Annotated in this window: 189 protein-coding genes and 2 pseudogenes; 114 read left to right on the top strand and 77 right to left on the bottom strand. The window is 65.4% G+C overall.

The genetic code is table 11. The features are described 5' to 3' along the window. Positions 1 to 59: 59 nt before the first annotated feature. On the bottom strand, positions 60 to 941 hold the full coding sequence (locus AAHK21_RS00005) for a MerR family transcriptional regulator (protein WP_367855920.1): 882 nt from the start codon (positions 939 to 941) through the stop codon (positions 60 to 62). A 143-nt stretch (positions 942 to 1,084) separates the two neighbouring features. On the opposite strand from AAHK21_RS00005, the gene AAHK21_RS00010 reads away from it, so the two are divergent. From AAHK21_RS00010 to AAHK21_RS00040, 7 genes are all read left to right on the top strand, one after another. Next, the gene (locus AAHK21_RS00010; RefSeq protein WP_367855921.1) at positions 1,085 to 1,531 is read left to right on the top strand and encodes a PAS domain-containing protein; all 447 of its coding nucleotides are present in this window, start codon (positions 1,085 to 1,087) and stop codon (positions 1,529 to 1,531) included. Positions 1,532 to 1,635: 104 nt separating this feature from the next. Beyond that, complete coding sequence (locus AAHK21_RS00015; protein ID WP_367855922.1) at positions 1,636 to 2,058, top strand: nuclear transport factor 2 family protein; 423 nt, start codon at positions 1,636 to 1,638, stop codon at positions 2,056 to 2,058. Next, positions 2,055 to 2,807: an SDR family NAD(P)-dependent oxidoreductase gene (locus tag AAHK21_RS00020; protein ID WP_367855923.1), complete on the top strand. Its 753-nt coding sequence runs from the start codon at positions 2,055 to 2,057 to the stop codon at positions 2,805 to 2,807. Before AAHK21_RS00015 ends, AAHK21_RS00020 begins: the two co-directional genes overlap by 4 nt. 6 nt (positions 2,808 to 2,813) lie before the next feature. Beyond that, positions 2,814 to 4,061: an NAD(P)/FAD-dependent oxidoreductase gene (locus AAHK21_RS00025; protein ID WP_367855924.1), complete on the top strand. Its 1,248-nt coding sequence runs from the start codon at positions 2,814 to 2,816 to the stop codon at positions 4,059 to 4,061. Next, entirely contained in the window at positions 4,058 to 4,867 is an 810-nt protein-coding gene (locus AAHK21_RS00030) for a DUF1365 domain-containing protein (protein ID WP_367855925.1), read from the top strand. Before AAHK21_RS00025 ends, AAHK21_RS00030 begins: the two co-directional genes overlap by 4 nt. After that, positions 4,842 to 6,101, top strand: coding sequence for a class I SAM-dependent methyltransferase (locus AAHK21_RS00035; RefSeq protein ID WP_367855926.1), 1,260 nt, complete (start codon positions 4,842 to 4,844; stop codon positions 6,099 to 6,101). The genes AAHK21_RS00030 and AAHK21_RS00035 overlap by 26 nt, the downstream gene beginning before the upstream one ends. A gap of 2 nt (positions 6,102 to 6,103) precedes the next feature. Next, positions 6,104 to 6,592, top strand: a complete 489-nt coding sequence (locus tag AAHK21_RS00040; protein ID WP_367858920.1) for a DUF2878 domain-containing protein — start codon at positions 6,104 to 6,106, stop codon at positions 6,590 to 6,592. 12 nt (positions 6,593 to 6,604) lie between these two features. Here AAHK21_RS00040 and AAHK21_RS00045 read toward each other — a convergent pair whose 3' ends face one another. After that, positions 6,605 to 7,141 carry a DUF3833 domain-containing protein gene (locus tag AAHK21_RS00045; protein ID WP_367855927.1) on the bottom strand — a complete coding sequence of 179 codons (537 nt, stop codon included), beginning with the start codon at positions 7,139 to 7,141 and terminating at the stop codon, positions 6,605 to 6,607. A 2-nt stretch (positions 7,142 to 7,143) separates the two neighbouring features. Further along, positions 7,144 to 7,683, bottom strand: coding sequence for a chalcone isomerase family protein (locus AAHK21_RS00050; RefSeq protein WP_367855928.1), 540 nt, complete (start codon positions 7,681 to 7,683; stop codon positions 7,144 to 7,146). A gap of 126 nt (positions 7,684 to 7,809) precedes the next feature. On the opposite strand from AAHK21_RS00050, the pseudogene AAHK21_RS00055 reads away from it, so the two are divergent. After that, a pseudogene (locus AAHK21_RS00055) lies at positions 7,810 to 8,028 on the top strand (C-factor); the annotation flags it as partial. Between the two features lie 12 nt (positions 8,029 to 8,040). Here AAHK21_RS00055 and AAHK21_RS00060 read toward each other — a convergent pair. After that, entirely contained in the window at positions 8,041 to 8,367 is a 327-nt protein-coding gene (locus AAHK21_RS00060; protein ID WP_367855929.1) for a putative quinol monooxygenase, read from the bottom strand. A gap of 113 nt (positions 8,368 to 8,480) precedes the next feature. Next, positions 8,481 to 9,335: a helix-turn-helix transcriptional regulator gene (locus AAHK21_RS00065; RefSeq protein WP_367855930.1), complete on the bottom strand. Its 855-nt coding sequence runs from the start codon at positions 9,333 to 9,335 to the stop codon at positions 8,481 to 8,483. Positions 9,336 to 9,493: 158 nt separating this feature from the next. Here AAHK21_RS00065 and AAHK21_RS00070 point away from each other — a divergent pair, with 158 nt between their 5' ends. Beyond that, positions 9,494 to 10,066, top strand: a complete 573-nt coding sequence (locus AAHK21_RS00070; RefSeq protein ID WP_367855931.1) for a GNAT family N-acetyltransferase — start codon at positions 9,494 to 9,496, stop codon at positions 10,064 to 10,066. Here AAHK21_RS00070 and AAHK21_RS00075 read toward each other — a convergent pair. The 8 genes from AAHK21_RS00075 to AAHK21_RS00110 all read right to left on the bottom strand — a co-directional run bounded on the left by AAHK21_RS00075 (position 10,058) and on the right by AAHK21_RS00110 (position 24,932). Then, on the bottom strand, positions 10,058 to 10,669 hold the full coding sequence (locus AAHK21_RS00075; RefSeq protein ID WP_367855932.1) for a dTMP kinase: 612 nt from the start codon (positions 10,667 to 10,669) through the stop codon (positions 10,058 to 10,060). The genes AAHK21_RS00070 and AAHK21_RS00075 overlap by 9 nt on opposite strands. Before the next feature lie 52 nt (positions 10,670 to 10,721). After that, positions 10,722 to 11,144, bottom strand: a complete 423-nt coding sequence (locus AAHK21_RS00080) for a hypothetical protein (protein WP_367855933.1) — start codon at positions 11,142 to 11,144, stop codon at positions 10,722 to 10,724. A gap of 76 nt (positions 11,145 to 11,220) precedes the next feature. Then, positions 11,221 to 12,066 carry a hypothetical protein gene (locus tag AAHK21_RS00085; RefSeq protein WP_367855934.1) on the bottom strand — a complete coding sequence of 282 codons (846 nt, stop codon included), beginning with the start codon at positions 12,064 to 12,066 and terminating at the stop codon, positions 11,221 to 11,223. 52 nt (positions 12,067 to 12,118) lie between these two features. Then, the gene (locus AAHK21_RS00090; RefSeq protein ID WP_367855935.1) at positions 12,119 to 18,004 is read right to left on the bottom strand and encodes a YadA-like family protein; all 5,886 of its coding nucleotides are present in this window, start codon (positions 18,002 to 18,004) and stop codon (positions 12,119 to 12,121) included. A 233-nt stretch (positions 18,005 to 18,237) separates the two neighbouring features. Next, positions 18,238 to 19,440, bottom strand: coding sequence for an EAL domain-containing protein (locus tag AAHK21_RS00095; protein ID WP_367855936.1), 1,203 nt, complete (start codon positions 19,438 to 19,440; stop codon positions 18,238 to 18,240). A gap of 111 nt (positions 19,441 to 19,551) precedes the next feature. Further along, a complete protein-coding gene (locus AAHK21_RS00100) occupies positions 19,552 to 23,232 on the bottom strand; it encodes a transporter substrate-binding domain-containing protein (protein ID WP_367855937.1) in 3,681 nt (1,226 codons plus the stop codon). After that, positions 23,233 to 23,859, bottom strand: coding sequence for a response regulator (locus AAHK21_RS00105; RefSeq protein ID WP_367858921.1), 627 nt, complete (start codon positions 23,857 to 23,859; stop codon positions 23,233 to 23,235). A 131-nt stretch (positions 23,860 to 23,990) separates the two neighbouring features. Continuing rightward, a complete protein-coding gene (locus tag AAHK21_RS00110; protein WP_367858923.1) occupies positions 23,991 to 24,932 on the bottom strand; it encodes an EAL domain-containing protein in 942 nt (313 codons plus the stop codon). Between the two features lie 66 nt (positions 24,933 to 24,998). Between AAHK21_RS00110 and AAHK21_RS00115 the strand changes: the two genes are divergently transcribed. Next, complete coding sequence (locus AAHK21_RS00115) at positions 24,999 to 25,121, top strand: hypothetical protein (protein WP_367859039.1); 123 nt, start codon at positions 24,999 to 25,001, stop codon at positions 25,119 to 25,121. 283 nt (positions 25,122 to 25,404) lie between these two features. Next, positions 25,405 to 25,749, top strand: a pseudogene (locus AAHK21_RS00120) (amidase family protein); the annotation flags it as partial. Positions 25,750 to 25,829: 80 nt separating this feature from the next. Here the strand turns inward: AAHK21_RS00120 and AAHK21_RS00125 are convergent. Together AAHK21_RS00125 and AAHK21_RS00130 are read right to left on the bottom strand one after the other, a co-directional pair. After that, complete coding sequence (locus AAHK21_RS00125) at positions 25,830 to 26,729, bottom strand: proline iminopeptidase-family hydrolase (protein WP_367855938.1); 900 nt, start codon at positions 26,727 to 26,729, stop codon at positions 25,830 to 25,832. Between the two features lie 99 nt (positions 26,730 to 26,828). Beyond that, positions 26,829 to 27,590, bottom strand: a complete 762-nt coding sequence (locus tag AAHK21_RS00130; protein WP_038706159.1) for a LuxR family transcriptional regulator — start codon at positions 27,588 to 27,590, stop codon at positions 26,829 to 26,831. A 172-nt stretch (positions 27,591 to 27,762) separates the two neighbouring features. Here AAHK21_RS00130 and AAHK21_RS00135 point away from each other — a divergent pair, with 172 nt between their 5' ends. Genes AAHK21_RS00135 through AAHK21_RS00160 form a run of 6 tightly spaced genes read left to right on the top strand, consistent with a single transcriptional unit; the run spans position 27,763 to position 33,985 of the window. Beyond that, positions 27,763 to 28,653 (top strand): proline iminopeptidase-family hydrolase, encoded by an 891-nt coding sequence (locus AAHK21_RS00135; protein WP_023631947.1) that lies wholly within the window; start codon positions 27,763 to 27,765, stop codon positions 28,651 to 28,653. Between the two features lie 3 nt (positions 28,654 to 28,656). Beyond that, complete coding sequence (locus tag AAHK21_RS00140) at positions 28,657 to 29,604, top strand: ABC transporter permease (RefSeq protein ID WP_367855939.1); 948 nt, start codon at positions 28,657 to 28,659, stop codon at positions 29,602 to 29,604. Next, entirely contained in the window at positions 29,601 to 30,455 is an 855-nt protein-coding gene (locus AAHK21_RS00145) for an ABC transporter permease (protein WP_367855940.1), read from the top strand. Before AAHK21_RS00140 ends, AAHK21_RS00145 begins: the two co-directional genes overlap by 4 nt. After that, entirely contained in the window at positions 30,452 to 31,438 is a 987-nt protein-coding gene (locus AAHK21_RS00150) for an ABC transporter ATP-binding protein (RefSeq protein WP_367855941.1), read from the top strand. The genes AAHK21_RS00145 and AAHK21_RS00150 overlap by 4 nt, the downstream gene beginning before the upstream one ends. Further along, a complete protein-coding gene (locus AAHK21_RS00155; protein WP_367855942.1) occupies positions 31,435 to 32,409 on the top strand; it encodes an ABC transporter ATP-binding protein in 975 nt (324 codons plus the stop codon). Before AAHK21_RS00150 ends, AAHK21_RS00155 begins: the two co-directional genes overlap by 4 nt. Before the next feature lie 34 nt (positions 32,410 to 32,443). Then, positions 32,444 to 33,985, top strand: a complete 1,542-nt coding sequence (locus AAHK21_RS00160; RefSeq protein WP_367855943.1) for an ABC transporter substrate-binding protein — start codon at positions 32,444 to 32,446, stop codon at positions 33,983 to 33,985. Between the two features lie 35 nt (positions 33,986 to 34,020). Here AAHK21_RS00160 and AAHK21_RS00165 read toward each other — a convergent pair whose 3' ends face one another. The 4 genes from AAHK21_RS00165 to AAHK21_RS00180 form a co-directional block, all read right to left on the bottom strand. Continuing rightward, positions 34,021 to 36,168: a hypothetical protein gene (locus AAHK21_RS00165; protein ID WP_367855944.1), complete on the bottom strand. Its 2,148-nt coding sequence runs from the start codon at positions 36,166 to 36,168 to the stop codon at positions 34,021 to 34,023. After that, positions 36,155 to 37,357 (bottom strand): DUF3142 domain-containing protein, encoded by a 1,203-nt coding sequence (locus AAHK21_RS00170; RefSeq protein ID WP_367855945.1) that lies wholly within the window; start codon positions 37,355 to 37,357, stop codon positions 36,155 to 36,157. Before AAHK21_RS00170 ends, AAHK21_RS00165 begins: the two co-directional genes overlap by 14 nt. A 75-nt stretch (positions 37,358 to 37,432) precedes the next feature. Further along, positions 37,433 to 37,846, bottom strand: coding sequence for a hypothetical protein (locus AAHK21_RS00175; RefSeq protein WP_367855946.1), 414 nt, complete (start codon positions 37,844 to 37,846; stop codon positions 37,433 to 37,435). Between the two features lie 34 nt (positions 37,847 to 37,880). Then, positions 37,881 to 38,366: a DUF2846 domain-containing protein gene (locus AAHK21_RS00180; protein WP_367855947.1), complete on the bottom strand. Its 486-nt coding sequence runs from the start codon at positions 38,364 to 38,366 to the stop codon at positions 37,881 to 37,883. Positions 38,367 to 39,015: 649 nt separating this feature from the next. Between AAHK21_RS00180 and AAHK21_RS00185 the strand changes: the two genes are divergently transcribed. The 15 genes from AAHK21_RS00185 to AAHK21_RS00255 all read left to right on the top strand — a co-directional run bounded on the left by AAHK21_RS00185 (position 39,016) and on the right by AAHK21_RS00255 (position 57,123). After that, the gene (locus AAHK21_RS00185; protein ID WP_367855948.1) at positions 39,016 to 40,878 is read left to right on the top strand and encodes a 3-dehydroquinate synthase; all 1,863 of its coding nucleotides are present in this window, start codon (positions 39,016 to 39,018) and stop codon (positions 40,876 to 40,878) included. Further along, a complete protein-coding gene (locus AAHK21_RS00190; RefSeq protein WP_367855949.1) occupies positions 40,875 to 41,765 on the top strand; it encodes a UbiA family prenyltransferase in 891 nt (296 codons plus the stop codon). Before AAHK21_RS00185 ends, AAHK21_RS00190 begins: the two co-directional genes overlap by 4 nt. Further along, positions 41,762 to 42,523, top strand: a complete 762-nt coding sequence (locus AAHK21_RS00195; protein ID WP_367855950.1) for an EboA domain-containing protein — start codon at positions 41,762 to 41,764, stop codon at positions 42,521 to 42,523. The genes AAHK21_RS00190 and AAHK21_RS00195 overlap by 4 nt, the downstream gene beginning before the upstream one ends. A 36-nt stretch (positions 42,524 to 42,559) precedes the next feature. Further along, positions 42,560 to 43,444: a TatD family hydrolase gene (locus AAHK21_RS00200; protein WP_367855951.1), complete on the top strand. Its 885-nt coding sequence runs from the start codon at positions 42,560 to 42,562 to the stop codon at positions 43,442 to 43,444. After that, complete coding sequence (eboE, locus tag AAHK21_RS00205; RefSeq protein ID WP_367855952.1) at positions 43,441 to 44,673, top strand: metabolite traffic protein EboE; 1,233 nt, start codon at positions 43,441 to 43,443, stop codon at positions 44,671 to 44,673. The genes AAHK21_RS00200 and eboE overlap by 4 nt, the downstream gene beginning before the upstream one ends. After that, the gene (locus AAHK21_RS00210; RefSeq protein ID WP_367855953.1) at positions 44,663 to 46,108 is read left to right on the top strand and encodes an alkaline phosphatase family protein; all 1,446 of its coding nucleotides are present in this window, start codon (positions 44,663 to 44,665) and stop codon (positions 46,106 to 46,108) included. The genes eboE and AAHK21_RS00210 overlap by 11 nt, the downstream gene beginning before the upstream one ends. Further along, positions 46,087 to 47,229: a hypothetical protein gene (locus AAHK21_RS00215; RefSeq protein ID WP_367855954.1), complete on the top strand. Its 1,143-nt coding sequence runs from the start codon at positions 46,087 to 46,089 to the stop codon at positions 47,227 to 47,229. Before AAHK21_RS00210 ends, AAHK21_RS00215 begins: the two co-directional genes overlap by 22 nt. A 10-nt stretch (positions 47,230 to 47,239) precedes the next feature. After that, positions 47,240 to 49,627: a hypothetical protein gene (locus tag AAHK21_RS00220; protein WP_367855955.1), complete on the top strand. Its 2,388-nt coding sequence runs from the start codon at positions 47,240 to 47,242 to the stop codon at positions 49,625 to 49,627. Between the two features lie 57 nt (positions 49,628 to 49,684). Next, entirely contained in the window at positions 49,685 to 50,608 is a 924-nt protein-coding gene (locus tag AAHK21_RS00225; RefSeq protein ID WP_046855540.1) for a hypothetical protein, read from the top strand. Between the two features lie 19 nt (positions 50,609 to 50,627). Continuing rightward, positions 50,628 to 51,920: a hypothetical protein gene (locus tag AAHK21_RS00230; protein WP_367855956.1), complete on the top strand. Its 1,293-nt coding sequence runs from the start codon at positions 50,628 to 50,630 to the stop codon at positions 51,918 to 51,920. A gap of 3 nt (positions 51,921 to 51,923) precedes the next feature. Further along, a complete protein-coding gene (locus AAHK21_RS00235) occupies positions 51,924 to 53,735 on the top strand; it encodes a hypothetical protein (RefSeq protein WP_367855957.1) in 1,812 nt (603 codons plus the stop codon). A 33-nt stretch (positions 53,736 to 53,768) separates the two neighbouring features. After that, positions 53,769 to 54,824: a hypothetical protein gene (locus AAHK21_RS00240; RefSeq protein WP_367855958.1), complete on the top strand. Its 1,056-nt coding sequence runs from the start codon at positions 53,769 to 53,771 to the stop codon at positions 54,822 to 54,824. 84 nt (positions 54,825 to 54,908) lie between these two features. Then, positions 54,909 to 55,427, top strand: a complete 519-nt coding sequence (locus AAHK21_RS00245; RefSeq protein ID WP_367855959.1) for a GNAT family N-acetyltransferase — start codon at positions 54,909 to 54,911, stop codon at positions 55,425 to 55,427. Between the two features lie 3 nt (positions 55,428 to 55,430). Then, positions 55,431 to 56,465: a GSCFA domain-containing protein gene (locus tag AAHK21_RS00250; protein ID WP_367855960.1), complete on the top strand. Its 1,035-nt coding sequence runs from the start codon at positions 55,431 to 55,433 to the stop codon at positions 56,463 to 56,465. Then, the gene (locus AAHK21_RS00255) at positions 56,434 to 57,123 is read left to right on the top strand and encodes a hypothetical protein (RefSeq protein WP_367855961.1); all 690 of its coding nucleotides are present in this window, start codon (positions 56,434 to 56,436) and stop codon (positions 57,121 to 57,123) included. Before AAHK21_RS00250 ends, AAHK21_RS00255 begins: the two co-directional genes overlap by 32 nt. Here AAHK21_RS00255 and AAHK21_RS00260 read toward each other — a convergent pair. From AAHK21_RS00260 to mnxG, 6 genes are all read right to left on the bottom strand, one after another. Then, positions 57,120 to 57,989 carry a TauD/TfdA dioxygenase family protein gene (locus tag AAHK21_RS00260; protein WP_367855962.1) on the bottom strand — a complete coding sequence of 290 codons (870 nt, stop codon included), beginning with the start codon at positions 57,987 to 57,989 and terminating at the stop codon, positions 57,120 to 57,122. The genes AAHK21_RS00255 and AAHK21_RS00260 overlap by 4 nt on opposite strands. Continuing rightward, entirely contained in the window at positions 57,971 to 58,654 is a 684-nt protein-coding gene (locus AAHK21_RS00265; RefSeq protein ID WP_367855963.1) for a hypothetical protein, read from the bottom strand. Before AAHK21_RS00265 ends, AAHK21_RS00260 begins: the two co-directional genes overlap by 19 nt. Further along, the gene (locus AAHK21_RS00270) at positions 58,644 to 67,670 is read right to left on the bottom strand and encodes an amino acid adenylation domain-containing protein (protein WP_367855964.1); all 9,027 of its coding nucleotides are present in this window, start codon (positions 67,668 to 67,670) and stop codon (positions 58,644 to 58,646) included. Before AAHK21_RS00270 ends, AAHK21_RS00265 begins: the two co-directional genes overlap by 11 nt. Next, positions 67,667 to 71,782, bottom strand: coding sequence for an amino acid adenylation domain-containing protein (locus AAHK21_RS00275; protein ID WP_367855965.1), 4,116 nt, complete (start codon positions 71,780 to 71,782; stop codon positions 67,667 to 67,669). The genes AAHK21_RS00270 and AAHK21_RS00275 overlap by 4 nt, the downstream gene beginning before the upstream one ends. Continuing rightward, entirely contained in the window at positions 71,779 to 80,727 is an 8,949-nt protein-coding gene (locus AAHK21_RS00280) for an amino acid adenylation domain-containing protein (RefSeq protein WP_367858924.1), read from the bottom strand. The genes AAHK21_RS00275 and AAHK21_RS00280 overlap by 4 nt, the downstream gene beginning before the upstream one ends. Before the next feature lie 497 nt (positions 80,728 to 81,224). Next, on the bottom strand, positions 81,225 to 87,068 hold the full coding sequence (gene mnxG, locus AAHK21_RS00285) for a manganese-oxidizing multicopper oxidase MnxG (protein ID WP_367855966.1): 5,844 nt from the start codon (positions 87,066 to 87,068) through the stop codon (positions 81,225 to 81,227). Positions 87,069 to 87,819: 751 nt separating this feature from the next. On the opposite strand from mnxG, the gene AAHK21_RS00290 reads away from it, so the two are divergent. From AAHK21_RS00290 to AAHK21_RS00335, 10 genes are all read left to right on the top strand, one after another. After that, the gene (locus AAHK21_RS00290; RefSeq protein WP_367855967.1) at positions 87,820 to 88,881 is read left to right on the top strand and encodes a 3-deoxy-7-phosphoheptulonate synthase; all 1,062 of its coding nucleotides are present in this window, start codon (positions 87,820 to 87,822) and stop codon (positions 88,879 to 88,881) included. Positions 88,882 to 88,960: 79 nt separating this feature from the next. Then, complete coding sequence (locus tag AAHK21_RS00295; RefSeq protein ID WP_094009975.1) at positions 88,961 to 89,242, top strand: peptidylprolyl isomerase; 282 nt, start codon at positions 88,961 to 88,963, stop codon at positions 89,240 to 89,242. Positions 89,243 to 89,323: 81 nt separating this feature from the next. Next, the gene (locus tag AAHK21_RS00300) at positions 89,324 to 91,165 is read left to right on the top strand and encodes an extracellular solute-binding protein (protein WP_367855968.1); all 1,842 of its coding nucleotides are present in this window, start codon (positions 89,324 to 89,326) and stop codon (positions 91,163 to 91,165) included. Then, positions 91,162 to 92,220 (top strand): microcin C ABC transporter permease YejB, encoded by a 1,059-nt coding sequence (locus AAHK21_RS00305; RefSeq protein ID WP_367855969.1) that lies wholly within the window; start codon positions 91,162 to 91,164, stop codon positions 92,218 to 92,220. The genes AAHK21_RS00300 and AAHK21_RS00305 overlap by 4 nt, the downstream gene beginning before the upstream one ends. Then, a complete protein-coding gene (locus AAHK21_RS00310) occupies positions 92,220 to 93,236 on the top strand; it encodes an ABC transporter permease (RefSeq protein ID WP_094009978.1) in 1,017 nt (338 codons plus the stop codon). The genes AAHK21_RS00305 and AAHK21_RS00310 overlap by 1 nt, the downstream gene beginning before the upstream one ends. 40 nt (positions 93,237 to 93,276) lie before the next feature. Beyond that, positions 93,277 to 94,662: a sigma-54 interaction domain-containing protein gene (locus AAHK21_RS00315; protein ID WP_367855970.1), complete on the top strand. Its 1,386-nt coding sequence runs from the start codon at positions 93,277 to 93,279 to the stop codon at positions 94,660 to 94,662. Positions 94,663 to 94,927: 265 nt separating this feature from the next. After that, a complete protein-coding gene (locus tag AAHK21_RS00320; RefSeq protein WP_367855971.1) occupies positions 94,928 to 96,319 on the top strand; it encodes a GntP family permease in 1,392 nt (463 codons plus the stop codon). Between the two features lie 11 nt (positions 96,320 to 96,330). Next, the gene (gene hbdH / locus AAHK21_RS00325; RefSeq protein WP_367855972.1) at positions 96,331 to 97,101 is read left to right on the top strand and encodes a 3-hydroxybutyrate dehydrogenase; all 771 of its coding nucleotides are present in this window, start codon (positions 96,331 to 96,333) and stop codon (positions 97,099 to 97,101) included. Positions 97,102 to 97,189: 88 nt separating this feature from the next. Then, the gene (locus AAHK21_RS00330) at positions 97,190 to 99,139 is read left to right on the top strand and encodes an acetoacetate--CoA ligase (protein ID WP_367855973.1); all 1,950 of its coding nucleotides are present in this window, start codon (positions 97,190 to 97,192) and stop codon (positions 99,137 to 99,139) included. 52 nt (positions 99,140 to 99,191) lie between these two features. Beyond that, positions 99,192 to 99,467 (top strand): peptidylprolyl isomerase, encoded by a 276-nt coding sequence (locus AAHK21_RS00335; RefSeq protein WP_013972552.1) that lies wholly within the window; start codon positions 99,192 to 99,194, stop codon positions 99,465 to 99,467. Here AAHK21_RS00335 and AAHK21_RS00340 read toward each other — a convergent pair. Beyond that, positions 99,455 to 100,591, bottom strand: coding sequence for a methyl-accepting chemotaxis protein (locus AAHK21_RS00340; RefSeq protein WP_367855974.1), 1,137 nt, complete (start codon positions 100,589 to 100,591; stop codon positions 99,455 to 99,457). The two genes, AAHK21_RS00335 and AAHK21_RS00340, sit on opposite strands and share 13 nt — an antisense overlap. A 329-nt stretch (positions 100,592 to 100,920) precedes the next feature. On the opposite strand from AAHK21_RS00340, the gene AAHK21_RS00345 reads away from it, so the two are divergent. Further along, positions 100,921 to 103,209 (top strand): autotransporter outer membrane beta-barrel domain-containing protein, encoded by a 2,289-nt coding sequence (locus AAHK21_RS00345; RefSeq protein WP_367855975.1) that lies wholly within the window; start codon positions 100,921 to 100,923, stop codon positions 103,207 to 103,209. Positions 103,210 to 103,276: 67 nt separating this feature from the next. On the opposite strand, the gene AAHK21_RS00350 is transcribed toward AAHK21_RS00345, so the two are convergent. Further along, the gene (locus tag AAHK21_RS00350; RefSeq protein ID WP_046855513.1) at positions 103,277 to 103,900 is read right to left on the bottom strand and encodes a LysE family translocator; all 624 of its coding nucleotides are present in this window, start codon (positions 103,898 to 103,900) and stop codon (positions 103,277 to 103,279) included. Positions 103,901 to 104,035: 135 nt separating this feature from the next. Between AAHK21_RS00350 and AAHK21_RS00355 the strand changes: the two genes are divergently transcribed. Together AAHK21_RS00355 and AAHK21_RS00360 are read left to right on the top strand one after the other, a co-directional pair. Then, positions 104,036 to 104,854: an AraC family transcriptional regulator gene (locus tag AAHK21_RS00355; RefSeq protein ID WP_367855976.1), complete on the top strand. Its 819-nt coding sequence runs from the start codon at positions 104,036 to 104,038 to the stop codon at positions 104,852 to 104,854. Positions 104,855 to 104,948: 94 nt separating this feature from the next. After that, entirely contained in the window at positions 104,949 to 105,578 is a 630-nt protein-coding gene (locus tag AAHK21_RS00360; protein WP_367855977.1) for a LysE family translocator, read from the top strand. Here the strand turns inward: AAHK21_RS00360 and AAHK21_RS00365 are convergent. Continuing rightward, entirely contained in the window at positions 105,547 to 106,242 is a 696-nt protein-coding gene (locus AAHK21_RS00365; protein WP_367855978.1) for a metallophosphoesterase, read from the bottom strand. The genes AAHK21_RS00360 and AAHK21_RS00365 overlap by 32 nt on opposite strands. Positions 106,243 to 106,316: 74 nt before the next feature. Here AAHK21_RS00365 and AAHK21_RS00370 point away from each other — a divergent pair, with 74 nt between their 5' ends. Then, positions 106,317 to 106,826, top strand: a complete 510-nt coding sequence (locus AAHK21_RS00370) for a DUF3016 domain-containing protein (protein WP_046855508.1) — start codon at positions 106,317 to 106,319, stop codon at positions 106,824 to 106,826. 3 nt (positions 106,827 to 106,829) lie between these two features. Here the strand turns inward: AAHK21_RS00370 and AAHK21_RS00375 are convergent, their stop codons facing one another. Then, positions 106,830 to 107,339, bottom strand: a complete 510-nt coding sequence (locus AAHK21_RS00375) for a DUF2867 domain-containing protein (protein ID WP_367855979.1) — start codon at positions 107,337 to 107,339, stop codon at positions 106,830 to 106,832. A gap of 97 nt (positions 107,340 to 107,436) precedes the next feature. Between AAHK21_RS00375 and AAHK21_RS00380 the strand changes: the two genes are divergently transcribed. Continuing rightward, a complete protein-coding gene (locus AAHK21_RS00380) occupies positions 107,437 to 108,177 on the top strand; it encodes a carbon-nitrogen hydrolase family protein (protein ID WP_367855980.1) in 741 nt (246 codons plus the stop codon). Further along, positions 108,174 to 108,416 (top strand): hypothetical protein, encoded by a 243-nt coding sequence (locus AAHK21_RS00385; RefSeq protein ID WP_367855981.1) that lies wholly within the window; start codon positions 108,174 to 108,176, stop codon positions 108,414 to 108,416. Before AAHK21_RS00380 ends, AAHK21_RS00385 begins: the two co-directional genes overlap by 4 nt. Before the next feature lie 3 nt (positions 108,417 to 108,419). On the opposite strand, the gene AAHK21_RS00390 is transcribed toward AAHK21_RS00385, so the two are convergent. Next, the gene (locus AAHK21_RS00390; RefSeq protein WP_046855504.1) at positions 108,420 to 108,920 is read right to left on the bottom strand and encodes a methylated-DNA--[protein]-cysteine S-methyltransferase; all 501 of its coding nucleotides are present in this window, start codon (positions 108,918 to 108,920) and stop codon (positions 108,420 to 108,422) included. Between the two features lie 150 nt (positions 108,921 to 109,070). On the opposite strand from AAHK21_RS00390, the gene AAHK21_RS00395 reads away from it, so the two are divergent. Continuing rightward, positions 109,071 to 109,580, top strand: coding sequence for a GNAT family N-acetyltransferase (locus AAHK21_RS00395; RefSeq protein ID WP_038706187.1), 510 nt, complete (start codon positions 109,071 to 109,073; stop codon positions 109,578 to 109,580). On the opposite strand, the gene fos is transcribed toward AAHK21_RS00395, so the two are convergent. The 4 genes from fos to AAHK21_RS00415 all read right to left on the bottom strand — a co-directional run bounded on the left by fos (position 109,571) and on the right by AAHK21_RS00415 (position 111,596). Further along, the gene (gene fos / locus AAHK21_RS00400; protein ID WP_367855982.1) at positions 109,571 to 109,981 is read right to left on the bottom strand and encodes a fosfomycin resistance glutathione transferase; all 411 of its coding nucleotides are present in this window, start codon (positions 109,979 to 109,981) and stop codon (positions 109,571 to 109,573) included. The two genes, AAHK21_RS00395 and fos, sit on opposite strands and share 10 nt — an antisense overlap. A 76-nt stretch (positions 109,982 to 110,057) precedes the next feature. After that, on the bottom strand, positions 110,058 to 110,405 hold the full coding sequence (locus AAHK21_RS00405) for a hypothetical protein (RefSeq protein ID WP_367855983.1): 348 nt from the start codon (positions 110,403 to 110,405) through the stop codon (positions 110,058 to 110,060). A 122-nt stretch (positions 110,406 to 110,527) separates the two neighbouring features. Further along, complete coding sequence (locus AAHK21_RS00410; RefSeq protein WP_367855984.1) at positions 110,528 to 111,076, bottom strand: GNAT family N-acetyltransferase; 549 nt, start codon at positions 111,074 to 111,076, stop codon at positions 110,528 to 110,530. Between the two features lie 142 nt (positions 111,077 to 111,218). Further along, positions 111,219 to 111,596, bottom strand: a complete 378-nt coding sequence (locus AAHK21_RS00415; protein ID WP_367855985.1) for a hypothetical protein — start codon at positions 111,594 to 111,596, stop codon at positions 111,219 to 111,221. Positions 111,597 to 111,621: 25 nt separating this feature from the next. On the opposite strand from AAHK21_RS00415, the gene AAHK21_RS00420 reads away from it, so the two are divergent. Continuing rightward, complete coding sequence (locus tag AAHK21_RS00420) at positions 111,622 to 112,128, top strand: hypothetical protein (RefSeq protein WP_367855986.1); 507 nt, start codon at positions 111,622 to 111,624, stop codon at positions 112,126 to 112,128. Positions 112,129 to 112,845: 717 nt separating this feature from the next. Continuing rightward, positions 112,846 to 113,052 carry a DUF6434 domain-containing protein gene (locus tag AAHK21_RS00425; protein ID WP_023629947.1) on the top strand — a complete coding sequence of 69 codons (207 nt, stop codon included), beginning with the start codon at positions 112,846 to 112,848 and terminating at the stop codon, positions 113,050 to 113,052. A 168-nt stretch (positions 113,053 to 113,220) separates the two neighbouring features. Here the strand turns inward: AAHK21_RS00425 and AAHK21_RS00430 are convergent, their stop codons facing one another. Together AAHK21_RS00430 and AAHK21_RS00435 are read right to left on the bottom strand one after the other, a co-directional pair. Next, positions 113,221 to 113,577, bottom strand: a complete 357-nt coding sequence (locus AAHK21_RS00430; protein WP_367855987.1) for a VOC family protein — start codon at positions 113,575 to 113,577, stop codon at positions 113,221 to 113,223. Positions 113,578 to 113,642: 65 nt separating this feature from the next. Further along, positions 113,643 to 113,930 (bottom strand): barstar family protein, encoded by a 288-nt coding sequence (locus tag AAHK21_RS00435; RefSeq protein ID WP_367855988.1) that lies wholly within the window; start codon positions 113,928 to 113,930, stop codon positions 113,643 to 113,645. A 977-nt stretch (positions 113,931 to 114,907) separates the two neighbouring features. On the opposite strand from AAHK21_RS00435, the gene AAHK21_RS00440 reads away from it, so the two are divergent. The 3 genes from AAHK21_RS00440 (at position 114,908) to AAHK21_RS00450 (ending at position 118,363) form a co-directional block, all read left to right on the top strand. After that, positions 114,908 to 115,393 carry a hypothetical protein gene (locus tag AAHK21_RS00440; protein ID WP_367855989.1) on the top strand — a complete coding sequence of 162 codons (486 nt, stop codon included), beginning with the start codon at positions 114,908 to 114,910 and terminating at the stop codon, positions 115,391 to 115,393. A gap of 45 nt (positions 115,394 to 115,438) precedes the next feature. Continuing rightward, positions 115,439 to 117,025: an ABC-F family ATPase gene (locus AAHK21_RS00445; RefSeq protein WP_046855494.1), complete on the top strand. Its 1,587-nt coding sequence runs from the start codon at positions 115,439 to 115,441 to the stop codon at positions 117,023 to 117,025. A 171-nt stretch (positions 117,026 to 117,196) separates the two neighbouring features. Next, complete coding sequence (locus AAHK21_RS00450) at positions 117,197 to 118,363, top strand: MFS transporter (RefSeq protein WP_367855990.1); 1,167 nt, start codon at positions 117,197 to 117,199, stop codon at positions 118,361 to 118,363. Here the strand turns inward: AAHK21_RS00450 and AAHK21_RS00455 are convergent. Both AAHK21_RS00455 and AAHK21_RS00460 read right to left on the bottom strand, forming a co-directional pair. Further along, positions 118,322 to 119,371 (bottom strand): alpha/beta hydrolase family protein, encoded by a 1,050-nt coding sequence (locus tag AAHK21_RS00455; protein WP_367855991.1) that lies wholly within the window; start codon positions 119,369 to 119,371, stop codon positions 118,322 to 118,324. The two genes, AAHK21_RS00450 and AAHK21_RS00455, sit on opposite strands and share 42 nt — an antisense overlap. 148 nt (positions 119,372 to 119,519) lie before the next feature. Next, complete coding sequence (locus tag AAHK21_RS00460) at positions 119,520 to 120,131, bottom strand: FMN-dependent NADH-azoreductase (protein WP_046855491.1); 612 nt, start codon at positions 120,129 to 120,131, stop codon at positions 119,520 to 119,522. Between the two features lie 133 nt (positions 120,132 to 120,264). Between AAHK21_RS00460 and AAHK21_RS00465 the strand changes: the two genes are divergently transcribed. Both AAHK21_RS00465 and AAHK21_RS00470 read left to right on the top strand, forming a co-directional pair. Next, positions 120,265 to 121,167 carry a LysR substrate-binding domain-containing protein gene (locus AAHK21_RS00465; protein ID WP_277503923.1) on the top strand — a complete coding sequence of 301 codons (903 nt, stop codon included), beginning with the start codon at positions 120,265 to 120,267 and terminating at the stop codon, positions 121,165 to 121,167. Then, positions 121,160 to 121,534, top strand: coding sequence for an MmcQ/YjbR family DNA-binding protein (locus AAHK21_RS00470; protein ID WP_367855992.1), 375 nt, complete (start codon positions 121,160 to 121,162; stop codon positions 121,532 to 121,534). The genes AAHK21_RS00465 and AAHK21_RS00470 overlap by 8 nt, the downstream gene beginning before the upstream one ends. Before the next feature lie 3 nt (positions 121,535 to 121,537). On the opposite strand, the gene AAHK21_RS00475 is transcribed toward AAHK21_RS00470, so the two are convergent. After that, on the bottom strand, positions 121,538 to 121,954 hold the full coding sequence (locus AAHK21_RS00475) for a VOC family protein (protein ID WP_367855993.1): 417 nt from the start codon (positions 121,952 to 121,954) through the stop codon (positions 121,538 to 121,540). Positions 121,955 to 122,177: 223 nt separating this feature from the next. Here AAHK21_RS00475 and AAHK21_RS00480 point away from each other — a divergent pair, with 223 nt between their 5' ends. Next, entirely contained in the window at positions 122,178 to 126,809 is a 4,632-nt protein-coding gene (locus AAHK21_RS00480; protein WP_367855994.1) for a DUF6543 domain-containing protein, read from the top strand. Positions 126,810 to 126,811: 2 nt separating this feature from the next. Here AAHK21_RS00480 and AAHK21_RS00485 read toward each other — a convergent pair whose 3' ends face one another. Beyond that, positions 126,812 to 129,316 (bottom strand): UvrD-helicase domain-containing protein, encoded by a 2,505-nt coding sequence (locus AAHK21_RS00485; protein WP_367855995.1) that lies wholly within the window; start codon positions 129,314 to 129,316, stop codon positions 126,812 to 126,814. A 187-nt stretch (positions 129,317 to 129,503) separates the two neighbouring features. Here AAHK21_RS00485 and AAHK21_RS00490 point away from each other — a divergent pair, with 187 nt between their 5' ends. Next, complete coding sequence (locus AAHK21_RS00490; protein ID WP_367855996.1) at positions 129,504 to 130,202, top strand: pirin family protein; 699 nt, start codon at positions 129,504 to 129,506, stop codon at positions 130,200 to 130,202. 159 nt (positions 130,203 to 130,361) lie between these two features. Beyond that, a complete protein-coding gene (locus tag AAHK21_RS00495; RefSeq protein ID WP_023631093.1) occupies positions 130,362 to 131,054 on the top strand; it encodes a hypothetical protein in 693 nt (230 codons plus the stop codon). A gap of 99 nt (positions 131,055 to 131,153) precedes the next feature. Here AAHK21_RS00495 and AAHK21_RS00500 read toward each other — a convergent pair whose 3' ends face one another. Beyond that, a complete protein-coding gene (locus AAHK21_RS00500) occupies positions 131,154 to 131,615 on the bottom strand; it encodes a sterol desaturase family protein (RefSeq protein WP_367855997.1) in 462 nt (153 codons plus the stop codon). A gap of 74 nt (positions 131,616 to 131,689) precedes the next feature. Here AAHK21_RS00500 and AAHK21_RS00505 point away from each other — a divergent pair, with 74 nt between their 5' ends. Both AAHK21_RS00505 and AAHK21_RS00510 read left to right on the top strand, forming a co-directional pair. Continuing rightward, on the top strand, positions 131,690 to 132,460 hold the full coding sequence (locus AAHK21_RS00505) for a class I SAM-dependent methyltransferase (protein WP_367855998.1): 771 nt from the start codon (positions 131,690 to 131,692) through the stop codon (positions 132,458 to 132,460). A gap of 337 nt (positions 132,461 to 132,797) precedes the next feature. Further along, positions 132,798 to 133,517 (top strand): MgtC/SapB family protein, encoded by a 720-nt coding sequence (locus tag AAHK21_RS00510; RefSeq protein WP_367855999.1) that lies wholly within the window; start codon positions 132,798 to 132,800, stop codon positions 133,515 to 133,517. On the opposite strand, the gene dksA is transcribed toward AAHK21_RS00510, so the two are convergent. The 3 genes from dksA to AAHK21_RS00525 form a co-directional block, all read right to left on the bottom strand. Continuing rightward, positions 133,514 to 133,921: an RNA polymerase-binding protein DksA gene (gene dksA / locus AAHK21_RS00515; RefSeq protein ID WP_367856000.1), complete on the bottom strand. Its 408-nt coding sequence runs from the start codon at positions 133,919 to 133,921 to the stop codon at positions 133,514 to 133,516. The genes AAHK21_RS00510 and dksA overlap by 4 nt on opposite strands. 89 nt (positions 133,922 to 134,010) lie before the next feature. Further along, complete coding sequence (locus tag AAHK21_RS00520) at positions 134,011 to 135,348, bottom strand: dihydroorotase (RefSeq protein WP_367856001.1); 1,338 nt, start codon at positions 135,346 to 135,348, stop codon at positions 134,011 to 134,013. Between the two features lie 2 nt (positions 135,349 to 135,350). Then, positions 135,351 to 135,911, bottom strand: coding sequence for a carbonate dehydratase (locus AAHK21_RS00525; protein WP_046855480.1), 561 nt, complete (start codon positions 135,909 to 135,911; stop codon positions 135,351 to 135,353). Positions 135,912 to 136,046: 135 nt separating this feature from the next. Here AAHK21_RS00525 and AAHK21_RS00530 point away from each other — a divergent pair, with 135 nt between their 5' ends. Together AAHK21_RS00530 and AAHK21_RS00535 are read left to right on the top strand one after the other, a co-directional pair. After that, positions 136,047 to 136,562, top strand: a complete 516-nt coding sequence (locus AAHK21_RS00530; RefSeq protein WP_367856002.1) for a GNAT family N-acetyltransferase — start codon at positions 136,047 to 136,049, stop codon at positions 136,560 to 136,562. A gap of 72 nt (positions 136,563 to 136,634) precedes the next feature. Beyond that, positions 136,635 to 138,044 carry an OmpA family protein gene (locus AAHK21_RS00535; protein ID WP_367856003.1) on the top strand — a complete coding sequence of 470 codons (1,410 nt, stop codon included), beginning with the start codon at positions 136,635 to 136,637 and terminating at the stop codon, positions 138,042 to 138,044. Here the strand turns inward: AAHK21_RS00535 and ppk2 are convergent. Continuing rightward, the gene (gene ppk2 / locus AAHK21_RS00540) at positions 138,019 to 138,828 is read right to left on the bottom strand and encodes a polyphosphate kinase 2 (RefSeq protein WP_367856004.1); all 810 of its coding nucleotides are present in this window, start codon (positions 138,826 to 138,828) and stop codon (positions 138,019 to 138,021) included. The genes AAHK21_RS00535 and ppk2 overlap by 26 nt on opposite strands. 241 nt (positions 138,829 to 139,069) lie before the next feature. Here ppk2 and AAHK21_RS00545 point away from each other — a divergent pair, with 241 nt between their 5' ends. The 4 genes from AAHK21_RS00545 (at position 139,070) to AAHK21_RS00560 (ending at position 141,886) form a co-directional block, all read left to right on the top strand. Beyond that, on the top strand, positions 139,070 to 139,702 hold the full coding sequence (locus AAHK21_RS00545) for a hypothetical protein (RefSeq protein WP_367856005.1): 633 nt from the start codon (positions 139,070 to 139,072) through the stop codon (positions 139,700 to 139,702). Positions 139,703 to 139,800: 98 nt separating this feature from the next. After that, positions 139,801 to 140,013 carry a hypothetical protein gene (locus AAHK21_RS00550; RefSeq protein WP_367856006.1) on the top strand — a complete coding sequence of 71 codons (213 nt, stop codon included), beginning with the start codon at positions 139,801 to 139,803 and terminating at the stop codon, positions 140,011 to 140,013. Positions 140,014 to 140,099: 86 nt separating this feature from the next. Further along, positions 140,100 to 140,681 (top strand): LysE family translocator, encoded by a 582-nt coding sequence (locus AAHK21_RS00555; protein ID WP_367856007.1) that lies wholly within the window; start codon positions 140,100 to 140,102, stop codon positions 140,679 to 140,681. Positions 140,682 to 140,923: 242 nt separating this feature from the next. Continuing rightward, positions 140,924 to 141,886, top strand: coding sequence for an IS110 family transposase (locus AAHK21_RS00560; RefSeq protein ID WP_367856008.1), 963 nt, complete (start codon positions 140,924 to 140,926; stop codon positions 141,884 to 141,886). Between the two features lie 17 nt (positions 141,887 to 141,903). On the opposite strand, the gene AAHK21_RS00565 is transcribed toward AAHK21_RS00560, so the two are convergent. Both AAHK21_RS00565 and AAHK21_RS00570 read right to left on the bottom strand, forming a co-directional pair. Further along, the gene (locus AAHK21_RS00565) at positions 141,904 to 142,680 is read right to left on the bottom strand and encodes an AraC family transcriptional regulator (protein ID WP_367856009.1); all 777 of its coding nucleotides are present in this window, start codon (positions 142,678 to 142,680) and stop codon (positions 141,904 to 141,906) included. A gap of 10 nt (positions 142,681 to 142,690) precedes the next feature. Continuing rightward, positions 142,691 to 143,233 (bottom strand): helix-turn-helix domain-containing protein, encoded by a 543-nt coding sequence (locus tag AAHK21_RS00570; protein ID WP_038706211.1) that lies wholly within the window; start codon positions 143,231 to 143,233, stop codon positions 142,691 to 142,693. Between the two features lie 154 nt (positions 143,234 to 143,387). Between AAHK21_RS00570 and AAHK21_RS00575 the strand changes: the two genes are divergently transcribed. The 3 genes from AAHK21_RS00575 to AAHK21_RS00585 all read left to right on the top strand — a co-directional run bounded on the left by AAHK21_RS00575 (position 143,388) and on the right by AAHK21_RS00585 (position 145,775). After that, positions 143,388 to 144,170: an aldolase gene (locus AAHK21_RS00575; RefSeq protein ID WP_046855471.1), complete on the top strand. Its 783-nt coding sequence runs from the start codon at positions 143,388 to 143,390 to the stop codon at positions 144,168 to 144,170. Between the two features lie 33 nt (positions 144,171 to 144,203). Next, positions 144,204 to 145,094: a dihydrodipicolinate synthase family protein gene (locus tag AAHK21_RS00580; protein ID WP_367856010.1), complete on the top strand. Its 891-nt coding sequence runs from the start codon at positions 144,204 to 144,206 to the stop codon at positions 145,092 to 145,094. A 123-nt stretch (positions 145,095 to 145,217) separates the two neighbouring features. Continuing rightward, entirely contained in the window at positions 145,218 to 145,775 is a 558-nt protein-coding gene (locus AAHK21_RS00585) for an RNA 2'-phosphotransferase (RefSeq protein WP_367856011.1), read from the top strand. Positions 145,776 to 145,978: 203 nt separating this feature from the next. Here the strand turns inward: AAHK21_RS00585 and AAHK21_RS00590 are convergent, their stop codons facing one another. Beyond that, positions 145,979 to 147,397, bottom strand: coding sequence for a short-chain fatty acid transporter (locus AAHK21_RS00590; protein ID WP_367856012.1), 1,419 nt, complete (start codon positions 147,395 to 147,397; stop codon positions 145,979 to 145,981). 271 nt (positions 147,398 to 147,668) lie between these two features. Between AAHK21_RS00590 and AAHK21_RS00595 the strand changes: the two genes are divergently transcribed. After that, positions 147,669 to 148,631 (top strand): IS110 family transposase, encoded by a 963-nt coding sequence (locus AAHK21_RS00595; protein WP_367856008.1) that lies wholly within the window; start codon positions 147,669 to 147,671, stop codon positions 148,629 to 148,631. Between the two features lie 75 nt (positions 148,632 to 148,706). On the opposite strand, the gene AAHK21_RS00600 is transcribed toward AAHK21_RS00595, so the two are convergent. Then, a complete protein-coding gene (locus AAHK21_RS00600) occupies positions 148,707 to 149,363 on the bottom strand; it encodes a CoA transferase subunit B (protein WP_367856013.1) in 657 nt (218 codons plus the stop codon). A 35-nt stretch (positions 149,364 to 149,398) separates the two neighbouring features. Next, positions 149,399 to 150,097, bottom strand: a complete 699-nt coding sequence (locus AAHK21_RS00605) for a CoA transferase subunit A (protein WP_023632552.1) — start codon at positions 150,095 to 150,097, stop codon at positions 149,399 to 149,401. Between the two features lie 120 nt (positions 150,098 to 150,217). Between AAHK21_RS00605 and AAHK21_RS00610 the strand changes: the two genes are divergently transcribed. Further along, on the top strand, positions 150,218 to 151,123 hold the full coding sequence (locus AAHK21_RS00610; RefSeq protein ID WP_367856014.1) for a LysR family transcriptional regulator: 906 nt from the start codon (positions 150,218 to 150,220) through the stop codon (positions 151,121 to 151,123). Next, positions 151,111 to 151,932: an aldo/keto reductase gene (locus AAHK21_RS00615; protein ID WP_102685416.1), complete on the top strand. Its 822-nt coding sequence runs from the start codon at positions 151,111 to 151,113 to the stop codon at positions 151,930 to 151,932. The genes AAHK21_RS00610 and AAHK21_RS00615 overlap by 13 nt, the downstream gene beginning before the upstream one ends. 3 nt (positions 151,933 to 151,935) lie before the next feature. Here the strand turns inward: AAHK21_RS00615 and AAHK21_RS00620 are convergent, their stop codons facing one another. The 8 genes from AAHK21_RS00620 to AAHK21_RS00655 form a co-directional block, all read right to left on the bottom strand. Beyond that, entirely contained in the window at positions 151,936 to 155,010 is a 3,075-nt protein-coding gene (locus tag AAHK21_RS00620; RefSeq protein WP_367856015.1) for an error-prone DNA polymerase, read from the bottom strand. Beyond that, on the bottom strand, positions 155,007 to 156,425 hold the full coding sequence (locus AAHK21_RS00625; RefSeq protein WP_367856016.1) for a DNA polymerase Y family protein: 1,419 nt from the start codon (positions 156,423 to 156,425) through the stop codon (positions 155,007 to 155,009). The genes AAHK21_RS00620 and AAHK21_RS00625 overlap by 4 nt, the downstream gene beginning before the upstream one ends. A gap of 6 nt (positions 156,426 to 156,431) precedes the next feature. Continuing rightward, complete coding sequence (imuA, locus tag AAHK21_RS00630) at positions 156,432 to 157,052, bottom strand: translesion DNA synthesis-associated protein ImuA (protein ID WP_367856017.1); 621 nt, start codon at positions 157,050 to 157,052, stop codon at positions 156,432 to 156,434. Next, the gene (lexA, locus tag AAHK21_RS00635; protein ID WP_217869498.1) at positions 157,052 to 157,669 is read right to left on the bottom strand and encodes a transcriptional repressor LexA; all 618 of its coding nucleotides are present in this window, start codon (positions 157,667 to 157,669) and stop codon (positions 157,052 to 157,054) included. The genes imuA and lexA overlap by 1 nt, the downstream gene beginning before the upstream one ends. A gap of 61 nt (positions 157,670 to 157,730) precedes the next feature. After that, on the bottom strand, positions 157,731 to 159,329 hold the full coding sequence (locus AAHK21_RS00640) for a hypothetical protein (protein WP_367856018.1): 1,599 nt from the start codon (positions 159,327 to 159,329) through the stop codon (positions 157,731 to 157,733). Positions 159,330 to 159,332: 3 nt separating this feature from the next. Next, on the bottom strand, positions 159,333 to 160,094 hold the full coding sequence (locus tag AAHK21_RS00645; RefSeq protein ID WP_367856019.1) for a hypothetical protein: 762 nt from the start codon (positions 160,092 to 160,094) through the stop codon (positions 159,333 to 159,335). A gap of 164 nt (positions 160,095 to 160,258) precedes the next feature. Beyond that, positions 160,259 to 160,786 (bottom strand): thioesterase family protein, encoded by a 528-nt coding sequence (locus AAHK21_RS00650; protein WP_367856020.1) that lies wholly within the window; start codon positions 160,784 to 160,786, stop codon positions 160,259 to 160,261. Between the two features lie 266 nt (positions 160,787 to 161,052). Further along, positions 161,053 to 161,457 carry an acyl-CoA thioesterase gene (locus AAHK21_RS00655; protein WP_367856021.1) on the bottom strand — a complete coding sequence of 135 codons (405 nt, stop codon included), beginning with the start codon at positions 161,455 to 161,457 and terminating at the stop codon, positions 161,053 to 161,055. A 196-nt stretch (positions 161,458 to 161,653) separates the two neighbouring features. On the opposite strand from AAHK21_RS00655, the gene AAHK21_RS00660 reads away from it, so the two are divergent. Both AAHK21_RS00660 and AAHK21_RS00665 read left to right on the top strand, forming a co-directional pair. Then, positions 161,654 to 162,319 (top strand): HAD family hydrolase, encoded by a 666-nt coding sequence (locus AAHK21_RS00660; RefSeq protein ID WP_367856022.1) that lies wholly within the window; start codon positions 161,654 to 161,656, stop codon positions 162,317 to 162,319. 55 nt (positions 162,320 to 162,374) lie between these two features. Continuing rightward, positions 162,375 to 162,539, top strand: coding sequence for a hypothetical protein (locus AAHK21_RS00665; protein ID WP_367856023.1), 165 nt, complete (start codon positions 162,375 to 162,377; stop codon positions 162,537 to 162,539). A gap of 772 nt (positions 162,540 to 163,311) precedes the next feature. Here the strand turns inward: AAHK21_RS00665 and AAHK21_RS00670 are convergent. Then, positions 163,312 to 164,064, bottom strand: a complete 753-nt coding sequence (locus AAHK21_RS00670) for a methyltransferase domain-containing protein (protein ID WP_367856024.1) — start codon at positions 164,062 to 164,064, stop codon at positions 163,312 to 163,314. A 96-nt stretch (positions 164,065 to 164,160) separates the two neighbouring features. On the opposite strand from AAHK21_RS00670, the gene AAHK21_RS00675 reads away from it, so the two are divergent. The 3 genes from AAHK21_RS00675 to AAHK21_RS00685 all read left to right on the top strand — a co-directional run bounded on the left by AAHK21_RS00675 (position 164,161) and on the right by AAHK21_RS00685 (position 166,829). Then, entirely contained in the window at positions 164,161 to 164,826 is a 666-nt protein-coding gene (locus AAHK21_RS00675) for a class I SAM-dependent methyltransferase (protein ID WP_367856025.1), read from the top strand. Positions 164,827 to 165,123: 297 nt separating this feature from the next. Beyond that, positions 165,124 to 166,428 (top strand): MFS transporter, encoded by a 1,305-nt coding sequence (locus AAHK21_RS00680; RefSeq protein ID WP_367856026.1) that lies wholly within the window; start codon positions 165,124 to 165,126, stop codon positions 166,426 to 166,428. A 92-nt stretch (positions 166,429 to 166,520) separates the two neighbouring features. Then, positions 166,521 to 166,829 (top strand): hypothetical protein, encoded by a 309-nt coding sequence (locus tag AAHK21_RS00685; protein WP_367856027.1) that lies wholly within the window; start codon positions 166,521 to 166,523, stop codon positions 166,827 to 166,829. A gap of 18 nt (positions 166,830 to 166,847) precedes the next feature. Here AAHK21_RS00685 and AAHK21_RS00690 read toward each other — a convergent pair whose 3' ends face one another. Continuing rightward, positions 166,848 to 167,780, bottom strand: coding sequence for a LysR family transcriptional regulator (locus AAHK21_RS00690; RefSeq protein ID WP_046855759.1), 933 nt, complete (start codon positions 167,778 to 167,780; stop codon positions 166,848 to 166,850). Between the two features lie 115 nt (positions 167,781 to 167,895). Between AAHK21_RS00690 and AAHK21_RS00695 the strand changes: the two genes are divergently transcribed. Both AAHK21_RS00695 and AAHK21_RS00700 read left to right on the top strand, forming a co-directional pair. Beyond that, entirely contained in the window at positions 167,896 to 168,141 is a 246-nt protein-coding gene (locus AAHK21_RS00695) for a DUF2790 domain-containing protein (RefSeq protein ID WP_046855760.1), read from the top strand. A 100-nt stretch (positions 168,142 to 168,241) separates the two neighbouring features. Next, a complete protein-coding gene (locus AAHK21_RS00700; protein WP_367856028.1) occupies positions 168,242 to 169,546 on the top strand; it encodes an MFS transporter in 1,305 nt (434 codons plus the stop codon). A gap of 6 nt (positions 169,547 to 169,552) precedes the next feature. Here the strand turns inward: AAHK21_RS00700 and AAHK21_RS00705 are convergent, their stop codons facing one another. Next, a complete protein-coding gene (locus tag AAHK21_RS00705; protein ID WP_367856029.1) occupies positions 169,553 to 170,248 on the bottom strand; it encodes a tRNA (adenine(22)-N(1))-methyltransferase TrmK in 696 nt (231 codons plus the stop codon). A gap of 168 nt (positions 170,249 to 170,416) precedes the next feature. On the opposite strand from AAHK21_RS00705, the gene AAHK21_RS00710 reads away from it, so the two are divergent. Further along, the gene (locus tag AAHK21_RS00710; RefSeq protein WP_198754583.1) at positions 170,417 to 170,797 is read left to right on the top strand and encodes a RidA family protein; all 381 of its coding nucleotides are present in this window, start codon (positions 170,417 to 170,419) and stop codon (positions 170,795 to 170,797) included. A gap of 69 nt (positions 170,798 to 170,866) precedes the next feature. On the opposite strand, the gene AAHK21_RS00715 is transcribed toward AAHK21_RS00710, so the two are convergent. Then, positions 170,867 to 171,796 carry an RHS repeat-associated core domain-containing protein gene (locus tag AAHK21_RS00715; RefSeq protein WP_367856030.1) on the bottom strand — a complete coding sequence of 310 codons (930 nt, stop codon included), beginning with the start codon at positions 171,794 to 171,796 and terminating at the stop codon, positions 170,867 to 170,869. A gap of 156 nt (positions 171,797 to 171,952) precedes the next feature. Between AAHK21_RS00715 and AAHK21_RS00720 the strand changes: the two genes are divergently transcribed. Together AAHK21_RS00720 and AAHK21_RS00725 are read left to right on the top strand one after the other, a co-directional pair. After that, positions 171,953 to 173,953 (top strand): U32 family peptidase, encoded by a 2,001-nt coding sequence (locus tag AAHK21_RS00720; protein ID WP_367856031.1) that lies wholly within the window; start codon positions 171,953 to 171,955, stop codon positions 173,951 to 173,953. Positions 173,954 to 174,036: 83 nt separating this feature from the next. Continuing rightward, positions 174,037 to 174,927: a universal stress protein gene (locus AAHK21_RS00725; RefSeq protein ID WP_367856032.1), complete on the top strand. Its 891-nt coding sequence runs from the start codon at positions 174,037 to 174,039 to the stop codon at positions 174,925 to 174,927. A gap of 73 nt (positions 174,928 to 175,000) precedes the next feature. On the opposite strand, the gene AAHK21_RS00730 is transcribed toward AAHK21_RS00725, so the two are convergent. The 3 genes from AAHK21_RS00730 to AAHK21_RS00740 form a co-directional block, all read right to left on the bottom strand. Beyond that, positions 175,001 to 175,522, bottom strand: coding sequence for an acyloxyacyl hydrolase (locus AAHK21_RS00730; protein ID WP_046855766.1), 522 nt, complete (start codon positions 175,520 to 175,522; stop codon positions 175,001 to 175,003). 375 nt (positions 175,523 to 175,897) lie between these two features. Then, a complete protein-coding gene (locus AAHK21_RS00735; RefSeq protein ID WP_367856033.1) occupies positions 175,898 to 176,341 on the bottom strand; it encodes a carboxypeptidase regulatory-like domain-containing protein in 444 nt (147 codons plus the stop codon). A 101-nt stretch (positions 176,342 to 176,442) separates the two neighbouring features. After that, the gene (locus AAHK21_RS00740) at positions 176,443 to 177,318 is read right to left on the bottom strand and encodes a LysR family transcriptional regulator (protein ID WP_081941333.1); all 876 of its coding nucleotides are present in this window, start codon (positions 177,316 to 177,318) and stop codon (positions 176,443 to 176,445) included. A gap of 105 nt (positions 177,319 to 177,423) precedes the next feature. On the opposite strand from AAHK21_RS00740, the gene AAHK21_RS00745 reads away from it, so the two are divergent. Continuing rightward, on the top strand, positions 177,424 to 178,809 hold the full coding sequence (locus AAHK21_RS00745; RefSeq protein WP_367856034.1) for an aldehyde dehydrogenase family protein: 1,386 nt from the start codon (positions 177,424 to 177,426) through the stop codon (positions 178,807 to 178,809). A 167-nt stretch (positions 178,810 to 178,976) separates the two neighbouring features. Next, positions 178,977 to 179,792: a 3-methyl-2-oxobutanoate hydroxymethyltransferase gene (panB, locus tag AAHK21_RS00750; protein WP_367856035.1), complete on the top strand. Its 816-nt coding sequence runs from the start codon at positions 178,977 to 178,979 to the stop codon at positions 179,790 to 179,792. On the opposite strand, the gene AAHK21_RS00755 is transcribed toward panB, so the two are convergent. Genes AAHK21_RS00755 through AAHK21_RS00765 form a run of 3 tightly spaced genes read right to left on the bottom strand, consistent with a single transcriptional unit; the run spans position 179,780 to position 182,126 of the window. Next, positions 179,780 to 180,712: an aminotransferase class I/II-fold pyridoxal phosphate-dependent enzyme gene (locus AAHK21_RS00755; RefSeq protein ID WP_367856036.1), complete on the bottom strand. Its 933-nt coding sequence runs from the start codon at positions 180,710 to 180,712 to the stop codon at positions 179,780 to 179,782. The genes panB and AAHK21_RS00755 overlap by 13 nt on opposite strands. Then, positions 180,705 to 181,172: a hypothetical protein gene (locus tag AAHK21_RS00760; RefSeq protein WP_367856037.1), complete on the bottom strand. Its 468-nt coding sequence runs from the start codon at positions 181,170 to 181,172 to the stop codon at positions 180,705 to 180,707. Before AAHK21_RS00760 ends, AAHK21_RS00755 begins: the two co-directional genes overlap by 8 nt. Positions 181,173 to 181,226: 54 nt before the next feature. Further along, on the bottom strand, positions 181,227 to 182,126 hold the full coding sequence (locus AAHK21_RS00765) for a helix-turn-helix domain-containing protein (protein WP_367856038.1): 900 nt from the start codon (positions 182,124 to 182,126) through the stop codon (positions 181,227 to 181,229). A 164-nt stretch (positions 182,127 to 182,290) separates the two neighbouring features. On the opposite strand from AAHK21_RS00765, the gene AAHK21_RS00770 reads away from it, so the two are divergent. From AAHK21_RS00770 to AAHK21_RS00780, 3 genes are all read left to right on the top strand, one after another. Further along, complete coding sequence (locus AAHK21_RS00770; protein ID WP_028689491.1) at positions 182,291 to 183,649, top strand: glutamine synthetase family protein; 1,359 nt, start codon at positions 182,291 to 182,293, stop codon at positions 183,647 to 183,649. Between the two features lie 152 nt (positions 183,650 to 183,801). After that, positions 183,802 to 184,890 (top strand): polyamine ABC transporter substrate-binding protein, encoded by a 1,089-nt coding sequence (locus AAHK21_RS00775; protein WP_367856039.1) that lies wholly within the window; start codon positions 183,802 to 183,804, stop codon positions 184,888 to 184,890. Positions 184,891 to 184,903: 13 nt separating this feature from the next. Beyond that, positions 184,904 to 186,199 (top strand): NAD(P)/FAD-dependent oxidoreductase, encoded by a 1,296-nt coding sequence (locus tag AAHK21_RS00780; protein ID WP_367856040.1) that lies wholly within the window; start codon positions 184,904 to 184,906, stop codon positions 186,197 to 186,199. A gap of 10 nt (positions 186,200 to 186,209) precedes the next feature. On the opposite strand, the gene AAHK21_RS00785 is transcribed toward AAHK21_RS00780, so the two are convergent. Both AAHK21_RS00785 and AAHK21_RS00790 read right to left on the bottom strand, forming a co-directional pair. Beyond that, complete coding sequence (locus tag AAHK21_RS00785; RefSeq protein ID WP_046855774.1) at positions 186,210 to 186,515, bottom strand: DNA-binding transcriptional regulator; 306 nt, start codon at positions 186,513 to 186,515, stop codon at positions 186,210 to 186,212. Continuing rightward, complete coding sequence (locus AAHK21_RS00790) at positions 186,496 to 186,879, bottom strand: type II toxin-antitoxin system RelE/ParE family toxin (RefSeq protein ID WP_367856041.1); 384 nt, start codon at positions 186,877 to 186,879, stop codon at positions 186,496 to 186,498. Before AAHK21_RS00790 ends, AAHK21_RS00785 begins: the two co-directional genes overlap by 20 nt. Before the next feature lie 178 nt (positions 186,880 to 187,057). Between AAHK21_RS00790 and AAHK21_RS00795 the strand changes: the two genes are divergently transcribed. From AAHK21_RS00795 to AAHK21_RS00805, 3 genes are all read left to right on the top strand, one after another. After that, entirely contained in the window at positions 187,058 to 187,735 is a 678-nt protein-coding gene (locus AAHK21_RS00795; protein WP_046857799.1) for a DUF3313 domain-containing protein, read from the top strand. A gap of 263 nt (positions 187,736 to 187,998) precedes the next feature. Continuing rightward, the gene (locus AAHK21_RS00800) at positions 187,999 to 188,592 is read left to right on the top strand and encodes a DUF1842 domain-containing protein (RefSeq protein ID WP_046855775.1); all 594 of its coding nucleotides are present in this window, start codon (positions 187,999 to 188,001) and stop codon (positions 188,590 to 188,592) included. A gap of 19 nt (positions 188,593 to 188,611) precedes the next feature. Continuing rightward, positions 188,612 to 189,067 (top strand): DUF1842 domain-containing protein, encoded by a 456-nt coding sequence (locus AAHK21_RS00805; RefSeq protein WP_217866006.1) that lies wholly within the window; start codon positions 188,612 to 188,614, stop codon positions 189,065 to 189,067. A gap of 71 nt (positions 189,068 to 189,138) precedes the next feature. Here AAHK21_RS00805 and AAHK21_RS00810 read toward each other — a convergent pair whose 3' ends face one another. Together AAHK21_RS00810 and AAHK21_RS00815 are read right to left on the bottom strand one after the other, a co-directional pair. Continuing rightward, positions 189,139 to 190,446 (bottom strand): serine/threonine transporter, encoded by a 1,308-nt coding sequence (locus AAHK21_RS00810; RefSeq protein WP_046855776.1) that lies wholly within the window; start codon positions 190,444 to 190,446, stop codon positions 189,139 to 189,141. A gap of 113 nt (positions 190,447 to 190,559) precedes the next feature. Further along, on the bottom strand, positions 190,560 to 191,936 hold the full coding sequence (locus AAHK21_RS00815) for an L-serine ammonia-lyase (protein WP_367856042.1): 1,377 nt from the start codon (positions 191,934 to 191,936) through the stop codon (positions 190,560 to 190,562). Positions 191,937 to 192,082: 146 nt separating this feature from the next. Here AAHK21_RS00815 and AAHK21_RS00820 point away from each other — a divergent pair, with 146 nt between their 5' ends. Both AAHK21_RS00820 and AAHK21_RS00825 read left to right on the top strand, forming a co-directional pair. After that, positions 192,083 to 193,030 carry a LysR substrate-binding domain-containing protein gene (locus tag AAHK21_RS00820; protein ID WP_217866009.1) on the top strand — a complete coding sequence of 316 codons (948 nt, stop codon included), beginning with the start codon at positions 192,083 to 192,085 and terminating at the stop codon, positions 193,028 to 193,030. A gap of 106 nt (positions 193,031 to 193,136) precedes the next feature. Beyond that, positions 193,137 to 195,371, top strand: a complete 2,235-nt coding sequence (locus AAHK21_RS00825; protein ID WP_367856043.1) for a TonB-dependent receptor — start codon at positions 193,137 to 193,139, stop codon at positions 195,369 to 195,371. 2 nt (positions 195,372 to 195,373) lie between these two features. Here AAHK21_RS00825 and AAHK21_RS00830 read toward each other — a convergent pair whose 3' ends face one another. Next, positions 195,374 to 197,083, bottom strand: a complete 1,710-nt coding sequence (locus tag AAHK21_RS00830; protein WP_367856044.1) for a sulfatase-like hydrolase/transferase — start codon at positions 197,081 to 197,083, stop codon at positions 195,374 to 195,376. A 384-nt stretch (positions 197,084 to 197,467) separates the two neighbouring features. Here AAHK21_RS00830 and AAHK21_RS00835 point away from each other — a divergent pair, with 384 nt between their 5' ends. The 16 genes from AAHK21_RS00835 to AAHK21_RS00910 are packed head-to-tail and all read left to right on the top strand — an operon-like array spanning position 197,468 to position 215,339. Then, complete coding sequence (locus tag AAHK21_RS00835) at positions 197,468 to 198,817, top strand: UDP-glucose/GDP-mannose dehydrogenase family protein (RefSeq protein WP_367856045.1); 1,350 nt, start codon at positions 197,468 to 197,470, stop codon at positions 198,815 to 198,817. After that, positions 198,814 to 199,878 (top strand): NAD-dependent epimerase, encoded by a 1,065-nt coding sequence (locus tag AAHK21_RS00840; RefSeq protein ID WP_367856046.1) that lies wholly within the window; start codon positions 198,814 to 198,816, stop codon positions 199,876 to 199,878. The genes AAHK21_RS00835 and AAHK21_RS00840 overlap by 4 nt, the downstream gene beginning before the upstream one ends. Continuing rightward, on the top strand, positions 199,875 to 200,621 hold the full coding sequence (locus tag AAHK21_RS00845) for a sugar transferase (RefSeq protein ID WP_046855782.1): 747 nt from the start codon (positions 199,875 to 199,877) through the stop codon (positions 200,619 to 200,621). The genes AAHK21_RS00840 and AAHK21_RS00845 overlap by 4 nt, the downstream gene beginning before the upstream one ends. Position 200,622: 1 nt before the next feature. Continuing rightward, positions 200,623 to 201,270: a CpsD/CapB family tyrosine-protein kinase gene (locus AAHK21_RS00850; RefSeq protein ID WP_367856047.1), complete on the top strand. Its 648-nt coding sequence runs from the start codon at positions 200,623 to 200,625 to the stop codon at positions 201,268 to 201,270. A 22-nt stretch (positions 201,271 to 201,292) separates the two neighbouring features. Further along, positions 201,293 to 202,312, top strand: coding sequence for a polysaccharide biosynthesis/export family protein (locus AAHK21_RS00855; RefSeq protein WP_367856048.1), 1,020 nt, complete (start codon positions 201,293 to 201,295; stop codon positions 202,310 to 202,312). Between the two features lie 14 nt (positions 202,313 to 202,326). Next, positions 202,327 to 203,901 carry a Wzz/FepE/Etk N-terminal domain-containing protein gene (locus AAHK21_RS00860; protein ID WP_046855785.1) on the top strand — a complete coding sequence of 525 codons (1,575 nt, stop codon included), beginning with the start codon at positions 202,327 to 202,329 and terminating at the stop codon, positions 203,899 to 203,901. Next, positions 203,898 to 205,004 carry a glycosyltransferase family 4 protein gene (locus tag AAHK21_RS00865; RefSeq protein ID WP_367856049.1) on the top strand — a complete coding sequence of 369 codons (1,107 nt, stop codon included), beginning with the start codon at positions 203,898 to 203,900 and terminating at the stop codon, positions 205,002 to 205,004. Before AAHK21_RS00860 ends, AAHK21_RS00865 begins: the two co-directional genes overlap by 4 nt. Continuing rightward, positions 205,001 to 206,371 (top strand): O-antigen ligase family protein, encoded by a 1,371-nt coding sequence (locus tag AAHK21_RS00870; RefSeq protein ID WP_367856050.1) that lies wholly within the window; start codon positions 205,001 to 205,003, stop codon positions 206,369 to 206,371. Before AAHK21_RS00865 ends, AAHK21_RS00870 begins: the two co-directional genes overlap by 4 nt. Continuing rightward, positions 206,368 to 207,333: a glycosyltransferase family 2 protein gene (locus AAHK21_RS00875; protein WP_367856051.1), complete on the top strand. Its 966-nt coding sequence runs from the start codon at positions 206,368 to 206,370 to the stop codon at positions 207,331 to 207,333. The genes AAHK21_RS00870 and AAHK21_RS00875 overlap by 4 nt, the downstream gene beginning before the upstream one ends. Then, positions 207,326 to 208,462, top strand: a complete 1,137-nt coding sequence (locus tag AAHK21_RS00880) for a glycosyltransferase (RefSeq protein WP_367856052.1) — start codon at positions 207,326 to 207,328, stop codon at positions 208,460 to 208,462. The genes AAHK21_RS00875 and AAHK21_RS00880 overlap by 8 nt, the downstream gene beginning before the upstream one ends. A gap of 9 nt (positions 208,463 to 208,471) precedes the next feature. Further along, positions 208,472 to 209,479: a polysaccharide deacetylase family protein gene (locus AAHK21_RS00885; protein ID WP_046855789.1), complete on the top strand. Its 1,008-nt coding sequence runs from the start codon at positions 208,472 to 208,474 to the stop codon at positions 209,477 to 209,479. Further along, positions 209,479 to 210,783 carry a lipopolysaccharide biosynthesis protein gene (locus AAHK21_RS00890; protein ID WP_367856053.1) on the top strand — a complete coding sequence of 435 codons (1,305 nt, stop codon included), beginning with the start codon at positions 209,479 to 209,481 and terminating at the stop codon, positions 210,781 to 210,783. Before AAHK21_RS00885 ends, AAHK21_RS00890 begins: the two co-directional genes overlap by 1 nt. Next, positions 210,780 to 212,690 carry a hypothetical protein gene (locus AAHK21_RS00895; protein WP_367856054.1) on the top strand — a complete coding sequence of 637 codons (1,911 nt, stop codon included), beginning with the start codon at positions 210,780 to 210,782 and terminating at the stop codon, positions 212,688 to 212,690. The genes AAHK21_RS00890 and AAHK21_RS00895 overlap by 4 nt, the downstream gene beginning before the upstream one ends. Positions 212,691 to 212,724: 34 nt before the next feature. Next, positions 212,725 to 213,414, top strand: a complete 690-nt coding sequence (locus AAHK21_RS00900; RefSeq protein WP_367856055.1) for an N-acetyltransferase family protein — start codon at positions 212,725 to 212,727, stop codon at positions 213,412 to 213,414. Positions 213,415 to 213,418: 4 nt separating this feature from the next. After that, a complete protein-coding gene (locus AAHK21_RS00905) occupies positions 213,419 to 214,591 on the top strand; it encodes a GNAT family N-acetyltransferase (RefSeq protein WP_367856056.1) in 1,173 nt (390 codons plus the stop codon). Beyond that, positions 214,563 to 215,339, top strand: a complete 777-nt coding sequence (locus AAHK21_RS00910; RefSeq protein WP_367856057.1) for a ChbG/HpnK family deacetylase — start codon at positions 214,563 to 214,565, stop codon at positions 215,337 to 215,339. The genes AAHK21_RS00905 and AAHK21_RS00910 overlap by 29 nt, the downstream gene beginning before the upstream one ends. 11 nt (positions 215,340 to 215,350) lie before the next feature. Here the strand turns inward: AAHK21_RS00910 and AAHK21_RS00915 are convergent, their stop codons facing one another. Beyond that, entirely contained in the window at positions 215,351 to 217,405 is a 2,055-nt protein-coding gene (locus AAHK21_RS00915) for a putative bifunctional diguanylate cyclase/phosphodiesterase (RefSeq protein ID WP_367858925.1), read from the bottom strand. A 337-nt stretch (positions 217,406 to 217,742) separates the two neighbouring features. On the opposite strand from AAHK21_RS00915, the gene AAHK21_RS00920 reads away from it, so the two are divergent. From AAHK21_RS00920 to AAHK21_RS00935, 4 genes are all read left to right on the top strand, one after another. Further along, positions 217,743 to 221,291, top strand: a complete 3,549-nt coding sequence (locus AAHK21_RS00920) for a DUF6543 domain-containing protein (RefSeq protein WP_367856058.1) — start codon at positions 217,743 to 217,745, stop codon at positions 221,289 to 221,291. A gap of 97 nt (positions 221,292 to 221,388) precedes the next feature. Beyond that, positions 221,389 to 223,008 carry an NADP-dependent glyceraldehyde-3-phosphate dehydrogenase gene (locus AAHK21_RS00925; RefSeq protein WP_367856059.1) on the top strand — a complete coding sequence of 540 codons (1,620 nt, stop codon included), beginning with the start codon at positions 221,389 to 221,391 and terminating at the stop codon, positions 223,006 to 223,008. A 162-nt stretch (positions 223,009 to 223,170) separates the two neighbouring features. After that, positions 223,171 to 223,638, top strand: coding sequence for a VOC family protein (locus AAHK21_RS00930; RefSeq protein ID WP_367856060.1), 468 nt, complete (start codon positions 223,171 to 223,173; stop codon positions 223,636 to 223,638). 87 nt (positions 223,639 to 223,725) lie between these two features. After that, on the top strand, positions 223,726 to 224,919 hold the full coding sequence (locus AAHK21_RS00935; RefSeq protein ID WP_367856061.1) for a hypothetical protein: 1,194 nt from the start codon (positions 223,726 to 223,728) through the stop codon (positions 224,917 to 224,919). Positions 224,920 to 225,043: 124 nt separating this feature from the next. Here AAHK21_RS00935 and yiaY read toward each other — a convergent pair whose 3' ends face one another. Then, positions 225,044 to 226,192 (bottom strand): L-threonine dehydrogenase, encoded by a 1,149-nt coding sequence (yiaY, locus tag AAHK21_RS00940; protein ID WP_367856062.1) that lies wholly within the window; start codon positions 226,190 to 226,192, stop codon positions 225,044 to 225,046. Positions 226,193 to 226,274: 82 nt separating this feature from the next. Beyond that, on the bottom strand, positions 226,275 to 227,837 hold the full coding sequence (ilvA, locus tag AAHK21_RS00945; RefSeq protein ID WP_367856063.1) for a threonine ammonia-lyase, biosynthetic: 1,563 nt from the start codon (positions 227,835 to 227,837) through the stop codon (positions 226,275 to 226,277). Between the two features lie 353 nt (positions 227,838 to 228,190). On the opposite strand from ilvA, the gene AAHK21_RS00950 reads away from it, so the two are divergent. Beyond that, positions 228,191 to 229,192: a FecR domain-containing protein gene (locus AAHK21_RS00950; protein WP_367856064.1), complete on the top strand. Its 1,002-nt coding sequence runs from the start codon at positions 228,191 to 228,193 to the stop codon at positions 229,190 to 229,192. A gap of 150 nt (positions 229,193 to 229,342) precedes the next feature. Here the strand turns inward: AAHK21_RS00950 and AAHK21_RS00955 are convergent, their stop codons facing one another. Further along, complete coding sequence (locus tag AAHK21_RS00955) at positions 229,343 to 230,662, bottom strand: Na+/H+ antiporter family protein (protein ID WP_367856065.1); 1,320 nt, start codon at positions 230,660 to 230,662, stop codon at positions 229,343 to 229,345. Positions 230,663 to 230,686: the final 24 nt, after the last annotated feature.

Here is a 230,686-nt window from a genome sequence, read left to right on the forward strand (position 1 = left end):
CTGGGCCGCAGAGCGGCCCCTATTGCTTAACTGACAGGCATTGCGCCACCGCCCTGCTTTCAGAGATCCAGGGCGCCCCTGAGCAAGGCGTTGAGCATCCCCGCCACATCATCCCCCTGCTCGTCCAGCACACGCAGCGGGATGCCCTGCAACTCCGCTTGCGAACCCGCCACCCCAGTCAGGGCCAGCGGGCAGGCAATCTCCATCTGCAACGCGCGCAGTCGCCTGGCCAGGCCGGCGTGCACCGGCCCCTGCACCGCGATCACCAGCGCCGCCGGCTGGGTCGCTGCGCACACCAGGGGAAGTTCCTCCAGCGGCTGCCCGCAGCCGAGCACGTCGACGCGCTGTTGCTCGGCGCTCAGCAGCAGGCCGGTACACAGCAACGGCAGTTCGGCATGCCCCTCGGTACCGGCCAGCAGCACCCTTGGCGCGTCGGCCTGGTTCATCTGCAGGCGCAGTAGCAGCCGGGCGCGCAGGAAGGTGTCGAGGAACAACCATTGGCTGCGTTCCCCGAAAGCCCTGCCCGCCGCCATGTCCTGCCACACCGGCAGCAGCACCTCACGCAGCACGGTGGCCTTGGGCAGGAGCGTGAACAGCTGGCCATGGACGCCTTCCAGCGCTCGTGCATCGAATGCCATCGCGGCCCGTTTCACGGTGGCGCGCCAGTCGTGGAAGGCCGAGTCCTGTTGCACGGGCGCCTGGCGCTGGGCGGCGAGCAGTTCGCCGACCTTGCTGATCGGCAGGCCGTTGGCTGTCCAGTGCAGGATGTCGCGGATACGCTGCACGTCGCCGGGCGTGTACAGGCGATGGCCGCCATCGGTGCGCTGCGGGCGAATCAGCCCGTGACGCCGCTCCCAGGCGCGCAAGGTCACCGGATTGATGCCGGTCAGGCTGACCACGTCGCGCATGGGCAGTAAATCGGGTGAGGTGGCTTCGGTCATCACGAGGGTTCGTCGCAGAGGTGACACATTCTAAACCCATAGGCTCTTTCTGCGGGGAGCGCAGGTAGGCCATTATGTAGCGAATCGCGCCGGCGCTTCGCACAGTACCGGCTTACCGTTCAGGCTTTTTACGGGTGGCCGCAATGATCGACGCAAAACTCCTGCAACTGATGGTCGAGCACTCCAACGATGGCATCGTCGTCGCCGAGCAGGAAGGCCACGACAGCATCCTGATCTACGCCAACCCCGCCTTCGAGCGCCTCACCGGCTACTGCGCGGACGATATCCTCTACCAGGACTGCCGCTTTCTCCAGGGTCAGGATCAGCAGCAGCCGGGTATCGCCGCGATCCGCGAGGCGATCCGCGCGGGCCAGCCCTGCCGCCAGGTGCTGCGCAACTATCGCCAGGACGGCAGCCTGTTCTGGAATGAACTGTCCATCACCCCTGTACATAACGAGGCGGACCAGCTGACCTACTACATCGGCATCCAGCACGACGTTTCGGCACAGGTGGCCGCCGAGCAACGGGTGCGTGAGCTGGAAGCCGAGGTCGCCGCCCTGCGTCGTCAACTGGAGGCGGCCGGGCGCTGAGCAAAATATCTGTACAAGAGCGTTGACTTGTACAGATTTAATCGTAGGCTTCCAATATACCTGTACAGAAATACCAAGTTGTACAGGATTGCCCGGAGCCGAGCATGTCAACGTACCTGCAGCAATTCGCCGAGCGTTTCGCCCAGCTCGATGGGGACCGCCTCGATGCGCTGGAAAACCTGTACAGCGAAGACATCACGTTCCGCGACCCTCTGCATCGGATCGATGGGCTGAAGGACCTGAGGGCCTACTTCGCCCAGCTGTACGCCAACGCCCATGACATCCGCTATGTCTTCGCCGGTGCCGACGAGGTGATACCCGGGCAGGGCTACCTGCGCTGGACCCTACAGTTTCGTCACCCGCGGCTGGCCGGCGGTCGCCCGGTTTCCCTGCAAGGTTGCAGCTACCTGCACTGGCGGGACCGGGTGTATTTCCACCAGGATTTCTTCGACGCCGGCGCCCTGCTCTACGAGCATATTCCGCTGATGGGCGGGGCGATTCGCTGGCTCAAGGGGCGGTTGGCATGAGCCGCTGCTGGTTGACCGGTGCCAGCAGCGGCATCGGCGCGGAGCTCGCGCAGTGTCTGCTGGAGCAAAGTCACCAGGTTGCCCTGGGCGGGCGCCGGACCGAGCAACTGGTGCCGTTCGCCGAGCGCTTTCCCGGGCAGGTGCTGCTGGCCAATGGCGATCTGGACGATCCGGCGCAGGTCGCGCAGATAGCAGACCGCATTCGCCAGGCCTGGGGCGCCCTGGACATGGCGATCTTCAACGCCGGTACCTGCGAATACCTGGAGCCCGGGCACTTCGACCCGGCGCTGGTCGAGCGCGTGATGCGCACCAACCTGCTGGGCCTCAGTCATTGCCTGGCGGTCGCCCTGCCCCTGCTGCGAGCCGGCGCACGTCCTCACCTGGTGGTGATGGGCAGCTCGGTGACCTGGCTGGCCCTGCCACGGGCCGGTGCCTATGGCGCGTCCAAGGCCGCCGTGCGCTACCTGGTGGAATCGCAGCGCATCGACCTGGCGCAAGCCGGCATCGACGTCACGCTGGTCAATCCAGGCTTCGTCGACACGCCGTTGACCCGGCGCAACGATTTCCCGATGCCGCAGCTGTGGTCGGCCCAGCGCGCCGCCCGGCATATCGCCAGGCGGCTGCCGCGCCGGCCGTTGGAAATCAACTTCCCGAGCCTGTTCACCTGGGGATTGCGCCTGCTCGGGGCGCTGCCGGCGCGGGCGCGCCTGGCATTGGGCCGGCGTCTGGCACGCCGGGAAGCGGACTGAGCAACCATGCGTATAGCCATCATCGGCAGCGGCATCGCCGGCCTGACCTGCGCCTACCTGCTGTCGCGCAAGCACGAAGTGACGGTATTCGAGGCCGCCGGCTGGGTCGGTGGCCACACCCACACCGTCGACGTGCTGTGGCGCGGTGAGCGGCATGCCATCGACACGGGGTTCATCGTCTTCAACGACTGGACCTACCCGCATTTCATCCGTTTGCTCGAAGAGCTCGGGGTCGCCTCGCAGCCGACCCAGATGAGTTTCTCCGTGCATGATCCGCGCAGTGGCCTGGAATACAACGGGCACGACCTGAACACATTGTTCGCCCAGCGCCGCAACCTGCTGTCGCCGGGCTTCTGGGGCATGCTGCGCGATATCCTGCGCTTCAACCGGCAGGCCCTTGCCGACCTCGAACAACAGCGTATCGACGCCACCACCACCTTGGGCGCGTACCTTCACGAGCGCGGTTACGGCCCGCGTTTCATCGAGCATTACATCGTGCCCATGGGCTCGGCGATCTGGTCGATGTCCCGTGCCGACATGCTCGGCTTCCCGCTGGCGTTCTTCGTGCGCTTCTGTCGCAACCACGGCTTGCTGTCGGTGAACCAACGCCCGCAGTGGCGTGTCGTCGCGGGCGGTTCACGCAGTTATGTCGCCCCGCTGTGCCGCCCCTTCGCCGAACGCATCCGCCTTGACTGCAAGGTGCACCGGGTCGGCCGCGACGAAGGGGGTGTCACCCTGGTCAGCGACGCCGGCACCGAGCGCTTCGACAACGTGGTGTTCGCCTGCCACAGCGACCAGGCCCTGGCACTGCTGGAAGCGCCGAGCGTGCACGAGCGCTCGGTGCTGGGTGCCATCGGCTATGCCGACAACGACGTGGTGCTGCACACCGATACCCGCCTGCTGCCACGCCGCCGCAACGCCTGGGCCAGCTGGAACTACCGCCTGGGCGGCCCCGAGCAGGCGCCGGCCGCAGTGACCTACAACATGAACATCCTGCAGGGCCTCCAGGCGACGACGACCTTCTGCGTCAGCCTGAACCAGACCGCGCTGATCGACCCTGCGCAGATCCTCGCTCGCTTCAGCTACGCCCACCCGCAGTACAGCCTGGCGGCATCCGCCGCGCAGGCCCGGCAGACACAACTGCAAGGCCAACAGCACAGCTACTTCTGCGGCGCCTACTGGGGCAACGGCTTCCACGAGGACGGCGTGGTCAGCGCGTTGCAGGTGGCCAGGCATTTTGGAGAGCAGCTGTGAACAGTGGCCTTTGCCTGGGCTGGCTCAGTCATCGGCGCCTGAGTCCGCGGCCCCATGCCTTCCGTTACCGGATCGGCCTGTTCTACCTGGATCTGGACGAACAAGCCTGGCTGATGGGCCTGTCGCGCTGGCTGGGGCGTTGGCGCCTGGCCCCGCTGTGCTGGCGGGAAACCGACTACCTGCCGACGCTCACCCGCAACGGCCAGCCGCTGGCCCAGGCCGCGCGCCTGCTGGTGCGTCAGGCCATGGGGCAAATGCCCGACGGGCCGGTGCACCTGCTGACCCAGCTGCGCTGCTGGGGACTGTCGTTCAATCCGGTGAGCTTCTACTTCTGCCATGACCGCGACGGGCGCCTGGCGGCGATCCTGCTGGAGGTGCGCAACACCCCGTGGCGCCAGCGCTTCCACTATGTGCTGCCGGTGCAAGGCGACCCGGCGAAAACCTTCGCCATGACCAAGCGCTTTCATGTGTCTCCGTTCATGCCCTTGGACATGGACTATCGCGTGCGCTTTCACCTGGACCAGGCACAGGTGCGCATCCACATGGAGAACTGGCAAGGCGGCCAGAAAGTGTTCGAGGCCGACCTGGCCCTGAAGCGCCGGCCGCTGGATCGCAAGGCCGTGCGCGACTACGTGCTGGCCTTCCCCTGGATCAGCCTGCACACCGTCTCGGCCATCTACTGGCAAGCCCTGCGCCTGTTCATCAAACGCACGCCCATCCACGACCACACCGCCAGCCGGGGCAACCTGGCGCTCGGCCATCCTTGCGAGGACCCCGATCATGTCGACTCCCACCCTGAGCGTTAGCAAGTCCGCGGGCCTGGCGCCATTGCTCGGCGGCTTGGCGCGCAAGGCCGTGCTCGCCCAGCTGGGCAAGCTGCGCCATGGCCATCTGCGCCTGCTTTGCCACGGTCGGCAGTGGGCGTTCGGCGACCCCGGCAGCGCGCTGCAGGCCGAGGTGGAGATACTCGATGACGCCACCTGGAGCCTGGTCGCCGGCAATGGCTCGATCGGCGCGGGCGAAGCCTACATCCATGGTTACTGGCGCAGCCCGGACCTGGCGTTGGTCACCCGCCTGTTCGTGGCCAACCTCGATGTGCTCGACGCCCTCGAGGGTGGCCTGGCCCGCCTGGGCCGCCCTGCCCTGCGGCTGCTGCACCGGCTCAACCGCAACAACCGGCGTGGCGCGCGTCGCAACATCCTGGCCCATTACGACCTGGGCAATACCCTGTTCGAGCAACTGCTGGACCCGACCATGATGTACTCGGCCGCGCAGTTCGAGCATCCTGGACAATCCCTGGAGCAAGCGCAGCGGCGCAAGCTGGAGCGCATCTGCCAGAAGCTCGAGCTAAGCCCGCAGGACCACCTGCTGGAAATCGGCTGCGGCTGGGGCAGCCTGGCGATCCACGCCGCCACCCGCCACGGCTGCCGGGTGACCACCACGACCCTGTCGCAAGCGCAGTACACCTACACCCTGCAACGAGTGAAGGCCCTTGGCCTGGAGCAGCAGGTAACAGTGCTGTGCGATGACTACCGCGACCTGACGGGCACGTTCGACAAGCTGGTCTCCATCGAGATGATCGAAGCGGTGGGCCACCGCTACCTGCCGGTGTACTTCCGCCAGTGCGCGTCACTGCTCAAGCCCGACGGGCTGATGTTGCTGCAGGCCATCACCATTCGCGACCAGCGCTATGCCCAGTCGCGGCGCTCGGTGGATTTCATCCAGCGCTACATCTTCCCCGGCGGCGCCCTGCCTTCGCTTAGCGTGTTGCTGGACACCGCCAGCCGCCGCACCGCGCTCAACCTCGTGCACCTGGAAGATTTCGGCGCCGACTACGCGCTGACCCTGCGGCACTGGCGCGACAACCTGCGCCAGGGGCGCAGCACATTGGCTGCACTGGGCTACGACGAGACGTTCCAGCGCCTGTGGGAGTTCTATCTGTGCTACTGCCAGGGTGGCTTTGAGGAACGGGCCATCGGTGTGGCGCAACTGCTGTGGGCCGCGCCCCAGGCGCGGCGGGCGCCGTTGCCCGGGCAATGACGATGCCTTCTGGCTGGCTGATCGCTAACGCGCTGTGGCTGCAGGTCGGCTGGTGGGCTTGTGTGCTGGGCGCGACGGTCCCGTCGCTATTACTGCTGGTGCCGCTGGGGCTGGCCGTACACCTCAAACTGTGCCCGGCCCGCGGCGCCGAAGTCGGCGCACTGTTACGCGTGACCTTGGCCGGCTGCATGCTGGATGGCCTGCTGGGAGTGATCGGTTTGTTTCGTTTCGAGGCATGGCCACTGCCCTTGTGGCTGGCGTTGCTGTGGCTGGTGCTGGCCAGCGGCTTGCGCCACAGCCTGGCATGGGCGGGGTGGCCGTTTTGGCGCGGTGCGGCGGTCGGTGCGCTGGGTGGGCCGCTGGCGTACGTGGGCGGTGCCAGGCTGGCCGATGTCGCCTTGCCCCTGGGGCCCGTGGTCACGGGTTTGCTGCTGGTGCCGGTCTGGGCCCTGGCCCTGCCCTTGCTGGTGCGCCTCGCGGTGCGTCGTTGAGCGCCTGCGGAATCACGGCGCACGCTCCGGCAGGCGCCGGAAGAACAGGGTGATCTGGCCGATCTCCACGCCCAGCTTGCTCATCCGCGAGCGGTTGATCAGGGTGTCGTCGTCCATCAGATACATCCAGTCGTCCAGGTCCACTTGCCAGTGTCGCCCGTCGATCGGCAGGTCCACTTGGTAACGCCAGCGCAGCGCATTGCCGGCCACCTCGCCGCGGGCCTCACCGATCACGTCGCCCGCGGTGCCACGCCAGCGTCCAGGGCCATCGGGCACCAGCGTCCAGGTGCGCTGCTGTCGGGTACCGTCGCTGTAGAGAAACTGCTCGTCGAGGATCAGCCGCTCACCATCGCGGCGGCTGTCGATTCGCACATGGAAACGCTTCACCACCTCGCCGGAACGCTTCTGGAACATGCCCCAGGCCTCTACCGGACGTGAGAAGAAAGCCGCCAGGTCCAGCTTGGGTTGCTCGCCGGCGTAGTGCTCGACGCCGACGTTGCCGCAGCTGCCCAGCAACAGGCACCCGGCCAACAACAATGCTTTGTACATGTTCAGTGTCCTCGATTGTTGCCGGCCAGGCCGAGCAGGCGCTGACGCAGTTGCGGATCCCGGGCCCGCGGGTCCAGCCAGATGGCGAAGAAGGCCTGGGCAAAGGCCACGTCGGCCACTTCATGGCGCAGCCGGCCATCGATGTAGAAGCGGCAGCCCTTTTGCGGGAGATACACCCCCGTGATGCGCATACCGGGACGCACATCCACGAATGCCGCTTGCATCTCACGGGACCAGACGTCGAGCTGTTGCGCCGTGACGCTGCCGGCGCCAAGACGGCGCATCTCCTCCACGCTGGCCTTGACCAGCGTTTCGCGGGACAACGACCGGTGGTAGGTCAGCTCCAGGGCGAATGGCCGGCTCCAGTCCAGTACCGGTCCGTCGGCCCACAACCGGGCGCTGTACAGGCGCAGGCCGAACCAGGTGAACTCGCCTTCACCCAGACGTTGCGCCGCCGGAAGCGTGGCTCGCCAGTCCGCGCCGACCGAGGTGAGCGACATCAGCAGCAGGCAGAAGCAGGCCAATCGTCCGGTGGAAACCATGACAAACCTGTACAGAAAACAAATTCTGTACAAGATTATGGTTTTGTACAGATAAATTCCAATGCTGTATAGAAATTAAGGGCAGCTCGATTCATAGCAGGGAGCACCTGCTGTTGGCACACGGACAGCATCGAACTCAAACGGCTCAATCCCGCGTCGACAGTCCTTGCCTTGCACCCCGGGACTACCGACACCCAGCTCTCGCGCCCCTTCCAGGGCAATGTGCCAATCGACAAACTGTTCGCGCCGTTTGCCGCCCGTTGCATCCTCGAACTTGTCGGCCGGCACGGACCATCACAGACCGGTACCTTCTGGGCCTGGGATGGCAGGCCGATTCCCTGGTGACTCGCAGGCTTGTCAGGGATGGGGCGCAACGGCGCTGGACACTGGGTCAAGGAAGATCAGTTGCAATGGCTCCGCCAGCAGCTGTCCAGCCTGCTCGGCAAAACGTTGAAAGTGTTCGGTAGCCAGGTGGGTGTCCAGGGCCTGTTGATGGTCGAACGCTTCGCGCATGTAAAACGTCCCGGGCTCATCGCTGCGCTCGAACAACATGTAGTCACGGTTGCCGGGCTCGGCCCGGGTCGGCTCGATCAGGGCCAGCAAGGCCTCTTTCAGGGCTGCTGCCTGGTCTGGCTTGGCCTTGAGGATGGCAAGGGAAACGAGGGGAAGGTCTTGTTTGTTCACGTCAAGCTCCTGGTCAGTTGATTGCCAGCCAGTCTGGCGTGCCCGGCGCCTGGGAAAAACCGACTGTGCGCGTGAACACTTTCCTTACAACAGTGAAAATGCCCGGTCTCGATTCACGCCTGCCCTGCTTCCTTCTGTTCCTGGAGGCGATAGCGAGACAGCGAAACACCGGTTTGCCGCTTGAAGTAGCGACACAGGTAGGAGGCATCGACAAAGTTCAGCTCGTCGGCGATCTGGCCGATCGCCAGATTGCTGTAGGAAAGCAGTGCCTTGATTTCCTGGGTCACCTGCCGATCTATCAGGCCTTTGGCGGTGTCGTTGAAAAACGCTTTGGTCAGCTGTGACAAGTAGAACGGCGTAATGCTCAGCGCGTCGGCATAGAACTTCACATCCCGGTGCCTGGTGCAGTGCTTGCCGACCAAGTCCCAAAATTGCCAACTGAGCATTTCCTTGCGGCTGAACGCCCTGCTGCCTTTGTATGTAGCTGGAAGCTGTTCGGCAATCTTCAGGAAAAGGTTCTGCAGTTGGTTGCGCAGCATGACGTGCCGGTAAGTCGGGCAGCACTTCACGATATCCCGCATCTGCGCCAGCCATCCTTCTATCAACGACCTGTCATCACTGGCCGGGACGCAATGTGGATGTTCATGCAAGAAGATGAACAGGGGGTTGGGCAGTTGGTAGGCGACCTCCGCCGCGAAACCTTTTGGCATCAGGCAAAAAAATACCTTGAATCCGCGTGAGCGACGTTTGAGCAAGGCAATGGTGTCTTCGGCCAGCAGCAGCACATCACCGCGCCGGAGCGCATGCTCCTTGAAGTTGAGCGTGAAGCGGGCGCTCCCGGACAGGCAGACCAGCAGCGTCAGATAGGCGTGGCCGAAGGAGAGTGGCACTCCCAGCCCTTCGGCCAGGGTGGTATCACCCATGTGCGGTGGGTCGTCAGCAGTAAAAAGTTGCGGAATATGCTGCATTGCCTCTAGATGCCAGGACCTGAAACGGGATAAATCCTATCACCCATCGGTCATCTAGTTTCGAAAAGTACCGAAATCACCGAGGTACTGATGTGTACCGAACCGGCCTTCCTCCCTACTCTCTGCTCCCCACTTGATCAGCCAACAGAGAACATGAGATGAGCCTGGAAACAACCCGACTGCTGCTGCGCCCTTGGCGGGACACCGACGCTGCGGATCTGTACGAATTCGCCAAGGACCAGCGAGTCGGTCCCATCGCCGGTTGGCCCCAGCACACCAGTGTGGAAAACAGTGCCGAGATCATTCGCACGGTCTTCAATCACCCTGAGGTCTATGCCGTCGAGTTGAGGGAAAATCGCCGTGCGGTAGGGTGCGTCGGTATCCTTATCGGTGGCGATAGCAACTTCGAGATCAGTGCGCAGGAAGGCGAAATCGCCTACTGGATCGGAGTACCGTACTGGGGCCAGGGCCTGATTCCCGAAGCCGTGCGGGAAGTGATGCGACACGCCTTCGAAACCCTGAAGCTCAAAGCGCTGTGGTGTGGTTACTTTGCCAACAACAGCCAGTCCTTTGTCGCGCAGTCGAAGTGTGGTTTCCGCCATCACCATACTGAAGAGAACAAGTACAACCCGTTCCTCCAGGACTACCGCACAGAGCACATCAGCCGCATTAGCTATGACCAGTGGCTCGAGCATGCGAAAGAAGGCACGTTTCGAAGCTCGTTAATCTAACAGGCTACGGATCTCTGATACCAACGCCTGCGTTGCCTGTTCAAGGGTTCCTTCATTGCGACATAAAACCCACCCTTGATCGGCAACCACTCGCTCGAACGCTTGGGTGCACGCGACATGCTCTTCCAGTGCGTGCATCACCGTGCTGCTCAAGCCGCGCGACCGCGCCGCTGCCCTGCTCCACGAGACTTCGGGATCGGTGACAACGCCCACATGCAGATCCGGCACCCGCACGTCGCGTTCGATGTTCAACCGCAGGATCTCGGCAAACGGCACCAGCCGGCGAAACGCCGCATCGGACGGGTACCAGCGATCGATCAGGATGATGCTGTCCGTCGGCTGCTTGGCCAGCACGTGCCGGGAAATCCAGGCACGGCTGTCCGCCAGGCGCTCACAAACCTTCATTTCCAGGTCCCGGCAGGGATTCCTGACGAACTGGTTGACCAGGACCATGGTTTCGCCCCGGTAGGGATCGCTTTTCTTCTCGCAGATGCGGATCACCTTCCTGTTGTCCGCCCTCAGCGCTTTGGTGACGGCTTCCAGCAGCGTGGTCTTGCCGGTGCCCTTGGGGCCATCCAGGGAAATGAACAGCGAACGACTCATGCTTCACACAACGGTTGAATTCCTTCACGAACAGTCAATGAACCAGGCTCGGTCACATCAGGCAGTAGAACTCACTGACCTCTGCGACGATCTCCCGGGCGGCATTGTACAGCCTCGCCTCGGGTGTCAGGGCCATGGAGCGGGCTTCCAGCACATAGCGCTGGCCGGCCTGGAAATGGGCGTAATCGAGGGTGAGGTAGCATTGGCGAACGGTGGTACCGCCCAGCATGCTCATGCCTCCTCCGCCGTTCGTTTCATAGTCGAAGCGCACCACCAGTTCGTGGCTGCCAGGGCTGACCTGGAAGAAACGGCCTTCGTCCAGGCGTTGCTTGTCCAGGCGTTCGGCCAACAGGACGCGGTCATTGGGGAATGGCAGCGACAGGTCGACCCAGGCCATCTGCGGGTTGGCGGCTGGCAGTGGGGTTTGGCAGCCTGGGATGGCGGTGATCAGTAACAGCAGTAGCAGCCGGCGCATGGTGGCGGTTCCTTCGGGGAATGGATTAAGGATAGCGCCCTAGCCGATGAAGCATGCGCTCACCTGCTCACCCCTGTCATCCGCCATTGCCCGTCCCCACTTGAAGCGGGTATTCCTGGCCCATCAACCTGCCCTTGCCATACCAGACAATTCCGCCCTGACTCAGTACCAGTCCGTTGGGGCCAAACTCGAAGACACTGCCAGTAGAGCTGTTGAAGACGAAGCGACTGTCATCCATCTGCATCAGCCTGTAGTGGGTGTTGGCAGGAGGCAGTTGTTCCTTGATGCGTTGCAGGTAAGTCGGCGCCAGGCGAGTAAACAATTCTGCAGCCTGGGCACGAAATTGCGGGATCGTCTGACCTGGGCTGCGCTGAAGCTCCACGGCGATCAAGGCGAAGATATCGGCGTTGGCACGGGCCACGGCCAACTTGATCGACAGTGCCGAAGTCAGCAAGGCGTTGTCGATCTGCAGCGCTGACTTCTCGGGTTGTCCGATGGCCGCCGGTACCGTGACGGGGCGCATGAACTCGGCCACGTTGACCGCCGACAGCGCGGTGATCGCCAGGTACGCGGCACAGGCAGAGGCTTGTCCAGGCTGATCGCCGTTGACCAACAGCGAGAAGGGACTGCCCTGGCGAGGCAGTGACTGTGCATCGATCCCCTGCTGCTTGAGCAACGCGTTGACCTGCTCCTGTCTGACTTCGCCTCGGGCCAAGGCGCAAAGTTGCTCCATCATTAGAGCCTTGCGCGGCTCGTCGAACCTGGGCGATAGCTGGAAAATGGCATCCTGGATCACCGGTAACGCCGGAATGCGAAGCGAAACACGGGGGGTAGCGGTCGACCTGTCAGCCACGAACCTGTCGTAACCGGCCAGCGCCAGCAGCACGATGACAACGGCAACGAAACTGGACTTCATATTCATGATAATCGCCTTCAGAAGTTGAATTGAGACGTGTGCAAGCCCGATCGACGGGTTACCACTGATAACCGACACCCACTGCCACCCCGACTTTGCGTTGGGTGTCGGTGCTGCCCTGCAGCTTGGTCACCCACCTGCCGTTGCTGGACATGTGCGACACACCGAACGCCAGTGACGCTTGGCCTCGGTAGCTGCTTACCGCCGCCACCGTCATACTCGAGCCTGGAGAGTAGGATTGCGGCAGGCTGGCCATGGCCATCGCCCCGGCAATCCCCGCACTGAGAATCTCGTCCTGCTGCTTGAGGTCGTTCTTCAGCTCCATGTAGCGCTGGTCGGTGTAGGCGTTGGCGCCACTGGTGATGTCCGCCACGGATGCGCTCAGCTGATCGAGGTTGACTGCATCCGTGCCGCGAGTGCCGGCCGCGACGTTGGTGATCTGACGTTCGTCTCCCACACTGCCGACCGAGACGCTGTTTTCGCGGTCCGCCACCGCGTTCGTGCCCAGTGCCGTGGCATTTCTGGCCGACGCCCTGGCCCCGTTGCCCACCGCCACGGCGTTTTCCGCGAGGGCCTGGGACCGGGTGCCGAGCGCCGCGCTGTTCTTGCCCGAAGCCACTGCCTGCGCACCACCGGCGACTGCATCGACACCCGCTGCCTTCGGCTTGGCAGGCGCGCCGGTGTTGTTCACCTGGAACATCCCGTCGGTACCGTTCTGGAGGCTGGCGACATCGTTTGCCACGGCGGTGATGCGGCCATCCTGCTGTCCCGCACTCACACTCAGGTTGGCGATCGAGTCATCCGTGTATTTGTTGGCTTGTGCGACCGCGCCGTCGAGCTGGCGCACGTTGACCGCGTCATTGGCGTTCCTGCCGTCGGCGACGTTGCTGACCGTCCGGGTTTCACCGTTGGCAGCGTTGCCCACCGAAACCGTGCCCGAGGTCACATTGCTGGCCCCCGAATAGACGCCGCTGTAGGTTTCAGCGCCGCGCCCGCCATCGCTGGAGCCGCTGCCAAGGGCAACACTGCCATCGGCTGAAGTGGTGGCGCCGTTGCCTACCGCCACCGCGCCATTGCCCGATGCCTGGGCCTGGGCACCCAACGCCATCGCATCAGTACCGGTGGCCGCGGAGTCGGCCTTGATGGAATTGACGTGCAGGTACTTGATGCCGCCGCCCGAGCCGATCAGGGTTTCCAGCCCTCCGACACGACCGTCCAGATTGCTGATAGCCGTGGTGTTCTGGTCCACCTGGTCGCCGACCTGCTTCAGTTGCGCCACGTTGACCGCGTCGTTGTCCTGCGTACCGGCGGCCAATCCGGTGAGTTTGCGGCTGCCCGTTGCCGTGCCGATGCCAATCTCGCCCACCGACGTCTGCGCTGCGGCCAATCGGTAGGCGCTGTAGCCCGTCTCGGAGCCTACGGTCGTCACCGAGCTCGAACCCAGGGCGACGCTCATGGCCTGGCTGGCATTGGCGCCCGCCCCCAGGGCGACCGATTGTTCCGCCCCGGCCTGGGCCGTGCTGCCCATGGCGATACCGGAAGCCATCAGCACCTGGGCGTTGCGACCGATGGCGATGCCGCCGGCGGCGGCCTGGCCGACACTGGCCTGGTTGCCCATGCCGATGCCGTTGTCACCGTTGACCACGGTGGCCGGGCCGACAGCGATCGACTCCGCGCCGCTGGCGAGGGAATCCACCAGGTTTGTCGAGTTGGCGTGGAAGTACTGCGTACCTGACACGCTCAACGAGCCCATCGCCCCGATCAACTGGCGCAGGGTCACGGCGTCATGCGCTTCGGTGCCGTCCGCCACGTTGGTGATCTGTCGATAGTTACCGGCCTTGCCTACGGACACCGAGCCCAGCAAGGTGGCGTCCGATGTGTCATAGACGATCGCCCCGCTACCGGCGGCGATCGTGCCGGTAGCGGGGGCCAGAGCGCGATCTGCAATCGAGCCCTCCCCCAGCGCAACGCCGCCCGCGACCTGGGCCAGAGTCGAACGCCCCAGTGCCAGGCTGCCCTGTGCTGCAGCGTTGGCGCCCGAACCGACAGCCAATGAACTGGCGCCTGCGGCGACGGACTGCGGCCCGATCGCCACGCTGTCCAGGCCGGTTGCGCTGCTGTCGGCCAGCGTCGAGTTGGCGTGGAAGTACTTGATGCCGGCGCCGTTGTTGACGAGGTCGTCTACCTGGGTCGACAGCCCATCGACGGTGGTGTTGGTGGCAAACAACTGTGAGCCGTTCACGGCGTCGGTGCTGGTGGCGTTCAGTGTGCCAGCCGCGACATTGGTCAACTTCACCGCAGTGCCTGTCGGGTTGAAGGTCACTTGGGTTTTAGTGGTGGCATCGTCGTACTTTACGGCTACGGCGGCAGTATTGGTCACGCTGGTGTCGAGGTTGGCCAACGCCGCGCCGACGTTGCTGCTGACCTGGGTACCGGCGTTGGCACCGGTGACACTGATGCTGTTGGTGGCATAGCTGGGCGCGGTCCAGACGCCGGTGTTCGCGTCCAGGAGCGCGCCGCCACCCAAGGCCAGTGCGGCGCTTTGGCCGACCTGGTTCAGCTGGCTGACGTTCACTGCATCTGTCGCGGCGGAGCCGGCGGTAAGCCCGGTTATACGCCGGCCATTGGCACCGTTGGCGATGTTCACTTCGCCGCCCGTCGCCGCACCGCCGACGCCATAGGCCGCGTTGGCCAGCGTCGTGCCAGTGGCCGATGAGCCTGACCCCAAGGCAATGCTGTTGTCGACGCTGGCCATGGCGCCATTGCCCAGTGCAACACTGCTGGCGCCTGCGGAGAGAGCTGCCGGCCCCATCGCCACGCTGTCCTGACCGGTTGCGCTGCTGTCGGCGAAAACCGAGTTGCTGTGGAAGTATTTGATGCCGGCACCATTGTTGACGATGTTGTCGACGGTCTGGTTGGTGGCGAACAGTTGGCTACCGTTGACGGCATCGGTGCTGGTGCTGTTCAACGCACCGGCCGCGACATTGGTCAACTTGACCGCAGTGCCCGCTGGGTTGAAGGTCACCTGGGTCTTGCTGCTGGCATCGTCGTACTTCACCGCCACCGCCGCCGTGTTGGTCAGGCTGCTGTTGAGATCGGTCAATGCTGCGCCGACACTGCTACTGACCAGCGGCCCAGTATTGGCACCGGTCACACTGATGCTGTTGGTGACATAGCTTGGCGCGGTCCAGGCACCGGTGTTTGCATCAAGCACTGCGCCGCCACCCAGAGCTGTAGCCATGTCCTGGCCGGCTTTGTTCAGCTGGCCAACGTTGACGGCGTCCGTTGCCGAACTGCCTGCGGCCAAGCCGGTGATGCGACGGCCATCGGCACCGTTGGCAATGTTCACTTCGCCCCCCGTCGCCGCACCGCCAACGCCATAGGCCGCGTTGGCCAGTGTCGTGCCGGTGGCGGATGAGTTGGAGCCCAGCGCCACGCCGTTTGCCACGGTCGCGCTCGCAGTCGGGCCGATGGCCACGCTGTCGAGCCCCGTCGCGGTGCTGTCGGCAAGCACAGAATTGCTGTGGAAGTATTTGATGCCGGCACCGTTGTTGACGATGTTGTCGACGGTCTGGTTGGTGGCGAACAGTTGGCTACCGTTGACGGCATCGGTGCTGGTGCTGTTCAACGCACCGGCCGCGACATTGGTCAACTTGACCGCAGTGCCCGCTGGGTTGAAGGTCACCTGGGTCTTGCTGCTGGCATCGTCGTACTTCACCGCCACCGCCGCCGTGTTGGTCAGGCTGCTGTTGAGATCGGTCAATGCTGCGCCGACACTGCTACTGACCAGCGGCCCAGTATTGGCACCGGTCACACTGATGCTGTTGGTGACATAGCTTGGCGCGGTCCAGGCACCGGTGTTTGCATCAAGCACTGCGCCGCCACCCAGAGCTGTAGCCATGTCCTGGCCGGCTTTGTTCAGCTGGCCAACGTTGACGGCGTCCGTTGCCGAACTGCCTGCGGCCAAGCCGGTGATGCGACGGCCATCGGCACCGTTGGCAATGTTCACTTCGCCCCCCGTCGCCGCACCGCCAACGCCATAGGCCGCGTTGGCCAGTGTCGTGCCGGTGGCGGATGAGTTGGAGCCCAGCGCCACGCCGTTTGCCACGGTCGCGCTCGCAGTCGGGCCGATGGCCACGCTGTCGAGCCCCGTCGCGGTGCTGTCGGCAAGCACAGAATTGCTGTGGAAGTATTTGATGCCGGCACCGTTGTTGACGATGTTGTCGACGGTCTGGTTGGTGGCGAACAGTTGGCTACCGTTGACGGCATCGGTACTGGTGCTGTTCAACGCACCGGCCGCGACATTGGTCAACTTGACCGCAGTGCCCGCTGGGTTGAAGGTCACCTGGGTCTTGCTGCTGGCGTCGTCGTATTTCACAGCTACTGCCGCTGTATTGGTCAGGCTGGTGTTGAGGTCGCCCAGGGCCGCACCGACAGTGCTGCTGACCAACGGGCCGGTATTGGCTCCGGTCACGTTGATGCTATTGGTCGAATAGCTTGGCGCTGTCCATGCCCCCGTGGTCGTGTTCACTGCCGCGCCGCCCCCCAGAGCAGCCGCCGTATTCTGGCTGTTGGCAAACAACTGGCTGCCGTTCACTGTATCGGTACTGGTGGCGTTCAGGACGCCGGGCGCGACATTGGTCAACTTCACCGCAGTGCCTGCCGGGTTGAAGGTCACCTGGGATTTGGTACTGGCGTCATCGTATTTCACCGCCACAGCCGCGGTGTTGGTCAGGCTGGTGTTGAGGTTGCTAAGTGCCGCACCGACGTTGCTGCTGACCAGCGCGCCGGTATTGGCACCGGTCGCGCTGATGGTGTTGGTGGAGTAGCTGGGCGCTGTCCACGCCCCGGTGGTCGCATTGAGAGTCGCACCGCCGCCCAAGGCTGTAGCCGTATCCTGGCCGGCTTTGTTCAGTTGACTGACGTTTACGGCATCCGTCGCGTTGGCTCCGGCAGCAAGGCCGGTGATCCGGCGGCCATTGGCGCCGTTGGCGATGTTCACTTCACCGCCCGCTGCCGCCGAGCCACCGACACCATAAGCGAGCGTGCCCAGCGTCGAACCTGTGGCTGATGCGTTCGAGCCCAATGCCACACTGTTGGCGGTGGCGACGGATGCCAGTTTGCCGATCGCCACACTGGAAGTAGCGCTTGCCTCTGCCGTCGATTGAGCGCCAAGCGCGATTGAATTGTCCGCTTTCGCCTGGGCTCCACGGGTTGTATTACTCCCGATGGCGATCGCACCTTCGGCCGAAGCTGTCGTCGAATTGGCCACAGTAAGCGCGGAGGTGCCAGTGGCGTTGGCGGCGGAGCCACCGATAGCCACGCTATTGAGGCCGGTCGCATTGCTCCCGAATCCCGCCGCGGTACTTGCGATGCCCGCTGCAACGGACTCCAAACCCAACGCAGTGCCCCACTTCGCGGCGCTGGCGAGAAAGCCGAATGCGGCTGCACCTTCCCCGCTGGCTTTGCCAAAGGCCCCATAAACAGTGCCCCCACGGGAATCACCGCCATCGGCACTACAACCTGCAATGGCTGAATAAGTACCAGTGCCATTCACAGGTTCAGTGGTACCACCTGGATTGGTTCCCCGGCCGATAGTGACTGAGGAGCCGCTGACACAGCTACCAGTTGACGCGTACGTCATTGCATGCCCTGGCTCAGACCATCCGAGACTCACGGCGAGTACCACCACACCGAGAGTATGTACCTTTCCCTTCAATGGAGAATACGAGCCTATTTTCCGCTTAGAAGGTTCCGAAGTTCCTCCTCTTGTAGACTTGCCGGCAAATTCCGAAGCAACAACCCAGCAACAGATCGATCTATTCCAGACAACCGAAAATACTTTATTCATTACAATACTGGCGGCAAGCCAGCCTCCGACACCCGCGTCATCAATGGCGTGACGACGTTCGCGCTCAATTCGATTGCGGGTAAGAGCAGGCATCACAACGGAATCAAGTGAGTGTATTGTCTCGGCTTGCTCAGTGAATAAAGTTAGGAAATTTCCCGCTATTTGTAGGAAATTTCCTGCAGAAAACGCCGCCTATCTTAAATAGTTGGCCAGCACGGAAACACCTGAGGCAGGCGGTATAGGTTACTTATCATCATAACAGTCGAGTCATAAGCGCACTTATGACTTGGTTGAGAACACAATATCGCGCTTGTTTGGCGACCCACTCAAGATCCGGATGTAACGCCTCTCTGCAGCCCCAGCCAGTTCAAAAGACTCGCCGCCGACATTGGCCGCGCGCACAAGTATCCTTGCCCTTGAGTGCAACCAAGCTCCACCAGTACCTTGCGCTGCTCTTCGGTTTCAATTCCCTCGACCACCACCGCCATGCCCAAGGCCTCGCCCAGCGCCAGTGTGCTGCTGATAACGGCGCGGCGGCGTGGCTCGCTTCTCAAGCCGCGGACGAATTCGCCGTCGAGCTTGATTTCGTTGAAGGGCAACTGACACAGCCGCTGCAGTGATGAGAACCCCGCGCCAAAATCGTCGATGGACAAGCCACACCCCATCATGCGCAGACGCACCAGGCATTCCAGGCTGATCGCAGGCGCTTCGAGCAGCCCTGTCTCGGTCAACTCGAACGTCACCCCGGTGCCGGGTAAGTCATGTTCAGCCAACAGGGCCTGGATCCTGCCCGTGAGTGTCGGATTGACCAACTGGCTCGCATGCAGATTGAAGGCAACATTCAGGGCGAACCCCTGGTCGATTGCCTGGCGCTGAAGTTGCAAGCCTTGTTCCAATTGCTGGAACAGCAAATCGTCCATCCATCCGCATCGTTCGATAACCGGCATGAACGCCGATGGCGGCAGTACGCCCTTGAATGGATGGTGCCAACGGGCCAGGGCCTCGATGCTGCACACGACGCCCGTCTTGAGATTGAACTTGGGTTGAAAGTACGCATGCAATTGATGGCCAGCGAGTGCCTGGCGAACTTCATCTTCGGTGGCCGGTACAACAGGCAGTACGCCCGACTCATTGATGGGCTCATTCAAGTGTCTGGCCAGCAGAAGTTTTAGCGCCCCAGGTTGCAAAGGCTTGTTGACATCGCCCCTCAGCGCCATGCCCAGCAGCGAAACCAATTGCCCGAGTACGGCGTGGGTATCGGCTGACAGCGCACTGCTGATGATGATCGACCCCGCCCGCCCGGTTCTGCCCAGATCCTGCAAGAAATCCATGGTCCCCGTACTTTCCATGGGCAAGTCACACAGCGTGATATCCAATGGACCGTTCTTTTCGAGCACGTTCAGTGCGTGCGCGCCATCGGCGGCCACGAAGACGCTCTGGCACCCCGATTGCCGCAGCCTGTTGGCTATCGTTGAAGAACGGGAGAAAGACTCGCCAAGAACCAGAATGCGCAACGGAAGCATGGGCATGGGCGCGGCTCGCAAGGAAAGTAATGAGCCAATTATCCGTACCTGGTTGACTGACTTCTTTAGGAAACGTCCTTGGCAATGTAGGAAATTTCCGATGGCGACAACCCATTTCTAATCAATGACGTCGCCCACATGCCCGTCGACAGCTGGCGGGGCAGCCATGTTTTGCTCCAACTCAAGCGCCAGTCGTTCCATTGCCTGCTGCACGGCATCCACCGCCTCAGTCAGCCCATCAGCCGCGGGGCTCACACAGATGGCCTCCAACTGCTCGCAGCACAGAATCAGGTTGCCCGCCTTGATGATACGTGCGCCCCCCTTGACCCGATGGGCGAGAGCGGACAGCCCCGACAGGTCGTGCTCACCGAACAGTTTGATCAGCTGCAACATATCCTCTTCATTGCTACTGGCCAGGTCACTCAACAGCTTGCTGATCACGACATGATCGCCACGGGTCAACTGCCGCAGGCTGCTCAGGTCGATGTCGCGCTCGACATCAAGGCTCAGGGTGCCATGCACCGATGATTCGAAGGTGGTCTGCACCGAAGCCAGCCTGGCACTCAGATCCCCTAGGCTGATCGGCTTGAACAGACAATCGTCCATGCCCTCGCCCAGGCAGCGGTCTTTTTCCTCAGGCTGGGCATTGGCCGTGAGGCCAAGGATCAAACAAGGCTTGGCACCCGAGTACTTTTCTTCGTCACGAATGGCCCGTGCCAGTTCGTAGCCGTTCATCACTGGCATATTACAGTCGGTAATCACCACATCGAAGTGACCTTTGCGCCAGGCACGCAGACCATGGGCACCATCCTCGGCATCGCTGACGCCATGCCCCAGGTAGGACAACTGCTGGGAGAGCAGCAGACGGTTGGCCGGGTAATCGTCGATCACCAGAATGTTCAGCACACTCGCCTGTGCTGTCAGTTCCGCCGCAGGCTGCTCGTCAACAGGCATGGGTTGCAGAATCAAGAGATCGAGCTGGATGTCCACTTGCGTGCCTTTGCCCGGCACGCTGATCAGATGCAAATGCCCATCCATCATTTCACACAGCGTACGGCTGATGACCAGACCTAGGCCCGAACCGCCCCGGGCCGACTGATGATTGTTGCGGGCCTGGCTGAATGGGTTGAACAACAGTGCCTGATCTTCGCAGGAAATGCCGATACCGGAATCCTTCACCTGAACATGAAGCGCCAGGCGCTCACCACCAGCACCGACTACAGCCTGGACGCTCAAGCGAACTTCGCCTTCGTCGGTGAACTTGATCGCGTTGCTCAACAGATTGGACAGGATCTGCTTGAAGCGCAGGGGATCGATAAGCACATCGCGGCAGGCCTTGAGATCGAAATCCAGCAGCAGTTGCACGCCCTTCTGTCGTGCCACCCCTTCGAACATGCGCACCACCGACTCCACCAGTTCACGCAGACTGGCCCGCTCCGGGATCAGGGACAAACGGCCGGATTCAATCCGTGCGATATCGAGAATGTCGCCGATCAGGTCGAGCAACCCGCGTGCCGCCCCCGAGGCGACCTCGATTGCGAAGCGGTCCATGACGCCCTGGTCCGCCTTTTTCAATGCCAGTTCGAGCATGCCGATCACGGCATTCATCGGTGTACGGATTTCATGGCTCATGGTCGCCAGAAAGGTGGTCTTAGCCCGATTGGCGTCGTCGGCACACTGCTTGGCATTTTGCAGCTCGTCCAGCAAACGCTGACGATCGCTGATGTCGATCCAACCAGCGATAATGCCCATCACCACGCCTTCACTGGTGTGATACGGCAGCATCCAGTGATACACCGTGTGGACCACGCCGTCGCTGTGGATGTAGGTGCGGTCCTTGATCCACCGCGTTCCACTCTCCATGACCTTGACGTACTCGGCCTGGAATGTCTCGGCGTCGGCGCGGCCAACCACCGAGCTGTCGCTGAGCCGCTGGCCCATCACGGCTTCGCGTGGAAGCCCCAAGGCTTCAAGGTAGGCCGTGTTGCAACTGATCAGGCGTCCTTCACAGTCACGGACGTAGATTGCGTGGGGCGTGCCATCGATCAAGGCGCGCATGAACTCCATCTGGTCGTTGAGCGCCAGTTCGGTCTTTTCGCGAATGGATACCAGTTTGCGCAGATGAACGATCCACATCAGTGCCAGCATCAACAACAAGGCGAAGATGACAAAACCCTGGATGACCGCCGAGCGACGATTGCGCCAGCTGTCGTTGTCGATCACCACATCGTGACGCCAACGGCGCGTCAATTCATCCAGTTCCTCCGGAGGAATGCTGCGCAGCGCCTTGTCCAGAACGGAGTACAACTCAAACGCCCCCCGGTCGGTGGCGAAACTGGTCTGGACCGATTGCGCACCGACAACATTGGCCACTCGCAGGCGCTCCCGGTACTGACGCAGAATCAGGTAACGCCCGTTGATCAGGGCATTGATGGCGCCGTCCGCCTCACCGCTATCCACCAGCGCCATGGCCTCGGCGGCAGTTGCCGTATCGACCAACTGGATGTCCGGAAACTTTTCGCTGATAAATCCCCGTAGCGCGTTACCGCTGCGCAGCGCCAGGCGTTTGCCGGCCATGTCTTCCAGGGAACGCGCGCTGCCCGCTTCGTCCCGGGTGATCAGGACGAACGGGCTGGTCAGGAATGAGCGGGTAAAGCGCAGTTTTTCCTCACGAACGGCAGTAGGCGTGAACGCCGCGATAAGGTCCGCCTTGCCCGCCTGGATCAGCCCCACCAGCTCATCCATCGAGCTCCCGCGCAGAACATCGAATTGCAAGCCCGTGCGCTGGCTGACCTTGGCCAGCACGTCGGCACTGATGCCCCGGAACTCACCCCGCCCATCAAAAAAGGAGACCGGTACAAGGCTGTCGTTGACCGCCACCGTCAGGCGGGGATGCGCTTGCATCCAGCGTTGTTCAGTCGCCGTGAACTGCAACGGATCAAGGCCGACGACATTCAGGTCTCCTGCCCCCCAACGGTGCAGAATCGTCATGCGCTCAGTAATCGGGATCGCCTCCAGCGCGGCATTGAGGATGTAGCGCAATTGGTTGTTGCGCTGATTCACGGCGAACGAAAAATGCGTGCTGTACGCGCCCGGCAAGGTCGTCAGCAGGACATCATTGAGGAAGTACTTGCCAGCAACGTAGTGCGTGCTGATGGCATCACCTAGATAGGCCTCAGCCTGATTGAACGCGACAGCGCCGATCCCGTTCTGCGCCAGTGTGTGAAGCTGCAACTGAGCCCTGGGATAGGCGGCGCTGACCATTTCCGTCGACTGACCGTTATCAAGCATCGCCAGGCGACTGTCAGCCAGGTCCGCGGCCACAGCCCCAGCGGAGCCACTGCGCGTCACCAGCACGGACGGCGTCTGCACATAGGCGCTGGTGAGCGCCAGCTCCGGATCGGTTCCATCGAAGCTGTTGACGGTGCCTACCAGGTCCAGGTCGCCATCCCTGAGTGCCTGCATCGCCTCGGCGCGGGATTCATAGCGAAACACTTCGATCCTGATGTGCAGCATGCCGGCCAGCAGCGCGGCATAATCGGCCGTGATGCCCTCGTAGTCCTGGCCATTGGTGATGATGTCGAAGGGGATATATTCCGGCACCGATACGCCCAACCGCAGCGTGTTTTTGTTGCGTAACCAGCCCCAGTCCACCTCCTCCAGCACCACCGAAGGCAGTTCACCCTTCGAGCGGCCAAAGAGGTTCAAGGTTTGCTGAGCGGCTTGCGCCGGCGCAAGGCTCCCCAGCAGGCCGAGCAGGCAGCCAGTCAGTGCGAGGCAACGCAGAAGCGTGCTCATTCAGATCAGGTTGTTGCGTTTGGCGAAATCGGCCAGGTACACGACCGACTTGACGTTGAGCTTTTCAATGAGACGGGTTTTATAGGTGCTGACGGTCTTGTTGCTCAGCAACATGGCATCACCGATCTCCTTGTTGCTCAGGCCCCTGGCCAGTTGCTGCAAAATGATCAGTTCTCGATCTGACAGGCCGCGGATCATCTCTAGTTCCGTGGCATCGATATCGCTGCGGCGTACCGAATTCCCTGCCAGGTTGGGAAAGAAGGTGTAGCCGGCCATCAGCGCCTTGATCGCCTTGCTCAGCTCGCTCAGGTCATCGGTTTTCGAGATATAGCCGGCAGCCCCCGCCTTCAGGCAGCGCATGGCGTAGAACGTCGCGGACTGTGAGGTCAGCACCAGGATCTTGCTCGACAGTTTCAGGCCGCAGATCCGGTTGATGACTTCAAGTCCGTCCAGGCTGGGCATGGCTATATCCAGCAAGATAAGGGCAGGCTCATGCTGGCGGGCCAGTTGTACGGCGTCGACACCATTGGCGGCCTCTGCCACGACTTCGAAATGCTCACGCTCAAGCAACATCTTGACGGTCGCCCGAATGAACGGGTGATCGTCTACAACCAACGCTTTATGCATTTGAACCTCACTGCAGTACGCACAGAAAATGTTCGCGACAAAAGGACCATGCATCCTGAAATTATGGACCACACCACTGACTTGCGCCCGGTGTGCTAGCTGTCATGTCGAGCTGTCTCGAAAAGCGAAACCTAGCGCTCAGGCGGTGAATCAGGCGCTTGCAACCAGCGTAGAAACCGCGGGGCTTCCATCGGGTCCGCCAGATGGAAGCCTTGCCCAAACGAACACCCCATCTCCAGCAGCCCATCACGGATAACCTGGCTGCCGACACCTTCGATGACCAGGCTCATGTCCAGTACCTGGGCCAACGCCACAGTGCTGGAGACCATTGCCCGAGTGCGAGGGTCCTTGATGGCTCGGACAAGCTGGCCGTCGAGCTTGAGCTGGTTGAACGGCAGCTGGCAGAGCAACATCAACGAAGAAAAGCCCATGCCAAAGTCATCGATCGACAAACCGCATCCCAGCCTGCGCAAGCGCAAGAGGTTTTCCCAGGTGGCGCGCGGGATATCAAGCAAGCCGTTTTCCGCCACTTCGAACAACAACGTCGAGCCAGGGAAATCGTGACATTCCAACACCTGTCCAATGTGCTTGATCAGGCCATCACGGGCCAATTGCGAGGCGTGAAGATTGAATGCCAGCTCCAGGCTCAGACCCTGCCGGCGCAAGGTACACAGCAGGGCCATCCCTTGCTCCAGCAGTTGCTTGAGCATCTCATCGAGCAGGTCGTAGGCCAGCACCGCGGCCAGAAAATCCTTGGGCAACAACAGCCCTCTGGCGGGGTGTTGCCAGCGAACCAGTGCCTCTGCCCCGGCCAACGCGGCTGTCTTCATATTGAACTTGGGCTGAAACCATGCCTTGAACTCCCCCCGAGCCAGCCCCTGTCGCACATCCCTTTCGCTGGGTAGCCGAGCGTGAGGTGACGGTTCGGCCCGCGGCGGTTGCTGCCGATGGGCATAGCGACCTAGCAGGTCCTGCAACCTGTGCACCTGTGTGGGTTTGCTCAGGGCTCCCAGCATCTGCAACCCGGACAGGCAGCTCAACTGCTCGAGTGCTCGACGTATTTCCGGCTTCATTTCGCCGCACAGCACAACCGCACGAGCCAGGCCACTCTCTCCTGACCGGGAGAGGAATTCCAGGCAGTGGACGGCGCGATTGCCCAGGCCGCAGAGGACAATGTCCACGCCGCCATCCCGGGCTATCTGGGCCAGGGCCCGCTCGCTGTCATCCGCCTGCAGAATGTCGTGGATGCCCAGATGCCGTAGCGCCTTCACCAACGCGTCACGCTGAGACGATTGATGTTCCAGGACCAGGACGCTAAGGGAGCCCATCTTTCCAGTTACTCTGCTAATGGCTTGAGATGAAATGTTCGCGATTCCGCATCATTGAAAACGAAGGACTTTTCTCGGCAATTTGTAGGAAATTTCCTAGGCGCAAGCTTGGATGGATGCAGGAGTGCTTTCTGATAGTAGTGTTCGAAACCTGAATGATTTCCAGTAAGCCACAAAGCCTTTTCACCGTATCCAGCAACGGCACAGCAACCAAGGGGATTGGATGGATGGGCTTGAGCTGGATGCAGTGCTCTTCCCGACCGTGGCCGACGTCGGGCCGGCGAATGCCGACATCGATCCGCAGTCAGCGGACATTGCATGGCGCAATGGCACTTGGGTGGCCAACGGCAACCTGGCGATCCGCCACCTGGGCGTGCCGACCGTGACCGTGCCGATGGGTATCATGGCAGACATAGGCATGCCGGTTGGGCTGACCTTTGCAGGTCGTGCCTATGACGACTCCAAGCTGCTGCGCCTGGCCTCGGCATTCGAATCCACGGGGACCAGGCGCATGGGCCCGCCTCGCACCCCCGCCTTATCTGCGACCGGTCAAGGTGTCTGACAACGCCGCCCAAAAAACTCAGGCCTGCCGGGCAAAACCCGGACAGGCCTGAGGAAGGGAAAACTATCGGTCGTTAACGGCTACAAACTCTCGTCCAGGAACTTCACCACCGTTCCCATGCACGCTACCCGCTCCTCCACATGAGGCATGTGGCTGGAGTTCTCGAACAACGCCCAGCGGATACCGGGGATCAGGTCCAGGTACGGCTTGACCACCAGCGGCGTGGCCTCGTCATAGCGCCCGGAGATCAGCAGGCTCGGCACGTTGATCCGTGGCAGGCGGTCGACGATGGTCCAGTCCTTGGTGCTGCCGATGATGTGGAACTCGTTCGGCCCGGTCATGGCGTGGTATACGGTCGGGTCGGCCTCCACCTGGGCGAAGGTGCGTGCCACCTCTTCCGGCCAGGGCTTGAGCCGGCACACGTGGCGGTCGTAGAACACCTGGGTGGCGGCGATGTAGTCGGCCGCGGTGTAGTCGCCCACGGCTTCGTGGCGCAGCAGGGTTTCCTGGACGTCCTTGGGCAGCTCCTCGCGCAGGCGGTTGGCCTCGCGCACCCAGGTGCGCATGTCGGCCGGCGAGTTGGCGATCACCAGGCAGCGCAGGCCCCTGGGCTGGCGCACTGCGTGTTCGCTGGCGAGCATGCCGCCCCAGGACTGGCCCAGCAATGCGTAGCGCTCGCTGATGCCCAAATGCTCGAGCAGGTTGTCGAGCTCATCCAGGAACAGCTTCACCGTCCAGAACGATGGCGGCATCTGCGGCAGGTGGGTGGAACGGCCGTTGCCCAACTGGTCGTAGTGGATGACCGGGTAGCCACCGGCGGCGACATCTTTATAGGCATCGACATAGTCGTAGGTGCAGCCCGGGCCGCCGTGCAGGATGACCAGGGGGGTGCGGCCACAGGCCAGGTCGCCGGTGACGCGGTACCAAGTCTGGTATTCGCCAAAGGGGGCAAAACCTTCACGCGATGAGGTGAGTTCCATTTCATCCGGCTCCATGTGAATCATGGAACACACGATAACCCTATGCGCAACGCGGCATAACTAGAGAGTTCGCTAGGTTTTCGGTTTTTTTTGCCCCTTTCACGGATCGAGCAGGCGGTAATGCACCGCCCGGGCGACCGCCTGGACGCGGTTCTTGGCCCCGAGCTTGTGCATGGCTGAGGTCAGGTGCAGGGAAATCGTCGCCAGCGAGCGATTGAGCTTGTCGGCGATCTCCCCTGCCGTCAGGCCTTCGGCGGCCCAGCGCAGGCACTCGACTTCGCGGCGGGTCAGACGGATGGCGCGGGTGGAGGACTCCTTGGCCAGCAAGGGATAGGCCGCCTCCTGCAGGGCGTGAGCGATCTGGCTGAAATCGCCCAGGTGCTCCCGGGCGTCGTCCAGGTCGCGCTGGCTGGCCTGGGGGCGCAGGCCGGTCAGGGTCGCCAGCCCGCCCCGTGGCAGGTGGATCGGCACGGTCACGCCGCAGGTCAGCTGCGCATCGTGCAGGTAGCCGACCACCGGGGCGTGGCGACGGTCAATGTGGCGCTGCAGGATGGTCTCGCCCTTGGGCAGGTACGACCAGACGAAGGGCGCGATGGAGGACACGGCAACCTGCTGTACCGGGTCGATCTGGTAGAAACCCTCGGAACACCACAGGTCCTGCCAGTCCTTCGGGGTCTGGCGCAGTCGGACCACGCTCGGGGTGATCAGCTCGCCGACATGATCCAGCGGCACCGGGCTGTAGTCGTACACGAGGGCATCAAAGCCCAGTTCTGCCGCCAGTTCGGCGACGCTGTCCATCTGTTCGTCGAGGCTCTTGTCCGACGCCAGACGGGCATTGAGTTCAGCCACCTTGGCCTGCATACCTGACACTCCCTGTGATTCCTTTTGGATTTCCATCTCGAAGTCCGGCACGTAGAATGCCACGGCTTGGCGCGGGACTGCCATACAAAACCTATAGGAAACACTAGCTTGTAGGCGACGAAATCTCCTGCGCTAGTTATAGCTCCAAGCCATGGCCAACAGGAGAGTAGCGATGTGGCGTGAGATGCAACCTGACCAGCGGTTCGATGTAGAGGTCGATGGCCACAACGTCGTGGTGTACAGCTTTGGCGAAGGGGACGAGGTGCTGTTGTGCCTCAATGGCGGACCGGGGCTGCCTTGCGACTACCTGCGCGACGCCCATGCCTGGCTCAAGGACAAGGGTATCCGCGTGGTCGCCTTCGACCAGTTGGGTACCGGCGCCTCCGACCGCCCGGATGACGACAGCCTGTGGAACATCACCCGCTACGTGGCCGAGGTCGAACGCGTGCGCCAGGCCCTGGACCTGGGGCGCGTGCACATGCTGGGGCATTCCTGGGGCGGCTGGCTGGCGATCGAGTACGCCATTCATCACCCGCAGTCGCTGAAAAGTCTGATTCTCGAAAACACTGTCGGTGACATTCCGCACCTGATCACCGAGCTTGAGCGCCTGCGCGGCGCGCTTGGCAGCGAGACCGTGGCGATGATGCAGCGCCACGAGGCCCTGGGCACCCTCGACCATCCCCAGTACCAGGCGGCCATCACCCTGCTCAACTACCGCCACGTCTGCCGCCTCGAGCAGTGGCCGGCGCCGATCCAGCGCTCGCTGGGCGACTGGAACATGGGCCCGTACAGCACCATGCAGGGCCCCAACGAGTTCCTTTATATCGGCAACCTCAAGGACTGGAACCGCCTCGAGCAGATGGGCGAGTTCCGCATGCCGGTGCTGATCACCACCGGCCAGCACGACGAGCTGACCCCCGCCTGCGCCATGCGCATGAACCTGGCCCTGCACGGCCGCGCCGAGCTGCACGTGTTCCCCAACAGTAGCCACATGCCGTTCTACGAAGAACCTCAGGCCTATTTCCCGGTGTTGCTGGACTTCCTGCAACGCAACCGGGGTTGATCGATGAGCCTGGCACGTTACCGGTTCGTCCTGATCCGCCCGTTGCAACTGCTGCCGGTACTGCTGGGCATCAGCATCATCACCTTCGTGCTGGTGCGCTCGATCCCCGGCGACCCGGCGCGGGTGCTGCTGGGCGCGCGCAGCACGCCGGACGCGATCGCGAAGATTCGCGCCCAGTTCGGCCTCGACGAGCCGATCTGGGTGCAGTACCTGTACTTTCTGAAGAACCTGCTCAACGGCGACCTGGGCAAGTCATTGCTGTACAAGGTCGACGCGCTGCCGCTGATTGCCGGGCGCATCGAGCCGACCGTGTTGCTGGTGCTGGGCAGCGTGCTGCTGGCGTTGCTGATCGCCGTGCCGCTGGCCACCCTCGCTGCCCGGCACAAGGGCGGCTGGGCCGACAACCTGATTCGCTTGTTCACCACCGCCGGGCTCGGCCTGCCGGCCTTCTGGCTGGGGCTGATGCTGATCCTGCTGTTCAGCGTGCACTGGGGGCTGTTCCCGGTGTCCGGCTATGGCCGCACCTGGCCAGACAAACTGCACCACCTGGTGCTGCCGTGCCTGACCATCGCCCTGGCGCTCTCGGCGGTGCTGGTGCGCAACCTGCGCGCAAGCATTCTCCTGGAGCTGCAGGCCGACCACGTCACCGCTGCCCGCGCCCGCGGCCTGGGCGAAGGCGCGATCCTGCGCCGGCACGTCCTGCCCAACGCCATGCTGCCGACCATCAACCTGCTGGCGGTCAACATCGGCTGGCTGATCAGCGGCACCGTGGTGATCGAAAGCCTGTTCTCGCTACCCGGCGTCGGCCAGTTGCTGGTGCGCGGCATCTTCACCCGCGACTACATGGTGGTCCAGGGCGTGGCCATGGTGCTGGCCTGCGCCACGGTGGCGGTGAATTTCATCGCCGACGTGGTGACCACCGCCCTCGACCCGCGGGTGACCATCCAATGAGCCAGAGCCCCGCACTGGCGCTGCGCTGGCGCCTGGCCTGGCACCTGGGCAGTGGCCGCCTGACGCTGTATTGCGGCCTGGCGATCGTCCTCGGCTGGTGCCTGCTGGCCTTGTTCGCGCCATGGATAGCACCGTTCGACCCGCTGGCGCAGAACGCCGACCTGCGCCTGGCCGCGCCCAGCCTTGGTCACCCGTTCGGTACCGACAATTTTGGCCGCGACATCCTTTCACGGGTGATCTGGGGCGCGCGCATCGACCTGCAGATGGCGCTGATCGGGGTGATCTTCCCGTTCCTGCTCGGCACCTGCATCGGCGCGGTATCAGGTTACGTCGGCGGGTTGCTGGACAACGTCTGCATGCGCCTGGTCGATATCGTCCTGGCCTTCCCGTTCCTGGTGCTGATGCTGGCGATCATGGCCATCCTCGGCCCAGGCCTGGGCAGCTTCTACATCGCCATGGCCCTGGTCGGCTGGGTGTCCTATGCGCGGCTGATCCGCTCGCAGATCCTGGTGCTCAAGCAAGGCGATTTCGCCCTGGCCGCCAGGAGCCTGGGGTTCAGCCACCGACGAGTACTGTTCGGCCACCTGCTGCCCAACGCCCTGTTCGGCTCGGTGGTGTTCTGCATGTCGGATGCCGTGCTGGTGCTGCTCAACGGCGCGGCCGTCAGCTACCTGGGCCTTGGCGTGCAACCGCCCACCCCGGAGTGGGGCACCATGGTGGCCGAGGGGCAAAGCTTCATCACCAGCGCCTGGTGGATCTGCACCTTCCCGGGCCTGGCCGTGGTGACCCTGGCCATGGGCTTCAGCCTGCTGGCCGACGGCGTAGCCGAGCTTCTGGGAGACCGCACATGAGCCCTGCCCTGCTCCAGGTCCGCGAACTGAGCGTCATCGCCCGCGCCGGCCAACGCGATGTCACCCTGGTCGATCGCCTGTCCTTCGACCTCGGCGAGGGCGAGATCCTCGGCCTGGTGGGCGAAAGCGGCTCGGGCAAGACCCTGGCCTGTCGCGGCCTGATGCGCCTGCTGCCGTCGCCCAACCTGCGCCTCGAAGGCCAGGCCGTGCGCCTGGCCGGCAACGACCTGCTGCGCCTGGACGAAGCCGGCATGCGCCGTATGCGCGGTCGCGAGCTGGGCATGATCTTCCAGAACCCCAGCAGCCACCTCGACCCGCTGATGCGCATCGGCGCGCAGATCGCCGAGGGCATCCGTCTGCACCAGGGCGCCTCGCGGCGCGAAGCGCGGGCCGAGGCCATCGAGGTGCTGCGCCAGGTCGGCATCCCCGACCCGAAAACCCGCGTCGACAGCTATCCCCACGAGTTCTCCGGCGGCATGCGGCAACGGGCGATGATCGCCGTGGCCCTGGGCTGCAACCCCAAGGTGCTGATCGCCGACGAGCCGACCACGGCGCTGGACGTCACCGTGCAGGCGCAGATCCTGCGCCTGCTGCTCGAGCTGCGCGACCGCCGCGGCCTGTCGATGATCCTGATCAGCCACGACCTCGGCGTGGTCGCGCAGACCTGCGACAGCATCGCCGTGATGTACGCCGGGCGCCTGTGTGAACACGGCGCCAAGCAGGCCCTGCTGAGCCAGCCGCGCCACCCCTACAGCGCCGGGCTGCTGGCCTGCCATCCCGCGGCGCGGCGGCACGCGGGGCTGATGAACACCATTGCCGGGCAACCGCCGCTGCTCGACGCCCTGCCCGCAGGATGCCGCTTCGAACCGCGCTGCCCCCAGGCCACGCCAGACTGCCGGACACAATTGCCGGAACTGCGGGTGATCGGCCCCGGCCATCGCCTGGCCTGCCATACCCCGCTGCTGGCCGGAGGCCTGTCATGACCACGCTGTTGCAGGTCAACGACCTGCATGTGCAGTTCCCCGCCCCGGGCGGCGGCCTGTTGAACCTGCGTCCACGCAAGGTCAACGCTGTCAACGGCGCGTCGCTGAGCCTTGCCGCCGGCCAGGCCCTGGGCCTGGTGGGCGAGTCGGGTTGCGGCAAGAGCACCCTGGCCCGGGCCATCCTGCAACTGACCCCGGCCAGCAGCGGCCAGGTGCTGTTCGACGGCAGCGACATGCGCCAGGGCAACCGCGTGGATATCGAGCGCCTGCGCCGCGAGACCGCGATGATCTTCCAGGACCCGTACAGCGCGCTCAATCCACGCCAGCGCATCGGCCAGATCCTTGCCGAGGTGCTGCGGGTGCAGCGCAAGGTGCCCGCCGCGCAGATCCCCGCCCGGGTCGCCGAGCTGCTCGGCCTGGTCGGCCTGCGCGCGGAACTTGCCGAGCGCAAGCCCGGTTCGCTCAGTGGCGGCCAGTGCCAGCGGGTCGGCATCGCCCGGGCGCTGGCCGTCGAGCCGAGGCTGATCGTCGCCGACGAATGCGTTGCCGCCCTCGACGTGTCGATCCAGGGGCAGATCATCAACCTGCTGCTGGAACTGCGCCAGCGCATGGGCCTGGCCCTGCTGTTCATCACCCACGACCTGGGCGTGGTACGCCACCTGTGCGACCGGGTGGCGGTGATGTACCTGGGGCGCATCGTCGAGGAAGGCCCGGTGGCCGAGGTCTTCGACGACCCGCGCCATCCCTACACCGCCGCGCTGGTGCAGTCCATCGCCGACATCGACCCGGCCCGGCGCCTGCCGCAGCAGCCGCTGGCCGGCGAGCCGCCGAGCCCGCTGCAGCCACCGTCCGGCTGCGCCTTTCACCCTCGTTGCCGCCACGCGTTGCCCCAGTGCGGCGCAGATATTCCCCCCAGCCACGCAGAAGGTGGCCGCTACCATGCCTGCGTCCACCCGCGACTGCCGTGCTGACCCACCCCACATAACCATCAAACGGAGCTTGAGCATGAAACCCACCGCATTGAAGTTACTCACCGCCGCCGTGCTGGCCGCCAGCACCCTGGCCGGCGGCATGGCCCAGGCCGCCGGCGTGCTGACCATCGGCTGCCGCGAGGAGAGCACCACCTTCGACCCGATCAAGAGCGCGCAGAACCGCGACAGCTGGGTCTTCGCCAACGTCTACGACGTGCTGGTGCGCGTAGACAACAGCGGCACCAAGCTGCTGCCGGGCCTGGCCGAAAGCTGGAAGGTTTCCGACGACGGCCTGACCTATACCTTCAAGGTCCGCGCAGCCAAGTTCTCCGACGGCTCGCCGCTGACTGCCAGCGATGCGGCGTTCTCCCTGCTGCGCATCCGCGACAACCCCGGCTCACTGTGGTCCGACTCCTACAAGATCATCGACAAGGCCGAAGCGCCGGATGACCGCACCCTGGTGGTGACCCTGAAGAACAAGTCGGTGCCGTTCCTCGCGCAGCTGGCCACCGCCAACGTGTCGATCCTGTCGAAAAAGGCCATGGACGCCATCGGCGAAGAGGCCTACGCCCAGGAGCCGGTGACCTCCGGCGCGTTCAAGGTCAAGGAGTGGCTGCGCGGCGACCGCGTGATCCTGGAGAAGAACCCCTACTTCTGGGAAGCCGACAAGGTCAGCCTGGACGGCGTCGAGTGGATCTCCATTCCCGACGACAATACGCGCATGCTCAAGGTCCAGGCTGGCGAGCTGGACTCGGCGATCTTCGTGCCGTTCTCCCGCGTAGACACGCTGCAGAAGGACAAGAGCCTGACCATCCACATCGACCCGTCGACCCGCGAGGACCACCTGCTCATCAACCATGAGAAAGGCCTGCTGGGCAAGGTCGAGGTTCGCGAGGCCATCGACCTGGCGATCGACAAGAAGGCGCTGGTGGAAACCGTGACCTTCGGCCATGGCGAGGCGGCCTACTCTTACATTCCAAAAGGCGCGCTGTACCACAATGCCGCCAACCCGCAACGCCCGTTCGACCCGGCCAAGGCCCGTGAACTGCTGAAGAAGGCCGGCGCCGAAGGGCTCAAGGTCAACTACGTGGTCAACGCCGGCAACGAGGCCGACGAGCAGATCGCCGTGCTGGTGCAGAAGCAGCTGGCCGACGTCGGCATCACCGCCAACCTGCAGAAGGTCGACCCGACCCAGAGCTGGCAGATGCTGGTCGACGGCGACTACGACCTGTCGGTGATGTACTGGACCAACGACGTGCTCGACCCGGACCAGAAGACCACCTTCGTGCTGGGCCACGACACCAACATGAACTACATGACCCGCTACCACAACGACAAGGTCAAGGACCTGGTGGCCGCGGCCCGGGTGGAAACCGACCCGATCAAGCGCAAGCAGATGTATGAGGATCTGCAGAAGCTGGCCAAGCAGGACGTGCACTGGATCGACCTGTACTACAGCCCGTACATCAACATCTCGCGCAGCAATATCCAGAACTTCCTGCAGAACCCGTTGGGCCGTTTCACGCTCGAGGAAACGGTGAAGCAGGATGCAGGGGTGAAGACTGCACAGAAGTGAAGGTCAGGGGCGGCTGATGGCCGCCCCTTTTCGTTTCACACCTTGGCCTTGCGCCGTCGCAACCACACCCAGGCAACCCCCGCCAACACCACCAACCCTACCGGTAGCGCCTGCGCCTTGTACGGCCGCAATGCCGCCCGCGCGGCATCCAGCTTCTCTGTCACGTAGCGTTTGTTGGCCTGGTCGAACCGGGGCGCTTCGCACTGGTTGCCGAAATCCTCTGCCCACTGCACAAACGGCCCCTGCTGGACGTAGCGCTTGTACAGCGCGCTTTCCTGCTCGGTGCCCGGCACCCAGCCCGCCGCCGTGCACAGCACCGCGGCGAAGGCCTGGCTGCTGTGCGGCAACTGGTCCGCGGCCTGGTTGGCCAGGTCGGCGGCGACATAGCGGTAGTGGTAGCGCTGGTCGGGCTTGGCTTCGGTCGCCAACTGGCGCTGCACCTCGCCGGCACCGATGAACGGCCCGGGCTGCAGGGTGGCGCTGCCCAGGCTGAAGCTGCCGCCCAGCCAGGCATAGTCCGGCGCCATTTCGTAGCCGAGGATCTCCATGCCGGCGCCGCGTGCCAAGGTGGCCGCGGCAAACAGCGCCTCGGCACGGCCCGTGGGTGTCCAGCGCGAGACGGCCTCCTGGCGGTGCCGGCCGTAGGCCTTGGCATCAGCCTGCAACTGCGCCGTGGCGAAGTAGCCGGGCGCCTCGTCGTAACGGCCCTCGCGCAGCAGGCGCCGGCCCAGCAGCTCGCGCAGCTGCGTCGCCACCGGTCGCGGTACATAGCCGCCCTCTTCCACCTTGGGTGCCGGTGGCGCCGGCACATGGGCATCGACATAGCCCTTGAGCTCGTCCAGGGTCAGCACGCGGTCGGCCACGTTGGCCGTATCCTGCCAGTAGATGTCCTGGCTGCGGTACAGCAGGTCGAAGGCCTGCAGGTAGTCGCCGCGCTCCAGCGCCAGGATCGCGCCCTCGCCTTCGACCCGGCAGCCGGGCTTGACGCTTTCGTAGTCCCAATCGGGTGTCTGTCTCGAGCCCCACGACTCTTCGCGGGGGAACGCCGCGGCGGCCTTGGCGTAGGCAGCGGCTGCCTGGGCCTTGTCGCCATCGCGCAAGGCCAGCTTGGCGCGCAGCCACCAGGCAAGGCCGGTATCGCCAGCCTGCTGCAGATAGCTCCTGGTCGCGGCATAGTTGCCTTGCTGGTAGGTCAATGCAGCCAAACGGTCGGCGTCTTCCAGCTTGTCGCCGACACTGGCCTGCAGCAACCCGGGCAGGCGCCGGGCCTGGGTTGGCGGCTGGCCGTCATAGTCCCAACCGACATGGCTGAGCAGATAGGCGGTGAGCAGCTTGCGTGGCATCGGTTGTGCCAACTGCGTCTTCAGCTGTTCATCCGGCAGGCTCACCAGTTCGTTGGCAAGCTGCCTGAGCGAGCTGTAGCCGCTGCCCGAGCCCAGGCGGCTCTGGCTGGCATACAAGCGGATGGCGCTGTTCCAGTCGCCGGCGAGCTTGGCCAGGCGGGCCTCCTCGCCAAGGCTGGCAACCCCTAGTTCCAATGGGTCACTGAAGCCTTCGGAGCTGAGTGCGCGGGCTTGCTGGAAAGCCTCGCGCGCCTGGGCTTGCAGGGCCTGCGGGGCCTGTCGCGGATCATCACTGGCCTCGAAGCTTCGGGCCATCAAGGCCCGCCCCAGCGAGTAGGCCGCCCAGGTGCTGCGCAGCTTGCGTTGTTCAGCTGGCAGGGCCAGCACCTTGGCGAAATAATCCGCCGCCAGGGCGTGGTCGCCTGTGTCGAAAGCCACTGCGCCGGCAATGTACAGGCGCAGTTCATCCGGCAGTTCGGCGCCTTGCTCCAGCACTTGTTGCGGATCTGCCAGGGCACGCAGTTGCGCGACCTTCTCGCGCAGCGATTGCGGTAGCTCGCTTGCCTCGATACGGCTGCGCTGCTCACGGTAAGGTCGGTCGTTGTCGTCACTGTCCCAGTAAGGAGTCAGGGTCACATCGGTGGCGGGCTTGAGGCCTGCGATCTGCTCGCCGAGGCGATTCACCTCGAAACCGAAATTGCCCTCCGGCAACTCGGCCAGGGTGTGCGCTCGGTCGCCAAGCAACTGCATCGGGAAGTCCGGGCCACAGGCCAGCGCCGGAACGGCCGGCACGCTCAGGGACAGGTACAGCAGGCGCCGGGGCCAGTTACGGGTAGACATTCCATGCTCCTTGATCGATTCCATGGCAGCGCGCCCAGCCGAGGACGCGCCGGCCGCCAGCGGCGAGACGCGCGCTGGACTGGCGGTTGAAGATGAGGTGTTGCGGGGATTGCTGCAAGCGGTAGCCGTTGAGCCCGTCGGCGGCGTCACAGGATGCGACGTCCAGTTCCACCCGCGCAGGTATCGGCAGGTCGAGATTGCCGACATTGACCAGCGTGATGTCGCGCAGCCCCGCCTGCCCGGACAGTTCGACCCGCCAGTGGCTGGCGAGCGCATCGCCTCGCGCCACCGCCTTCAACGTGGTCAGGCTCCAGGCGCGGCGGTCGCCGGGCAACGGCAGGCGGAACCAGATCAGCCCGGCCAGGTGCGCAGGTGGCTGGTTGCGCAGTTGCCTGCCCAGGTCCGCCAGTTGCTGTGGATCGGCCAGCAGTTCGCGGCGTTCGCCACCACGGTTCAACGGTGTTTCGCTCTCCACCACGGGCGCGCCACCGGTATCAGGCAGCAACGCGACGCCATAGGCGGGCAAGGCCAGGTAGAACGGCTTGTCGCCGACGCGACTCCAGCGTTCGGCCCATTGCCTGGCCTGTGCCGGATCGAACAGGCCGCGACGCGGGTCGCTCACTGCGTGCACCTGCAACACACTGCTGTCCACCGCCTGCAACAGCGCCGGCAGCTGCGGGCTGTCGAGCCAGGCGGGCAATGCGGTGATGCTCAGCTTCAGGCCCGGCGGCAGTTGTGCGCGCAGTTTCAGAAGAAATTCGCTATAGCCCGCAAGGCGGGCGCTGCCACTGTCATGGTCGATCTCCAGCCCCTCCAGGGCCACACCCGCGGCCTGCCAGTCCGCCAGCAGGCGCGCCATTTGTGGGCCTGCCTCCTGCAGGTCGAGCGTCGGCAACTGGCCGTCCAGGCGCACCACCGCGATCACCGACCTGCCATCGGCCTTGAGCCGTGGCAGGTCGACCAGCGCCCTGCTCCACCCGGCCTTGGGCTGCGCTTGCAAGGCAAGCACGCGCAAGGTCGAAAAGTCGGCGCGGCTGTCCGCCAGGGCCTGCTCGTGGGCGGGTTGCCATTGGCGTTGCCAGATATAGAGCTGCTGGTCGAGGGGCGGTGCGGGTTCAGGTCGGCAGCCGGCGAGCGCTCCGAGCACGACATAGAAGAACAGGTGACGCAGGGATGGGGTGTCGGGCATGCAATCCTTTGTCTGGCGCGTTGGGCTGCCGGTGGCGAGGTGGCGATACTACCTCAACCCGGCACGCTATCGCGCTCAGCGCCCGCCAATCAAGCTATCGACCCGTTCACCGGTCGCCAGGTCTTCGATGACGAAACCGAACCAGTCATCGCTCTCCACACGTTTCATGCCGTACTCACGCCCGGCAACCAGTGTGACATCCCGGAAAATCGACGGCGTGGCACGGGTGTCGATCCAGCGCTTCACTTCCAGGCGATGGGGCCCGGGCGTGAGGCGATACTCGCGGCGGGAGGTGTAGACGATCCACCAGGTGTCCACGCCATCCACCGTGGCGATGGTGAGGAACTTGTCGATTGCGCGGATCTTGGCCGTTTCGTTGTCTGGCAGCCCTTGCGCGCCTTTTTCGACATAGGCCGCGCAGCCGCTGGCGATCGCGCAGGTCAGTAGCAACAAGCCGTTGCGGGCAAGACGCAGACATTGAAGAGGCATATTTCTCACTCGTAGGTTTCCAGGCGGCTGCCTGTCACTGCGCCTGCAGCGCGTTGTCGATGTACATGCTGTCGCGCATTTCCCGCAGCGCGGTCGGCGCCGGCACCTGGCCAAGGTTCGAAGACACCCCCACATTCAGCCCGCCGGGGCCGATGCCCGGGGCGAATTGCATGCCGCCTCCCAGCCTCAGGTAGTAGGCCTGGCCGTTGCGCAGGTCCAGGGTGCCGTTGACGTTCAAGGGGTAGAGGTCCAGGGCCCAGCGGGTGGCAACCTGGTGCTGGCCTTGTGACAGGTAGAAGTAGGTGAAAGAACGGTTCTTCACTTCACTGACCTCCTTGCCATCGATGACCAGCGTGGGGCTGCGCCAGTAAGGGGCAACACCGGTACGGTAGAGGTAGACCAGCGCCGCGTCTTGCTTGAGGGGGGCGACTTCGGCGAACTCGGCACCATTGTGCAAGGTGGTGCAGGCACCGAGAAATAGCGTTGCAGCTAAAGAAGCGGCGGTTTTCAAGCGTGCCATGGGGTTCCTTGGAGGGCATGCGGTCCGTCGGGGGGGGTGGCAATCTAACATCGCAAGGCATCGGCGACAACGCTGGGTGGCGCACCTCGCTCGACCTACAGATGGTGTCCTACCAGGGGTGGAGTACGGATGTACTCCTTGCTCGAATGAGCTGATATTGCCATCGTTCAGCGGGAAATGAGATCTGACGCTTTTGTCGGTAATCGCTGCGCAGGTTGTATGAAGACTGTAAGTAAAACGTTTTGTGTAACTACACATAATTTTAATTAGTTGCGCACTAGTTAGAAGACTATCTAGTTTGCCACCTCAACTTAAAACCCGGGAAATACAAGCAACGGATAAAATAAAATGATTATCATTCAGCTGTTCAATATCTATAATCATTCCGATTAATCATTTATATATATTCACGACTGATAATTCGCAAGCATTCTAATGCACGCCTAAAAATCACGCGTTTCATCTAACCCTTCGCCCCACATTCCCTTGCAAAAGCGAAGCGGCCGACTAGTTTTGTGTTTATCTTCGCCAACATAATAAATATAACTCCCCCGCCATTTAGTTCAGAGGAGTCCATGTCCTCGCGCCCATGGGGCGTGACGCTCGATTGCTGAAACGGAAATCAGTCAAATAACAAGAGGGACGCTTGATGAAGCGCAGCCGCGGGTATCGTGCGCTCTCGCAAAGAGGGCCGGGCAAACATTTCTGGTTGTCAGTACTGTGCTTCTCAGGCCTGGTGATCGCCAGCTTTGTATTATTCGAACAACAGATCCAGAACTTCCTCTCCCACCTCGAACAGTTCCTGCCTTCGACCCCCGCCCAGATGCTGACCCTGGCGTTGCTGCTGATCAGCTTGCTGGCGCTGGACGTGGTACTACCCGTGCCGTCGAGCATGGTAGCGCTGCTTGCGGTGGCGATGCTTGGCAGCGTTGGCGGCTACCTGGTGATCTTCATCGGCCTGTGCCTGGGTGCCGGGCTGGGGTATGCGCTGGGGGCCGGGTATTTTCGCCTGCTGTCCAGCCGCCTGGGCCTGCACCAGCGCCAGCCGGGGCAACTGGCGTATCGGCTGGGCACGCTGTCGTTGATCTGCCTGCGCGGCGTGCCGGTGCTGGCGGAAACCTCGGTGGTGGCGGCCGGCATGCAGCGCTATCCGCTGCGCGCCTTCATCCTGGTCACTACCCTGGCCAATGCCGGCCTGGCACTGGCCTACAGCGCCATCGGCACCTTCCTGGTCGCGCAGAACGCGCTGCTGGTGACCCTGCTCGCCGGCATGGTCCTGCCCGCGCTGTTCATCGCCGGGTACAGCCTGTTCAAGGCCTTGCGCAAGAGTGAACCACTGCGCGGGCGTTTCACGGTCAGTTACGACTACCCCGTGGTGTTCACCGAGCACCTGTTCGATCCGCTCAACACCTGCCTGCACCGCCAGCTCACCGCACAGCAGCGTGGCCGGGTAACGGTGCTGGTCTTCGCCGACGAACAGCTGCTGCGCTGCGCACCGCACCTGGCGGGCCAGATCGACGCCTACTTTGCCGCCCATGACGCGGACCTGAACCTGAAAGCCGCGCCCATCGCCATGCCGGCCGGTGAGCTGAGCAAGGACGCACAGGTCCTGCAACAGCTGTACAGCGACATGCTGAGCCATGGGCTGGACCGTCATTGCTTCGTCCTGGCCCTGGGCGGCGGCGCCGTGCTGGACGCGGTGGGCTACGCCTGCGCCACCTTTCACCGGGGCATGCGCCTGATCCGCATCCCCAGCACGGTACTGGCACAAAACGACGCCGGCATCGGCGTGAAAAACGGCATCAACGCCTTCAGCCAGAAGAACCTGCTCGGCGCCTTCTACCCCGCCAGCGCAGTGATCAATGACTTCCAACTGCTCACCACGCTTGCCCACCGCGACCGCATCGCCGGCCTGGCCGAGGCCGTCAAGGTGGCGCTGATCAAGGACCGCGCCTTCTTCGAGTGGATGGAGCGGGAGGCCGACGCCCTCGCCCACTTCGATCATCCGGCCAGCCGCTACGCCATCCGCCGTTGCGCCGAGCTGCACCTGGGGCACATCACCGGCGCTGGCGACCCCTTCGAACGCGGCAACGGGCGCCCCCTGGACTATGGCCACTGGGCGGCGCACAAGCTGGAAAACCTCAGCCAGCACCGCCTGCGCCATGGTGAAGCAGTGGCGGTGGGCATGGCCCTCGACGGGCTCTATGCCAATGCCCTGGGTCTGTTGAGCGATGCCGACAGCGAGCGCGTCATCAGCCTGTTGCTCAGGCTTGGCTTCAACCTGTGCCCACCGGAGCTGAGCCTGAAAGATGCGCATGGTCGTTCGCGGGTGTTGCTCGGGCTGGAGGAGTTTCGCCAGCACTTGGGCGGGCAGCTGTCCATCCCCATGCTGAGCTGCATCGGGACATCGGTCGACCTGCACGAGATCGATGACGCACTGATGGAACAGGCGCTGCTGCGGCTGGTCAGCCAGCGCGCGCCCCTCACCCTGGGCGAGGGCTGCGCGCAATGAACCCGATCACGCCGGACCTGAAAACCTGGATGACTGTTGGCCGGGTCTCCAACCTGCCCACGGTGTGGACCAACACCCTCGCCGCCGCCCTGCTGGCCAGCAGCGCCGGTGCCCTGGCGCCACCCTCCTCTCTGGTGTGGCTCCTGCTGCTGGCCATGCTGTCGCTGCTGTACCTGGCCGGCATGCTGCTGAACGACCTGCTGGACGCCGATTGGGACCAACAGCACAGCAACGCCCGCCCCATCACCCTCGGGCTGGTCAGCCGGCGGCAGGTGCGCCTGGCCATCTACGGGTTGCTGCTGCTGGCCGCGACCGCGGCGCTCGGCCTGAGCCGCCTGGTCGAACAGCCGCACTGGCTGCTGGGCAGCGTCACCCTGCTGGTGGGCTGCATTCTCGGCTACAACCTGCTGCACAAGACCCACGTCCACAGCGTCTGGTTGATGGGCGCGTGCCGCTCGGCGCTGTACCTCACCGCGGCGGCCAGCCTGGCGGTGCCGGCGCAGCCCATCTGGCTGTGCGCGATCCTGCTCGGGGTGTACATCAGCGGCCTGACCTACCTGGCGCGCCAGGAGCACCTCAACCAGTTGCTCAGCCGCCTGCCCCTGCTGCTGATGCTCAGCCCGCTGGCCCTGGCGGCCTACGCCGAGACCCTGTGGTTCTGGCCGGTGTTGCTGCTGTGGCTGGGCTGGCTGGGCTGGCATTACTGGCTGCACCTCGCCGATCCGCGGCGCCGGCAAGTACGTGCCTTCATCGGCGCGGGGCTGGCGGCCCTGCCGCTGTTCGATGCCCTGGTGCTGGCGGTGGCCGACCAGCCCCTGGGCAGCCTGCTGTGCGTCCTGGTGTTCTTCCTGCTTCCACACCTCCAACGCTGGATCAAACCGACATGAACAGTCATATCGCTTCGTCGCCAACGGCGGCGCTGGACATGCGCCACGACTGCCTGGCCGAACGGCAGCAGGCCTTGGTCGCGCAACTCGATCAGGCCGAGTTGCAGTGGTGGCAACAGGCGCAGGCGCGCCTCGGGCAGTCGCCGGACGCCAACACCGCCGCCCTGCTGAGCAGCCAGTGCAAGCGCCGGATCGGCGACCGGGCCATGCCCGACGATGAGGGCTGGAGCCAGTTGCAGCTGGCACGCGCGCTGCTCCTGGCGCAGGTCCTCGAGCAGCAACCAGAGGCCGGGCAGCTGCCTTTGCTGCGCCAGTTGTTCCACTGGGGTGACGACCAGGAAAAGGTCGCCCTGCTCAAGGCCCTGGACTGGCTCGACAGCCGTGGCGCGTGCCTGGAGCTGGCCTTGCAGGCCGGGCGCACCAGCAACAGCCAGGTGTTCGCCGCCCTCGCCCTCGACACCCTCTACCCGTCCCGCCATTACCCGGAGCGTGCGTTCCACCAGCTGGTGCTCAAAGCGCTCGGCATGGGACTGGACGTGAGCCGCCTGCACGGCCTGAGCGAGCGCCGGGGCGTCACCCTCAACCAACTGGCCCTTGATCTGCTGGATGAGCAACTGGCTGCCGCGCGTCCGGTCTCCGGCGGTCTGTACCTGGCGATTGCCTTCAACCTGCTCAGCCCGGCGCAGCACCAGCGGCTGCTCGGCCTCTGCCGCCAGCAATGCCTGCCCCCCGGCTGGCATGAGCACCTGGCCACCTGATACCCGACAATGCCTTCTCCCTGACGAGGATTCACCATGCCCAAGTACTTCGACCCGCATATCCATATGGTCAGCCGCACCACCGACGACTACCAGAACATGGCTGCCGCCGGCATCACCGGGGTGATCGAACCCGCGTTCTGGCAGGGCCAGGCCAGGACCAGCCTCGGCAGCTTCGTCGACTACTTCGACACCCTGTTGGGTTGGGAGCGTTTTCGCGCCAGCATGTTCGGCATACATCACTTCTGCACCATCGGCCTCAACCCCAAGGAGGCCAACGACCTGTCGATCGCCTATGAGGTACTCGAGGTCCTGCCGCGCTACCTGGTCAAGGATGGGGTGGTGGCGGTGGGTGAAATCGGCTACGACGACATCACCCCCGAAGAAGACCGCTTTCTCGCCGCGCAACTTGAGCTTGCCAAGCAATTCAACCTGCCGGTGCTGGTGCATACGCCACACCGCGACAAGATCGGCGGCACCAAGCGCACCCTTGCGGTGATCCGCGAAGTCGGTATCGCCGAACACCTGGTGATCATCGACCACCTCAACGAACTGACCCTGCCGCTGGTGCTCGACAGCGATTGCTGGCGCGGCCATTCCATCTACCCCAACACCAAGATGTCCGAGCAGCGCATGGTCGCGCTGCTGCAGCAGTACGGCACGGAAAAAATGGTGGTCAACAGCGCCGCCGACTGGGGCATCAGTGACCCGCTCAAGGTGCCAAAGACCGGCCAGGCGATGCTGGCCGCAGGCTTCAGCGAGGCCCAGGTCGAGCAGGTGCTGTTCCACAACCCGGTGGATTTCTTTGCCCAGAGTGGTCAGTTGGACAAAACCCTGGTCAGCACCCCGCTGCCCATCGACCAGCGTCGCCAGTGGCAGGAAAACTCGGCCCTGCGCGGCCAGGATCCGGTGGTCAAATGAGCGCTGGCCGGGGTTGGAGCGCCTCGCAGCTCGGCTACTGCGGCAACGTGCACCCGGCACCTGACCTGGCCGCGCTGCGCGCCTCCATCGAGCAGCACTTCCAGGGCGTGCGCAGACTGCGCGGGCTCGACGTGCAAGACAGCGGGCTGTGGATCAGCGCCCGCGCCGCTTCCGAGTTGCGCCAAGCGCCGGCACGGCAGGCGTTTCTCGACCTGCTGCAACGCAGCGGGCTGCGCCTGACCTCGCTCAACGGCTTCCCCTACGGGCAGTTCCATGAGGGCGCGGTGAAGGCTGCGGTCTACCTGCCCAGCTGGGCCGAGCCGCAACGGCTGGCGTACAGCCTGGAGCTGGCGCGGCTGCTGGCCGAGGCCCTGCCGCCGGACTGCCGGCAAGGGGTGATCTCCAGCGTGCCGCTGGGCTACGCCGCCCACTGGAGCCCGGCGCTGCAGCAGCGTGCCGAGGAACAGCTGCGCGAGCTCACCTCGGCGCTGGCCCGGCTGCACCAGGAAACCGGCAAGAAGATCATGGTATGCCTGGAAATGGAGCCGGACTGCGTGCTGCAGACCACCGACCAGGCCATCGCCTTCTTCCACCACTGGCAGGCCAGCGACCCTAACCATGAGTACCTGGCACTGTGCTTCGACGTCTGCCACCAGGCGGTGATGTTCGAAGATTGCCGGCAGTCCCTGGAAAGGCTGCGCCAGGCTGGGGTGCCCATCGGCAAGATCCAGCTGTCCAATGCGATGATTTGCCGCCTGCCGGCCCAGGACATTCGCCGTTGCGCCCAGGTACTCGAGGTGCTGGGCGGCTTTGCCGAAGCCACCTATCTGCACCAGGTGCAGGCGCGCGACAGCCAAGGCCACCTGTGTGCCTGGGCGGACCTGCCGGCTGCGCTCGCCGCCTGCCTGGCGGAGCCCGGGCGCTACCGGGAGTTGCGGGTTCACTTCCACATCCCGCTGTTCAGCGAACACCTGCTGCTGCCGGAGCTCGGCGCCAGCCAGGCCGCCCTGGCGCAGACCTTCGATTTTCTCGCCGCGCACGAGGACATCCGCCCCGTGCTGGAAGTGGAAACCTACAGCTGGGGCGTTCTGCCTGCGCAACTGCGACCCACCACCGCCCCGGCCCAGCAACAGGGCATCAGCGACGAGTTGCGTTGGGTCGAGGAGCAGTTGCGCCAGCGTCGCCTGTTGCAATCCCACGCACAGGAGGTGTGTGCCGATGCCCTCTGAACAGCCCCGCCAACCGCTGCTGCTGATCAACGTGGTCGGGCTGACGCCTGCGCTGCTGGGCACGGCAACGCCGCACATCAACCGCCTGTTGCAAAAGGCCAGGATGGCCAGCCTGCAACCGGTGTTCCCTGCCGTCACCTCCACGGTGCAGGCCTCGATCCTCACCGGCCTGCCACCGGCCGGGCACGGCATCGTCGGCAATGGCTGGTACTTTCGCGACCAGGCCGAAGTGCGCTTCTGGCTGCAACCCAACGCCCTGATCCAGGGCGAGAAGGTCTGGCAGACGCTCAAGCGCGAGCTGCCGGGCTTTCGCTGCAGCCAGTTGTTCTGGTGGTACAACATGTACGCCGACGTCGATGCCGCCATCACCCCGCGCCCGCACTATCCGGCCGATGGCCGCAAGCTGTTCGGCCTGTATTCGTCCCCGGCAAACCTGCATGCGCGGATCGAAGAGCAGATCGGCGCGTTTCCGTTCCCGGCGTTCTGGGGGCCGGCTGCCGGCATCGCCTCCAGCCGCTGGATCGTCGATTGCGCCATGGCCGAGTTCCAGCTCGATCGCCCGGACCTGCAGCTGGTCTACCTGCCACACCTCGACTATTGCCTGCAGCGCCTGGGGCCAGGGCACCCGTCTATCGTCGACGAAGTGCGGGCCATCGACGCCGAGGTCGGCCGCCTGCTGGGCTTCGCCAAGACGCAAGGCGCGGCCGTGATGCTGCTGTCGGAGTACGGCATCGAGGCAGTCAGTCAATCAGTGTCCATCAATCGCCTGCTGCGCGCCGAAGGTCTGCTGCAGGTGCGCCAGTCACTGACCTGGGAACTGCTCGACCCCGGTGCCAGCGCTGCCTTCGCCGTCGTCGACCACCAGATTGCCCATGTCTACGTCAGACAAGCCCGCGACATCCCTCGGGTCAAGGCCCTGTTGCAAGGCCAGCCCGGCATCGAGCGGGTGCTGGACAGGACCGAGCAGCAGGCCTGGCAGCTGGACCACGCGCGCAGTGGCGAACTGGTCGCCGTGGCCGCCGCCGATCACTGGTTCGACTACCGCTACTGGCTCGACGATCGCAAGGCACCGGACTTCGCCCGCACCGTGGACATCCACCGCAAGCCCGGCTACGACCCGCTGGAGCTGTTCATCGACCCCGCCATCCGCTTCCCCAGGCTGAAAGTGGCGCGGCGCCTGCTGCAGAAGAAACTCGGCTTTCGCTACTACATGGACCTGATCCCGCTCGACACCTCGATGGTGCGTGGCAGCCACGGCCGTCTGCCCGCCAGCGCGCAGACCGGGCCACTGCTCATTACCGATTGTGATCTGCCGTTGCCGGGCAGCCTGCCGGCGACAGCGGTGAAGCAACTGCTCCTGCAGCATTTCCTGGGGCACTCATACACCGACCTGGCCAAAGCCAAGGAGCTTACATGCGGCGAGCCATCTCAATAACCGTCCTCAGCGCACTGGCCGGACTGGCCCAGGCCGAGGGCACCACCCCCTTCGATTGCAACCAGTTCATGCAGTTTGGCGGCAACGTCGACCAGGCCCGGCAGACCTTCGCCCAAGGGCCGGAAAGCATGAGCTGGAACTGGTTCGTCTGCCTGAACCAGCCGGTCGAGTCGAACAGCCCCAATCGGGTCTGGGAAACCCTCAAGCCTTCGGACCAGGTCTACCTGAGCAATGGCGCCGCACCGCTGCCCTGGGGCCAGAGCGAGCCGGTGCCGGCCGCGGTGCTGCAGGCCGCCCAGGCCCAGGGCCTGAACCCCAACCGCACGTTCCACAACCTCAACGCCGTGCAGCAGGTGGACGGCCTGATACTGGAAATGGGCGGCGCGGTACCCACCGCGCAACAGGGGCAACCGGTGCGTTTCCAGCTATTGATGGGCGAGGACACCTTCGACTACATCGTGCAAAAGCAGGTGTACAACGTGAACGGCCAGGCCGCCTTGACCAGCAACCTGGCCTTTCCCTCCACCGCCTGGGAGCTCAAGGCCGCCTGGCTGTGGATCGGCAATAACCCGGATTATCAGCAGCAACTGCAAGGCGATGGCTACTACATCGCCCAGGCCTACTACCAGCAGGACAACGGCCAGTACCAGGTCGGCTACGCCGCGCTCAGTGGCCTGCACGTGGTCAACAAGCTGAACCCGCAATGGGTCTGGACCACCTTCGAGAATCGCAACAACGGCAAGTACACCGTGACCAACGCGATTCCCCCGACCCCGATGAGCAACAGCACCGGGCCGACCCCGGCGGCGCAGACCGCCAACACCACCTTCCAGGCCATGTACCCGGCGCTGGCGCAGTACGAGCTGATCGGCACCCAGTCCGAGACCAATCCGAAGCTGCTGGCCAACTCCCAGCTCGAGTCGGCCTTCCAGAGCCAGTCCTCGTGCTTCGCCTGCCATGGAACGGCGGCCTACTCCAAGACCAAGGGCTATTTCAATTTCGCCCAGAAGCAGCAAGGCGGGATTGTCTATCCGACTGCCGAAGTGCCGGCGTCCGAGTTCGCCGGGTACAACAAACTGGACTTTGTCTGGTCGCTGAAACGCGCCCAGTGGCAACGCTAAGGAGCATGACATGAGCGTACTGAACTTCCCGCGCATCTACCTCGGCGGCCACATGTACTGGAGCCCGCCGACCGCCAACAACAACGACATGTACCCGCTCTACGACGCCTCGAAGATGCGCTTGAACTGGCGCTTCCTCGAGTACTACGGGATCAACCCGGCGAATGCCAGCAGCAAGTTGATGCCGTGGGTCATCGCTCCGCAGGTGCTGCTCGAGGCGCCCACCTATGTCATCCAGGTGCCGGGTAATGCCGCGCAGGGCGTCGACGTGATGATCCCCGGCGAGTGGAACCTGTTCGGCGACAACGCCTGCGGCACCGTCAACTACACGCCGGCAGACCCCACTATCCCGGCGACAGCCTCCGTCATCACCGGCGGCGAACTGCCCAACGGCGGCTACGTCGACCAAGACCCGCTGATCAACCAGACCTACAACCTGTTCGGCAACCCGTTCGGCAGCGATGCCCCTACTCCGGCGCGTTTCGTCGACGTCAGCCCCTGGCAGAACACCTTCACCGCGCTGTACTTCGACCGGCTGGTGCTCGGCGACGCCCAGTGCGGCCTGACGCTCAAGCGCCAGCACCGCATGCTCGACCGTTTCCTCAACTTCAACTGGGCGAGACTTGGTGGCCTGGTCTATGTAACCACCACCTGGCAGACCTGTTTCCCGAAAGAGAACCTGAGCTGGGCCCTGGGCAACTCGCAATTGCTGCAGAACCTGCAGCAACAGATGGAGCAGCAGAAGGCCAAAGGGCTGATGTTCCGTTTCTCTACCTACCTGACCTGCTACGACAAGAACGGCGTCTTCAATGACCAGCCGTACATCGACACCCGCGCCACCACCCCGCAAGCGCTGGCCTATGTGCAGGCGATGTACCAGAAAGGCCTGGACAATGTCGGCAGCATTTTCTTCAACCCTGCCTACAGCCGCACCGCGGGCACCTTGGGTTTGTGGTTCGACGACGAGTTCCCCACGGCGCCGGCCGGGCGGCGGCTGGTCCCTGGTGATCCGGTACAGTTGCAGAAGGACGGTGTGGACTTCAAACCCATGACATTGGGGGTCATCTCGGCGCAGGTGCATGACGACACCCTGTCGCTGGACCTGCTCAATGGGTTCCCCAGCTATTCGCTCGACCCGAAGGCCAAGATACCGGTGGCGGCGAAGTTCGACGCCGGCAGCTACCAACTCGGCATACGCCAGGGCGAGCAGTTCACGCCGCTGGCCAGTTTCGGCTACGAAGACTATCAGCAGGCGGCCTTCGACAAACGTTCGGGAATCCTCGACCTGCCGTTGAGCGCAGAAGCGCAGAAACAGCTGCAAAGCGGATCGCTGGAGTTGCAGCAGCAAGGCACCACGCCGGTGAAGGCGGCGACCCAGCAGATGTGGACCGCCGAAGTGGTCGAGAGCGCCAGTTTCATCGACGTCGGCGACAGCAAGACCTTGCAGATCATGGTGCAGTACGACGGCCTGCCGGCGCCGGCCGGTACCGTGCTGACGGTGGCCGAGTACAACAACGCCTACATGATGTGCACCACCGACTACTACCTGGCGTTCAGCAACCCGGCCGATTTCACGCTGTTCTTCGACGACCCTGACGACCGCGCCAAGAACATCTCCAACCTGCCGAACTTCGACAACGCCTCGCCGCTCTCTCGGCAGCTGAGCGAAGGCACGGGCCGCAGGCTTACGGCGATGCACCTTGCAGGCCCGACCACCGGCATGAATCCGGTGAGCTACCAGCAGTACCTGCCCACGCCTGGCTCGGTGGCCCTGAGCCCCAGCCTGGCGTTCGCCAACCCCATCCAGGGTCAGGGCACGCTGCAGGGTGAGCCGAACGGCAAGGTGCAGTACAGCACCACGCAGATCACCACCGACGCCAACGGGGTTGCCCAGCTGACCGTCAAGGCCGTGGCACCGGGCTTTCCGACCTTGCGCTTCTTCGTGCATGACGGCAAGCAGCCGCCGCAGATCCCGTTCAGCTTCAAACTGATGCAAACCTATACCGACTTCCTCGCGCCACTGCGCGTGCTGCCCCAGGAGCCGGAGATACAGCAGAGGTTCGTCGATGCCTGGAACCAGGTCTACAAGCAGCAGAACGCCGGCCAGCTGATCTGGGAAAGCTTCATCTACCCGTTCATCCTGCAGCCGTTCTTCTACATGTACCCGATCATGAACAAGTACATGCCGCTGAACTCCCTGGCCCGCATAGAGGGCGCGGTCGACCAGCTGATTGTGCTGATCAGCAAGGAGTACCAGGAGGAAAGCACCCTGGCGATGCCCATCACCCGGGACATGCCGCAAAGCCGCCGGGCAGTGCTGGAGCTCTGGGCCCAGGCCCTGGTGAAACGCAACTACCCACCCATCCCGCTGAGCATGAGCGACTTCCCGCAAGGCTGACCGGCAGGACTGCCGGGTGACGAGGCTGTCACCCGGCACACTTCACAGGAGTGTCCCATGAACACCCGCATCCTCGACCGACTGTTGCTGCTTGTCCTGCTGCTGTGCCCCTCGCTGGTCGCCCAGGCCGACGACAGCGCCGTCTACTTCACCATGGGCGTGCACAACACCCTGGGCTGCGATGCAAGCAACGGCAACTGCATCGCCAAACGCGCACCGAGCGACCCGTCCGATCCGTTCTTTCCGGCGTACTGGATCAGCGACTGGACGATGTACCGGGTGATGCACAACTACCAGCAGAATCCGCCGCCCTACAGCAACCCGCCGGCCACCCTGGCCCCGGCCGACTACACCGTGTCCCGTGGCACCAGCTACTACGACACCACCTACATTCCAGCCGATGGCGACGGCTTCGGCGCCATGATGGAGCACTACGAGAAGTACTGCCTGCCGATCTTCCCGATCAAGAACAACAACTACACCTGCTCGTTCGTGTCCCTGGGCAACAAGGCCTACTTCCTCACCTACCCGCAGGACCGGCCCAAGGACATGCCGGCCTGCTGCATGTTCTCGCCGATGAACCACCCGCCTCGGCAGGATTTCATCAAGCACCTGCCCTACAGCGCCACCCGCAGCCAGCACCTGGACGCCAGCGTGCAGGCCTATGCCCTGGACCTGGACTCGCCGCAGGGGCCGATCCTGTTCGGCTATGCCTTCTACAACAAGGCCACGGGCCAGCCGCCCTACCGGCAACCGCAGTCGTTCTACTTTTCCGGGGACGCCAGCGTCGCCAACGCGCCGATCGTCAGCCAGAACTACACCGGCTTTCGCATCGCCAAGCCCGACCCCGCCCAGACCTGGGCGCAGGTCGCCGCCATGTGCCCGTCGAACCCGCCGCCCTGCCAGCTGTTCGAGCCGCCAGCGGCGCAGAGCAACGGGCACAAGGCGCAGTGGAACAAACTGATGCAGCGCAAACCCTGAACCACGACGAAGGATCGCCATGAAAGCCATACTGCGCTTATCCGTGATAGCCCTGGGCCTGGCCAGCCTGCCGGCATTGGCCAGGGAACAGGCCATGCCCTCGTCCCTGGCCACCCAGCTCGATTGCCAGCCGCCCAGCAGCGCCCCGGCCGCCAACGCCAGCCAGGACCAGTTCGATCGCTACAGCTGGCAGCTGTTCATCGCCTTGAACTGGCCGGCCCAGGACCGCCAACGCGGCAACCCGGACTGCACCAGGCAGCCGGGGGACGCCGGTTACACCGTCTGGCAGACCTACAAGAGCGTCGACGAGGTCTTCCTGCCCGGTGGCGCCGATCCCGGCCCCTGGAACACCCCGCAGGGCGCCAGGAGCCTGGGCATCATCAACATCGCCGCGCTGAAGAACAGCTCGCTGGTCAACGCCATCGACCAGGCGGTCGGCGGCTGGCTGATCGACCAGGCCGGCAACCCGACCTACTACGATATCTCGGCCAACCAGGCGTCCTACGACTACATCGTCGCCAACCAGTTCTACAACGCCGATGTGGTATCCAGGGCAGCCAATATCCAGTTCCCCTATGGCGTCATCGAGATCAAGTCGAGCTGGCGCATCCTCGGCCCCCATGACAACGCCAGCCGCTACCTGACCATGCTGGCGCGGGTGGCCACCTTCGATGACCAGGGCCGGCGCAACGGCGTGACCGAGGCCTTCCTCGGCCTGGTGGGCCTGCATGTGATCACCAAGGCCAAGGGCTATCCGCAGTGGATCTGGTCGACCTTCGAGCAGATAGACAACGTGCCGCCCAAAGCGCTGGTGGGCGGCCAGTGGGTCGACCAGCCTGCGCCCGGCACCGCCTACTCCTACTTCAACGCCGACGCGCCCGCCGCGAGCCTCAACAAGTCGCCCTGCGACTGGCAGACCCAGGGCACGCAACTGGTCTGCGTGCCCAAGCCCGGCACCACCTTCCAGACCCCCAACCCGCTGAACCGCGTCACCCCGATCGCCGATGTCACCCAACAGGTCAACACCGCCTACCGCGCCGACCCCGGGCTGCAACGCAGCGTGCTCAAGTACTACCAGCTGGTCACCACCCAGCGCCCGCTGATGCCCGACAACCCCGGCAATCCGCTGGGCCAGCCGACGCCCGCACTGTCGGCCAATGTCACCATGGAAAGCTACATCCAGCCCAACAGCAGCTGCATGAACTGCCACTCCATGGCCACCGCAGTCAGGAGCCCGTACAAGTCCGACTTCTCCTACCTGTTCAAATTCGCCCATGCGCCCGTGGGCAAAACCATCAAGGACGAGGATTGAACCATGAGCATCCTGAATGGCCCACGCCTGAACTTCTGGGGTGGCATCCGCACCGATGTCAGCCTGCCGAACAACTCCCCGACCATCCCCTTCGATGGCAACGACGAGTGGCCGATCTTCGACCTGACCACCTCGACCCTGGCGCCGGGCGCCGAGTCCTATAGCGACGATCAGTTGAACAGCATGCTCAATGCGCCGAACGGCAACTACTACACCGCAGGCGGCTGGAACCACTACGGGCAGCACCTGGTCGATCTGCAGAACGCCATGATCAGCTCGCAGGGCAGCCCAGGCAGCGTCAGTACCAGCGGTGACCTGGTGGGACAACCGGTGTACCTGCTTGGCTCGCTGGACCCAGCGACCGGCCAGCCAAGCAACTCCGGCCCGATGATGGTGGACCTGGACCCGACCTCGACGACCACCACGCAGATCTTCGTCGGCGGCCTGCAGATCGGTGGCAACAGCGATACCCAGCTGCTGATCCGCTGCGACACCGTTTGCAGCAGCCTCGATGTGAAGAAGCGCGTGCTGCTGCCCGCGTCGATGGACGCGCCGGGCTCGTTCCGCCTGAGCGGCACCTTCCAGCTGACCTTCCCGCTCGCCAGCATCGTCAGCTGGAACCGCGACAGCCCAGGGCTGCGCGCGATCATCCAGGCACCCGGTGCGACCGGGATCGTGTTGCGCTTCGTGATGTTCGAGATGTGCCCGGCGATGACCACCGCGCAACTGGACGCCGACTACGCCGCGGGCCGATATACCCCGAACCCGAGCATCGGTCGGGTCATCGGCACCCTGGCCCCGGCTTTTGCCAACGAACCCGCCAACTGCCAGCCCGGACGCCAGCTGGTCAACCAGAGCACCGGCGGCACCGCCTACGCCGAGCTTGCCGGCAGCGGCCTGCTGAGCGTCGACATGGTCAACCTGATTCCCAAGCAGACCTTCAGGGCCGTGCGCGACGACATCACCAGCCCCATCGGGCCCAATGCCAACTACGGGCCGGTCACCTTCACCGCCGGTACCGTACCCCTGGCCACGCTCGATCCGAACAGCGACCTGCTGCTCGACTATTACGTATATGGCGGCCTGGTCGACTTGCCGCTCGACGCCAGCCAGCAGCAGGCGACGAAAACCTCGGTGCTGCACGTCGACGCCCCCAGCGCCGTCGCTGGCACCCTGTTGCATGCGTGCGAGTCGGTCTATCGGGTCTACGCCGACCAGCGCAATGTCTACACCGAGGACTACCCCGACGGCCTGTCGATCACCCTGCAGGTCCGCTACCTGGGTGGCCCGGTAACCACCCTGAGCAAGATAGCGCTCGACACCGGCCCTTCCGGCCCGAACTACGGAGCACCGGAAAACTGGGACTTCCTCGACGTGCCCGAGGTCCTGGTAGTCGAGGCCGGCCAGCTCGCGGTCAGCCTTCCGGTCAAGGTCAAGCCCGGTACCGACGCACAGGCCGGATTCGTCGCCCTGAGCTACTCAGTCAACGGCCTGGCCGCCGGCAGTTTTTTCACCAACTTCCGCAAATTCGCCAGCACCGACTTCGGCATCGCCACGGGCAGCACCATCACCTGGCAGCAGGTGTACCCGAATGTCCTGCGCTTTCACTACCTGGCCTTCCCCGCCATGTCCCGGTACGTGCCGCTGAACCAGCCCGACGCGATCATGGCGGCGAAGGGGCCGATCCTCGCCCGCACCGCCGATGCCTACAAAGGCACCACGCTGTTCATGCCGGTGGTGCGCTCGATGTCGCCGAGCCAGCGGGCGCTGCTGCGTGCCTACCTCACCGGCGAGCCGTGGCAGCCACCACAGTAGCCGCTACCCCTGTTCGCTCACGGAGAGAAGCCGATGCCTGCACCTGTTCATGTACCCACACATCCACGCGCAACGCTGCGCCCCAGCACCCTCATCGCCGAGGGCCTGCTCAACCCGCGCGGCATCTGCCTGCAGGCCGATGGCAGCCTGTTGCTGGCCGAGGCCGGCTCCGGCCTGCCCGAGCAGCCCTTCAGCGGCCGGATCAGCCGACTGCGAGCGGACCCGACCTCACCCGGCGCCAACCTGCCCCGGGAAACCCTGGCACAGGGTTTTCGCGCCATGAACATGCAGGCGCGCATGTTGCGCGACGAAATCATGGGGTTGTCGGACATCGCCTGCGGTGACGGACGCTGCCTGGCCAGCCAGACCGACTATGTCGAGGGCTCGAGGCTGCTCGACCTGCAGTTCGACCCGCCCGAGCCGGTGTTCCACAGCCGCGGCAACCTCAACGCACTGTGCTTTCATCCATCCCGGCGCAGTTGGCTGGCGGTCAAGCCCGATAGCAACCAGTTGGTGGAGTTCGTCGATGGCCAGCAGGAGCGCGTACTGGCGTCGTTGCCCGAACTGGAGCAAGGCCAGGAGGCCGTGCCCGTTACACTGGTGTACGAACCTGACACGGACGCAGTGCTGATCAGTCTGTTCTCCGGCGAGCTGCACGGTGACCCGCTGCGCAAGGGCATCGACTTTGCCGACAGGGCCGGACGGGTCATCCGGGTCTGGCCAGGCGATGGACGCATCGAGGTGGTTGTCCAGGGGTTGCAACTGCCCACCGGCCTGGCCCTGGATCGCAGCGGCAACCTGCTAGTGCTGGAGCTCTGCGACAGCGTGCAGCAACCTTTGACGCCTGACTGGCAAGGCGAACCGCGGCATGGCGGCTTCACCCGTTTCTCAGGCAGGCTCCTGCACTGCAACCTGCAGACCGAGCAGGTGACGGTGCTTGCCCAAGGCCTGGATACGCCGTCCAACCTGTGCCTGGTGCACGATGGGGTGTTGGTCAGCGAAGGCATGGGGCTGCTGGGGCGGGCACTGCCCACGCCAGCGGGCGAGGTGGTGCCGTTGGCTGGCAGAGTGCGCTGGGTGGGGCTTTGAGACGGCGTACATCCAAGCCTTGAACATTCCCGGCGTCCGGCGTAAAAAACTCCCTGCCCTCCCCAATCCCGCAAGGAGCACCGGATGCTGGAGCTGCACACCGACCGCCTCTACCTGCGCCCCCTGAACGAAGCCGATTGGCCACTGTTCCTCAGGCTCCACCGCGAGCCTGACACCATGCGCCATGTGTTCGACGAACTGCCGGAAAGCGAAGTGCGCCGTGGCTTCGAACACCGCCTGCCGCAGTGGTCGCCCGAAGCGGAACATTGGCTGTGCCTGGTGATGGTCGACAAGGCCAGTGGCTGCGACGTCGGCGTCACCGGCCTGCGCGTGCTGCGCCCCGGCCACGCCGAGGTCGGCTACCTGCTGCTGCCGCAATGGCACGCCAAGGGTCTGGGCAGCGAGTCGCTGCGGGCCATCCTGGCATTCGCCGCCGACAGTGACCTGAAGTCGCTGGAGGCCACGGTCACCGACGGCAACGACGCTTCCTGCCGGCTCCTGGAAAAGTGCGGTTTCACCCTCGCCCGCCGTGTGCCCCAGGCCTACCTGCTGCGCAATACGTTGCACGACGACCTCATCTACACCCTCGACCTGCGCGGATAGCCCATGAACCCCTATCAATGCCTGCCGCCCCGCGCCTTCTGGCGCACGGCGATCGCCGAGCGGCCCGCCGAACAGGTCGGCGAACTGTGGTCGCCGGCCTTCGAGATCGACGCCAAGGATGCCATCGTCACCGCCGGTTCCTGCTTTGCCCAGCACATCGGCCGTGCCCTGGTGGCCCGGGAAATGAACTGGCTCGATGCCGAGCCAGCCCCGGCCGACTTGCCCGAGGAGCAGCGCAAGGCGCGTCAGTACGGGGTGTTCTCATTCCGCACCGGCAACCTCTATACCCCGGCCATGCTGCGCCAGTGGTTGCAATGGGCGCTGGATGATCAGCCCCAGCCTGGCGAGACCTGGGCGCATGACGGACGCTATTTCGACCCGTTCCGCCCCAGCGTGGAGCCCGCTGGTTTCGCCAGCGAGCAGGCGTTGTTCGCCTCGCGCCAGGCAACCCTGGCAGCGATCCGCCTGGCGGTGCGCCGCGCCAAGGTGTTCGTCTTCACCCTGGGCCTGACCGAGGCCTGGGTCCACCGCGACACCGGCGTGGTCTATCCGCTGTGCCCCGGTACCGTGCGCGGCGAGTTCGACCCGCGGGTCCACCAGTTCCGCAACTTCGGCTTCACCGACACTTGCCAGGCCATGACCGACGCCATCGCGCTGATGCGCGCGGTGAACCCAAGCCTGCGCCTGTTGCTCACCGTCTCGCCGGTGCCGCTGACCGCCAGCGCCACCGGCGAGCACGTGCTCAGCGCCACCACCTATTCCAAGTCGGTGCTGCGCGCCGTGGCCGGCCAGTTGTGCCAGGACCTGCCCGAGGTGGACTATTTCCCGTCCTACGAGATCATCACCGGCACCCCGTTCAAGGGCGCCTTCTACCAGCCCAACCAGCGCGAGGTGACGCCCGAGGGCGTGGCCTTCGTCATGCGCCAGTTCTTCGCCGGCCTCGCCGCCGAGGCCGCGCCCGCGGCAAGCGTCGCCACCCCGTCCGTAACCTGTGAGGACCTTGTCTGTGAAGACGCCAGGCTCGACTACTACGCCTAGTTTCCTGCTGCTGGGCGATTCCCATGTCGCGGTGGTCGGCCTGGCCGCCAGGGCGCGGGGGCTGGCGTTCGGTGGTGGGCCGCTGGGTGCCGGGCGCGATTTCGGCGTGGATTTCTTCAGCCTGACGGCGGACGACGTGGCAATGCGCGACGCCGAGCTGGAGCAACTGTATCGCCAGGCCCTCGCCCAGCTCGACGCCCCCAGCCTTGGGCGGATCCCCGGCCCGCTGGTGTGCAGCATAGGCTTGAGCCTGCACTACCTGGCCACCACCCAGAACTGGCTGTGCTACCAGGGCCCGGATGGCGAGTTCGACCCCGGCTTCCTCGACGGGCCGCTGTTCGCCACGATCATCGACACCCTGTCGCGCCCCGCCCTGGCGTTCTACGAGCAGGCGCTGGCCCTGGGCGTCAAGGTGTACGCCGTGCTGCCACCGCAACGGGTGCCGCCGATGGCCGACCGCCGGGTGTTCATGGCCGCGCAGGCGCTGCTGATGGAGCGCCTGCGCGGGCTGGGCGTGGAACTGGTCGATGTGCGCGCAGCCGCTAATGACGACCGGGGGCTGCAGCGGGTCGAGTTCTGTGAAATCGATGATCCGCTGCATGGCAACCTGGCGTTTGGCGAGCTGGTGCTCGATCAGTTGTTGCGGCAGATGGCCTAGGCCCGCGGCCGCCCACCAAGAATCGTCACCCGCTCGCCATAGCGTGAATGCGGGAAGTAATCCCACACCGCATGGTGCTGGGTGCAGCGGTTGTCCCAGAACACCAGGGTGCCCGGCGCCCAGCGTACCCGGCAACTGAGCACCGGCTCCCGGGCCACCAGGTCGAACAGCATGTTCAACAGCACCTGGCTCTCGCCGGCCGCCAGCTGCACGATATGCGAGGTGAAGCCCGAGTTGACGAACAGCGAAGGTCGCCCAGTCTCGGGATGGCGCACCACCACCGGGTGCTCGGTCTTGGGCAGGCCGGGCGGCGGCGTGTAGCCCTTCCACGGGATCTCGCCGTCATGGATGGCGGTCAGGGTGCCGAGAAATGCCTGCATGGCCGGCGACAGCATCTCCAGCGCCAGGTGCATGTTGGCGAACAGGGTGTCGCCGCCCGTGGCGATGGCCGGGGTTTCCTTCACGTACAGCATCGAGCCCATGGACGGCTCCAGGTCGGCGGTACCGTCGGTGTGCCAGGTCTCGCCCGCGACGAAGCGTGACTGCGCATTGGCGCGGATCACCACCAGCTCCGGGTCGTCGCCATCGATGTCGTCCAGCGGCAAGGCGCGCAGCTCGCCGAACAGGCGGCCGAAGGCCTTGTGCTGCTCGACGCTGAGCTGCTGGTCGCGAAACACCAGCACGTGGTTTTCCAGGAACGCCCGGCGGATCTCCAGCAACTGCGCCGGCGGCAAGTCGCGCGACAAATCGACCCCTGCGATCTCGGCACCGATGATCGGAGTCAGCCGTTCCACGCTGATGCTGCGGTACGGCGTGCGCTGGGCGCCGGCAATCCGTTCGATGGCGTTCAATCCGTGTTGATCCATGTTTCCCTCCCTGATGCGTGTTGATGGGTTTGGCTCGCCAGGCGCTGCAGCCCCGCCGCCAGGTGCATGGCCGGCGCCATGCGCTGCTCGGTCGAGGTCGCGCAGGCCCAGCTGCAGACCCGCGCCAAGGCGCCGACGACACTGGCGCACGCCTGTTCGTCAGCGTTGGCATAGGCGCGGGCGGCGACCTCGCTGCTGGCCGCCGCATTGGCCGTGGCGAAGGCCTGGGCATTGGCCTCGGTGCTCAATTGCGCGTAGTGCCGGGCGAAAGCCCCGGCGTCACCGAACTGGCCGGCGATCATCGCCTGGTTGCTCGGCGCCTGGCCGTAGTCCAGGGCGCTCTCGTAGGCCTGGGCGTAAGCCGCCTCGGCGTCGTAGGCCCGGCGAAACACGGGCAACAGTACCGGCCTGAGCGCGGCGCGCCACTCACCGACACGCCCGCGCAGCCCCAGGCCGGCGCGTTGGTGCAGGCGTTGCAACGTGAGCAGCGCCTGGACGTGCTCGGGCAGTGCCTCGGCGAGCAGCGGCAACACCACCTCGGCCTGCCACCGGTGCAGCAGGCGCCAGTACGCCTGCCGCTCCAGCGGCAGTGGCAATGGCCCGGTCTGCAACACCCGCAGCAATGGGCTGAGCCACACAGGTGGCGTAATCTGTTCAGCCAGCATGGGCACCCTCTCCCTGCGCTTGCAGGTCGGCATTGATCGCCTCGGCGATCTGCCGGGCCCAGGGGCCGGCGACGATGCCATAGTGATCGGTATCCAGCGCCGCCCAGTCGCTCAGGCCCGGCAGCAATGCCTGCCAGGCCTGGCGCAGGTCCTGCGCCTGCCAGCCGCTGCCGATGCCGTAGGGGTTGGGCCGCGTGGCGATGAACAGCCGCCCGGGCGTGTCCGCCAGCATCGGCGGTACGTGCCCCAGCATGCTCGCCAGGTTGTTGCGACAGCAGGTCACCAGGCGCTCCAGATAGCGCGCGCCGTCCGCGTCGCCATTGCGCTGGGCGAACTCCCGTTCGAACACCTGCTGGATCTGCGCCTCGTCGATCTGCTGCAACTCGGTGCCGGCATCCGGCGCGGGTGGATCGACCAGGTACAGCGTCGGCGCCTCGCGCCCGGCTTCAAGGGCCAGGGCGCACAGGGCCTGGGCCACCCAGGCGCCGAAGGACCAACCCAGCAGGCTCCAGCGTGCACCGGCGGGCAGTTCGGCCTGAATCGCCTCCAGGTACAGCTGCGCACGGGCCTGCAGCGAGAGGTTGGGCAGCGCCGGCTGGCTCAGCACCGGGTCGGCGATCACCCGCACGCAAAGGTCCGGGTGCAGCGCCGTGGCCAGCTCGCGGTAGGCCTGGACGTCACCGCCGACCGGGTGGATCAGGTACAACCACTGACGGCCGCCCCCCTGCTGCCAGGTGTCGATGCGCAGCGCCTGGCGCCATGGGTCGCCGTCACCCTTGGCCTGCCCCGGCTGGTCGGCAACCAGGGCCAGCACCTCGCCCAGGCTGACCTGCGGGCTGAACTGCGACAACTGCACGACCTGGCCGGTGGCGCTCTGCAATTCATCGATCAGGTCGAGCAGGGTCAGCGAGTCAGCGCCCAGGTCGTACAGCGACGCATCGTCCGCCAGCGCGTCCACGCCCAGCCACTGGCACAGACAGCCACGCAGGCGCTCGGCCAGGTCGCTCCCGCTCGCCTGCAGCACGCCTTGGGGTTGCGCTTGCGCCACGCCATGACGCACAGGATAGAAGCGCCGGGCGGTTTCCAGTGACGTGGTCGAGATCAGCAGCTGGGGCAGCTGCGCGGCCATGGCTCGCTCGAACACTTCGCAGCCTTCCGCCGCCGACAGCCCGACCTTGAGGTGCTGCTGGTGCGCCGCGTCGCTGCCATGGGTGCGGGTGGCCATGCCGGTGTCGCGCCAGATATCCCAGTTGATGCCCAGGCGCAGGCAGCCTTCGTCGGCCGTTGCGCGGTAATGGGCAAAACCGTCGAGCACGCCGCTGGCTGCGGCGTAGTCCAGGTGCCCCACGCCACCGAACAGTGCCGACATGGACGAGCAGTACAGCACGAAACCGGGCGTCATCCGTGCGATCAGCGCCTCCACGGCGAGCAGGCCACGGGTCTTGGCGGCCATGGCGGTGGCCATCTCCCGGGCGTCGCGATGCCGGATCAGGCTGCCGGCACCGACCCCTGCGGCGTGGATCACCCCGTCGAAGTGCCCGTAGCGGCATGCCAGGTCCTCGAGTACCTGGGGCCAACGCGTCAAATCGGCGAGGTCGGCCTGCACCCAGTCGACCCGCGGGTGATCCATGTCGACCGTCGGCGAACGCGACAGCAGCACCACGCGCCGCCCCTCGGCGCGCAGCAGGTGCTGGCACAGGGTACGGCCGATGCCGCCAGCACCGAGGATCAGGAACGTGCCAGTGTGCGCGAGGCTCGGCGCCGGGGCCGCCGGCAGCGGGCTGGGCACCAGCCGCGGTTGCCACAGGAAGCCGTCGCGCAGGGCCAGGCGCCGGGGCAACGCCTCAGGCTCGCCCAGCAAGGTGGCCAGGGCGCTGGCGTGCTCGCCCAGCGCCGGGCTCGGGAGGTCCAGCCAATGGCCGCGCAGCGGGTACTCCTGGGGCGCCACTTCGGTCACCCCCGCCAGGGCCGCCAACTCCGGCCGTGCCACCGCGCCCTGCACCGGGCACGCCTGCCAGGACAGCAGCCACAGGCGCAGGCTGGCGTCACGCGGCGCCTGGCCCCAGGCCTGCAGCAGGCTGCCGGGTGTATCCAGGCAGGCCCATTGCGCCGTCGCCAGGCTGCGCTCGTCGACCGTGCCGCTCACCGACAAGGGCAAGGCGTGCAGCCAGTCCAGCGCCCCTGACAGTGCGTCGAACAGGCGGCCCAGTGCCTGGGCATCGCACACGTCCAGTTCGAAACGGTCGGCGGCAAGCTGACGGAAACCCTTGCCCGCCCGCACGTGCACGACCCGCTGGCAGGCTTGGCCCAAGGTCGCGAGCACACCTTCGTCGGCGGCGTCATGCGCGCACACCACGAGCGTCCGCTGGCCCTTGTGCACGGCCGCCGTGCCCAGGCGCCGCACGCGCTGCCATTGCCGCTGGTGGAACCAGTCGGCCAGAGGCCTGCGCTCAGGCGTCGTGTGCCCCTGGAAACGGTAGGTTTCCAGGTCGAAGGCGGATGGCGGCAGGTTCCAGGGCGGCGCCGCCGAACGGCTCGGCCACTGGATCTGCGCCCCCTCATACCAGGCTGCCAGCACGGCCTGGGGCGCATGCTCGCTGGCCAGCAGCCGGACCGACGAGGGACTGACCTCGCGCACCGCCGCCAGCGACAGGGCATCGCCTGCCTGGTAGACCATCCCGAAACGCCAGCGACCCTGGCGACGGCCGCCCTGCAGGTGCCGCAGCAGCGCCGGCACGTCACCGGGGTTGGCCCGCAGCCAGTCGCCGACAACGCTGATATCGCGCTCCAGGGCCGTGCGACTGTGGGCCGACAGCAGCAACAGTGGCGCCACCGCTTCGTGCACCTGCGGCTCGGCCTGCAACGCGCCGACGATCACATGTGCATTGGTGCCGCCGATGCCGAAACTGCTCACCCCGGCCATGCGCCGCAGCCCCTGCGGCCAGGGCTGCGCCGTGGTCGGGATATGGAACGGCGAGCGCGCCAGGTCGATCTGCGGGTTGATGGCGGAGAAACCCAGGTTGGGCGGGATCACCCCGTGGTACACCGCCAGCGTGGCGCGGATCAGCCCGACCACGCCTGCCGCCGCGCCCAGGTGGCCGATCTGGCTCTTCACCGAGGCCAGCGCGCAACTGCCCGTCGGCGCCTCGCCGAATGCCTGGGTCAGCGCGGCGACCTCGACCGGATCACCGAGCAAGGTGCCGGTGCCATGGGCCTCGACGTAGCCGATGGCGCCGCCGCTCACCCCGGCCTTGTCCAGGGCCCGGGCGATCACCGCGCCCTGCCCGGCCACCGACGGCGCGGTGTAGCTCATCTTGGCGCGGCCATCGTTGTTCAGCGCCGAGCCTTCCACCAGCGCGTAGATACGGTCGCCATCGGCGCGGGCGCGGGCCAGTGGCTTGAGCACCACCACCCCGTAGCCGCTGGCGCCGAGGGTGCCGCTGGCGTCTTCGCTGAAGGGCTTGCACAGCCCGTCGCGGGAGAAGATGTGCTGCGAACGGTGGCGGTAACCGTCGGCCAGGGTCGGGTCGATCAGCACCCCGGCCGCCAGCATCAGGTCGCTGTCGCCCTGGCGCAACAGGTTGCAGGCCAGGTGCACGCCGATCAGCGAGCTGCCGCAGGCGGCCTGCACGCTCAGCGCCGGCCCGGTGAAGTCCAGGTGGTAGGCGGCCTTGGTGGCGAGGAAGTCCTTGTCGTGGTGCAGGGCCAGCTGGAAGCCGTCCGGCAACTCGCCGGCGCCCTGCTCGCGCAGCATCTGCTGGAAGTAGGTGGTCTCGCCACAGCTGGCCACCAGGCCGATGCGCGGGCCCTCGCTCGACGGCACGATGCCGGCGTGCTGCAGGGCCTGCACGCAGGCCATCAGCAGGTGGCGTTGCTGCGGGTCCATCAGCCGTGCCTCCTGGCGGCTGATGCCGAAGTACTCGGGATCGAAGTCGAGCATGCCGTGCAATTGGCTGCGGGCGCCGACCAGGCCGTCGGCAGCGGCGAAGTGCTCGATACCCAGCGCATTGTCCTGGACCATCGCCCAGAACTCGCCAAGGTCGCGGGCACCGGCGACGTTGACCGCCATGCCGATGATCGCCATCGGCTGCTCGCGGGCATCGCTGGCACGCACACGCTGCGCCGGGGTGGCCTCGTCATGCGCCAGGTGCGCGGCCAGACGGCGGATCGTCACGTGTTCGAACAGCTCGGCCATGCTCGGGGCACGGCTCAGCGCCTGGCTGTAGCGCGCCTGCAGGCGCATCAGGCCGAGGCTGGTGGCGCCGGCCTCGAAGAAAGTCTGCTGCGGCTCGATGGCGTGGCCGATCACCTCGTGGAACAGCGTCGCCAGTTCAAGCTCCAGTGGGCTCGACACCCCCGTCACCACGCGGCGCCGTTCCAGCGGCTCACCCTGCCCGACCAGGGCCTTGCGTTCGATCTTGCCGCTGGGGGTGCGCGGCCAGTCGTCGATACGTCGGTACTGGTCGATGCGCACATGGGCCGGCAGCTGCCGCGCCACCTGTTGGTCGAGGGCCTGTACCGTCGGCGGCGTGCCAGCAAGCTGCAGCCAGGCGGCCAGGCGCGCAGTCTCGCCCTGTACCGTCACCACGGCGTTGGCCACGCCGCTCACCGCCATCAACGCCGCCTCGACCTGGCCCAGTTCCAGGCGATGGCCGCTGAGCTTGACCTGCTGGTCGTCACGGCCCACGTAGTGCAGGCAGCCCTCGGCGTCGGCCCAGGCCAGGTCGCCGGTGCGGTAGTACAGGCAGCGGTCACCCTCGGCCTGGGGCAGTTCGACGAAACGTTCGGCGTTGAGCGCGGCATCGCCCAGATAGCAGCGGGCAACCATTGCCCCGGCCACCAGCAGGTAACCCTGGCTGCCGCTGGGCACCGGGCGGTCCAAGGCGTCGACCAGCAACAGCCGGGCATTGTCGACCGCCTGGCCGATGGGCGCGCGCAGCGGCCAGGCGCGCACATCCGGCGGCAGCCGGTAGGCGCTGACCACATGGGTTTCGGTGGGGCCATAGTGGTTGAACAGGCGGGCCTTGGGCAAACCTTCGAACCAGGTGCGCAGCGCCTCGCTGCACAGCAACTGCTCGCCGGCCGTCACCACCTCGCGCAACGACGCGGGATAGATGCCCTGGGCCACGGCGGTCTGCGCCAGGTGCTGCAAGGCCACGCAGGGCAGGAACAGCCGTTCGATGCGCGCCTGTTGCAGATACCCCAGCAGCGCCTCGGCATCCTGGCGCCAGCGCGGCTCGATCAGATGGTAGCAACCCCCGCCGCACAAGGTGCCGAACAGCTCCTGGAACGCCACGTCGAACGACAGCATGGAGAACTGCAAGGTCACCGAACGGGCTGGCAACTGTCCGGCATTGCGCTGCCAGTGCAACAGGTTGCACAGGGTGCGATCGGTCACCTGCACGCCTTTGGGCGTACCGGTCGAGCCCGATGTGAACAGGGTGTACAGCGGGCGCTCGCCGCGGTGCCGGGGCCGCGTCAGGCTTGCCGGCGCGGCGTCGAGGTTCACCCGCTGGCAGCGGCTGGCGTCGACATCCAGCGCCTGCAACGCCGCCTGCGTGGCCGTGCTGAACAGCACGCAGCACGCTTGCGCCTGGGCCAGCACCTGGCGCTGTACCGTCAGCGGATAGCTCGGGTCCAGCGGCACGGCGGTAATGTTGAGTTTGGCCAGGGCGAGCAAGGCGACCACGTGCTCCACCGAGGGGGCCAGCAGCAGCACCATGGTCAACGGGCCTTCGCCTGCGTAGCGGCTGGCCAGGGTCGCCGCCAGGGTGTCGGTCAGGGCATCCAGTTCGGCGTAGTCCAGCTGTCGCGGTCCGGCCACCAACGCAGTGGCCTTTGGGGTTGCCTGCACCTGATGCTCGAACCAGTCGGCCAGCGTGACGAACGGCAGGCAGACATCGGCGCCTTCGCTGGCCGCTGGCAGGCGTTGCCGATAAGGCGCCACCAGGGTGTCGAGGGTCGCCTGGGGGTCTGCCAGCAACAGGTCCAGGCCCTGGTGCAGCAACGAGTCCAGCGCGGTCACCTCCTCGGCCTCGAAATGGCTGCACTGGTATTCCCACCAGCACTCCAGCGGCCCGTCACCGCCCACCACCAGCAAGCTCAGCGGGCACTTGGCCTGCGGCGTCGCGTACGGCTCCAGGCTGGCCCGCAACGGGGCGGCGGCGAGCTTGGCGTAGTCGGTGTTTTCCAGCACGAACAGGTAATCGAACAGGGTATTGCCCGAGGACAGCCGCAGGTCCTCGACCAGATCGGCCAAGGCCACGTCCTGCAAGGCCAGCACTTCACGCACGGTGGCGGTCTGTCGGCGCAGTTGCTCGCCGAGGGGTTGCGTTGCACGCAGGTCGGTGGGGATCAGCACGGTGTTGGCGAACATGCCCACGCTGGCCTCGAACTCGGCCAGCGGCCGATTGGCCACCGGGCTGGCGATCCGCGGGCACTCGCAACCGACCACCGCGTGCAGGCTCCAGGCGAAGACACTGAACAGGACGTCGAAGCGGGTCAGGCGCTGCTCGGCGCAAAAGCGTTCGAGGGCGGCGCTGCGCCGTTCGCCCAGTGGCTGGCGATACAGGCGCCCCCGGGCATCGCCGGGATGCCTGGCCGGGCGCGGCGAGGTCGCCTCGCCGTGGCGTGCGTGCAACGCCACCAAGGCTCGGCGCTGTTCACGGTAGGCCGGGCTGACGCTCCATTGCCGCTGCCACAGGGCAAAGTCCAGGGTGTCCAGGGCCGGCGCCGGTGCCTGGCTGTCGCGCCCCTGCAGGATGTCCTGGTACAGGCTGGCCAGATCGTCGAACAACAGGTTCATCGACCAGCCGTCGGTGATGCTGTGGTGCAGATTCAGCAGCAGGCGGCAGCTGCCGTCGGCATGCGGCGCCACCCAGGCGCGCAGCAAGCTCGGGCTGGCCAGGTCGAAGGGGGTGTCGAACACCAGGCTGGCGAAGGCTGGCCAGGTGTCCTCGGACAATTGGCCGGGAGCCAGGAGCCGACAGACAGCGGCCGACTCGGTGATCGCCTGCTGCGGGCCGTCGGCGCCTGCCACGAACGCGGTACGCAGCGCCGGATGGCGCGCCACCAGGCGGCGCAGCGCTTCAGCGAGGGCCTCGGGGTCCGCACCCGGCGCCAGGTGCAGCACCATGGGCACGTTGTAGGCGGTCGATTCGGGCAAGCGTTGCTGTTCGAGCCACAGGCGGCGCTGTTCGCTGCTGGCCGGGCCGGCCTGGCTGCCATGGGGGGCCGGCGCGGGCGGATAGGCCGTGGCCCCGCCCTGCCCGTGCTCCAGGCGCATGGCCAATGCGGCGAACGGCTCCTCGAGCAATGTCCCGATAGCGATTTCCTGGTGCCAGTGGCTGCGGATCGCCGAACACAGGCGCATGGCTTTGAGCGAATCGCCGCCACTGCCGAGCCAGTCGTCCCCGGCGCCCAGGGCGGCCTGGCCAAGCAGTCCACGGGCCTGCTCCAGCAGCCAGTGCAGTTGCGGCGACTGCATGCCCGCCTCGGCTGGCGCACGCCAAGGCACGGTGGCCTGGGCCAGCAACTCGGCCTGGTCGATCTTGCCGTTGGCGGTCAGCGGCAGGCGCGGCACCTGGAACAGTTGCTGCGGGCGCATCCAGGGCGCCAGATGCTTGCGCAGATAAGACTCGAACTCGCGGTAGTCCAACGTCTCGCGTGGCACCAGGAAGGCCAGCAACTGGTGGTCCTCGGCGGCCTGCCGACGGCTGCAGACATAGGCCTGCGCGACCTGGGGATGTTCGCGCAGGCGCTGCTCAACCTCGCCCGGCTCGATACGGAAGCCGCGGACCTTGACCTGCCGGTCTACCCGCCCCAGGCACTCGACCAGCCCTTGCGCGTTGATGCGCACCAGGTCGCCGGTGCGGTAGTGCATCTGCAAGTCGCCATCCGCCGTAGGCAGCGCCACAAATCCGCGCGCAGTCTCCTCGGGGCGGTTGCGGTAGCCACGGGCCACGCCGCTCCCGCTGAGGTACAGCTCGCCCACCTCGCCCGCCGCCACCGGTTGCTGGTCTACGTCGAGCACCTGGAGGCCGGTGTCCGGCAACGGCAGGCCGATGGGCACGCTGTCGCCGGCAAACTCCCGTGGGATTGCATGGCACAGGGCAAAGGTGGTGCATTCGGTGGGGCCGTACACGTTGAACAGGCGGCAGGTGCTTTGCGGATTGGCCTGGTACCAGGCGCGCAGCGCCACGGCGCCGACCTGCTCGCCGCCGGTCAGCACCTGGCGCAGGCTGGTGAAGCAGGCCGGGTACTCCGCGCTCAGGGTATTGAACAGCGACACCGTGATGAACAGGGTGTCGACCCGCTGCGCCTCGAGCACCTCGGCCAGGCGCCGGGCGTCGAGCAGGTCGTGGTCGGCGATCATCACGCAGCAGCCCCCGTTGAGCAGCGGTGCCCACAGTTCGAAGCTGCAGGCATCGAAGGCCGGGTTGGACAGGCAGGCAAAACGGTCGCCGGGGCGGATATCGATATAGCTGCCGGCCTGCGCCAGGCGCAGCAGGCCGCGCTCCCCCACCTCCACGCCCTTGGGCATGCCGGTGGTGCCGGAGGTATAGAACAGGCACATCACCTCGGCGAAGGCCTGCGGCAACGGCTGCGCCGGTTGCTCGGGGTAGTCCAGCAGCGCTTCGACACTGGCCTCCCACGGCCCCGGCAGCCCTTGGGGCGCATCCGCCAGGCTCAGCACACCGACACAGTCGGCATCGGCCAGCATCAATGCCCGGCGCTCGCCGGGGCTGGCGCGGTCCAGCGGCATCACCACGGCGCCGGCCTTGAGCGCGCCGAGCAGCGCCGCCACCCCCTGCCAGCCTCGCGGCAGGTAGAGCGCAAGCGCCTGGCCCGGCAGCACGCCCCGCGCCTGCAAGCCCCGGGCGATGCGTTCACTGGCGCCGGCCAGCTGCGCATAGCTCAGCCGCACCTGTTGATCGATCACCGCCAGGGCTTGCGGGGTGCGCTGTACCTGGGCGGCGAAGCGCGCAAGCACGGTGTCCTGGAGCACGCTCATCATTTGCCCTCCTGGGCGTCGAAACGTCGCAGTTCACGCTGGAGGGTGCGTGACACCCGATGGATCTCGGCGCTTTCAAGCATGTCCCAGTGGCCGCCCTGCACCAGCGTGGCCAGGTAGCCATCAGCGGCGCGGCGCCGCCAGAACGCCCGCAGCCCGCGCAACTGCCCGCGAGCCATGTCTTCCCGCGCCTGCACCAGCACCACCCGCCCGGCCTGGGGTGGGCAGGCGTAGGCGGCCATGGCCAGGCGGTTATGGTTGTAGACGTGGAAGTAGCGCTCGACCTGGGCGTCCTCGATACCGGGGTACATGCCGTTGAAACGCACCAGCTTGTCGCGGAACTCGGCCATGTCGACGGTACCGATCTGCGCCCGGAAGGCCGGATCGTCCGAACCCTGGGTGTCGAGCAGGACCACGCTGACTTGCCGGTGTCCGGCCAGGCGCAGACGCCGGGCCATCTCGTAGGCCACCAGGCCGCCGAACGACAGCCCGGTGAGCAGCAGCGGGCCGTGCGTCAAGGGCTCGATCAGGCGCAGGTAGGCATCGGCCATCGCCTCGACCGTGGGCTCGGTGGCTTCGCCGGGGTTGAGCCCCGGCGATTGCACGCCGTACACGCCAACTGCCTCGGGCAGCTCCTTGGCCAGTGACAGGTAGCAGAACGCGGTACCGCCGGCCGGGTGGATACACACCACGTTGTGCCGCCCCTCGCCCTGGCGGAAGGTGATCAGGTTGCCGTTGTCCCCTTGGGTGGCGGCCCCGTTTCGCAGCCAACCGCCCAGGGCCTCGATGGTCGGGTGGCCGAGTACCACCCGCGCCGGGACCTCGACCTCGAAGGCCTGGCCGATCTGGTAGGCCATCTTGACCGCGGCGATGGAGGTGCCGCCGACGGCGAAGAAGTTGTCGCGAATGCCGATCTGTGGGGCCAGCAGCAGGCCTTTCCAGATCTGGTAGAGGGTCAGTTCGATATGGTCGCGGGGGCTGCCGAGGTTGACCTGGCGCGCGGCCAGGTCGTGTTCGGCGCGCTCGGCCAGCGCTTGGCGATCGACCTTGCCGTTGGCGGTCAGCGGCATGGCGTCGAGCCACAGATAGCTGCTGGGCAGCACGGCGCTGGGCAAGGTGTCGGCCAGGTGCGCGCGCACGGCCTGTTCGTCCGGCCTGGCGGGCGCCACGCAGCAAGCCACCAGGCGCTGGTGCTCGGCCTGCTCGCCGAGCATCAGTACCACGCTGGCCGTGATCCCGGGGAAGGCCTGCAGCCGCGCCTCGACCTCGCTCAGTTCCAGGCGCACGCCGCGCAGCTTGACCTGGAAGTCGTCGCGTCCCAGGAACTCCAGTTGCCCGTCGGCGCGGTAGCGGGCCAGGTCGCCGCTGCGGTAGAGGCGATCACCGGGCACGAACGGGCTGTCGATGAAGCGTTCGGCGGTCAGCGCCGGCAACCCGAGGTAGCCACGGGCCACGCCCACGCCGCCAATGTGCAGGTGGCCGGTGACACCGGGCGGCACCGGCGCATCGAAGTCGTCGAGCACATGGAAGCGGTTGTTGGCGATGGGCCGGCCGATCGGCAAGCGCAGGGCCGGCACCGCGTCACCCGGCGCCAGGGTCCAGATGCTGTTGATGACCGTGGTCTCGGTCGGCCCGTAGACGTTGTGCAGCCGCGCCTTGGGCAGGCGTGCGCGCAACAGCCGGGCCAGGGCCGGCGACAGTTCGCCGCCGCCGCAGAACACATCGCTCAGGCCGTGGCACAGGCTGGCCTCCTCCACCTCCAGGAACAGCTGCAGCATGGCCGGCACGAACACCATCGCGGTGACGCCCTGCTCGCGTACCAGCCGGGCCAGGTAGCCAGGCTCCAGGTGCCCGCCGGGCCGGGCGATCACCAGGCGCCCGCCGGTGGCCAGCGGCCAGAAGGTTTCCCACGCCGAGGCGTCGAAGCCGAACGGGATCTTGTGCAGCATCGCCCCGGCCTCGCCGCATACGCCCAGGCACCACAGCAGCAGGTTGCCCAGCCCGCGATGCGCGACCATCACGCCCTTGGGCAGGCCGGTGGTGCCCGAGGTGTAGATCACGTAGGCCAAATGCTCGGGGGTCACGCCCACTTCATGGGCAGCCAGGTTGTCGGCGGCCAGGTGCGCCCAGCACGGGGCATCGGCCAGCAGGTCGAGGACCGGCGCCTCCCAGCCCGAGGCCTGCATGGCCTGGCCCAGGGTGGCGCGGGCCGCGCCCAGGGTCAGCAGTACCGCCGGGGTGCTGTCGCCCAGCATGTGGCCCAGGCGCCCGACCGGGTAGTCCGGGTCCAGCGGCACATAGGCGCCACCGGCCTTGAGCACCGCCAGCAGCGCCACCGGCAATGCCGCGCAGCGCTCCACGCAGACCGCCACGCGCACATCCGGGCCGACGCCCAGGGTGCGCAGGTGGCGCGCCAGGCGATTGGCCTGGGCATTGAGTTCGGCATAGCTCAGCACCTCGCCCTCGAACACCACCGCGCAGGCCTGCGGGTTGCGCGCCACCTGCGCCTCGACCAGGCGGTGCACGCAGTCGACCGGCGTCGGCAGCGGCGCTGGCCGGTTCCAGCCGTGCAGCACCTGCTCACGCTCGGCCGTATCCAGCAACGACAGCTCGCGCAAGGGCCGCTTGGCATCGGCGGCGACCTGGGCGAGCAGATGGCGATAATGGCCACTGAGGCGCTCGATGGTGCATCGGTCGAACAGGTCGGTGTTGTATTCGACCAGCAGGTGCAGGGCACCGTCGCGCTCGCTCCACTCGAATGCCAGGTCGAACTTGGCGGTGGCGCTGCCGGTACCGTGAGGCGACAGTTCCAGGCCCGGCAACGCGACGGCGGCGCCCGGGGTGTTCTGCACCACCATCATCACCTGGAACAGCGGCGAATGGCCGGGGTCACGGGGTGGGTTGAGCGCCTCGACCACCAGGTCGAACGGCACGTCGTGGTGCGCGTGGATTTGCAGCATGTTGCCGCGCACTTCGCGCAGCAGTTCGGCGAAGGTCTGCGCCGGGTCGAGTTGCTGGCGGATCACCAGGGTGTTGACGAAGTGCCCGACCAGGGGTTCGAGCTCGGCCCTGCCGCGGTTGGCGAACGGCGTGCCCACGCACAGGTCGCGCTGCCCGCTGTAGCGCCACAACAGCACGTCCAGGGCAGCTAGCAGCACATTGAAGCGCGTGCCCTGGGTGTGCCGCGCCAAGGCGTCGAGCTCGGCCAGGGTGTCGGCGCCCAGTGTCGAGCTGAAGGTCGCGCCGACGAACCGCTGCACGGCTGGGCGCGGGCGGTCGCCGGGGATTTCCAGCAGGGTCGGCGCACCGGCCAGGGTGCGCCGCCAGAAGTCCAGCTGGCCCTGCAGCGCCGCGCCGTCCAGGCGTTGGCGCTGCCAGCAGGCGTAGTCGGCGTACTGTATCGGCAGCGGTGCAAGGCGCGCAGGCACGCCGCGCAGCAGCGCGTCGTAGGCGTTGGCGACCTCGTGCAGGATCACCCCCATCGACCAGCCGTCGGCGACGATATGGTGCACGCTGTACAGCCACACATGATCCTCATCGCCCAGGCGCAGCAGCGTCGAGCGCAGCAGCGGCTCCTGGGCCAGGTCGAACGGCGCGCGGGCCTCGGCTTCGACGGCGGCGGCCAGGCGCTCCTGGCGCAGCGCCTCGGGCAACTGGCTCAGGTCCAGCACGGCCAGGGTCAGCGGCAGGCTCGCGTGCACCACCTGGCGCGGCTCGCCATCGACGCTGGCGAAGGTGGTGCGCAACATGGCATGGCGTTCGACCAGCACGTTCAGCGCTCGCTCCAGCACGGCGGCCTCCAGCCGGCCCTTGAGCCGCAGCGCCGAGGGCACGTTGTAGAACGGGTTGCCCGGTGCCAGTTGGTCGAGGAACCACAACTGCCGCTGCGAGAAGGACAACGGGCAATCGACCTGCCCGTGCGGACGGCACGGGATCGGCGCGCTGTCGTCCGGCGCTGCGAGCAAGGCGATCAACGCCTGTTTGTGGGTCTTCAGCGCCGCCATCAGCGCGTCATCGAGAAACCCCTTGGGCGCCTTGCAGCGCAGCTTGTCGCCGTCCACTTCGAGGGCCACGCCATGGCGATCGAACAACGCCAGCAGTTGATGGGCGTTCATACTTCGAATTCCTCCATGTCGTTGTCGTCCTGCGCCGTCACGGCGAGTACCTCAGGCTGCGTGGGTGGCGCTGCATGGGCTGCGCGCAGGCCGCCCACCATCGAATAGACCAGCGCATGGTCGGCGCCCAGCTCGAACAACCCGGCCAACTGGCGCGCCTCCACCGAACCGACGCCGCACAGGCCCAGCCCCAGGTCGGCCGCGGCCATGGTCAGCAACTGCGCCATGGCGCCGGCCTCGATCAGGCAGAATTCGCGGCTGCCGTCACCGTACAGCGGGCGGATAGCCGCCAGGTCGGCAACGAAGAACAGCGCGAACGCCGCGCCCTCGTACACCGGCCGGTTGACGAAGTAGTCGTAGGTATCGGCATCCAGCGCACCGTCGCCCATGGCCACCAGGCGATGAGCGACCGGGTCGTGGTAGTAGGCGCCGCCGGGCACACCGAGCACCCGCCCGGGCTTGATGTACAGGTAGGTCTGCAGCGGATAGGCGCCGCCGGCCGAGGGGAACAGGTACTTCGCCTCGCCGTCGAGCTGCCCCTGGGCCAGCATCGCCAGCAGCCCGGCAAAGGCCTGCGCGGTGATCGGCTGTTCCAGGTAATGGCGCACCGAGCGGTAGTCGCGATAACGCTGGATAAAGGCCGGATCGTCCGGCACGCCCAGGGGCACCTGCCGCGCATCGTCGGCGAAACGCCGCCGTGCGCGTTGCTCGGCCTTGAAGCGTGCGCGTTGCTGAGGATCGTCCAGCACCTCGTCGACCTGCGCCCTCGGCGCTTCGTGACGCTGGGGACGCTGGCGGTACAGCGCCAGCAGGTTGAGCAGGGTCGGCTGCGCCAGCAGGTGCGCCACATGGGGACGGAAGCCCAGTTCGCTGGACAGCGCGTTGCTGATGCGCACGATGTCGATGGAGGTGGCGCCAAGGCTCAGCAGGTTGGCATCGGCGGCGATGGCCGGCTGGCCCAGTACCTGCTCGAGGATTGCCACCAGACGCTGTTCCTGCGGGCCTTCGAGCAGCAACTGCGGGCCGCTGGCCGGCGCCTGCTCGGGTTCGGGCAGGCGGCTCTTGTCGACCTTGCCGTTGGCCGACAGCGGCCAGGCGTCCACGAAGGTGAACGATGACGGCAGCATGTACGCCGGCAGCTTGTCGGCCAGGTAGCCAGCGAAGTCGCCAGCCTGCAGCGCCGGGTCGGCCTTGAGCACGTAGCCGGCCAGGCGTTTTTGCGCCTGGGCCTCGCCGAGGATGCGCACCACCGCGCTGTGCACGCCCGGGTGACGATTGAGCACGGCCTCGATCTCGCCCAGCTCGATGCGATAGCCCTGGACCTTGACCTGGTTGTCGTCGCGGCCGAGGAACTCGATGTTGCCGTCGGGCAGCAGGCGCCCGAGATCGCCGGTGCGGTACAGGCGCTCGCCGCTCAGCGGGTGGTCGAAGAAGCTCCTGGCGCTCAGCGCCTCGTCGCGCCAATAGCCCTTGGCCAGGCCAATCCCGCCGATGTACAGGTGGCCGGCGGCCCAGGTCGGGCGCACCTGCAGGGCCTCGTCCAGCACGTGGAAACGCTGGTGATCCAGGGCCTTGCCGTAGGGAATGCTGCGCCACGCCGGATCGACCTGGGTGATCGGGTAGCCGATCGACCAGATCGACGCCTCGGTGGCCCCGCCCAGGCTCATCATCTGCAACCCCGGGCGCAGTGCCCGGGCGCGTTCGGGCAACGCCAGCGGGATCCAGTCGCCGGACAGCATGGCCAGGCGCAGGCTCGCCGGCAGCGCCCTGCCCTCGCCCTCCAGGTACTCGACGAGCATGCCCAGCAGTGCCGGCACCGAATTCCACACACTCACCCGATGACCCTCGACCAGGCCGGCCCAGTGCGCAGGATCCAGGCTCAACTGCGGCTCGAGCATCACCACCGCCGCGCCCGCCGCCAGAGTGCCGAAGAAGTCGTACACCGACAGGTCGAAGCTCAGCGACGAAATGGCCAGCACGCGGTCCTGCGGGCCCACGGCGAAGCGCTGGTTGATATCGAGCAAGGTGTTGACCGCGCCCTGGTGGTCGATCACCACGCCCTTGGGCGTACCGGTCGAGCCGGAGGTGTAGATCACATAGGCAAGGTCATCAGGACGCACGTCCACTTCGCGCAGCGCTTCGGCCGGGCTGTGCGCCTGCTCGCTGACCGTCAGCGCGGTGATCTGCGCCGGCCACGCCACCTGCTCCAGCAGGCCGGGCTGGGTCAACGCCAGGGTGGCCTCGGCGCGTTCGAGAATGTGCTGCAAGCGCGCCTTGGGCAGGTTCGGGTCGAGCGGCAGGTAGGCGCCGCCGGCATACAGGATCGCCAGCGTCGACACTACCTGCTCCCAACCACGCTGCATCACCACCGCGACCAGGCAATTGCGCTGCACGCCGCGCGCTTGCAACTGTGCGGCCAGTTGACGGGCCTCCTGGCGCAGCTGGCCGTAGCTGAGCTCACGGGCACCCAGCACCGCGACGGCCTCTGGCATGGCCAGGGCCTGGCGCTCGAACAGCGCGTGCATCAACGGCAGGTCTCGTGGCGCCGCCGGCGCTAGCGGCAGGCGCGCCTGGGGCAGCAACTGCGGCGTGCTGGCGGCCCAGGCTTCAGGGTCGAGCAGGCTATCGAGCAGCGCGTTGTAGGCGACGAACATCTGCCCGATCATGCCTTCGGGGAACAATGCATCGATGCTGTCCCAGTTGAACAGCAGGCGGCCTTCGAGCTCGAGCAGGGTGTGGTCGAGCCACACGTGCGGGGTCTGGGTGATGCTGTGTTCCAGCGTCGCGCCCAGGGCGTCGGCCAGGTTGAACTCGGCCAGCTCCGGCGCGGCTTCCGACAGGGTGCTGTTGAACACGATCGGCATCGCCGTCTGCTGCACGCCGCGGGCCTGGGACAATTCGCGCAGCACGCGCACGCCGCTGACCACCGAGTGATCGATGTCCTGCCACAGGCGTGCCTGCACCGCGCGGGCCTTGTCGGTGAAGCTGGCGCTGCCGTCGATGGCCACCTCCAGCAGCACCAGGGAGGTGAAATCGCCGATGATCGCGTCCACCTGCGGGTGTAGCGGCAGGCGGTTGAACAGCGGCAGGCTGAGGGTGAAGCGCGGTTGCCGGCTCCACAGCGCCAGTACCTCGCTGAACGCGGTCAACAGCATCACCGACGGGGTGACGCCGAAGCGTCGGGCCATGGCCTTGAGCTGGGCCCACTGCGGCGCGGGCATGTCGCGATCACGCCGGGTGAAGTGCGGGTTGGCGATGCTTTCCGGCTGGCATACCCGTGGCAGGTCCGGGGCCGGGGCCAGGTGCTCGATGCGCCCGCGCCAGTAGTCCAGGGCCTGCGCGTAGCGCTGGTCGGCGCGCAGCCGGCGCTCGGCCAGCACATAGTCGCGGAAGGTCACGCCCGGCTCGGGCAGCGCCAGCTCGGGGTCGTGATAGAACCCCATCAGCTCGCGGGCGAGGATCTGCGTGCTGGCGGCATCGACCACCAACGCGTCGAGGCTGATATGCAGGTGGCTGATGCCATGGTCGAGCAGCGACACACTGAAGTCGAACAGCGGCCAGCGGCTGGCATCGAGCACCTGGTGCGACTGACGCTCGCGGGTGGCCAGCAAGGCCTGGTTGGCCGCCTCTGCGCCCAGGCCACGCAGGTCGTGCACGGCCATGCTGTAGCGCGGCACCTGCTCCAGTACCTGCTGGGAGCCATCGCCGAGGAACACCACCCGCAGCATGTCGTGGCGCAGGATCATGCGGTTGAGCGCGGCCTCGAAACGCGGCATATCGAACGCCGGGATGCGCAGCTCCTCGTAGCCGTGGGCGCTGACGCCGCCGAGGCTGACGCTGGCTTCGCGGCCGAACCAGTAGGCCTGCTGGATATCGGTGAGCGGGAATGGCGCGTGACGGCTTGCAGGATCGGGCTGCAGTGCCTGAACCTCGGACGCGGCCTGCCCGTGCGCCGTGGCTTTGGCCTGGGCGGCCAGGTCCATCAGCACGGGCGCCTGGAACAGGCTGCTCAGCGACAGCTGCGTGCCCAAGCGCTGGTTGATCGCGTAGACCAGGCGCGTGGCCAGCAGCGAATGCCCGCCCAGGTCGAAGAAGTTGTCATGGATGCCGACCCGCTCGCACTTGAGCACCTCGGCCCAGACCTGCGCCATGCGCCGCTCGGTGTCGTCGCGTGGCGCCTCGAAATGCGCCGCGCCGCCGCGCTCGGGCGCCGGCAACGCCTGACGGTCGAGCTTGCCGTTGCGGGTCAGCGGCAGTTGCCCCAGGCTGACCCAGGCGCTGGGCAGCATGTGCTCGGGCAACTGGCGCTGCAACGCGGCGCGCAGGGTCTGCGGCGCTTGTTCGCCAACCACGTAGGCCACCAGGCGTGGGTCGCCGGCGACGTCCTCGCGCAACAGCACGGCAGCGTCGCGCACGCCCGGTTGCTGGCGCAGCAGGCTGTCGATCTCGCCCAGTTCGATACGGAAACCGCGCAGCTTGACCTGGTGGTCCGCCCTGCCCAGGTATTCGAGGTTGCCGTCGGCCTGCCAGCGCGCCAGGTCGCCACTGCGGTACATGCGTGCGCCAGGCTCGGTGCCGAACGGGTCAGGCAGGAAACGCTCGGCACTCACTGCGCTGCGGTTGAGGTAGCCGCGGGCCAGACAGGCGCCGGCAATATACAGCTCGCCGGACACCCCCACCGGCAGCGGATTGAGGTCGCCGTCCAGCACATAGAGCCGCACATTGGCGATCGGTTTGCCGATCGGCGGCAGTTCCGGCCAGTGTTCAGCCTCGTCGCAGGCGAGGCTGAACTGGCTGACCACATGGGTCTCGGTGGGCCCGTACTGGTTGCGCAGGCGCGCGCCGCCCAGCCCGCGGACCAACGTGCGCAGCGCATCGTTGACCTGTAGCGCCTCGCCAGCGGTGACGATCTCGCACCCTCCAGCCGGCACGGGAGCGCCGGCCTCAGTCAGCGCGGCCAGCTGTTGCAGCACGGCGAACGGCAGGAAGGCGCGCCCCGCCTCCTGGGCCACCAGGGTCGGGCGCAGGGCGGCCAGGTCCTTGCGCCCGGCTTCGCTCATCAGCAGCAGGGTGCCACCCTGGCACAGGGTGCTGCAGATCTCCTGGAACGACACGTCGAAGTTCAGCGAGGCGAACTGCAGCACCCGGCGCGGCGCCGGGTCGTCGTCCAGTTGCCAGCCGATCAGGTTGTCCAGGGCGCGGCGGCTATGGGCCACGCCCTTGGGCCGCCCGGTCGAGCCGGAGGTGTACAGCACATAACCGAGGTTCGCCGGGCTTATCACCACCTGCGGATCGCTGGCCGGGCAGCCGGCCCAGCGGGCCGCGTCGCGGTCCAGGCACAGCAGCTCGACCGCCTGCGGCAGGCCCGGGCACAGTGAGGCCTGGGTCAACAGCAGGCTTGGCGCGGCGTCGGCGAGCATGAAGGCCAGGCGCTCGGCCGGATAGGCCGGATCGAACGGCACATAGGCCGCGCCCGCCTTTAGGATCGCCAGCAGGCCAACGACCATCTGCGCCGAGCGTTCCAGGCACAGGCCGACCCGCTGCTCGGGGCCGACACCTTGGGCGATCAGGTGGTGGGCCAGGCGGTTGGCCGCGCGGTTCAATTCGGCGTAGCTCAGGGACTGCCCTTCGGCGACCAGCGCCACGGCATCCGGCTCGCGCCGGGCCATTACCTCCAGGCGCGCCATGCAACCCGGCTGGCTGGCGGTGTCGCGGGCCGTGCGGTTGAAGGCCTCCAGGACCTGCCCGCGCTCAGCGCCGTCCACCAGCTCGAGCGTGGCGATCGACTGCGCGGGCTCATCGACCATGGCCTGCAACAGGCGGCGCAGGTATTCGCCGAAACGCGCCACGGTAGCGGGCTCGAACAGCCCGCTGGCGTACTCCAGGCCGCCGACGATCTCCCCATCGCGTTCGCTCAACGCCAGTTGCAGGTCGAACTTGGCCACCCGCTGGCGCGCCGGCACGGTGCTGACTTCAAGGCCCGGCAAGGCCAGGGTCTGGCCCTGATCCTGCTCCCAGGCGAACAGCACCTGGAACAACGGGCTGTAGGCCAGGCTGCGCGACGGGTTGAGCAGTTCCACCACCTGTTCGAAGGGCAGGTCCTGGTGGGCCTGGGCCTGCAACGTCAGCTGGCGGGCCTGGCGCAGCCATTGCGTCAGCGAAGGGGCGCCGCTGCGGGTAACGCGCAAGGCCAGGGTGTTGACGAAGAAGCCGATCAGCCCGTCCAGCGCCGGGTCCGGGCGGTTGGCCGAGGGTACGCCGATGACCACGTCGTCCTGGCCGGACAGGCGCATCAGCAGCAGCGACCAGGCGCCCAGCAGGGCCATGAACAGCGTGGTGCCCTGAGCGGCGCACAGTGCCTTCAGGCGTGCGGTCAGGGCGCGGTCCAGCACCAGCGGCAGGTAGCCGCCGCGATAGTCCTGCACGGCCGGGCGCGGGTGGTCGGTCGGCAGCGTCAACAGCGCCGGCGCGCCTTCCAGCGCCTGTCGCCAGTAGCGGCGTTGGCCGGCCAGGCGCTCGCCGGCGAGCCACTGCCGGTGCCAGGCGGCATAGTCCACGTATTGCACCGCCAGTGCAGGCAACACGGCCTCGCGGCCTTGCACGGCAGCGGCATACAGCGCCTCCAGGTCACGGGTCAGCACGCCTACCGACCAACCATCGGAGATGATGTGATGCTGGGTCAGCAGCAGCGCATGCTCGTCCACCGCCAGGCGTACCAGGCAGGCACGCATCAGCGGCCCTTGGGCCAGGTCGAAGGGCCTTGCGCCCTCCTCCTCGATCAACGCCTCCAGTCGCGACTGCGCATCAGGCAGGCCGTGCAGGTCGACCTGGCTGAAGGCCATGCCCTGGTCCGCGGCACCGATGAGCTGGCGACCCTCGCCCTCGATGCTGGCGAAGGTGGTGCGCAGTGCTTCGTGGCGGGCCACCAGGCGGTCCAGGCTCGCGACCAGTGTCGTCACCTGCAGCGGGCCCTTGATGCACAGGTTCAGCGGCATGTGGTAGGCGGCATTGCCGCCTTCCAGCTGGGCCAGGAACCACAAGCGCTGCTGGGCGGACGACAACGTTTGCGCGCCGGATCGTTCGATTGCGACGATCGGCATGCGCGCCTCGTCCCGGCTGGCCTGGAGATGCTCGGCGAAGTCCTTGAGCCGCGGGTTTTCGAACAGCAGCGCCGGCGCCACTTCGCGGGCCAGTTCCTGGCGCACCCTGGCCAGGATGCGCATGACCAGCAGCGAATGACCGCCGAGGGCAAAGAAGTGGTCGTCGCGCCCGACCCGCGCCAGGCCCAGTACCTCGGCCCAGATGGCCGCCAGGGTGGTTTCCAGCGTGCCCTGCGGCGCCAGGTAGTGCGCTTGCTCGAAGTCACCGGCCTGCGGTGCGAGCAGGCCGCTGCGGTCGAACTTGCCATTGGCGGTCAGGGGCAAGGCTGGCATCGCCACGTAGGCGCTCGGCAGCATGTAGTCCGGCAGATGCGCGCCAAGGTGTTCGCGCAGGGCCGCCGGGGTCAAGCCGGCGCCCGGCTGCTCGGCGTAGTAGGCCACCAGGCGCGGCTCGCCCGGTGGGTCCTGGCGCAGCAGCACCAGGCTTTGCCGCACGCCGGGCACTTGCGCCAGGCGTGCCTCGATTTCGCCCAGTTCCAGGCGCAGGCCGCGCAGCTTGGCCTGCTGGTCGCCGCGACCAAGAAACTCGAGCTGGCCATCGGCGTTCAGGCGCGCCAGGTCGCCGGTGCGGTACAGGCGCTCACCTGCCACATAGGGGTTGTCGATGAAGCGTTCGGCGCTCAACTGCGGCAGATTCAGATAGCCGCGCGCGACACCGACGCCGCCGAGGTACAACTCCCCCTCCTCGCTCGCCTGCCCCTGCGCGTCAAGCAGGTAGACGCGGCAGTTGGCCAGCGGTCGACCGATAGGCAGCACGGCCTCGGCGATATCGAGCGCCGGTACTTCGTGGCAGGTACTGTCGATACTGGCCTCGGTCACGCCGTAGGCCTGCACGATCCGCACCCGCTCGCCGCACAGGCGGCGCAGCTGGCGGGCACTGTGGGCGGTCCAGACGTCCGAGCCGCACACCACGGTGCGCAGGAACGACAGGTCGCGACCGTTCGCCTCGGCCCAGTCCATCAGCGGGTTGAGCACCGCCGGCACGAAGTCGCCGAAGCCCACCTGCGCTTCGCTCAGCAGGCGGTACAACGCGGGCGGGTCCATCAGCGTGTCACGCGGACAGAGCACCAGGGTGCCGCCAAAGCCCAGCGCGCGGATCAGGTCGGCGCTGAACACGTCGAACGAAAAACCGGCCATTTGCAGGTGATTCAATGGTGCCTGCAGCGCATAGTAGCGGCCCCAGGCGGCGCTCAACGCAACCAGGCCACGGTGCTCGACCATCACCCCCTTGGGGGTGCCGGTGGAGCCGGAGGTATAGATCACATACGCCAGGTGACGGGGCGTCAGGCCGATCGCCTGCGGGTCGGGATCAAAGGCCGGTTGGTCGGCCCAGGCGTGCTCCTCGTCCAGGTCGAGCACCACCGCCGCCTGCTCCAGGCCAGCGAGCAACGACAGTGCCCGGCCGTGGCCAAGCAGTACCGCCGGCGCGCTGTCGGCCAGCATGTGCGCCAGGCGCGCCCGCGGGTAGGCGGGATCCAGCGGCACGTAGGCGCCCCCGGTCTTGAGCACCGCGAGCACGGCCACCAGCATGTCCAGCGATCGCTCGACGCACAGGCCGACCCGCACGTCCGGGCCGACACCCTGGGCGCGCAGGTGATGGGCCAGGCGGTTGGCCCTGGCATTGAGCTCGCCATAGCTCAGCGCATCCTCGCCATAGCGCGCGGCAATGGCGTGCGGCGCCCGCCGTACCTGCGCTTCGAACAGGCCATGCACGCACTGGTCGCTGTCGAACGGTGCGTCGTGGTGCCAGTTATCGGGTAAAACAGCGGCTTGCGCGCCGGCCATGCCGCGCGTGGAGGGGGTGTCGAACATCGGGCTGCCATCCGTGAGTATTGTTTTTATTCGGTGCGCGCAGGACGACGGGCGTCCTGCCGGTCGGGTCGGTCATTCGGGGGAGATCAGGGGCCAGGCGCGGCGCGGGCGCGCGCAGCAGTGAGGCGCACAGCGTGCGACCGGGGGATGGCGCACGTGAAGGGACATGTGGCGAGCACGGGCGCATGGCCCGTCATATCGACGATTCCAGACTGCGTGACCAATTGAAACCTCACCATCCTTATGGGGGCATGCAAGGGCCACGAGCGTTGAGCCTGGGTGGTCCCTTCGGCTGCGGTACCGATGACCTGTGGGCCGTCGGCTTTCCAGTTGCGCCGGGCTCCTGGCCCCGGGCGCTGGCGGATGATAACCATGAGGGTCCGCGGCAAGGCAACAAAAACAGAAAATTTAATGCTTGTTTGTTTGCCTGGCGGCCTTCCCCACTTCCCGGTCAGGCCGCCAGGCCCCTTTCACTGCGCAGGCGCCACCGCTGGCGGTGGCTCGTTGGTCACCCGCAGGATCCCCCACAGCCCCGAGGCATTGCCGTACGCCGCATAGTCGCGGAACAGGTAGTCCCCCGGCACGGCGTTGGCGCCCCCGGCACTGGGCAGCATGAAGCTGAAGTGCGCCGCCGGCAGCACGCTTTCCTGCGCGCCCACATACATCGCCATCGGGTTGTAGCCGTAGCGCACCGAGCCGATGCCCGGCAGGCCCATGGGGTAGCCGTTCACGTCGTTCTTCTCGGGCTGGTAGTTGTGCAGCGGCCACAGGTGCCCATCGAGCTGGTAGGTGATGCCGCGGCTACCACCGCTGGGCATCAGTACGTGGCTGCGCGCCGGCTGGCCGGGCTTGGCCCAGAGCACCGGGGTCTGCGGATCGCCGCCGACCAGGGCATTGCTGTAGGCCATGTGGGCATTGGGCACATCGGCGAAGCCAAAGCCATCGGCATGGCCGAACGGCGCGTCCGGCGCCAGGCCGAAGCGCAGCCACAGCGGCTCGGTCTTGTAGTTCATCGCCATGTTGCCGTTGTCCTTCGGATCGCCGGGCACGCCGTTGCCCTCGGTGGCGATGCCCTCCACCGGCCGGCCATCGGCCCAGCGCATGTTCAGCGAGCGCTGCCACACGGTGACGAAGTCGCGGTAGTCGGGCTGGCCGCTGACCTTCACCGTGGCCTGGGCGCGGCTGGCGGTGTCCTCGGTCCAGGTCGCGCTTTGCGGCAATACGCTCATGGCGCCCACCAGGCCTTTCTGCGGCTGCTTGATGACATCCGCCGGGGTCAGGTTGAGGCCGCCGAACTCGATGGCCGTGGTGTTGATGTTGTCCACGGTGCGGCCCAGTTGCAGCACCGGCTTGCCTTCACGCTCCAGGTGCCCGGCGTAGTACTGGTACACCCGGTTCGGGTAGGCGCCGCTGCTGCCGTTGCGCGGCGGCACGGTCTGCACCGGGTTGAGGCCGACGTTGACGCCGTCCGACTTGGTGATGTCGTAGGCCAGCAGCTGCGCATGCAGGCCGACGTGGCTGGACGGGCGCATCAGGTTGTTGTTGAACGCCGTGGAGCCCTCGCCGCCGGCGCGGTCGCGCTTGACCACGTTCTGCATCACCGCGCTGCTGGGCAGGTCGGGCATCATCAGCGGCAGGCGGTTTTCCAGGGTGATGCTGATGCAGTCGCCGGCGTTGGCGCGCAGCACCAGCGGCTCGACCGGTACGCCAGCCTTGAGCTTGCCGGTGCTCGCGTCGAGGTCGGCCTTGCGCACGTAGAGCACCGCGGTCGGGTCATGCAGCGGCGAACTGTGCCCGCCCACGGTGAAGGTCGCGCCATCCTCCTCGTCGGTGACCGTGGCCATGGGGATATCGACCTTGCGGCTGTTGAACACCAGGGTGCCGCCATTGGCCTTGAGCGCGCCACCGACGTGCTGGCCGATGCCGGCCGGGTCATTGATGCTGACCCCGTGGCGGTTCTCGAGAATGTCGTTGGCCAGGGCCGCGACGATCTCGTAGCTGCGCTTGACCGTCGGCCGCGTGCCGATGCCATTGGCGTTGGCCGTGGTCTTCGGACAGATGCCGTCGAAATTGACGGTGTTGCGCATGGCCACCGGCTGCGGATTGTTCGGCAGGGCGAACAGGTCGGCGCGTTGCGCGGTGTAGTTGCGCATGATGCCCCAGATGCCGTTCCAGTAGCCTTCCAGCGCCGCATCCAGCGAGTACAGGTAGTCGCCGTTGGTGGCGGCGGAGCTGGAGATCATCGACACTGGCGCCATGAAGCCGAGCTGCTCGGAGATGCCCACCATCTGCGACGACTTCCACCCCGAGTTGGAGCTGTTGCCGAAGCCTGAGCCGTTCTGCAGCCATTTCACGCCGTGCAGGGTGACGTTGTGTTCCTCCTCATGGCCGCCGGCATGCATGCGCAGGCGCACGTTGTCACCGGAATAGGTGCGCAGCAGCGGTGTGAACGGGTCACCCGGCTCGCTGCCCTTGTTGACGTGCGGCGGGAACAGCGTGGTGCCGCCGGTGGGACCGGTGGCCTGGGTGATCGCCGAAGGCGCCAGGTTCATCGCCGGGATAGCGCGGTCGGTGCGGCTCTGCATGGCGTAGGCCAGGTCGCCGCCGAGGCCGTCGGCCTGCATGCCGCGCTTGCCGTCCGGGCCGACCTTGTTCGGGTCGAATACGCGCAGGGCCAGCGGTTCGTTGCGGTAGTTGACGACGAACATGCCGGGGTCATCCACCGAGATCGCCTGCGGGCATGGCCGGGTCGGGCAACCCGGGCTCAGCCCGCCACGGGATTCGACCACCGACTCGAGCAGCGTCGAGGCTTTTTGCCGCACGGGCGGGTTGATGGCGTAGCGGAAGCTGTCGGCGGTGGCCGGATAGGCCTGGCCGTCCGGCACGCCATTGGGGCCGGCACCGACATACACGCCGGCTTCATAGGCGTGCTGGAAGTCGCTGTACTCGAGGAAGAACTCGCGGTAGCTGTCGTTCTTGCCATCGCCGTCGTGATCGCCGGTCTGGATCACCGCCTGCCACGAGGTCGGGCCGCCATCCTGGCGGGTCGCCGGGTTGTACAGCTGTTCGCCGGTCTCGGCGTGGTACCAGGTAGAGCCTGCGGGCTCGGCCAGCACGGTGGCGTACAGCCCGAGCTGCTGGTGGGTCGATGGGCCGAGGTGGTCATGGGTAAAGATGGTGCCCAGGCCACGGTCGACGTTGTGCACGTTCACCAGAGGGTCGGCGAACCAGCGTTGCATCGCGCTGCGCGCGCCGAGCCAGTCGGCCCGGCCGAAGCGTCCGAAGTACGGATGCTGCTTGGCTTTCGGGCAGGCGGCGGTGCCGTCGCGGGTATCGCCTTCGGTGCAGTTGTTGAAGCTGCGAATGGCGTGCACGCGCTCGACCACGCTGCCGGGCGAGAGGATGCCGTCTTCGTAGTTCCAGCCGTTGGCCGAGCCATCGGCGGCGGTCAGGTCCCATTTGGGCAGGTGGATATGCTGGCCGATCACGTCGGTCGGGGTGCGTACCTGGTAGTCGTCCATCTCGTAGAACGACGGGATCAGGTTGGTGTGCACGTACTGGGTGCAGTCGAAGGTGTTCATGCGCATCACCAAGGGCTCTGGCGGGCGCTGCTTGGTGATCACCGGCCAGGCGTCTTCCCACAGGGCGAGGATACGCGCCTGCGGGAAGTGGTAGCCGACCTTGTTGTACACCGCGTCGAACTGGATGTTCGCCGCCTTGTACATACGCGGCCGGTCGGCGGTGAAGGTGGACGAACCGCGGAAACTCATGCCGGTGAGGTTTTCGCCGCTGAAGAACTCGCCGACGCCCGAAGACTGGGTCAGGCGCTTGCCGCGGTCGTCCATGCACGGCTCATAGTACGGCGCGCCCGCCGTCGGCAAGGCGCCGTTGGTGCGGAAGGCCTTGGCCACCGGCGCGCCGCCGGGGATCAGGGCGAAGCTTTGGTGCTCGGCCTTGGCGTGGAACTGCATGGCCGCCTGTTCGACCTCGGTGCCCTCTTCGGGCAGGTAGATCGGCTTGGCCTTGTGCACCACCTTGGAGAAATCCAGCTTGGTGGTGGTGGTCACGGCGTCGCCACCGGCAGACACGCCATCGAGGGTGTGCCGGCCAAGGCCGCCGTCCCAACCGTCGACCTGGTTGGGATCGAGGTTGGCCCACAGCGCCTTGCCGCTGTCCTTGAGCTGCCGGGCCAGGGCCGGGTCGAGCATGTCCAGCGGCGGAGTCGGCGGACGCTGGCCGACGCTGCTTTCCATGCCGCCGATCCAGAACGGGTAGCCGGGGTTTTTCAGGCTGCCGTCGGCATTGCGATTGGTCTCGCTGCGATCGACCAGCGCGAGGGAGCCAACCGCACGCGGCGTGGCGGGCTCGTCGGGGTGATCGTCGCCCTCCTCTTCTTCATCGTCATGTTCGGCGACCAGGGTCTCGGCCAGCTTGGGCACCACCGTGACCTTGCCCGGCATCGGCGCCATGGCCTTGCCCGGCAACGGTACGATGGCCGGGATCGGCGTACCGGCGATGATCTCGCCGTCGGGCAGCGCCCGGGCACCCGGGGCCGGCTTGCCATTGCGCAGGGCGAACGGCGTGGTGTGGAAGCCGTTCTCGCCCTCGCCGCTGACCGCCAGGCGCGTGCCTGGCTCGAACACATCATGTACCCGCCACATGGCCCACATGCCCTGGGCGAAGTGCGGATAGAAATGGCAATGGTAGATGGCGTCGCCGGCGACCCGGTTGCGGTTGCCGGAGCCGCCGTTGGCGATTTCGTAGGTGTAGCCCACGCCCGGGCCGATGCCTTGGGCGTCGATATAGTCGGAGTTGTCATCGTTGGGGTTGAACAGCCACTGGTGCCCGTGCAGGTGGAAGATGTGCTGCTCGTGGCCATTGTGGGTGTTGCGGAACTTGGTGAAGTCACCGATGTAGCTATGGTGCACGTTGGCAGGTTCCGCCGGGTACAGGGCCATGGTCGCCTTGACCCCGGTGGCGCTGGCCGGCGGCGTTTCGCCCGGGCGGATGTTCTCCAGCCCGACGTTGGCCGGGATATCCACCAGGGTGCCGATATCACCGACAGTGTGGGCACTGAGGAAGAACTCCTCGTAGGCGCACGACAGGCAGTCGTGCATCGGCCCCACGCCAAGACGGTTGGCCACCACCTCGGCGCCCATGCCGCCGGAGCCGTAGTTGATCATGAACGAGTCGCGGGTCGGTTCCAGCACGTGGCCCATGACCGGGTCGGCCCAGTAACCGGGGAAGGCTTGGGTGGCGGCGACCTCGTCGGCGAACTGCGAGGCGAAGTCGCGGAAGGCTTCCAGGCGATTGGGCAGCGCCGGGTTGCGCTTGCCGACGCTTTCCAGCGGATAGGTGCTGGCAGGGAAGCTGCCGTCGGGGTTGGGGCCCATGACGATGGCGTCGGTCTCGCTGCTTTGGATCTCGTTGCCGTCGACCATGGCAATGATCGGCTTGCCGGCCTTGCCCTCGGCGATCCACGGCTCGACGTTGGGGTAGCGTGCCTGGTAGTCGATGACCGGCTGACCGGTGGCCGTGCGGCCGGTGGTGGCCAGGCGCATCTCTTCCTCGGTCAGGGTGTTGCGGTAGGTGCGCCCGGCCTTGGGCACCACCACCACCTGGCCGAACAGGCCGTTGGCGACGTTACCGCCGCCGCCCTGCCCGCCGAAGGTCGCACCCAGGCTGGTAACGGCGAAGGCGCCTTCGCGCTCGGCGTACAGGGTGTAGCTGCGGGTGCCGCCCGGGGCGACCAGGAAGTTGCCGTTGCGCCCAGTGTTGGCGGCGATGTCGCCGATGCTGTTGACCGCCTGCAGGCCATTGACCTGGAAGCCCACATGGCGATCGGTGACCTGCTCGTCGGCGACGAAGTGCTCGTTGCCCTCGTTCTCGACCTCGGCGCCCTCTTCTTCCTCGCCTTCGACTTCGTTCTCATCGTGATCGATGCCGTGCTTGTTGGGGTTGGCCTGGTAGGCCAGCAGGTTGCTCAGGTTGACTGTCAGGCAGTCCCCCGCCGCCACCCGCAGCACGATCGGACGCGGGCGCTTATCCGGGCGCAGGGTGACCTTGCCCGGCACCGCCGCACCGCCCTTGCTCAGGGGCACACGGTGCTCGTCCACCACGTCCTGGCGCAGGGCGAACATCATGCCGTTGGCGTTCTGCGCGCCGAGGCGGTTGAACATCAGTGGCTGGTCCAGCGCCACCACGTTTGCCACCAGCGTGCGCTGGCACTGCACGGCGGCCTCGCTGGAGACCTGCCAGCCCAGCAGGGCCAGCAGTAAGGTAGACAGGACCGGGCCTTTGCGAGGGGTCGACATGGGGCACCTCCGGGGACACAGGGATACTGCGGGGAGGTCAGCAAGTGCCGTGCCAGATAATTAATTGTTCAATTTCAACTAGTTAAGAAATAGAAAAGTGGGGCAACCGGGGGAAAATCCCCTATTGATGTGCCCCCGAATCAGGGGCTGCTGCGCGGTCCTCAAGCCAACCGTCGTTCCTGTGGGTGCCGGCTTGCCGGCGATGAGGCCAGTAGAGGTACACAATTACTCCAATAGCATTTAGTGATTGAACGCCAACGCAAAGGTGCAGTAAGCTCGGTCCCAATCACTGGAGAGCAACATGTCGAAACAAACCCGCAACCACGCCAACCACACCGGTCGCTCCGCGCACCGCGTGCTGGCCGTTGCCGGTCGTAACGCCGTTGCCAGCTTTTATTTTGGGTATTGGTTTAGCCACTAGGCGCCGATTACCCATCCGGCGCCCACCTTCGAGGGGCCGCCGAACATGAGAATACTCAAACCCCCGGTCGGCTCCCCGACCGGGGGTTTTGCTTTTCCGGGCCCACGAAACATACCGATTACCTTGAGGACAGCGTCATGAACCACACCACCTACTACCGCACCTATGCATGGCGATTTAGCCAGTTCCGTTCGGGCCAGCCTGCCGCCTCCGTTCGGTCGATTTCCGGTGGCAATGCCGCACAGACACCCCATTTGACGATCAGTCGAACACCTCGATAGGGCCGACCGCGCGGGCCAGAACCCGCCGTCCGCCCAGGGAAAAAACGCCATGCAAGCCTCGAATCTCGCCCTGCCCCTGACCCAGCCGCACGCTGCCAACACCACCGTCAGCCAGCGCCTGCCCAGCCCGCACCTGCTCAAGCAGCAGATGCCGCTGTCCAGCGAACTCACCCAGCAAGTCCATGCCCAGCGCCAGGCGATCCGCGCCATTCTCGAAGGCCGCGACGAACGCCTGCTGGTGGTGGTCGGCCCCTGTTCGATCCATGACCCGCGCTCGGCCCTCGAGTACGCCGACCGTCTGGCCGCGCTCAGCCGCGAGGTCGACGACAAGCTGCTGCTGGTGATGCGCGCCTACGTGGAAAAACCGCGCACCACCGTGGGCTGGAAAGGCCTGGCCTACGATCCGCACCTCGACGGCAGCGATGACATGCACGCCGGCATCGCCCTGTCCCGCGGCCTGATGCTGGGCATGCTCGAACGCGGCCTGCCGATCGCCACCGAGCTGCTGCAGCCGATGGCCGCCGGCTACTTCGACGACCTGCTGGGCTGGGCCGCCATCGGCGCGCGCACCACCGAGTCGCAGATTCACCGCGAGATGGTCAGTGGCCTGGAGCTGCCGGTCGGCTTCAAGAACGGTACCGACGGCGGTATCGGCATCGCCTGCGACGCCATGCGCAGCGCCGCCCACCCGCACCGTCACTTCGGCATGGACGCGCAGGGGCATCCGGCGATCATCGAGACCCTGGGCAACCCCGACACCCACCTGGTGCTGCGCGGCGGGCACAAGGGCCCGAACTACGACGCCCAGAGCGTCGCCCTGGCGCGCCAGGGCCTGGCCAAGGCAGGTCTGGCGCCACGCATCATGGTCGACTGCAGCCACGCCAACAGCGGCAAGGACCCGGCGCGCCAGCCGGCGGTGTTCGAGGACGTGCTGGCCCAGCGCCTGGGCGGTGACCGCTCGCTGGTCGGGGTGATGCTCGAGGGCCACCTGTTCGACGGCTGCCAGACTCTAGGCAAAGGCGCGCTGAAGTACGGCGTGTCGATCACCGACGGCTGCCTGGGCTGGGACGCGACCGAGGTACTGCTGCGCGATGCCGCCGCGCGCCTGTGAGCCTCTGCGGCAAGCCTGGCGAGACAGGGCACGAACAAGTGCGCTAGGCTTGCCTTTTCGAACCCAAGGAGCAGTACCCATGGCCCGAGCCACCGCCCGCCACATCCTGGTTGCCAGCGAAGACAAGTGCAACGAACTCAAAGCGCAGATCGAAGCTGGCGCCGACTTCGCCGAAGTCGCCAAGGCCAACTCCACCTGCCCATCCAGCCGCCAGGGCGGCGACCTGGGCTCGTTCGGCCCGGGCCAGATGGTTCGCGAGTTCGATACCGTGGTCTTCAGCGCGCCGCTGAACGTCGTCCAGGGCCCGGTGAAGACCCAGTTCGGCTACCACCTGCTGGAAGTGACCAGCCGCCAGGACTGATCCGGCATTGCCGTGCTCGTTCCTGTAGGAGCGAACGTTGTGGGGGCGGGCTTGCCCCGCTCCCACAAAAGCCGTTTCGACATGATCATGCGCTGTGTGGTTGCAAGTTGCGTGTGCCTGATCCTGCCGTTTTCACTACAGGCCGCCCCCACCCACGCCCTCACCGTCTACGGTGAAGCCCCCCGCTATCCCGCGAACTTCCACCACTTCGACTACGTCAACCCTGACGCCCCCAAGGGCGGCAGCCTGCGCCGCTCGGCCATCGAGATCGGCCAGTTCGACCATATCCTGCCCTATATCGACAAAGGCATCGGCGTCAGCCAGGTAGACGGCTGGCTTTACGCGCCGCTGGCCATGCGTTCGCTCGACGAGCCCTATACCGTCTACGGCCTGATCGCCCAGCGCCTGGAGCGTGGCCCCGACGACGCCTGGCTGCGCTTCTACCTAGACCCGCGCGCCACCTTCGCCGACGGCAAGCCGGTGCGCGCCGAGGACGTACGCTTCAGCTACGACCTGCTGATGAGCCAGGGCAGCCTCAAGTTCCGCACCCAATTTGCCGATGTCGCCGGGGTCACCGTCGAAGGCCCTCGCCAGGTGCGCTTCGACTTCAAGCAGCCCCATGGCCGCACCCTGCCGCTGGAGCTGGCCGGCCTGCCGGTGCTGCCCGAGCATGACTGGCACAAGCGCGACTTCGCCAACGGCGCCGGCTTCGACAAGCCCGTGGGCAGCGGCCCTTATCGCATCGGCAGGATCGACAACGGCCGCAGCATCACCTTCGAGCGCGATGCGAACTGGTGGGCGCGGGACCTGCCGGTCGCCCGCGGGCTGTACAACTTCGCCCGCATTAGCGTCGAATTCTTCGGCGACACCGAAGTGGCCCGCCAGGTGCTCAAGGGCGGTGGCTACGACTACAACCGCGAGTACTCCGCCACCGCCTACACCCTCGGCTACAACGGCGCGGCGCTGGATGACGGGCGCCTGCGCCGTGCCCACCTGGGCCCGGCCAAGCCGCAGATCGCCCAGGGCTTCGTGTTCAACCTGGACCAGCCGCAGTTCAAGGACCGCCGCGTGCGCCAGGCCCTGGCCATGCTCTGGGATTTCGAGTGGAGCAACCGGCAGATGATGCGCAACATGTACATCCGCCAGCAGAGCCTGTACGCCAACACGCCGCTGGCCGCCCGCGCCCTGCCCGATGCAGAGGAACTCAAGCTGCTCGAGCCGCTGCGCGGCCAGGTGCCGGATGAAGTGTTCAGCCAGGTGTTCAGTGCGCCGGTCACCGACGGCTCCGGCATCATCCGCCAGCAGCAGCTGCAGGCCCTGGCTATGCTGCAGGACGCTGGCTGGCATCCCAAAGGCGATCGCCTGGTCAACGCCCAGGGCCAGCCGCTGAGCTTCACCTTCCTCAATGGCCAGTCGGGCCTGGAGCGCCTGCTGCTGCCGTGGAAGCGCAACCTGGCGCAGATCGGCGTCGAGCTGAACATCCGCAACGTCGACGCCGCCCAGTACGTCAATCGCGTGATGGCCCGCGACTACGACATGATCGTCACCGGCTACCCGGTGACCCTGTCGCCGGGCAGCGAGCAGTACAACTACTTCGGTTCCGCAGCGGCCAACGACCCCGGCTCGAACAACCTGATGGTGCTCAAGGACCCGGCGGTGGACCGCCTGCTCGACGGTCTGGTGCGCGCCAACAGCCAGGCCGACATGCTGCGCCACGCCCGCGCCCTGGACCGGGTGCTGCAATGGAACTACTACTGGATCCCCAACTACTACCCGCCTGGCAGCTCGACGGTGTGGTGGAACCGCTTCGGCCTGCCCAAGGTGCAGGCGGCCTATGACGAAGGCCTGGACACCTGGTGGGAAGTCAGCCCACGGGCACTGACCACCCAACAGATGGCCGAGCGCCTGGGGAAAGGGCCATGACCACCTACATCCTGCGCCGCCTGCTGCTGATCATCCCCACCCTGCTGGCGATCCTGCTGGTGAACTTCGCCATCGTCCAGGCCGCGCCCGGCGGGCCGGTGGAACAGGCCGTGGCGCGCCTGCAGGGTATCGGCGGCGGCGCGCCTGGTGCACGGGTCGAGGCGGTGCAAGGCGAATCCCGCGCCACCCGTGGGCTGGATCCCAAGCTGATCGAGGAGATCAAGCGCCAGTACGGCTTCGACAAGTCCGCGCCCGAACGGCTATGGCTGATGCTAGGCCAGTACGCCCGGCTGGACTTCGGCCAGAGCTTCTTCCGCGGCGCCAAGGTCACCGATTTGATCGTGCAGAAACTGCCGGTGACCCTGTCGCTGGGCTTCTGGGCCACGCTGATCACCTACCTGGTGTCGATCCCGCTGGGCATCCGCAAGGCGGTACGCCATGGCAGCCGCTTCGATGCCTGGAGCAGCGCCCTGATCGTGATCGGCTACGCCTTGCCCTCGTTCCTGTTCGCCCTGCTGCTGATCGTACTGTTCGCTGGCGGCACCTCGCTAAACTGGTTCCCGGTGCGTGGCCTGGTCTCCGACGATTTCGACCAGCTCAGCCTGCTGGGCAAGGTCGCCGACTACTTCTGGCACCTGGTGCTGCCGGTCGGCGCCCTGGTCATCGGCGGCTTCGCCACCCTGACCCTGTTGACCAAGAACGCCTTCCTCGACGAGATCGCCCGCCAGTACGTGGTCACCGCCCGCGCCAAGGGCCTGAGCGAACGGCGCGTGTTATACGGCCATGTGCTGCGCAACGCCATGTTGCTGGTGGTGGCCGGGCTGCCCCAGGCGCTGATCACGGTGTTCTTCGCCGGCTCCCTGCTGATCGAGGTGATCTTCTCCCTCGATGGCCTCGGGCGCATGAGCTACGAGGCGGCCGTATCGCGGGACTACCCGGTGGTGTTCGGCACCCTGTTCATCTTTACCCTGGCCGGGCTGTTGATCCGCTTGCTGGGCGACCTGTGCTACACGGTGCTCGACCCGCGCATCGACTTCGACGCGAGGGGCCGCTGATGTTCTCGCCCATCGCCCGACGCCGGCTGCGCCGCTTTCGCGACAACCGCCGCGGCTGGATCTCGCTGTGGCTGTTCGCCGGGCTGTTGCTGCTGAGCCTGGGGGCGGAACTGGTGGCCAATGACAAGCCCTTGCTGCTCGGCTACCAGGGTGAGCTGTACACCCCGGCGCTCAAGCGCTACACCGAGCAGCAGTTCGGCGGGCAACTGCCTTTCCAGCCCGACTACCGCAGCCAATACGTGCGCCAGCTGATCGAGGGCCAGGGCGGCTGGATGCTCTTCGCGCCGATCCCGTTCAGCGCCGACACGCCCAACTACGACCTGCAGGTGCCTACCCCCAGCCCGCCCAGCACGAGCAACTGGCTGGGCACCGACGACCAGGGCCGCGACGTGCTGGCGCGGGTGCTGTACGGCACGCGGGTCTCGCTGCTGTTCGCCTTCGCTCTGACCCTGCTCAGCGTGTTGATCGGCGTGACGGCCGGCGCCCTGCAGGGCTACCACGGCGGCTGGGTCGACCTGCTCGGCCAGCGTCTGCTGGAGGTGTGGTCGGGGTTGCCGGTGCTGTACCTGCTGATCATCCTGTCGGGGTTCGTCGAGCCGGATTTCTGGTGGTTGCTGGGGATCATGGCGCTGTTCTCCTGGCTGACCCTGGTGGATGTGGTGCGCGCCGAGTTCCTTCGTGGGCGCAACCTGGAATACGTCAAGGCCGCCCGCGCACTGGGGCTTTCCGACACCCAGGTGATGCTGCGGCATATCCTGCCCAACGCCCTCAACGCGACCCTGACCTACGTGCCGTTCATGCTCACCGGGGCGATCACCACCCTGACCGCGCTGGACTTCCTCGGCTTCGGCATGCCCGCCGGCAGCGCGTCGCTGGGCGAGCTGGTGACCCAGGGCAAGCAGCACCTCGAGGCGCCTTGGCTAGGCTTCACCGCATTCTTTGCACTGGCGCTGATCCTGTCGTTGCTGGTATTCATCGGCGATGCGCTGCGCGAGGCATTTGATCCTCGCAGGTGATCGCCTGTAGCGCCCTCATATCCAACCGCTGGACCAATGCATGCACGACAACCTCAAGGACTACCCCCAGGTCCGCCAACTGGCCATCCGCTCGCTGTTCGAGATCATCGAGCAGTCCAGCGAAGGCACGGTGATCGTCGACCGCCAGGCGCGCATCGTCTGGATGAACGAGCGCTATGCCCGCCGCTTCGGCCTGGAGGACGCCGCCAGCGCCATCGGCAAACCGTGCGAGACGGTGATCCCCGGCAGCCTGATGCGCGAGGTGGTGAGCAACGGCAAGCCGATCCTGCTGGATATGCTCGACACGCCGAACGAACCGCTGGTGGTGATGCGCCTGCCGATCCACGACGACCAGGGCGCGCTGATCGGCGCCATCGGCTTCGCCCTGTTCGACGAACTGCGCAGCCTGTCGCCGCTGCTCAAGCGCTACGCCAGCATGCAGCAGGAGCTGGCTTCGACCCGCTCGCAGCTGCGCGCGCGCCAGGCCCGCTACAGCTTCGCCCAGTTTGTCGGCAGCAGCCCCGCCTGCCTCGAGGCCAAGCGCCGCGCCCGGCGTGGCGCCGGCAGCGACTCGCCGGTGCTGCTGCTGGGCGAGACCGGCACCGGCAAGGAACTGCTGGCCCACGCCATCCATGCCGCCTCGGCCCGCGCGCACAAGGCCTTTGTCAGCATCAACAGCGCGGCGATCCCCGAGGCGTTGCTCGAGGCCGAGTTCTTCGGCACCGCCCCGGGCGCCTTCACCGGCGCCGACCGCAAGGGGCGCAGCGGCAAGCTGCAATTGGCCGAGGGCGGCACGCTGTTCCTCGACGAGATCGGCGACATGCCGCTGACCCTGCAAAGCAAGCTGTTGCGCGTGCTGCAGGAAAAGGAATACGAGCCGGTGGGCAGCAACCAGATGCTACGCAGCGACGTACGGATCATCGCCGCCACCTCCATCGACCTGCAGGCGGCCATGGCCCGGGGTACGTTCCGCGCCGACCTGTACTACCGGCTGAACGTGCTGCCGGTGCAGGTGCCGCCGCTGCGCGAACGCCTGGAGGACCTGCCGGCGCTGTGCGAGGCGATCCTCGCCGAACTGGGCAGCCAGTACGAGCTGGAGGCCGAGGCCCAGGCATTGTTGGGGCGCCATGCCTGGCCGGGGAATATCCGTGAGCTGCGCAACGTGCTGGAGCGGGCGACCCTGCTGGCGGACCAGCCGCGACTGGGCGTGCATGACCTGGCGAACGCGCTGGGGCCGTTGAGCCCGGTAGCATTGGCCGCACCCGCGCTGGATTACCGTCAGGCATGCGCCCAGTTCGAGCGCGGATTGATTGTCGATGCCTTGGCGCGCAGCGCCGGAAATGTGCCGGAGGCGGCGCAGGCATTGGGCTTGGGACGGTCGACGCTGTACAAGAAGATGGCGGCGCTGGAAATCGAGTCTCAATAAAGAGATAAACATCTCTTTATTGAGACCATTGCGAGGGCTGCGCCCTCGATCGCCGGCAAGCCGGCTCCCACAGGGGCGTACCGCGATCAACTGTGGGAGCCGGCTTGCCGGCGATGGGCCGCAACGCGGCCCCACTCTCTCAAATTCGAGACACCAATTTTGATAGAAACAATAAAACTCAATAATTTCAATAGCTTAAGAAGTTGGCACAATTCCCGCTAATGGCATTCCAACCATAAAAACAACAGTTGGAGATCCCCTTAGGATGACCGTGCTCATCGCCCTGGCCGCCCTGGCCCTGCTGATGCTCGCTGCCTACCGCGGCTACAGCGTGATCCTCTTCGCCCCCATCGCCGCGCTCGGCGCGGTGCTGCTCACCGACCCCGCCGCCGTGGCCCCGGCCTTCACCGGGGTGTTCATGGAGAAAATGGTCGGCTTCATCAAGCTCTACTTCCCGGTGTTCCTGCTCGGCGCGGTGTTCGGCAAGCTGATCGAGCTGTCGGGTTTCTCGCGCTCGATCGTCGCCGCCGCCATCCGCCTGCTCGGCACCCGCCAGGCGATGCTGGTGATCGTGCTGGTCTGCGCCCTGCTCACCTACGGCGGCGTGTCGCTGTTCGTGGTGGTGTTTGCGGTGTACCCGTTCGCCGCCGAGATGTTCCGCCAGAGCGACATCCCCAAGCGGCTGATCCCGGCAACCATCGCCCTGGGCGCGTTCTCCTTCACCATGGACGCCCTGCCCGGCACCCCGCAGATCCAGAACATCATCCCCAGCACCTTCTTCAACACCACCGCGTGGGCCGCGCCCTGGCTGGGCCTGATCGGCACGTTGTTCGTGTTCTGCACAGGCATGCTCTACCTGCAGCGCCAGCGCAACAAGGCCCAGCGCAAGGGCGAAGGCTATGGCAGCAACTTGCGCAACGAACCGGAGACCGCCGACGACATCGCCCTGCCCAATCCCTGGCTGGCCCTGGCGCCGCTGCTTCTGGTAGGCGTGATGAACCTGCTGTTCACCCACTGGATCCCGCAGTGGTATGGCACCAGCCACACCCTGCAACTGCCGGGCATGGCCGCGCCGGTGCAGAGCGACGTGGCCAAGCTGACGGCGATCTGGGCGGTACAGGCGGCGTTGCTGGTGGGCATCCTGATGGTGCTGGTGTGCGCCTTCGGCACCATTCGCCAGCGCCTGGCCGAAGGCACCAGGAGCGCGGTGAGCGGCGCCCTGCTGGCGGCAATGAATACGGCCTCTGAATACGGCTTCGGCGCCGTGATCGCCTCGCTGCCTGGCTTCCTGGTACTGGCCGACGCCCTGCGCGGCATCCCCAACCCGCTGGTCAACGAAGCCATCACCGTTACCCTGCTGGCCGGCATCACCGGCTCCGCCTCCGGCGGCATGAGCATCGCCCTGGCGGCCATGAGCGACAGTTTCATCGCCGCCGCCAACGCCGCCAACATCCCGCTGGAGGTGCTGCACCGGGTCGCCGCCATGGCCAGCGGCGGCATGGACACCCTGCCGCACAACGGCGCGGTGATCACCTTGCTGGCGGTCACCGGGCTGACCCACCGCGAAGCCTACAAGGACATTTTCGGTATTACCCTGATCAAGACCCTGGCCGTGTTCGTGGTCATCGCCACGTTCTACGCCACCGGCATCGTATGAAGGAGAAAGGCATGACGCTCAAAGGCAAGACCGCACTGGTCACCGGTTCCACCAGCGGCATCGGCTTGGGAATAGCCCAGGTGCTGGCCGAGGCCGGCGCCGACATCCTGCTCAACGGTTTCGGCGACCCGGCCGCGGCCATCGCCGAAATCAAGCGGTTCGGCGTCAAGGTCGCCCATCATCCCGCCGACCTGTCCGACGTGGCGCAAATCGAGCAGATGTTCGCCCTGGCCGAGCGCGAGTTCGGCGCGGTCGACATCCTCGTCAACAATGCCGGCATCCAGCATGTGGCGCCGGTCGAGCAGTTTCCGGTGGAGGCCTGGGACAAGATCATCGCCCTGAACCTCTCGGCGGTATTCCATGGCAGCCGCCTGGTGTTGCCGGGCATGCGCACGCGCGGCTGGGGGCGGATCGTCAATATCGCCTCGGTGCACGGCCTGGTCGGCTCCACCGGCAAGGCCGCCTACGTGGCCGCCAAGCATGGCGTGGTGGGCCTGACCAAGGTGATCGGCCTGGAAACCGCCACCAGCAACGTCACCTGCAACGCCATCTGCCCGGGGTGGGTACTGACGCCGCTGGTGCAGAAGCAGATCGATGACCGCGCCGCCAGCGGTGGCGATGCACAGCAGGCGCAACACGACCTGCTGGCCGAGAAGCAGCCCTCCCTGGCCTTCGTCACCCCTCGCCACCTCGGCGAACTGGTGCTGTTCCTGTGCAGCGAGGCCGGCAGCCAGGTCCGTGGCGCCGCCTGGAACGTCGATGGCGGTTGGCTCGCCCAGTAAAGGCTAGAGTGGAACAAGACAAGCCCGTTCCTCTACAGAAGCGGGCTCGCACCGCGACAAGACTCTCAGCCCTGACCGAGACTTCCGCATGAACGACGTACTCTGGCGCCCCACCACCACCCAGATCGAAGCCAGCCGGATGGACGCCTTCCGTCGTCGCGTCAACCGGCGTTTCAACCTTCAGCTCGACGACTACGCCGCCCTGCACCGCTGGAGCGTCGAGCAGCGCCCGCAGTTCTGGCAGACCCTCGCCGAGTACTTCCATGTGCAGTGGCACACCCCGCCTTCGAGCATCCTCGAGGAAGGCGAACACATGGCCGACGCGCGCTGGTTCCGTGGCGCCACCCTGAATTTCGCCGAACACCTGCTGCAGCGCCGCGACGACCGCCCGACCGTGGTGGCCGTGCGCGAGGACGGCAGCCGCCACAGCCTCACCCACAATCAACTGGCCGCACAGGTCGCCGGCTTGCAGCAGGCTTTTCGCCAGGCCGGTATCGCGCCGGGCGATCGTATCGCCGCGGTGATGCCCAACACCTGGGAAACCCTGGTCGCCATGCTCGCCGCTACCAGCCTCGGCGCGGTCTGGTCCAGCTGCTCGCCGGACTTCGGCAGCCACGGCATCATCGACCGCTTCGGCCAGATCGCCCCTCGGCTGCTGGTGGTTTGCGCCGGTTATCAATATGCCGGCAAGGTCATCGACCAGGTGGAGAAGATCAACCAGGTCGTGGCCCAGCTACCGAGCATCGAGCAGTTGCTGGTGGTGCCGCATACCCGGCCGCAGACCCGCGCCGATGAGTTCACCGGCAAGCCGACGACCCTGTGGGCCGATTACTTCACGCCCGGCGGGACGCCGACCTTCGCCGCGCTGCCCTTCGACCATCCGCTGTATATCCTGTATTCCAGCGGCACCACCGGCGTGCCCAAGTGCATCGTCCACCGCGCTGGCGGCGTGCTGTTGCAGCACCTCAAGGAACACGGCCTGCACAACGACCTCAAGGCCGACGATGTGCTGTTCTACTACACCACCTGTGGCTGGATGATGTGGAACTGGCTGGCCAGCGGGCTGGCGGTCGGCGCTACCCTGGTGCTGTATGACGGCTCGCCGTTTCACCCCGGGCCCGAGCGATTGCTCGACCTGATCGACACCGAAGGCATCCGCGCCTTCGGCACCAGCCCCAAGTACCTCGCCGCCCTAGAGCAGGCCGCTGTGGAGCCGGCGAAATCCCATGGCCTGGGCAGCCTGCGCCTGATCCTTTGCACCGGCTCGCCGTTGTCGCCCCACAGCTACGACTATGTCTACGCCAAGGTAAAGGCCGACGTATGCCTGGCCTCGATGTCCGGTGGCACCGATATCGTCGCCTGCTTCGTGGCCGGCAACCCGCTGCTGCCGGTGCGCCGTGGCGAGATCGCCGGCAAGGGCCTGGGCATGGCGGTGGAAGTCTGGGATGAACAATGCCAGCCGGTCAGCGGCGCGAAAGGCGAGCTGGTCTGCGTACATCCCTTCCCCTCGATGCCACTCGGCTTCTGGGGCGACGCTGACGGCCAACGCTACCGTGACGCTTACTTCAGCCAGTTCGAAGGTGTCTGGTGCCAGGGCGACTACGCCGAGCAGGTACCTGGCGGTGGGCTGATCATCCATGGCCGCTCCGACGCCGTGCTCAATCCCGGCGGCGTGCGTATCGGCACCGCCGAGATCTACCGCCAGGTGGAAAAGGTCGAGGAGGTACTGGAGAGCGTGGCCATCGGCCAGGACTGGAATAACGATGTGCGCGTGGTGCTGTTCGTGCGCCTGCGCGACGGTCTGCAGCTCGACGAGGCGCTCAGCCTGCGTATCCGTCAGGTGATTCGCCAGTTCACCACGCCGCGCCATGTGCCGGCAGTGATCGTCCAGGTCAGCGACATCCCGCGCACCCTCAGCGGCAAGCTGGTGGAGCTGGCGATCCGCGACGTGGTGCATGGCCGGCCGGTGAAGAACACCGACGCCCTGGCCAACCCCGAGGCGCTGCAGCAGTTCCGCGACCGCCCGGAGTTACGCTGAGGGCGACATCAGGCATAATGTCGCCCTTTTGCCCCGAAGCACAGGTAACCCGATGAAAGCCCAAGCCCGCCACATCCTGGTCAAGACCGCTGACGAAGCCGAAAAGCTCAAGCAGCGCATCGCCAACGGCGAGGCTTTCGACGTGCTGGCGAAGAAATTTTCCACCTGCCCGTCCGGCAAGCGCGGCGGCGACCTGGGTGAAATACGTCCGGGCCAGATGGTCGGCGCCATCGACCAGGTGATCTTCAAGAAGCCCCTGCGCGTGGTCCACGGACCAATCAAGAGCAAGTTCGGTTATCACCTGGTGCAGACGTTCTATCGCGACTGAGCCTCGCTCTCGCGCCGTCTCTGCAACAACGAAGGCGATTGCTCGCCACTGGCGACCACGCGCTCCAAACCCTCCTGCACGGCAAGGCTGGCGCTCTCCATGTCGGCCACCGCCTTGAGCATCGCTGCGGTATCGCCGCTGGCATGGGCATCAATGGCGTCGAATGCGCAGCGGTGCACGGCGGCATGGGGCGCGTCGATATCCTTGTACCCGGCAAGATGCGCATAGTGCAGCGCCCCGTCCCCCTCGCGATACCACTTGCCCAGGCGACAGTGGGTATGGTCGGTAAAGTCCGAGCCGCGCTCCTGCGAAACGCCGAACAACACCTTGTAGACGCGGAACTTGTAGATCAGGTGATCGAGCTTGGCCAGCTCGCAGAAGCTGCGCAGCGCCGACACCGATGCCGATCCTTCGGCTACCGTCGACATGTCGAGCAACTGGCGCATGGTACTGGCCGCGGACTGGCCGACACCGCTGTATGACGATGAATGCTCGGCCAGGCTGGCGATATGCCCTCGGCTTTGCGCGCTGTCGGCCCGAATGGCCGAGACCAGCGTGCCAATCTCGGCTGTGGCGTCGGCCGTGCGCCTGGCCAGGGTCCTGACCTCATCGGCCACCACGGCAAAGCCGCGCCCGGCGTCGCCCGCCCGCGCCGCCTCGATGGCCGCGTTCAGCGCGAGCAGGTTGGTCTGGTCCGCCACCTCGCGGATGATCTCAAGCACACCGCCGACCTGCTGGGCCTGATGATCTAGCCTGCCGACCTTCTCCGACGCCTCGCCGGAGGCATCTGCCAGCTGTTCGAGATTGGTCGCGATCGCGTCGATGCTGGCCTGGTTGCTGCTGGCAATGCCCTGGATGCGGATGGCGTACTGCCTTTCCTGCTCCATGCTGTGGGCGAGGCTGGCGAACGAGGTCTGGGTCATTTCCAGGGAATGCGAGAACGCCGAGAGGTTGCCGGCCAGGTGCCCGAGTACCTGGTTCTCTCGCGCCAGTTCCTCAGCCCTCGATTCCGCCTCACGGGCGCGCTGCTCAGATGCCGCCAACTGTGAACGGGAATGCTCCAGGGCGACGTTCAGCTCCTTGATCTGCGGGTCTTGCCGACCTGCCTTGCTCCACCACTTCACACCACGCTCCCGGGATACACCCACCGTTTGTCACCCGGCCGAAGACATCCGGGCAGAAACAGCGAACGTTCTCAGCAAGTCGAGGCCCGCACAAGGCTCAGTTGCGCAGGGAAATGGCGGATCAGCCGCTTGGCCGGCGCACCATTTCCCCTGGAATGGGGTACCCGCCCCGTCGACTAACCGATTGTTTCCACGGGAGAAATATGGCTGGCCCGTGGCCACCTGATAGTTTTGTCAGTTGTCCTGTGCAGTGCATTTCCCTACAAGTCGCACAAGACCGCGCCAGCCCAGGGTGGCCGGCCTTCCCGATCGGAAATGGAGATCTGTCGATGCGCCCCAGCTACCTGCTCACTCCTGCCTCCTTGCTGATGTTTATCATGCCTTCGCACGCATTCTGCGCCTCACTGACGGTGGCCCCGGGCGATACGCTGGGCGCTGTCGTGCAAACCCAGGATATCGATACATTCACCATGACCGGCGGCACGCTTCAATCGCTGAACCAAGGTCAGGGATACGATGAATTCACCATGTCCGATGGGCACATCGTCGGTGCCTTCGAAGACGGCGACAGAGCAATCTTCAGTGGCGGTCGTATCGGCCGGGTCGACCTGAAGCTCGCCGACAACTACTTCGAAATGTCCCAGGACTCCGCAGTGCAAACCAGCATCGATGGCAACCTGGTGAGCGGTTTCGGCAACGACACCATCATCCTGCGCGGTGGCACTATCGGCGGTAACATCAGCACCAGTGGCGGCGTGGACAACATCAGTATCAGCGGCGGCAACCTGGCAGGCAGCGTCCTGGCGAGCGCCGGAGACGACATCTTCACCTGGTCCGGCGGCACCATCGGCAGGCGAGTCGACATGGGCATCGGCAATGATCAGGCGACCATCGACAGCCTGGGCCCAGCGACCCTCACCGCCACTCTCGATGGCGGCGAGGGTCGCGACGCGCTGCGCTTCGTCGGCAGTCAGATCATCAATGGCGAGCGCTATGTCAACTGGGAAACCATCGAACTCACCCGCGACAGCCACCTCGCGCTGGACGACACCCTGACGCTCGGCGACGCCGCCAGCGGCAGCGGTTTGCTGGATGTCGATGCGACGAGCACGCTGACCTCCCGGCAGGGCAACATCTCGGCATTCACCGCCGGGCAGAATGCCTCGCTGCGCAACGCTGGTACCGTTGACCTGAGCACCGGCAACGATGCCGAGGGCCGCCTGAGGATCACCGGCAATTACCAGGGCAACAATGGCCTGTTGCGACTCAACAGCGTGCTGGCCGGCGACGACGCGCCCTCCGATCGTCTGGTGGTCAGCCAAGGCACCATCACCGGCAGCACACGACTCGAAGTCAACAACCTAGGCGGCCCCGTCGCCGGCACCACCCGAGACGGCATCCAGGTGGTCGAGGCTAGTCAGGGTGCGACGAGCAGCAACGCTGCCTTCGTGCAAACGCAGAGATTGTCGGTCGGTGCCTATGACTATCGCCTGTTCAAGGGTGGCATGACCCCCGGCTCGGAAAACAGCTGGTACCTGCGTTCCTCACTGGTCGCATCACCTGCGCCGGCTCCGGGAGAGCCGCCCATCACACCGCCAGTGGCGGCACCGGCCCCCGGTCAACCCGAGCTTCCCACCCCGGTGGCCGGCGAAACACTCCCCCTGTACCGCCCGGAAGTGCCCGTCTATGCCGCGGCGCCACGGGGCGCCGCGATAATCGCACGGCAAGCACTGGGCACCTTCCACCAGCGCCAGGGCGATCAGCGTCTGCTCTCCGGCCAGGGTGCCCTGCCGGCCAGTTGGGGCCAGGCCTACGGCGGTGCGTTGCGCCAGCAGTGGAGCGGTACCGTCAGCCCAAGCCTGGATGGCGACCTGTATGGCTTCAAGGTGGGCCAGGACCTCTACGCCAAGGTCGCCGAGAACGGCTATCGCCAGCAAGCAGGCGTGTATGTCAGCCACAGTCGCCTCGATGCAGACGTCAAGGGCTTCGCCCTGGCCAAACAGGATCGCAGCGTCGGTGACCTGAAGCTCGATGGCGACAGCGTCGGCGTCTACTGGACACTTGTCGGCCCCCAACGCTGGTACCTGGACACCGTGTTGCAATACACCGACCTCGATGGCCGGGCCCGTTCGGACCGAGGCGACAAACTTGACCTCGACGGCCATGCCTGGACCGCCTCGGTGGAGTCCGGCTACCCCATCGCCCTGTCCGAGCGCTGGACACTGGAGCCGCAAGCGCAGCTGATTGCACAGAAAGTCGCGCTCGACAGCGCCGCCGACAGCGTCTCGCGCATCAGCCACGATGCCCAGGTGGAACTGACCGGACGCTTGGGTCTGCGCCTGGAGGGCGCCTTCAGTGGTGGCGGCACTCGACTTGTGCAACCGTACGCACAAATCAACCTGTGGCATGGCGACGGAGGCCGCGACACCCTGACCTTTGATGATGTGGACAAGATCAAGACCGACTACCGCTACACCTCGGTGCAGCTCGAAGGCGGCCTGGTCGCGCAGGTCAACCAGGCTTTGAGCCTGCACGGCGGCGTGCAGTACAGCAGCAACCTGGACAGCCGCCAGCAGGAGGCCAGCGGTGTCAACCTGGGCGTGCGCTGGCAGTACTAGTGTGGTGTTTCACAAATAACGACCATAAGTCGCGAGCGATTTTTGGTCGTATTGGCAAAGCACCACACTAGCGACGCGCCGCCAGCAAGCCGAGGCCGGCGCATCCGAGCAGCGAAGCACTGACCCGGTTGAACATGCGCCGTGGCCCGGGCCGCTCGAACCAGCGCTGCAGGTATGCGCCGAGCCCGGCATAGATGGCGATGGCCGCCCACTCCAGCAACAGGAACAGCACGCCCAGGCGCAGGAACTGTTCGCTGACCGGGGTGGCGCTGCCCACGGTGACGAACTGCGGCAGGAACGCGGTGAAGATGAGTATTGCCTTCGGATTACCCGCCGCCACCCAGAACTCCTGGCGCGCCAGTTTCCAGGTGCCGCGAGGCTGCTCGCCGGCCACCGCCGCCTCGCCTACCGGTGCCCGCCACAGCTGCCAGGCGATATAGAACAGGTAACCCGCGCCCAGCACCTTGATCGCCAGGAACAGGTACTCGCTGGTGTGCAGCACCACGGCCAGGCCCATCGCGGCCAGGGCGATCATGCCGCTGAAGGCGAGCAGGCGCCCGGCACCGGCCACGCAGGCGGTGCGCAGGCCATAGCGGCTGGCATTGTGCAGGGACAGCAGGTTGTTGGGGCCCGGCGCCATGTTCAGGGCGAAACAGGCGGGGATGAACAGCAGCAGGCTCGACAGGTCCATTCTTGTGCTCCGGCAGGGACCGGTGCAGCGTCGCGCCTGGCGGGCAGGCCCGTCAAGCACAGTGACGCGGCAAATGGCCGGAACAGCGGCCAGGCGCTAGACTGGCGCCCTCCGTCCGTCTCAAGGCACCTCGCCATGACCCGCCCGAGCAGCGAAATCTGGTACGACCCGGCCATGCCGTACGTCGAGAGCCGGCGCGCCTGCCATAGCCGCGCCTGCTACAAGGCCCATAGCCACCCCAGCTTTTCCATCGGCGCAGTGGATGCCGGCAGCAGCCGCTTCACCGGCGCCGCCAGCGGTGAGGAGCGCTTGACGCCGGGTACCCTGGTGTTCGTGCCGGCGCAGCGGGTGCATGCCTGCAACCCGCAACCGGGACAGGCCTGGAGCTACCAGATGCTGCACCTGGATGCCGAGTGGCTGCGTCAGCTACGCCTCGAATCCGGCGTTGCCGCAGGCGAGCCCGGTGCCGTGGCCCGGGTCACTCGCGCGCAGGCGCTGTACCGGCAGTTCTGCGCGCTGAACAGGTTGCTGTTTTCACCGGCGGCAACCTTCGAGAAAGAGGCGGCGTTGGTGGCCTTCATCGGCGAACATGATTTCTCCATGCACCCGGCCTTGCTGCCGGCGCCACCATTGCCACCGTCGACACTGCGCGAACTGTTGGCTCATGCCCAGGAGCAGGACTTGGCCGAACTGAGCCTGGAGCGCCTGGCGCGCCAAGCCGGTATGGGGCGCTACCAGTTAATACGAGCGTTCAGCGTCGCTACCGGCATGACCCCTCACGCCTGCCTGCTCAACGCGCGAGTGAACAAAGCCCGGTGTCTGCTGCGCCAGGGCCAGGCGCTCGCGGAAGTGGCCTATAACCTGGGCTTTGCCGACCAGAGCCACTTCCAGCGGGTGTTCAAGGCGCATGTCGGGGTGACACCCGGGGCCTACCGGGCGGCACTGAAGCACTGACATCACCGCACAGCGCCCCCCCTGCAATAATCTTCAATACTCCACCCATCACCAGCAACAGACTGCGGCTACCTCCAACAGGAAGCCCGCCCCCATGCAACTGTTCATGCTCGTCGCCACCGCCCACTTCCTCGCCCTGCTCTCACCCGGCCCGGACTTTTTCCTGGTGGCCCGCACCTCGGCCAGCGCCGGCTGGCGGCTCGCCAGTGGCACCTGTGTCGGGATCGCCCTGGCCAACGGCGTGTTCATCTGTGCGGCGTTTACCGGGGTGTCCTTTTTACGCGATGGCAGCCCCCTGTTCGTCACCCTCCAGCTGGCCGGCTGTGGCTACCTGCTCTACCTCGGCCAACTGTTCCTGCGCCATGCCGGGCAAGCAATCCTGACGCACCGCGAACCTGGCGTGGCAACGTCTGCGCGTGGCTGGCTGAACAGTTTGGGCATGGGCTTCGCCTCGGGCATCCTCAACCCGAAGAACGCACTGTTCTATGCAAGCCTCGCGAGCATGATCGCCAGCAGCGGTACCTGGGCCAAGCTGGGCTATGGCATCTGGATGTTCGGCATCGTCCTGGCCTGGGACCTCGCGGTTGCCGTGGCCATCGGCAACCCGCGGGTGCTGCGCCGCTTCGCCCGCGCCCTGCCCTGGCTCGAACGTGCCTCGGGCTTGATGTTGATCCTGCTGGCCGGCGCTGTTCTCACGCACCTGGCCTGGCGCTTAGCGGCTTAAGGCCATCCAGCTCGAGCAGGCTGAAGCGACCACGGCTCCAGCCGCCGGTGTCCAGGTGCCAGACGTTGCCCAGCACCTTGATCTCCAGCACCGGTGTATGGCCTACCAGCAGGGCGCGCAGGCCCTTGACCGGGCGGCTGTCGCCCTCCTTGAGGCGCCGGCGCGACCACTGGCACACCTCGCGCACCTGCAGGTCATCCCCGGCCTGCAGGCTCGCGCACAGCTGCGTCCAGTCGTCGAACGGGCTGTCGGCATGCAGCAGGCCGACCGGCCCGCCCGCCGTGTCGACCTGCAAGGCGATCGGCAGGCGCTCGAACACCTCGACGAAACGCACCTGCTCGGCCCTTGGTAAATCGAGGAACCATCCGCCGCCGGCCGCCCGGTACATGTCCAGGTCGACCCGGCCGCCGCGCAGGTGATTGACCGCCAGCGACTCGTGGTTGCCCTGCACCGCATGGAACCAGGGCTCGGCCAGCCATTGCAGCGCCTGTGCGCTGCCTGGCCCGCGGTCGACCAGATCACCGACGCTGAACAGCCGATCGACCAGCGGATCGAAACCGACCGCCTCCAGGCATTCACGCAGGCGCTCGAAATGCCCATGGATATCGCCCACGGCCAGGTCACGGCCACGGCTGTTGGCGGCGATTCGCCTGAACGCAGTCATTGCATCATTCCTCTGCTTCTGCCCGGCACCGGCGTAAAATAAGCGGGTAAATCGCCCGAACCCGGAGGTGCATCATGCGAACCACCCTGGCCAGTGCCGTGCTGATGGTGCTGGCACTAGACAGCATGGCACAGGGCGCCTCGACCGCGCAGGTCGAGGTGCGTTTCGACCACCCCGAGAAATTCCGCGATGCCAGCCTCGACAACCGGGCCTACACCCGCGGCGCCGACCCGCAGGTGATGAAAGCCCTTACCCAGCACCTGCAGAAACTCGGCCAGCGCTACTTGCGGCCCGGCCAGCAACTGGTCATCGACATCCGCGACATCGACCTGGCCGGCCAGTTCGAGCCCTGGCACAGCCAGGCCTACGATGTGCGCTTCATGCGCGAAGTCACCTGGCCCAGCATCGACCTCGACTACACCCTGCAGCAGCCCGGCCAGCCCGCGCTCAAGGCCCAGGAGCACCTGAGCGACAAGATGTACCTCAGCCGCCCAGGCCGCCTGGGCAACAACGACCGGCTGTATGCGGAGAAGGCCATGCTCGGCGACTGGTTCCGCCAGCGCTTCGCCCAGCCGCCGTCCTGAGCGTCACCGCGCCAGACGGCGCAGGGCGATGGGCGCGATCAGCCGATGGAACGGTGCCACCGGCAGCATGTACAGGCGGCCAAGCCGATTGTGCGTGCGCACCACGGTGCTCACCAGCACCTCGCAACGGCCCTCGGCCGTCGGGCGTCGCAGCAGGGCGATGTGCACGTCCAGGTGCTGGTCGCGGTCGACCAGCAGCACCTCATCCTCGGTGTTGGCCACCAGGGTGAAAATCCCCACCCGTTCTCCGGGCTGGTAGCTGCCCGGGGCGCGGGCCGGGTCGATGGCGGTCAGGCGTCCCAGGTCCTTGAGGCCGAGCAGCGCGACCAGGCGGTTGCGTACTACCATCAGCGAGTCGATCCAGCCGGGCATGCTCGTCATCAGGCGCAGGAAGTGCGCCATGGCAGGCCGCCCGTCGTCCGCAAGTACAATTGCCCGACAATGGCGAAACCCCGCCTGCGCGGCATGCGCGGCGATCAGCGAGTCGACGGGTATGGTGGCAGCGTGGGTCATTGTGTTTTCGTCCATGAAATCGACACATCGGTACTGGGAGGGAACGGTCGTCGATTGTATCCTCGACAGCCGACGACATGCCAAGGACGGATACTCCATGAAGATCTGCGCAGTACAGCTGGCTTTGAGCAAAGGCGATGTGACCGCCAACATCGCCCACCATCTGCACGCCATCGAACAGGCCGCGGCCCTGGGCGCCGAACTGCTGGTGTTCCCCGAACTGTCCTTGACCGGCTACGAACCAACGCTGGCCCGGCAACTGGCGATGCCCGCCGACTCGCCGCAACTGGTACCACTACAAGCCGCGTGCGATCGCTTCGGCGTAACGGCGGCGGTCGGCCTGCCGATGCCGACCCTGGCCGGCGTGCGCATCGGCATGCTGGTATTGCGCCCGAAGCTGGCGCCGCTGGTGTATGCCAAGCAGCGCCTGCATGACGACGAACTGGACTACTTCGTGCCCGGCAGCACCTCGCTGGTGTTCTCCGCCGGCAGCCACCAGGTGGCGCCGGCCATCTGCTATGAATCGATGTTCCTCGAGCACGCCGCGCATGCCCAGGCGCAGGGCGCCGACCTTTACCTGGTCAGCGTGGTCAAGACCGAGGAAGGCATCCGCGCAGGGGCTGCGCACTACCCGCAGGTTGCCCGGCGGCTGCGCATGCCGGTGATCATGAGCAACTGCGTCGGCCCTGCGGACATTTACGTGGGGGCCGGGCAGTCCGCGGCCTGGGATGCCGAAGGCAACCTGCTGGCCTGCCTCGGCGATGCAGCGCCAGGCCTGCTGCTGCTCGACACGGCGACCGGCACTGCCCAGGCATGGCCGCTGGAGCTGTGCGCATGAAGTATGCGCTGGTGATCCTGGCCAGCTATGCCAGTGTCTGGTACGTGGTGGGCACTCTGATTCGCGGGCGCCTGGCCGATATCGCCGAAGGCCTGCGCCATCGCCCGGACGCCCCGCCTGCAGGGCAGTACCTGCGCGAAGTCGAGGCCCACGCCCGTCGCGCCCACCGCCACTACAGCCTGTTTGCCGGCACCTTGCTGGCCCTGGTGTTGACGGTGTTTTGTGTCTGGCTCAGCTGACGCCTAGAAATCCAGCGCCAGGCTCTGGCGCCCTTCCAGCGCCAGCAGATACTGCTTGGCCGGCAAGCCACCGGCGAAACCGGTAAGGCTGCCCGAGGCCCCGATCACCCGGTGACAGGGCGCGATGATCGAAATCGGGTTGCGGCCGTTGGCCGCGCCCACCGCCCGAACCGCATCGGGCTTGCCGATCTGCCGGGCGATCTGGCCGTAGCTGCGGGTCTCGCCGAAGGGAATGCTCAACAGCGCCGCCCATACCTCGCGCTGGAACGCGGTCCCGGCAAAGTCCAGGTCCAGCTCGAAGCGCTGGCGTTGCCCGGCGAAATACTCGCCCAGCTGGCGGGCGGTCTCGCGCAGCACGCCGTGCTGGTCGTCGCGGTGCAGCTCGCCCAGGCGCACCCGGTTCTCCCGCTCGTGCTCCCACAGCACGGCGGCCAGCCGCTCGCCCCGCGCCACCAGGGTCAGGGTGCCGACAGGCGATTGCATGAGGGTGAAAGCACAGGACATGGCAGGCTCCGGCAGGATGACGTTCGCTGCACTGTACCCATCGCGGCGCGGCCACGCATCCGCTTTCTTGCCCAGCCATCGCCACTGGCCAGCCCACACCGCCGCCCCGTACACTGAGGCGCCACTCGTTTTTCAAAGGACGGAAACACAGTGAACGACGCCTCGCCCGACATCGTCATCGAACGCTTTGCCGAGCAGCACCTGCACGGTATCACCGCGCTCTACAACGAGCCCGCGGTGTGCCGCCAGGTGCTGCAGATGCCCTACCAGGGCGTCGAAGTGTGGCGCGAGCGCCTGGCCGCCTACCATGACCGACAAATCCGCCTGGTGGCGGTGCACCAAGGCCAGGTGATCGGCAATATCGGCCTCGACCAGAGCACTCGCATCCGCCAGGCGCACCTGGGCGAACTGCTGATGGGCGTTGCCCAGGCCTGGCAAGGCAAGGGCGTCGGCTCACGGCTGATGACGGCCATCCTCGACATTGCCGACAACTGGATGAACCTGCGCCGGGTCCAGCTCACCGTCTACGCCGACAACGAACCGGCACTGGCGCTGTATCGCAAGTTCGGCTTCGAGGTCGAAGGACGGTTGCGCGACTACGGTGTGCGCGATGGGGTGTTTGTCGACGCGCTGTGCATGGCGCGGCTGCGTCAGTCGTAGAACACCATGCCCGCATAAGGTTTCGCCCGGCAGGCCGCCAGCCGCGATTGCAGATCGCCGACATGGGCTTCGAGCTGGTGGCCATCCGGGTCGAGGAAGTACAGCGAGTCTCCTTCGCTGCTGTCCTGCTTCCACAGGCGCACGTCGTGCTCGCGCAAGCGCTGGGCAAAGGCCGCGAAGTCGCTCTGGCAAATGGAAAACGCGTAGTGCGTGTAGGTGCGCTGCAGGTCGCCCGCCTCTACCTGATTGACCGACAGGCACAGCCACAGCTCGCCCAGGCTCAGGTAGGCACCCCGCTCCCACCGTGCACTGAGCCTGAAGCCCAAGACCTGCTGGTAGAACACGATGCTGTCGGCGAGGTTGGAGACGGCCAGGGTGAGATGGTTGAATCCGTTCAACATGAGAATCGTCCGAGGTGAAGTAGGACAAGAGCGTTTCGCGGGACGAGGCAAGCCGCAGCGCCCCGCGAACCTGCGATCATACCCTCGAACACATCAGCGCGGCATCGAGCAGGCGCCCCTTGTCATACCAGGCATCGCGTTGATAGGCGGAGTATTGTTGCCGCCCAGCTGAGCCCTGGACCTTCACCAGGCCGTCGGCCTTGTTCGGATCAAGGCTGGCGACAAACAGCTCGAGGGCGTCCTGGTTCTGCACGATAAAGGTCGTCGCGTTTGCGGGAAGCTCGGCCTTGACGCAGTTCAGGTAATCCGGCGGGGCTTTCGCGGTCACGCCGAAGGTGTTGTCGCGCCCGGCCCGGATATCGGGATCATGCGCGCAACCGGCCAGCAGCAGGCTGGCGGCCAATGCCATCATCAAGCGATTCATACAGACTCCAACCACCCCAGCAGGATGCCCTGGACAGAGTCACACAGCTACCACCCTTTTTAATAGTCTGCTTACGATCTACAAGCCTAGCCCCGGGGTGATCGGCGCGGTATGCCGGTTCGCTATATCACCTGGGTGGGCCGATCGATCCGGTAGAGCACGTGGGGTCGCAACGGATTGCCTTCAGGCACCGTCACGTCAAGGAAGTCCTCCTGCGGATCCGAACGCATCCCCAGCCTCTGCATCAATGCCCTGGAGGGTGTGTTGATGCTGGAGGTGTACCCGATGACCTGGGGCAACCCAAGGGTCGACCACGCGTGGGCCAGGCACGCGCTGGCCGCCTCGAATGCATACCCTTGCCGCCAGTGGCTTCGCCCGAGGATCCAGCCGATTTCGACATGCGGGCCGCCCGGTATCTCGTCCCCGGTCGAGGACAAGCCAAGCCCGCCGATCAACGCGCCATCCGCCCTGCGCTCGACCGCGACAAAGCCGAAACCGTGCGTTTGCAAGTGCCGATCACACTCGGCAAGCATCGTGCGGGTTTCAGCGGGCGTCAGTATTGCCGGGTAATAGTAGCGCCTGACTTCGGGGTCGGCGTTGACGAGGGCAAAGGCTTCGATGTCCCGCTCTGCCCAAGGGCGCAGGACAAGACGTGGGGTCTCGATGAACATGGGTAAGACGCAACTCCCTTCTACCAGGCAGGACCGGCATCGCCTTGCGATGCCTGCGGGGCATGGGAATCTAGCACATGCGCATGACCGCGGAACTCCGGCCCGCAATCGACCGGAGCCCGGACAGGTCAATCAATCGCGATCAAGCTTTGCCGAACACATAGAAGCTCAGGTTGGCCGAGCTCTTGCCCGCAGCGAACAAACCGCGCAGGTTATTCATCGAAACGCTGCGAATGTTGAAGGTCTCCTGGGTGGAGTAGCTGTCATCGATGCTGACGTACTGCAGGTTCTTGTCGCTGCCACCGGAATAGTCCAGGCGAACCATGAAGGTGCCCGCGCCGGCAGTGGTCCTGAGGATGAAGGATTTGTACTGCTGGATCTGCGCTTCGACGAAGTTAGCGCCTGCCCGCTCACCTTCCTTGCCCTTAACATCGCAACGACCGCTGCTCAGGTAGGTATAGCCTGGAGGTACCTGGACATCGGCGGTCAGTTCTTCTTTGAAAGCCCGTTGCTGTGTCATGACTCATGCTCCTTATGAGTAGGATTTGCGTACAGCACTGGTGAGTCTACAAGCGCCCGGCAAGTCGGCACTGCTGGCGGACAAGCGGAACACGCAAATGAGTGCCGCACGAAAAACCAGACACTCATCCGGCAACATGAACTGTTTAAGCTATGAGCAGGGATCTGCAACAGCGGATTTGGCCGGGTGTCGGCAAAGCCGCTGCCATGCACCGCAAGGTCTCTCAGCGCCGTGTATTGATCCGTACGGTCACCGCGCTGAAGAACATGAGCATGGAAGCGATATACAGCAAGACAAGATCGACGCCGGGGAACGCGACAATTCCAACGCCCCAGGCAACCAGAAAGACCCCGCCGACAACGCAGCGTTGCCGGGCCGTGAATCGCTCAGTGGCAGCCTTTACCCGCCCCATCAGCGCACTCCAGTAAATCGACAAAGTCTTGATGATGTTCTCCTTGAAATCGCAATCACCGCCTGGGCGATGTTCCTCAGTGCTTGTCTTGCGAAGCGGGCGACCAGGCCCCCATCATGATGACGCTGGTAACGATTACGATATAGGTCAGGTATTGCCCTGGGTGCACCAAAAGACCTACCACCCAGACGGCAGCCAAGCCTCCACCTATCTGGCGTCTGCGCCGGGGCGTCAGCCATTCCAACAACGCTGCATGCCTTTCACGCAAGCCCATACCACACTCCCTGTCTGGCAAACGGCAAAGTTTATCACCGCCAGCGAACCGCGACACCCTTGCACCCGACCCCGACTCTGGGGACGTGTCCCCAGGCGTGGGGATCAGGCACTGGCCTGCAGGAACACGAAAACCGCCACCACATCCACGGCCAGCACGGCGGCCACCACGAAGCTCATGAAATAGAGGTCATCCTGGAACATGTCTGCACTCCCGCCTGGTGGGTTTGCTTGACTCAAGCAACTCCCGTTCCAGCCTGCCGCTTCAGGATCATGTCCATTGGTCGGACGTGGTGGGTGTATCGCGCAAACAGGCGCTTACTGATCACTCACTCCGGCTCTACGCAAGGATGCCAATCGAGGTGTGCCCCGATGAGACGCATCCAGAAAATCATCCAGCAGCGCCGTCGGCAGCTGCATGTGCACCTGCCGTCCAGCGAATTGAAGGCGTTGAGCCGTGACGATGGACCCGGCACGGCGAAGGCCGCATGGCTGCCAGAGAGGCGCCAGACCACAACAAGTGATGCTAGGCTCCAGCGAACCTGGCCATCCAAGGTAGTGGAAATGAGCTTCGACTGGCACGCAGGACCTATCACCCGCACGACCCTGCTCGACAAGAACTACCGCAACACGCAGAAGGTCCGGCAATTTCTGCTCGGTGAATGCGGCGCGGCGTTCAAGTTCGATCGGACCTTCATGGCCTGGATCAAGAGCGGAGCACCCTCCACCATGGGGGATGTCGCGGATGAGTGGATGCGTACGCGCAGGTGACCGCCCGCCAGTTGAAACCGAGACTGTGGTCCAGCCTGGCTGGGGCTATCCAATGCATCTTCAGTTGGTCAAAGGCATGTGCTCACCATCACTGCCGATTACCGTTCCAATGAGAGTCTGAGCCGGTACCGGGAGGAAATTTTTAGCAAGTCGCAGGGCTTCGTTCGCTCAGTTCGCTGCGGTCCAGACGGCCAGTTCATACCCATCATGATCAGTGAAGTGGAATCGTTTGCCGCCCGGAAACGAAAACACCTCTCGGCTGATCTTTCCGCCCGCAGCCACCACTTTGCCTTGGGCATCAACGAGGTCGTCCGAATACAAGATGACCAGCGGGCCACCGGGCCTGACAGGCTCGCCCGTGGTGAAACCGCCAGTGAGCCGGCCGTCGCTGAACTCAGTGTATGTGGGGCCGTAGTCAACGAAGCTCCAACCGAACACTGCGCCGTAAAACTCCTTGCTGCGCTTGATGTCGCTGACGTTGAATTCGATATTGTCGATCTGACAATCTGTTCCTCTGCTGCTCATTGGCACCTCCTTGTTAAGAGGTCGAACTTTACCACAGCCAAGCGATAGCCAAGTCATGCATCACATCAGTCAAAAATCACCATTGGAGCCAGCTCTGGATACTCGATAGCGAGATCGTCTAAGCACTCTTTTAGCAATGCAGCGTCAACAGGCAGGCATCCCACTAACGATCTCCACCCCAGTAACCGCAGCTGACCTGGCATCTCAACCAATCCAGTGACTGCATCCCAAAAGGCATCCCAATTGCAGCCGTACCAATTCGGAAAACCTAGCGCCTCGCTTAGTACAGCATGTAATTCCGCGGTGGAAGCGACTCCATTTAGTTCGACTGTCGCGACACGTAATCTAGTCATTGCTGAAGCTCAGAGAAACGTTCGATAGCGCCAGAATCCAAACATCCATGTAAACAGTCAAATGCCGTCTCTAGAAAAAACCGCGCAGAAGGTCATCGGCTTTGATCGCTAGCACCGAAGGACATTCACCCCTTCCATTTGGGCTGCTCTTGCCCTCTCAAACCACTCACCTGAATGGTTCGAAGATGCCCGACGATGAGAAGCAGCGATCTGTCGAGGCGCTGGCGCACTGGATGGATGCTGTGGATGCGATCCGCCCCCGTGTCGTCATACATTTCTCCAGGCATAAAAACCCGCTTTGCGGGTTTGCTTGAAATATGGCGTCAGCCGGATCTATTGGTGAAAAGCTCAACCTCGGAAGGATGGACCTGGCTGAGGCTCGGTGGGTGCAACCACTTTCCTGTGATCATCCCAGCACATAACCTGTACATCCTCTACAAACTGGCGAAGGATTTTGGTTTTGTCGTCTTGGGTATCGCCAACGGGATACCCCTTTACCTTCTCTTCTAGTCGAAATCTATAGCCAACCCCTAACTCACCGAGGATTCCGTCGTACTCTGCAAGAGGCTCTTTGAACTGCTTCGCCGCCATTACGTCGACGGCATCTATGGCTACGAGTTGGCACCATCTGACCTCGGACACCAAATACCTAGGTTTACCATCCTCCATCCACCAAGCAGCTGCATATGGACTTACAAATAAGCTAAACGCAGCGATCATCGCCGCAACAATCCGCGTAATCATGGCATTTTGACATCTAAAACGAGTAGCTTACCAGTTAGCTATCCACCCATCCACCCTGGACGGAAGGCTGATCTCAGCGATCACGTCCTGTAAACACGGTTGAAACGCGTCTTGCCGCTATAAGAAGCGCATGCAAACTCAGAGTTTGAGGCCATAGGTCAATCCTTTGAAGGCTTGCGAAAAAGGCGTGAAGTCTAAAAGCAGACGGCGATCGGACGCCCCCTAGTGAAACCATGGGCCTGCAATGGCAGGACATCAACCTCGGGGACCGCACCGCAACAATCCAGCGCATCATCGTTGACCTCCAGCCGCGCCGACCGGACGAACCGGGTGGTGTTGCTGAAAAACCGAGCGCTCAGCGCCTGGCCGACGTGAGGCGGATGGCTTCAAAATCGGCCCACCCTACAAGCCCATTTGTGTTCCAGCCGAGTAAAGGTGGGCTGTGGATCAACGAACCAAGTGTTACAATCAGCGAATTCAAATCAGCGCTCAAGGCGCTGAACATCCGTGAACGCCGGCAGTACGACACCCGCCACACCTACGCAACCCTGTGCCTGATGGCTGGGATGAACCGAAGCGTTCATCGCGAACCAGCTCGGCCATGGCGTCGAGATGTTGCTCTCTACCTAAGCGAAATGGATCAGCTCCTCCTCGGACTGGAGGGAGCTGGAGAAGCTGCTGCCCCGAGTCGAATTGGCCCAAGATTGGCCCAAGACTGACGACAGGGCCTAAATACACCTCTGGAACCCCCGCAGGACAAGCACTTGATTTCTACCGCCAATATCACCATGCAGTTCGGCTCCAAGCCGCTGTTCGAAAACGTCTCGGTCAAATTCAACAACGGCAACCGCTATGGCCTGATCGGCGCCAACGGTTGCGGCAAGTCGACCTTCATGAAGATCCTCGGCGGCGACCTTGAGCCGTCCGGCGGCCAGGTGATGCTCGAGCCCAACACTCGCCTGGGCAAGCTGCGCCAGGATCAGTTCGCCTACGAAGAGTTCGCCGTGATCGACACCGTGATCATGGGCCACGAGCAACTGTGGAAGGTCAAGGCCGAGCGCGATCGCATCTACTCGTTGCCGGAAATGACCGAGGAAGACGGCATGGCCGTCGCCGAGCTGGAAACCGAGTTCGCCGAGATGGACGGCTACACCGCCGAATCCCGCGCCGGCGAGCTGCTGCTGGGCCTGGGCATTCCCCTGGAACAGCACTTCGGCCCGATGAGCGAAGTGGCGCCAGGCTGGAAACTGCGCGTGCTGCTGGCCCAGGCGCTGTTCTCCGACCCGGACGTGCTGCTGCTCGACGAACCGACCAACCACCTGGACATCAACACCATCCGCTGGCTGGAAACGATCCTCACGGCGCGCAACAGCACCATGATCATCATTTCCCACGACCGCCACTTCCTCAACAGCGTCTGCACCCACATGGCCGACCTGGACTACGGTGAGCTGCGCCTGTTCCCGGGCAACTACGACGAGTACATGACCGCGGCCACCCAGTCGCGCGAGCAACTGCTGTCGGACAACGCCAAGAAGAAAGCCCAGATCGCCGAGCTGCAGACCTTCGTCAGCCGCTTCTCGGCCAACGCCTCCAAGGCCAAGCAGGCCACCTCGCGCGCCAAGCAGATCGACAAGATCCAGCTGGCCGAGGTCAAGCCATCGAGCCGTGTCAGCCCGTTCATCCGCTTCGAGCAGACGAAAAAGCTGCACCGCCAGGCGGTGATCGTCGAGAAAATGGCCAAGGCCTTCGACGACAAGGTGCTGTTCAAGGACTTCAGCTTCACCATCGAAGCCGGCGAGCGCGTGGCGATCATCGGCCCCAACGGTATCGGCAAGACCACCCTGCTGCGCACCCTGGTCGGCGAAATGAAGCCGGACGCGGGCGCGGTGAAGTGGACCGACAGCGCCGAAGTGGGCTACTACGCCCAGGACCACGCCCACGATTTCGAGGACGATGTGACGCTGTTCGACTGGATGGGCCAGTGGACCAGCGGCGAGCAGGTGATCCGCGGCACCCTGGGGCGCATGCTGTTCTCCAACGACGAGATCCTCAAGTCGGTGAAGGTGATCTCCGGTGGTGAACAGGGCCGCATGCTGTTCGGCAAGCTGATCCTGCAAAAGCCCAACGTACTGGTGATGGACGAACCGACCAACCACCTGGACATGGAATCGATCGAGGCGCTTAACCTGGCGCTGGAAAACTACCCGGGCACCCTGCTGTTCGTCAGCCACGACCGTGAGTTCGTGTCGTCGCTGGCCACCCGCATCATCGAGCTGACGCCCGAGGGCGTGGTGGACTTCAGCGGCACCTATGACGACTACCTGCGCAGCCAGGGTGTAGTGGTCTGATCCAACGCTGAGTCATCTTCATCGCGGGGCAAGCCCGCTTCTGCAATGCCTTCGCGGCATTCGCAGGAGCGGGCTTGCCCCGCGCTGCGTTTAATTAGTTAGCCTGCTTCCTTTTCCCTCTCGCCGCAGCCATGATGGGCACAGCCCCACCGCCCGCCCGCGAACGAGCCCATGACAGCCCCTCACGCTTCCAGTGTCACCCTGCAGATCCTCTCGATCGTCTTCTACACCTTCATCGCCTTCCTCTGCATCGGCCTGCCGATCGCGGTGCTGCCTGGCCATGTACACGATCAGCTGGGCTTCGGCGCGGTGATCGCTGGCCTGACCATCGGCTTGCAGTACCTGGCCACCCTGCTCAGCCGGCCTTATGCCGGGCGGGTGGCGGACACCTTGGGCGGCAAGCGCGCCATCCGCTATGGCCTGTACGGCATCGCCGGCTGCGGCGTGCTGACCCTGCTGTCGGCCTGGGCCCTCGCCCTGCCCTGGCTGAGCCTGGCGCTACTGTTGGGCGGCCGGCTGCTGCTGGGGATCGCCCAGGGGTTGATAGGTGTCGCGACCTTGAGCTGGGGGATCGGCCAGGTAGGGCCGGAACATACCGCCCGGGTCATTTCCTGGAACGGCATTGCCTCCTATGGCGCCATCGCGATAGGCGCGCCCGCTGGCGTGCTGCTGGTGGATGGCCTGAGCTTCGCCGTGCTCGGGCCGGCACTGCTGGTGCTGGCGTTATTGGCCCTGCTGGTACTGCGCACGCGTCCCGAGGTCGTGGTAGCCGGCGGTGAACGGTTGCCGTTCTGGTCGGCGTTCGGGCGGGTGGCACCTTGCGGCGCGGGGCTGACCCTGGCATCGATCGGCTACGGCACCCTGACCACCTTCGTCACCCTGTACTACCTGGAGCGCGGCTGGGTCGGCGCAGCCTGGTGCCTGAGCGCCTTCGGCCTGTGCTTCATCCTCTCGCGGCTGCTGTTCGTCAACGCGGTCAACCGCTTCGGCGGCTACAACGTGGCCATCGTCTGCATGGCCACCGAGGTCCTGGGCTTGACCTTGCTGTGGCTGGCGCCCTCGCCGCTGTGGGCGATGCTCGGCGCCGGGCTGACCGGCTTCGGCCTGTCGCTGGTATACCCGGCCCTGGGGGTCGAGGCGATCCGCCAGGTGCCCAGCAGCAGCCGTGGCGCCGGGCTGGGCGCCTACGCGGTGTTCTTCGACCTGGCACTGGCCATCGCCGGCCCGGTGATGGGCGCGGTGGCAGTACACCTGGGGTATGCCTCGATCTTCGCCGTCGCCGCCCTGCTCGCCTTGTCAGGGGTGGGCCTGACCCTGTTGCTGGCCCGCCGCGGCTGAGCGTTCGGCGGGCTCCGGTGCGCCCAGTGCCTGGCTGAAGAACGCCGTGGTCTCGCTGCGCAGCGAGCGATGGATATGTCGACGGTCGACACCCTTGGCGTCCTTGCACAGCACCGGCATGCGCAGGTGTTGCTCATCGTCGCAGGGGGCCATGAACACGAAATGCCCGGCACCGGCCAGCAGGCGGTAGTCAGGTGTTACCGGCAGCTTGCGCGCCAGGGCATCGGCGTTGTGCTCCAGGGCCAGCAACTGGTCGTTGTCGCCGCTGTAGATCAGCGCCGGCACCTGCACGCCGGCCAAGGCGTGGCGACCGAACATCAGGCTCAACGGTGCCATCAGCATCACCGCGCCCACCCTGGCGTCGGCGCGGGGCGCCAGTTCACTGTGGTCAGCGATCAGCACGCCATGGGTCTTGCAGGCGTCGGCGTCACCTGGACGTTGCTCGCAGTAGCGGCGCAGGCGTTCGAGGTCGGGCCGCGCGCCAGAAAGGATCAGCGCGGTCTCGCCACCGGCGGAATAGCCAATCACCCCGACCTTGCCATCATTCAGGTACGGCGCGAGCAGCCTGTCGTTTCGCGCCGCTGTGATCGCGGCGCTGATCTGCAGCGGCCGGCCATAGAGATTGCTGAGGGTGCCCAGGCGGCTATGGTCGCGGTTGTTGTCGCCGGGATGGACCACCGCCACCACCACGAAGCCCTGTCGGGCCAGGCCGTTGGCCAGGTCATGCAGGGCCATCGGGCTGCCGGTGTTTCCATGGGAGATCACCAGCAGCGGGAACTGGCCCATGGCTACCGGCGCCTCTTCGGCGACACGGGTCTGGTAGCCCTCGATGCGCACCGGGCGCGCCTCGCCGCTGGAGGGATAGAACGCCAGGGCCTGCATGGGCTTGGCATCCACCGGATCGACCAGGGTCAGCCGGTGCAATCCGGCCACCCACGGCGCTGCATCGGCGCGTGCCAACAGGCCGCCCAGCAGGAATAGCGCCATCAGCAGGCTGCTTCGCTTCATCGCAGGGCGCTCCCAGGTTCAAGGCACTGCGCGGTACACGGGTATGGATGCCAGCATAGAACCCGGTGCGCTGGCGGCACATGAAAACTGGATGAAAAAAGCCGGCTGGCGCACGAGGCGACAGCCGGCTTTCAATCAATGACAACGATCAGGCAGCGGCGAACAGCTCACCTGCGATCTGCGCCTGGGCGGCATCGATGGCCTTGGCGCGGTGCTCCGGGCCATAGGCCAGGCCGTGGGCGCGGACGATTTCCAGGTCGGTGATGCCGATGAAGCCGAGGAACACCTTGAGGAAGTCCTCATGGCCAACACCGGTCGGCTGGCCCTGGTGCAGGCCACCGGCGGTGGACACCAGGATCACCTTCTTGTCACCGCACAGGCCTTGCGGGCCGGCTTCGGTGTAGCGGAAGGTCTGGCCGGCTACCGCCACGCGGTCGATCCAGGCCTTGAGCTGGGTCGGCACGGTGAAGTTGTACATCGGCGCACCGATCACCACCGCGTCGGCGGCGAGGAATTCTGCCAGGGTCTCGGCACTGAGGCTGGCTTCATGAGCCTGGGCGGCATCGCGCATTTCCTCGGGGGTACCGGCAGCCACCAGGGTGGCGGCGGAGAAGTGACTGATGGCGTCGCTGGCCAGGTCGCGGTAGACCACCTCGATGCTCGGATCGGCGGCCTTCCAGGCCTCGACCACTTCGCGGCTCAGCTGGCGGGAGGCGGAATTGTCGCCCAGGATGCTCGAATCGATATGCAACAGTTTCATGGGACTCTCCTGTGAATGAAGACCGCGGCGGTGGGCGATCACGATGGAGAGAATCCTACCGGCACATCGAATAGCTGATAAGTCGGCAAAAACGCGTTAGTTTGTTCCACTGATGGAACAATGAGACTGTCAAATGCAAGACCTCAACGACCTCTTCTACTTCGCCCGGGTGGTCGAAGCCGGTGGCTTCGCCGCCGCCGGGCGCCAGCTGGGCATACCCAAGTCGCGCCTGTCGCGGCGCATCGCCGAGCTGGAGGAACGCCTGGGCACGCGCCTGCTGCAGCGCACCACCCGGCAACTCAAGCTCACCGCCGTGGGCGAGCGCTACCTGAGCCATTGCCAGGCGATGCTGCTGGAGGCGGAGATGGCCGACGAAGTGGTGGCCAGCATGTCCAGCGAGCCCCGCGGGCGGCTGCGCGTATCATGCCCCGTCGCCCTGGCCCATGCATTCCTGCCGGATATCATCAGCCGCTTCCTCGCCCAGTACCCTTTGGTGCAACTGGACATGGTGCTGCTCAACCGCCGGGTCGACCTGATCTCCGAAGGCATCGACGTGGCCCTGCGCGTGCGCGATCTGGGCGATGAGGACCCGGCCCTGGTCACTCGGCGCCTGCGCCAGGCGCAGATGCAACTGGTGGCCGCACCAGGGTTTGCCGACCATATCCGCGAGCCTGCACAGCTGGCGACCCTGCCGGTGCTGGGCGCTGCCGAGGCCGACCGGCTGGTGCATTTTCGCCTGCATGGCCCCAACGGCCGGCAGGAGGAAGTCGCCCTGGAGCCGCGGCTGGCCATCGACGACTTCGTCGTGCGCAATGCCGCGGTACGCGCCGGCCTGGGCTTCACCGCCCTGCCGTCGATGTTCTGCGAGGAGGAGCTGGCCCGTGGCGAACTGGTGCGCCTGCTGCCAGACTGGTCGCTGCCTGGAGGCTACCTGCAGGCGGTCTACCCGCACCGGCGCGGCCTGCTGCCGGCGGTACGCGCATGGATCGATCACCTGGCGACCTCGTTCGAGGCCTGTGGAGAGCGTTATGTCTGAGAAAAGGATGTCCGAGGAACAAGTGGCGGCGCTGTGCCTGGCCCTGCCGGGCGCACAGGAAGACTACAAGTGGGGTGGCATCCGCGTGTTCTCGGTGGCCGGCAACAAGATGTTCGCCGTGCAGGATCTGGGCGGCGCGGGCCTGTCGTTCAAGGTGGCCGACGAGCTGTTCCTGGGCTATTGCGACCGCCCCGGAATCCGCCCGGCCCCGTACCTGGCGCGGGCAAAGTGGATAAGCATGCTGCCGCCCTACCCCATGGGCCGCGACGAGCTGAGCGAGCTGCTGCGCCGCTCGCACCAACTGGTGGTGCGACGCTTGCCAAGGCGCCAGCAGATTGGGTTGCTGCTGGAGACGGGCGACGCCTAGGCTTCAACCCGGCAATGACGGCCCCTTGAGCTCGACCCGGTTGCCGTCCGGGTCGAAGCAGTACAGCGACATGCCCTCACCTTCGGCCCCGTAACGCTTCTCGGCAGCCTCCACCCTGACGCCGGCCTCGTGTAGCAGCGCGCTCAGCGCCTGCTCGTCGAACGGCTCGATGCGCAGGCAGACATGATCGACATTGTGCCCACACTGGCCGGGCGCCTCGCCGCCCTGGCGCCCCAGCGGGCCGTCGACCGCCACCAGGTCGATCAGGCCGTCACCGGCGCCGAGGTGGATCATCCCCAGCGTATCCCGACGCTTGCGCACCGGGCATCCGAGCAGTTCGTGATAGAAAGCCAGGCTGCGGGTCAGGTCGCTGACGCGCAGGACGACATGGTCGATGCGTAGTATGGCGAAAGCTGGCATGGCGAAGCTCCACGATCAGGCTTTGTCTAGACCATAGCAGCCGACTTGCGAAGAAACCCTAGGCCGTTGGCGTCAATGACCGACGGTGGGAACACCGCAGCCGCTGTGGGGCAAACGGCCGTGGGCGTGTCAGCCATTGCCCTGATGGCTGCGGCAATCATGTAACGCCCCAGGCGCCACCCCCTGCTCTTGAATGGCCGCTCCCACCCATTGGAATGCGACCATGCACTACAGCGAACCGCCCTACCACCAGCAACAGATCCTGCGCAGCCTGCCAGGCTGGACCAAGCACCTGCATCCCCACCACGTCAGCAGACTGCTGCGCCGAGCCCACCGCGAGCATGTCCAGCAGGACGGGCAGCCAGCCCCCTGGTTCGCCCAGGCCCCGGCCGCCCGCCAGGCCGAGTTGCGCCAGGCCATCAAGCAGCGCGCGACGAGCCACCAGGCACTGGCCAAGGCACTCCAGGATTTGCGCGGTATCACCGAGTTCTGCGAGCCGCTTCTGCAGGCACGGCTGGGCATTCAGGTGGCGCTGACACAGGCCCAATTCAGGCATCAGCCGTACACGTCGAGCCTGGGCGGCGAATTCCCCGACCCGGACGCGTCCCATCAGGCTCCCCGCACACCGGCCTCGATCGAAGAACCTGCCGGCACAGCCAATCTCACCAGCCTGCTCGAAGCGGCCCTGCACAATTTCGAAGGTGTTGCCGAGGTCGGCCCTTTCAGCACCCTGCAAGTCAGTGTCGACGACAGCAGCGCACTACCCGGCCTGAGCACCACTGCGTTTGTCACCCACTGCCGTGCACTCGACCTGGGGCAGCGCTATCAGGAGCACCTGCAGGAAATCTACGGCGGCCAGCGTAAAGCGCTGTTGCGCGGCCTGTGGAGCCAGGCCCGACGCGATGAACTCACGGTGCAGGCATTGATCGCGCAAATGCGCGGACACCTGACAGACGACGGCCTCCAGGCCCTGCAACAGCTCTGTAGCACGGACTCGCCGCCCTGCTACCGAGGAGCACCGGCCAAGGTAGCAGTCTTGCGCATGCTGGATATCCAGTTGCACGATCTGTTGCTGCTGACATCCAGCAGGCGGGCCACGCCGAACTGCATCGCCTACCTGCCTTTCGACGACGCGCAACCGGTGCAGGAATTCCACAACCGCCTGGCCTTCGCCAGGTACCTGCGCCGTCGCTTGCTGGAACCCGCCTACCGCGAACGCTTCCTGGAGCACGTCGCCCTGAAGGACCGCCCGCGAATGGCGAACAAGCTCAGTGCCAGACTGTTCGAAGCCACCGCAGGCGGTATGAGCCCATTGGAAACACCGTCCCCCGCCTTCGCCGAAACCGAGCCCGGCACACATCCCTGGCAAGGATTGCCGGCCACCACCTCGCGACAGGAGCAGGATTTACCGCGTCCCACCCTCTTCCCGGCACTGGCGATCCATGAAGTCGCGGTCGCCTTCCCGGTATGGCCCAAGCTGTTCAATGACCATGTCCAACGCCTGCAGGAGGACGCCCGCCGTATCGCGGTGCCAACGGCGGACATCGATGCCAGGGCCAGACGTGAGCGCCTGGCGTTGTGGGGCGAGCGTGGCTTGACCCTGCTCGGCGTGGCGGCCATGTTCGTCCCCGGCCTGGACGTCGCCATGCTGGCCGTGGGCGCGGGCCAGGTCATGGCCAGCATTTTCCACGGCTTCGAAGCCTGGTCCGAAGGTGACAACGCCGAAGCGGTAAACCAGGTCGAGTCGCTGCTGGTCAACCTGGGCAGCGTGGCCGCCATTGCCGGTGCCGCCAAACTGGCAGAAGCCTCCGGCTTCGTCGACTGGATGCAAAGCCTCTGGCTGGATGGCGAGGAGCGGCTATGGCACCCCCAGCTAGAGCAGTACCGCAGCCCGGTCGAGTTGCCGGCGGACCTGCAGCCGGACGAGCAAGGCGTCTTGCGCCATGACGACCGGCATTTCGTCGACCTGGACAATACACTGCACGAGATCCGCCAAGACCCCGAGGGGCACTGGCATGTTGTCCACCCGGCCAACCAACGGGCCTATCAACCACGCCTGCACGGCAATGGCAGCGGGGCCTGGCGCATGGCGCACGAACGACCACAGGACTGGGGACGGGTCAAGCTGATGCGCCGGCTAGGCCCGCTTGCCAGCGGCTTGACCGATGAGGAACTGATTGCGGTACTCGACAGTACCGACCTGGAACGCGGTGTGCTCGAGCAGGTTCACGTCGATGGCAGGCGCCCTCCCGCGCTGCTCGAGGACGCCCTGCGTCGCATCAAGGCCGGCAGCATCCAGCACAATCCATCCCCGCCGGCTTCTGCTCCGGCGCTGACGATCGGCCGCGTGTTCCCCGGCCTGCCCAGTCAAGCACTGGAGGAGTTGGTGGACGCGGCCAACGGCGCCGAACGCCAGGCCCTGCTCAGCGGACGAGTTCCCCTGCGACTGGCCGAAGAGGCGCGGCTGATGCAGGCCCGGTGCCGACTGGATCGGGCAATCCTGGGCCTGTACCGCCCCAGCCTGGCCAATGACGACAGCCGGCTCATCAGCGACAGCCTGTTGGCCGCACACCCACAATGGACGGAAGAACAGCGCTATCACGCCGCACTGGCCAACCGTCCGGCGACAGCACGCCTGCTCGGGCAGCAACCCGTGCGACCGGGCTGGCGCTCGCCCTTGCGCCTGAGCGAAGGGCGATCCGGATATCCACTTAGCCCCGGTATATTCGCCTCGCGGGCAGAGCGCGAACTGCATGCCCTGTACCCAGGGTTGAATGGCCGTGAGAACCGCCAATTGCTCGCCACCCTGCGTGTCCGGGGAAGTGTTGCCGAGCAGCTACAGGCCCTGCGCACCCAGCTGTCCTCGCTGCGCGAACAGCTTCACGCCTGGGCCGACAGAGGCGCACATGACTGGGGTGAAGAAGTCGGTACCTATTACACCAGGATCGCCGACCAGCTCGTTCGGGCGTGGCAACGCCTGGACGGCGACATGCTGAGCTTCTCCAATGTCGCCCTCGACGCCCTGCCGACACTCACGGCACGCTTCGACCACATCACCACGCTGTCGCTGGACAATCTCAACGTGATCGAGATGCCCGCCGATTTCCTGCAGGCTTTCCCATCGCTCAGGCGGGTGGATGTACGAAACAGCCCCGAATTGAGCGCCAGCTCGATCCTGCAGGCATTGCGCAACGCCCCACGGTTGCAGGAACTTCGCTTGAGCGGCACGCATCTGGGCGAGCTGCCCGCCATGGCCCATGAGGTGCTGCCCACCCTGCGCAGCCTGCGTAGCCTGGAATTGCCACATCACCGCTTGACACTCACCTTGCATGACCTGCAAATGCTCACCGGCCTGCCGCTGGAAACCCTGGACCTTCGAGCCAATCGTATTGCGCTGGACGCCAACATGGCGAATACGTTCGGTGCGATGCGAACACTGCGCCACCTGGACCTGAGCGACAATCGCCTCGCCATCAGCCCCAACCTGGCCGGCCTGGACAACCTCGCCAGCTTGCGCCTGGACAACAACCAATTGCGCCTCTGGCCCAAGGGGTTGAGCAGCCTGATGCAGCGCACCCCCTGCATGTTGCGGCTGGTGGACCTGAGCATGAACAGCATCGAACAGGTACCGGGATTGCCCGCGCTCTTGTCATCTCCCTACCTGGGCGAACTGTTGGCCAGACGTGCGCAGTACTGCTGGCGGTTCAACTACAACCCGTTGGACGAGACTACCCGCGAAAGCCTGCAGATTGTCGGCGCATCGGTCGAACAACGTGTCGAGGGCATCGACGCCTCCGCGCCACCAGTGCGAATCGACTGGCTGCAAAACGCCAGCCGGCAACAGCGGGCAACCTGGGAAGCGCTGTTCGACGCAGACGGCAATGCCAACCTGCGCCAAGTCGTCGAACAGGCCGGCATGTCGGCCAGTGCCCGTCGCCAGCCCCGAGCATTTGCCCATCAGGTATGGACACTGCTCGAGCGCGCAAGCGCCAGTACCCGCTTGCGCGCCCGCCTGGACGAAGTGGCCGGCGAATTCCCGGTGAGTTGTGGCGATGCCGGCGCCGATGGTTTCGGCACCTTGCAGATTGAAGTGATGGCCTACGATGAGGCCGCAGGCGCAGAGGTAGCCACGCCGCAGCTGTTCCAGTTCTTTCAGGGTTTGTTCCGGCGTGATCAGGTGAATACGCTGGCCCAGGACCTGTTCAACGCCCGCGTGGCCCGGCGCGATGCCCTGCGCGCACTGGATGCCTGGGCTGCCCGGCCGCTGGCCGGGCGCGGCGCCAGGCCCGTGCTGCCTGCCCTGCATCGCTTCGACACTTTGCCGGACGACGTGCTGCACAATGGCCTCGGTGAAGGCCTGGACCTGATCGAGATCCGCCTGGTCCTGCGCAGCGACCTTGCTCGTCGCCTGGACTTCCCCGAGCCCCAGCAGGCCATGCTGTACCGGCACACGGCAGAAGTCTCATCGAGGACCGAGGAAGCGGTGCACGATGAGGTCGATGCCCGGGACCAGGACGCCGAGGCGCGCCGCCAGTGGATCGCCCGGCAACCGGGCTGGCGGCGCCTGCTGCGCCGGGAGAACAGTGCCCGCTTCGCGGCGCTCAGAACACGCTGGGACATCGGCATGGACTACCTCGGCGGCAACGATCTCGACGGCCCGCTGGAGCCGCCGGTGATCGAAGCGCTGACCCAGGCCCTGGGCCGCAGCCCGCTGGCGGAGGATGGCCAGCCCCTGCGCGAGCCCATTGCCAGCGACGGCTACGTCGCTGGCATGAACCGCATGGCGCTGGGCCTGGAACAGGACGAGGACGCCCTCTACCTGCGCCTGACCCGCCGTCGCGACCCCAGCAACTGAGGCTACTGACCGCGCAGGTCTTCGAAGAAGGCCTGCCGCCCCTGCACCTGGCTCGACGCTCGCGGCTGCGCGGCAGCCTCGCCGCTGGCTTTTTCCACGTGCCAGTAGCAATGCCGGACCGCCCGCGTCACGGCCACATAGGCCAGGCGCTGCACCTCTTCCTTCTGCGCCGTGTCGAATGCCTGGGCGTCGCCCGGCTTGCCCAGGCCGGCCAGGCGATACGCCTGGTTCTTGTAGGGCGAGCTGGTCAGGTACTGGCAATCGCCGAGCATGAACACCGCGTCAGCCTGCAGCCCCTTGGCGCTGTGATAGGTCAGCTGGCGTAGCCGGCGCTGGCCGGACGGCAAGCTAGAATCCGCTTTAACTATTGACGATAAATACTGATCTATCAATAATTTATCGCTTGTTTTTCGAAACAGAATCATGACCGTTTCACCCCGTTGGTAATGCTCGATCACGGTTTCGGCAAGTGCCGCCTCGTCCCGGTCGAAGACCTTCACCGGCGACAGCGGCAGCTCGGCCGCCAGTCCGCTGGCCCTGGCTTTCTTGCCGGTGATGGCCGGGGTGCCTTTGACCAGGTGCTCGGCGGCCTCGATGATGTGCTGCTGGCTGCGGTAGTTTTCCACCAGCATCACCCGCGTGTTGGCCGGTGACGGGAAGGCCTTGGTGAACTCCATGAAGTATTTCGGCGAGCTGCCGCGCCAACCATAGATCGACTGCCAGTCGTCGCCCACGCACATCAGCGATGAATGTTGCGCCACCCGCCCGCTGTGCATGGCCGGCCCACGGCGGCGGATTTCGGCGAGGCAGGCACGCAGCCAGCTGACGATCTGCGGCGAGACGTCCTGGAACTCGTCGATCATCAGGTGCGCCAATGGGCGCAGCAACGGATCGGGCAGCAAGCCGAGATTCTCCGGGTTGTTCTCACCGAACAGGGCAAACATGCGGTTGTAGGTCAGCACCGGCGGCGACTGCGTCAGCAGGTGTGCTTCCAGTGCCTTCCAGAACAGCGCCAGGGCTTCGAAGAATGCCGCGTCGCTGTCGCCGGACGGGAAGCTCATGGCGGCGACGGCGTTGTTGACGTCCAGGCCGAGGTTCTCGATGAAGCTGGCGGCGCTGACGAAGGCGTCGAGCAAGGGCGCCGGGGCCAGCTCGCCCTTGACCTTGTACTCGAAGCCCGGACCGGCCACGGCATCACCCGCCAAGGACGTGGCAAGTCGCTTTGCCGACGCGTAATTATCTAGCCATATCAATGGTTTATCGCAAAAAGCTTGAAACAGGGTGCGCTTTACCGCCCATTCCGCGCGCACCGCCAGCTTGGCGCCCGGGCGCTGGTACTGGGCGCTTTCGGACGGGTCGAAGCCCAGTACCACCCAGGCGTCCAGCCCTTCCAGGCGGCCATGGACATGAAAGCGGCTGCCGCGGATCTGCACCGTGTCCCGGCACGGCTCGATACCCTTGATCGGCCAGGCACCAGCGGCGAACCACAGGTCCTCGATCACATCGCTCAGTTCCTCGTCGCGCTGGGCGGCCAGTTGGGTTACCTGCACACGCTTCTGCACATCCGGGTGGTCCGGATCCAGCGGCTTGAGCAGCAGCGCCTCCTGGCGCAACGCGCCGACCAGCTGGGCGAAACGCGGGCTCTGGCCCAGCAGGTCGCTGTAACACTGGTTGAGCTGCTGGCGCTGGGCATCGTTCAGGCGCAGGTCGAACGGGTTGCTCTCAGCGTTCGCCTCGCCGCCTGCGGGCATCTCGTTGCCCAGGGTCTCGAACGCCCGCACCTGGGCGAAGCCGGGCAGGCTGCGCACCAGCGGCAGGATGCGCGAATGGAATGTACGCACCAGTTCCCGCCCCTGGGCAGGCGACAGTTCGAGCTGCCACAGGGCGAACACCTGCAGCAGGCGCTGGATGAAGTCACGGCGCGACTCGCGGGTGAAGGTCACCACGGTAAGGGCATCGAGCTCGAAGCCCAGGTAGTGACGCAGCAGCAGGATACGCAGCACCAGCGAGGTCGACTTGCCGGCACCGGCGCCGGCCACGACGCAGGTCGAGGGTGTGTCGCTGAAGATCAGCTTCCATTGTGCCGCGCTCGGTTGCGCCTCGGCAGGCAGACGCCTGGCGACATCAGCCTTGAAGCGCTTTTTCAGCTCGGCGGTCAACGGCAGGCGCCAGTCGTCGAACAGGTTGTCATCCTGCCCCGGCACACCGGCATTCTCCGGGCGGGTATCGCGGATCACCAGGACCTGGCGCCCGGCCTCGAAACCAGCGGCCCGGCCCTGCTCGTAGCCCTCACGCAAGCCATCGGCATGGCCGTTGCGCTGCCCCGTGGCGTGGCCGAGGAACCAGGAGTCGCGGTGCTGCGCCTGCAGGCGCGACAAGCCTCGCCCCAGCAGGCGGGCGGCCAGGCGGCGCAGCCAGGGCAACTGGGCGGGAGGGGTCAGGTCGGCCGGGGTCCGGGGATGCTCGTGCGGCACGGTCACTCCATTGAAAATCAGTACAGCCGGCATGTTCGCCTCATCCGCGTAAAAGTGCCAGCGAATGCTTATGGATCATGGAATTAGGCGATGAACCGCATGCGGAGTCGCATATTTAAATATCGTAATTATAGATAGTAACGAGTCGATATTTACGCTTTTTATCGATATTTAAGGCGCGCATCATGCCCTCATTCCAGCGAATCAGAGGAGCACCACCATGCTGCAACTGCGACCCTTCGAAAGCCTTGGCCACGCCAACCACGGCTGGCTCGACGCCCATCATCACTTCTCCTTCGCCGAGTACCATGACCCGGCACGCATGCACTGGGGCAACCTGCGCGTGTGGAACGACGACCTGATCGCCGCCGGTGCAGGCTTCCCACCGCACCCGCACCGGGACATGGAGATCATCACCTACGTTCGCGAAGGCGCCATCACCCATCAGGACAGCCTGGGCAACAAGGGCCGCACTGAAGCTGGCGACGTGCAGGTCATGAGCGCTGGCAGCGGCATCGTCCACAGCGAGTACAACCTGGAGAAGGTCGACACGCGGATCTTCCAGATCTGGATCATCCCGGAAAAGGTCGGCGACGCGCCCTCCTGGGGTAGCCGCCCGTTCCCCAAGGGTGAACGTGGCGAAGGCTTCGTGACCCTGGCCAGCGGCCGCGAAGGCGATGACGACAGCCTGCGCATCCGCACCGACGCGCGCCTGGTTGCCGCGACCCTACGCGCCGGTGAAAGCGCCGAGTACCGCCTCGATGAGGGCCGCCGCGGCTACCTGGTACCAGCCAAGGGACGGATCGAAGTGAACGGCTTGCACGCCAAGGCCCGTGACGGGGTGGCGATCGAGCAGGAAACGCTGCTGAAGGTAACGGCGTTGGAAGACAGCGAAATCGTGCTGGTCGATGTAGCCTGATCGTCCTTGGCCGGCTTGCCGGCGCAGGCCGATATCGCACTTTTTCGCGTTTGTGCGCTCTATGCATGGCCAGGTCCCACCGATCCCCGGTGGGACCGACTTTTGCAACCGGTGCCGATGGCCGTACGAAGACGTCTTCCTTTTCCTCGCCTACTGCTGATGGCTGGCAGCCTCGCGTGCCTGGTCGCCTGCACCCAGCAGCAGGGCCGCGACATGCTCACCCAGTTCGGCAACGGCAAGCCCGACGAGCTGTTCCAGACCAGCGTCGACCGCATGGCCACCCTGGCCATGCGCGACAACCTGCAGAGCCTGTACCTGCTGATGAACAAGCTGTACCTGCGCAACCCCAACCAGTGGCGGCAATCGGGTTACCTCGACGCCACCACGGCGGCGCGGCAGATCCGCATCGCCATCGAACAGCGCCAGCCCCTGGCACAACTGGGCGAGCGCCGCGACCTGGCGGCCTTGAGCTACGCCCTGAGCCCGGAGTTTCGCGGCGACCGGGTGGGCGCGTTCATCTACGCCATCGGCAGCATGCTGGTCACCGCCCACGGCGGGCGCACCGAGTTCTACATGACCGACACCCTCGACCCGTTGTTCATCCACAATGCCGCGCGCAACATCGAGAAGGCCACCTGGATGCTCGGCCAGCGCCAGGATGCCAATGGCGTGCTCCTGTTGTTTTCCAACGAAATCTCCGAGCAAGGCAGCAACCTCAGCTTCGCGGTGGAGTTCGGCAAGGTCGTCGCCCGCCTCGACCTGCTGGCGCAGATGCTTGACGAGCGCTATCGGCGGATCGGCCTGAATTACGCGCAAAGCCTGCTGTTGATGAATTTCCTGCCGGTGCAATGAGCCACGTCCGCCAGCAGTGCGGAGCGTTGCCGTCGCAGCCCCCTCAAGCGGCACGGTTGAGCCGTATCCGGCCCAACAGGCAAATGAGGCGCCAAGCAATCAACCCCGTCGCCGTTTCAGCTGCTGCTTCAACACCCGCAACGGCGGCGCATAGAAGAACCCGAACGACACGCTGCCCTCGCGGCCCTTCACCGCATGGTGCAGGCGATGGGCGCGGTAAAGACGCTTGAGGTAGCGATTGACCGGTTTCGGTGCCCTCGGCCAATGGCGGTGGAAGAATCCGTCATGGGCCAGCACGTAGGCCAGCCCATAGCCCGCCACGCCGCCACCAACCCATTGCAGCGGCGCGTGCCCAGCCTTGCCCAGCATCACCAGGGCAGCGGCGATAAGCCCGAGCGCCAGCAGGTAGAGGTCGTTGGTTTCCAGCATGCCCAGTTGCGGCTCGTGATGCGAGCGGTGCAGCCACCAGCCCCAGCCGTGCATGACGTACTTGTGGGCCAGCGTGCCGACGCCCTCCATGGCCACCAGGGTGCCGAACAGCACGGCGAGATTGAACAACATGTATCGGTCCGGGGGGGTTGGCAACGAAAGGCGCAAGCGTACCATTGCCGCCAGGTCATTCAGAGGGATTTTCCATGAAGGATGTACACGCCTCGGCCAGCACCGGCTACACCCGACAGTCGGGCAACTACGAGCAAGGTCGGCCGGACTACCCCGTCGCCTTGCAGGACTGGTTACGCGACACCCTGGGCATCAACGCCGGCACCCCGGTGCTTGACCTGGGCGCCGGCACCGGCAAGTTCACTCGCCTGCTCAGCACGCTGGCACCGCGCCTGACAGCAGTGGAACCGGTGGCCGCCATGCGCGCACGCTTCCACGAACGGCTGCCCGACATCCCCGTGCTCGAGGGCACGGCACAGCACATCCCGCTGGCCGAGGCCAGCCAGCAGGTGCTGGTCTGCGCCCAGGCCTTCCACTGGTTCGCCGATGCCGCCGCCCTGGAGGAGATGCACCGGGTGCTGGCCCCCGGCGGCCGCCTGGGACTGATCTGGAACGTGCGCGACGAAACAGTGGACTGGGTGGCGCGGATCACCGAAATCATCACACCCTACGAGGGTGACACGCCACGTTTTCACACCGGGCGCTGGCGCGAAGCCCTCGCAGGCAGCCGCTTCAGCACCCCGCAGCTGACCACCCTGCCCCATGCCCATGAGGGTGATCCACAGACCGTGATTCTCGAACGCCTGCGCTCGGTGAGCTTCATCGCCGCCCTGCCCCAGGCCGAACAAGACGAGGTCATGGGCCAGTTGCAAGCGCTGATCGACAACCATCCAGACCTCCGGGGCCGTGAGCGCATCGCATTCCCTTACCGCACCCAGGCCTACGTCTGCCAGCGCCTGCCGTAACAGGATTGTCATGATTCATGCCTTGACCCCACGCGGGTCGAGGCGTATGGTCCGCCGCGCATTCAAGCATCCCTTACACAGGAGTCCCCTGCATTGGACAGTAGCCCCAGTCGATTGCGACAGGCCCACACGGCGAGCTAGTCCGGCAGCGTTCCTGCCACTGTCTCGCCGCACTCGGTAGACGGTGGTTTCCTTCGGCCTTCCCTGGCTGAACATTCCTCCTTGCTTCCCAGCCCTGCCCCCGGCATGGCGCGTGGTCCTGCGCATTCCTCGTTTGCAATCGCGCCGTCTCAAGCCGGCGCCCATGCGGGCCATCGCCCGCAGAACGGAGTTCGCTATGGATTGGAAAATCTTCCTGCTGCGCGTCAGCGTGGCCCTGCTGCTCGGTGCCCTGATCGGCGCCGAGCGTCAACTGCGCCAGCGCCTGACCGGCCTGCGCACCAACGCCCTGGTCAGCACCGGCGCCTGCCTGTTCGTGCTGATGACCCAGGCCGTACCGGGCATGGCGCCCACCGATGCCTCGCGCATCGCTGCCTATGTGGTATCGGGCATTGGCTTTCTCGGCGGCGGCGTGATCATGCGCGACGGCTTCAACGTGCGTGGCCTGAACACCGCCGCCACCCTCTGGTGCACCGCCGCGGTCGGCGTGCTGTGCAGCCTCGGGCTGTTGCTGGAGGCGTCGCTGGGCAGCCTGGTGGTGCTGTGCGCCAACATCCTGCTGCGCGATCTCGCCCAGCGCCTCGACCGCCAGGACGTGCTGCCGGCGAGCGAAGTCGAGCAGCGCTACGAGGTGCGCATCGTCTGCCGCGCCGAGGACGAGATCCAGGTGCGCAGCCTGATGCTGCACAGCCTCAGCGACCCGGGCCTGCGCCTGCAGTCGCTGCACAGCGAGGACCTGGCCGACCCGACGCGCCTGGAAGTACGCGCCGAACTGCTCGGCACGCCCCAGGCGCCAACCCAGCTGGAGCGCCTGGTCGGCCGGGTGAGCCTGGAGAAAGGCGTCAGTTCGGTGCGCTGGCAGTTACAGCTGCAGGCTCACGGCCTGAACATCGACTAGACGCTGTCGCGCACATGCCGCTCGCGCAGCTCCTGGCGCTCCTTGGCCTCGACGCACAAGGTCGCGGTGGGCCGCAGCAGCAAGCGGCGCAGGCCGATCGGCTCGCCGGTTTCCTCGCACCAGCCGTAGTCGCCCCGGACCAGGCGCTCCAGCGCCTGGTCGATCTTGTCGAGCAGCTTCTTTTCCCGCTCCAGCGAGCGCAGTTGCCAGTGGCGCTCTTCCTCGGCGCTGCCGATGTCGGCGAGGTCGCTGTGCACCTCTTGCTCCCGCAGGGCGAGGAACTCCTGTTCGATACGGCCCTGCAGCTCGCCGCGCTGGGCCAGCAGCAGGTTACGGAAGAATTGCCGCTGCGGCTCGTTCATGTAGGCGGCGGCAGGTTGTTGCAACAATTGCTCTTCAGTCATGGCAAGGTTCCGAAATGCTGGGCGCGCGTCGCGCCCCTTTCGCTGGCAAGCCAGCTCCCACAGGGGCTGCGCAGCCGCCCCTGGCTCAATCAACGGTCGAACATCAAGGGCAATCCCTGGCACGGGTCGCGCACCTGGCCCTGGTGCCAGGCCAGTTGCCCAGACACCACCGTGCTACGTACCACATGGTGGAAGGCGCGCTGCTGGAACGGCGTCCAGCCGCAGCGCGCCAGGATCGGGTCGTCAGCCACGGCCCGTGGCCTGGCCAGGCGCTCGACGATGGCGAAGTCCGCCCAGTACCCCTCGCGCAGGAAACCACGTTCGCGAATGGCGAACAGCTCGGCCACCGCATGGCTGGTCTTGGTCACCACCTGGGCCATGCTCAGCACGCCTTCGCTGACCAGTTCCAGCGCCGCCGGCAGGGCATGCTGCACCAGCGGCAGGCCAGACGGCGCGCGGGTATACACCCGGCGCTTTTCCTCCAGGGTATGCGGCGCGTGGTCGGTACCGATCACATCAATACGGTCACGGGCCAGGGCGTTGCGCAGGGCGTCGCGGTCGGTGCCGGTCTTGATCGCCGGATTGCACTTGATCAGATGGCCGAGGCTGGCGTAATCGCTGTCGTCGAACAGCAGGTGGTGCAGGCACACCTCAGCGGTGATGCGCTTGCCGCTCACCGGGCCAGGCGTGAACAACGCCAGCTCGCGCACCGTGGTCAGGTGCAGCACATGCAGGCGCGTGCCGAAGCGCCGGGCCAGCTGCACGGCCAGGCTCGAGGAACGGTAGCAGGCGTCGGCATCACGGATCAGCGGGTGCGCGGCCGGAGGAATGAACTCGCCGTGGCGCGCCCGCCACCAAGCCTCGTTCTGCAGAATGCTTGGCGTGTGCTCGCAATGGGCCAAGACGATGGTCGGCGCATAGACGAAGAGTTTTTCCAGCACCTGCGGATCGTCTACCAGCATGTCGCCAGTGGACGCGCCCATGAACACCTTGATCCCGGCAACATCGCGCGGGTCGAGGGCGGCAATGGTGTCGAGGTTGTCGCGGCTAACGCCGAAGTGAAAGCCATAGTTGGCCCGTGAGCCCGCCGCCGCCCGGCGCTTCTTGTCGGCCAGCGCCTCCAGGGTCAACGTCGGCGGGTTGGTGTTGGGCATGTCCATGTAGCTGGTGATGCCCCCGGCCACCGCCGCCCGCGACTCGCTGGCGATACTGCCTTTGTGCGGCGCCCCCGGCTCGCGAAAATGCACCTGATCATCGATCATCCCTGGCAGCAACCAGGCGCCCTTGGCATCGATCTCCAGTGCCGCCCGGGCGTTGTCGAGGCTGCCGGCGATCCGTTCTATGCGCCCATGGCGCACCAGCAGGTCGGCTTCGAATTCACGGCCCTCGTTGACCAGCCGCGCATTGCGCACCAATAGCGTGTCCATGCTCAGAACTCGTTCTGCAAGGCCTTGTAGCCCTGGACTAGGTCGATATTGGTGCGCGCCACGTCCTCGGAAAACTCCGAGGCCGACACGCTGACCGGCGGGTAGCGCTCCAGGTCGGTATGCGGGCCGATGTGCTCGGTGGGCGGCACGTAGAAGCGCGGTGGCAAGTCGCGGCCGTCGACCACCGAGTTGTGCCGCACCACGCTGCCATCACCGACCTTGCAGTTGAACAGCACGCTGTTGAAGCCGATGAACACCCGGTCGCCGACTTCGCACGGACCGTGGACGATGGAGCGGTGGGCGATCGAGCTGTACTGGCCGATGCGCACTGCCGCGCCGGACTTGGAATGGATCACCACGCCGTCCTGGATATTGGAATTGGCGCCGATGACGATTGGCTGCATGTCGCCGCTGGCGTCCACCTCGTCGGCGCGGATTACCGCATAAGGGCCGACGAACACGTTGTCGTGGATGATCACCTTGCCGCAGATGATGGCGGTGTGGTCGATATAGGCCGATTCGGCGATTTGCGGAAGATGGCCGGAGGGGTTTCTGCGGATCACGGTGAGGGTCCTGCCTGGGAGGAAGAATGTAAATGTTACGTTATAACAATTACATTGCAACACCTTCCCGCGTCGATCTGGCAAACTGCACGTTACTGCGCGTCAACGCCCGTGCCTGAAGGTCTTGTGTCCCCCATGCCTGTCCGCCCTACTCTCACCGCTGATGTTCCAGCGCTCCCTGCCCTGGAACGCTCCGCCGCCCAGGCATTCCGGCAATTGCCGCACCTCGCCTGGCTGGCCGACAGCGACGTGATGAATGAAGCCGAACACCTGGCATTCGTGAGCGAAGGTTGCAGCTGGGTCGCCGTGGATGACCAGGACCAGGCACTGGGTTTTCTCTGCGCCAGCGTTGCCGACGACGCCTTGCACATCCAGGAGCTGTCCGTGCGGCAAGAGGCCCAGGGCCGCGGCTTGGGCCGGCGCCTGCTGGACCAGGCACGGCATGCCGCTCGCCTCAAGGGCCTGGCCTGGCTGACCCTGACCACCTTCGACGATGTCCCCTGGAATGCCCCGTTCTATCAGCGCTACGGCTTCGAACGTCTGGCGGCGCGACAGCTGGATCATCGCCTGCAGGCCGTCATCTCCGGCGAGCTGGCCCACGGCCTGACCGGTCGCTGCGCCATGCGCTTGGGCATTACCTGCGACCTCTAAATGATGTCAATTTGACATCCTGCTGTAAGCGCGTGAAGCTGGTCGTTTTCCACGCCGATGTAGAGGTTCTGCTTGTCCGAGCTCCTTGACCTGATCAATAAACACATGAGCCTGGCCTCCAAGCTGGTTATCGGCTGGGGCGTCGTCATTACTTGGGGCTATTGCGCGTTCCTCATCAACTTTTTCCCCACGGGCCTCAACCTGGCCGATGGCCTGGTGTTCGTATTCATTGCCCTGGGATTCGGGCTTGTCTATTTCTTGTGGCTGCTGATGGGATTCATGATCTGCTACTTCGGCCACCTCATTTTCGAGGAGCCCCTGAGCAGCGATAGAAAAAAGGCTGCATGGCAACTGCTGGAAAAGGCGATGTACGCGATCGTCTGCCTGACGTTCCTGGCTCTGCTTGCCTACTTGGCCTTTAGACTTGAAAGTCCTGAAAGCTTTGTCGCACCCTGCGTTTCCGGCTTTATCCTCTACATTACAGCCTTCAAGTGGCGGACCTCCGACTCACGGCAATCCATGACGCCCGCTGCCATGCCCGCATCGAATGAGGCTGGCGATTCCACGTTGCAAAGCGCACCCGCAAGCGACCCTCAATCTTCCCTGTCATCGTCAGCCGATAGTCCTGCCTCCACAGAACGTGCCCGCTGGCGCATCGTGATTGCCGCCACGGCAATCTTCCTGGTTCCAACCATGGCGATACCCGCCTTGGGCAAGATCATCCGCGGCTCGTTCAGTTTCATCGGTATCCAGCAGGGCAACGTCTCCCTGGCGCTGAACGAAGAGAATCGCGCTGTCGTCGACAGCATTGCCAAGGAACTCGACCTGTCTATTTATGGATGCATGACAACCGATAACAAGAGTTACATCGCCCACCATTTCAACGTCCTGTGGCACGGTCTGGGGGAGCGCAGCTTGGTTCAACTGCTGGCTTACGAAGATGAAAAGTGGAAGCCCCGTGTGACAATCGAGCTCGAGCGCACGGGCATGAAGGTCCTGCGGGCCGAGAACAAGGACACCGCATTCACCACCTGTCGCACACTGCAGGCAGACGCCTTGTTCGATCACTACGAAGACCAACTCAACAAGTATGGCAAACAGCAGTTGTCCCATTTCGCCGATGAGATGCTGAAGCTGCAGGGCAGGCACCTGGCTATCGATGCCGCCACCATCACCGGGTACACCGACAGAATGCCCGTGTTGCGTAGCGGCGACTCGAACATAGAGTTATCGGCACGCCGGGCCGAAAGTGTCTACGTGGCGCTACAGGACCAACTGCCCGCCGACCTTCAGGTAAAACGCATCGGGCAGGGATCACTGTCGCCCAGATCCAGCTGTCCTGCCGAGATGAGCACGGCAGCGCTGAAAGAGTGCCTGGCAGTCGACAGGCGCGTGGAAGTCCAGCTAAGACTGGCTGAGCGCAAGCCCGAATCCCCTGCCCCGACCCAGGCAGGCATCAAAACCGCTGCGCCACCATCTTGAACGGATACGGCTGCGCCTTGTACTTGCCGATCTTGCCGCGCTTGGGCAGTGTCACCTTGTGCTCCCGGCTGAGGTCCTTGTACGGGATCTGCTGCAACAGGTGACTGATGATATTCAGCCGTGCCTTGCGCTTGTCCTCCGAGCGCGCCATGTACCAGGGTGCCCAGGAAGAATCGGAGGCGGCGAACATGTCGTCGCGGGCGCGGGTGTAGTCGTCCCAGCGGTTGTAGGACTTGACGTCCATCGGCGACAGCTTCCACAGCTTGCGCCCGTCGCTGATGCGGTCCTGCAGCCGGCGGGCCTGTTCCTCGGCACTGACCTCGAGCCAGTACTTGATGAGGATGATCCCCGACTCGACCATCATCCGCTCGAACATCGGCACCACGGTGAGGAACTTGTGGGCCTGCTCGTCGCTGCAGAAGCCCATCACCCGCTCCACGCCGGCGCGGTTGTACCAACTGCGGTCGAAGATCACCACCTCGCCGGCCGCCGGCAGGTGGGTCAGGTAGCGCTGGGCGTACATCTGGGTCTTCTCGCGCTCGGTGGGCGCCGGCAGCGCCACCACGCGGAACACCCGCGGGCTGACGCGCTCGGTGATGGCCTTGATGGTGCCGCCCTTGCCCGCGCCGTCGCGGCCTTCGAAGACGATGCACACCTTCAGGCCCTTCTCTACCACCCACTGCTGGAGCTTGACCAGCTCCACATGCAGGCGCCTGAGTTCCGCCTCGTAGGTCTTGCGTCCAAGCTTCTCGTCGACCTCACCCTTGCGCTTGCCCTTGGCCATCGCCTGCTCCCCTCTGCCCGCTTCAGGTCACCCCGACGACGCCGGGGCGGAACCAGCAGAGTATGGCTGAACACTCACCATTTGCCGGTTGGCCGCCAGTCGGTGCCAGAGGCAGGCTTTGCCAAACAGCGCACAGCACGGGCGATATGTCGTCGTGCCACGATTGCGGCCGCTCTGGCCCGCGGGTTCTAATCCTGGCCTGCGCTCCACCCAGCAATTGGCAATACAAGGAAGCCTTACAATGGACAGGAAGATCATACCGCTGGCGTTGCTGGCGACCCTGGTCGGCTGCTCGGACAACCAGCAGCCTCGTGAAGCCGACCTGCGCCAGGCTGCCCAAGCCTACCTCGACAGCCAGTACCCGCACTGTTTCGTGATCAGCGCCTTCCCCACCCGCACCCGTGACTTCGATGTCGAAGGAACCAACCAGGCCCTGCACGCCCTGGCCCAGGTCGGCGTGGTCAGCGAACGGGAGGTTGCCCGTACCGAAGTCCCTGAGCGCCTGTGGCAGCCGGCACGCACCGACATCTACTACGCCTACGACCTCACCGACGAGGGCCGCCGCTACTACAAGGCCGATGCAAGGCGCAAGGCAAACGGCGCCAGCACCGGCGGGCTGTGCTTCGGCAAGGCCAAGGTCACCGCCATCAACAGCGTCGGCAAGCCTACCGAACATGATGGGCGCAAGCAGTCGCAGGTTAGCTACAGCTACCAGGTGAACGAACTGCCGACCTGGGCCAGCGACGCGGCGGTCCAGGCCGGCATCGCAGGCCTCGGCCAGGCAGCCGCCAGTGCCGCCAAGCCGCTGGAGGAAACCCGCGCCATGGTGCTCACGGACCACGGATGGGTGCACGAACAACTGCTAGCCAACTGATCAAGGTGTTAATCCTGGGAAAATCTGCGCACGCCATCCTTGCCTCAACCCGGCCGCCTGGCGGCCGTTTTTCAGGTCAATCGATGGAGACCCCGGTGATGAAAACCCTAACCTGTGCACTCGCCCTGCTGGCAACGATCTCGGCCACCTCGGCCTTTGCCGAAGGCGGCGCCGACCGCCTCAAGGAACGCAGCGACCAATGGGCGCTGCAACACCAGCAGGCCGAGCAGATCGCCAAGGGTGACGCCCAGTCACCCGCCCAGCAGCAAGCCCAGCAAACCCAGGACAACGCCAACACACCCTCCAGCTGATAGGCCCCTTGGGCATTTTTGTTCAATACCCGCGCCGCGGCCTCGGGCAGGATAGCCGCACTATCCTCCCCACAAGGAAACGCCCGATGAGCCTGACACTGTCCATGGCGGCCTTCGCCCTGGCCGCCTCCATCTCCCCCGGCCCGGTCAACATCGTCGCCCTCGGCAGCGGCGCGCGCCACGGCCTGCGGGCCAGCATCGGGCATGCGGCCGGCGCCACCCTGGGCTTCTGCCTGCTGCTGGTGCTGGTGGGTCTGGGCGTGCATGAGGTGCTGCTGCGCTGGCCGTTGCTGGGGCAGCTGTTGCATTGGGGCGGGGTGCTGTTCCTGCTGTACATGGCATGGAAGCTGGCCAGCGACGACGGCGCGCTGGGGGCCGAGGATGGCAAGCGGGCGCCAAGTGCCTGGCACGGCGCGGCCATGCAGTGGCTGAGCCCCAAGGCCTGGCTGGCGGCCGTGGCCGGCATCGGCGCCTATACCGGCGGCGAACAGCAGCTGTTGTGGCTGTTCACCTGGATCTACGGGCCGATCTGCTTCGTCTCCGTGGCCAGCTGGGCCTGGGCCGGCAGTGTGATCCGCCAGTACCTGGCCGAGCCGTGGCGGATGCGTCTGCTCAATCGGGTGCTGGCGGGGTTGCTGGTGGCGAGCGCGGTGTACCTGATGGTATGAGGTTGACGGTTCGGGCCCTATCGCGGGGCAAGCCCACTTGTATGGTTAGACTTGAAGGGGTGGTGGGACTAAATGCCCGATTCTGACTGTTCGCATCAGTACAGACCGTGGGAGACATCGCCCCACCCCTTCCACCAAAGCGCCGATAAAGAATGCATCGTTTGCAAGCGACGATAGAAGCAAGCCAGCGCCTCTTGGTGAAACCCCTTCAAGCCAAAAAACCATAACGTGAGGAAGCGCCCATGGCAATGCAGGTTGGCAAGCTGATCGTGGGTGCGGATGTCGCGAAAGCTGAACTGGTGATTCATCACGATGATCGCGATGAGGTCATCAGGCTGAAAAACGCCAAACTCGAAATCAAAAGATGGCTGAAACAGCAGCCTCTCAACACGGCTATTGCTGTTGAGGCGACTAATGTTTATCACCTCGATCTGGTTGAACTGGCTCACAGCCTAGGCTTCGAGGTGTATGTCATTGATGGGTTCCAGCTGAGCAACTACCGGAAAAGCGTGGGTGGACGAGTGAAAACGGATCCTTCTGATGCTCGGCTGCTGTCCCGGTTTTTGAAAAACGAGGGGGAAGACCTTCGCCCTTGGACTCCTCCTCCCGCCGTCTACGGCAAGCTACAGAGCCTTCTTCGACGCAGATCGGCCTTGGTGACTGCTCGCACTGCAATGATGCAGAGCTGGGCTAATGAAGCCTTGTTGAAAGTCGCCTTCAAAACCTTTGTAAAATCCATAGACAGGCTGGATCTACTGATCCAAAAAAAGATTAAGGAAGTGCTGCGAGAAGCTGGCCTGCACGAACAAGTTGCCCGCTGCCAAGCGATAGAGGGCATTGGTTTTCTCACCGCTACGGCATTGGTGATGGCCTTTATGCGGGGCGAGTTCAAAAGCAGTGACTCGTACATTGCATTCCTGGGAATGGATCTACGAGTCAGTGATTCAGGACAGAAAAATGGACGCCGCCGCCTGACGAAAAGAGGCTGCTCGGAGATCAGGCGTCTATTGCATAACGCCGCCATGGCGGCGAGCCGATCGGCTGCTTGGAAAGACGTCTACGAACAATATCGGAAAGCGGGTAAAGCAACGACACAGGCGCTGGTAATCCTGGCTAGAAAGCTTGCACGAGTGGCATTCGCCCTGATGAAAAACCAGGACGAATATGTCACTAAAGGCGGAAAACTGGCTTGCTGCAAACCATAGAATCTCCCACGTGCTTTTCAGCCGTTGCGATAGTGCCCCGGCGTGGTCGCCAGGTGCCGCTTGAAAGCCCGCTGCAGATGCGCCTGGTCGGCAAAGCCGGCTTCCAGCGCCACCTCGGCGATGCCCCTGCCTGCGCGCAACTGCGCCCGGGCATGCTGCACCCGCTGGTCGAGCAGGTAGGCGTGCGGCGATAGCCCGAAGCGCTTGCCGAATGCGCGGGTCAGGTAGGCCCGCGACAAGCCCGCCGCAGCGCAGATGTCCTCCAGTGTCAGCGGATCCAGACGGTGGGCGCGAATGAACGCGGCGGCCATCTCCAGGCGTGGATGCGACTGTGGGTGACGCGCCGCGCCGCCCTCGAGATAACCTGGCAGCTCTGCGAAGAACGTCGCCAGCCGCTCGGCCTTGTCCAGCGCCTCGCTGTCGAGCAGCCCGGCGAACAGGTCGAGCAACCGCCCGTACAGCGCAGTCGACGTGCTCAATGTCGCTGCCGGCAGTTCGAACCCTCGGGCCTGCAACCACGGCAAATCAACGAACAGCATCAGGTAGGACCAAGGTTCGCCCTGGATGGGGTTGCAGGTGTGCACCACCCCTGGATTCATGAGCACCGTGGTCCCCACGGCCACTTCATGCCGTGCATCACCGGTCAGGTAAGTGCTGCGCCCGCCGGTGATCACGCCGATGGAAAAGCTCGCGTGGGAATGCGCGGTGTAGCACACCTGGCGGCCATCCCCGACCAGGCGGGCCTCGACGAAGGGCAATGCCGGATCACGCCAGAACCGCGAGACCTCGATCATCGCCCCACCCTCACCCTTCGCCGCCCTGCACCACCACCAGCAACTGCGCCTGGCGCTCGCCGACCGAACGCAGGCGGTGCGGGGTCTGGGCATTGAAATGCAAGGCGTCGCCGGCCTCCAGCAACACCCGCTCGCTCATGAAGTCCACCTCCACCTGCCCCTCGTGGACGAACAGGAACTCCTCGCCCTCGTGTTCCTTGAAGGTCGGGTCGCTGAACTCGGTCGGCGGCTGGATCAGGAACGGCAACAGGCTGCGCTGGCCAACCTGCGAAGTCAGCACCGCATACCCAGGCCCCTCGCCGCCGCCCACCAGCGCCTGGCGCTCGCCGCGGCGTACCAGGCTGTAGCGCGCCTGGCCATCATGCTCGCCGTCGAACAGTTCCTCGACATTGACGTTCAACGCCCGCGCCAGCTTCAGCGCCGCGGCGATCGACGGCGTGTTGAGGCCACGCTCGACCTTGGACAGGTAGCTCTTGGTCATGCCGGACTTCTCGGCCAGCTGCTCAAGGGTGATGCCCAGTTTCTTTCTCAGCAGTTTCAGTCGGATAGACATGTGAAGCGGGTTTCCCGAACAAACGCACTTGCGCATGACACTTTGTGTCATATAGGATTATTTGTGTCATCTGATGGTTCGCCCCCTCACCGTCCAAAGCTCGGGGGCGAGCCAGCCCTGACATCCGTCATCACGCCACAGAGGAAAGATCCCCATGGCCAATACCCTTACCCTCAGCAAAGACCAGCTGGTGCAAAAGGCACTGACACAGATGCAAGGCTCGCTTGCCGATAATACGTGGACTGTGCGCGAAAAGCTGGCCCTGACCTGCCGAATTCTCTTCGACAACGGCCACGACTCGGGCCTGGCCGGGCAGATCAGCGCCCGTGGCGCGCAACCGGGCACCTTCTACACTCAACAGTTGGGCCTGGGTTTCGACGAAATCACCGCCAGCAACCTGCTGCTGGTCAACGAAGACCTCGAAGTGCTGGAGGGCGAAGGCATGCCCAACCCGGCCAACCGCTTTCACAGCTGGGTGTACCGCGCCCGCCCCGACGTCAACTGCATCATCCACACCCACCCTACCCACGTCGCCGCGCTGTCGATGCTGGAAGTGCCGCTGCAGGTCTCGCACATGGACCTCTGCCCGCTCTACGAAGACTGCGCATTCCTCGAAGCCTGGCCGGGCGTGCCGGTGGGTAACGAGGAAGGCGAGATCATCAGCGCCGCACTGGGCGACAAGCGCGCCATCCTGCTCTCGCACCACGGCCAGCTGTCCACCGGCACCAGCATCGAGCAGGCCTGCGTCTACGCCCAGCTGATCGAACGCGCCGCACGCCTGCAACTGCTGGCGATGGCCGCCGGCACCATCAAGCCGATCGCCCCGGAGCTGGGCCGCGACGCCCACGACTGGATCGACCGGCCCAAGCGCCATGGCGCCGCCTTCAACTACTACGCCCGGCAGGCCCTGCGCAGCCACGCCGATTGCCTGAACTGATCCCTTTACGCCTTGCTTGCGGAGCCTTGCACAATGACTAATCAATTCCACGGCATCATCGGCTACACCATCACCCCGTTCAGCGCCGACGGCGAGCAGCTCGACCTGCCGGCGCTGGGCCAGTCCATCGACCGCCTGATCGCAGGCGGCGCCCACGCCATCGCCCCGCTGGGCAGCACCGGCGAAGGCGCTTATCTGAGCGACAGCGAATGGCAGCAGGTCGCCCAGTACAGCCTGGAGCGCATCGCCAGGCGCGTACCGAGCATCGTCAGCGTCTCCGACCTGACCACCGCCGGCGCGGTGCGCCGCGCCCGCTTTGCCCAGCAGCACGGCGCCGACGCGGTAATGGTGCTGCCGGCCGCCTACTGGAAGCTCAGCGAAACCGAGATCCTCCAGCACTACCGCGCCATTGGCGCGGCCATCGACATCCCGATCATGCTCTACAACAACCCGGCCACCAGCGGCACCGACATGCCGGTGGAGCTGATCCTGCGTATCGTGCGCGAGGTGGACAACGTGACCATGGTCAAGGAGAGCACCGGCGACATCCAGCGCATGCACAAGCTGCAACTGCTCGGTGAGGGCCAAGTGCCGTTCTACAACGGCTGCAACCCGCTGGCACTGGAAGCTTTCGTTGCCGGCGCCACGGGCTGGTGCACGGCGGCGGCCAACCTGATTCCCGAACTGAACCTGCGGCTGTACCAGGCGGTGCAGAGCGGTGAGCTGGAACAGGCCAAGGCACTGTTCTACCGCCAGTTGCCGTTGCTCGACTTCATCCTCAAGGGCGGCTTGCCGGCGACCATCAAGGCTGGCCTTGAGATGACCGGGCTACCGGTAGGCGAGCCACGGCGGCCGGTGTTCGGGCTGGATGCCGAGGGCCGCGACAAACTGAAGACGCTGCTCGACGCTTTGCGTCAGGGCTGATATCAGCGACATACCTGTGGGAGTCCGCTCCCACAGGTGCTCTACACACTTGAGAACTCGACCCCGAACCCGGAGAATGCCCCCGACCCAAACGACCAGAAGCCATGGAAAAGGACCTTTCCAGTGAACCAGAAACAACGCGACGCCCTCAGCAAATTCCTCAGCTACGTACTGCGCCACGCCCCCGAATCCATTGACCTGCCCCTCGACCGCGACGGCTGGGCCGATGTCGATGCGCTGATCCACGGCGCCGGCAGGCAAGGTCATGCCTTCGACCTGCACGCCCTGCGTGAAGTGGTCGAGACCAATGACAAACGCCGTTTCACCCTCTCCGACGATGGCCGCCGCATCCGCGCCGCCCAGGGCCACAGCAGCAACCAGGTCGAAATGCGCCATGTCGCCAAGACGCCACCCGCCCTGCTCTATCACGGCACCGCCAGCCGCTTCCTGGCCTCCATCGAAGCCCAGGGCCTGATCCCGGGCAGCCGTCATCATGTACACCTGAGCGAGGATCCGCAGACTGCGTTGACGGTGGGCAAGCGCTATGGCCAGCCGGTGCTGCTCACGGTCGATACCCAGGCCATGCGCGCAGCGGGAGCAGTGTTCTATCAAGCGGACAACGGTGTCTGGCTGGTAGACCAGGTGCCGCCGGTGTATCTGTCACGCCAGGCAGAAGAATAAGCCGGCAGGAACGGCCTTGCGCCGCACCTGCAGGCGGACGCGGAGATCCGTGGGCTAATGCGCCATCCCCAGCTCCGCATCATCCATCCGTTGACACTCGGCGCACACGGGGCTGCACAAGCGCCGATCCATAGCGCTTGCAGCCGTCCACCGTCCGCCCATCAGACATCCTCCCAGGCAGGCGCCTGAGGGGGCCTGCCTGATCAGGGCATTACAGGCGGGACATATCGCAACGTGGTGCCCAGCGCCCACAGCAACACCAGCACCAGCGGCACATGCACCAGTAACTGCACGAACGAGAAGCCGATCAGGTCACGCGCCTTGAGCCCCAACACCCCCAGCAGCGGCAGCATGTAGAACGGGTTGATCAGGTTCGGCAGCGCCTCGGCGGCGTTGTAGATCTGCACCGCCCAGCCCAGGTGGTATTGCAGGTCGTTGGCCACCAGCATCACGTACGGCGCCTCGATGATCCACTTGCCACCCCCGGACGGAATGAAGAAGCCGAGCACCGCCGAGTACACGCCCATCAGCAAGGCGTAGGTGTCATGGGTGGCGATCTGGGTGAAGAACAGCGAGATATGGTGGGCCAGGGTCTGGGCGTCCGCGCCCTTGACCTGGGTGAGGATGGCGGCGATCGAGCCGTACAGCGGGAACTGGATCAGCACCCCGGTGGTGGTCGGCACGGCGCGGGCCACGGCATCGAGGAAGCTGCGTGGGCGCCAGTGCAGCAAGGCACCGAGCATGATGAACAACAGGTTGTAGGTGTTCAGCCCGGAAATCGCGGTGATCGCCGGCTTGGTGGCGAACTCCTGGTACAGCCAGCCGGCGGCCAGGGCCACCAGCAGCAGGATCAGGATCGGGCTGTATTCCAGCCACTCACCCGGGCGCGTGCGCTGGGGCGAAGGCGGTGCGCTGAAGCTGGGGTCCACTCCACAGTCCTGCGCGCTGCGAGCGCTGTTCGGGCCAGGCGCGGTGGCATAGGCGACGATCAGCGAGACGATCACCAGCGCGGCAAGCATCACCCCGGACTGCCAGAGGAAGATGGTCTCGGTGAACGGGATCACCCCGGTGATCGACAGGATCGATGGCGGCAGGCTGGCCGGGTTGGCCTGCAACTGCGCGGCCGACGACGACAGGCCCAGCGCCCACACCGCGCCCAGGCCCAGGTAGGCGGCGGCGCCGGCGGCGCGGTAGTCCATCTTCAGGTCGGTGCGGCGCGCCAGGGCGCGCACCAGCAGGCCGCCGAACACCAGCGACAGGCCCCAGTTGAGCAAGGAGGCGAGCATCGAGATCAGCGCCACCCAGCACACCGCCGAGCGGCCGTTCTTCGGCAGGCGCGCCAGGCGGTCGATCAGCCGGGCGGCGGGTGGCGAGCTGGCCACCACATAGCCGCCGATGACCACGAAGGCCATCTGCATGGTGAACGGGATCAGGCTCCAGAAGCCGTCACCGAAGGCCTTGGCGGTGTCGGTGGGCTTGCCGCCCATGGCCAGGGCGCCGAGGGCCACCAGCATCACGGCCAGGGCGGCGAACACCCAGGAATCGGGGAACCAGCGTTCGGCCCAGTTGGAGCAGCGCAGGGCAAAGCGGGCGGAGCGGCTGTCTTGGATATCAGCGGCCACGATGTTTTCCTTTTTCTGATTTTTATAGGACTGAAACGGCGTCGCCCCATCGCGGGGCAAGCCCGCTTGTATGGTTAGACTTGAAGGGGTGGTGGGACTAAATGCCCGATTCTGACTGTTCGCATCAGTACAGACCGTGGGAGACATCGCCCCACCCCTTCCACCAAAGCGCCGATAAAGAATGCATCGTTTGCAAGCGACGATAGAAGCAAGCCAGCGCCTCTTGGTGAAACCCCTTCAAGCCAAAAAACCATAACGTGAGGAAGCGCCCATGGCAATGCAGGTTGGCAAGCTGATCGTGGGTGCGGATGTCGCGAAAGCTGAACTGGTGATTCATCACGATGATCGCGATGAGGTCATCAGGCTGAAAAACGCCAAACTCGAAATCAAAAGATGGCTGAAACAGCAGCCTCTCAACACGGCTATTGCTGTTGAGGCGACTAATGTTTATCACCTCGATCTGGTTGAACTGGCTCACAGCCTAGGCTTCGAGGTGTATGTCATTGATGGGTTCCAGCTGAGCAACTACCGGAAAAGCGTGGGTGGACGAGTGAAAACGGATCCTTCTGATGCTCGGCTGCTGTCCCGGTTTTTGAAAAACGAGGGGGAAGACCTTCGCCCTTGGACTCCTCCTCCCGCCGTCTACGGCAAGCTACAGAGCCTTCTTCGACGCAGATCGGCCTTGGTGACTGCTCGCACTGCAATGATGCAGAGCTGGGCTAATGAAGCCTTGTTGAAAGTCGCCTTCAAAACCTTTGTAAAATCCATAGACAGGCTGGATCTACTGATCCAAAAAAAGATTAAGGAAGTGCTGCGAGAAGCTGGCCTGCACGAACAAGTTGCCCGCTGCCAAGCGATAGAGGGCATTGGTTTTCTCACCGCTACGGCATTGGTGATGGCCTTTATGCGGGGCGAGTTCAAAAGCAGTGACTCGTACATTGCATTCCTGGGAATGGATCTACGAGTCAGTGATTCAGGACAGAAAAATGGACGCCGCCGCCTGACGAAAAGAGGCTGCTCGGAGATCAGGCGTCTATTGCATAACGCCGCCATGGCGGCGAGCCGATCGGCTGCTTGGAAAGACGTCTACGAACAATATCGGAAAGCGGGTAAAGCAACGACACAGGCGCTGGTAATCCTGGCTAGAAAGCTTGCACGAGTGGCATTCGCCCTGATGAAAAACCAGGACGAATATGTCACTAAAGGCGGAAAACTGGCTTGCTGCAAACCATAGAATCTCCCACGAGGGATGCGTGGTCCTTCGTGGGAGCGGGCTTGCCCCGCGATGGGGCGCTTGCAACGGTGCTGCTTAGAAGGTCATTTCCTTGACATCGTCCGGCACGATCAGCTTGCCGGCGGTCTTCGCGACGATTTCCTCGACACTCACGCCCGGCGCGGTCTCGCGCAGGATGAAGGCGCCGTTTTCGATCTCCAGGTAGGCCAGGTCGGTCAGCACCTTGCGGATGCAGCCGGCACCGGTCAGCGGCAGGCTGCACTTGGGCAGCAGCTTGGACTCGCCGTCCTTGGAGGCATGGGTCATGGTGACGATGATGTTGTCGGCGCCGGCCACCAGGTCCATGGCGCCGCCCATGCCCTTGACCAGCTTGCCGGGGATCATCCACGAGGCGATGTTGCCCTGCACGTCCACCTCGAAGGCTCCGAGCACGGTGAGGTCGACATGGCCGCCACGGATCATGGCGAAGGACTGCGCCGAATCGAAGATCGACGCGCCACGGCGGGCGGTGACGGTCTGCTTGCCGGCGTTGATCATGTCGGCGTCGATGGTGGCTTCGGTGGGGAACTCGCCCATGCCCAGCAGGCCGTTCTCCGACTGCAGCATCACTTCCATGCCGTCGGGCACGTAGTTGGCCACCAGGGTGGGGATGCCGATGCCGAGGTTGACGTAGTAGCCGTCCTTGAGTTCACGGGCGACGCGTTGCGCCATTTGTTCGCGGGTCAATGCCATGGTCAGGATCTCTTTGTTGTTCTTGAGGGCGGCGCTCAGGCCTTGACGGTGCGCTTTTCGATGCGCTTCTCGAAGGTGCCGACGATGACCCGGTCGACATAGATGCCCGGGGTGTGGATCTCGCTGGGCAGCAGCACGCCGGGCTCGACGATCTCTTCGACCTCGACCACGGTGATCTTGCCGGCGGTGGCGGCCAGCGGGTTGAAGTTCTGCGCGGTGTTGCGGTACACCACGTTGCCGTAGTGGTCGGCCTTCCAGCCTTTGACGATGGCGAAGTCGCCGGTGATGGATTCTTCAAGGATGTACTTGCGGCCGTTGAATTCGCGTACTTCTTTGCCTTCGGCGACCGGGGTGCCGTAGCCGGTGGCGGTGAAGAAGGCCGGGATGCCGGCGCCGCCGGCGCGCATCTTCTCGGCCAGGGTGCCTTGCGGGGTGAGCTCCACTTCCAGTTCGCCGCTGAGCAGCTGGCGCTCGAACTCGGCGTTCTCGCCGACGTAGGAGGCGATCATCTTGCGGATCTGCCGGTCCTCGAGCAGCACGCCGAGGCCAAAGCCATCGACGCCGCAGTTGTTGGAGACCACGGTCAGGCCCTTGACGCCACGGCGCTTGATTTCAGCGATGAGGTTCTCGGGGATGCCGCACAGGCCAAAGCCGCCGGCCAGCACGGTCATGTCGTCGGTCAGGCCCGCCAGGGCCTCTTCGTAAGTTGCTACACGCTTGTCCAGTCCGGCCATGCTCAGTCGCCTTTTGTAGTTGTTGGAACCGTACGGTCATCTTCACTGTAGTCGACTGATTTGTTAATTTTGTTTTCGTCATCGATTGATAACTTTTCCAAAACAAAGGGTCAGCCCCTCATGAACGTCAAGCAGCTGCGGGCCTTCGTCACCGTGGCCAAGTACCAGAGCTTCGCCCAGGCCGGTGAGCACCTGCACGTGTCGCAACCGGCCTTGAGCCTGACCATCAAGGCCCTGGAGGACAACCTCGGCGGCGCCCTGCTCACCCGCACCACCCGCAGCGTCAGCCTGACCCCCGAGGGCGAGGTGCTGCTGCCCCTGGCCAGGCGCCTGCTCGCCGACTGGGACGATACCGAGGAAATGCTGCGCCAGCGCTTCACCCTGCAACTGGGGCGGGTGTCGGTGGCGGCAATGCCGGCCTTCGCCGGCAACCTGCTGCCACGGTCGCTGAAGGTGTTTCGCCAGCGCTACCCCAAGGTCAATGTCACCGTGCACGACGTGATCAACGAGCAGGTGCTGGAACTGGTGCGTCATCGCCGCGTCGAACTGGGCATCGGCTTCGAGCCGGAAAGCAGCGAGGCGCTGCGCTTCCACCCGCTGTACATGGACCGCTTCGTCGCCGTGGTGCCGGCCGACTCGCCCCTTGCCCAGCAGCCCCAGGTGCGTTGGCAGGAACTGCTGGCCGAGGACTTCATCGCCCTGCAGCGGCCATCGGCGGTGCGCCTGCTGCTCGAACAGCACCTGGCCGCCAACCATGGCAAGCTGGCGGTGGCCTTCGAGAGCCATCAGCTGTCGACCATCGGCCGCATGGTCGCCAGTGGCCTGGGAGTCAGCGCGGTGCCGGCGCTGTGCATCGAGCAGATGCAGGAGCTCGGCGCTCGTTGTGTGCCGCTGATCGAGCCCACCGTGGAGCGGCGCATCGGCGTGATCGCCCTGGGCGATCACAAGCTGTCCAAGGCCGCCGAGGCGCTGCTCGATGTGCTGCTGACCCATACCCATCCACAGGAGGTGACATGCGTTACGTGAATCTGGCGGGCTCCCGCGTTCCGGCCATCGGCCAGGGCACCTGGTACATGGGCGAAGACCCGGGCCGCAGGGCCGCCGAGGTGGCGGCCCTGCAACAAGGCATCGACCTGGGCCTGAGCTTGATCGACACTGCTGAGATGTACGCCGAAGGCGGCGCCGAACAGGTGGTCGGCCAGGCCATTGCCGGGCGTCGCGACCAGGTATTCCTGGTCAGCAAGGTCTATCCGCACAATGCCAGCCGACGCGGTGTGCCGGCCGCCTGCGAGCGCAGCCTCCAGCGCCTGGGCACCGACTGCATCGACTTGTACCTGCTGCACTGGCGCGGCCAGTACCCGCTGGACGAGACGGTGGAGGCCTTCGAGCGGCTGATCGAGCAGGGCAAGATTCGCCGCTGGGGCGTGTCCAATTTCGACCTCGACGACCTGCGCGAACTGGATAACAGCGCCTGCGCCACCAACCAGGTGCTGTACAACCCGGCCGAGCGTGGCATCGAGTTCGACCTGCTGCCATGGAGCCGCGAGCAGGGTTTGCCGACCATGGCCTACTGCCCGTTGGCCCAGGCCGGACGCTTGCTGCGTCACCCGGTGATGGCGCAGATCGCCGAGCGCCATGGCGCCACGCCGGCCCAGGTGAGCCTGGCCTGGGTCACGCGCAATGATGGGGTGATCGCGATTCCCAAGGCGGTGGATCCGCAGCATGTGCGCTTGAATGCGGCGGCGGCCGACCTGGTGCTTGCCGAAGAAGACCTGCAAGCCATCGAGCAGGCGTTCCCGGCTCCGACACGCAAGCAGCGACTGGCGATGGTCTGAGGCTTAATGAAAGTCCCGGCTGCGCACATCCAGCCCCTGCAACAATGGGCTGATGTCTTCCAGGCGCCGGGCGATCAGGTGCCGCACCCCGCTCTCCTGCTCCAGCCGCCCGCTCACCTTGAGCAACTTCGAACCTACCAGTTCGCGCCGTTGGCGCTCGGCCAGGTCGCGCCAGACCACCACGTTGACCATGCCATGCTCGTCCTCGAGGGTGACGAAGGTCACGCCACTGGCGGTCTGTGGTCGCTGGCGCCCGACCACGATGCCGGCGACGGCGATGTTGTCGCCATGCTCGACCCCTGCCAGCTCCCTTGAACTGCGACACCCCTGCGCGCGCAAGCGTGTCCGCAACAGGGTCAGGGGATGCGGCCCGAGGGTGGTGCCCAGGGTGTCGTAGTCGGCGGCCAGGTCTTCGGCAATGCTTGGTGCAGGCAAGGCCACAGCCTGTTCGAGCGTCGATTCAACCTCGGCGAACAATGGCAGTTGCGCCTGCACCGCCGCCACCTGCCAGCGCGCCTGGTGGCGGTCGCCGGCCAGCCCGCGCAATGCCCCGGCGTCGGCCAGGCGCGCCCGGGCCCGGCCATCGAGCCCGACGCGCAGGCACAGGTCCTCGACATCCCGCCAGGGGCGCTGCGCCCTCGCCTGCTCCAGGCGCCGGGCATCGTCCTCGTTGAAGCCGCGGATCTGGCGCAGGCCCAGGCGGATGGACAGTTCGTTCTCGCCCAGTGCCTCCAGGGTGCAATCCCACGCGCTGTGGAATACATCCACCGGGCGCACCTCGATGCCCTGGCGGCGCGCCTCCTGCAGCAACTGGTCGGGGGTGTAGAAGCCCATTGGCCAGCTGTTGACCAGCGCGCAGGTGAAGATCGCCGGCTCATGGCACTTGAGCCAGCTGCTGGCGTAGCACAAAAGGGCAAAGCTGGCGGCGTGGGACTCGGGGAAGCCGTAGCTGCCAAAGCCCTTGATCTGTTCGAAGATGCGCTCGGCAAAGGCCAGCTCGTAGCCATTGCGCAGCATGCCCGCGATCAGACGCTCGCGGTGCGGCTCCAGGCCGCCATGGCGCTTCCAGGCGGCCATGCTGCGGCGCAACTGGTCGGCCTCGCCGGGGCTGTAGTCAGCGGCGACCATGGCCAGCTCCATCACCTGCTCCTGGAACAGCGGCACGCCCAGGGTGCGCTCGAAGACGGCCTTGAGCTTTTCCGATGGGTAGGTGACCGGCTCCTGCTTCAACCTGCGGCGCAGATATGGATGAACCATGTCGCCCTGGATCGGCCCCGGACGGACGATGGCCACCTCGATCACCAGGTCGTAGAACTTCACCGGCTTGAGCCGGGGCAGCATGGCCATCTGCGCCCGCGACTCGATCTGGAACACGCCCATGGTCTCGGCGCGGCCGATCATGGCGTAGGTGGCCGGGTCTTCCTTGGGCAGGGTGGCCAGGGTGTACTCGCGCCCCCGGTGCCGGGCGATCAGGTCGAAGCAGCGGCGCAGCGCGCTGAGCATGCCCAGCGCCAGCACGTCGACCTTGAGCAGGCCGACCATGTCCAGGTCGTCCTTGTCCCACTGGATCACCGTGCGCTCGGCCATCGCCGCGTTCTCCACCGGCACCAGCTGGTCCAGCGGCTGTTCGGAGATGACGAAGCCCCCCGGGTGTTGCGACAGGTGCCGGGGAAAGCCGATCAGCTCCCCCGCCAGCACCAGGATGCGCCGCAGCGACGGGCTGTGCGCATCGAACCCGGCCTCGGCCAGGCGAGCGGCATCCGGGATGCGGTCGCTCCAGCGCCCGCAGCACTTGGCCAGGGCATCCACCTGGTCGGCCGGCAGGCCTAGCACCCGCGCCACATCGCGCACCGCGCCGGCGGCGTGGTAGCTGCTGACCACCGCGGTGAGCGCCGCCCGGTGCCGGCCGTAGCGCTGGAACACGTACTGGATCACCTCTTCGCGGCGCTCATGCTCGAAATCCACGTCGATGTCCGGCGGCTCGTTGCGCTCGCGGGAAAGGAAGCGTTCGAACAGCAGGCGGTGTTCCATCGGGTCGAGCTCGGTGATGCCGAGGACGAAACACACCACCGAGTTGGCCGCCGAGCCGCGCCCCTGGCAGAGGATGCGCTGGCGGCGGGCGAAGGCGACGATGTCGTGGACGGTGAGGAAGTAGCTCTCGTAGCCCAGTTCCTCGATCAGCGCCAGCTCCTGCTCCAGCACCGTGCGCACCTTGTCGCTCGGCCCCTGGGGCCAGCGCTCGGGCAACCCCTGCCGGCACAGCTCGCGCAGCCAGCTGGCCGGGGTCTGCCCCTCGGGCACCAGCTCTCGCGGGTATCGGTATTGCAACTGCGACAGGTCGAACGTGCAGCGCGCCGCGACCTGTGTGGCCTGCGCGAGCAGATCGTCGGGGTACAGCTCGCGCAACTGCTCGAGCGACCTCAGGTGACGCTCGCCATTGGCGAACAGGTACCGCCCCGCCTCAGCAACCGCGCAATGTTCGCGGATGGCGGTCATGCAGTCCTGCAGCGCCCGCCGTCCGCGCACGTGCATGTGCACATCGCCGCAGGCCACCAGCGGAATATCGTGCCGCGCCCCTAGCGCGCGCAGGTAGGCCAGGCGCTGGGCGTCGTCGGCCCCGCGGTGCAGGTGCAGCGCCAGCCACAGGCGCCCGGCGAACAGGGGCTGCAGCCAGGCCCCGGCGCTGTCGTCCGGCTCGGCCACCCACAGCGCCAGCAAGCCCTGGTGATGGGCTTCGAGGTCCTCGACGAGCAACTGATAGCTGCCCTTCTGCGAACGCCGCCGGGCGCGGGTGATCAAGGCGCAGAGGCTCTGGTAGCCGGCAAGGTCCTGTGCCAGCAGGATCAGCTTCGGTCCCTGGTGCACCCGCACCTCGCTGCCGACGATCAACCGCACCTGATGCTGCTTTGCCGCCTGCCAGGCCCGGACGATGCCCGCCAGGGTGCATTCGTCGGTGATCGCCAGGGCCTGGTAACCCTGCTCGCGGGCGCGGCGGAACAGCTCGTCGGCACTGGAGGCGCCACGCTGGAAGCTGAAGTTCGACAGGCAGTGCAGCTCGGCGTAGCCGGGGGCGCTCATGCGAACCAGCCTTGCAGCCACAACGGCCCCGGGGCCGCGAGGTCGCGGAAGGCCCAGCCGCGTAGGCCATCACGGGTTTCGATGCGGTAGTAGTCGCGCCGCACATCACCACCGTCCCACCAGCCGGACTCGATGCGCTCGGCCTGCCCGAGCAGTTGCAGGCCGGTCTCGGACAACGCCTGAGGCACCGGCAGCAACCAGCCGGGGCGCCGACCAGGGGCAATCACCAAATGGCCCTGCCCACCCTGCTCCACCCCTTGCCAGGCACACTCGGGGCGATGATCGGCCTCGGCGCGCAAGCCCTTGACCGCGTCATCGCCCAGCCGCGCGCGCAGGCGCTCGCGCAGTTGGTCCCAAGGCTGGGCCTGCTGCGCACGCGGGTCGAACAGCGCCTGGTGCTGGGGCACGAACGGTGGCAGGTCGGCGGCCAGCAGCCGCAGGTTGCGCACCGGCGCCGGTATGCGCAGCGGCTCCAAGCGGCCACGGGCAAGCTCGAACAACAGCGAGGCGTCGCGCTCGGCGGCCAGCAGGCCGACCTTGAGCACGGTGTCGGCGCCTTCGGCATGCTCCAGGTGCAACTCGAACCGCTGCACGCCACAGTCACGCCCGGCGAGGAACGCTGCCAGGTCGTGGATAAGACGACGCAGGGGGAACAGCAGCGCCTGGTGCGACTCGACGTCGAAGTTCAGCTCCAGCCGCGCTTCGAAACGGTCGGGCGGCTGGTAGAAATCCAGCCCCAGACTACGCAGGCCAAGCAGTTGGTCCAGGTGCAACTGCACCTGGGCGCTGAAACGCCTGGCCAGGGCATCCCGGGGCAACGCCAGCACCTGCCCGAGGCGGCGCAGGCCCATGCGGGCGAAGGCTTCGGCTGCCTCACTGGGCAGGCCGACACGCTCGACGGGCATGTCGAGCAAGGCGGCGCGGGTCGCCTGCGGGCAGCTCAGCGCCAGGCCATCATGGCCGTTGGCGAGCATTCTCGCCGCCACCGGGTTGCTGGCCAGCACGATGCGCTGGCGCAAGCCGAGTGCCGCCAGTTCCTGGCGCAGGCGCGCCTCGAACGACGGCCATGGGCCGAACAGTTGCAGGCTCGAGCCCACCTCAAGCAACAGTGCACGGGGATAATGCAGGCTGACCTGGGCACTGAAACGGTAGGCCCAGGCCGCGAGAAGCTGCTGCAATTGCTCGATACGCGCCGGCTCGACCTCGACGCAGGTGAAACCGTCGGCCAGGGCGCGGGCGGCGGTCAAGGCCTGGCCGGCGCGCAGGCCCAGCGCACTGGCCGCCGGGTTGACCGCCCGCAGCACGCGGCGCTGGGGCGGCCCGCCGAGCAGCACCAGCGGCGCCTCGGGGTCGTCGCGTTCGCGCAGGGCAGTGTCCAGCGCCAGCTGGGGTAACAGGATGCAGGCCCAGAGCATGATGCATCACCCCTGCCCTGGGCAGGCGATGGGTGCGGCAGGCGGCAAGCCGCCCCGGCACTTGAGCACGCGCCACTGTGCCGGGCGCAGGTCGAGGGCGATGCGCAGGGCGGCGGGCGATGGGTTCAGCGCGGCCTGCCGCGGGCGACAGGCGAACGCCAGCGCGTTGCCGGTTTCCGCGGCCACTTGCAAACGCCGCAGCGCCCGATCATCGGCACGCTCCGGCCAGCACAACACCGCGGCGCAACTGCCCGAGCGCAGGCACTGCTCGGCCGCCCACAGGGCATCGCCAGCCTCGGCCTCGACCTGCACCAGCCAGCGCAGGTCGACCCCGGCAGCCTGCCAGGCCGGTGCATAAGGGATGAACGGCGGCGCCACCAGCACCACCCGCTGCCCTTCCCCACTCAGCCGGGCAACCGTGGGCCAGAGCAACTGCAACTCACCGCAGCCGGGGCTGGCCAGCAGCAGCTCGCTGAGCGACGCCGCCGGCCAGCCGCCTTCCGGCAGCCGACCATCGAGGGCGGCATGCCCGGTGGGCTGCAGGCCCTGCGGGCGCGCCTGGGCCTGCAGCCCACGCCATACCTGGCGCTGGTCGAGCAGCCGGTCGAGTTCGACCACCGCGCCCATCAGTCACGCCTCAGCAAGCCGCAGAACACGCCTTCAATGAAGAACTCGCGCTCGGGACTGACGTCGATGGGGGCATAGGCCGGGTTGCGCGGCAGCAGGCGATAGCCGTCGCGGGTGCGCTGCAGGCGCTTGATGGTCACCTCGCCGTCGAGCCGGGCGACCACGATCTGCCCGTCGCGGGCCTCGCCCTGCTGGCGAATGCCGACCAGGTCACCGTCGAAGATGCCGTCGTCGACCATCGAGTCGCCGCGCACCTTGAGCAGGTAGTCGGGGGTACGCCGGAACAGGCTGGGGTCGAGCAGCAACTGCTCGTGGATATCGAGGTCGGGCCCGATCGGCGCACCGGCGGCGACCTGACCGAGCACCGGCACTTCGAGGATCTCGGGCCGACGCAACGGCTCGGCCAGGCGGATACCCCGCGCCTGGTTGGGCGTGACGTCGATGAAGCCGCCCTGGCTCAGGGCGGTGATGTGCTTGCGCGCCACGCTGCGCGAAGCGAAACCGAAGCGCTCGGCGATGTCGGCCAGCGACGGCGGCTGGCCTTGATCGGTGATGCGCTCGCGGATGAATTCGAGGATGGCGCGGCGTTTGGGGGATAAATTGTCCATGGAGCACATTTGTACTCCTTTCCGCGAAAACTGAACAGACCCCTTCGTCGGCGGCCCTCCTCGCCCAGGCTCAGTAGCGAATGGACAAGGCGATCGCCTCGTTTGGCGTCTGGTGTTTCTCCAGTAGCGCGAGTACGTCCTTCTTCAGTTGCGCCTGCTTGTCGATCAGCGGCAGGTCGCGGAACTTGTAGTCCAGGTCGGCATAGCTTTCCGAGACACCGGCATTGAGGTGGTTCTTGCCGAAGGTGTGCACGATGTGCTTGGACTTCCAGATGTCGTACTGGCTGAACACCTGTTCCGCTGGCAAGTGCTTGGCGACCGCGAACGGCAGCCGGGTCAGCAGGCAGTAGTTCATCTTGTACTTGTGGAACTGGTAGTGCTCCAGGGAGTGGACGAACGACACGTACCAGATATAGGTGGCGATCACTTCGATGTTGAAGGCCTTGTCATTGGCCTGGCACGGCAGGTTGACATAGCGGCACAGCTCGGCGACCCAGTTGTTGATGTAGGGCTCGGAGCCGTCGCGCAGCAGGTCGTCGTAACTGGCCGTGACGAACTTCAGCACCGCTGCGTAGTAGTCGCGGTACTGGGCGTTCAGTGCGTGCTGGCCATTGAGGTACTGGTCGAACGGGATGGCGAACTTGATCTCGAATTTCTGGGTCAGCGCCTGGTCTTCGGTGTCGCGCTTGTTGTACATGTTCAGGGCGTTTTCATAGCCGACCTTGTAGAAGGTCTGCGCCGAGTAGTAGCCGATGCAGCTGTAGAGGAACTTGTCGGCAATGCCGGTGGTTTCGCGCAGTGACAGCGGCGATTCCTTGAACTGGTGGTTGAGCATCAGGATATAGGCGGTGTGCGGGTCCATCAGTTTGTGGAAGTTGGAATCCTTGGGCACCAGGTTGAACAGGAACGCCGCGCCCATTTCGGCAAAGAACAGGTGGTGGTGCAGGTGCGCGCCGAGGATGAAGAACACCATGGTGTTCGACATGAAGTACACCTTGGCCAGGTCCCAGTGCGGCTCGCCCGGGCCGACGCTGAAGCCGTCGCGCAGGGTGATGCGCATGCTGTCGGTGGCGAAGTCCTGGGCAATGGAGATGCTGGCCACGTCGAACACCGAACTGGACAGGCGGATCTCACGGGTGAAATCACGCATGTCGAAGGTCGACACGCCATCGACCGTCTGCAGGTAGTGGGTGATCTGCGACGACATCAGGAAGACTTTCAGGTCCTCGTCGGAAATCGCCGTCGGTTGCGGGAACTGGCCCAGCGGTACTTTGTAGTAGTCGCGGTTGGCCTTGATGATCGACTGGATGTAGTTGTGGTAGACCTTGTCTTTTCTCCAGCGATAGACCAGTTCGGCGGGCAGTTTCTTGGGGATGTAGCCCATGTGGTAGTCAGTGCCCGGGATCGCCGTGCTCTCCATCGAGATGGAGTCGCGGTTGTAGTGGCGATAGCCGAAGTAGCGAGGCAGCAGCCATTTCAGCTGCACCCACTTCCAGGCCAGGAAGCTGGCGCTGAGGTTGATCGCGTACAACGACAGCAGCAACGGTACGAACTTTACGTAATACAGGCCGATGTACACATGCTTCAATGGCTCGGCGCGGGTCTTGCTCATCAACAGGATCACCGGGCTGGCGGTGATGAAAAACGCCAGCAGGATAACTTCCAACATGCTTCACACTCCTTGTTCGATCGCTTTGTTCTTCTTGCGGCTTGCGCCGTAGCTGTACAGGCAGGCGCCTGTGAAAATCACGTTGACCACGCTCCAGGCGAGCGCGGCGTCAGGGCTGTACCAGGTCGTCAGGTCGAAGGCCGGCAGGTTCATCAGCGGGGTGTCGCCGGCGATGGTGCGCACGAACAGGTAGAAGCCGAAGGTGTAGGCGCGGGCCTGGAAGTACAGGTCGGAGCGGCGCAGGAGCAAGGCGTAGGCCACCGGCGCCAGCAACAGCGGCAGTGCGTAGCCGAAGGTGGTGATCCGCGCCGAGTACAGGAAGCACAGGTTCCAGGTGGTGTACAGGTAGGGCCAGTAGGCAGGGACGCGCACCACGAAATCCTGATGACGGCCAGAGATCTCCCAGTGCTGGCGCGAGTACGGCAGGCACAGGATCAGGCCCACGGCGGCGACGATATTGAGGACGTTGCCGGTTTGCCAGTCGATCACCGAGGCTTCGATGATGTTGAGCACGATCACCAGGTAGATGAGCTTGTAGATGAAACCTTCGATTTTCGGCCTGTACCTGGCGTAAGCCAGGAAGCACATGGGCAGCAGCACGCTGATGGTCTTGATGCGCATGAACAGGTTGGCGTTCGGCACCAGCAACGCCGGCAGCGACAGCACGAAGAAGGTCAGGCCCACCAGGCGGTAGCGCCTGAACAGCTCGGCGACCAGTAGAAAGACCGCGAAAAGAACCAGCATCAACAACAAGGTGTTCGGCATGAGGTGTTTCCCTACTCATTCATGGATCGACGTGGGGCAGGCGCGAATGGCGGGCACGGCAAAGCCTGCCGCGCGTGGCGCCAGGCCAGAGGCCCGGTGCCGTGGAGCAATGGACGGATTACGTGGGTGTGGTGTTTGCCAAGTGGGCCGCGACGCGGCCTGGCTCAGGCCTTGCCGAGCACGTGGGCCTCAGCCTCCAGCCATTTCCTGATGGCTTCGGGCATCGGCGCGGTAGTGGGTTCGACCTTGAGCTTTTCGGCGATCACTGCGTTGGCGACCAGGCCTTTGCGACCGACCCAGGCGCCCTTGGAATAACCCGTCACCACCACTTCACCGGCACGGTTGAAGAAGGTGTACTGGAAGTAGGTCCAGTTTTCGTCGAGACAGCAGATGCTGAACTCGGCGGTGTACTGCTCGAACATGGAAAGTTGCTTTTTATAGACGACCAGATTACCGCCGAGCATGGGCTTCCAACCCAACTTGAAGGCGGGAATGAGGATTTTCGCGCGCAGGCAAAGTTCCAGCATGAACAGATCGGTAATCGTCATGTAACGGCCGTTGTTCATGTGTTTATTGATGTCTATATCGTTCGGCCAGACCCGCAGCGTTCGCTGCAGCGTGTCGGTCAGGGCCATCGGCGGCTTGAAGAAACCGCGCAGAACAGCCAGCAACAGACGGATGTAGAGATTCATCCGGTTATCCCTCCCTAGGATTTTTATTATCGTTCCCTGCTCGATCACCCGTTGTTTTTTCGGGTGACCGCAAGCGGCGCGTTGCAGGCCTGCTTGTTAATTCCGGAGCGGGGCGAAAGCTAACAGCTTTCTCCAGAAGCAACCAGTGGCCACAACCTCATTTGAAGGGAAAAACGCAACTGAATAACCAGTCACGTTTGGACTTTATATCCGTTTGATGCTGAAACGTTTGTCCGTTACTGAAAAATATATTCGCGCGATTCGCCTTAGTCGTTGCACAGTGCCTCGCGCAGCGCTTCAGGTAGCGCAACCGGCTGTTTGCTCTCGGGGCAGACGCATACCTGGGTCATGCTGGCGCGGAAACATGCCTCGCCACTGGCTCCGACCCCTTCCACAGCGAAACTGAACGATGTGCGGCCGAGCGGCCCGCTGCTGACGTGCACGCGGATCAGGTCGTCCCAGGCCATCGGCGCCAGGAACTCGATGGACAATGCCCGTGCCGGCGGCATGACGCCCATGGCGAACAGCTTGCGCAGGCCTTCGCCGCCCAACTGGTGGGAAAGAAACTCATGGATAGCCTCGATGACGAAGTAACTGATACGCGGTGTGTAGACGATCCCGGCGGGGTCGCAATCGCCGAACAGGATCTTGCGGGTGGTGACGAAAGGCATGGGGTGAGTGCTCCGTGCAGTGGATGCCTGGCAGCCGATAGTAACCGTTCAGGGTCTCTTGGGGCTGGAGCGTTTGCTCGGCAGCCCCGCGCCTGTGAGCCTTGTGCCGAAAACGCGAAAGAACCGGCCAACTGCACTTTCCAATGCTGATGGCATAAGATGCTGCTGAATGGTTTCTCCCCCTTAAGGATGCCCGATGCTGACCGCCCTGCTGTTCGATCTCGATGGGACCCTCACCGATACCGACACCCTGCACTTGCAAGCCTTCCGCCAACTGCTGCACGACCACGATGGCCGCGAGCTGACCCAGGAGCAATTCAACACCCAGGTCAGCGGCCGCTCCAACGGCCTGCTGTTCGCCGAGCTGTTCCCCCAGGCTGATGCCGCCCACCGTCAGGCCCTGGCCGAGCGCAAGGAGGCGTTGTTCCGCGAACTGTCGCCAACCCTGACACCCATGCCCGGCCTGCTGCGCCTGCTGGCACATGCCGAGCGGCACGGCATCGGCATGTGCGTGGTGACCAACGCGCCGCGCCTGAACGCCGAGCACATGCTCGGGGCCATGGGCCTTGGCGAGCGTTTCGCTCATGTCCTGGTCGCCGATGAGCTGGCACGGCCCAAGCCCGATCCCCTGCCCTACCTCACCGGGCTGCAGTGCCTGCAGGCCCAGGCCGGCCAGGCGCTCGCCTTCGAGGACTCGCTGCCTGGCGTCAAGGCAGCTGTCGATGCAGGCATCTTCACCGTGGGCCTGGCCACTACCCAGCCGGCCGAACGACTGCTGGAAGCCGGAGCGCGGTTGGTGATCGAAGACTATGACGATCCGCGGTTGTGGGAAATCATTGCGCGGATGCAAGCCACGGCCTGAACGATTGGTGCTTCTGGCATCGCGCAATAGGTCGGGTTAAGTCCTGCAAGCGCTGTTGCTGTTGCTGTTGCTGTTGCTGTTGCTGTTGCTGTTGCTGTTGCTGTTGCTGTTGCTGTTGCTGTTGCTGTTGCTGTTGCTGTTGCTGTTGCTGTTGCTGTTGCTGTTGCTGTTGCTGTTGCTGATCAGAAGTCTATCCCCGAAGCCCGCTAGCGACAGCTGAGTCAGCCCAGGCGCCGCCCGTAACTTCGCGACTTCAGGAGGCCGAACGCAGGCCTTGCGGAGGGAGGTGACGGGCATGGATGCCCGTCAAGCGCTGCGCCCCAGGATGGGGCGTTCAGCGCGGTCCTCCCGGGAGCAAGGCCGGAGTGAGGGAACCCGGAGCGAAGCGGAGGGCCGGATGAATGGAGCGCAGCGTTTTTTGGTTACTTTTTGTCGCGTTTGACAAAAAGTGACTCGCCGTAATGGCGAAAAGGTGACTATGCGTCATTATAGCAAATGAATGCGCTTACAACTGTGAAAACCCACACCAATCGCATTTGACTTTGACTTTGACTTATACAGCGAGTGTTTTGAAAGTTATATGCGCATTCAGTTGCGATGGTGACGCATAATCACCTTTCCGCCCTTACGGCGGGTCCCTTTTTGAAGGATCAAAAAGGAACCAAAAAATCCTCGCTCCATTCATCCGGCCCCTACGCTTCGCTCCGGGGTCCCCTCACTCCGGCCTTGCTCCCGGGAGGACCGCGCTGAACGCCCCATCCTGGGGCGCAGCGCTTGACGGGCATCCATGCCCGTCACCTCCCTCCGCAAGACCTCCGTTCGGCCTCCTGAAGTCGCAATTTGTGTCGCTTGAACTATCGCGCGCTTAGAAGCAAAAGCAGAGCAAGAGCAAGAAGTACAAGCTTTTTTGTTTGACGCTTTAATATTGAAACTGCTGCTGCCAGCAAACTAATTTAACACCTCTGACACCTCACGCAAGCTAACTACATGACTCACCGCTTGCGCGCGCAAATACCGAAGGCGACATCGCCGATGTAGATATCCTGCGACTGTCGACGCTCGGCATCCAACCGCGCCTGCAGCGTGTCGATGCCCACCTGGCGCGCTGTGGCCACGCCATGGGCGATGATCCGCGGCAGACATGCGCGGATGATCTCCCCCAGCGGATAGGCATTGTCGGGCGTCTGCACCAGGCACTCGGCCCGCAGGTCCTCGACCATCAGCCCCGCCTCGCTGAATACACGGTGCAGGTTAAAGCCGATCTGCAGGTCGGCACCCTCATGGGCAAGCATGCGCCGCAACCATTGCTGGACCTTTAGGTGCAACGGGAATGACGCCTGGCTGGCCGGGGCCAGGCTGCCATCGTGCTCCTGGAAGATCATCAGCCCGCCAGGCAACAGGGGCCTGGCCAACGCGCGCAACGCCTTCACCGGGTCCGCCTGGTACATAAGTACCCGCCGCCCGACGATGGCGTCGAACAACCCTAGGGTCGCGGGCAACGCACACAGTTCGGCAGCCACGAACTCAGGTACCGCCGCCCCTTTGCGGCTTTCACGCTGACGCGCGATCTCCAGGGCCCCAGCCGCCCGGTCGATACCCACCACCGCGCCGTCGTCGCCTACCAGGCCGGCCAGCAGCCAGCTCACCTCGCCACTGCCGCAACCGACATCGAGCACGCGCATGCCGGGGCCGATACCCGCGTCAACCAGCAGGCGCGTGGTGAAATCCGCTTTCGCAAGTGCCATGCCATGCTCCTTCCCAGAGGCGCCAGTGTGCAGAGCAAAGGGGCACGCGCACAAGACTGACCTATGCTACAGCCACACTAGACCCCGAGCATTACCATGGTTACCGACCTATTGCTGGACAGCTGGCAGCACAACGCCCAGGCCTGGATCGAAGCCGTACGCTCCGGCGCCATCGAGTCCCGCCGCCAGGTCACCGATCAGGCGATACTCCTGGCCGTGCTCGGCCGCCAGCCCGGTCGGGTGCTGGATCTGGGCTGCGGCGAGGGTTGGCTGCTCCGTGCCCTGGCCGCAAGGGGCATCGATGCGGTCGGGGTGGATGGCGATGCGACCCTGGTCGCTGCCGCACGCGAAGCGGGTTCGGCGCAGGTCCACCTGGCCAGCTATGAACAAGTGATCGCAGGCGTGCCGGGCATCGGCCACGATCATGAGCTGATCTGCGCCAACTTCGCCCTGCTGCAGCAGGACATCATTCCCCTGCTCACTACCATGCGGGATCTGCTGCGGCCCGACGGCACGCTGCTGATCCAGACCCTGCACCCCTGGACGGCAGCCGCCGGCAACTACCAGGATGGCTGGCGCGAGGAGTCATTCGTCGGGTTCACCGGCGACTGGCGCCCGATGCCATGGTACTTCCGCACCCTCGGCAGCTGGCTGAAGGCGCTGGAGCTGGCGGGCTTCAACCTCGTCGAACTGCAGGAGCCACAACATCCGCAGAGCCAGGTGCCGCAATCCCTGCTGCTGGTCGCGCGTAAAACGGCCTGACCCCTGCGGCCTCTCGTCGCAGCCTTTTCCCTCTTGGCAAATCCTGTACAGGCCTTAAAATCCCGCCTCCTTTTCGCCCGTCGCCCCAACCGGTGGCAAGCCCCCGCAAAGATCGCGCCCGTGCCTCACACATCGCGCATGTGCCACAGGCTCAACCGCCCCGCCCGGCCTTCACCCAACAGGCCCTGCGGTTGACTCTTGCCAAGCTCGCATCCCGCCCAGGCCGCACTGTACGTCGCTGTCCGGAACGTGCAGCCGAAAAGGTGCTTTTGAGCTCTTTTCAACCTTGAGGTAACTATGTCTGTGCGTTTGCTGGCGATGGCGCTGGCACCCCTGCTCGGCCTGTTCATCATTGCCCTGGGCAATGGCGTGCTGTCTTCCCTGACCACCCTGCGCCTGGGCGCCGCCGGCGAATCGGCGACCATGATCGGCGTGGTGTCCTCGGCCTACTTCATCGGCCTGACCCTTGGCGCGATCTTCAACGACCGGCTGATCCTGCGCATCGGCCATATCCGCGCCTATAGCAGCTTCGCCGCCTTGATCGGCGCGACCATCCTGCTGCAAGGCCTGTTCTACGACACCACGTGGTGGTTCGTGCTGCGGCTGATCAACGGCTGGGCGGCGGTCGGCGTGTTTCTGGTTATCGAGAGCTGGCTGCTGCTGGCCGGTGACGCAAAGATCCGCGGGCGTCTGCTGGCGCTGTACATGATCGCCTTCTACGGTGCCGGGGTGATCGCCCAGGCCGCCTTGGGCGAGGTCACTGGCTGGGGCGAGACCGCGCCATTCATGGTCGCCGGCATGCTCGCCACGCTGTCGGTGCTGCCGATCGTGATCCTGCCACGGGTATCGCCACTGCTGGATCAGGTCGAGCCGCTCAAGCCCCGGCAACTGCTGGGCGTAGCGCCGACCGGGCTGGTCGGCTGCTTCGGCTCGGGGGTCGCCATCGCCGGCATCTATGCCTTGCTGCCGCTGTACCTGCAACGCATCGGCCTGGACGTCGGCGAGACCGGCGACATGATGGCCTGGGTGATCCTCGGCGCCATGCTGCTGCAGTACCCGGTCGGGCGCTGGTCCGACCGCAAGGATCGCCAGGACGTGCTGATCGCCCTGGCCGCCCTGTGTACCGTGCTGTCGGTATTGATCGTGCTGCTGCCAGCCGACACCGTGCTGCTGCCGGCGCTGCTGTTCCTGCTCGGCGGCGGCGTGTTCGCGCTGTACCCGGTGGCCGTCAGCAGCGCCGCCGACCGCGCCCCGGCCGACGCGCTGGTGCCGATGATCCAGGGGCTGCTGCTGATCAACTCGCTGGGCTCGGCCATGGCCCCGCTGGCCATTTCGCCGATGATGACCGCCTACGGCGAAGTCGGGCTGTTCTGGGCCTTTGCCGTGATCAACCTGGTCATGGTCGGGTTCTTCTTGTGGCGTCGCGGCAAGCGGCCGGCACCTGAACATCCAGCACCCTTCGCACCCACGGCGACCTTCTCGCCAACCGGCGCGGAACTGCGGGTGACCGAAGACCTGATGCACGCGGCGCAGGAGCATCCGACGCTGGAAGCGATGGATGCCATGCCCGGCCAACAGGCGCCTCGTCCTGATGCCCACTGACGCTTGACGCCAAGGACCGCCCGTCGCTTGACGGGCACCTAGGCGCTGCCGTGATAGCCCAACCATGACAGTCATCCGACAGGAGATTCATCATGGTCAATCCACGTCCCCTCGCCTTGCTGCTGGCCCTGATGCTGGGCAGCACCGCCACCCTCACCCTCGCGGCCACCGACATGAACGGCAGCGGCACGCACAAAGAGCACACTTCCGAGCAAGGCAAGACCGCCGGTGAAGGCAGCAGCGTCAACAGCCCCGGTGGCAAGGATAACGACAGCAGTGACACCGGTACCGACTCTGACGCCGCCGACGGTGCCGCTGGCGGCTCCAACAGTACCGGAGAAGCCACCGGCAGCGGCGCCGGGGCCTCTGGTGGCAGCGCCGAAGATCAGGACAGCCGGTGACCCGCGAAGCGCGGGCCTTCACCGCCAGTATCGGGGCTCGTCCACCACGCGCTGGTGCTCGGCGAACAACAGCGGCAGCTGCTCCTTGAGAAAGTCCAGCCAGGTGCGCACCTTGGCGTCCAGGTAATGCCGTGACGGATAGATCGCATAGATCTCGCGCTGGCGCAGCCGATGCGGCGCCAGCAAGCGGCACAGGCGCCCCTCCTGCATGGCCTGACTCGCCGAGTAGTACGGCAGCAGGCCGACCCCCATGCCCAGCTCGGTGGCCTTGAGCATGGCGTCCGCGACGTTGGTGAGGAAAGTGTCCTGGGGCACGATCACGCAATTGTCGGGGTGGCCTTCGAACGACCAGTCCTCCTCGAACAGCGGGTCGACGGTGCGCAGGCAGACGTGCCCGTGCAAATCCTCGGGGCGCTCGGGTACGCCGTGGCGGGCAAGGTAATCCGGGGAGGCGCACAGGATGCTGTGGATGCTGCCCAGCGGGATGGCGATCAGTTGCGAGTCCGGCAGGCCCTGGCCGATGGTGATCACCACGTCATGCCCCTCGGCCAGCGGGTCGGGGTTGCGCTGCGACAGGGTCAGTTCCATCACCACTTCCGGGCAGGTCGCGTTATAGCGCGCCACCAGCGGCATCATCAACAGCCCCAGGCCATGGGTGCAGTGGAAACGCAGGCGGCCACGGGGCGTGAGGTGGGCGCCGCGGGCCTCGTCCACCGCCTCCTCGGTGAGCAGCATGATCTGCCGGGTGCGCTCGAGAAAGCGCTCGCCCGCCTCGCTCATGCGCAGGCGCCGAGTGGTGCGATGCAGCAGGCGGGTCTGCAGCTGGTTCTCGAGCTCGGCGACGATCCGCGACACCTGCGCGGCGGAAATATCCAGGGCCTGGGCCGCCCCGGCGAAACTGCCGCACTCCACTACCCGGGCGAAGGTTCGCATCGCATGCAGCATGTCCATGGGCAGGAACTCTCATTCATACATGAAAGGCAGGAATCTATCACGGGATAGCCCATTTATTGTGAAACACAAATGAATGGATCATTAGCTATCCGCAATAAATGAGGTACCTGTCATGAAACGTTCGATTGCCCTGCTAGCCCTCAGCGCCACCCTTGCCTCGTTCGGCGCTTTCGCCGACAACAGCCCCAGCACCTACGAATACGGCATGCCGCTGGACATCGCCAAAGTCATTTCGATCACTCCGGCCAGCAACGACGCCGATTGCCAGGTCGGCACCGCGCACATGGTCTACGTCGACCACCAGGGCCAGACCCGCGAAGTCGACTACCGCCAGATGGGCAACTGCTCGCAGCTGTAACCCCTTGGCAAAAATACCAGCCATCTTGCTGAAAGTGCATTTGCCCGCCTGACACGGCGCCGCATGATCTGCCGGGACAACAACAAGAACGTCCCGGACCATGAATACAATCGATACCTCCACGGCCCCATCCGTGCGCGCCTGCGACGCTACCCACGCCCGCATCACCTGGCGGCTGATGCCGCTGCTGCTGGTGTGCTACCTGTTCGCCCACCTGGACCGCATCAACATCGGCTTCGCCAAGATGCAGATGAGCGCCGACCTGGGTTTTTCCGACACCGTCTACGGCCTGGGTGCCGGCCTGTTCTTCATTGCCTATGCGCTGTTCGGCGTGCCCAGCAACCTGGCCCTGGAGCGGGTCGGCCCGCGGCGCTGGATCGCCACCCTGATGGTGGTCTGGGGATTGTTGTCGACCGGCATGATGTGGGTGCAGGACGCCGCCGGGTTCTATGCCTTGCGCTTTCTGCTGGGCGTGGCCGAGGCCGGTTTCTTCCCCGGCATCCTCGTGGTGCTCAATCGCTGGTATCCGGCCCGGCGCCGCGCCCAGATCACGGCGTTGTTCGCCATCGCCGTGCCCTTGGCCGGAGTGGTCGGCGGGCCGTTGTCCGGCGGCATCCTGCAGGCATTTCACGATCAGGGCGGCATGAGGGGCTGGCAGTGGATGTTCCTGATCGAGGGGCTGCCGGTGGTGTTGCTCGGGCTGGTGGTGCTCAAGGCCCTGCCGGACAGTTTTGAGCAGGTGGCTTGGCTCACCGCCGATCAGAAGCATGCAATGCGCGAGGAAATGGCCCGCGAGGAGCGGCACAAGCCGATCGACTCGATGCGCGGGCTGCTGGGCGACGCCCATGTCTGGTTGCTGGTGGCGATCTATTTTGCGGTGATGCTGGCAGTCAATACCCTGGCCTTCTGGATGCCCAGCCTGATCCACGGCGCCGGAATCGGCAGCGATGGCCAGGTCGGCCTGCTCAGCGCCATCCCTTATCTGGCCGGTTGTCTGTTCATGCTCGGCTGCGGACGCTCGTCCGACCGCCACAGCGAACGCCGCTGGCACCTGTGCGGACCGCTACTGATGGCCGCCGCCGGCATCGCCCTGGCCGGCTGGGCGCCGGACGATGCCTGGCTGGTGATGAGCGGGCTGGTGGTCGCGGGTATGGGCGCCAGCGCCGCGCTGCCGATGTTCTGGCAATTGCCGCCGGCCTTCCTGGCGGGCGGCACCCAGGCCGCCGGCATCGCCATGATCAGCTCGTTCGGCAGTATCGCCTCGTTCGCCGCGCCTTATCTGATCGGCTGGATGCGCGACAGCACCGCCAGCCCTGGCCTGGCCTTGCAGGTACTGGCCGTGGCCATCGTACTGGGCGCCGTGCTGGTAATGAAGGTGCCAGCCAACGTGGTCAACCCAAGGTGAGGCGCTTCACGCCAGCAACTGGGTAATCCACTGCGCCTGACGGGTGATATCGCGCACCTTTTCCTCGGGCACTGGCTGGCGCGCCCGGGCGAAGTTGGCCAGGGTCTGGTGTTTCTGGCGCAGCATGCGTTGCCACTTGAACAGGAACGCCGGGCTGCGCGCCTGCATCAGCAGCGGGCCGAAGTACAGCTGCTCGGCGCTGTAGCTGACCGACTCGGCACGTTCGGCGACGATGATTTCGTAGTCGAAACGGTTTTCCCGCAGCACTTCCTCACAGACGATCCGATAGCCGTTGTCCATCAGCCAATGGCGCAGCGCCGGTTCACCGCCGTTGGGTTGCAGGACCAACCGCTCATGGCCGCCCAGGTGCTGCTTGCCGGCCTCGAGGATGTCGCGGATGGTCTCGCCGCCCATGCCGCAGATACTGACTGCGGTGATGCCATCATTTGGCTCGATGGCTGCCAGGCCACTGGCATGGCGCACGGTGATGCGGTCTTCCAGGCCGTTGTCGCGCACGGTGCGCTGCGCGGCCTGGTACGGCGTCAGCGCCACTTCGCCGGCCACGGCCGCGACAATCGCGCCCCGACGTGCCAGCGCCACCGGCAGGTAGCCATGGTCCGAGCCGATATCGGCCAGCCGCGCACCCGCCGGCACATGGGCTGCCACGCGCTCCAGGCGCATGGACAATGTGTGTTCGTTCAACGCAAGCCTCTTTTCACGACCAGGGCCCGACGCCTGTGGCCGGGTGGGGCGCGATTCTGCCGGTCCCGGCCAGGTATTTCAAATGCCCGCGGCCGACCGCCCTGCCTCGACCTGCCCTGCCCGCTCGCGTAGGCTTGGCGGTTTCCTTCCGTTGCAAGGCGAAACCCCATGGCACACAGCGACATCATCTACACCCCCGACCCGGACGCCGACTCGATCTCCTCGGATGTTGCCGAATACAACGGCATCCTGGTCAGCACCCAGATCCCCGTGCAGGCCGACGGCAGCCTCGAGCTGGGCGACATCACCACCCAGTGCGAATGCACCCTGCAGGCTTTGAAAGTTGCCCTGGAGCGCGCCGGCAGCTCGATGGACCGCGTGTTGCACCTGACCATCTACCTGACTGACATGGCCGACCGGGCGGCGTTCAACGAGGTGTACCAGCGGTTCTTCAGCAAGCCATGGCCGGTGCGTGCGGCGGTGGGCGTGGCTTCGCTGGCGTTCGAGGGGATGCGTGTGGAAGTGACGGCGATGGCGGCCCGAGCCTAAGCCGAACAATGCGAGCGGGGCCACGCCGTCCATCTGACGCTTCCGTGGACCCGCTGGCAAAACGAAACGCTAGACATTTGACTCAGCTTCTCCCCCCGGCGGCAGCCTCCTTATCGCATCCATCCTTTGCCCTACCCCTCCGCCATCCTGAGCTCGCAACTGTTCGAGCGTCCGCGCGGCGGAACCATCCCTGACCTGAGCAAGGGTCGCGCCGTTGGCTGTGACCGCCCGTGCGATGTTTCTTGCCGCGTCGTGTAACTCTTTCCACTCGGACAGCATCCCGGTCACCTTGCCACTCGTGTAGGTCGACACAACGGTCAACCATACGTTGATATCCGTGTGGGTCTGGCTGGGTTCAGGTTGCCACTTGTTGACCAGGCCTGATATGCCTGTGACCGTACTCATCACGCCCGAGCCCGCAGCCGTCAGGTACTCCATGACCGATGGCGTGCGTGGCAGCCGACCATGATCTTCACCAGCAAGATACGGCCTGGCCTTTCGGACATAGAACTCGGTACCAAGCATGTACTTCAGCAAGGCGCCATCCTGCAAGACCAATGCACCGGCGGCCATGGCAGCGTCATTGATCATCGAAGTCGGGCTGACGGCGGAAGGGCCCGGAGCGATGGTGCTGGATGACTGCCTTGGCTGCCTGATCCTGCCATTCGGATCAGTGAAATTAACGGGGTCCCCCTGGCAGTATGCGTAGGCATTTACCCCTCCCGCCCCGAATGGACTCAGCCGATCAGGCGAATGGAACCTCATCAAGCTGGGACTGAACGTGCGATACCCCTTGCCCAACGCGTAATTACCCGTCGCTGGGTCGCGTAGCTGACCACAGTAGGCCAGCGAAGGTGACACCGCATCTGCAAGCCCACCATAGGGTGAATAAGCCCGTTTAAAGCCCGAACCAGCGAGTAGCGAGTGCTGCCTATCGATCATCGCCAGGTAGGTGGACTCCATGTATTTGCCTTCGCCAGTCATGCGCTGGAAGGACATTAACACCCGCTGAAGCTAGCCAGAACTGACAAAATTGCCAGGTCCTATTAGACCGTAACCTGCCCGCGCGGAACGAGTTCATCGGTTATGGATGCCCCCGCCCCGATTCACCGCTACAATGCCCGCCTTACCGTGACAGCCCGAACCTATAACGACATGTCCCTTCCAAAGCACCACCTGGAACTGCTCAGCCCTGCCCGTGACGTGAGCATCGCCCGCGAGGCGATCCTGCACGGCGCCGACGCCATCTACATCGGCGGCCCAAGCTTCGGCGCACGCCACAACGCCTGCAACGAGGTCAGCGAAATCGCCGAACTGGTCGAGTTCGCCCGGCGCTACCATGCCCGCGTGTTCACCACCATCAACACCATCCTCCACGACAACGAGCTGGAGCCTGCGCGCAAGCTGATCCACCAGCTGTACGACGCCGGTGTCGATGCGCTGATCGTGCAGGACCTGGGGGTGATGGAGCTGGATATCCCGCCGATCGAGCTGCATGCCAGCACCCAGACCGATATCCGCACCCTGGAGCGGGCCAAGTTCCTCGACCAGGCCGGCTTCTCCCAGCTGGTGCTGGCCCGCGAGCTCAACCTGCAGCAGATCCGCAGCATCGCCGCCGAGACCGACGCAGCCATCGAGTTCTTCATCCATGGCGCGCTGTGCGTGGCCTTCTCCGGCCAATGCAACATCTCCCACGCCCAGACCGGGCGCAGTGCGAATCGCGGCGACTGCTCCCAGGCCTGCCGCCTGCCGTACACCCTCAAGGACGACCAGGGCCGCGTGGTAGCCTTCGAGAAGCACCTGCTGTCGATGAAGGACAACAACCAGACCGCCAACCTGCGCGACCTGGTCGATGCTGGCGTGCGCTCGTTCAAGATCGAGGGCCGTTACAAGGACATGGGCTATGTGAAGAACATCACGGCCCACTACCGAAAGGAGCTCGACGCCATCCTCGAGGACCGCCCTGAGCTGGCTCGCGCCTCCAGTGGCCGCACCGAACACTTCTTCGTGCCGGACCCGGACAAGACCTTCCACCGTGGCAGCACCGACTACTTTGTCAGCGACCGCAAGATCGACATCGGCGCCTTCGACTCCCCAACCTTCACTGGCCTGCCAGTGGGCGTGGTCGAAAAAGTCGGCAAGCGCGACCTGCTGGTGGCTACCGATGTACCGCTGACCAACGGCGACGGCCTCAATGTGCTGGTCAAGCGTGAAGTCGTGGGCTTCCGCGCCAACATCGCCGAGCTGAAAAGCGAATCCGAGGAGGACGGCCAGAAGCGCTACCGCTACCGCGTCGAGCCCAACGAGATGCCCGAGGGCCTGTACAAGCTACGCCCCAACCATCCGCTTTCGCGCAACCTCGACCACAACTGGCAACAGGCGCTGCAGCGTACGTCGTCCGAGCGCCGGGTGGCTGTAGAATGGCATGCCGTGCTGCGTGAACAGCGCTTGCTGCTGACTCTCGGCAGCGAGGAAGGCGTCAGCGTGCAGGTCGCCCTGGACGGCCCGTTCGGCGCCGCCAACAAGCCGGAACAGGCGCTCGAGCAACTGCACGACCTGCTCGGCCAGTTGGGCACCACGATGTACCACGCCGACGCTATCGAACTCGATGCGCCCCAGGCGTTCTTCATCCCCAACTCGCAGCTCAAGGCACTGCGCCGCGAGGCCATCGACGCGCTGACCGAAGCACGGATCAAGGCCCACCCGCGTGGCGGCCGCAAGGCCGAGACCACGCCACCGCCGGTGTATCCCGAGTCGCACCTGTCATTCCTGGCCAACGTGTACAACCAGAAGGCCCGCGACTTCTACCATCGCCATGGTGTGCAACTCATCGATGCGGCGTACGAGGCCCATGAAGAGCACGGCGAAGTGCCGGTGATGATCACCAAGCACTGCCTGCGCTTCTCCTTCAACCTGTGCCCCAAGCAAGCCAAGGGTGTGACCGGCGTGCGCACCAAGGTAGCGCCGATGCAACTGATCCAGGGCGATGAAGTGCTCACCCTGAAGTTCGACTGCAAACCCTGCGAGATGCATGTGATCGGCAAGATGAAGAGCCATATCATCGACCTGCCGACCCCAGGCAGCGCGGTGGCCCAGGTGGTCGGGCACATCAGCCCGGAAGACCTGCTCAAGACCATCCCGCGCGCGCCGCATTGAGGCATGACCCGTCGTCGCTCCAGCGGACTTCACCGGCGGCGGGTCTAGACTGAACAGGGGGCTGCCACACGTGGAGGTGTGAGATGAGCCAGTTCAAGCGATTGTTGGTCATGCTCGGCCCGCAGATGCGCCACACGCCTGCCCTGCAGCGCGCCGCGGCGCTGGCCGAATCCAGCGGGGCCCTGCTGGACCTCAATGTCTTCGTCGACGATGTCGACACCTTCGGCCTGATGAGCGACAGCCGCGAGCGCGAACGCCTGCTAGAGGACAACCGCCAATGGCTGGCCGACGAGGCCGAGCAACTGCGCAATGCCGGCCTGGATGTTTCGACCGAACTGCTGCTGACCCGTGACCCGCTGGGCAGCGTGCTGGAGCAGGTCGAACGACTGGGCTGCGACCTGCTGGTCAAGGACGTGCAGCACGAACCCATCCTCAAGCGCCTGCTGGTCACTCCGCTGGACTGGCAACTGCTCAAGGACAGCCCGGTGGCGGTGCACCTGGTCAGCGACATCCGCCTGCCCCTGCCCCGACAGATCGCCGCCGCGGTCGACCTCAACAGCCATGGCGCCGGCGAGCACCTGGACGAGGCGGTGATCCGCAGCGCCCATGCCCTGGCCCTGCAGTGCAACGCCGAACTGCACCTGTTGCATGTGTGTGATGCGGCCAGGACCCATATCGCCGACTTCGGCGCCGGTACCGTGACCATGCCCGGCTTCGATAACAGCGTGCGCACGGCCCAGCGCACGGCGTTCAACCGCCTGGGCGACCACTACCAGATCGACCTCGAGCGCCGCCACTTCCTCGAAGGGCCGGCAGTCAAGGCGATCACCCAATACATCGCCGCTCACCGGGTAGATGTGATCGTCATGGGCAATCACCGACACGATGCGTTGCAGGCGTTTCTCGGCGGCACCACGGCGCATGTGCTGGAGCATCCGCTATGTAATGTGCTGGCGATCAAGGCGGTACGCTGAATGCCATCGAGGGACAAGCCCACTCCCGCAGTGCGGGAGCAGACCTGCCCCTCGATCGGTAGCTTGCGTGGACTCAGAACGCCTTGCTGTAGAACAGCGAGTACGACTCGATCCCGTCGTTAGGCTGCTTCAGCCCGGCATTGGAGTAGTGCATGGCGCGGATGCCGATCTTCTGCTCCGCCGGCAGCTTCAGGCCGAAACCTATCCGGTCTTCGAAGTTCACCGACGAGCCCAGGCGCTGGTCGCCCACGTCGGTCTTGGAGAACGCCGCCAGGCCGATACCCGCTTCGATGAACGGGGTGTAGGTAAAGCCACTGAATTCATAGACGAACACCGGGCTGATCGACAGCGAGTGAGCCCCGCTGGCCTCGCCGCCTTCCCAGTAGGTGTAGGCCGCATCCCAGTATCCGGTCAGATGGCCGGTACCGCTCTCAAGCCATTTCTTGTCCCAGTCGAAGGACAGGCCGATGCGGTAGGTCATGTCGCCTTGGCCAGTAGCACCCACGGCAGCGGACACTTGCGCGGCCTGGGCCAGGTTGGCTCCGGCGAACGCCAGCACGGCCGCGGCCAACGTTGTGGCGAGACGGGTTTTCATCGATGACTTTCTCCTGATGGTCTTCACGGGCAGGGCCGCGAAATGCGCGTCCCTGCGTCAATGGAGGCTACGCCCCTCGTTCTTCCTGCGTTGGCAACCCCAGACTGTGGAAGGGTTACAAGCGGTAATACTTCTTTGATTATTGTCAGAATGTACTGATAGTGGGAAGTGATTTGCCACTATTGGTTAAGGACACTGCGCTCCATCCAAGGGTTCAGTTGTATTGCGCCTCTTCGTGCTCGCAGATAAGACTACTGCGCCTATCAGATCGAGCGGCGCTCGATCTGATAGGCGCTGCAAAACCAAGCGCGGCCCCTTGGCGGCCCTCACTCGGTCGATCGTCTCGCGCCCAAGAGACTTTGACCGGACTGGCCCTCAGCGCCAGTTGAGATCGACCCGCGCTGGCGCCTTGCCGTCCACCGTCACCTGCTGCTGCACCGTCTGGCCCTCGGCATTGCCGACCACGCGGTAGTGCCCAGGGGGCAATTGCACGAAGATCAACGGGCCGACGTCCTGCAACGCCAGTACCGACTGGCCCTGGGCCGATTGGATATCCACTGCGGCGCCACTCTGGAACTTGCCTTCGGCACCGGTCGAGAGGGTGATGTGCAGGTCGTAGCCGGGTGTGCGGCGCAGGGCATCGGCTTCATCCTGGCCGATACCGCCCTGCAGGTAGCGGATGCCGTTCTGTTCCTGGGGCTGCAATTGCACGCCCTGCGGATCGATGGGAGTGTTCAGGTCGGTGGCCGCCGCGAGGTTCCAAGGCATGGCCAATGCCAGCAACAGCGCGGCGCAAAGGCCGTAATGATGAGTGTGCATGATGCATTCCTCCCAGGGAGGGATGGTCTACACAGTTTGGAGGGTTTTCCGGGGCTCGGGTTCGCCTGTCGACGCACCGTTAGTCCGCGTGGTGCTGCGCTTCAAGCCGAGGGCAGTTCACGACGCTCTTCGAGCAACTTGATGAACATGCTCAAGCTGCGCGACACCGTGCCCCGCCGCCACACCAGCCAGGTCTTCAGGTAGCGGAAGTCCTCGGCCATCGGCCAGGCGCTGACCGTGCTGCACCCCGGCATGTTGTCGAGCATGCTGCGCGGCATCATCGCCAGGCCTGCGCCTGCGCTGACGCAGGCGAGCATGCCGTGGTACGACTCCATCTCGTGGATCTTGCCCGGCACCGCCTGGTCATGGACGAACCAGCTTTCGAAATGGTGGCGGTACGAGCAGTTGGCGCGAAAGGCGTAGATGCTCGAGCCGTTGACATCGCGGGCACGGGTCACGGGCGGGTGGTTGAGCGGTGCGATGACCATCATCTCCTCCTCGAACACCGGCATGCCTTCCAGCGTCGGGTGCAGCACCGGTCCATCGACGAAAGCCGCCACCAGGCGCCCGGACAACACCCCTTCGAGCATGGTCCCCGACGGCCCGGTGGACAGGTCCAGGTCGACCTTCGGGTAGCGCTGGTTGTAAGCCGCCAACAAGGCCGGGATGCGCACCGCGGCGGTGCTTTCCAGCGAACCCAGGGCAAAAGTGCCCTGCGGGTCCTCCCCCGCCACGGTCAGGCGCGCCTCGTGTACCAGGTCGAGAATGCGCCGGGTGTACTCGAGGAAGTTCCAGCCGGCCGGCGACAGGCGCAGGCGGCTCTTCTCGCGGATGAACAGCTCGACGCCCAGGTCCTCCTCCAGTTGCTTGATGCGGGTGGTCAGGTTCGACGGCACCCGATGGATCTGCTGGGCGGCGGCGCTGATGCTGCCGTGCTCGGCCACGGCCTTGAACATCTCGAGTTGCACCAGGTCCACGGTCATTCTCCAAACGTGAATGTTTCGCTCATTATTATTCAGTTTTCATTAAAGTGCGCCACCACTAGTCTGCGCTCACCCCATCAGAACAATGAGAGTCCTGCCATGAGCGAGATCAGCAGCCTGACCCACGCCATCTCCGTCGACCCCTACAGCGGCGAACGGATCGGCCATTACGCCTTCGACACCGACGCCGCACTGGACGCGGCGCTGCAACGCGCCAAGGCAGGCTACAGCCAGTGGCGCCAAGTGTCGCTGGGTCAGCGCAGCGAGTACCTGGTCGCGCTCGGGCAGGCCCTGCAGGCCAACGCCGAGGCCTTTGCGCAGATGATCGCCCGCGAGATCGGCAAGCCGATCAGCCAGGCCCGCGGTGAAGTCAGCAAGTGTGTCGGCCTGTGCCAGTGGTACGCCGAACACGGCCCGGCCATGCTGGCGCCGGAGCCGACCCAGATCGAAAAGGCCCGTATCGAATACCGCCCGCTGGGCCCGATCCTCGCCGTGATGCCGTGGAACTTCCCGGTCTGGCAAGTGCTGCGCGGCGCGGTGCCGGCGCTGCTGGCGGGCAACACCTACGTGCTCAAGCACGCGCCCAACGTGATGGGCAGCGCCTACCTGCTGGCCGACCTGTTCAAACGCGCCGGCCTGCCTGAGGGCGTGTTCGAGGTGCTCAATGTCACCCCGGACGGCGTCACCCGCGCCATCAACGACCCGCGCATCGCCGCCATCACCCTGACCGGCAGCGTGCGCGCCGGCATGGCCATCGGTGCGCAAGCCGGCGCCGCGCTGAAGAAGTGCGTGCTGGAGCTGGGCGGCTCCGATCCGTTCATCGTACTGGCCGATGCCGACCTCGATGCCGCGGTGAAGGCCGCCGTGATCGGCCGCTACCAGAACACCGGCCAGGTCTGCGCTGCCGCCAAGCGCCTGATTGTCGAAGAAAGCATTGTCGAGGCGTTCACCCACAAGTTCGTCGAAGCCACCCGTGCGCTGACCGTCGGCAATCCGCTGGACGACGCCACCTACATCGGCCCGATGGCCCGCTACGACCTGCGCGATGAACTCGACGGGCAGGTCCAGGCGACCCTCGCCGAAGGCGCCACCCTGCTGCTGGGGGGCAACAAGGTCGAAGGCGTGGCCAACTTCTACGAGCCGACCGTGTTCGCCAACGTCACCCCGGACATGACAGCGTTCAAACAGGAGCTGTTCGGCCCGGTGGCGGCGATCATCAGCGCCCGTGACGCCGACCACGCCGTGGCGCTGGCCAACGACAGCGAATTCGGCCTGGCCGCGACCATCTACACCGCCGACTATGCCTTGGCCGAGCGCATGACCGCCGCGCTGGACACCGGCGGCGTGTTCATCAACGGCTACTGCGCATCCGACCCCCGTGTGGCGTTCGGTGGCGTGAAGAAAAGTGGCTTTGGCCGCGAGCTGTCGCACTTCGGCGTGCGCGAGTTCACCAATGCCCAGACGGTATGGCTGGATCGCAACTGATCCTCGTGTCCTGACACCCCGTTGCGGGAGCGGCTTCAGCCGCTCCCGCGCATGACATTGTCGCCAGGCCATGCGCAACTGGGCCGCAAATCTGCCCGATCCTGTATCTTGAATCCCCTCCCCGAGCACGAATAATCGAGCACCTCCCCAGCGAACCGGAGGTACCGATGAGCCTGCAACCCGACACCCGTCGCCTGACCGTCCCTGAACTGGCCGCCATGAAGGGCCGGCAGAAGATTGTCGCCCTCACCGCCTACAGCACGCCGATCGCTCGCCTGATCGACCCCTTGGTGGACTTCATCCTGGTGGGTGACTCGACCGCGATGGTCGCCTACGGCCGGCGCTCGACCCTGACCATGCGCCTGGACGAAACCATCAGCCACACCCGCGCCGTGGTCGACTGCACCCAGCACGCCTGCGTGATCGCCGACATGCCGTTCGGCAGTTACCAGGAGTCCCCAGAACAGGCACTGCGCAGTTGCGCCAGGGTGCTGGCCGAAACCGGCTGCGACGCGGTGAAGCTGGAAAGCAACCGCGTACTGGCCGCCACGGTGGCGTTCTTGGTCGAGCGGGGTATTCCGGTGATGGCCCACGTCGGCCTGATGCCGCAGTTCGTCAATGTCCTGGGCGGCTACAAGGCACAGGGGCTCACCGAGGAAAGCGCCGCGACCATCCATGCCGATGCCCTTGCCAACCTGGCCGCCGGCGCATTCAGCTTGCTGCTCGAGGGTGTGGCCGAGCCGCTGGCCCGACGCATCAGCGAAGAAAGCCGGCAGCCATGCATCGGCATCGGCGCCTCCCCGGCCTGCGACGGCCAGATCCTGGTCACCGAGGACCTGCTCGGGCTGAGCGGGCCGCGCAAGGCAAAGTTCGTCAAGCAATACGCCGACGTGTCGGCAGTCATCCGCGTGGCCTGCGCCCGCTATGCCAACGAAGTGCGTCAAGGTGAATTCCCTGAACGCGAACATTGCTACGGCAGCTGAGGCGCCTGGCGGATGGTCCGGGCCAGCTTGACCAGCGCAGCTTCGATGTCCAGCTGCCAATCGACGGTAAAGCTCAGGCGCAGATGATCGCGCCAGTATCCGGCCTGGCTGAACAACGCCCCCGGCACGATCACCACGCCCTGATCCAGCAACTGCTCGCACACGGCCTGCATGTCCACAGGGCGCACCGCCTGCAGCCAGAACGTGGCGCCCGCCACGGGCATCGTCAGGTGCAGGCAGTCGGCGGCATGGCGCTCAAGCAACTGCGCCATGCGCTGCCGGCTGCGTGCCAGATGCCGAATCAGCTGGCCCTGGTGCCGAGCCAGGCGTCCGGAGCTCAACAAACGGGCAACGGCCTGTTGCCGATAGCTCGGCAGGCGAAAGCCCTGGGCGAGAAAGGCTTGAGCCAGGCTCGGCGTCGCGCCACGACACAACAGGTAGCCGAACGGCGCCTCTGCGCCGATGCACTTGTCGAAGCCGGCCAGCACCAGCAAGCGCTCTGGGTCGGCATGGTCACGGTAGCGCTGGCCCGTCGCAGCCTCGCACAGCGCACCATAACTGTCGTTTTCGATCAGCCATGCCTGGTGCTCGGCCAACAGGGCACACAGGTGCTGTTTATCCTGAATCGGCATCACGCCGCCCTGGGGTATGTTGACGGTCGAGGACAGTACCGCTGCCCTGATCGGCTTTTCGCTGAATACTCGCGTCAGGGCCTGCAGATCGAAACGGCCGTCCGTGCCGAGCGGCGCCTCGACGACCTGCATCCCCGCCGCCTGCAGCAGCCGCAGGACCAGCCAGGAGCAAGGCGACTCGACCAGCACCCAGGCGCCCGGTGGCAGCAGTGTGCGCAGCGCAAGCTCGAACACGCTGCGCCAATCGGCGCCGACGAACACCTGGTCGGCCTGCCAGTGATCATCCACGCCGCGGCTGTAGGGCCTCGCGCAGCGCCGGCTCGCCAAAAGGGGCGAATGGTGGTGCGTCGGCACGGGGCAACTGGCGCAGCAGCTCGCGTTCGACACTCAGCAACGGTCCCTCCAGGGACGCCAGCATGGTCGGTGAGTCGCTGCTCAGGGCCAGCATCCCCGGTTGCCGGGCGCAGGCATACAGACGGTCGATCAGGCTGAGCGCAGGCGGCAATCGCGACGAGGCTGCCCCGGCCACGCTGAAGTAACCGACCTTGGGCCGTGCCTGGATCCGCCCCTGGGCTTCGAGCAGGGCGAAAGCCTGTTTGCTGGACGACAGCGAAACGTTCAAGTGCCGGGCGACATCGCGCAGCGAGGGCAACCGATGCGCCAGCTCCGGTGCGCGAGCGTCGAGCCAGGCGCTCAGGTAGCGGTGGACTTTCTGGTAGGTGAAACGGGGCGTCTGCGCGGTATCCATACCGGTCCTCCCAAAAGCGGCCGGAGGCACCCTAGCAAAGTTTTCCGTACTGTCCTAGCTTGCCCGCCGCCGCTTGAGCGTCTCGCTCGGCAGTTCGCGAAACAGCTGCCGGTAGCTTTCGGAAAACCGCCCCAGGTGCCAGAACGACCAGCGCATCGCCACCTCGGCCACGGTTGCGTCGCCCACCAGCAGGTCACGCCGCGCGCCGTTCAGGCGACGCAGGCGCAACCAATGCGCCGGTGGCAGGTTGGTGAAACCCTTGAAGGCTTGCTGTAACTGGCGCACGGAAACCCCGGCGACCTTGGCCAGCTGCAGCAGGTTGAGGGTTTCGTCAGGGCAGTCGGCGGCCCACTCGCTGACCCGACGCATGATCGCCCGCTCCTCGTCGCGCCGCCCCAGCGCATCCCCCTGCAGATGCTGCCCGGCGTTGTCGAGGATGAACAGGCAGTCCTCCAGCAACTGCTCGCGCAACGCCCCGCCCTCCAGCGGGCAATCGGCCTGGCCCAGCTGGGTGAGCGTGGCGCTCAGCCAGTTGCCGAACAAGGCGTTCTGCTGGCAGATCAACGGCACCATGAACAAGCCGCGAAGGCGTTCCAGGTCGAGGCCGTGGCTGGCCAAGAACGGCTGCTCGAACACCACCGCCACCTCCTGGTAGTTCTCCGGGGTGATCCAGATATTGCGACTGTCTTCATTGAGCAGGTAGAGGCTGTTTTCGCTGCGGTCGAAGCAGAACGCCAAGGCGCCGCTGGGGGCGCGAAAGAACTGCTCGACCCGAGTATTCAGGCGCTCTTCGTACACCTCCACGCCATCAAGGCCCAGCCAGCGCAACTGACCGTTGAAATGCCCGGGGGACATCTGCCGGTATTGCTGCTGCCAGCCGGGGGTGGCGCGGGTCTGTTCGGTCACATCGGTGGTGCGGTAATCCTGGACCTGCAAGGCGGTTGGCGTTGTCACGCGCTGTCCTAGTTGCACTCTTTTGGTGCATTGGTTGCCGAAGAAAGTGGATAGATCGCCCTGGGGGGCAGCGACCAAGATAGTCCTCAGCGTCACCTGTGGGAAGTGCCCCTCGGCACCGAACGCCTTGCGTCCCACCACAACTACCCAACCAAGAGGTTTGTATGAACGCCCCCTTCGATCAGCTGTCCACCTGGCTGAAAGAACACCGGATCACCGAAGTCGAATGCGTGATCAGCGACCTGACCGGCATCGCCCGCGGCAAGATCGCCCCGACCGCCAAGTTCCTCCACGAGCGCGGCATGCGTCTGCCCGAAAGCGTGCTGCTGCAGACCGTCACTGGCGACTATGTCGATGACGACATCTACTACAGCTTGCTCGACGCCGCCGACATCGACATGGTCTGCCGCCCCGACCCCACGGCGGTGTACCAGATCCCCTGGGCCATCGAACCGACCGCGATCGTCATCCACGACACCTTCGACAAGCAAGGCAACCCCATCGAGCTGTCGCCGCGCAACGTGCTGAAGAAAGTGCTCAAGCTGTATGCCGACAAGGGTTGGCAGCCGATCGTCGCGCCGGAGATGGAGTTCTACCTCACCCAACGCTGCGAGGACCCTGACCTGCCGCTGCAAGTGCCGCTGGGCCGCTCGGGCCGCGCCGAAAGTGGCCGTCAGTCGTTTTCCATCGATGCCGCCAACGAATTCGACCCGCTGTTCGAGGACGTCTACGACTGGTGCGAAATCCAGGGCCTGGACCTCGACACGCTGATCCATGAAGACGGCCCGGCGCAGATGGAGATCAACTTCCGCCACGGCGACGCCCTGGACCTGGCCGACCAGATCACCGTATTCAAGCGCACGATGCGCGAGGCGGCGCTCAAGCACAACGTCACCGCCACCTTCATGGCCAAGCCGATCACCGACGAGCCGGGCAGCGCCATGCACCTGCACCAGAGCGTGGTCGACATCGCCACCGGCAAGCCGATCTTCGCCAATGACGACGGCAGCATGAGCGAGCTGTTCCTGCACCATATCGGTGGCCTGCAGAAGTACATCCCCAAGCTGCTGCCGATGTTCGCGCCGAACGTCAACTCGTTCCGCCGCTTCCTGCCCGACACCTCGGCGCCGGTGAACGTCGAATGGGGTGAGGAAAACCGTACCGCCGGCCTGCGCGTGCCAACCTCCAGCCCCGAAGCGATGCGCGTGGAGAACCGCCTGCCGGGCGCCGACGCCAACCCCTACCTGGCCATCGCCGCGAGCCTGTTGTGCGGTTACATCGGCATGGTCGAGAAACTCGAACCCAGCGCCCCGGTACAGGGCCGCGCCTATGAGCGGCGCAACCTGCGCCTGCCGATCACCATCGAGGACGCGTTGCAGCACATGGAAGACTGCGAAAAGGTGCAGCAGTACCTCGGGCAGCAGTTCGTCCAGGGCTATGTCGCGGTCAAGCGCGCCGAGCATGAGAACTTCAAACGCGTGATCAGCTCGTGGGAGCGCGAGTTTCTGCTGTTGAGCGTGTGATCCGCTTTGGGGGTGCTATGCACCCCTTTCGCTGGCAAGCCAGCTCCCACAACAGCGGCACAACTCCTGTGGGAGCCGGCTTGCCGGCGAAAGGGCTGCACAGCAGCCCCCACACCACCGAACTCCAAGAACAAGACCAAAGAGGTGTCGACATGCGTCATCCGCAAGCTTTGATCCCCGCAACCTTCGCCCTGCTGTTCGGCGCTGCCGTCCAGGCCCAGCCGACGGTGAGCGTATACAACTGGACCGACTATATCGGTGACACCACCCTGGCCGACTTCCAGGCCAGCAGCGGGATCAAGGTGGTCTATGACGTGTTCGACTCCAACGAAACCCTGGAGGGCAAGCTGCTCGCCGGGCGCACCGGCTACGACGTGGTCGTGCCCTCCAACCATTTCCTCGCGCGCCAGGCCCAGGCCGGCGCGTTCCTGCCGCTGGACCGCAGCAAGCTGCCGAACTGGCGGCACCTGGACCCGAAACTGCTCAAGCAGCTGGAGCAGAACGACCCGGGCAACCAGTACGCCGTACCGTACCTCTGGGGCACCAACGGCATCGGCTACAACGTCGACAAGGTCAAGGCGGTGCTGGGCATCGACAGGATCGACTCCTGGGCCGTGCTGTTCGAAGCGGAGAACCTGAAGAAGCTCAAGCAGTGCGGTGTGGCGTTCATGGACTCGCCCGACGAGCTCTACCCCGCCATGCTCAACTACCTGGGCATGAACCCGCGCAGCGAGAAGGCCGACGACTACAAGAAGGCCGAGGCCCGCCTGCTGGAACTGCGCCCCTACATCACCTACTTCCATTCCTCCAAGTACGTATCGGACCTGGCCAATGGCGATGTCTGCATCGCCTTCGGCTACTCCGGCGACGTACTGCAGGCCGCGCACCGCGCCGAAGAGGCCGGCAACGGCGTCAAGGTCGCCTACAGCATTCCCAAGGAAGGCAGCAACCTGTGGTTCGACCTGCTGGCCATCCCCAAGGACGCCAAGAACCCCGAGCAGGCGCTGGCCTTCATCAACTACCTGCTCGACCCCAAGGTGATCGCCAAGGTCAGTGCCACGGTCGGCTATGCCAACGCCAACCCCGACGCCAAGGCCGACATGGACACGGCGCTGGTCGACAACCCCGAGATCTACCCGCCCCAGGAGGTGCTGGACAAACTGTATGTCTCGAGCATGCAGAGCCCGCCGATCCTGCGGCAGATGACCCGCTCCTGGAGCAAGATCAAGTCCAACCGCTGAGCCGAGCACACCCATGCCTCACATGACTGAACACACTGCCTCCTACTACGCCGCCTCAGCGCGTCAGGCGGCGACCTACCCTGCGCTCGACCAGGACCTGCAGGCCGATGTCTGCGTGGTCGGCGGTGGCCTGACCGGGGTCAACGCGGCCCTGGAGCTGGCCGAACGCGGCCTCTCGGTGATCCTGCTGGAGGCCCGCCGCATCGGTTGGGGCGCCAGCGGGCGCAATGGCGGGCAACTGATCCGCGGCATCGGCCATGACGTCTCGGGCTTTGCCCGGCACGTCGGCCAGGACGGCGTGCGTTACCTCAAGCAGGCCGGGATCGACTCGGTGGCGCTGGTCGCCGGCCGTATCGCGCAATATGGCATCGACTGCGACCTGCGCTGGGGGTTCTGCGAGCTGGCCAACACCCCTGCCCAGTTCGCCGCGTTCGAGGACGAGCAACGCGACCTCGCCGAACTGGGCTACCCGCACGAGACCCGCCTGGTCAGCCCCGAGCGCATGCACGAGATCGTCGCCAGCGACCTGTACGCCGGCGGCCTTGTCGACATGGGCTCGGGCCATCTGCACCCGCTCGACCTGGTTCAGGGCGAAGCCCGCGCCGCCCACGGCCTGGGGGTACGCATCTTCGAGCAAAGCCCGGTACTGCGCATCGAACATGGCAGTACGGTGACCCTGCACACTGCCCGCGGCAAGGTGCGCGCGCAGAGCCTGGTACTCGGCTGCAACGCCCACCTCGACGAACTGGAGCCGCGCCTGAACGGCAAGGTGCTGCCGGCCGGCAGCTACGTGGTGGCGACCGAGCCACTGCCCGAAGGCCTGGCGCGCACGCTGATCCCGCAGAACATGGCGCTGTGCGACCAGAAAGTGGGCCTGGACTACTACCGCCTGACCGCCGACAACCGCCTGTTGTTCGGTGGCGCCTGCCACTATTCCGGCCGCGCCCCCAAGGACATCGGCGCCTACATGCGGCCCAAGGTGCTCAAGGTGTTCCCGCAACTGGCCGAGGTGCGTCTGGACTACCAGTGGGGCGGCATGATCGGCATCACCGCCAACCGCTTCCCCCAGGTCGGCCGGCTCAGCCAGCACCCCAACGTGTTCTATGCCCAGGGCTACTCCGGGCATGGCCTGAACGTCACGCACTGGACCGCGAAACTGCTCGCCGAGGCCATCGCCACCGAGCAAAGCCATGGCTTCGATGTGTTCCGCGCGGTGCCGCACCTGACCTTCCCAGGCGGCAAGGCACTGCGCTCGCCGCTGCTGGCACTGGGGATGCTGTGGTACCGCTTGCGCGAGGCACTGGGCTGACGGCCCACCTTCAAAGGATGGCTTGCAGCCCCTTGTCGGCAATGATGTTCAGCAGCTTCAAGGCCGGCCCGGCCGGGCGTGTTTCGCCCTGCTCCCATTTGCGCACTGTCGATGCGCTGGTGTGCAGGTGCAGGGCGAACACCGGTTGGCTGAAGTTAAGGGCTTCACGCAGGTGGCGGATGTCCTGGGCAGTGAACGCTCGCACCGGAGCCGGGCAGATCGCCTCGAAGTCCCTCAGCGTGACCTTGCCGACAGCACCGGCCTGCTCCAGGGCCGACAGGTCGGCACGCAATGACTCAATGAGTTTGCTGGTCACAGTGGACCTCCATCAATACCCCACAGCCCAATGCCTTGGCCAGGGCGTGGGGTGATAATTCCAGAAATACCTTGCCGGTGAACTGCGGGGCCTTTTGCTCGGCCGGCGTGACATTGGCCAGGTCGCTTTTGGCGAATCCATGCAGGAACACATATCGATCGCCAATACGAGCCGACAGGAGCGTGCGATAACCACCCCGCTTGCCACTGCAAAGGCCAGCGATGCGCTTCTTGAACAATAAACCGCCAAGACTCGCGTCAACCAACCCACTCTGCATTTCTGCAACTGCCCGGCAGAGCAGGTGGTCCGGCACGCACTCCCTGGCTTGCCAGCGGGCAAACTCCCTACGCTTGTAGACATCCATGATCAACACTCGAAAAATACCCGTAAAGGGCATACTTTTCCACTATCAGTGACGAATGGATAGTCAGCTCAATCAGGTTGATCAGTAGGAAACGGCAACCGTCGACACCCGAACGCTGGCCTTCGGCCCACCACCTGCTAGCGTTGTTCTGGCCCCTTCCCTCATGGACCTCGTCATCATGAAGCACCTGCCTCGCACCACCCTGCTGTGCGCTGCTTTGTTGGCCCTGGTTGCCTGCTCCAGCAACCGTGTCGATCCCAAGGACTATTCCGGGTTTCTCAAGGACTACAGCCGCCTGAAGCCGGCCGAAAGCGTCTCCGGCGCGCCGGTGATGCGCTGGATCGACCCGGACGTGAAGGCCAGCCAGTACACCAAGGTGTTCATCGAACCGAGCCAGTTCTACCCCAAGCCGCAGCCGACCAACGTGATCTCGGCGCAGACCCTGCAAGAAATCACCCGCTACTTCAACGAAGCGATGCGTCGCGAGCTGGGCAGCGTGCTGACCCTGGTCAAGGAGCCCGGCCCGAATACCATCGTGGTGCGCCCGGCGATCACCGCGGTCTCTACCAGCACCGAAGGCCTCAAGCCCTATGAAGTGATCCCCATCGCCCTGGTCGCCGCGGCGGTCAATACCGCCGCCGGTGGCCGCGACCAGGCCGTGGACATCGCCGTGGAGGCCGCTTTCCTCGATGGTGCCAGCCAGAACGTGCTGGCCCAGGTGGTACGTAAGGGCAGTGGCAAGGACCTGGAGAACGACACCACGCAGCTGACCCTGAACGACGTCAAGCCGGTGCTCGATGGCTGGGCCAGCGACATGCGCCGCAGCTTCGTAGCCCTGCAGCAGAAAGCCAAGTAAGTGACCAACTGGTCAATGCGCGACCGCTCGTCGGACATGCTGTAAAAATGCCATCACTGCCTGGCCGGCCTGCTTAACTCAAGCGGGCTGCCAGGCAGGCGGCACCGCGTATCAGGGATGGCTGCACAAGCCGGCTGCCAACAGCCGCTCGCGCCGGGCAAGCCTGTTCTCCCCGCCCGGTCTCCCACCTCCTCCGCCGCTTCGCCCGCCTGCGCCAGTCGTGGTTATCGGTATGTCATTCATCGAATGCAATGGAGGCAATCATGTCTGAATCGCTGCTCGCACCGTCGGAAGGTCTTTTCCCGGTGTCCTACCTCATTGGTACCAATGCGCCAGGTGCCCCGCGCCTGCAGCTCGACCTGCTGGTCTACACGCCAGACCGCAGCGTCAACGGCCACGCGCTGATCACCCAGACCACCAACCCACCGCTGGAGCTGGCGCTGGATGTCTGGGGCACCTACAGCTACCTCACCGTGCAGCCGCCAAGCGAAGGCAAGATCCTGTTGACGGTACGTGGCAACCATGGCGGCCCACACGCCAACTCGCCGGAACAGTTCGAGCTGCGTGCGCTGCTCGACCAGGACTGGCAGAAAGGCACGGCCAGCTACCGCTACTACAACGGCCAGCGTTGGATCGAGGTGGACAACGTACCTGTCGTGCTGGAGCTCAAGCGCATCCAGACGTTGGCGAACGTCGACCTGACGACCGAACTGCACAACGCCACCGTGGAGGCAGTGATCGCCACCGGTGATGTCGCGCAACTCAAGCATCTGACCAGCGGTGCCGTGGGCAAAGCCCTGGACCAGGTCCTCGCCTCGACCAAAAGCCCGGCCGCCAAGGCCGCCAAGAAAGCCTGAGCAGACAAGGAGAATCAGCATGTCCTTCGGACTTTTTCATACCCGCCTGAACGTCAGCAACGGGCTGCTCGGCGCACCGATCCTGACCCTCGACCTGCTGGTGAATACCGTGCAGAAGAAGGTCACCGGCAGGGCTTCCATCATCCAGACCACGCATCCGGTTCAGGTGTTCCACGCCAAGGTGTGGGGTGGCTACAGCGAACTGCCGTTCGCGCCCGCGGGCAGCCCGTCGATCGTCCTGCACCTGGATGGCAGCCCAAGCGGCCCACTCAGCCAGATTGCCCAGACCTTCCACCTGCAGGGTCTGCTCGACCAGGGCTGGAATGCCGGCACTGCCAGCTACCGCTACTTCATCAACGGCCATTGGGTCGACCAGCATGGCCGCGTGCGCAAGGCGCCGGACATCACCCACCAGGATCAACCGCGACCAGCGGAGCGCCTGAAGGCCGCGATCAGGCACTTGGAAAGCGTTTGACCTGAGCGGTCCGCGGGGCAAGTCCTCCCCCACGCTTTCACGTGGGAGCGGGCTTGCCCCGCGTTCTTAGGTCAGGCCATGAAGCTGTAGGCGATCGCCGACAGCGTGATCAAGCCGATCAGCACCACGAACACATTCGACAGCTTGCCCGAGTACTGCCGCAGCGCTGGCACCTTTTGCACGGCGTACATCGGCATCAGGAACAACAGGCAGGCGATCACCGGCCCACCGAGGCTCTCGATCAGCCCGAGGATGCTCGGGTTCAGGGTCGCCACCGCCCAGCAGGTCACCAGCATGAACAACGCGGTGGCGCGCTCCAGGCGCTTGGCAGGCCACGTCTTGCCGCGCCCGCGCAGGCTCTTGACGATCATGCCCTGGAAGCCTTCGCTGGCACCGATGTAGTGGCCGAGGAAAGACTTGGTGATTGCCACCAGCGCGATCAGTGGCGCGACGAAGGCGATCACCGGGGTCTGGAAGTGGTTGGCCAGGTACGACAGGATCGAGATGTTCTGCGCCTTGGCCGCGGCCAGGTCCGCCGGGCTCAGGGCCAGCACGCAGCTGAAGCAGAAGAACATCACCGTCAGCACCATCATCACATGGGCCGTGGCCAGGGTCCGGCCACTCTTGCGGTCGGCATCATTGCCATAGCGGTGCTTCTGGTCGACGGCGAAGGCCGAGATGATCGGCGAATGGTTGAACGAGAACACCATCACCGGAATCGCCAGCCACAAGGTCAGCAACAGCTTCGAGGCGCTGATGCCCTCGTTGGCCTGGGCGAAGAAGGCGCCGTTCCAGTTGGGGATCAGGCTCAGCGCCAGCAGCAGCAAGGAGGCGACGAAGGGATACACCAGCACGCTCATGGCCTTGACGATGATCTGCTGGCCGCAACGCACCACGATCATCAACCCGCAGATCAGCAGCAATGCCAACAGCGCTCGGGGCGGCGCGCCGATGTGCAGCTGGTGCTCGAAGAAGCTGGTCAGGGTATTGGTCAATGCCACGCTGTAGACCAGCAGGATCGGGAAGATGGCGAAGAAGTACAGCAAGGTGATGAGCTTGCCGGCGCCCACGCCGAAGTGCTCCTCCACTACCTCGGTGATGTCCTCGTTGCCGCCTTTGCGCCCGGACAGCACGAAGCGCGTCAGGGCGCGGTGGGCGAAGAAGGTCATGGGGAAGGCCAGCAGCGCCAGGATCAGCAGCGGCCAGAAGCCCCCGACCCCGGCGTTGATCGGCAGGAACAGGGTGCCGGCGCCGATCGCCGTGCCATACAGGCCCAGGGCCCAGGTAGTGTCGTGGCGGTTCCAGGTGGTCGAGCCACTGGCCGAAGCCGGGGCAGCCGAATCCGCACGAACGCTCGTGGTGCTTTGTACATCAGTCATGGGTATCGCCTTATAGTTGTTTTTGTCGCAGGTACAGCGGGTGTTGCAGGTTCAATCAGGTTGTTGCGGCACGTCGTGGGAGCACGCCCGCTCCCACGCAGTCAGAGCTTTTTTCAGCACTCGACGAACGCGACGGCCAGGCCGCCGCGAGAGGTTTCCTTGTAGTTGGCGTGCATGTCCGCGCCGGTATCGCGCATGGTGCGGATCACCCGGTCGAGGGAGATGAAGTGCTCGCCGTCGCCACGCAAGGCCATTTGCACGGCGTTGATGGCCTTCACCGCGGCAATCGCATTGCGCTCAATGCACGGGATCTGCACCAGGCCCCCTACCGGGTCGCAGGTCAGCCCGAGGTTGTGCTCCAGAGCGATCTCGGCGGCGTTTTCCAACTGCGGTGGGGTCGCGCCAAGTACCTCGGCAAGCCCAGCGGCAGCCATCGAGCAGGCCGAGCCCACTTCACCCTGGCAACCGACTTCGGCGCCGGAGATCGAAGCGTTCTTCTTGCACAGGATGCCCACTGCAGCAGCGGCCAGGAGAAACGCCACCACATCGTCGTCACAGGCGCCGGGGTTGAACTTCATGTAGTAGTGCAGCACCGCCGGGATAATTCCCGCCGCGCCGTTGGTGGGCGCGGTGACCATGCGCCCGCCGGCGGCGTTCTCTTCGTTGACCGCCAGGGCGAACAGGTTGACCCACTCCATGGCACTGAGGGTCGAGCCGATCACGTTCGGCTTGCCGACCTCCTGCAGGCTGCGGTGCAGGCGCGCCGCCCGGCGCTTGACCTTGAGCCCGCCCGGCAGGATGCCTTCGTTGCGCAGGCCGTTGTCGACGCACTCGCCCATCGCCGCCCAGATCTTCAGCAAGCCTTCGCGGACCTCGCTTTCCGGGCGCCAGGCGCACTCGTTGGCCAGCATCAGCTGGCTGACGCTGAGGTTGTGGGCCTTGCACAGGGCCAGCAGTTCGGCACCGCTGGAAAACTCGTAAGGCAGCTCGACCAGGCCTTCGTCGCTCGAAGGCGCATCGATCTCAGCTTGTTCGACGATGAAGCCGCCGCCCACCGAATAGTAGGTCTGGCTGAACTGGCTGCCCTGCCCGTCGAAGCTTTCCAGGGTCATCGCATTGGGATGGTAGGCCAGGCTCTCGTCCAGCAGGCGCATGTCACGGCTGTACTGGAAGTCGATCGGATGACTGCCGTCGAGCATCAGGCATTGCTCCTGCATCAGCTGGTCGATACGCGGCTCGATGCTGTGCGGGTCGATCCGGTCCGGCCACTGGCCCATCAGCCCCAACAGGCAGGCACGGTCGGTGGCATGCCCGACCCCAGTGGCCGACAGCGAGCCATAAAGGCGTACTTCGACCCGGCGAACCTTGGCCAGCAAGCCGCGCTCGCGCAGGGCCTGGGCAAAGGTCGCCGCGGCGCGCATGGGGCCGACGGTGTGGGAACTGGACGGGCCGATGCCAATCTTGAAAAGGTCGAAAACACTGATAGCCATGCTAATGCCTGACCGTGGCGGCGATCTGCGACACGCCACGGCTCTCCGGAAAATTTGAGCGGTATTGCCAAGTTGCGCGATACTGCCGCGCTCAGGCCAGCTTGACCAACGAAACTTCCTACACAAGCCTTTAGCAGGACTAAACAATGAAAGGCCCACTCAATGGCCAGGTGTTCGTCTGGCTGCACGTGTTCTCCTGTGCGGCGCGACACCTGTCGTTCACCCGCTGCGCCGAAGAGCTGCACATCACTCCCGGCGCGGTCAGCCAGCAGATGCGCCAGCTCGAGGAACGCCTGGGCTTTCGCCTGTTCCTGCGCCGTGCTCGCGGCGTCGAGTTGTCCGCCGAAGGCCAACGCCTGGCGCAAACCGTGGCCGAAGCCTACGGCAGCATCGAGGCCGAGCTGTTGCGCCTGGACGCCGGCGAGATCCGCGGCACCTTGCGCCTGCGTTCAATCCCCTCGTTCCTGGCCAAGTGGCTGACCCCGCGCCTGCCGCGCTTCCAGCAGCGCTATCCGGACATCGAGCTGCGCCTGGTGGCCGAGGACAGCAACCAGGCGCTGCACCCGGAAGACTTCGACCTGGCCATCGACCTCAACGATGGCAGCTATCCGGGCATGCTCTCCACGCCTCTGCTCGACGAGCAGATCTTCCCGGTGTGCTCACCTGCCCTGCTGCGTGGTCGCCCGCCCCTGCACGGGCCGGCCGGCCTGGCTCATTACCCGCTGCTGCACGACATCACCGCCTGGCGCGGTAGCTCGGAATACGCCGAATGGGAGTTCTACCTCGACGGCATCGGTGCCGGCGGGCTGGACGTACGCCGTGGGCACACGTTCAACCGCAACCACCTGACCATCGAAGCCGCCATCGCCGGTGTCGGCGTGGCCATCGCCCGGCGTACCCTGCTCAACGACGAACTGGAACGCGGCGCGCTGATCGTCCCGTTCGGGGTACCGATCGCCAACCACAAGCGTTATGTGCTGCTGTATCCACCGGGCGGGCTGAGTCAGCCTGGGGCGCGGGCGGTGCATGACTGGCTGGTGGAAGAGGCGCAGAGCTTTCGCGCCATGCACCCATTGGCACTGCCGGCGACTTAGATCAACACCTCTTTAAATGCTAATGATTAGCATTGAGGATTTACCTTTCTGATTCGGAATCCCTAGTGAATGCCTTCACTTACTTGCGAATCGAAAGGAATCCAGCATGTCGCAACAACCTGTCAGCCCGGCGCAGCAGCCGGCTGTGCCCCACTTCGACCTCAATCGCACTTTCACCGCCGTGCACATGGCTTTGCTGCTCGGCCTGGGCGGCGTGTCCATGGGGGTGACTGCGGCGCAGACCGAGGAAGTGGAAAAAACCCGACAGGGCCAGACCAATGGCAGCCTGGAGCTGACCGAGACCCGGGTCGAAGGCAGCCTGGACGTACCGAGTGCATTGCCGCCGGTCTACGCCGGTGGCCAGGTGGCCTCGGGTGGCCGGGTCGGGCTACTGGGCAACAAGGACTTCATGGAGACGCCGTTCAGCACCATCAGCTACACCGAGAAATACATCGAGGACACCCAGGCCCAGACCATCACCGATGTCATCGCCGCCACTGACCCGTCAGTGTTCAGCAACGGGCTCAAGGGTACCTACAGCGAGAACTACTCGATCCGCGGCTTCAACTCCAACATCAACGACGTGAGCATCGGTGGCTTGTACGGCATGGCACCCTACTACCGAATCTCGCCCGAGATGTTCGAGCGCGTCGAGGTGCTCAAGGGCCCGTCCGCCCTGCTCAACGGCATGCCGCCAGGCGGTTCGGTGGCCGGCAGCATCAACCTGGTGCCCAAGCGCGCGGGCGCCGAACCGCTGACGCGGATCACCGGCACCTACATGTCGGACGCGCAGTTCGGCGGGCATCTGGACGTCGGCCGTCGCTTCGGCGAGGAACAACAGTTCGGCGTGCGCTTCAACAGCGTCTACCGCGACGGCGATACCGCCACCGACCACCAGCGCATGAAGGCCGAGCTCAATGCCCTGGGCCTGGACTGGCGTGGCGAGCGCGCGCGGCTGTCTGCCGACCTTTACGAGAGCGAGGACCGGGTCAGGGGCCAGAACCGCGGTATCGGCCTGGCCGAGGGCGTGCCGGTGCCCAGGCCGCCAAAGTCCGAGACCTTGCTCAACCCGGACTGGGGCTTCGTCCAGACCCGCGACAAGGGCGTGATCGTGCGCGGCGAGTACGACCTAAACGACAACCTCATGGCCTATGCCGCCGCCGGCACCAGCAAGACCGACTATGCCTACAGTGGCACCATGCTCGCCGAGGTGTTCAACACCGCCGGGGACATGGAGACACGCATGGGCCAGTTGAAGATCGACCTGAAGAAGACCTCGGGCGAAGCCGGCCTGCGCGGCCATTTCGACACCTTCGGCGTGGGTCATCAGTGGTCGCTCAACGCCACGCACTATTCGGATAAGCAACGCGACTATGGTCGGCGTGACATCCCGGGCGCCGAGTGGATCAACAATATCTACCACCCGGTCTGGGGCCCCGAGGCCGCCAGGAGCTACCCCCCCATCTCCCACACCGAATCGCGCCTGAGCAGCTACGGCCTGGCCGACACCCTGTCGTTCCTCGACGAGCGCCTGCAGCTCACCTTGGGCGTGCGTCGCCAGCAGGTGCTGACCGACAGCTTCGACGTCAGCAACGGCGCGCACACCACGCGATACAACGAGAGCGCCACGACCCCAGCGGCGGCAGTGCTGGTCAAGGTCACCGACGAGGTGTCGCTGTACGCCAACTACATCGAGGGCCTGAGCAAGGGCGCCATCGCGCCGTTCAACACGGCCAATCGCGGCGAGGTCTTCGCCCCTTACAAGTCCAAGCAGAAGGAAGTCGGCGTCAAGCTCGACCTCGGCGACTTCGCCCACACCCTGAGCCTGTACCAGATAGAACGCCCCAGCAGCTTCACCGACCCGGTAACCAGAGTGTTCTCCTTCGGCGGCGAACAGCGCAACCGCGGGCTCGAGTGGAGCTTCTTCGGTACACCGATGCCGGATGTGCGCCTGATGGGCGGCGTGGCTCGGCTTGACCCGAAGGTGACCAAGGCCGCAAGCGGTTCGGATGAAGGCAAGACCGCCACCGGCCAGCCGAAACTGCAGGGCAAGCTGGGCGTGGAGTGGGATACCCCACTGCTCGATGGCCTGACCCTGACCGCCAACGCCACCGCCGTGTCGAAACAGTACATCAGCAGCGACAACAGCCAGTCGATTCCCGGCTACACCATCTACGATGTCGGTGCCCGCTACCGGCTGCAGGTGGCCGACCACCCGGTGACCTTGCGCGGCACGGTGGAGAACGTGACCAACAAGGCCTACTGGGGCATGCCGCTGCTCACCAGCCTGGGGCTGGGTGCGCCACGCACCGTGCAGGTGTCCGCCAGCATCGACTTCTGACGTCAGTCAGCCTTGCCTACCGGCATCGGTTGCCCCGCCAGGACACTGGCGGGAGTGACCACCTGCCCCAGGTCGATGTGACGGAAATCCGGCTTGGCCCCCAGCCGCGCATTGAAACGCACGTTGAAGGTGAACGGATCGTCCGTCGGCATGTCCAGCGACCGCCCGTAGAGCGCGCTGACCGCCTTGTTGTCGTAGCCCATCAGCTTGAGCATTGTGGGGAACAGGTTGTAGTGGCTGGAGGCGTTACGATTCACCGCCAGGTTGCCTTCCCAATCCAGTGTCCTGAGGCCCTGCCCCTGGATCACTACCAGCGGCACCAGGCCCTCCTCCGGCACCGGGTCGCTGTCGCAATGGGTGTTCAGCCCAGGGTTGCCACGCTCATGCAGGTCCTGGCCATGGTCGGAGGTGTACAGCACCACGGCCTGGCTGAGGTCGGCCTCGGCGAACAGGCGGCGGAAGAACTCGCCGACGCTCCACAGCACGGTGTTCTGGTAGGCATTGCGGTACAGCACCCAGTCCTGCGGGCGGCCATCGAAACCGTCGCGGGTGCCAGTGTCAGCGATATCGACGTAGTGGCCCCGGGGCAACGCGGGCTGGTACTTGAGGAAGTCGTCCGGATACTTGTCGTGCACCGGGAAATGGGCGCCGACCTTGTTCACCACGATCAGGTGCGGCTTGCCATCCTTGAGCAGCGCCACCAGCCGATCGAGCGCCGCCATGTCGCGCTGCACAACGGGGGTGTCGTCGAACTGGATGAACTGGTCGATATCGCGCTTCTCGGTTTCGGTCATCAGGTTCTGCAAATTGCCACCAGTGCGCTGCCCGTCGATGTAGACCGTCTCCAGGCCCGCGCGCTTGGCGTACTGCCAGATCGACGGCTGGGTCGAGTTAATGCGCAGGTAGTCGGCGCGGGTGCCGCCATAGCGCAGGGTGACATTGGTGTCGGCGCTGCAGTTGGCAATGGACGCGGCGTAGCCGAAATTGACGATCTGCACGCCGGGCTGGGCCTGGGCCAGATGGCTGGTGACCCCGGCCGGGGTGTTCAAGTCCAGGTAGTTGCCCGAGATGCTCTCGTCGATCAGCAGCACGATGTCCCGCGCCATCGCCGGCCCCGACTGGGCAAGGGTCACAGGCTGACGTGGCCCGACATGGTCGTGCAAGGTCTCGTAGGTGAACAGGCTCAGGTAGGCCAGCGGCGTGTACATCACCGGCAGCCCACGAGCACCCTCGCCGGCACGCACGAACAGGATGGTGACCAGCGCCAGCAACCCCAGCAGCGGTGCCAACGGTGGCAACAGGCGCGGCAACTTCGGCGTCGGCCCCGGACGCAGGCCAATGCCCAGCAGCAACAGCAGCGCCCGTGCCGCAGCGAGGGTTATGGCGTAGTGATATTGCTGCAGCGCCTCCTGGACGAAAGCGCCGGCGTAGACCATGGACACGAAGGCGCTATAGGTCAGGTATGAATCGGTGATGCGGTTATAAGCGTCGAGAAAGATCGCGCTGACCGTGAACATCAGGGCCAGCGCCCAGCGCAGCCACCCCGGGCGCGTGAACGCCGCCAGCACAAGCGCCGCCGCCAATACCGCAAAAACGCCCAGGTAAAGTATCAGCGGCACGCCAATACCCAAGGCTTCTATGCGCTCACGGTAATAGCCATGAAAACTCGCCAGGTAGACCAGCAGCAGCAAAAGCTTGACCCATCCGCGCATGTTTCGGCCACTCCGGTCATGGAATTCTTCCCAAACCGTAGCAGCTCTGAAACAAACCACAACGCAAAAAAGTCAAAATTCCGACGACATGCCGACACCAGAATCTGGCACCAACCGCAAGTTGTTGTTGATTATCCCTATCGTCTGCAACCCGCTTATTCCGCTGCATTGGACCGTTCATCGGTTCGTCGAACGGCCAATTGCCACTAGCTATGTTCGCTAACACACGGATTGGAAACGGGTTGGTGGCAGATGGCCCGTTTGCTTGGAGTCTGTAAATGCGACGAAACATGCCATTGCTTTGACGCAATTCCACCGCGCTGAGCTATACCCAATTCACACCACTGTTTCATCTCCCTTACTCATCCATTCGAGGCACCGCGCATGGACGTGAGCGTTTTTGGCACCGGTTATGTCGGACTGGTACAGGCAGCAGCACTGGCGGACGTAGGTCACCGGGTACTGTGCGTGGATGTCGATACCCACAAGATCAACCAGTTACGCCAGGGCGTGCCGCCAATCAGCGAGCCGGGCCTGTCGAACTTGCTCGAGGACAACATCAAGGAAGGTCGCCTGCTGTTCAGCACCCAGGCCAGTGATGCCGTCAGCCATGCCGAGCTGATCTTCATCGCCGTCGGCACGCCACCCGACGAGGACGGCTCGGCCGACCTGACCCATGTGCTCAACGTCACCCGGCAGATCGCCGCGCTGATGGAAACCGACCACACATTGATCATCAAGTCCACCGTGCCGGTGGGCACCGCCGACAAGGTCATGGCGCTGGCCCGCGACGAGTTGCAGCGCCTGGGCAAGGGCCAGTTGCACGTACGCGTGGTGTCCAACCCCGAGTTTCTCAAGGAAGGCAGCGCCCTGGCCGACTGCATGCGCCCGGACCGCATCATCGTCGGCACCCTCGACGAAGTCGCCCATGACCAGCTGGCCGAACTGTACGCGCCGTTCTGCCGCAACCACGAAAAACTGATGTTCATGGATAACCGCAGCGCCGAACTGACCAAGTACGCCGCCAACGCCATGCTCGCCACCCGCATCAGCTTCATGAACGAGCTGGCCAATCTCAGCGAACACCTGGGCGCCGATATCGAGGCGGTACGCCGCGGCATCGGCTCCGACCCGCGCATCGGCTACCACTTCATCTACCCCGGTTGCGGCTTCGGCGGCTCGTGCTTCCCCAAGGACATCAAGGCCCTGCTGCACACCGCCGCGCACAGTGGCATGCCGCTGCGCCTGCTGCAGAGTGTCAGCGAGGTCAACGACCAGCAGCGGCGCATCCTCTTCGCCAAGCTCAAGCAACGCCTTGCCGGCCTGGCGGGCAAATCCATCGCCCTGTGGGGCCTGGCTTTCAAGCCCAACACCGACGACATGCGCGAAGCGCCCAGCCGCTACCTGATGGAAGCGCTGTGGGCCGAGGGCGCCACGGTGCGCGCCTATGACCCCGAAGCCATGGACGAATGCCGGCGCCTGTACGGTTACCGCGAAGACCTGCAGCTGTGCGCCACCCGCGACGACACCCTGCAGGACGCCGACGCCCTGGTGATCTGCACCGAGTGGAAGAATTTCCGCGTGGTCGACTTCTCGATGCTGGCCAGCAAGCTGCGCGAGCGGGTGATCATCGATGGTCGCAACCTGTACAACCCCGAGCAGGTGGCCGCCCACGGCCTGCACTACAGTGGCATCGGCCTGCGCCAGGTCAGCCCGCAGGCGGATGCGCCATGAAAGTGCTGGTCACCGGCGCAGCCGGTTTCATCGGTGCCCACACCTGTCGCCAGCTGTTGCTCGAAGGGCACCAGGTGGTGGGGCTGGACAACTTCAACGACTACTACGAGCCGTCGCTCAAGCATGCCCGCGTGCACTGGGTACGGCAGACGGTGGGCGATTTCCCGCTGCACTGCCTGGACCTGGGCGACCGCGACAGCATGGCCCGGCTGTTCGCCAGCGAACGCCCGGAAGTGGTCGTGCACCTGGCGGCCCAGGCCGGGGTGCGCTACTCGCTGCAGAACCCGCAGGCCTACCTGGACAGCAACCTGGCCGGTTTCCTCAACGTGCTCGAAGGCTGCCGCCGGCACCCGGTCCAGCACCTGCTGTACGCCTCGTCCAGCTCGGTGTACGGCGCCAATCAGCAAACGCCGTATCGGGTCGAAGACGCCGTGGACCACCCGCTGTCGCTGTATGCCGCCACCAAGAAGGCCAACGAGGCCATGGCCCACAGCTACAGCCACCTGTACGGCATTCCCTGCAGCGGCCTGCGCTTCTTCACCGTGTACGGCCCCTGGGGCCGCCCGGACATGTCGCCGATGCAGTTCGCCAGGGCGATCAGCGAAGGGCGGCCGATCCAGCTGTTCAACCATGGCCGCCACCAGCGCGACTTCACCTATATCGACGACATCGTCGAGAGCCTGGTACGGCTGATCCCCCTGCCCCCGGTCGCCAACCCGCAGTGGGATGCGCTCGCTGCGGACCCGGCCAGCAGTCACGCGCCGTGGCGGCTGTACAACATCGGCGGGCAGCGTCCGGTGGAGCTGCTCGACTACCTGGCGCTGCTGGAGAAACATCTGCAGCGCAACGCGGTGATCGAACTGCTGCCACTGCAACCAGGCGATGTCCTGGCCACCTGCGCCGATGCCAGCGCCCTGGCCAGGGTCACCGGATTCACCCCACAGATAGGCCTCGATGAGGGGCTCAGGCGCTTCGTCGCCTGGTTCAAGAGCTACTACTCGCCCGCCGCCAGCGAAGCGGCGCCCACGGGCGAGCAGCCAGATCAACGGAGGGCGGTATGACAGGACAACCCAAGAGCGCGCAACTGCAGGCGCTGTACCAGGACAAACGCATGGACCCGGCGCACCGGCAGCGCATCGATGCCGCCATCCACATGCAGGGCCGCGGCTGGATCACCGGCCGCGTCGGTGGTCGCCCCTGGACCCTTTCGCGCACCAACCGCGTGCTGTCGTGCCTGGCCGCGCTGACCCTGCTGCTGCTCCTCTCGCCGCTGTTCCTGGTGCTGGCGCTGCTGATCAAGCAGTCCAGTCCGGGCCCGGTGTTCTTCGTGCAGAAACGCACCGGCTACCGTGGCCGCGCCTTCGGCATGTTCAAGTTCCGCACCATGGTGGCCAACGCCGAGGCGTTGAAGGATTCGGTGCGTCACCTGAACAAGCATGGCGCCGACGCCATCGACTTCAAGATCGACAAGGACCCGCGCATCACCTCGGTCGGCGGCTGGTTGCGCAGAAGCAGCCTGGACGAGCTGCCCAACCTGATCAACGTGGTCACCGGCGACATGCGCCTGGTCGGCCCGCGCCCCACTTCGTTCAACGCCTACCGCTACCACGACAACCACCTGGCGCGGCTGTCGATCTACCCGGGCATGACCGGCCTGTGGCAGATCTCCGGGCGCAGCAACATCGACTTCGACCAACGTGTGGAGCTGGACCTGAGTTACATCAACGAACAGAGCCTGATGCTGGACCTGAAGATCCTGCTCAAGACCCCGTTCAAAGTCTTCACTGGCCACGGAGCAAGCTGAGATGGACGGTTCATCCTCGAGAAGCCTGACGATCGCTACCCCAAGCGAGACCAACCTGACCGCCACCGTGCTCGACCTCGACCAGCGCACCCTGCTGCTGACCGCGGCCAACACCGGCAGTGGCACCAGCACCAGCGCCCTGGCCTTCGCCAGCCAGCTGGCCCTCATGAGTGCCGGCAACGTGCTGCTGATCGATGCCAGCCTGGTACCTGGCGGCCTCAGCCAGCAACTGGGCCTGACCAAACTGCGCGGCTACAGCGACCTGCTGTTCAACCAGGACACCCCGCCGCTGGCCCAGGACTGCATCGTGCGCCTGTCCGACCAGCCGTTCGACGTGCTGCCGGTGGGCACCTGGAAACGCGGCCGCGACCGTCTCGACCCCGAGCAGTTGCGCGTGCTGCTGCACCAGTTGAGCAATCAGTACCGCTTCGTGGTGATCGACGGCGAGGCGATCTACGCCAGCGCCGACAGCCTGGTGATCGGCACCCTGGTCGACGGCGTGATCCTGGTGGTGTGCGCCGAGGAGACCCGCTGGGAGGTGGCCCAGGCCGCCAGCCAGCGCCTGACTCAGGCCGGCGCGCGGCTGATCGGCAGCGTGTTCAACAAGCGCAAGTACTACATGCCCAAGTGGCTGTACGAAAATCTCTGAGAGGCCGCACAGGATGAACGCCATGAGATATCCCTCGATTGCCCTGTGCGTACTGGCCCTGGCCGGCTGCGCCAGCCAGGAAAACCGCGAGATGCCGGTACAGATCCTCACCGCGCCTCCTGCCGAAAGCCAGGCCACCGAAGTCGCCCGCCGCGAGCAGGTACTGCGCCCGCAGGACGTGCTGGAAGTGATCTTCCACGTCAGCAACCGTTCGGCCGGGGCCTACCGCATCCAGTCCGGCGACACCCTGGACCTGAACTTCATGGCCGCCAGCGGCCTGAACGGCAACCAGCTGGTGCAGCCCGACGGCACCATCACCCTGCCCAGCACCAATGCCGCGGTACGCGTCGAGGGCATGACCCCGGGCGAAGCCGAGAGCGCCATCCGCCAGGCCTACCAGGACAAGCGGGTGTTCAAGCCCAACCGTGACCAGGTCACCGTGCGGGTGATGAGCCCGATGACCGACGAGGTCAACCTGAAGAACGCCCTCAGCCACCCCGGCACCGGCATGAGCCGCGACATCACCGTGGGCAACGACGGCCGCGCCACCTTCCCGGAAATCGGCTCGGTACCGCTGCAAGGCATGACCGTCAACCAGCTGCGCGACTACCTCAACGAGCGCTACGCCAGCTTGCCGGGCCGCATGAGCGTGGACGTGCTGCTCAAGTCCACCGCCGCCAACGAGATCTACGTGCTCGGCGAAGTCGGCCAGCCCGGCGCCTTCCAGATCCGCCGCCCCGTCTCCGTGCTCGAGGCGCTGACCCTGGCCCGCGGCCCGACCCTCAAGGCCAAGCTCGGTTCGGTGGTGATCATGCGTCGCGAGGGCAACACCGTGCATGCGGTCAACTACGACGTCGACCAGGCACTCTCCGGCGGCAGCCAGAAACTCGCCTACCTGCAGCCCGAAGACATGCTCTACGTGCCCAAGACCAAGCTGGCAAGTGCCGCCGAGCTGTCCCGGCAACTGGCCGACGTGGTGCTGTTCCAGGGCTTCGGCTTCAGCTTCAGCTACCGCGTCGACAATAAAGAAAGCAACGACTGACCGGGGGACGGACCATGACCACGCAACCGAAAGAAAACTACGTACATGAGTTCTTCCGCATCTTCTTCGCCAACCGCCAATTGGTGAAACGGGTGTTCCTGGTGTTCGCGGTGATCGCCGTGCTGTTGCCGCTGGTGCTCAAGCAGAGCTACGACATCACCGCCGAAGTCATCGTGCAGTCCAAGAAGCTCTCGCAGAGCGACACCACCTCGGCGCTCAGCCAACAGGCCGACCAGTTCATCCCGCCGTCGCTGGCCGACATGGAGACCGAGAGCAACATCCTGCGCTCGCCAACCCTGATCCGCCAGACCATCGGCGAGCTGCGCAAGGAAGGCCACTATCCGGACGAGCCCGGCCTGCTGCGGCGCACCGTGCTGGACCCGCTGCGTCACGCAGTGATCGAGCCCCTGCACCGGCTGTTCGGCAATAGCGTGGCGGACGATCGCGACACCCAGCTCGACACCCTCACCGACCAGGCGGTCAAGGACCTCAAGGTCGAGACCCTCCCCGGCTCCAACGTGATCTCCATCACCTACAGCGCCAATGACGCGAAGCTGGGCACGCTGTTTGTCAGCCGTCTGCTGGAGAACTTCCTGGCCAACCGCCAGGACCTGCAGTCCAACGAACTGCCCGAGGCCTTCTACGAGCAGAAGAAGCTGCACTACCAGGCTCGCCTGGGCGACCTGGAAAGCCAGCGCCTGGGCCTGCTGACCGCCATCGGCTCGTCGGATCCCAAGGAGGAGATCACCTTCCGCCTCAACGCCATCAACACCGAAGAACAGGCGCTCAACCTGCAACGTGACCGCCAGCTGCAGAACCAGAAGTGGCTGGACTACCTGCAAAGCAGCCTGGCCGCGGCCAACAAGGCGAAGATGGCCGACTACGCCTTCCCCTACACCTTCACCACCACAGTCGACAACGTCGCCTTCGAGGACCGCGAGATCAAGCAGCTCGGTGAGCAACTGACCACCCAGCTGGCCCGCTACAACGGTGACGCCACGGTGTTCCAGCCAGGCTCCGACCAGATGGTGATGGCCCGCCAGCAGATCGCCCAGTTGCGCGCGCAGTTCCTCAAGATCGTCGAGAACCGCATCCGTGAACGCCAGCAGGACCTGGCCGTGACCCAGCAGGTGATCGAGCAGAAGACCCAGCGCATCGCCGACTACAGCAAGCGCATCCTCCAGTTGCGCGAGACCCAGAGCAAGACCCGCCAGTTGGACACCGAGATCGATGCCCTACACAAGGCCTTCTCCACCTACGCCCAGCGCTACGAGGAAAGCCGTGGCCAGGGCCTGCTCGATGGCAGCCAGTCCAACGCGCGCATCCTCAGCGCCCCCTACGAGCCCACCGCGGCGAGCTTCCCGAAACCCGGCCTGATCATTCCGTTCGGCCTGGTCACCGGCCTGCTGCTGGCGATTGCCGTGGTCTACGTCAGGGAGTTCTTCGACCACCGCTTCAAGCATCCGGCACAGATCAGCCACGAGCTGGGCCTGCCCGTGCTGCTGGTGATCAACGACCAGACCCCGGCGCTGCCCAACCCGCACAAGAGCTGGTCGCTGCCACGCCTGTGGCACTGGGTGCGCAATTGAACGCCGCGCTGCACGCCGGCCGGCCGATCCTGCACCTGCTGAGCAGCGGCGGGTTCTACGGCGCCGAGCGCATGCTCCTGGACCATTGCCAGGCGACCCCTGGGCGGCATCGGGTGCTGTTTCTCGATGCCCCGGCCGAACTGGTGACGCGCTTTCGCGAGGCGGGTGTCGAGTGCGACACCTGCCGGGGCCTGGGGGCGGTGCTCAAGGCGCTTGGCGCGCAGCGCGGCGAACGTCCGCTGGTCAACAGTCATAACTTCAAGGGGCAGCTGTTCGGCTGGATCGGCGCCAGCCTGTTGCGCCTGCCGATGGTCAGCACCCAGCATGGATTTACCCCGCGCAGCCACAAACAGCGTTTCTACACCTGGCTGAGCCTGCAGCTGTGCCGCACGCCGACGGTGGACACGGTGGTGTGCGTGGCCGAGAGCATTGCCCGTATCCACCGCGATGCCGGGGTGCCAGCGGCCAAGCTGCAGGTGATTCCCAACGGACTGCCCGAGATCTGTGAAGCGCAGGCAAAGGATGGCATGGGAGCGGCACAGCCAGGCGGCGCCCCCTGGCTCGCCGCCTACGTCGGCCGGCTCTCCAGCGAAAAGGGCCCCGACCTGTTCCTCGATACGCTGATCCCGGTGTGTCAGCGCCAACCGCGGGTCCACGCCGTGATGCTTGGCGAAGGCCCTGAGCGCGAAGCCCTGCAACAGCGCATCGACGCTGCCGGTCTGGGCGAGCGCATCACCCTGCCGGGCTTCCAGCGCGACATGCGCGGCTGGATGAAACGCCTGGATGCGCTGGTCATCAGCTCGCGCACCGAAGGCACGCCGATGATCCTGCTCGAAGCCATGCAGGATGGTGTGCCAGTGGTGGCCTTCGGTGTCGGCGGCATCCCCGACGTGATCGAGCACGGCCACAACGGCCTGCTCGCCCGTCCCTTGGCCACGACCGAGCTGGGCGAGCATCTCGAAGCCCTGCTGCAAGACCCCGAGCAGGCCGGCGAACTGGTCGCCCGGGCGCGCCAGACTCAACGTCAACGCTACCACCTGCCGACCCTGGCACAACGCTGGGCCCAGGTGTACCGGGGCACGGCCGAGGAGGTTGTCGCATGATCATTCCCCTGTCGCTGGTGGCCCTGGTGGCCTTGCTGAGCCTGGGTCTGCTGGCCAGCCCCTACCCGTTCCTGGCGCCCGGCGGCGTGATCGGCCTGGCCGGCGTGCTGGTGCTGTACCGCAAGCCGGCCTGGGGCCTGCTGGCGATTGCCACCCTGGTGCCGCTGGAGGGGCTGCTCAAGGACGGCCTGGTGTCCGGCGCCAAGCTGGTGGGCATCGGCCTGGTGCTGATCCTCAGCCTGCAACTGGCAGTGCGCCAACTCCCCGGCCAGCGCCTGCGCAGCAATCAATGGCGCCTGCTGCTGCCGTTCATGGCCCTGTACCTGCTGAGCCTGTGGGCCAGCGACGACCTGGCCCTGTCGGGCGGGCACCTGCGTGAGCTGCTGGTGGGCCTGGTGGTATTCGTCATTACCTTGCTGGTCGGTCGCGACCTCAACCTGCCGCTGCTGGCGCGGCTGATCACCGTCAGCGTGTGCGTTACCTGCCTGTTCGCGATCTTCTCCACCAAATACCAGGAGCAGGGCCGCGCCTCGGCCATGCTCGACCCCAACGCCTTCGCCCTGCTGATCACCATCGCCATGCCCCTGGGGCTGTGGCTGGCGATCAAGGCGCGGCAGATCCCGGCCAAGCTGTTCTGGGCCGGTTGCTGCCTGCTGCTGCTGCTGGGCATGACCAAGACCGAGTCGCGCTCGGGGCTGGTGGTGCTGCTGATCAGCCTGGGCATCGTGCTGCACAACTACCGCGAACAGCTGACGCGCATCCGCCCGCGCCACCTGGGCTTCGCCATGCTCGGCCTGGCCATCGTCCTGCCCCTGGGCATCGCCTTGATGCCCGCCGGCTACGCCGAGCGCATCCAGTCGCTGATGCTGCTCAAGTCCGGGGTCAACGCGCACCAGGACGAGTCGCTGGGACGGCGCGCCTCCTACCTGGTGGTGGGCAAGGAGATGATCAGCCACAGCCCGCTGCTCGGCACAGGGCCCGGCACTTTCCCGCTGCATTACGCCGACACCGGCTTCTCCAAGGCCTTCGCCCCGGTCAACAGCAAGACCACCGACCTCTACCGCCGCGCCCACAACACTTACCTGGAACTGTTCAGCGAGGTCGGCGTGCCGGCGGGCCTGCTGTTCGTCGGCATGATCGTGCTGGCCCTGCGCAATTTCTGGCGGGCGCGCGCCGCCTTCCGCGCGGCCGGCGACCCGGACCGCGCCGACCTGATGACCCACCTGACCATGAGCATGCTCGCCATCGGCCTGTTCCTGATGTTCCTCAGCGCGCCGAGCCACAAGTACCTGTGGCTGATGCTGGCGCTGTCCAGCGTACTGCTCGGCCAGGCGCGTGAGCAGCAGCCGGTGGAGGTGGCCCGATGAGCCGGGTGAGTATCGTCATCCCGATGTTCAACGAAGCCCGCCATATCGGCCGCACCCTCGACGCCGCCCGGCGCTCGGCCAGCGCGGCGGGGCTGGCCTGCGAGCTGATCGTGGTGGACAACGGCTCCAGCGACGACGGCCCGGCGATCGCCCGCGCCCACGGCGCCCAGGTGCTGAGCGTGCCGGGCGTGGCCATCGGCGCCCTGCGCAATGCCGGCGTCAACGCCAGCCAAGGCGACTGGCTGGCCTTCCTCGATGCCGACATCGAAGTCCCGGAGCACTGGCTGGACCTGCTGCTGGACCTGCAGCGCCGTGGCGAAGGCGATGTCTTCGCCCTGGACTGCGACACCCCGCGCCACGCGCCGTGGTTCGCCCAGGCCTGGCAACGGCGCACCCTGCGCACCGGCCAGACGGTGCAGGACTGCACCTGGCTGCCCACCCCCAACCTGTTGATGCGGCGCAGCTGGTTCGAGCAGGTCGGCGGCTTCGACGAGCGCCTGCGCACCGGCGAGGACAAGGACTTCACCCTGCGCCTGCATGAAGCCGGTGCGCGCCTTCGCGTGCTGCGCGAACCTGCGGTGCTGCACTGGGGTTATGAAGCCAACTGGCGCGAATGGCTGGGCAAGGAGATGTGGCGCCAGGGCAGCCACCTGCAATTGCTGCGCAGCCATGGCGTGAGCCTGCGCCTGCTGCGGTTCCCGATGCTCTCGGTGGGCGCCTGGGTGCTGGACGCCATGGCCCTGTCGGCGCTGCTCGACGGTTTCCCGCATGTCGCCCTGTTCTTCCTGCTGGTGAGCGCCCTGCCCGCGCTGCTGCTGAGCCTGCGCCAGAGCCGCAGGCACCGCGACCCGCTGCTGACGCTGCAGCTCTGGGGCCTGCACTGGCTGCGCCTGCACCTGGCCGGCGCGGCCTTCATCCTCAGCCTGTTCAACCGCACCGCAAGGAGGCCCGCCCGTGGCTGAGTTCATTTTCTGGCTATGCCTGCTGCTGCCGCTATATGCCTGGGTCGGCTATCCCCTGCTGCTGACCCTGGCCGCACCGTTCTTTGCCCGTCGCACGCATTCGCCATTGCCGCCGCAGCGGGTGAGCGTAGTGATCGCCGCGCACAACGAAGAGCGCCATATCGAGGCCAAGCTTGCCAGCGTGCTCGGCCAGGACTACGCAGCCGCCGAGCTGCAGGTGGTGGTGGCCAGCGATGGCTCCAGCGACCGCACCGTAGCCTTGGCCCGCAGCCTGGGCGACCCACGGGTGCAGGTGCTGGACCTGCCACGCCTGGGCAAGGCCGGTGCGTTGAACAGTGCCGTGCAAGTGTGCACGGGCGACCTGCTGGTGTTCACCGACGCCGACAACCAGTGGTCGACCGACACCCTCGGCCTGCTGCTGGCGCCTTTCGCCGACGCCGATGTCGGCGGCAGCGCCGGGCATATGATCATTCCCGATCCGGGCAAGGGACTGAGTATCGGCGACAGCCTGTACCGCCACTATGAAGCCTGGGTGCGCAAGGTGGAGAACCGCACCGGCTGCATGGTCTCGGCCGACGGCGCCCTGCTGGCCCTGCGCCGAGCGCTGTACCAGCCGATCCCGAAACAGGTCAACGACGACTTCTTCATCAGCACCTGCGCACCGGCCGCCGGCCTGCGCATCGTCTATGTGCCCGAGGCGGTGGTGCTCGACCAGGGCGTGGACGAGGCCGACAAGCAGTTCCGCCGTCGCCAGCGCGTCACCGTCGGTGGCCTGCTGAGCCTGGCCGCCCGCCGCGAGCTGCTCAACCCGGCGCGCTACGGCCTGTACGCCATCGCCCTGATCAGCCACAAGCTGATCCGCCGCCTGGCCCCGGTACTGCTGCTGCCGCTGCTGCTGGCCAACCTGTGGCTGGCCGCCGAGCCCGGTTTCTACCGCCTGACCCTGGCCCTGCAATTGCTCGGCTACGCCGCCGCCATCGCCGGCCTGCTCGACGCCCGTCGGCGCTTGCCCCGCCCGTTCCGCCTGGCCGCCTTCGTGCTGATCACCCTCGCCGGCATGAGCGTGGGCCTGTGGCAATTCCTGCGCGGGCACAGCTACAGCCAATGGAACCCCGACCAGAATCGATGAGCGACGGACATGCCGATCAAGACCCATATCAAGCAGGCCAGCGGCTGGTTCTATTTCAACTCCCCACGCGGACGCGCCGAGCTGCGTGGCGCCGGGGTGATCCTCATGCTGCACCGGGTGCTGGCCGATGACGCCAGCGCCGCGCTGCCCCACCGCAACGAACTGTGCGTTGGCCCCCGGGCTTTCGAAGGCTTGCTGCGCTGGCTGCCCCGGCATTTCGACTGCGTCAGCCTCATGGACCTGCTGCAGAGTCACGAGGAACCCCGCGGCGACAGCCGCCCCAAGGTGGCGCTGACCTTCGACGACGGCTGGCGCGACAACGCCGTCAACGCCTTCCCCCTGCTGCAGCGCCACCAGGTGCCGGCGAGCATCTTCCTGTCCACCGACTACATCGGCAGCCGCCAGCGCTTCTGGTGGGAAAGCGTCGGCGAGACCTTGTGGGGCAGCCATGGCGAGGAGGCACGGCGACAACTGATCGAGCGCCTGCGCAAACTCGGCCGGCCGTTGCCCGCAGCCTACTTCATGCACGACCACAGCAAGGCCCGCAGCCTGGTGCTGGCGCGCTACCTGCAGACCCTCAAGAGCCTCAGCCCCCAGGCCCTGCACGTACTGACCGATGCCTGCCCGACGGAATCGCTGCCCCAGGCCATGGACTGGCAACAGGTGCGCGCCCTGGAGGATTCCGGGCTGGTGCGCTTCGGCCCGCATGGCGCCAGTCATGCCCTGCTGCCCTACCTGGACGACCATCGCCTCAAAGAGGAGCTGACCCGCAGCCATGCGGCGCTCAACGAAGGCTGCCGCGCTCCGCTGCCGGTGTACTGCTACCCCAACGGCGACCACGACGAGCGCGTGCGCGCCCAGGTCGCCGCGCATCGTTACCCCTACGCCCTGAGCACGCGCCCGGGCATCTGCCAGGGCCATGACGACCCGCTGGCGCTGCCGCGCATCGGCGTCAGCCAGCGCAATGCCAGCCGGCCCTCGCTGCTGGCCTGGCGCATCAGTCGCGGAGACCGCTGATGAACCGCAACAGCTACCTGCGCCACCTGGCGCTGAGCATGGGCACCAAGCTTGCGATGATCGCCCTGCGCCTGCTGCGCAACGTGCTGCTGGCGCGCATCCTCGGGCCCAGCGAGCGCGGCCTGTTCGCCCTGCTCAGCACCCTGCCCGACCTGATCAGCGCCGCCACCAGCGGCGGCCTCAACAGCGCGGTCGGCTACCAGGCGGCCAAGCAGCGCGACATGGGCCTGCTGCTGACCCAGGTGCTGGTCTACGGTTGCCTGCTGGCCGGCGTGCTGACCCTGGCCTGCGTGTTCCTGGTGCGCGAGTTCGGCGCCGACCTTGAGGTCACTGTGCAACTGGGCCTGCTGGCCTGGCTGTTGCTGCTGGCGGTGCCGATGACCGTGCTCAAGAGCGGCCTGCTGACCCTGCACAACGCCAGCGGCGGCGTCGGCGCCTTCAACGCCCTGCGCCTGACCGAGTCGCTGGCACCACTGCTGCTGTTCCTCGGATTGTTCTGGATGTGGCGCGACGAGGCGCTGGAGGCGGCGCTGATCAGTTGGCTGTGCGGCATCGCACTGGTCCTGGCGCTGGGCTTGTGGTGGCTGCGCCGCCAGCACCCGCTGGCCCTGCGCTGGGACCGTGGCAGCCAGCGCGAGCTGCTCAGCTACAGCGCCAAGAGCCACCCCGACCTGTTGTTCCAGCAGTTGATCCTGCGCTCGGACTACCTGTTCATCGGCGCACTGCTCGGCAGCACCGCCCTGGGCCACTACGCCATGGCCAGCGCCGCCGCCGAACTGCTGCTGATCGTTCCCGAGGCGGTAACCACGCCGCTGATGAAGCGCCTGCTGCAGCAGGATGCCGGCATGGAGCGCATCACCCCCCTGGCCCTGCGCCTGACCGCCACGGTGATGCTCGGCGCCTGCCTGGGCATGGCGCTGATCGGCCACTGGCTGATCGTCACCTTGTTCGGCGCCGAGTATGCCCCGGCCTATCCGGCCCTGCTGGCGTTGCTGCCGGGCCTGCTGGGGCTGTGCTACGCCAGCATCCTGCGCCTGGACCTTCTGGGCAAGAACCGCCCCGGCACGGTGTCGCTGATGATGGGCGCCGGTGCTGCGCTGAACCTGGTGCTCAACATCTTGCTCATTCCGGCCTGGGGCATCATCGGCGCGGCCGCGGCCTCGTCCATCGCCTACCTGGCGGTCACCGTGGCCATGCTGGTGCTGTACTGCCGCCTCAGTGGCGTGCCGCTGGGCCAGACCCTGATCATCCTGCCCGCCGACCTGGCGCCGCTGCGCCAGATGCTGCAACGGCGGGCGGCATGAAGGCGGCCTTGCTGTGCGGCGCGCTCCTGGCGCAGGGCGCCTTCGCCGCGCCTGTGCAGTGGGGGGACATCCGCGATGGCAGCCTGTACCTGCTGCCGGCCCGCGCCGATGAACTGCGTATCCAGTGGCAACCCGCCTGGCAGGCCGATGCCAACGCCGAGCACCTGTACCTGCTGGATGGCAACGGCCGCCTGGCCAGCGAAAGGCGGATCGAAGCCGCGCAGGTTCGCGGCGAGCAACGCTGGCCACTGGCGACGGGCGGCGGCGCCTATCGCCTGGAGGTGCCCGGCTACAGTTTCCGCGACTATCGCGTCCAGCACGACGGCAGTACCCGTGCGCTGTTCGCCCCGGCCAAGGTGCATTTCAGCGCTGAAGTCGGGCCAGGCGTTACTCTGTATTTCCGGGTCAAGGCCGGCGAGCAGGCGGTGTTGGCCGGCAAGCACCACGGCGGCGTGCATGGCCTGTTCGCCGAACGCCTGAGCGATGGCCGGCGCATCCAGCTGCCGCTAAAACCTTATCGCGCCTACTGGCGCTTCGATCAACAGGCGCTGCCTGCCAGCAGCCGTGACGAAACCTGGCGCCTTGGCCTGCAGGGCAGCGGCAAGGCGGCTTTCTGGCTCGACGGCAGCGCCAACCTGTTCGCCCAGCGCGCCGCAGACCTCGGCGAGCTGCCGCAACTGCCGGGCCAGGTGACCCTGGCCCTGGGTGACAAGGTGCTCGGCCCCACCCCACGGCTAGGCGTCGCCCTGCCCTACGTGCTGCCACCGGCCTCGAGCTTTGCCGCGCTGGACGCCCTGCGCCCCCAGGCCGCCGGTTTCTACAGTTTCGTCGACGTACTGCAACGCCAGCCGGACTTCGAGAACGCCTGGCGCAAGCTCTATCAGGAGCGCTTCGGCATTGTCCAGGACATCACCCTGCTGGCCGGCAGTGCCCGGGTCGCCGACCTCAGGAGCGACCGCACCAGCACCGATGGGTTGAGCGCCTGGCTCGAGGCGACCAAGGCGCTCGGCGGCAAAGGCACCCACTACCTGGCCTTTGCCGACGAGCCGAATCTCAACTACCGCGACTACGCCAGCTACCGCGATTTCTTCCAGGCCATGGCCAAGCGCGTACGCGACTACCCAGGTGCCCGCGAGGCTGGCGTGCGCATCGCCATGCCGGCCTCCTCGCGCCTGCTCGGCGGGCCCTTCACCGACGACGGCAAGCAGCGCCGCGGCATCGACTGGGCACGACGCCTGCTGGCCGAGCAAGGCGCGCAGATCGATGCCCTGGCCTGGCACGAATGGATGGTCCGCGACCTGCTCGCCACCCGCAGCTACCGCGACAGCGTGCGCCAGGCCGCCGCGCTGGTGGGCCTGGATGGCCAGGGCCGGCCGCGCAAGGCGCTGCTGCTGGACCAGACCAACCTGTCCAGCGGCTCGAGCCTCAGCCCCTACGAACAGAACACCCACTACGCCGGCCTGTGGTGGACCTCGGTGGTGATCAACGCCGCCAGTGACGGCCTGCTGGACATGCTCAACTGGTTCCACGTCGCCGACGAGCCCGAATGGCCCAAGGGCATGCTGCGCGATGCCGGCGGCCAGCGCTACGAACTCAAGCCGGTGGGCCTGGCCCAGCAGTTCATCCAGCGCCATTGGCTGGACCAGGTGCTGGCCCTGGACAACGACGCGTTCGAGGTCGATGCCCTGGCCATGGCCCGCCAGCACCAGCGCAGCCTGCTGGGGGTGAACAAGGCCGAGCGCCTGCAGCAGGTGGCGCTGACCCTCGGCGGCTGCCCCACCGGCCTGCTCGAACTGTTCGGCCCCGACAACCAGAGCCGCCGCGCCAGCTTCAGTTGCACGGATGGCCAGATTCACTTTCAACTGCCAGGGCAGACCGTATTCGCCCTGACCTGGAGCGCGTCATGAGACGCACCTCGATCAGCCATGCCCAGGAGGCACCATGACTGCATTCACCAAGATCCAGGACCGCATCAAGCGCAAGGGACTGCGTGACACCCTCGGTAGTGCCTGGCGGCACTACGTCTTCTATCATTGGGAACTGTTGTGGATGGAGCGCGACCTGGTCAGCCCGGTGCCGCCGCACCGGCTCAAGCCCTATGGCGCCCTGCGGGTCGAGCACATCACCGTGCACAACGTGCTTGCCTTCGCCCGCCACTTCGGCGACCGGGTCGAGACCATGCGCGAGCTGGCCGCCGAGGGCCATACCGGGTTGATGTTCCTCGACGACGACAACGACGCCGTGGCATTCATCTGGGGCAGCAGCCGCCATTACCACGACCGTCACTACTACGGTTGCTGGTTCCCGGTCGGGCCGGGGGAGTTCTTCGAGTTCGGCGGCGAGCTGATCCGCAAATACTGGGGTACCGAGCTGTCGGTGGACCTGCAGCTGGAACTGTGGAAGGCCATGGCCGCCCAGGGCTGCACCAAGGTGGTGGACGTGTGCGAGCAGCACAATATCCCGGCGCTCAAGCTGCACCTGCGCATGGGTTATCAGGAACAAGGACGGATCATGAACGTGTACTGCCTGTTCGGCCGCTGGAAGTTCTTCCGCGAAAGCCGCTACACCGCCTCGCGCCTCGAGCCATTGCGCAAGCCGGAAGCTCCGGCCTCCTCGGCCACGGCGGGTTGAGCCCATGGGCCTGCAACTGAAATGGTGCGCGTCGCTGCGCGCCGGCGACTTCCCCGCCGCCGACTACGAGGCGCTGCGCAGGCGCCTGCCCGGCAGCACGCCGTTCAACCACCTCGGCTGGCTGCGCGCCGCCGAGTCTGCCCTGCTGCCGGGCCAGCGGCTGCAGGTCCTGCTCGGCTACCAGGACGAGCGCCTGTGCCTGTGCCTGCCGCTGATCCGCGCCCGCGAACCCTTCGGCCCGCTGTTCGCCCCGGTGGTGCGCCACCTGGGATACCCGCTGAGCGACCGTATCGCCCTGCTCATCGACCTGCCGGCGCTATATGCCGACCAGGTCCTGCAGGCCATACGCAAGCGGCTACCGCATGCCTTGCTGCAATTGAGCGAGGTTCCGGACAACGCCGAGCACGATGGCTGGCTGCGCCAGTGGGCCGGCGCCAGTTCCACCTGGCAGCAGCGCCTGACCTGCCGGGTGCCGGTGCACCGCATCAACGAGCAGGACCGCCAGGAGGTCAGCGGCGACCCGCGCTACAAGCTGCGCCGCGCGCGCAAACGCATCAAGGCCTGCGGTGCCAGCGTGCGCCGGGTCGTCGCCACTTCCGAGAACATGGGTGAACTGCTCGACGCCATCAGCGCCGTCGAAGCGACCAGCTGGAAAGGCAACGACGAGGTCGGCATCTTCTCCGGCCCCCAGCGGCGCCCATGGATGTACCAGGCCTTCACCGCCCTGGCCGAAGAAGGCCTGGTGTGCCTGGTACTGCTGGAGCTGGAGGGGCGCTGCATCAGTTACCGCCTGGGCCTGTTGGAGCGCGGCCGAATCTACGACTACAACCTCGCCTTCGTCCCCGAATACCGTGACCTGGGCAGCGGCCGCGTGCTGCTCGAGGAATGGATTCACTGGGGCCTGGACGAAGACTGGAAGTGGGTCGACGCCTCGCGGGTGAGCCTGGACAACTCCAGCCACCAGTTGCACGAGCGCATGACCGGCCAGGTCGAACAGTGGCGCCTGAGCAGCTACAGCTGGCGCCCCGACGGCGTACTGCTGGGGCTGGCGCTACGCTGCTGGCACTGGCTCAAGCCACGCCTGCGCAGGCGTTCGCCGCGCCAGGAAGCCGATATTGTCGCCCCCACCCTGCCACAGGAGCGCCCGGATGCCATCCCAGGTCATAGTCAACGCTGACGATTTCGGCCTCAGCGCCCACACCAACGCGGTCATCCTGCACGCCTTCCAGGCCGGGTTGATCAGCTCGGCCACGGCCATGGCCAACATGCCAGCCTTCGCCACCGCCTGCATGCTGGCCCAGCAACCGGCGCTCAAGGGACGGGTGGGGTTGCACTTCAACCTCACCTATGGCCGCCCGCTGAGCCAGGCGATTCTCGCCGAGCCGCGCTTCTGCACGCCCCATGGCGAGTTCGACCTGCGCCTGAAACAACGCACCCTGCGCCTGTCGCGCCGCGAGCGGGCCGCCGTGGAAGCGGAACTGGAGGCCCAGTGGAAACACTGCCTGGATCACGGCCTGATGCCCAGTCACCTGGACTCGCACCAGCACGTGCACAACATCTGGCCGGTGGGCGTCATCGTCGCCCGCTTCGCCCGCGCCCAGGGGGTGCCGGTCCGCCTGGCGCGCAATGTGGGGCACAACATCGGGCCGGCCAAGCGCGTGTTCAAGAGCCTGCTCAACCGCCGCCTGCGCCAGCTCGCCGGGAGCACCGCCGACTTCGTCTGCACCCCGGCCGACCTCAAGGCCGGATTGGCCCCCGCGCACGGCGTGCTGGAGGTAGTAGCCCATCCCAGCGCGCTGGGCGGGCACGACTTCGGCGATGCCTACCTGGCCAGCGGCGAATCGCTGCTGGCGTTGGTCGAGCAGCGCCTGGGGCAAGTGCCGCGGGTGGGGTATGCGAGCCTGGGGATGCAGGAGATGGGCTGAAAGCCCACCCGCTATCGCCCCGGCGGCCGATGCCGGCGCTCGTGGTTCTCGGCCAGCCAGCCGCGCAACGCCTCGGCCGGCATCGGCCGCCCGAGCAGGAAACCCTGCCCCTGGTCGCAACCGGCGTGGCGCAGGAAATCGTACTGCTCCTGGGTCTCGATGCCTTCGGCGGTGATGCGAAACCCCAGGGCATGCCCCAGATCGATGATCGCCCTGGCGATGGCCACCGCGTCGTCGTCTGCGGGCAGGTCCTTGATGAAAGCCCGGTCGATCTTCAGGTGGTCGATCGGCAGCGCGCGCAGGTAGGCCAATGACGAATAGCCAGTACCGAAGTCGTCCACCGCCGTGGCCACGCCCATGGCCTGTAATTGCGCCAGCACCGCGCAGGCCTGCTGCTGGCTTTCCATCAGCAGGCTCTCGGTGATTTCCACCTCCAGCAGGTTGGCCGGCAGGCCATGGCGCTCCAGCGCCGAGGCGAGGCTGGTCACGTAGTCGCTACGCTCGATCTGCAAGGCCGCGACGTTGATCGCCAGCGGTCCGGGCAGGCCATCACTGGCCCGCCATTCGGCCAACTGGGCGCAGGCCAGTTCCAGCACCCGCTCGCCGAGCGGGATGATCAACCCGGTGCGTTCGGCCAGGGGGATGAACTCCCCCGGCGAAATCAGGCCATGTTCCGGATCGCGCCAGCGCAGCAGCGCCTCGACGCCCTCCAGCTGCCCGCTGAACAGATCAACCTTGGGCTGGTACCACAGCTCGAATTCATTGTGCTCCAGCGCCCGACGCAGGTTGCGCTCCAGCTCCAGGCGCTGCTGCAGGCGCTCGGTCATGTCCGGATGATAAGGCCGCCAGGCGTCGCGGCCGGCCTCCTTGGCGGCGTACATGGCGGTGTCAGCATGGCGCAACAGGCTGTCGGCGTCCTCGCCATGCTGCGGGCACCAGGCCAGACCGATGCTGCCGGTGACCAGGGCGGCGTTGCCATTGAGGTCGAATGGCCGCTGCAGGCAGCGCAGCAAGGCGCGGACCTGCTGGTTCACCTGCCCCTGGGCGCCCTGCAGCATGAACACGAACTCGTCGCCGCCCAGCCGGCAGAGCCGGTCCTGGCTGTCGAGTTCCTGCAGGAAGCGTGCGGTCGCCTGCTGCAGCAGCAGGTCGCCCATCGGGTGCCCCAGGCTGTCATTGACCTGCTTGAAACCGTCGATGTCGAGCATCAGCACCGCCAAGCCATGGCCCTGCAGGATGGCCGTGCTCAGTTGCTGCTGGAACAGGATGCGGTTGGGCAGCCCGGTGATGGTGTCGTAATGGGCCAGGCGTTCGAGCTGGGCCTGGTAGCGCTGCAGCTCGCGATTGCGTTGCTCGAGCAGACGCTGCTTGCGATTGAGCTGCGCGACGAACAGGCTGAACACACCCGTGCAGCTCAAGGCGAACAGGAACAGCGGCGAGCCGAACAGGTCCAGCCCCGACCAGCCACCCCGTGGCGCGGCGACCAGTTGCCAGAGGCCGCCCGGTACCTCCACCGTCATCTTCACCTGCGGTTCGTCGAACAGCCGAGGATCGCCCCAGATCAGCGCGCCTTCGGCGCCCTTGCCATCGCCCCCGCGCACGGCCAGCTCGAACTCGGTGTCCGGACGCAGCCCCGCCGTGAGCAGCAATCGATCAATATCGGCAACAATCGATACATTGCCCCAGTAAAAGCGCACGCCGCGCTTGCCGGTGACGAACACCGGTCGCCGGTAGATCAACCCCCGCCCACCCTGATACAGCTGCAGCGGGCCGGCCAGCACCGGCTGGGCCTGTTCGCGGGCCGAGCGCAGCAGGGGAAACTGTTCCGGCAACTGGCGGTAATCCAGCCCGATCAGCCGCTCGTTACCGGGCAACGGGTAGACATCACTGATCACATCATCCGGCGCCAGCGCGATATGGCGCATGTACGGCACCGACTGCAAGGCATCGCGGGCCATGCCATGGAAATGCGCGGGGCTGATGCCGCCGTCGGCACTGATCAGCTGGGCGATGCCTTCGGCCTCGCCGAACGCCGCGCCCAGCTGCGCCTCCAGCGCACCACGCATCCCCGCCAGGTGGGCTGCCAGGTTGCCCAGTTGCTCACTGCGCTCGCGCTGCGCGTCGAGGTGACCCAGGGCGACCGAAAGGCCGATGCCCACCAGGGCAAGACCGACCGGCAACAGGCGGTTGAGCGTGTGCCGCCAGGTGCCGGATGGCACGTGCGCGGGTTCAGGAGAATGCTGGGGAATGGTCATAGGCAGGCGATGGCAGTCGATTTAGCAGTTATCGGCGTTGCGCGGCCAATATTGAGGCCTGTTTTCCCAGCCCGCGGGCCGGGATGCATATGCACCACCGTCGATGCCATCGCGGCTGCTCTGATGCGGACTTTGCGAGGAGCCAAACATGACATCGGATACCCCCAACCCGCACCAACCTATCCTTGAGCGCCGCCTGCCGGCCTGGGCGCGGGAAGCCACGCCCGAACACTGGCAGCGGCTGCACGAAGGCATCATGCCGTCCCAGGGCCTGCCCGACAGCGAGGCGGCCTGGTTCGCCAATGCCGTGCCCCACCTGCGCGAAGCAGTCAAGGCCAGCCAGGCTCGCCTGATGCGCAGCCAACGCACGCTGGCCAGGCACCTGCGCGGCCTGAAGAACATCAACGAGTTCGCCGAACCCCTGCTCGCCGAGCGCCTGCGCAGGCAACACGGCTTGAGCACGCCGCTGCGCAGCACGTCGCTGATTGTGGTCAAGCGGTTCTATACCTTCCAGGTCTACACCATCCATCACGAACACCGTAGCCTGCTGCAGGCCGCCCTGCAGAATTTCGCTGAAAACCTCACCTTCGATCGCGACAGCGCGCTCGCCCTGGAGGGCGACTGGCAGGTGAAGGAAAGCCTGGTCACCGGCAAGACCACGCTCGGCGACAGCATGACCGAAGTCGATATCGAGCTGCCCAGCGAGCAGATCCGCATCAAGCCACTGGCCCTGTCACCAGCAGCCTTTGCCAGCACCTGCCGTGAACTGGATATTGGACAGCGTTACCAGGCCCATCTCGATACCCTGTTCACGTCCCCGCTCGTTCGCCCGGCGGCGGTTCGCGTTCATAAGGCCAGCCTGCGCCTGGCGGCAGACCTGGCGCGGGTACGCAACCAGCTGGATGGTAAAGGCCGGGACGCGATACAGGCGTTGCTCGACGATGGGAAGGCGCTGGCCTGCAGTCAGCTGAGCCTGTTCGGCATCACCCTGCACGAGGCGATCCTGATCGATACTGGTACAGCCGGCGTGCTGCTCTATCTACCGGGTCAGGCCGACAGCCTGCGCGCCTTTGACGACCTCGATGCCTTGTACCGGCAACTGCAGGCTGACCTGCAACAGGCAGCGTTTCGTCAAGGCTTCATGGACTACGTGCCACACGAGCAGCAAGGCACATTTGCCAGCCGGCTTCGCCAAAACGCGGATGCCGACCTGCATGCGTGCGCCGTGCCGATCGACGGCAACCTGTACGACTTCCTCCACGCCGACCATGTGGCGCGTCTGCGACACGAAGCCCTGCAACTGGCAGTACCCAGCGCACAGGCCGACGAGCAGGCACGCAAAGCACGCAAGGCTATCTGGGACAAGGCAGGCCTCGACATGCTGATGATCGCCGGGATGTTCGTCCCGGCGCTGGGCACGATCATGACGGCAGTGATGGCGTATCAACTGCTGGATGAAGCCTACGAGGGCTATGAAGCCTGGCAGGTCGGTGACCGCGAAGAGGCCTTCGGCCACTTCAAGTCGGTGGCGCTCAACCTGGCCGTTATCGGTGGCCTGCATCTGGCAGGCAAGGCGCTGAGACACCTGGCGGGCAGCCCGTTGCTCGAAGGCCTCGACCCGGTCACCCTCGATGACGGCAGCCAACGCCTGTGGCGACCCGACCTGACCGGCTACCGCAGTGCGGTGGCGCTGCCAGAGGAACTCGAGGCCAATGCACAGGGGCAGTTCCTGCACCAGGGGCGCCACTTCATTCGCATGGATGGACACCTCTACGAGCAGCGCCTGGATACGCGTCAGGGGCAATGGCGCATCGTCCACCCCGATGACGGCGCCGCCTTCCAGCCGCCACTTGAACATAATGGCGCAGGCGCCTGGCGCGGCAGCCATGAGCAACCCCGCGACTGGTCGCTGGCGACCTTGGTCCGGCGCCTGGACAGCCGCCTGCAACACATGCCGGATGTTGCGCTCGAAGGCGCGGCCAGGGCCAATGGCTTGGGTACCCCCGCCCTACGCCAGCTGCACCTGGCAAACAACCCGCCACCCGCCGCGCTGCGCGCGACACTCGAGCGCCTGCACCTGGCCAAGGTCAGTGACGGCGTCGAGCAAGCCGCACTGGAAGGACTGCACATTCCCCAACTGGCCAACGGGCACAGCGAACGGTTGATCATCAATGCCATGGCCGATCTGCCGGGCTGGCCTAGCGAACTGCGTCTCGAGCTGCGCGCCGCATCCCCCCGGGGGCCGGTGCTGCTTGCCGCCGGAGCGGAAAATGCCAGTCGTACCTGCACCGTGCTCAAGTCGGCTGACGGTTACGAAGCCTACCTGGGCGATAGACCGGTCGCATTGCGCCAGGACAACGATCTGTGTCGGGCGATCGTGCAAGCGTTGTCCTCGGTTGATCGTCAGGCCCTTGGGCTGACTACCAGCGGCGCCAATGAACTGCGCCAACAAATTCACGATCTGGTCGTGGCCGACCGCGCCTTGGCCAGGCGCCTGCTGGGCAGCCATTTGCCTGGATGGGGCAAGCGCGGTCGGTTACGCGGCGGCATGGAGGCGCCGGCGCCTGAGGCCCCCCGCTTCGAAGTCGGCGCACTCTTTCGCCGCTACCGACAGCTGTACCCTGAGACCGCCGACCACCAGGTCAACGAACAGCTGGGCCAGTGGCTCGAGGCTGGCCTGGATCCGGCACGGCAACTTGAGGATCTGGAACAGCAGTTGCTGGAGTTCCGCAGCCAGATGCGCGCCTGGGCTGGCAATGACCCCTTGCGCCATGCCGCCGCCCGACGGTTGGTCAGCAACTGGCAGCAGATCTCGGAGTACTCGGAGGAGGAAGGGCTTGGCATTCACCTGATCAGCCTGACCGACCTGGAACTGACCAACGAAGACCTGGCCACCTTGGCACTACCAGACCGCTTCACCCATATCGAGCGAGTCGACCTAGGCGCAAACCCCGGCTTGAGCCAATTGCCTGCCGAGTTTCTCGAACGGTTTCCAGGGTTGCAACGCCTGCATCTGGTTGGTTGCGGCTTCGAGCAGTTGCCAGCAATTGCCGCTCCGCAAACGTTGGAATGGCTTGATATGCAGGGTAACAATCTGGTCTGGAACGACGCGAATCAAGCGGCCCTGGACCGTCTCGACGCGCTTCGCATGCTGGACCTGTCGCGCAACCCGCTGGCCCGCAGTCCCGACCTCAATCGCCTGGGCGAACTGGATGTGCTCAACCTCAACAGTTGCGAACTCGTCGATTGGCCCAGCGGTATTCGTAGCGACGAAGACTGGCAACCTGTCGTCTTCGACCTGCGTGACAACCGCTTCGCCAGCTTGCCGCAGGAGCTGCATCTATCGCGGGTGGCGGCCCAGAACCTGTGGCTGGAAAGCGCGGACCTCAGCGAGCGGGTCAATCAGCAGATCCAGGCCTATTACGTTCAGCACGGCATCGACTTGCTGGTCGCCGACGCCGACTACGAGGAAATGCTGGAGGACACCGATGCCGACGACAGGGCCATCTGGAACGCGCTGCCGCTGCAATATCGTCGCGAGCTACGTGACCTGCAGGATCTGCCAGACTACGATCATGGCCGGTTGTGGCAACGGCTGCGCACCTTTGCGGATCCCCGAGCCATGGATTATGCCCTGACGATCGGCGCAATGAGGCTGCTGGAGGCCGAGGCGTTCCCGCCGCCGTTCGAGGAGTGATCGGCAACGACGGCGCCGGGCTGGTAATTTTCCGGAGGTCGGCGCATGCTCGCAAGCTGAAGCGTTTCATCATCCGGATTTGAGAGGTGCAGTACCCATGGACCGTCTGCTCGACTCGCTGTTTCCCGCCCTCGAGGACATCCCCGAGGCCTGGCGCCTCGGCTCGCCCCTGGAGCAACGCGACTATCTGGTCAACGGTGAACTGCGGCACTGGGACGGCCCCCTGGCCACCGTGCGCAGCCCGGTGTGGCTCAAGGAAGGCGACAGTGAGCGCCAGGTCATCCTCGGCAGTGCTCCCCTGCTCGACGCCGACACCGCACTCACCGCGCTCGACGCGGCCGTGGCTGCCTACGACAAGGGCCGCGGCGCCTGGCCGAACATGCGCGTGGCCGAGCGTATCGGGCATGTCGAAACCTTCCTGGCGCGCATGCGTGAGCAACGCACGGCGGTGGTCAAGCTGCTGATGTGGGAGATCGGCAAGAACCTCAAGGATTCGGAGAAGGAGTTCGACCGCACCTGCGACTACATCGTCGACACCATCGAGGCGCTCAAGGACCTCGACCGTCGCTCCAGCCGCTTCGAGCTCGAACAGGGCACCCTTGGCCAGATCCGCCGCGCACCGCTGGGCGTGGCGCTGTGCATGGGCCCGTACAACTACCCGCTCAACGAAACCTTCACCACGCTGATCCCGGCGCTGATCATGGGCAACACCGTGGTGTTCAAGCCGGCCAAGTTCGGCGTGCTGTTGATCCGCCCATTGCTCGAAGCCTTCCGTGACAGCTTCCCGCCCGGGGTGATCAACGTCATCTACGGGCGCGGCCGCGAGACCGTCAGCGCGCTGATGGCCAGCGGCAAGGTCGACGTGTTCGCCTTCATCGGCACCCACAAGGCCGCCAGCGACCTGAAGAAGCTCCACCCACGCCCGCACCGCCTGCGCGCGGCGCTGGGCCTGGACGCCAAGAACCCCGGCATCGTTTTGCCCCAGGTCGACCTCGACAACGCCGTCGAAGAGGCCGTCACCGGCGCCCTGTCGTTCAACGGCCAGCGTTGCACCGCGTTGAAGATCCTGTTCGTCCACGAGGACGTGGTCGACTCATTCCTCGACAAGTTCCAGCGCAAGCTCGCCGCGCTCAAGCCCGGCATGCCCTGGGAGCCCGGCGTGGCGCTGACGCCGCTGCCCGAACCCGGCAAGCTCGATTACCTCGACGGCCTGGTGGCCGACGCCACCGCCAAGGGCGCCCGGGTGCTCAACGAAGGTGGTGGGCAAAGTCGCGGCTCGTTCTTCTACCCTGCGCTGCTCTACCCGGTCAGCCAGGACATGCGCGTCTATCACGAGGAACAGTTCGGCCCGCTGGTGCCAGTGGTGCCCTACCGCGACCTGCAGAGCGTGATCGACTACGTGCTCGATTCCGACTACGGCCAGCAGCTGAGCCTGTTCGGCAACGACCCACAGACCATCGGCGCGCTGGTCGATACCTTCGCCAACCAGGTCGGCCGGATCAACCTCAACGCCCAGTGCCAGCGTGGGCCGGATACCTATCCGTTCAACGGCCGCAAGAACAGCGCCGAAGGGACCTTGTCGGTGCATGACGCATTGCGCGTGTTCTCCATTCGCACCTTGGTCGCGACCAAGTTCCAGGCAGCGAACAAGGAGTTGATCAGCGAGATCATCCGCAACCGGCAGTCGAGCTTCCTGACCACCGACTACATCTTCTGAACAAAGCCGCCACCTCCGCCTTTGCGAAAACGTGGAGGCGGTCCGTTTTTATAGGCAATCGATCTAAACCTCAGGTCGATTTCCTGCCTGCCTGTACGACTCTAATTCACCACCGTAGCGCAATGCGCATATGGTCCACCCAAGTGAAAGGAGAGCACGTAAATGGCAGTCAAACCCATTCCCGAAGGCCAGCACAGCCTGACCCCGTACCTCGGCATCAAGGACGCCGCCAAGGCCATCGAGTTCTACAAGAAGGCCTTTGGCGCCGTCGAGATGTTCCGCCTCGAAGACCCCCAAGGCCGCGTCGGCCATGCCGAACTGAAAATCGGCGATTCCTCGCTGATGCTCGGCGACCCCTGCGACATGCCAAACACCCTCAAGCCCAGCCAGACCATCGAACACCCGGCCGTCGGCCTGCACCTGTATGTCGCGGACTGCGACAAGATCTACGCCCAGGCAATCGCTGCTGGCGCCAAGCCGATGAGCGAGGTGAAGGATCAATTTTATGGCGACCGTAGCGGCACGCTGAAAGATCCGTTCAACAACATGTGGTTCATCTCCACCCACAAGGAAGACCTGAGCGTCGAGGAAATCCGCGCCCGCGCCGCGAAAATGTTCGACGCCAGTTGAGCGGCAAGCTTCGAGCCACAAGCTTCAAGTTGAAAGCCGCCGCGCTTTGCTTGAAGCTTGGGGCTTGTAGCTTGGAGCTGCCCCTCAATGCGAATCATCGAAAAATCCGGCGCCCTGGTGCGCAGCCTGACCCCGGCAGAGGACGAACTGCTGGTGGGCTTTGCCCGCGGCACCCTCACCGGCCCGCGCCTGTTGCAGGCCAACCAATGGCTGATGAAGATACGCAGCGCCAACCAATGGCTGGCCTGCGACTGCCGCAAGGATGCCCTGCCGGTGCTCAACGTCTCGTTGAACGGCAGCACCGGCACCCTGTTCCTGCGCAACAACCCCGAAACCCCCGAGCACAGCCCAGGCTGCCCGTTCAGCAAGGATGAGCGCGAGGCCGGCGAACGCGCCGATGAAAACGCCGCCCCGGCCGCCTGGCTGGCGCCGGATGCGCCACTGCGCCTGCTCGGCGACTATCGCCGCGCCAGTGACGGCGAGGCACCTGCAACGCCACGCGAGCCCGGCGAGCGCCGCGAGCAACAGCGCCTGCTGTCGCTGCTGCTGACCTGGATCGAGGCCAGCGGCCTGAACGTCTACGCCACCCACCTGAAAAAGGACCTCACCGCGCAGTTCGCCGACCTGCGCACTGTCGCCAACCGCTACCCGCTGCTGGAGCGGGTGCCCGCCAGCAACTACCTGGAAACCCGCCTGGACATGAAGCACATGATGATGCTCAAGGCGCGCCTGCGCGAGGCCACGGTGTTCGGCAACCACCGTCGGCACGGCCTGCTGCTCGACTGCGTGGACCAGGTCAAGGGACGCAAGTTGTTCAACAACCGCAGCGAGGACGGCTTCGACTTCCAGGGCCACCACCAGTACTGGGGCGGCAACCGCGCCAGCGGGCCACTGCTGGCCCTGGCGCTGTATTCTCCGGCCACCGCCGGCAGCCATTTCTACGAACTGATCCACGTCGCCAGCGTGCCGGTGCTGTCACGCGGTCACCTGTTCCCGGTGTACCGCGATGAAGAGCGCGAGCCGCTCAAGGCACTGGTGTCGCTGATCGACTGGATGGCGAGCAAGGGCGTGAAGGTGTTGATGCGCCGCCCGGTGATCGGCGGCCAGGTGATGGATGAACTGGTGCTGACCTCGGACCAGGACCGGGTGCTGTCGGTGTCGCTGCTGGAGCAGCCGATCGGACCGGAACCGGATGCCGAGAACTTCAAGCGCTATGCCGACTTCAAGAGCCTGGACACCTTCCGCAAATATGTGGCCGGGTTCTTCATGCGTGAACGCTGATTTATAGATTCTCAGGAGCTTTGCGGTGTTCAGTTGTAGGTATGGGGTGTCTGTTAGACCGAGCGCCGCGCGGGCGGCGCTCGGTTCCACAGACGCACATCCCCTATCGGTGATCACCTAAAGGCTAGAACGCCGCCTTGAAGATCGCCTCGATCTCCACCTGGCTGGCCACCCGTGGATTGGTCAGCCCGCAGGCATCCTTCAGTGCATTGGCCGCCAGCACCGGTACATCCTCGACCTTGGCCCCCAGTCCCGCCAGCCCGGCCGGGATGCCGATGGCCGCCGCCAGGTGCTCGATGGCCGAAATCGCAGCGCCGGCCCCCTGCTCGGCGTCCAGCGCGCAGACCTTCACCCCCATGGCCTTGGCCACATCACGCAGGCGTGCGGCGCTGACCTTGGCATTGAAGCGCTGCACATGGGGCAGCAGCACCGCGTTGCACACGCCATGGGGCAAGTCGTAGAAGCCACCCAACTGGTGGGCCATGGCATGCACATAGCCCAGCGAGGCATTGTTGAACGCCATGCCCGCGAGGAACTGGGCGTAGGCCATGTTCTCCCGCGCCACCAGGTCACCGCCGTCGGCAACCGCCTGGCGCAGGTTGGCACTGACCAGACTGATGGCCTTGAGCGCGCAGGCATCGGTGATCGGCGTGGCGGCGGTGGACACATAGGCCTCGATGGCGTGGGTCAAGGCATCCATGCCCGTGGCCGCGGTGAGCCCCTTGGGCATGCCGACCATCAGCGCCGGATCGTTCACCGACAGGATCGGCGTGACGTTGCGGTCGACGATGGCCATTTTCACGTGGCGCGCCTCGTCGGTGATGATGCAGAAGCGGGTCATTTCGCTGGCGGTGCCCGCCGTGGTGTTGATCGCGATCAGCGGCAGCTGCGGCTTGCTCGAGCGGTCGACGCCCTCGTAGTCGCTGATATGCCCGCCGTTGGTGGCGCACAGCGCGATGCCCTTGGCGCAGTCGTGGGGCGAGCCACCGCCCAGGGAGATCACGCAGTCACAGCCCTCGCGGCGCAGCATCGCCAGGCCCGCTTCGACGTTGGCGATGCTCGGGTTGGGCTTGGCGCCGTCGAACACCCGCGAATCGATGTCGCGCATGGCCAGCATGCCGGCGATGCGCTCGGCCACACCGGCCTTGGCCAGCCCGACGTCGGTGACGATCAGCGCCTTGCGCAGGCCATAGCCGGCAATCGCCGCCATCGCCTCTTCAAGGCAGTCGATGCCCATGATGTTTACGGCGGGGATGAAGAACGTGCTGCTCATGGCCGGGGTCCTCTCAAGCTGACGGTAGGTTTTCAGCATCCGCCGGAATGGGCAGGTGGGCATTGATCCAGCGCAACCCGGCCTACCCCATGAACAACCGATACGCCGGATTCTCCGTCTCGTCCCAGTACTGGTACCCCATCTCGTCCAGTGCCCGTGGCAGCCCGGCCAGCTCGTCCTCGGGCACTTCCAGCCCGGCGAACACCCGCGCCTGTGCCGCGCCATGGTTGCGATAGTGGAACAGGCTGATGTTCCAGCGCTTGCCCAGCCGTTCGAGGAAGCCCAGCAATGCCCCCGGGCGCTCGGGGAACTCGAAGCGCAGCACGCGCTCGCCCGCGCCAGGTGCCGCGTGGCCGCCGACGGTGTGGCGCACATGCAGCTTGGCCAGTTCGTTGTCGGTCAGGTCGAGCACCTGGTAGCCCTGTTCGCCCAGGCTGGCCAGCAACTGTTGCCGTGGGTCCTGCTGCGGATGGGTCTGCACGCCGACGAACAGGCGTGCCTCCTTGCCTGGGTAGTAGCGATAGTTGAACTCGGTGATCTGGCGCTTGCCCAGGGCCAGGCAGAATGCGCGGAAACTGCCGGGGCGCTCGGGGATGGTCACGGCGATGATCGCCTCGCGCTGCTCGCCCAGCTCGGCGCGCTCGGCCACATGGCGCAGGCGGTCGAAGTTGACGTTGGCGCCGGAGTCGATGGCCACCAGGGTCTGCCCTTGCAACCCTTCACGGGCCACGTAGCGCTTGATGCCGGCCACTGCCAGGGCTCCGGAAGGCTCGGTGATCGAGCGGGTGTCGTCGTAGATGTCCTTGATCGCGGCGCACAGTTCGTCGCTGCCGACCGTCACCACCTCGTCGACAAAGTGGCGACACAGCTCGAAGCAGTGCGCCCCCACCTGCGCCACCGCCACCCCGTCGGCAAAGGTGCCGACCTGCGGCAGGACCACCCGCTCGCCTGCGGCCATGGCGGCCTGCAGGCAGTTGGAGTCTTGCGGTTCGACGCCGATCACCTTGACCTCCGGGCGCAGGTACTTGACGTAGGCGGCGATCCCGGCGACCAGGCCACCGCCGCCGACGGGGACGAAGATCGCATGCAGCGGGCCCGGGTGCTGGCGCAGGATCTCCATGGCCACGGTCCCCTGCCCGGCGATGACGTCGGGATCGTCGAACGGCGGTACGAAGGTGGCGCCGTCGCGATCGGCCAGTTGCAGGGCGTGGGCCAATGCGTGCGGAAAGCTCTCGCCGTGCAGCACCACATGGCCACCCCGCGAGCGCACGCCTTCGACCTTGAGCGAAGGTGTGGTGGTCGGCATGACGATGGTGGCCTTGATGCCCAGGTGCGACGCGGCCAGGGCCACACCCTGGGCATGGTTGCCGGCCGAAGCGGTGATCACGCCGCGGGCGCGCTGTTCGGGGGTCAGGCGTGACAGACGGGTGTAGGCGCCGCGGATCTTGAAGGAGAACGTCGGTTGCAGGTCTTCGCGCTTGAGCAGGATCTGGTTGCCCAGGCTGGCCGACAGGGCCGGCGCCGCTTGCAAGGGGGTTTCGATGGCCAGGTCGTAAACCGGCGCCGAGAGAATCCGGCGCACTTGCTCGGACAGCAGTTGCCGGGGGGTTGCCGGGGTACGTGGGGCGGCGCTGAGGCTGGTCATCGATGACTCCTGGTTTTTTTGTCGTGCCCAGGAGTCAGAGAGAAGAAACCCGCCTCCAGGGCGGGTTCAGTGCATGTGTGCGCTAGCCCGCCAATCTGATAATGGCGGTAATAATGCTGAGGGCGCTGTACTGCGGGAATAGGTTCATGGGCTGGGAAACTAGCGTGTGGCGCAAGAAAAAGTCAAGGCTTGGCGCTACCGCCCTTGTCGAAGCTCACGAAGTCCCTGCCCAGTCGCAGATGAAATCCAACCGCAGATACGACGAAAAACTGCACAATTGATAGTCATTCGCCATTAACTCGTTCTCGGAACCCCCCGCCCGGGGGTAGAATGCCGCAAAACCGGGAGCCGCGATGAACCACGACCGCCACATTCCAAGCGAAGACGATGCAATCACCGATGCCGCCGCGCATTGGTGCATGCGCCTGCACGCCGACGATTGCACGGCGGCCGAGCGTGAGGCGTTCGGCCAGTGGTTGGCGGCCGACCCGCGGCATGCCGAGGAATACCAGGCGATGCTGGAGATCTGGGACACCGCCGACCTTCTGCCGCGCAGCGCCCAGGTGGTCCCGCTGCCCGTGCGGCGCCCGGTGGCGACGCGCCAGTGGCGCCCGTTCGCCTCCGCCGCGGCCATCGCCCTGCTCGCCCTGCCGCTGGCCGGCTGGGTCGGCTGGGAACAGGGTTGGCTGCCCAACAGCTACCAGCATTTCGAAGCCAGCGACCACCTGCGGCAGGTGCGCCTGAGCGACGGCAGCAGCGTCGAGCTGAATCTCCACAGCGAGCTGCGCTTCCTGAACTTCAAGGATGAGCGCCAAGTCACCCTGATCAAGGGCGAGGCGTTCTTCAAGGTCACCCACGACAGCAGCCACCCGTTCATCGTCCACGCCGCCAACGGCCAGACCCGGGTCACCGGGACCCAGTTCAACGTGTGGAAATACGAAGACCAGGTCAAGGTGACGTTGGTGGAAGGTTCGGTGCTGGTCAGCAGCGGTGGCAACGCCGGCGGCTATCGCCTTGGCCCGGGCATGCAGGCCAGCTACCACAAGGGCGATTTCGAACCCGAGCTGAACCAGAGCGACGACTACGCCAACAGCCTGGCCTGGCGCAGTGGCAGGCTGGTGCTGGACAACCTCAGCCTCGGCCAGGCGTTGCCAGTGATCAATCGCTACCTGGACAAGCCGCTGATGCTGGCCGACGACAGCACCGCGAGCATTCGCATCAGTGGCGTCTACAGCACCCGCGAGGTCGAACGCCTGGTCGACACGCTGCCCAAGGTGCTGCCGGTGTACCTGACCCGCAGCAAGGACGGCAGTACCGTCCTCAACCGCATCGTGCCGGCGCCGACCCGCGGCTGAATCCGCGATCTGGGGCCGCCCTGCGGCCCATCGCCGGCAAGCCGGCTCCCACAGGCGATCACATGTCCCTGTGGGAGCCAGCTCGTCGTGGCGACGAACCGCGGCGAAAGGGCTGCAAAGCAGCCCCGGCGGTATCAGGTCAAACCCGGATCAGAGCGTCATCGCCGCCAACCAGCCAAACGCCAGCAGCGGCAGGTTGTAGTGCAGGAACGTCGGCACCACGGTGTCCCAGATATGGTGGTGCTGGCCATCCACGTTCAGCCCGGAGGTCGGCCCCAGGGTCGAGTCCGAAGCCGGCGAACCGGCATCGCCCAGGGCACCGGCAGTACCGACGATGCACACGGTGGCCAGCGGATCGAAGCCCAGTTGCACGCACAGCGGCACGAAGATCGCCGCCAGGATCGGCACGGTGGAGAACGACGAGCCGATGCCCATGGTCACCAGCAGCCCCACCAGCAGCATCAGCAATGCACCAATGCCCTTGCTGTGGTCGATCCACTGCGCCGAGGTTTCCACCAGGCTCTTCACCTCGCCGGTGGCCTTCATCACTTCGGCGAAGCCGGAGGCGGCGATCATGATGAAGCCGATCATCGCCATCATCTTCATGCCTTCGGTGAACAGGTCGTCGGTATCCTTCCAGCGCACGATGCCCGACAGCGAAAAGATCAGGAAGCCGACCATCGCGCCGATGATCATCGAGTCCAGCCACAGCTGGATGATGAATGCCGCGGCGATCGCCACCCCGGCCACCAGCAGGGTCACCGGGTTGTACTGCACGCTGACCTGCTCGACCTGCTCGATCCGCGCCAGGTCGTAGTCACGCTTCTTGCGGTAGCTGAAGAACACCGCCAGCAACAGGCCGGCGAGCATGCCTGCGGCGGGAATTGCCATGGCGTGGGTGACATTGACCCCGCTCACGTCGACGCCGGCGCGGGCGACATTGGCCAGCAGGATCTCGTTAAGGAAGATGTTGCCGAAACCGACCGGCAGGAACATGTACGGGGTGATCAGGCCGAAGGTGATCACGCAGGCGATCAGCCGGCGGTCGATGCGCAGGCGGGTCAACACGTACAGCAGCGGCGGCACCAGCAACGGGATGAAGGCGATGTGGATCGGCAGGATGTTCTGCGACGACACCGCCACCACCAGCATCAGGCCGATCAGCAGCCACTTGACCTTGCCACCGTCGGCATGCCCCTGGCGATCGATCATCGCCAGCGCCCGATCGGCCAGGGCATGGGCCAGGCCCGACTTGGCGATGGCCACCGCAAAGGCGCCGAGCAACGCATACGACAACGCCACCGTGGCACCGCCACCCAGGCCACCATTGAAGGCCTTGAGCGTGCCCTCGATACCCAGCCCACCGACCAGGCCTCCGGCCAGGGCGCCGATGATCAGGGCGATGACCACATGCACGCGGGACAGGCTCAGGATCAGCATGAGCCCGACCGCGGCAATCACTGCATTCATGGTGTGCAAACCTCGTTACGACAG

The sequence above is a fragment of the Pseudomonas sp. TE50-2 genome (genome assembly GCF_040813665.1).
Lineage (GTDB): Bacteria > Pseudomonadota > Gammaproteobacteria > Pseudomonadales > Pseudomonadaceae > Aquipseudomonas > Aquipseudomonas soli.

Coding starts and splice junctions, on each gene's coding strand:
- AAHK21_RS00835 (WP_367856045.1), top strand. CDS start 197,468: ATGGACGTGAGCGTTTTTGGCACCGGTTATGTCGGACTGGTACAGGCA.
- AAHK21_RS00720 (WP_367856031.1), top strand. CDS start 171,953: ATGTCCCTTCCAAAGCACCACCTGGAACTGCTCAGCCCTGCCCGTGAC.
- AAHK21_RS00475 (WP_367855993.1), bottom strand. CDS start 121,954: ATGCCAGCTTTCGCCATACTACGCATCGACCATGTCGTCCTGCGCGTC.
- AAHK21_RS00165 (WP_367855944.1), bottom strand. CDS start 36,168: ATGTCTACCCGTAACTGGCCCCGGCGCCTGCTGTACCTGTCCCTGAGC.
- AAHK21_RS00040 (WP_367858920.1), top strand. CDS start 6,104: ATGCCTTCTGGCTGGCTGATCGCTAACGCGCTGTGGCTGCAGGTCGGC.
- AAHK21_RS00405 (WP_367855983.1), bottom strand. CDS start 110,405: ATGAATCGCTTGATGATGGCATTGGCCGCCAGCCTGCTGCTGGCCGGT.
- AAHK21_RS00490 (WP_367855996.1), top strand. CDS start 129,504: ATGCTGCAACTGCGACCCTTCGAAAGCCTTGGCCACGCCAACCACGGC.
- AAHK21_RS00825 (WP_367856043.1), top strand. CDS start 193,137: ATGTCGCAACAACCTGTCAGCCCGGCGCAGCAGCCGGCTGTGCCCCAC.
- AAHK21_RS00910 (WP_367856057.1), top strand. CDS start 214,563: ATGCCATCCCAGGTCATAGTCAACGCTGACGATTTCGGCCTCAGCGCC.
- AAHK21_RS00415 (WP_367855985.1), bottom strand. CDS start 111,596: ATGACACAGCAACGGGCTTTCAAAGAAGAACTGACCGCCGATGTCCAG.
- AAHK21_RS00885 (WP_046855789.1), top strand. CDS start 208,472: ATGCCGATCAAGACCCATATCAAGCAGGCCAGCGGCTGGTTCTATTTC.
- AAHK21_RS00010 (WP_367855921.1), top strand. CDS start 1,085: ATGATCGACGCAAAACTCCTGCAACTGATGGTCGAGCACTCCAACGAT.
- AAHK21_RS00675 (WP_367856025.1), top strand. CDS start 164,161: ATGGTTACCGACCTATTGCTGGACAGCTGGCAGCACAACGCCCAGGCC.
- AAHK21_RS00125 (WP_367855938.1), bottom strand. CDS start 26,729: ATGGAACTCACCTCATCGCGTGAAGGTTTTGCCCCCTTTGGCGAATAC.
- AAHK21_RS00830 (WP_367856044.1), bottom strand. CDS start 197,083: ATGCGCGGATGGGTCAAGCTTTTGCTGCTGCTGGTCTACCTGGCGAGT.
- AAHK21_RS00105 (WP_367858921.1), bottom strand. CDS start 23,859: ATGCATAAAGCGTTGGTTGTAGACGATCACCCGTTCATTCGGGCGACC.
- AAHK21_RS00895 (WP_367856054.1), top strand. CDS start 210,780: ATGAAGGCGGCCTTGCTGTGCGGCGCGCTCCTGGCGCAGGGCGCCTTC.
- AAHK21_RS00335 (WP_013972552.1), top strand. CDS start 99,192: ATGAAAGCCCAAGCCCGCCACATCCTGGTCAAGACCGCTGACGAAGCC.
- AAHK21_RS00050 (WP_367855928.1), bottom strand. CDS start 7,683: ATGGTTTCCACCGGACGATTGGCCTGCTTCTGCCTGCTGCTGATGTCG.
- AAHK21_RS00580 (WP_367856010.1), top strand. CDS start 144,204: ATGACTAATCAATTCCACGGCATCATCGGCTACACCATCACCCCGTTC.
- hbdH (WP_367855972.1), top strand. CDS start 96,331: ATGACGCTCAAAGGCAAGACCGCACTGGTCACCGGTTCCACCAGCGGC.
- AAHK21_RS00435 (WP_367855988.1), bottom strand. CDS start 113,930: ATGACTAGATTACGTGTCGCGACAGTCGAACTAAATGGAGTCGCTTCC.
- AAHK21_RS00625 (WP_367856016.1), bottom strand. CDS start 156,425: ATGCTCTGGGCCTGCATCCTGTTACCCCAGCTGGCGCTGGACACTGCC.
- AAHK21_RS00610 (WP_367856014.1), top strand. CDS start 150,218: ATGAACGTCAAGCAGCTGCGGGCCTTCGTCACCGTGGCCAAGTACCAG.
- AAHK21_RS00365 (WP_367855978.1), bottom strand. CDS start 106,242: ATGACTGCGTTCAGGCGAATCGCCGCCAACAGCCGTGGCCGTGACCTG.
- eboE (WP_367855952.1), top strand. CDS start 43,441: ATGAGCGCTGGCCGGGGTTGGAGCGCCTCGCAGCTCGGCTACTGCGGC.
- AAHK21_RS00310 (WP_094009978.1), top strand. CDS start 92,220: ATGTTCTCGCCCATCGCCCGACGCCGGCTGCGCCGCTTTCGCGACAAC.
- AAHK21_RS00015 (WP_367855922.1), top strand. CDS start 1,636: ATGTCAACGTACCTGCAGCAATTCGCCGAGCGTTTCGCCCAGCTCGAT.
- AAHK21_RS00645 (WP_367856019.1), bottom strand. CDS start 160,094: ATGCCGAACACCTTGTTGTTGATGCTGGTTCTTTTCGCGGTCTTTCTA.
- AAHK21_RS00930 (WP_367856060.1), top strand. CDS start 223,171: ATGGCAGTCAAACCCATTCCCGAAGGCCAGCACAGCCTGACCCCGTAC.
- AAHK21_RS00600 (WP_367856013.1), bottom strand. CDS start 149,363: ATGGCATTGACCCGCGAACAAATGGCGCAACGCGTCGCCCGTGAACTC.
- AAHK21_RS00250 (WP_367855960.1), top strand. CDS start 55,431: ATGAACCCCTATCAATGCCTGCCGCCCCGCGCCTTCTGGCGCACGGCG.
- AAHK21_RS00905 (WP_367856056.1), top strand. CDS start 213,419: ATGGGCCTGCAACTGAAATGGTGCGCGTCGCTGCGCGCCGGCGACTTC.
- AAHK21_RS00915 (WP_367858925.1), bottom strand. CDS start 217,405: ATGCGTGGTGCGCTGGAGGCGCAGCTGGGCGCGGCGTTCGGCGAGGCC.
- fos (WP_367855982.1), bottom strand. CDS start 109,981: ATGTTGAACGGATTCAACCATCTCACCCTGGCCGTCTCCAACCTCGCC.
- AAHK21_RS00570 (WP_038706211.1), bottom strand. CDS start 143,233: ATGTCTATCCGACTGAAACTGCTGAGAAAGAAACTGGGCATCACCCTT.
- AAHK21_RS00680 (WP_367856026.1), top strand. CDS start 165,124: ATGTCTGTGCGTTTGCTGGCGATGGCGCTGGCACCCCTGCTCGGCCTG.
- AAHK21_RS00150 (WP_367855941.1), top strand. CDS start 30,452: ATGAGCCCTGCCCTGCTCCAGGTCCGCGAACTGAGCGTCATCGCCCGC.
- AAHK21_RS00005 (WP_367855920.1), bottom strand. CDS start 941: ATGACCGAAGCCACCTCACCCGATTTACTGCCCATGCGCGACGTGGTC.
- dksA (WP_367856000.1), bottom strand. CDS start 133,921: ATGACTGAAGAGCAATTGTTGCAACAACCTGCCGCCGCCTACATGAAC.
- mnxG (WP_367855966.1), bottom strand. CDS start 87,068: ATGTCGACCCCTCGCAAAGGCCCGGTCCTGTCTACCTTACTGCTGGCC.
- AAHK21_RS00450 (WP_367855990.1), top strand. CDS start 117,197: ATGACAGCCCCTCACGCTTCCAGTGTCACCCTGCAGATCCTCTCGATC.
- AAHK21_RS00210 (WP_367855953.1), top strand. CDS start 44,663: ATGCCCTCTGAACAGCCCCGCCAACCGCTGCTGCTGATCAACGTGGTC.
- AAHK21_RS00670 (WP_367856024.1), bottom strand. CDS start 164,064: ATGGCACTTGCGAAAGCGGATTTCACCACGCGCCTGCTGGTTGACGCG.
- AAHK21_RS00530 (WP_367856002.1), top strand. CDS start 136,047: ATGCCTGTCCGCCCTACTCTCACCGCTGATGTTCCAGCGCTCCCTGCC.
- AAHK21_RS00130 (WP_038706159.1), bottom strand. CDS start 27,590: ATGCAGGCCAAGGTGGCTGAACTCAATGCCCGTCTGGCGTCGGACAAG.
- AAHK21_RS00295 (WP_094009975.1), top strand. CDS start 88,961: ATGGCCCGAGCCACCGCCCGCCACATCCTGGTTGCCAGCGAAGACAAG.
- AAHK21_RS00385 (WP_367855981.1), top strand. CDS start 108,174: ATGAAGTATGCGCTGGTGATCCTGGCCAGCTATGCCAGTGTCTGGTAC.
- AAHK21_RS00280 (WP_367858924.1), bottom strand. CDS start 80,727: ATGGCCGGCGCGCAAGCCGCTGTTTTACCCGATAACTGGCACCACGAC.
- imuA (WP_367856017.1), bottom strand. CDS start 157,052: ATGGGCGCGGTGGTCGAACTCGACCGGCTGCTCGACCAGCGCCAGGTA.
- AAHK21_RS00795 (WP_046857799.1), top strand. CDS start 187,058: ATGAAGCACCTGCCTCGCACCACCCTGCTGTGCGCTGCTTTGTTGGCC.
- AAHK21_RS00025 (WP_367855924.1), top strand. CDS start 2,814: ATGCGTATAGCCATCATCGGCAGCGGCATCGCCGGCCTGACCTGCGCC.
- AAHK21_RS00890 (WP_367856053.1), top strand. CDS start 209,479: ATGAACCGCAACAGCTACCTGCGCCACCTGGCGCTGAGCATGGGCACC.
- AAHK21_RS00545 (WP_367856005.1), top strand. CDS start 139,070: ATGGACAGGAAGATCATACCGCTGGCGTTGCTGGCGACCCTGGTCGGC.
- AAHK21_RS00185 (WP_367855948.1), top strand. CDS start 39,016: ATGAAGCGCAGCCGCGGGTATCGTGCGCTCTCGCAAAGAGGGCCGGGC.
- AAHK21_RS00245 (WP_367855959.1), top strand. CDS start 54,909: ATGCTGGAGCTGCACACCGACCGCCTCTACCTGCGCCCCCTGAACGAA.
- AAHK21_RS00800 (WP_046855775.1), top strand. CDS start 187,999: ATGTCTGAATCGCTGCTCGCACCGTCGGAAGGTCTTTTCCCGGTGTCC.
- AAHK21_RS00170 (WP_367855945.1), bottom strand. CDS start 37,357: ATGCCCGACACCCCATCCCTGCGTCACCTGTTCTTCTATGTCGTGCTC.
- AAHK21_RS00775 (WP_367856039.1), top strand. CDS start 183,802: ATGCGTCATCCGCAAGCTTTGATCCCCGCAACCTTCGCCCTGCTGTTC.
- AAHK21_RS00300 (WP_367855968.1), top strand. CDS start 89,324: ATGATCATGCGCTGTGTGGTTGCAAGTTGCGTGTGCCTGATCCTGCCG.
- AAHK21_RS00745 (WP_367856034.1), top strand. CDS start 177,424: ATGAGCGAGATCAGCAGCCTGACCCACGCCATCTCCGTCGACCCCTAC.
- AAHK21_RS00860 (WP_046855785.1), top strand. CDS start 202,327: ATGACCACGCAACCGAAAGAAAACTACGTACATGAGTTCTTCCGCATC.
- AAHK21_RS00085 (WP_367855934.1), bottom strand. CDS start 12,066: ATGAATATGAAGTCCAGTTTCGTTGCCGTTGTCATCGTGCTGCTGGCG.
- AAHK21_RS00110 (WP_367858923.1), bottom strand. CDS start 24,932: ATGAAGCCGGAAATACGTCGAGCACTCGAGCAGTTGAGCTGCCTGTCC.
- AAHK21_RS00375 (WP_367855979.1), bottom strand. CDS start 107,339: ATGACCCACGCTGCCACCATACCCGTCGACTCGCTGATCGCCGCGCAT.
- AAHK21_RS00870 (WP_367856050.1), top strand. CDS start 205,001: ATGATCATTCCCCTGTCGCTGGTGGCCCTGGTGGCCTTGCTGAGCCTG.
- AAHK21_RS00080 (WP_367855933.1), bottom strand. CDS start 11,144: ATGCGCCGGCTGCTACTGCTGTTACTGATCACCGCCATCCCAGGCTGC.
- AAHK21_RS00730 (WP_046855766.1), bottom strand. CDS start 175,522: ATGAAAACCCGTCTCGCCACAACGTTGGCCGCGGCCGTGCTGGCGTTC.
- AAHK21_RS00770 (WP_028689491.1), top strand. CDS start 182,291: ATGAACGCCCCCTTCGATCAGCTGTCCACCTGGCTGAAAGAACACCGG.
- AAHK21_RS00560 (WP_367856008.1), top strand. CDS start 140,924: ATGGCAATGCAGGTTGGCAAGCTGATCGTGGGTGCGGATGTCGCGAAA.
- AAHK21_RS00820 (WP_217866009.1), top strand. CDS start 192,083: ATGAAAGGCCCACTCAATGGCCAGGTGTTCGTCTGGCTGCACGTGTTC.
- lexA (WP_217869498.1), bottom strand. CDS start 157,669: ATGTGCTCCATGGACAATTTATCCCCCAAACGCCGCGCCATCCTCGAA.
- AAHK21_RS00700 (WP_367856028.1), top strand. CDS start 168,242: ATGAATACAATCGATACCTCCACGGCCCCATCCGTGCGCGCCTGCGAC.
- AAHK21_RS00660 (WP_367856022.1), top strand. CDS start 161,654: ATGCTGACCGCCCTGCTGTTCGATCTCGATGGGACCCTCACCGATACC.
- AAHK21_RS00100 (WP_367855937.1), bottom strand. CDS start 23,232: ATGAGCACGCTTCTGCGTTGCCTCGCACTGACTGGCTGCCTGCTCGGC.
- AAHK21_RS00620 (WP_367856015.1), bottom strand. CDS start 155,010: ATGAGCGCCCCCGGCTACGCCGAGCTGCACTGCCTGTCGAACTTCAGC.
- AAHK21_RS00215 (WP_367855954.1), top strand. CDS start 46,087: ATGCGGCGAGCCATCTCAATAACCGTCCTCAGCGCACTGGCCGGACTG.
- AAHK21_RS00850 (WP_367856047.1), top strand. CDS start 200,623: ATGGACGGTTCATCCTCGAGAAGCCTGACGATCGCTACCCCAAGCGAG.
- AAHK21_RS00070 (WP_367855931.1), top strand. CDS start 9,494: ATGAGCCTGGAAACAACCCGACTGCTGCTGCGCCCTTGGCGGGACACC.
- AAHK21_RS00815 (WP_367856042.1), bottom strand. CDS start 191,936: ATGGCTATCAGTGTTTTCGACCTTTTCAAGATTGGCATCGGCCCGTCC.
- AAHK21_RS00710 (WP_198754583.1), top strand. CDS start 170,417: ATGGCACACAGCGACATCATCTACACCCCCGACCCGGACGCCGACTCG.
- AAHK21_RS00380 (WP_367855980.1), top strand. CDS start 107,437: ATGAAGATCTGCGCAGTACAGCTGGCTTTGAGCAAAGGCGATGTGACC.
- AAHK21_RS00225 (WP_046855540.1), top strand. CDS start 49,685: ATGAACACCCGCATCCTCGACCGACTGTTGCTGCTTGTCCTGCTGCTG.
- AAHK21_RS00805 (WP_217866006.1), top strand. CDS start 188,612: ATGTCCTTCGGACTTTTTCATACCCGCCTGAACGTCAGCAACGGGCTG.
- AAHK21_RS00615 (WP_102685416.1), top strand. CDS start 151,111: ATGCGTTACGTGAATCTGGCGGGCTCCCGCGTTCCGGCCATCGGCCAG.
- AAHK21_RS00500 (WP_367855997.1), bottom strand. CDS start 131,615: ATGTTGTTCAATCTCGCCGTGCTGTTCGGCACCCTGGTGGCCATGGAG.
- AAHK21_RS00480 (WP_367855994.1), top strand. CDS start 122,178: ATGCACTACAGCGAACCGCCCTACCACCAGCAACAGATCCTGCGCAGC.
- AAHK21_RS00690 (WP_046855759.1), bottom strand. CDS start 167,780: ATGGACATGCTGCATGCGATGCGAACCTTCGCCCGGGTAGTGGAGTGC.
- AAHK21_RS00355 (WP_367855976.1), top strand. CDS start 104,036: ATGACCCGCCCGAGCAGCGAAATCTGGTACGACCCGGCCATGCCGTAC.
- AAHK21_RS00810 (WP_046855776.1), bottom strand. CDS start 190,446: ATGACTGATGTACAAAGCACCACGAGCGTTCGTGCGGATTCGGCTGCC.
- AAHK21_RS00685 (WP_367856027.1), top strand. CDS start 166,521: ATGGTCAATCCACGTCCCCTCGCCTTGCTGCTGGCCCTGATGCTGGGC.
- AAHK21_RS00095 (WP_367855936.1), bottom strand. CDS start 19,440: ATGCCCATGCTTCCGTTGCGCATTCTGGTTCTTGGCGAGTCTTTCTCC.
- AAHK21_RS00305 (WP_367855969.1), top strand. CDS start 91,162: ATGACCACCTACATCCTGCGCCGCCTGCTGCTGATCATCCCCACCCTG.
- AAHK21_RS00190 (WP_367855949.1), top strand. CDS start 40,875: ATGAACCCGATCACGCCGGACCTGAAAACCTGGATGACTGTTGGCCGG.
- AAHK21_RS00760 (WP_367856037.1), bottom strand. CDS start 181,172: ATGGATACCGCGCAGACGCCCCGTTTCACCTACCAGAAAGTCCACCGC.
- AAHK21_RS00260 (WP_367855962.1), bottom strand. CDS start 57,989: ATGGATCAACACGGATTGAACGCCATCGAACGGATTGCCGGCGCCCAG.
- AAHK21_RS00640 (WP_367856018.1), bottom strand. CDS start 159,329: ATGTTGGAAGTTATCCTGCTGGCGTTTTTCATCACCGCCAGCCCGGTG.
- AAHK21_RS00575 (WP_046855471.1), top strand. CDS start 143,388: ATGGCCAATACCCTTACCCTCAGCAAAGACCAGCTGGTGCAAAAGGCA.
- AAHK21_RS00265 (WP_367855963.1), bottom strand. CDS start 58,654: ATGCTGGCTGAACAGATTACGCCACCTGTGTGGCTCAGCCCATTGCTG.
- ilvA (WP_367856063.1), bottom strand. CDS start 227,837: ATGACCAGCCTCAGCGCCGCCCCACGTACCCCGGCAACCCCCCGGCAA.
- AAHK21_RS00780 (WP_367856040.1), top strand. CDS start 184,904: ATGCCTCACATGACTGAACACACTGCCTCCTACTACGCCGCCTCAGCG.
- AAHK21_RS00735 (WP_367856033.1), bottom strand. CDS start 176,341: ATGCACACTCATCATTACGGCCTTTGCGCCGCGCTGTTGCTGGCATTG.
- AAHK21_RS00230 (WP_367855956.1), top strand. CDS start 50,628: ATGAAAGCCATACTGCGCTTATCCGTGATAGCCCTGGGCCTGGCCAGC.
- AAHK21_RS00655 (WP_367856021.1), bottom strand. CDS start 161,457: ATGCCTTTCGTCACCACCCGCAAGATCCTGTTCGGCGATTGCGACCCC.
- AAHK21_RS00695 (WP_046855760.1), top strand. CDS start 167,896: ATGAAACGTTCGATTGCCCTGCTAGCCCTCAGCGCCACCCTTGCCTCG.
- AAHK21_RS00045 (WP_367855927.1), bottom strand. CDS start 7,141: ATGTACAAAGCATTGTTGTTGGCCGGGTGCCTGTTGCTGGGCAGCTGC.
- AAHK21_RS00725 (WP_367856032.1), top strand. CDS start 174,037: ATGAGCCAGTTCAAGCGATTGTTGGTCATGCTCGGCCCGCAGATGCGC.
- AAHK21_RS00175 (WP_367855946.1), bottom strand. CDS start 37,846: ATGCCTCTTCAATGTCTGCGTCTTGCCCGCAACGGCTTGTTGCTACTG.
- AAHK21_RS00065 (WP_367855930.1), bottom strand. CDS start 9,335: ATGCAGCATATTCCGCAACTTTTTACTGCTGACGACCCACCGCACATG.
- AAHK21_RS00925 (WP_367856059.1), top strand. CDS start 221,389: ATGGACCGTCTGCTCGACTCGCTGTTTCCCGCCCTCGAGGACATCCCC.
- AAHK21_RS00595 (WP_367856008.1), top strand. CDS start 147,669: ATGGCAATGCAGGTTGGCAAGCTGATCGTGGGTGCGGATGTCGCGAAA.
- AAHK21_RS00240 (WP_367855958.1), top strand. CDS start 53,769: ATGCCTGCACCTGTTCATGTACCCACACATCCACGCGCAACGCTGCGC.
- AAHK21_RS00360 (WP_367855977.1), top strand. CDS start 104,949: ATGCAACTGTTCATGCTCGTCGCCACCGCCCACTTCCTCGCCCTGCTC.
- AAHK21_RS00390 (WP_046855504.1), bottom strand. CDS start 108,920: ATGTCCTGTGCTTTCACCCTCATGCAATCGCCTGTCGGCACCCTGACC.
- AAHK21_RS00370 (WP_046855508.1), top strand. CDS start 106,317: ATGCGAACCACCCTGGCCAGTGCCGTGCTGATGGTGCTGGCACTAGAC.
- AAHK21_RS00470 (WP_367855992.1), top strand. CDS start 121,160: ATGTCTGAGAAAAGGATGTCCGAGGAACAAGTGGCGGCGCTGTGCCTG.
- AAHK21_RS00200 (WP_367855951.1), top strand. CDS start 42,560: ATGCCCAAGTACTTCGACCCGCATATCCATATGGTCAGCCGCACCACC.
- AAHK21_RS00315 (WP_367855970.1), top strand. CDS start 93,277: ATGCACGACAACCTCAAGGACTACCCCCAGGTCCGCCAACTGGCCATC.
- AAHK21_RS00145 (WP_367855940.1), top strand. CDS start 29,601: ATGAGCCAGAGCCCCGCACTGGCGCTGCGCTGGCGCCTGGCCTGGCAC.
- AAHK21_RS00955 (WP_367856065.1), bottom strand. CDS start 230,662: ATGAATGCAGTGATTGCCGCGGTCGGGCTCATGCTGATCCTGAGCCTG.
- AAHK21_RS00090 (WP_367855935.1), bottom strand. CDS start 18,004: ATGCCTGCTCTTACCCGCAATCGAATTGAGCGCGAACGTCGTCACGCC.
- AAHK21_RS00020 (WP_367855923.1), top strand. CDS start 2,055: ATGAGCCGCTGCTGGTTGACCGGTGCCAGCAGCGGCATCGGCGCGGAG.
- ppk2 (WP_367856004.1), bottom strand. CDS start 138,828: ATGGCCAAGGGCAAGCGCAAGGGTGAGGTCGACGAGAAGCTTGGACGC.
- AAHK21_RS00345 (WP_367855975.1), top strand. CDS start 100,921: ATGCGCCCCAGCTACCTGCTCACTCCTGCCTCCTTGCTGATGTTTATC.
- AAHK21_RS00875 (WP_367856051.1), top strand. CDS start 206,368: ATGAGCCGGGTGAGTATCGTCATCCCGATGTTCAACGAAGCCCGCCAT.
- AAHK21_RS00155 (WP_367855942.1), top strand. CDS start 31,435: ATGACCACGCTGTTGCAGGTCAACGACCTGCATGTGCAGTTCCCCGCC.
- AAHK21_RS00950 (WP_367856064.1), top strand. CDS start 228,191: ATGAACCACGACCGCCACATTCCAAGCGAAGACGATGCAATCACCGAT.
- AAHK21_RS00920 (WP_367856058.1), top strand. CDS start 217,743: ATGACATCGGATACCCCCAACCCGCACCAACCTATCCTTGAGCGCCGC.
- AAHK21_RS00555 (WP_367856007.1), top strand. CDS start 140,100: ATGAGCCTGACACTGTCCATGGCGGCCTTCGCCCTGGCCGCCTCCATC.
- AAHK21_RS00430 (WP_367855987.1), bottom strand. CDS start 113,577: ATGAGCAGCAGAGGAACAGATTGTCAGATCGACAATATCGAATTCAAC.
- AAHK21_RS00900 (WP_367856055.1), top strand. CDS start 212,725: ATGACTGCATTCACCAAGATCCAGGACCGCATCAAGCGCAAGGGACTG.
- AAHK21_RS00275 (WP_367855965.1), bottom strand. CDS start 71,782: ATGAACGCCCATCAACTGCTGGCGTTGTTCGATCGCCATGGCGTGGCC.
- AAHK21_RS00465 (WP_277503923.1), top strand. CDS start 120,265: ATGCAAGACCTCAACGACCTCTTCTACTTCGCCCGGGTGGTCGAAGCC.
- AAHK21_RS00440 (WP_367855989.1), top strand. CDS start 114,908: ATGGGCCTGCAATGGCAGGACATCAACCTCGGGGACCGCACCGCAACA.
- AAHK21_RS00520 (WP_367856001.1), bottom strand. CDS start 135,348: ATGGACACGCTATTGGTGCGCAATGCGCGGCTGGTCAACGAGGGCCGT.
- AAHK21_RS00855 (WP_367856048.1), top strand. CDS start 201,293: ATGAGATATCCCTCGATTGCCCTGTGCGTACTGGCCCTGGCCGGCTGC.
- AAHK21_RS00330 (WP_367855973.1), top strand. CDS start 97,190: ATGAACGACGTACTCTGGCGCCCCACCACCACCCAGATCGAAGCCAGC.
- AAHK21_RS00135 (WP_023631947.1), top strand. CDS start 27,763: ATGTGGCGTGAGATGCAACCTGACCAGCGGTTCGATGTAGAGGTCGAT.
- AAHK21_RS00160 (WP_367855943.1), top strand. CDS start 32,444: ATGAAACCCACCGCATTGAAGTTACTCACCGCCGCCGTGCTGGCCGCC.
- AAHK21_RS00035 (WP_367855926.1), top strand. CDS start 4,842: ATGTCGACTCCCACCCTGAGCGTTAGCAAGTCCGCGGGCCTGGCGCCA.
- AAHK21_RS00425 (WP_023629947.1), top strand. CDS start 112,846: ATGAGCTTCGACTGGCACGCAGGACCTATCACCCGCACGACCCTGCTC.
- AAHK21_RS00510 (WP_367855999.1), top strand. CDS start 132,798: ATGGATTGGAAAATCTTCCTGCTGCGCGTCAGCGTGGCCCTGCTGCTC.
- AAHK21_RS00715 (WP_367856030.1), bottom strand. CDS start 171,796: ATGTCCTTCCAGCGCATGACTGGCGAAGGCAAATACATGGAGTCCACC.
- AAHK21_RS00845 (WP_046855782.1), top strand. CDS start 199,875: ATGACAGGACAACCCAAGAGCGCGCAACTGCAGGCGCTGTACCAGGAC.
- AAHK21_RS00075 (WP_367855932.1), bottom strand. CDS start 10,669: ATGAGTCGTTCGCTGTTCATTTCCCTGGATGGCCCCAAGGGCACCGGC.
- AAHK21_RS00790 (WP_367856041.1), bottom strand. CDS start 186,879: ATGGATGTCTACAAGCGTAGGGAGTTTGCCCGCTGGCAAGCCAGGGAG.
- yiaY (WP_367856062.1), bottom strand. CDS start 226,192: ATGAGCAGCACGTTCTTCATCCCCGCCGTAAACATCATGGGCATCGAC.
- AAHK21_RS00460 (WP_046855491.1), bottom strand. CDS start 120,131: ATGAAACTGTTGCATATCGATTCGAGCATCCTGGGCGACAATTCCGCC.
- AAHK21_RS00840 (WP_367856046.1), top strand. CDS start 198,814: ATGAAAGTGCTGGTCACCGGCGCAGCCGGTTTCATCGGTGCCCACACC.
- AAHK21_RS00495 (WP_023631093.1), top strand. CDS start 130,362: ATGGCTGGCAGCCTCGCGTGCCTGGTCGCCTGCACCCAGCAGCAGGGC.
- AAHK21_RS00605 (WP_023632552.1), bottom strand. CDS start 150,097: ATGGCCGGACTGGACAAGCGTGTAGCAACTTACGAAGAGGCCCTGGCG.
- AAHK21_RS00220 (WP_367855955.1), top strand. CDS start 47,240: ATGAGCGTACTGAACTTCCCGCGCATCTACCTCGGCGGCCACATGTAC.
- AAHK21_RS00505 (WP_367855998.1), top strand. CDS start 131,690: ATGAAGGATGTACACGCCTCGGCCAGCACCGGCTACACCCGACAGTCG.
- AAHK21_RS00650 (WP_367856020.1), bottom strand. CDS start 160,786: ATGAATCTCTACATCCGTCTGTTGCTGGCTGTTCTGCGCGGTTTCTTC.
- AAHK21_RS00550 (WP_367856006.1), top strand. CDS start 139,801: ATGAAAACCCTAACCTGTGCACTCGCCCTGCTGGCAACGATCTCGGCC.
- AAHK21_RS00935 (WP_367856061.1), top strand. CDS start 223,726: ATGCGAATCATCGAAAAATCCGGCGCCCTGGTGCGCAGCCTGACCCCG.
- AAHK21_RS00270 (WP_367855964.1), bottom strand. CDS start 67,670: ATGATGAGCGTGCTCCAGGACACCGTGCTTGCGCGCTTCGCCGCCCAG.
- AAHK21_RS00350 (WP_046855513.1), bottom strand. CDS start 103,900: ATGGACCTGTCGAGCCTGCTGCTGTTCATCCCCGCCTGTTTCGCCCTG.
- AAHK21_RS00410 (WP_367855984.1), bottom strand. CDS start 111,076: ATGTTCATCGAGACCCCACGTCTTGTCCTGCGCCCTTGGGCAGAGCGG.
- AAHK21_RS00565 (WP_367856009.1), bottom strand. CDS start 142,680: ATGATCGAGGTCTCGCGGTTCTGGCGTGATCCGGCATTGCCCTTCGTC.
- AAHK21_RS00455 (WP_367855991.1), bottom strand. CDS start 119,371: ATGAAGCGAAGCAGCCTGCTGATGGCGCTATTCCTGCTGGGCGGCCTG.
- AAHK21_RS00290 (WP_367855967.1), top strand. CDS start 87,820: ATGCAAGCCTCGAATCTCGCCCTGCCCCTGACCCAGCCGCACGCTGCC.
- AAHK21_RS00485 (WP_367855995.1), bottom strand. CDS start 129,316: ATGCCGGCTGTACTGATTTTCAATGGAGTGACCGTGCCGCACGAGCAT.
- AAHK21_RS00180 (WP_367855947.1), bottom strand. CDS start 38,366: ATGGCACGCTTGAAAACCGCCGCTTCTTTAGCTGCAACGCTATTTCTC.
- AAHK21_RS00235 (WP_367855957.1), top strand. CDS start 51,924: ATGAGCATCCTGAATGGCCCACGCCTGAACTTCTGGGGTGGCATCCGC.
- AAHK21_RS00320 (WP_367855971.1), top strand. CDS start 94,928: ATGACCGTGCTCATCGCCCTGGCCGCCCTGGCCCTGCTGATGCTCGCT.
- panB (WP_367856035.1), top strand. CDS start 178,977: ATGAGCCTGCAACCCGACACCCGTCGCCTGACCGTCCCTGAACTGGCC.
- AAHK21_RS00195 (WP_367855950.1), top strand. CDS start 41,762: ATGAACAGTCATATCGCTTCGTCGCCAACGGCGGCGCTGGACATGCGC.
- AAHK21_RS00140 (WP_367855939.1), top strand. CDS start 28,657: ATGAGCCTGGCACGTTACCGGTTCGTCCTGATCCGCCCGTTGCAACTG.